Source organism: Flavobacterium sp. GW823-FHT04A11, from assembly GCF_058796535.1.
In genome coordinates this window covers 173015-403700 of record NZ_CM179503.1, presented here as the reverse complement: position 1 = coordinate 403700, position 230686 = coordinate 173015, and the positions used below count along the sequence as shown (strand labels likewise).

Below are 230686 nucleotides of genomic sequence, written 5' to 3'. Positions count from 1 at the left end.
TGATTATGCTTTGGCTGAAGCTCACACTACTTATGGTAGAATGGGTATCAAAGTATGGATCATGAAAGGTGAAGTTTATGGAAAGAGAGATCTTTCTCCACTTGCAGGAATGGATAAAAAACAATCTGGTACTGGTGGTGGTAAAGGTGGTGATTCTCCAAGAGGAGACAGAAAGCCCTTTAATAAAGGTGGAAAACCAGACGCTCGTAAAAGAAAGTAAATTTTTAAACTAAAGAAAAATGTTACAGCCTAAAAGAACAAAATACCGTAAGGTACAAAAGGGTAAAATGAAAGGTAACTCTCAAAGAGGGCATGAACTTTCTAATGGAATGTTTGGTATTAAATCTGTACATGAAGATGGAATGTTTTTAACTTCTCGTCAAATCGAAGCTGCGCGTATTGCTGCAACTCGTTTCATGAAGAGAGAAGGACAATTATGGATCAAAATATTTCCAGACAAACCAATTACTAAGAAGCCTCTTGAGGTACGTATGGGTAAAGGTAAAGGTGCCGTTGAATATTGGGCTGCCGTTGTTAAACCCGGAAGAATTATGTTTGAAGTTGGAGGAGTTCCTTTATCAGTTGCAAAAGAGGCTTTACGTCTTGCAGCTCAAAAGCTTCCAGTAAAAACTAAATTCGTCGTTGCTAGAGATTTCGAAGCATAATTAAATTTATATTATGAAACAATCAGAAATAAAAGATCTTTCTGCAGCGGAGTTGCAAGAAAAACTTAGTCAAACTAAGAAAATATATGCTGACCTAAAAATGGCTCACGCTATTTCTCCAATTGAGAACCCGCTTCAAATTAGAAGTGTAAGAAGAACAGTTGCAAGATTGGCTACAGAGTTAACTAAAAGAGAGTTACAATAATTGTATTCTGCTGAAAGATGGAAGAAAAAAGAAATTTAAGAAAAGAAAGAATAGGTGTTGTTACTTCAAATAAAATGGATAAATCTATTGTTATTGCTGAAGTAAGAAAAGTAAAACACCCATTATACGGTAAGTTCGTGTTGAAAACAAAGAAATACGTTGCACACGACGAAACAAACGACTGTAACATTGGAGATACTGTAAGAATTAGCGAAACGCGTCCTTTAAGTAAAACGAAATGTTGGAGATTAGTTGAAATCTTAGAAAGAGCTAAATAATTATGGTACAACAGGAATCAAGACTAAAAGTAGCAGATAACACGGGAGCAAAGGAAGTTTTAACTATCCGTGTTTTAGGAGGTACCAAAAGAAGGTATGCCTCTGTTGGTGACAAGATTGTAGTATCTATTAAAGATGCAACTCCTAACGGTAACGTTAAAAAAGGAGCTGTTTCAACTGCAGTTGTTGTACGTACCAAAAAAGAAGTGAGAAGAGCTGATGGTTCTTATATCCGTTTCGATGATAATGCATGTGTTCTTTTGAACGCTGCAGGGGAAATGAGAGGAACTCGTGTTTTTGGTCCGGTAGCAAGAGAACTTCGTGAAAAACAATTCATGAAAATTGTATCATTAGCACCAGAAGTGCTTTAATTCGTTTTAAGATGATAAAGCTAAAAATAAAATCAGGAGATATCGTAAGAGTTATTGCTGGAGACCATAAAGGTGCTGAAGGTAAAGTTTTACGTGTTTACCGTGAGAAAAATAAAGCGATAGTTGAAGGTGTAAACATGGTTTCGAAACATACAAAACCAAGTGCTAAAAACCCTCAAGGTGGTATCGTTAAGAAAGAAGCTTCTATACAAATATCTAACATTTCACTAATTGATCCTAAAACTAAGGAAACAACTAGAGTTGGTATTAGAGTAGAAGGAGATAAGAAAGTAAGATTTTCAAAAAAATCTAATCAAGTACTATAGTAATGGCATATACACCTAGACTAAAAGAAGAATATAAGAGTAGAGTAATATCTGCTCTTAAAGAGGAATTCGGATATACAAACGTGATGCAAGTTCCAAAACTTGAAAAAATCGTTTTGAGCCGTGGAGTTGGTGCAGCTGTATCTGATAAAAAACTTATTGACTATGCAGTTGATGAGTTAACAAAGATCACTGGACAAAAAGCAGTATCTACAATTTCAAAGAAAGACGTTGCGTCATTCAAATTGAGAAAAGGGATGCCTATTGGAGCAAAAGTTACTTTACGTGGTGAAAGAATGTATGAGTTTTTAGATAGACTTGTTACTTCTGCTTTACCACGCGTTAGAGATTTTAGTGGTATTAAAGCTACTGGTTTTGACGGAAGAGGTAATTACAATCTTGGAGTTTTAGAGCAAATCATTTTCCCTGAAATTGATATTGACAAAGTAAACAAAATTTCAGGAATGGATATCACATTTGTTACTACTGCAAAAACAGACAAGGAAGCAAAGTCATTATTGGCTGAATTAGGATTACCTTTTAAAAAGAATTAAGACATGGCTAAAGAATCAATGAAAGCCCGTGAGGTGAAAAGAGAGAAAACGGTAGCTAAGTACGCTGAAAAAAGAAAAGCTTTATTAGAAGCTGGAGATTATGAAGGCTTACAAAAATTACCTAAAAATGCTTCACCAGTTCGTTTACACAATCGTTGTAAATTAACAGGTAGACCAAGAGGTTATATCCGTCAATTTGGTATTTCACGTGTAACTTTCCGTGAGATGGCTAATAATGGGTTAATTCCTGGAGTTAAAAAAGCATCTTGGTAATCTCGCAATAAGTTAGTACTTTTGCAAACCAAAAAATAATTTTAATTGATTAAAGGTTCGGGAGGCGAGTGCCTCCCGAAAACCATAATCGCAATCAAATACATATGTATACAGATCCTATTGCAGATTATTTGACTAGAGTTCGTAACGCTGTGGCTGCAAACCACAAAGTTGTTGAAATTCCAGCTTCTAATCTAAAAAAAGAAATAACTAAGATCTTATTTGATCAAGGTTATATCTTGAGTTACAAATTTGAGGACAACACTGTTCAGGGTTCAATCAAAATTGCTTTGAAGTATGATAAAGATACTAAAGAGCCTGTAATTAAAGATATCCAAAGAATTAGTAAACCTGGTTTACGTAAATATGCAGGTGCTGCCAAATTACCAAGAATCCTTAACGGATTAGGAATTGCTATTGTTTCAACTTCTAAAGGTCTTATGACTGGAAAACAAGCGAAACAATTAAATGTAGGTGGTGAAGTAATTTGTTACGTATACTAATTTTAAAGACTAAATAAGATGTCAAGAATAGGTAAAAGCCCAATTGTAATAGCTGCTGGAGTAACTGTAGAAGTTAAAGACGGTATCGTTACGGTAAAAGGAAAAAAAGGTCAACTAACTCAGGAGTTTTCGGACATTACTGTAAAAGTTGAAGGCGATCAAGTTCTATTAGAAAGATCGTCTGATCATAAAGACCAAAGAGCAAAACACGGATTATACAGATCATTAATCAATAATATGATAATTGGTGTATCTGAAGGTTTTACAAAAGAACTTGAATTAGTTGGAGTTGGTTATAGAGCTTCAAACCAAGGTCAAAAGTTAGATTTAGCTCTTGGATATTCTCACAATATTGTTTTGGAAATTGCTCCGGAAGTAGCTTTAGAAACAATATCTGAAAAAGGTAAAAACCCTATCGTAAAATTAACATCATTTGATAAACAACTTTTAGGACAGGTTGCTGCGAAAATCAGAGGTTTCCGTAAGCCAGAGCCATATAAAGGAAAAGGTGTTAAATTTGTGGGTGAAGTATTAAGAAGAAAAGCAGGTAAATCAGCTTAAAAAATAAGATTATGTCATTAACAAAATCTGATAGAAGACAGAGAATTAGATTCAGAATTAGAAAATCGATTAGTGGTACTGCTGCTAACCCAAGACTATCTGTATTTAGAAGTAACAAAGAAATTTACGCTCAACTTATTGATGATGTAAATGGAGTTACTTTATTAGCTGCATCTTCAAGAGAAAAAGAAATAGGAAAAGGTACTAACGTTGAAATCGCTGCTGCTGTTGGAAAATTAGTTGCAGAGAAAGCGTTAAAAGCCGGGATTGATACCATCACTTTTGACAGAGGTGGATATTTGTATCACGGTCGTATTAAATCATTAGCAGAAGGCGCAAGAGCGGCTGGACTTAAATTCTAATATATTATGTCTAAATACAAAAATGTAGAATTGGTAAAACCAAGTGGTCTTGAACTTAAAGATCGTCTGGTAAGTGTTAATCGTGTTACTAAAGTTACAAAAGGTGGTAGAGCTTTCGGTTTTTCTGCTATTGTAGTTGTAGGTGATGAAAACGGAGTGGTTGGTCATGGATTAGGAAAATCTAAAGACGTTTCTGAAGCAATTGCGAAAGCAGTAGAAGATGCTAAGAAAAATTTAGTAAAAATTCCTTTGAACGGACAATCTGTTCCTCACGAACAAAAAGGTAAATTTGGTGGTGCACGTGTATTCTTAATTCCTGCTTCTCATGGTACAGGAGTTATTGCTGGTGGAGCTGTTCGTTCAGTTCTTGAATCAGTAGGTATTCACGATGTATTATCTAAATCTCAAGGATCATCAAATCCTCATAACGTAGTGAAAGCAACTTTTGATGCTTTATTACAAATGAGAAGCGCTCACACTGTTGCAAAACAAAGAGGTGTTTCTTTAGAAAAAGTTTTTAAAGGTTAATTCAAGGAAATTATGGCTAAATTATTAGTAAAACAAGTAAGAAGCAAAATCAACTGCCCTCTTTCTCAAAAAAGAGGTTTGGAAGCTTTAGGTCTACGTAAAATGGGACAAGTTGTAGAGCATGATTCAAATCCTGCAATCCTTGGGATGATAAACAAAGTTAAACACTTAGTTTCTGTCGAAGAAGCTAAATAACAAATACTGTTATGAATTTAAGTAACTTACAACCAGCTGAAGGGTCAACACACAATCAAAATAAAAGATTAGGTAGAGGAGAAGGTTCTGGAAAAGGTGGTACTTCCGCAAGAGGTCACAAAGGAGCAAAATCTCGTTCTGGTTATTCTAAAAAGATTGGTTTTGAGGGAGGGCAAATGCCACTTCAAAGACGTGTGCCTAAGTTTGGTTTCACAAACATCAATCGTAAAGAATACGAAGGTGTTAATTTAGATACGCTTCAATTATTAGTAGACAATGGTGTGATTACTGATTCTGTTTCAATGACAGATTTCGTAGCAAATCGTCTAGCTACCAAAAATGAAATCGTAAAGATTTTAGGTAGAGGAGAATTGAAAGCAAAATTAAAAGTAACTGCCCACAAATTTACTGCTACTGCAAAAGCTGCTATTGAAGCTGCTGGAGGAGAGGCTGTAACTATATAACTTATCTATTAAGATGAAGAAATTTATTGAATCAATAAGTAATGTTTGGAAAATCGAAGAACTGAAAAACAGAATTCTAATTACATTAGGATTGCTTTTAGTATATCGTTTTGGTGCACACGTTACGCTTCCTGGAATTGACGCAACTCAGTTAACAGGTTTAGCGGGACAAACTAAGAATGGTTTAGGATCTATCCTAGACATGTTTACAGGAGGTGCTTTCTCTAAAGCTTCAGTTTTTGCTTTAGGTATTATGCCTTATATTTCTGCATCTATTGTTGTTCAGTTAATGGGAATTGCGATTCCTTATTTACAAAAACTTCAAAACGATGGAGAGAGTGGTAGAAAAAAGATTAATCAAATCACTCGTTGGTTGACTATAGCTATTACACTGGTTCAAGGTCCAACTTATATCTATAATTTATACAGAACGTTACCTGGAAGTGCATTCTTACTAGGCTTTAATTCTCCTGAATTTTTGTTCTCTTCTGTTATCATCTTAGTTACTGGTACAATTTTTGCTATGTGGCTTGGAGAAAAAATTACAGATAAAGGTATTGGAAATGGAATTTCATTATTGATTATGGTTGGTATTTTAGCACGCTTACCGCAAGCTTTTATACAAGAATTTACAACCAGAGTTACCAATAACAATGGAGGTCCAATGTTGTTAGTTATTGAAATTATTGTGTGGTTATTAGTAATCATTGCTTGTGTACTGCTTACAATGGCAGTGCGTAGAATTCCTGTTCAATACGCTCGTCGTACTACTACAGGAGATTATGAGCAAGATTTGGCAGGTGGTAATAGACAATGGATTCCTCTTAAGCTTAATGCTTCTGGAGTTATGCCAATCATTTTTGCTCAGGCGATTATGTTTATTCCTGCTGCTGTAGCCGGATTGTCTAAATCAGACACATCACAATCTATTGTTGGCGCATTTAGTAATATCTTCGGATTTTGGTATAATTTTGTTTTTGCAACTTTAATTATTGTATTTACATTTTTCTATACTGCGATCACAGTACCTACTAACAAAATGGCTGATGATTTGAAAAGAAGTGGTGGTTTTATTCCTGGCGTTCGTCCGGGAGCTGAAACTTCAGACTTTCTTGATAAAGTGATGTCTTTAATAACTTTCCCAGGATCTTTATTCCTTGCTTTGATTGCTGTGTTCCCAGCTATTGTTGTAAGTATTATGGATGTACAACAATCTTGGGCAATGTTTTTTGGAGGTACCTCATTAATAATTATGGTTGGAGTTGCAATAGATACTATTCAACAAATCAATTCATACTTGTTAAACAAACATTATGATGGTTTAATGAAGACTGGTAAAAATAGAAAAGCGGTAGCTTAATATATTTATGGCAAAACAATCAGCAATAGAACAAGACGGATCAATCATTGAAGCATTATCAAATGCGATGTTCCGTGTAGAGTTAGAAAATGGACATATTGTAATTGCTCATATTTCTGGTAAAATGCGTATGCATTACATCAAATTATTACCTGGTGATAAAGTGAAACTGGAAATGAGTCCTTACGATTTGTCAAAAGCAAGAATTACTTATCGATATTAAAGATATTCACTATGAAAGTTAGAGCATCAGTAAAAAAGAGAAGTGCCGAGTGCATTATCGTGCGTAGAAAAGGGAGATTGTACGTAATAAACAAAAAGAATCCTAGATTTAAACAAAGACAAGGATAATTATGGCAAGAATAGCAGGGGTAGATATCCCAAAAAATAAGAGAGGTGTTATAGCACTAACCTATATCTTTGGATTAGGGAGAAGTAGAGCTATTGAGATTTTAGAAAAAGCTCAAGTTAGCCAAGATAAAAAAGTTCAAGATTGGAATGACGACGAGATCGGAGCAATTCGTGATGCTGTTTCATTTTACAAAATTGAAGGAGAATTACGTTCTGAAGTTTCTTTAAACATCAAACGTTTAATGGATATTGGTTGTTACAGAGGTATCCGTCATAGATCTGGTCTTCCGTTAAGAGGGCAAAGAACTAAAAACAACTCTAGAACAAGAAAAGGTAAAAGAAAAACTGTTGCTAACAAGAAAAAAGCAACTAAATAATAAGTAATATGGCTAAAGCAACTGCAAAAAAACGTAAAGTTATCGTTGAATCAACGGGTGAAGCTCATATTTCTGCCACTTTCAACAACATTATCATTTCTTTAACTAATAAGAAAGGTGAAGTTATTTCTTGGTCTTCAGCTGGTAAGATGGGTTTCAGAGGTTCTAAAAAGAACACTCCGTACGCAGCTCAAATGGCAGCAGAAGATTGTAGTAAAGTAGCTCTTGAGGCAGGACTTAAAAAAGTAAAAGTTTATGTAAAAGGACCAGGAAACGGACGTGAGTCTGCTATTCGTTCTATTCATAACGGTGGAATTGAAGTTACTGAGATTATCGATGTTACTCCAATGCCTCACAACGGATGTCGTCCTCCTAAAAGACGTAGAGTTTAGTACTCAAAATTTATAGTATAACCTAGATTGAATATAGATTATCGAAGGATAAGACCTGAATTCATAATCTCAATCTTAAACAATTTAAAATGGCAAGATATACTGGTCCTAGTACAAGAATCGCTCGTAAATTTGGCGAAGCAATCTTCGGAGATGATAAATCTTTCGAAAAAAGAAATTACCCACCTGGACAACACGGGATGGCTAAAAAAAGAGGAAAAAAATCTGAGTATGCTGTTCAGTTAATGGAAAAGCAAAAAGCTAAATATTCTTATGGAATTTTAGAAAAACAATTCAGAAATTTATTCGAAAAAGCATCAGCAACTAAAGGAGTAACTGGTGAAGTTTTATTACAATTATGTGAAGCAAGATTGGATAATGTTGTTTTTAGAATGGGAATTGCTCCATCTAGAAGAGGTGCTCGTCAAATAGTATCTCACAGACACATTACTGTTAATGGTGAAGTTGTAAATATTCCTTCTTACCACCTTAAGCCTGGTGATAAAGTTGCAGTTCGTGAAAAATCTAAATCTTTAGAAGCTATCGAACGTTCTTTATCAAATTCAAGTCATGTTTATGAATGGATTACTTGGAACAATGATCTTAAAGAAGGAACTTTCGTTTCTGTACCTGCAAGACTTCAAATTCCAGAAAACATTAAAGAACAATTAATCGTAGAGTTGTACAACAAATAATAATTGACTTAGTCGAAATTTATGGCAATATTTAATTTTCAAAAGCCCGATAAAGTTATCATGATCGATTCAACCGATTTTGAAGGTAAATTTGAATTTAGACCTTTAGAACCAGGTTACGGATTGACAGTTGGTAATGCACTTAGAAGAGTTTTGCTTTCAGCATTAGAAGGTTATGCAATTACATCTGTTCGTATCGAAGGTGTAGATCATGAGTTTTCTACTATTTCAGGTGTTGTTGAAGATGTTACCGAAATTATCCTTAATCTAAAACAAGTGCGTTTCAAACGTCAAATTGAAGATATCGATAATGAAGCAGTTACAATTTCTGTTTCTGGTAAAGATCAACTAACAGCAGGTGATTTTCAAAAATTTATCTCAGGTTTCCAAGTTCTGAATCCGGACCTTGTTATCTGTAATTTAGATTCTAAAATCAAATTGAACTTCGATTTAACAATCGAAAAAGGTAGAGGATATGTTCCTGCTGAGGAGAACAAAAAACAGAACGCTGCAATTGGTACCATTTTTACAGATTCTATTTTTACTCCGGTAAAAAATGTAAAATATGCAATTGAAAACTTCCGTGTAGAACAAAAAACAGATTATGAAAAATTAGTTTTTGAAATCAAAACTGATGGATCTATTAATCCAAAAGATGCTCTTACTGAAGCTGCTAAAGTTTTAATTCACCACTTCATGTTATTTTCTGACGAAAGAATTACACTCGAGGCTGACGAAATTGCACAAACAGAATCGTATGATGAAGAGTCATTGCATATGAGACAATTGCTTAAAACTAAGCTTGTTGATATGGATTTATCTGTGAGAGCATTAAATTGCTTGAAAGCGGCTGAAGTTGATACACTTGGTGATTTAGTATCGTTCAATAAAAATGACCTAATGAAATTCCGTAATTTTGGTAAAAAATCTTTAACTGAACTTGATGAACTTGTTGCAGTTAAAAATTTAACTTTCGGAATGGATTTAGCTAAATACAAATTAGATAAAGAATAATTCAATCCCGCTTGCGGGATTAAATTTAAAATAGCAATGAGACACGGAAAAAAATTCAATCACTTAAGCAGACAGACTGGACATAGAAAAGCTATGTTAGCTAATATGGCTTGTTCTCTTATTGAGCACAAACGTATTAACACTACTGTTGCTAAAGCTAAAGCGCTTAAACAATTCGTTGAGCCTTTAATTACAAAATCAAAAGAAGACACGACTCACAACCGTCGTATCGTTTTTGCTTACTTACGTAGTAAATATGCTGTAACTGACTTGTTCAGAGATGTAGCTGCTAAAGTTGGTGACCGTCCAGGTGGATACACTCGTATCATTAAAGTTGGAAATCGTTTGGGAGATAATGCTGATATGGCAATGATCGAACTTGTAGATTTCAATGAACTTTACAATGGAGGTAAAAAAGAAGTTAAAAAAGCTAAAAGCCGTCGTGGTGGTAAAGCAAAAAAAGCTGAGGAAACTACTGAAGCTCCAGCTGCTGAATCAGAATCGACTACTGAAGCTTCTGAATAATTATGAAAGTAATGATTCTATAGAAATCAAGGATAAGCTAATTTTTAGTTTATCCTTTTTTTTTGATTTTTTTTAAATTAAATAAGAAATTTAACTTATTTCAATTCTTAGGTTTTATTTTTCTGAATGAATTTTTTAAAAAATCTTGGACACACTCTTTTAAAGAAGTAAATTTGCAAAACTTATAATTACAAATGAAATGCGCCTGGCGAGTTTCATGTGAGAATAAAAAAACAACACAAATTAAAGAATGAAATACACTACACGACAAAGCGCCATTTTGTTACTGAGCGACGGAACTATTTTTCACGGAAAATCTATCGGAATTAGCGGTAAAACTTTTGGTGAAGTTTGTTTTAACACAGGAATGACCGGATATCAGGAAATTTTCACTGATCCATCTTATTTTGGTCAGATATTGGTGGCAACGAATGCACATATTGGGAACTACGGTGTTAATGATCAGGAAATAGAATCTGACAGCGTTAAAATTGCTGGCTTAGTTTGTAAAAACTTTAGCTTTAATTATTCAAGAGAAGATGCATCTGGAAGTTTAGAAGATTATTTTACTAAACAAAATTTGATTTGTATTTCTGATGTTGATACCAGGGCTCTTGTGAGTTATATTCGTGATAATGGCGCAATGAATGCTGTTATTTGCACTGACGGAACATCGGTAGAAGAATTGAAAAAAGAGTTGGCTAATGTGCCAAATATGGAAGGTTTAGAGTTGGCATCAAAAGTTTCAACGACTGAGCCTTATTTTTTTGGTGATGAAAATGCTACTTATAAAATCTCTGCTTTAGATCTTGGAATCAAAAAGAATATTTTGAGAAACCTTGCAAAGAGAGATTGTTATATTAAAGTTTTTCCATATAATTCAACTTATAAAGATTTAACGGACTTTAATCCTGATGGTTACTTTTTGTCAAATGGACCTGGGGATCCTGATCCTTTGTTTGGAGCTATAGAAGTTGCAAAAGAAATTATAGCAGATGATAAGCCGTTATTCGGTATTTGTTTAGGTCATCAGATTATCGCTTTGGCTAATGGAGTTAAGACTTATAAAATGTTCGGTGGACACCGAGGTATTAATCATCCGGTAAAAAATATAATAACAGGTAAAGGTGAGATAACTTCTCAAAATCATGGTTTCGCTGTGAAAAGAGAAGCTTTAGATGGTCATCCTGAATTAGAAATCACACATATACATTTAAATGACGATACTGTGGCGGGAATGAGAATGAAGAATAAGAATTGTTTTTCAGTACAATACCATCCCGAAGCTAGTCCGGGACCACACGATTCATCGTATTTATTTGATCAGTTTGTTGAAAATATAAAACTGGCTACCGCTAAAACGATGTAGTTAATAAATAAAGACGTTTAATAGTAACATTACGTTTTTACTATTAAATATTTTTATAATTTCGAAAAAAAAATATAATTTATTAATAAAAAAACAGAAATAATGAGTATTATAATTAAAGTTCACGCAAGACAAATTTTTGATTCCAGAGGTAATCCTACTATTGAAGTTGATGTAGTAACTGAAAATGGAGTTTTAGGAAGAGCTGCTGTTCCATCTGGAGCATCAACGGGAGAACATGAGGCTGTTGAATTACGTGATGGAGGAAAAGCGTTCTTAGGAAAAGGAGTTTTGAATGCAGTGAATAATGTGAATACCGTTATTGCTGAAGAATTAGTTGGAACATCTGTTTTCGAACAAAATACAATCGATCAATTAATGATTGATTTAGATGGAACTCCAAATAAATCTAAATTAGGAGCTAATGCTATTTTAGGGGTTTCTTTGGCTGCTGCAAAAGCTGCTGCTAACGAACTTGGATTGCCATTATACAGATATGTTGGTGGAGTTTCGGCTAATACTTTACCTGTGCCAATGATGAATATCATCAATGGTGGTTCTCACTCTGATGCGCCTATTGCATTTCAGGAATTTATGATTTTCCCTGTAAAAGCTACTTCTTTTACACATGCAATGCAAATGGGAACTGAAATCTTCCACAGTTTGAAAAAAGTATTACATGATAGAGGTTTAAGTACAGCAGTTGGTGACGAAGGTGGTTTTGCACCAAACTTAGCTGGTGGTACTGAAGATGCTTTGGATACTATCAAACTTGCTGTTGAAAAAGCAGGATATACTTTTGGAGACGAAATTATGATTGCTCTTGACTGTGCTGCTTCAGAATTTTATGTAAACGGTAAATACGATTATACTAAATTTGAAGGTGAAACGGGAAAAATCAGAACTTCTGAAGAGCAAGCTGATTATTTAGCTGAACTTGCTGCTAAATATCCAATTATCTCTATCGAAGATGGTATGTATGAAGATGACTGGAATGGATGGAAATACTTAACTGAAAAAATTGGTGATAAAGTTCAATTGGTAGGTGATGATTTATTCGTTACTAATGTTGAGCGTTTATCTACTGGAATCGAAAAAGGTATTGCAAATTCAATTTTAGTAAAAGTAAACCAAATTGGTACTTTAACTGAAACTATTGCAGCTGTAAATATGGCTAAAAATGCAGGTTATACTTCAGTAATGTCTCACCGTTCTGGAGAAACAGAAGATAATACAATTGCTGATTTGGCTGTCGCTTTAAACTGTGGACAAATTAAAACAGGTTCTGCTTCTCGTTCTGATCGTATGGCAAAATACAATCAATTATTAAGAATCGAAGAAGAGTTAGGAAGTACCGCTTATTTCCCTGGATTAAACGCTTTCAAGATCAAATAATTGTAAGGTTATATATAAGAATTAAGCCATCCATTTTTTAGTGGATGGTTTTTTTTTGGACTTTTAACAAATTCATAGCAGTATTCTTTTTTTAATTAGTCTTAAATTCCTTAGATTTGATAAATTATTATTTTAAAGATTTATTTCCGATATATTATGTCAAAAATAGCTACATTAGAAGTAGATGGTCAAAAAATTGAACTTCCGGTAATCACAGGAAGCGAAAATGAATCAGCTATCGATATTAACAAATTACGTGATTTAACTGGTATTATTACTATAGATCCTGGATATAAAAATTCCGGATCTTGTAAAAGTGAGATCACATTCTTAGACGGAGAATTAGGAATTTTGCGTTACAGAGGATATTCAATCGAAGATTTAGCTGAAAAAGCTAGCTTTTTGGAAGTATCATATCTTTTAATTTTTGGTGAATTGCCAACAGCTCAGGAATTAGAGCAGTTTGAAAATGGTATTAAAAAACATACTTTGGTAAACGAAGAGATGAAAAATATCATTGATGGTTTTCCAAAGACAGCACATCCAATGGGTGTATTGTCAGCATTGACAAGTGCATTAACAGCTTTTAATCCAAAAGCAGTAAATGTAGAAAATGACAAGGAAATGTATGAGGCCATTTGCAAAACAATGGGTAAATTTCTTGTAATTGCTACCTGGACTTATAGAAAATCTATGGGTTATCCTTTAAACTATTACGACAACACAACTGGTTATGTAGATAATTTTATGCAATTAATGTTTAAATTGCCTACAGGACCTTACTCAGCTAATCCTGTTATTGTGGATGCATTGGATAAATTATTTATTCTTCATGCAGATCACGAACAAAACTGTTCTACTTCTACAGTAAGAATGGTAGGTTCATCTCATGCTGGTTTATTTGCTTCTATTTCTGCAGGAGTTTCTGCTCTTTGGGGACCACTTCATGGTGGTGCTAACCAGGCAGTACTTGAAATGTTAGAAGAAATTAATAAAGACGGTGGTGATACGGATAAATTTTTAGCGAAAGCAAAAGACAAAAATGATCCATTCCGTTTAATGGGATTTGGTCATAGAGTTTATAAAAACTTTGATCCAAGAGCAAAAATTATTAAAAAAGCGGCTAAAGAAGTATTAGAAACTTTAGGAGTTGAAGATCCGATTTTAGAAATCGCTAAAAAATTAGAATCAGCTGCTCTTGAAGATGATTATTTCAAATCAAGAAATTTATATCCTAATGTTGATTTCTATTCTGGAATTATTTACAGAGCGTTAGGTATTCCAACAGATATGTTTACAGTGATGTTTGCTATTGGTAGATTACCAGGCTGGATTGCACAATGGAAAGAAATGCGTGAGAATAAAGAACCAATTGGAAGACCTAGACAAATTTATACAGGACATCCTTTGAGGGAATTTAAGTCTAACAAATAAAAAACTTTAAAGCTTCACTTAACTGTGAAGCTTTTTTTATATTTGCTCAAAATATAATACTATTATGTTGCAATTAAATGTAAAGAACGAAACGTCAAGATTGCGTGCTGTAGTTTTGGGTTCAGCCGTTCATAATGGGCCAACTCCGTCTTTAGATGAAGCCTACGATCCTAAATCATTGGAACATATTAAAGCAGGAACATATCCTATTGAAAAAGATATGGTTGCTGAAATGGATGCTTTTAATGCTGTTTTTCAAAAATATGATGTAACTGTTTATCGTCCGGAAATGATTGAGAATTACAATCAGATTTTTGCCAGAGATATTGGTTTTGTTATCGATAATACTTTTGTAAAATCAAATATTCTGCCTGATAGAGAACGCGAATTAGATGCAATTCAATATGTTATCGATCAAATTGATCCTCTAAAAGTGGTTCGCCCGCCTGAAGAAGTTCATATTGAAGGGGGAGATGTTATGCTTTGGAACGATCATATTTTTATTGGAACATATAAAGGAAGTGATTATAAAGATTATATCACCGCAAGAACGAATATGCATGGTGTAAATTACATTAAAGAATTGTTTCCGAATAAAATTGTCAAAGAATTTGATTTGGTTAAATCTAAGTTAGAAGCTCGTGACAATGCGTTACATCTGGATTGTTGTTTTCAGCCAGTTGGAAAAGATAAAGGAATTATTTACAAAAGAGGTTTTCGTGAAGAGGCTGATTATTTATATTTAGTTAAGCTTTTTGGTATGGAAAATTTGTTTCATATCGAAAGAAATGAAATGTACCATATGTTTTCGAATGTGTTTTCAATTGATGAAAATGTTGTGGTTTCAGAAAAGAATTTTACTAGATTAAACAATTGGTTACGTGCAAATGGATTTACGGTTGAAGAAATTCCATACGCAGAAATCGCAAAACAAGAAGGATTGTTGAGATGTTCAACTTTACCATTAATTAGAGACTAAAAAAATAAGTTTCAAGTTTCATGTTTCAAGTTCGTATAACTTGAAACATGAAACTTGAAACAAAAAAACATAGACAATGAAACAAACAACAAATGCAATCGTAATGATTCGTCCAGTTGCTTTCAGAATGAATGAACAGACGGCTGTAAATAATTATTACCAGAAAGTATTAGACGGACTTTTGCCAAGTACAGTAAATGCTAAGGCTCAACAAGAATTTGATACTTTTGTAGAAAAACTTAGAGCCGTTGGTGTGGATGTTACTGTTATAGAAGACACTTTGGAAACAGATACTCCGGATAGTATTTTTCCAAACAATTGGGTTTCATTCCATGAAAATGGAGATGTAGCTTTATATCCAATGTTTGCAGAAAACCGTCGCCAGGAACGTCGTGAAGATATTTTGGATACGCTTGAAGAAAAGGGTTTTGAAATTGCGAATATAATGGATTACACATCTGCAGAAGAAGATGGTTTTTTTCTTGAAGGTACTGGAAGTTTACTTTTAGATCGCGCTAATGCTAAGGCTTACTGCGCATTATCTCCTCGTGCCGATGAAGAATTATTTATTGAGTTTTGTGAAGATTTTGATTATGCCCCTGTCATTTTCGAAGCATTTCAAACTGTTGATGGAGAAAGAAAATTGATCTATCACACCAATGTAATGATGTGTTTGGGTGAAACATTTGCTGTTATCTGTGCAGATTGTATAGATGATAAGAAAGAACGCAAAATGGTTTTGGAAAACCTAAAGACAGATAAAAAAGAAATCATTTTGATTACCGAAGCTCAGGTAAATAATTTTGCTGGTAATATGCTTGAAGTTAGAGGAACGAACGATAAAAAATATCTTGTGATGAGTGCATCAGCTCATCAGAGTTTGACTCCTAAACAAATTTCTCAATTAGAAAATCACGCTGAAATTTTGAGTTCAAGTTTAGATACAATTGAAGCCTGCGGTGGAGGAAGCGCCAGATGTATGATGGCTGAAGTGTTTTTACCAAGAAATTAAGAAAATATTTTTAGATACAAAAAAGGGATAGAACTTATGTTCTATCCCTTTTTGTTTTTATGTATAAATGTAAAAAGGAATTACATTAAATTTCCTTTGATAATATTTACAATTGAACTTACGATATATTGAATTCCGATAGAAATTACAATAAAACCAACAATTCTAGAAATTGCAACAATTCCTGAAGTTCCTAATATTCTGGCTAAATAATGTCCGCTTTTAAGAATAGCAAAAATGACAACAGCAATTGCTAAAATAGCTAAACAGGATATGATAATTTCATTCATTTCGTGATGTTCCTGATAAAATGCAATTAACAATGACATGGAACCCGGACCTGCCAACATCGGTATTGCCAAGGGAGTTAGCGCAATGTCATTTCGATGATGCGCTTCGTTTTCAATCTTTTTATTAATTCCTCGTTTTTTATTGAATTTTCCTGAAAGTAATGAAAAACCTGAATTTACAATTACAATTCCACCAGCTATTCTAAGTGCGTCAATACTAATCCCAAAAAAAGTTAGAACATATTGACCAATGAAATAAGAAACAAGTAAAATAATAAAGACATTTATTGCTGTCCAGAGAGAAATTCTGGAACGTTCTTTTTGAGAATCATCTTGTGTAAGTCCAACAAAAATAGGTACCGTTCCAATTGGGTTTAAAACCGAAAAAAGAGCAGCAAATAAGTAAATAAATAAATCCATAGAGTTTTGGTTAACGAAGTAAAAGTAGTCAATTTTTAATATTACCATGCAATTTTAATGTAAGGTTATTCGTTTTTTAATTGCTTTTAATTCTAAATTAATAACTTAAAGTTAGCTCATTCTTTTTGACTACTTTTGTACTATATTTTAAAATGATGAAAAATAAAAAAACCTTAGTTCTGGGAGCTACTACAAAACCAGATCGATACGCATTTAGAGCTATAAATATGTTGGTTCAAAAAGGACATACTGTTTTAGCAATTGGTCAAAATACTGGTGAAGTGGCTGGTGTAAAGATTCAAACAAAAGCCATTCCTGTAAAAAATATTGACACTGTAACACTGTATTTAAATCCTACACGTCAGCGCGATTATTATAATTATATTATTGAAGCTCAGCCAAAAAGAGTAGTTTTTAATCCGGGAACTGAAAATCCTGAATTATATCAGTTACTTGAATTAAATAATATCAAAGCTGAAGTTGCTTGTACTTTAGTTTTATTGGCAACGAATCAATATTAATTTTTGAATTCCACCATTTATATTCAATCTTTTTTTATTCGTCGATGCGAATAAAAAAGGATGTAATTTATATTTAAGTAAAAAGTATATTTGCGCTTTCAAACATATTGAATTTAGTTGTCCCCAAGTCTACTAAACCATTAAAAGTATTACTTTTGTCGTTATGGAATTTTCATCAAAATTAATCGAAAAAGCAGTTAACGAAATGTCACAATTGCCCGGAATAGGCAAGCGTACGGCATTGCGTCTGGTTTTGCATTTGCTGAAACAGCCCAAAGAACAGACCGGTTTTTTATCTCAGGCATTACTAAATATGCGTGAAGATATTAAGTTTTGTTCAAGCTGTCATAATATTTCTGATACAAGGGTTTGTGAAATCTGTGCTAATTCATCCAGAAATCATCAAACAATTTGCGTGGTTGAGGATATTAGAGATGTGATGGCGATTGAAAATACTGGACAATACAAAGGAATTTACCATGTTCTTGGAGGTAAAATCTCTCCGATAGAAGGTGTTGGTCCCGGACAGTTAAATATCACAAGTTTAGTCGAAAAAGTGAAAGCCGGAAAAGTAATTGAGATTATTTTTGCGCTAAGTTCTACAATGGAGGGTGATACGACTAATTTTTACATTTATAAACAAATTGCTGAATCTGATATTGTGATTTCGACAATTGCAAGAGGAATATCTGTTGGTGACGAATTAGAGTATGCTGATGAAATTACGCTAGGCAGAAGTATTTTGCATCGTATTCCGTTTGAAAAAACTTTTAAAAACAACTAAATAAAATCAGGCAAAGCTAACTTTTTGAAAACCAAAGGAAAGATTATATTTGCGAATAAATTTTAAATAATGACAAGAAACAGCTTTTATATATTGCTATTAATTAGTACACTTTTTACATCTTGTATTCCAATAAAAGACTTAGTGTATTTGCAGGATAAAAATACTTCAGAAGAACAAAATACAATTGCTGCAGTAGAATCTAAGCCTTACAGACTACAAGTTAATGATGTTTTAAGTATTGATATAAAAGCAATTGACCCCAAACTTGTTACTATATTTAATACAACTGAAAGCAGTTCGGGAGCAACTGGGAAAAACGAGTCTTCATTATATTTTAGTGGTTTTACTGTCGATGATCATGGCAATATCCGTATGCCAATTCTAGGTGAAATAAATGTTATCGGATATACACTTGAAGAAGTTAGAGTTAAAATTGAAAAGAAATTATTGGAGGAATATTTTAAAACCGAAGCTAATATTTTTATTACCGTTAAGTTAGCAGGTTTTAGATATACAATTAATGGGGAAGTAGGAAGCACGGGCACAAAAACATTGTATAAAGAGCATGTAAATATAATGGAAGCTATTGCAAATGCCGGAGATATTACAACAGTTGGAAATAGAAAAGCTGTAACGGTAATTCGTCAAACACCCACTGGAGTTCAGATGAATGACCTTGATCTTACAGATGTTAATGTTATGAAATCTCCCTATTATTATTTGCAGCCTAACGATTATATTTATGTAAAACCACTAAGACAAAAAACTTGGGGTACAGGTCAAACCGGAATTCAATCAATTGGTACAATTATAACTTTGTTGTCTTTAGCAACAACGGTTTATTTGATCATAAAGAACTAAACTAAACTCAAAAGATGTTAGATATAAAAGATTTTTCGATTTTTGAAAATCATTCAAATTTTGATTTTAAAGGATTTTTATTAAAAATTGCCAGTTATTGGAAATGGTTTCTTGCTAGTTTAATAATTGCGTTTACAATTGCTTATCAGGTAAATATTCGAAAAGAAAAAATTTACGCAATGCAAACGATGATTTCTATTAAAGAAGAAAGCAATCCTTTTTTTACCTCAAATACCAGTCTGGTCTTCAATTGGGGAGGAATATCAGATCAGGTAAACGGAATTTCGACTATATTACAATCCAGATCTCATAATGAATTGGTTGTTGATAAACTTCAATTTTATATTGATTATCTGCAACAAGGAAAATATAACTTAGTTGATGCCTACGGAGCGGTACCTTTTTATATTAATATCGACAAATCAAAAGGACAGCTTGCTAATACTTTGATTGGTATTAAATTTTTAAGTGAAAACGAATATGAAATCAGAATTCCTTTTGAAAATAATTCGGTTTCTTTAATAGATTATGCTACAAATACTTATTCAAATACAAATGTCCAACCTGTAGAGTTTGTAAAAAAATATAAGGTTGGAGAACAAGTTGTATTACCTTTTTTAAATTGGAAACTACAAATAAATGATAATCCGGGTTTTTATAAAGGGAACGAATACTTTGTTAGATTCAATGATTTTAACGGAACAGTAGCTCGTTATAGAGGCTTAAATATTGATTCGGATGATAAAGCTGGATCAATATTGACTTTAGGAATGCAGGGCACCAACAAAGCTAGAATGGTAGAGTACCTAAATGCAACTGTAAGGATGCTGATTAAAATTCAGCTTGACGGTAAAAATCAGTTTGCAAACAATACCATACAATTTATTGATAGTACTCTTGTCGCAATGGAGTCTCAACTGAAACAGACTGGAAATGAATTGAAAACTTTCAGAAAAGACAAAAACATTTATGATATAGAAGCGGGCGGGGCTAAGTTTTCTGATCAAATAATGAACTTTGATGTAAATAAAGATCAAATTACCAGAAAAATAGCTTATTACAATTCTTTAAAAGCATATTTAAATAATAGCGTTGATTATTCAAGGCTTCCGGCTCCATCTGTAGCAGGAATTGAAGACCCTAATATTGTTGCCAACGTATCGAAAATTATTGCACTTTCTACTCAAAGATCAGAAATGTCGTATGCAGTAAAAAGCGATAAGATTTTTAAAGACTTTGATAATCAAATGCGAGCTATTAAAGATGTTTTATTAGAAAATATCGCAACTGCAAAATCATCATTGCTGTATGATTTGTCAATGATAAATGCAAAGATTGGTGAAGCTGAAAGTACGGTTAAAAAATTGCCTGAAGAACAGCAGGAATTGTTGAAAATCAAAAGGAAGTACGATTTAAATGATAATATCTATACAGAATTTCTTCAAAAACGAAATGAAGCTGAAATAGTAAAAGCTTCAAATTTATCAGATATTCATTTTATTGATCCGGCCAAAGATATTGGAGGCGGATTAATTGGACCAAAAACTTCAGTGAATTATGTGCTGGCTTTGTTTTTAGGTTTCTTAATTCCGTTGTTATTTATCTTTGGAATTTTCTTCATCAATAATTCAATTCAAAATACTGAAGACATTAGTAAATTAACCCAGATTCCACTTATTGGAGTAATTGGAGTTAATAAGGATAATGTTAATCTGGCTGTATTTGATAAACCAAAATCGGCACTTTCTGAGTCATTTAGGGCAATTCGTTCTTCGTTGCAATTTTTATATAAAAAACAACAGGTTAGCGGTGCAAAAACCCTGATGATTACTTCCTCTATTAGCGGTGAAGGAAAAACATTTTGTTCAATAAACATTGCTACTATTTTCGCTTTAAGCGAAAAGAAAACAGTAATTATTGGTTTAGATTTAAGAAAACCAAGATTGGCTGATGAGTTTAATTTGACAAACCAGGTTGGTGTTGTGAATTATTTAATCAAGCAAAAAAGCCTTAGCGAAATTACAAATTCAACACAGATACCAAATCTTGATGTTATACTTTCAGGACCTATTCCGCCAAATCCTTCAGAACTTATTATAAGTGAAGCGATGAAAGAATTAATAGACGAACTGAAACAAAAATATGATTACATTATTTTAGATACGCCTCCGGTTGGGTTGGTATCTGATGCATTAGAATTGGTTCAGTATGCAGATGTGACTTTGTACATTGTGAGACAAAACTATACCAAAAAAGACATGATCACATTGTTGAATACAAGGATCAAAAGAGGCGAGTTAAACAATACGAGTATTGTTTTAAATGGATATGAAAATAAAGCAAAATATGGAACCGCTTATGGGTATGGGTACGGAGTATATTCTAACGGTTATCATGAAGAAGAAGTAAAACCAGGTTTCATAAAATCTGTTTTTAATAAATTCAATAAAAAATAAATTGAAGAAAATGGAAATATCAACTCAGCATAAAATTTTAATTACCGGTGGAGCTGGTTTTATTGGCTCAAATTTATGTGAGTACTTTCTAAAATTAAATCATAAAGTAATCTGTTTAGATAATTTTTCAACAGGTCATCGTCATAATTTGAAAGATATTATAGATCATCCTAATTTTAAATTAATTGAAGGAGATATTCGTAATATAGCAGATTGTGTTTTGGCGGTTGAAGGGGCTGATTATGTTTTGCATCAGGCCGCTTTAGGTTCTGTACCGAGGTCAATAAATGATCCAATAACCACAAATGATGTTAACGTATCCGGATTTTTGAATATGCTGGTAGCTTCACGTGATGCAAAAGTAAAACGATTTATATATGCAGCCAGTTCTTCGACTTATGGAGATTCTCAGGGATTACCAAAAGTAGAAGATGTAATTGGAAAACCTTTATCTCCATATGCCATCACAAAATATGTAAATGAGTTATATGCGGAAATTTTTAGTAGGACGTATGGATTGGAAACTATCGGATTACGTTATTTTAATGTTTTTGGAAGAAAGCAAGATCCTAATGGAGCGTATGCAGCGGTGATTCCAAAATTTGTCATGCAATTAATGAATCATGAAAGCCCGGTTATTAATGGAGACGGAAACTATTCCCGTGATTTCACTTATATCGATAATGTGATTCAAATGAATGAGTTAGCGATGACAAGTCAAAATCCTGAAGCAATAAATACAGTTTACAATACTGCATTTGGCGATCGAAACACATTAAATGATTTAGTTGGATATTTGAAAAAATATTTAGCTGAGTTTGATTCAGAAATCGCAAATGTTGAAGTTGTTTATGGAGAAAACAGAGCAGGAGATATACCACATTCATTAGCGAGTATTGATAAGGCAAAAAAAGTATTAGGGTACAATCCGAAATATTCTTTACAGGAAGGATTGAAAGAAGCAGTAAGCTGGTACTGGTATAATTTGAAATAAAAACCAAGGATTAAGATAATAAGAAATTAAATGAAAATTACAAAAATTTGTTGCATTGGTGCGGGTTATGTTGGAGGTCCAACAATGGCAGTAATTGCACAAAAATGCCCAGATATCCAAGTAACTGTTGTCGATTTAAACGAACAAAGAATCAAAGATTGGAATGATCCCAATACAGAAAATATTCCTATTTACGAACCAGGACTTTCTGAAATTGTAGCTGAAGCAAGAGGAAGAAATCTTTTCTTTTCGACCGAAGTTGAAAAAGCGATTGATGAGGCAGAAGTTATTTTTATTTCGGTAAATACACCAACCAAAACCTACGGAAAAGGAAAAGGTATGGCAGCTGATTTAAAATATATCGAGTTATGCGCAAGACAAATAGCAAAAGTTGCCAAACAGAATAAAATAGTAGTAGAGAAATCTACTTTACCGGTTCGAACAGCAGAAGCAATAAAAAGTATTTTAGATAATACTGGAAATGGAGTTCAATTTCAAATTTTATCAAATCCAGAATTTTTAGCAGAAGGAACGGCCGTTACCGATTTATTAAATCCAGATAGAATTTTAATTGGCGGGGATACAACACTAGAAGGAGAAGCAGCAATTAATTCTCTTGTTGATGTTTATGCTAATTGGGTAAGCAGAGATAAAATTTTAACGACTAATGTTTGGTCTTCAGAATTATCAAAACTTACAGCAAATGCATTTTTGGCGCAGCGTATTTCATCAATAAATGCAATGTCTGAATTATGTGAAAAAACAGGTGCAGATGTAAGTGAGGTAGCAAGAGCAATAGGAATGGATAGCAGAATTGGACCTAAGTTTTTAAAAGCGTCAGTAGGTTTTGGAGGTTCTTGTTTTCAGAAAGATATCTTGAATCTTGTTTACATTGCGAAATCTTATGGATTACGTGAAGTTGCAGATTATTGGGAACAAGTTATTATTATGAATGATCATCAAAAAAGACGATTTTCAAATAAAATTGTTCAGACATTATATAATACAGTTGCTGATAAAAAGATTACGTTTTTAGGCTGGGCTTTCAAAAAAGATACTAATGATACCCGTGAGTCCGCAGCGATATATGTAGCCGATGATTTAATTAATGAGCAGGCGAAAATTTCAGTTTACGATCCGAAAGTTTCAAGAAATAAAATGCTGAATGATTTAAATTATTTAGAAACAAGATCTGCCGAAGAAAATAATTCTGCAGTTTTATCGTTTGATGATGCGTATGAAGCCTGCAAAGGATCACATGCAATAGCTATTCTTACAGAATGGGACGAGTTTACAACTTATGATTGGAAAAAAATTTACGATTCAATGCATAAACCGGCTTTCCTTTTTGATGGAAGAAATATATTGAATGCCAGTGAACTAGAATCAATTGGATTTGTTTACAAAGGTATAGGTTCTTAGTCAGAAGCAAGATTAAAATTAAGATTGAAGTAGAATTTAAAGTGGTATGAGAATTGATGAAGGATTGAAAAATCTATTTCAATACAAAGAAAATTATGAACTGGTACGTTGTATATACTAAACCCAAATGGGAAAAAAAAGTTGCAGAAAAACTAAATGAAATAGGTATCGAATGTTATTGTCCGATAATTACGCAAATAAAACAATGGTCTGACAGAAAAAAGAAAGTTGAAGTACCGCTTTTTAATTCTTATGTTTTTGTAAACCTGTTAGAAAATGATAGGAATTCTGTTTTTCAAATTCCAGGTGTAGTTCGATATTTATTTTGGTTAGGCAAACCGGCTATCGTCAGAAATGAAGAAATTAATATTATAAAGAAAAGTTTAGCATCTCCAAATTTAAGTGAAGTCTCCGTAACGTCTATTCAGGTTGGAGATCACATTACACTAGAATCAGGCGCTTTTAGTAATCAGGAAGCTATTGTAAAAGAGATTTCTAAAACACATTATATATTAGTTTTAGAATCTTTAGGATGTGTTTTGAAAATAAAATATAAATAACTTTGATTATTGCCTATATTGGTATTGAAAAGAGAACAAAAACTGCTTTTTTAAGGTTTTTTGTTCTCTTTTTTTGTAAAAAAAATCGTTAATATCTGATTTGTAGTGCTTTGTGAAAATATGGGATTTTTGGAACTATTTCCTTAAATTCTGTAAGAAACAGTGTTGAATAACTTGGATGAATATGCTATATTTGCCAAAAATGTTTTAGGGGTACCTGTGTCTAAATTTTGTGACTCAGGACGGCGAAGCCATGAATTATGTTGATCAAAGATGATAAAAAGAGAAGAAAAAATGGATGAAAATATCAAAATAGCCATAATAGGTTTGGGTTATGTAGGTCTTCCTTTAGCCAGGTTATTTGCAACTAAATATCCTGTTGTAGGCTTTGATATAAACGAGTCTAGAATAACTTCCTTAAAATCAGGAACAGATACAACATTAGAAGTTGATGATGAAACTTTACAAAGAGTATTAGTTGTTAATTCTTCAAATGAAAAAGGTTTGTATTGCTCAACTTCCCTAAATGATATTAAAGATTGTAATTATTTTATAATAACAGTTCCAACTCCGGTTGATAAAAATAATCGTCCAGATTTAACCCCACTATACAAATCTAGTGAATCAGTTGGGAAAGTATTAAAGAAAGGGGACATTGTAATATATGAATCAACTGTTTATCCCGGAGTTACAGAAGAACAATGTATTCCGGTTTTAGAAAGAGTTTCAGGTTTAGAATTTAATGTTGATTTTTTTGGAGGATACTCCCCAGAAAGAATAAATCCTGGAGACAAAGAACATACAGTAGAAAAAATTCTTAAAGTAACTTCTGGTTCAACACCAGAAATTGGTTTAAAAGTAGATGCTCTTTACAAATCTGTCATTACAGCCGGTACACACTTGGCACCAAGCATAAAAGTTGCAGAAGCTGCGAAGGTAATTGAAAACTCACAACGTGATATCAATATTGCTTTTGTAAATGAACTTGCTAAAATATTCAACTTGATGAATATTGATACTCAGGAAGTATTAGCAGCCGCTGCTACTAAGTGGAATTTTTTGCCTTTTAAGCCAGGTTTGGTTGGAGGGCATTGTATTGGCGTCGACCCTTATTATTTAGCTCAAAGAGCACAAGAATTTGGATATCATCCTGAAATAATTTTAGCAGGAAGACGTTTGAATGATAGCATGGGAGAATACGTAGCATCACAAGTAGTTAAATTGATGATCAAAAAAGGAATTTCAGTAAATGGAGCAAGTCTTCTAATGCTTGGAATTACGTTTAAAGAAAATTGCCCGGACGTTCGTAACACAAAAATTGTAGATGTTGTAAAAGCTTTGACAGAATATGGTATCGAAGTAACAATTTATGACCCGCTTGCTAATGTGGAAGATGTAAAAAAAGAATATAATTTAATAACATTAAATTCTCTGCCAGAAAATAAATTTGACGCGATTGTTCTAGGAGTATCACATGCTGAATTTTTAGAATTAAATTTTGTTCAATTACAGAAAGAAAATAGTTTATTATACGATGTAAAGGGAGTTTTGGGTACTATAGCTGATAATCGATTATAGTAGTTAAAATTCTTTTTTTATTTAAAAGAAAAATGAAAAAAAACAATTCAGTAATACATGTAATTTTAACAGGAGGAGTAGGAAGCAGATTGTGGCCACTTTCCCGTAAAAGTCAACCAAAGCAATATTTGGAGATATTTGAAAATAAATCATTATTTGAAATGACTGTTGAGCGTAATAGTCATTTAGCAGATAAAGTAATGGTGGTTGGAAATATAGATAATCATCATTTGAGTGGTAAAGTGATGGATAAAACACAAACTTCTTATGTGAATATTGTAGAAGCCACACCAAGAAATACAGCTGCAGCTATAGCTTTTGCTGCATTCGCCGCAAATCCGGATGATATATTAATTGTGACGCCATCTGATCATATTATTGATCATATGGATAATTATAATAAAGCAATTAATGAAGCGATTTCAAAAGCTCAGGATGGTTTTATAGTAACATTTGGAATTATTCCTACCAAACCAGAAACGGGTTATGGGTATATTGAATCAAGAGGTGATAAAGTATTATCATTTAGAGAGAAACCAAACGAAACTACAGCCAAAGAATTTATTGCAAAAGGAAATTTTTTATGGAATAGCGGAATGTTTTGCTTTAAAGCCGGAGTTTTATTAGATGAATTAAAACAATTTCAACCTGATGTTTATGAGAAATCGAAAGCTGTTTGGGAAGCCAGAAAAAACGGTTTCTTAGACTTAGATTTATCTTTAGAAATTCCATCAATAAGTATCGATTACGCAGTGATGGAACGCAGTAAAAAAATTAAAGTAGTTCCCGCATCATTCTCATGGTCAGATTTAGGATCTTTTGAATCTGTATATGAATATTTAGCATTAAAAAGTCATCCTGTTGATAAAAATGGTAATATGGTTATTGGTACTGGAAAGCATACGACTTTTTTAGGACTAAAAAACACTATTTTTGTTTATACAGATACAGCAAATTTAATTTTGCAAAAAGAAAACTCACAAGATGTAAAGGATATTTATAATGAGTTGGAAAAAATAAATTCAGATTTATTACATTAATTAAAAATAAATGAAAAAAATTCTTATAACCGGAGGAGCCGGTTTTATTGGTTCTCATGTAGTGCGCCGCTTTGTTAATAAATATCCGGAATATCAAATTTATAACTTGGATGCCTTGACATATGCCGGTAATTTAGAAAATATAAAAGACATCGAAAATCAGCCTAACTATACTTTTGTAAAAGGAGATATTGTTGACGAGTCTTTTATTAATGAACTTTTTTCACAACATAATTTTGATGGGGTTTTGCATTTGGCAGCCGAATCACATGTTGATCGTTCTATTGAAGATCCATTGGCATTTGTGAAAACCAATGTTATCGGAACTATGAATTTGTTAAATGCTGCCAAAAATCAATGGAAAGGTAATTGTCAAGGAAAACGTTTTTATCATATAAGTACAGACGAAGTTTATGGTTCACTTGGAGCAGAAGGGCTCTTTACAGAAACTACTTCTTATGACCCTAATTCTCCTTATTCTGCATCAAAAGCAAGTTCAGATCATTTTGTGCGAGCTTATGGTGAAACTTATGGTTTGCCATATGTTTTAACAAACTGTTCAAATAATTACGGATCATACCATTTTCCAGAAAAATTGATTCCACTTTTTATCAATAATATTATTAATAATAAGCCCTTACCTGTTTATGGTGACGGAAATTATACCCGTGACTGGCTTTTTGTAGAAGACCATGCCATTGCAATCGATTTAGTTTTTCATGAAGGAAAAAATCATGAAACCTACAATATAGGTGGATTTAATGAATGGAAAAACATTGATTTGGTAAAACTATTATGCCAAATTATGGATCAAAAATTAGGAAGAAGTGAAGGTACTTCACAAGAACTAATTACATATGTAAAAGACAGGCCAGGTCATGATTTACGTTACGCAATTGATGCTTCAAAAATTAATAAAGAGCTAGGCTGGAAACCATCTGTAACATTTGAAGAAGGTTTAGAAAAAACAATTAATTGGTATCTTAATAATGAAGAGTGGTTGCAGAATGTAACCTCAGGATCATATAAAGAGTATTATCAAAAACAATATTCATAATACAATAATTTATATTTAAAATCAGCGTAGGCTGAAAAAAGATAATAATTCAAATATGAAAAAAATAACATACGTTCTTACTCTGTTCTTTATTTTATTGATCTCATTGAATGTGAATGCTCAGGATTTTCTAAAATCTAAAGATTTAAGCACCATACAAGTAGATTATTTATCGAATGATGATTTAGCGAAAATTAGCGCTCAGTTAAAAAGTAATAATGCTACAATTGATCAGGTTGAACCAATGGCATTGTCAAAAGGTATGAGCCAGACCGAGTTTAATAAACTTCGAATTAAACTTGCTCAATTTGAGAAAAAAAAACCAACAAATATTGATTCTGATGACAGTAGAGGAAAAGCAACCGATAAGAATTCAGAATTTGGAAGACAGCAAGAGCAAATTAAAAATAAAAAGGTTAAGGATTCTGCAAATGCCTTGATTTTTGGATCTGAATTATTTGATAATCCAACTTTAAATTTTGAGCCTGATCTAAAATTAGCTACTCCCATGAATTATATTTTAGGCCCTGGAGACGAATTGCAAGTCACTGTCTACGGTGTTCAGGAATATAATGCAAGCATTCCGGTAAGTGTTGAAGGAAAAATTACAATTGATTATGTTGGACAAATTGCAGTTTCAGGAATGTCTATTGAAGCAGCAACTCAAAAAATAAAAGCAGCTATTTCAAGAGTTTACAGTACAGTTAGATCTGGACAATCTCAGGTAAGTGTTAGCTTAGGCAGAATCAGAACAATTAAAGTAACTATTGTTGGTGGAAAACAGCCAGGTAATTATTCTGTTTCATCTTTAGCAACAGTATATAACGCATTACATTTAGCAGGTGGTCCTGGAAAAAATGGCAGTTATAGAAATATTGAATTAATTCGAAACAACAAAGTTTATAAAAATGTTGACATTTATAAATTTTTAGTAAAAGGTGATCAATCTGATAATGTTAGTTTGAAGGACAATGATGTAATTCGTATTCCAGCATACAATCAGAGAGTAACAGTTGAAGGTGAGGTAAAGCGTCCCGGTATTTTTGAAATGAAAAATGGGGAAAGTTTTTCTGATTTATTAAATTTCGCATCAGGTTTTAATGAATTTGCTTATACTGCATCTGTAAATGTTACACAAAAGACAGGAAAAGAATTTAAAGTTCATGATATAAACGAAAGTGAATATAGCTCTTATTTGCCACAATCTGGAGATGTTTTCAGAGTTACTAAAATTTTAAATCGATTTGAAAACCGTATTAAAATTGAAGGGGCAGTTTTTAGGCCTGATTACTATTCTTATAGTGAAGGAATGCGAATTTCTGATCTTATTACACGAGCAGAAGGTCTTACAGAAGATGCTTATACAAAAAGGGCAAGAGTCATACGTTTAAAGACTGATTTAACTACAGAAATTGTAAATGTGGATTTAGGTGCGGCTTTATCAGGGGATTTAAATTCTGATATTGAGATGAAAAGAGAAGACATTGTAACGGTTTATTCTATTCTGGATTTCAGAGAAGAATATAAAGTGACTATTGATGGAGAGGTTAAAAATCCAGGTGAATACGAATATTTTGAAAATATAACGCTAAATGATTTGGTAGTTCAAGTAGGAGGTTTAACAGGTTCCGCATCAAAAAGAGTAGAAATTGCAAGAATGGTTAAATCCGATGTAATAGATGACGACGATCCTAAACGTGTTGAACTAATTGAACTTGAAATTACAGCTGATAATAACGAGCAAATTAAAAATTTTATTTTAAAACCTTTTGATGTTATTAATATAAGAAGAGTAGCGGTTTACGAAAAGCCTCAGATGGTAACCGTTAGCGGTGCTGTTGGATATCCTGGTAAATACGTTTTAGCTAATAAAAAAGAAACGGTGTACAACGTCGTAATGAGAGCAGGTGGATTAACATCTATTGCTAATTTAAATGGTATGAAAATTAAAAGACCTATTAAGCAAGATCAAATTGAAGAATTGGAACGTATCGACCTGAATTTGTCTAAAAGTGATACACTTAAAGAAAAATTAAGCAAAAAGTTAAGTGAAGATTTAAAGTATGTTACTATTCCTGTAAATTGGGAAAAAATTGTGAAGGATAAAGATCATTATTCAAATGTAACTTTATTTCCTGGAGATGAGATTGAGGTTTCAGTTTATAATGAAGGAGTTAAAGTTACAGGAAATGTATTATTGACTTCTGAAATACCATATAGAATTGGAAAAGGATTTAAATATTATATTAATTCTGTTGGAGGAGTGGATAGTAAAGGATGGAAAAGAAAAGCATATATAATATATCCTAACGGAAAAGCTGCTGTTACAAGTTCGTTTTTATTTTTTAAATCTTATCCAAAAGTAGAACCAGATTCACAAATTGTTGTTCCCGAAAGACCGGAAAAGAAAAAAATGAGTGCTGGAGAATGGGCTGGTTTAGGAACAGCTTTTGCTAGTTTGGCATTGTTAATTGTTACTGCTTTTAAATAAAATATTTTAATGGACAATAATACACCTATTGAAAACGATGAAATTTCGTTAAAAGAATTGTTTCAAAAAGTAAAAGAATGGTATTTTTATTTGTTTTCGAAATGGAAAACTATCGTTTTAGCTGTAGTATTTGGATCAGGTTTGGGTTTAACGTATTCTATCATACAAAAACCTGTTTATACAGCGACTTTATCATTTGCATTAGAAGATGAAAAAAGTGGTGGCTTAGGTGGAGCATTAGGACTTGCTAGTTCATTTGGTCTCGATGTAGGAGGAAGTGGGGGAGGAATTTTTGCAGGATCAAATTTGACTGAACTGTTTAAATCTAGAATTATGGTTGAAAAAACTCTACTATCCCCCGTTGAATTTAATGGCAAGAAAATCTCTTTAGCAGAAATGTATATTGAAAACAATAAATGGAGAGAAGGTTGGAAAAAAGATGATAAATTATCAAAAATACAGTTTTTACCAAATGCTAATCGGAAATATTTTTCTAGGATACAAGATAGTATATTGGGCTCTTTATATTTAAATTTATCTAAATCAGGCTTATCAGTAGAGCAAAAAGATAAAAAAATTTCAATTATTAGTGTTGATGTTTCTTCGACTAATGAGTTATTTGCAAAATATTTTTGTGAAGCTCTTGCAAAAGAAGTAGGGAACTTTTACGTGGAAACAAAAAGTAAAAAAGCAAGGATGAATATGGCTATCCTAGAACGTCAGGTTGATTCTGTTCGTGGTGAACTTAATGGCTCTATTACTGGTGTCGCTATTGCAAATGATAATACTTTTAATTTAAATCCAGCAATGAATGTTCGACGTGCACCATCAGCAAGGAGACAAGTAGATGTTCAGGCTAATACAGCAATTTTAACAGAGTTAGTAAGGCAATCCGAATTAGCAAAAGTTACTCTGCGAAAAGAAACACCTCTGATACAAGTTATTGATAAACCAATATTGCCACTAGCTAAGGAACGTTTTGGAAAAGCAAAAGGAATTGTACTAGGAGGAGTATTAGCAGGATTTTTAGCTTTATTTTATTTAGTTTTTAAAAGAATGATAAATCTTATTTTTCAATAAACACTATTCTTGAAATTATCGAATGAAAAATTATACTTTAAAGGTTCAGGAAGTAAGAAAAGAAACAGCAGATACGGTAACTGTTTGTTTTAAACAGCCAGGCCTAAAAAAAATTAAATATTTGGCGGGACAATATTTAACTCTTCAGTTTAGAATTAACGGAAGAAGATATATTAGACCATATTCCTTTTCTTCAACACCATCTATTGATTCAACTCTTAATGTTACAGTTAAAAGAGTATCAGGAGGTAAAGTATCAAATTTTATTAATGATTATGTAAAAGTTGATGATGTAATTGAGGTTCAGGAACCAATGGGAGATTTTATATTTGAAGCAAACAAATCGATAAGTTCAGTAATATTTTGGGGTGTTGGAAGTGGTATTACACCTCTTTTTTCAATGATAAAAGATTTGTTAAGAGTTCATCCTGAAATAAATATTCATTTGATTTACGGAAATAAATCTAAAAAGGAAGTGATTTTTTATGAAGATTTAGAAAACCTTAAATCTACTTATCCAGAAAATTTGAATATCTATTATTTCTATTCAAAGGAAGAATTTTTTGATAATGAATCACATAATTTTCATGGAAGGATTAATTCTGATTTTGTAGAAAAATTGATGAAAAAAATTATAGAGCCAACTACGCATTATGTCTGTGGACCCGTAGGATTGAAGAATACAATTAAACAATCTTTACTCAATCTCACGGGAAATTTAGATAATTTTTTTTCTGAGGATTTTGAAATTGTTAAAAACCCTGAAGATTTTAAGAATATTTTCAATCAGGAGATTGTTTTGAATTTTCAAGGTACCGAAAATAAACTTATTATAAATAAAGGTAATTCTATATTGGAAGAAGCATTAGAAATGGGTCTTGAGTTGCCTTATTCATGTCAGACTGGAAATTGTAGTACTTGCAAAGCAACACTTAAATCGGGAGAGTTGAAAATGATAGGGCTAAGTAAACCTAGAATTGATTTGAATGAACATGAGTACCTACTTTGTTGTAGTTATCCTATGACAAGTAATGTTTATATCGAGATATAATAATTATAAATAAAAATATAATAATGAAAGTAGTAATTTTTGCAGGTGGATTTGGGACGCGCCTCATGGAAGAAACAGAAGCAAGACCTAAGCCAATGGTGGAGATTGGAGGTAAACCTATATTATGGCATATTTTAAAAATGTATGAACAACATGGTTACAATGAATTTGTTATATGTCTAGGATATAAGGCGACTTTTATTAAAGAATATTTTTATAATTATTATTTACATAATTCTGATGTAACAATTGAATTAGCAAATAATAATATTAACGTACATTACTCAGAAACAGAATCTTTTAAAGTCACATTAATAGATACTGGATTACATACTAATACAGCAGGAAGATTGAAACGTATTCAAAAGTATGTAAAAGATGAAACTTTTATGCTTACTTATGGAGATGGAGTAGCAGATGTTAACTTGTCTGAATTACTTAAATTTCATAGATCACATGGAAGACTAGCAACTTTAACTACCGTTCAGGTTCCGGGACGTTTTGGGAATTTAGAAATTGGTAATGATGGCGAAGTAGATAGTTTTATCGAAAAACCAGCAGGAGATGGAATGTGGATTAATGGAGGTTTTTTTGTTTTAGAGCCGGGTATTTTTAAATATCTTGAAGATAATGTTGAAGATATTCAGTGGGAAAAAGAACCTTTAGGGGCTATTGCTAAAGATAAACAGTTAGCAGCTTATAAGCATGATGGATTCTGGAAATGTATGGATGCTTTGAGAGATAGAGTAGAATTAGAAGCAATGTGGGCTTCTGGAAATGCAAAATGGAAGACATGGTAGATTCATTATTTGAAACACTAAAGCAAACATATGCAGGTAAAAAAGTTTTTTTGACTGGGCATACCGGTTTTAAAGGTGCTTGGATGTTAAAAACTTTATCTTTATTAGGAGCTCAAGTGAAAGGATATGCTTTAGAACCTCAAACAAAAGATGATTTGTATTTTTTGATCAATGGTAATGAAATTTGTAATTCTGTAATTGCAGATTTAAGGGACAAAGAACGCTTAACAAAAGAAGTTATTAATTTTCAACCCGATTTTGTTTTTCATTTGGCAGCTCAACCATTGGTTCGTTTATCCTATGAAATTCCCGCAGAAACTTTTGAGGTGAATGTTATTGGTACAGCAAACGTTCTGGATGCAGTTCGTTTATTAGAAAATAAATGTGAAGTTATATTAATTACCACAGATAAAGTTTATCACAATAATGAGTGGATTTATCCATACCGTGAAAATGATAGATTAGGAGGATATGATCCTTACAGTGCCAGTAAAGCGTGTGCAGAATTAGTTATTGATTCTTACAGGAATTCTTTTTTTAACAGCAAAACCTATGCTGAGCACCAGAAAGCAATTGCTGTTACAAGAGCTGGTAATGTTATTGGCGGAGGTGACTGGTCTAAAGATCGTTTAATTCCGGACATAGCTAAAGCTTTTGCAGCTGATAAAGCTGTAGTGATTAGAAATCCTAAATCAGTTAGACCATGGCAACACGTACTAGAGCCAGTTGTAGGTTACTTACTCTTAGGTTCTAATCTGGAAAAAAATCCGCTTAAATTTAATCAGGCTTACAATTTTGGACCTAATTTATCTGATGCTTTGTCGGTAGAAGATATGCTTAAATTAGCTATTCATAGTTCGGGTAAAGGTGAATATATTGTAGAAACTGATGGGAATCAGCCTCATGAGGCTGGATTATTGAAGTTAGACATAAGCAAATCAATTTCAGAATTAAAATGGCAACCTAAAATGGATGCTGTTAAAGCTGTTAATATGACAATGAATTGGTACAGCGAGTTTGTTAAAGATCCAAATAAAATTGAACAATTCACAACATTACAGATAAAAAGTTTTTTTAATGATTAAAAATATTTTATTAACTGGAGGTACAGGTTTTTTAGGCAGTAGTATCTTAAAAAAACTTGTAATTGAGAGATATAATGTTATTGTTTTAATTAGAAAAACTTCTGATCTCTATAGAATACAAACTGTAGATGGTTCTTTTGAATTATTTTGTATTGAAGATCAATTAAATAATATTGAGGATTTATTTAAAAGATACGAGATTGATACTATAATTCATACTGCAACCGAATACGGCAGAAATTCGCTGTCATCATTAATTTTTAAGACAAATTTGATTTTTCCAATCCTGTTAATTGAACAAGGATTAAAAAAAGGATTAAAATATTTTATCAATACGGATTCTTTTTTTGGTAAAGAAGAATTTAAAAATTCCTCTTACTTAAGTGATTATACTAATTCTAAAAAATATTTTTTAAACTATTTGGTTGAAAATACTCAACACTTAAAAGTTGTTAATATGCGTCTAGAGCATGTTTTTGGTGAGCACGACTCTGAAAATAAATTTGTTACAAGTGTTTTGCGTCAGTTGATAAATAATAAAAAAGAAATTTTATTAACCAAAGCATCCCAAAGAAGAGATTTTGTATATGTTGATGATGTTGTTGGAGCTTATTTAAAAGTAATTGGCAATATTAACAAGGTTGAAAATTTAACTGAATTTGAAATCGGCAGGGGAGAATCAGTACCTGTTTCAGATTTTGTTAAAAAATTATTAGAAATTTCTGGCTCTACATCACAGCTCAATTTTGGTGCGATACCAGCTAGAGATGGTGAAATTCAAGAATCTAAAGCAGATCTGACTAAATTAAGAGAAATTGGTTGGGAGCCGAATTTTGATTTAAGATCTGCTATTTCCAAAATGATAGAAATTGAAAAAGTATAAAATACATTAATAAGCAATTTTAGAAATTCAAATACGAATAAAATAATATATCAAATATGTTACAAAATTTAAAAGACAGTTCTCTATTAGATGGTTTAAGAGAGATTGCAAAAAGAAAATCAACACAAGTAATCATTGCAGGTGAAAACTACATACCTGTTACAGGAAAAGTTCTTGATGAAGAAGATATATTGATGGGAGTTGATGCAGCACTTGATGGTTGGTTAACTGCAGGGCGATTCGCTAATAAATTTGAGGCTGATTTTGCAGCATATTTTGGGGCACATAGAGCTCTTTTAGTCAATTCTGGATCTTCAGCAAATTTAGTGGCATTTTATGCTTTGACATCTCCAAAATTGGGAGAAAGAGCGATTAAACCCGGTGATGAAGTTATTACTGTTGCTGCTGGTTTTCCTACTACAGTAAATCCAATTATTCAGTTTGGAGCCATTCCGGTTTTTATTGATGTTGAGATTGAAACACATAATGTCAAAGCTGATATGATTGAGGCAGCTGTAAGTCCTAAAACAAAAGCAATTATGATTGCACATTCTTTAGGCAATCCTTTTGATTTAGATGAAGTTATGCGCGTAGCGAAAAAGTATAATCTTTGGGTTGTAGAAGATGATTGTGATTCTTTAGGAGCTACTTATAACGGAAAAAAAACAGGTACTTTTGGTGATATCTCTACATTTTCATTTTATCCCGCGCATCATATTACTATGGGCGAAGGTGGTGCAGTTCTTATTAATAATCCAATTTTGTCAAAGCTGGCTGAAAGTTTTCGTGACTGGGGACGCGATTGTTATTGTGAACCAGGTAAAGATGATACATGTGGGTGTCGCTTTGGCCAACAATTAGGAACATTACCTTATGGATATGATCATAAATATACATATTCGCATATCGGTTTCAACTTAAAAGTAACTGATATGCAGGCTGCATTTGGTGTTTCTCAAATTAAAAAAATTGATCAATTTGTACAGCGTCGTAAAGAGAATTATTCTGCCTTATATGATCGTATGAAAGAATTTGAAGAAGTATTTATTCTTCCTGAGCCAACTAGAAATTCAGAGCCTTCATGGTTTGGATTTTTATTGACTCTTCGAGAAGGAGATTCAAATGACAGACATATGCTCGTACAGCATTTAGAGAAAAATAAAATAGGAACACGTTTACTGTTTGGAGGTAATTTATTAAGACAACCTGCATATGCTAATATTGAGCATCGTGTCGTTGGAGATCTGAAAAATACAGATACTATTATGAATCAATCTTTTTGGTTGGGCGTATGGCCAGGTTTAAACGAATCTCATTATGATTATATTGCTAAAGTGATTAGAGAATATTTAAATTCATAATTGTTACTCGTTTTAAATATATTACTAAAATTCACAAAATGATTAGAAAGCTGTTGGATCATGCAGGTGTTGACAATGCCATTTTATGGAGTATTTTTAATAAACTTTTAAGTGTTGTTAAAGGACCTATTTCATTATATTTTTTAATTAGATATTTAAACCCAGTATCACAGGGATTATGGTATACTTTTGGAAGTTTGGGAGCCTTAACAATTTTTGCCGAGTTGGGTTTCCTGACTATAATAACTCAATTTGTTAGTCATGAATATGCGTTTTTAAATAATGTAGAAAATAAAATTGACGGAAGTAAAGAGAATCTTAATCGCTTTTTTGGCCTAATTAGGTTTGCAATCAAGTTTTATTCATTAGTAGTTCCCGTAGGAGTTTTTGTGTTGTGTATTGTAGGTTTTTTCTTTTTCAAAGATGAAAATACGGATATAAAAACGGCATGGTATTTTTTTTCAATAGTTGGGGGGTTAAATCTTTTATTAAGTTTATTTCAATCTATTTACACGGGACTTAACAATGTAACTCAAATACAAATAAATACTTTTATTTGTACTTTGTTAGGTTCAATAGCAAATTGGGTAATGTTAATTATGCATTTGGATATCTGGGCCCTTGTTTTAGGTAATTTAGTAGGGGTTTTAATTGCTAGTGTTTTTTTGTATTTTTCTGCAAGTTCATTTTGGAAGCAAATTATATATTTTAAGGTTGAAAATAATTATAATTTTTTGAAAGAAACCATACCACTTCAAGCAAAATATGCTGTTTCATGGATTAGTGCTTTCTTCATTCTATACTTATTAGTACCTGCGGCCTATAAATACACATCAAAGATCCAAGCAGGTCAACTAGGTATGACTATTGCTTTAATTTCAGCCATGTGTGGTGTTGCAAATGCCTGGATTCTAACTAAGATTCCTACAATTAATATGTTTGTCGCTAAATCTGACTACCTTTCATTAGATAAGTTATTTAAAAAATCGCTTGTGCAATCTGTCGTAATTCAACTTGTTTTGTCGGTTGTCCTAATAATAGGGATTTATTTTTTGCAAATTTATTTTACAAGTTATTCAATTAGATTTTTACGTATTCCAGATGTGATATTATTAATTATCCCGCAATTTACACAGCTTTTAATTATCTTTTATTCTGTTTACTTGAGAGCACACAAGGAAGAACCTTTAATGTGGATTATATTGTTACAGTCCATTTTAATTATTCTGGCTGTATTATTTATTCTTAGGTTATACGATTTGCGCTTATTTTTATATTCTTTAAACATTATTTATTTATTTATTGCTTTGCCATTGAGTTATTATGTTTTTAAAAAGAAGCAGAAATATTATAAATTAAAAACACCATTAAAAAATGAGTAATCAAAATATAATACTTTCTATTTGTATTCCCACATACAATAGAGGAGAGTTTTTAAATTCAAGTCTTCTTTCTATTTTTAAGCAGATTGAAAATAATTCTTTAGTGGAAGTTGTAGTTTCAGATAATCATTCTACCGATGATACTTTTGAAATAGTAAAACCTTTCCATAAGTTTAATAATTTTCAATATTTTAGACAAGATGAAAATGTTGGGATGTCAAAAAACATTTTAGATGTAGTTTCAAAAGCAAAGGGTGAATTTTGTTGGTTAATCGGTGATGATGATTTTATATTACAAGGAGCTATAGATCAATTAATAAAACTTATACAATCGAATAAAGATGTAGATTTTTATTATGTGAAGCTTTCAGGGATACATATTAATGAATATAGAGAAAATAAAAATGTTTTTGATTCAACTTACTGTAAGCCTGTTTCTGAACCAGTTGAATATGAATTGATTGATAAATGGGAAAAATTAATAGGGCCTAAATATTCAAGTATTTTTATGGGTGAACTGATGGCTTCTGTATTCAGAAGGGAGATCTGGATGTCACATAAGGTTTATCCGGACAATGGTTTTCTCAGTAATATTGAAAATTCGTACGTTTTTACTGTGATATATGCTAATACTTTTTTCGGGAAGAAATCAATGTACATTTATACTCCGATGATTTTGGTATTAGATGGTGTACGTGATTGGTGGGATAGATTGGGCTATATTTTGATTGTTTTAGGAAAAGAACTTTTGGAATTGCACAGAGAAAAAGGACTCAAAAATCCTACTTTAAGAGAATGTTATATTGCATATATTGAAATGACCTTGCCGTTCGCTTTTAGATATACTTTATTTAAATCTAGGTTTAAGGATAAAATACCTGTTAAGAAGTACTGGCTCTTTTTATGTACACATCCACTCCATACAATTGTGGCACTTTTGATAATGTTAAAAAAATTATTTATAAAAGGTGTAAATAAAGGTCTAAAATATTTAGTTCCTTCTTTTCATAATTATCTTAAGCAAGTTGTAACGTTTAAATACAAAAAAAGATTGTTTGGGTAATTTTCTATTATTAAGCTTCGAATATTCAGGTTGAAGTGAAAACCTTATTTAAAATTAGCTCAATGAGAGGAGTGTTTATAAGTTAATAATAAAAATTAAACTACGGTTATCTTTCGATAATAACTCTTGAAGCTATATATCTACGAATGTATTGTTTTAATTAAAATGTTAACCGAGTTCTTTTAAATTAATGTTTTATTATGTTAAAAGATATTTTTACAAGGATATATATTCGTTTAAGTAATTTAATTACTTTAATTAAATTTTCTGCTATTGGTGTTAAAAGTGAAACATTCACTTCAATAGGAGTTCCATTATTGGATATAAATTCTTTAGCGATATGCAGGTTTGGTTCAAGTTTAACAATGGTGAATACAGCTAGACATTCAACTTTAGGAAACAATAAGAGATGTAAATTTGTTGTTTATGCAAATGCAAGCCTGATAATAGGCAACAAGGTTGGAATGAGTAATGTCGTTTTAGTAGCGACAAAATCGATTACGATTGGTAACAATGTTATGATTGGCGGAGGCACACAGATTGTAGATTCAGATTTTCATTCATTAAACCCTGTGCACTGGCACACATTTGAAGATGAAAAGAATATGGTTAGTTTACCTGTTGTGATTGGCGATCACGTCTTTATAGGCATGAATACAATTATTTTAAAAGGTGTGGTAGTTGGTAATAATGTTGTTATTGCAGCAGGATCTGTTGTATCAAAAGATATTCCAGATGATCAAATTTGGGGAGGAAATCCAGCGAAATTTATTCGTCATAATAAAAATATTTATTAAATAAATAATGGATGTAGTAGTTATATTCAATGGGCTAGGGAATCAAATGTCTCAATATGCATTTTATTCTCAAAAGAAAATCAATAACAAATCTACAAGATTTATTATTGATAAAAGATTTTTGTCGAACCACAACGGTTATGAATTAGACACTGTATTTAACATTAATTATAGAGATACAGTATTTAATAATATTTTGTTTTTGTTATTTAGGATTTTATGCATTCAGAAATATCCTTTTGTATCAAAGCCACTAATCAAAACCCTAAATTTTTTTGGGATAAGTTTGATACATGAAAAGGAAAATTATGATTTTGATGAAAAACTTTTAAAATCGTCCAAAGGTATTCGTTTTCTATATGGAGGATGGCATTCCGAAAAATATTTTATTTCTAATAAACAAGAAGTTGCTGATGCGTTTAAATTTAATGTAAATGATAGTGATATTGAATTACAAAAATATTTAGAAGAAATTAAAAATTCAAATAGTGTTTCTGTACATATTCGAAGAGGTGACTATATGACAGGAATTAATTACGAGCTATTTGGTTCTGTTTGTACAGAAGAATATTTTAGAATAGCATTAGATAAAATTTACAAGACAGTAGAAAAACCGCATTTTTTTGTTTTTTCAAATGATCTCTTATGGGTTAAAAAGAATTTAAAAATAGATAACTATACAATAGTAGATTGCAATAGAGGAAAAAACTCATGGAAAGATATGTTTCTAATTAGTAATTGTAAACACAATATAAACTCAAACAGTACATTTAGTTGGTGGGGAACATGGTTGAATAAAAATGAAAACAAATCGGTTTTAGTACCCAAATATTTTATAAACAATTTTGAAACAAAAGATTTTTATCCTGATAACTGGGAAAAAATTATAATATAATTAAATAGAGATACAAATGTCAAATGTTGCTTTTACGATTTGCGCCAAGAATTATTTGGCACAAGCCATTACATTAAAAAAGTCATTTCAAAAAGAAAACCCAGATTCAGATTTTTTTATTTTCCTTTCAGATGACGTAAGTGGATTGAATAAAGAGATGGTTGATGTTATTACGCTTGATGATAGTTGGATTCCAAATTGGAGACAAATGGCATTTAAATACAATGTTATTGAATTTTCGACTTCCATAAAGCCTTTTTGTTTTAATAAATTGTTTGGAGAAAAATATTCGAAAGTTATATATTTAGATCCGGATACATACGTGACAAATTCCCTAGATGAGATTTTCGGATTTTTAGATAAAAAATCTATTGTTCTGACGCCACATTATTGCAATATTCAAACTGATTATACCGGATCAATAACTGAGGAAGAAATTTTATTTGTTGGTATTTATAATTTGGGTTTTGGAGCTATAAAGAATGATGATGTTGGGATGAAAATCGTTAATTGGTGGATGAATAGATTGACAAATAAATGTTATGCTGACAAAACTGACGCACTGCATGTTGATCAAAAATGGATGGATTTTATTCCGGCTTTTTTTCCTAATGATACTCTAATTACTCACAATTTGGGTATAAATCCAGCTATTTGGAATCTTCATGAAAGAGAATTGATAATAGCTGAAGATAAAAGTTATATTATTAAAAATAATGAAACAAAGGAAATTTTTCCATTGCTTTTCTTTCATTTTTCAGGTTTTGATCCTTTTAGTCCTAAATTAATCAATAGAAGACATCCGAAATATAATACAGATGTATATCCTTCCTATATCCCTTTATTTGACGAATATGTAAAGGGTATTTATGAAAATGGATATGATGTGTTTTCTAAAATGTCTTATTCTTTTAATGCATTTGAAAATAGTGAAAATATTCTGCCTATTCATAGACGATTATACAGAGTTCTTGAAAATGAAGTTACTGATTTAAATCCATTTTCAGATAAAGGAGTGTTTTACAATATAATAAAAAAGAATAAATTACTTTCGGGCATACAGTCTAATAGTTTTTCAATTTACACAGAAAAGGATAGAGAAAAAAGAGGAACCTTAGAAAAAATAATAGTGAGATTTTTTAAAATTCTTAAAAGTATTTTAGGGGTCAAGTATTATTTTACTTTATTAGCATTTTTAAATAATTTTACGAGACTTGAAAAGCAAGTTTTTTTAGTAAAAAGAAAAGATAGCTTACTATGAAAATTGTTATAGATGGTGTAAGGTTAACCCACAGACCAGCTGGAGTTATAGATATAACGATATCAATTATTAATTCTTTGAGTCATAACTTTCCAAATTATGAAATAATAGTATTAACTCATAATAAGTTACATAATGACGTTGAAAAACAATTAGAAAAGAATTCAAATATTAAAATTGTAATTAAGAAAACTTTCTTTCTACAATCTAAAGGTTTGTATTGGTCATTGTTTAAAATTAATTCTGTAATAAAAGAAATTAAACCGGATTTATTTATTGCACCAAATTCATTGTTATCTCCAATATTTTTCCCTAAAAATATTAATGTTTTAGTTTACATTCATGATTTAGTTTATCTGCTACACCCAGATTCAATGAATTTTATAACAAAAATTCAAATGAAAATGCTCCAAAAATATTCGATAAGTAGAGCAAATTTCTTTTGGACGAATAGCACTTACACTAAAAATCAGTTACAAAGATTTTTTTCACAGATAATTGGAGAAAAACCCATTTTTTCTGGAGGCGGAATTAATCCTTCCTTTTTAAAAAAAATAGAATACCCTGTTTTGAATCATGAAAAATATCCTTTTTTTGATAAAAAATATATTCTATTTGTCGGAACCCAAGAGCCTAGGAAAAATGTTTTATTTTTATTAAAAATGTTTTATGAACTTAAAAATTTAGATTACCATTTAGTTATAGTTGGTAGTAAAGGATGGGGAAAATTAAAGGAGAGTATTGAAAAAATTATTTTTAAAGAAGACTTTCCAAAAGATAGATTACATTTTACAGGTTATGTTGATCAGGCTGACTTAATTTCAATATATAAATCTGCTTCAGTTTTTATTTCTACTTCATTAAATGAAGGTTTGGGATTGCCTCAATTAGAAGCAATGGCCTTAGGAGTTCCAGTAATATCGCCAGATAATTCAGCAATGACTGAGATTGTTTCTGGTGCAGGTATTACAGTTGCAGGTTGGGACATTAAAGATTGGATTGACTCAATTTATAAAATTGAGAAAAATAGAGATTTTTATATAAGTAGAGGGTTTGAACGCATGTTAAATTATAATTGGAACAAAATTATTCTAGATTTCAACCAAGAGATACTTTTGAATATAGTTAATAAAAATTTGAAATGAGTATTTTATTTTTAGTTAATTTATTCTTTTATTTTTATATTCAATATATTAAACTTAAGTACATTTCTTCGTATTTAAAAAATAGAAAGTTTGCATCTACAAATCCTTTTATAATTGTTTTTTTATTTAAGTTACCAGTAGATATCTTTAAAATAGCATTAGGGCCACCGTTTTTATTAGACGATGGTACTTATAATGTTTATTATAATATCGCTATTTTATATACAACATTATCCTATATTATTGATTATCTATTACTGAGGTTTTCGTTTTTTATATCTAATAAATATACATTTACTAGCAGTTTATTTAATGTGAAAGTTAAATATTCTAGAATGATAAAAGCTTCTATATTTTTCTATTTTCTTTTTTTTCTTTTTTTTTATTTACTTTCCAGTTCTTCGTTTGGATTTATTAATTGGTTGAAAGAACCTAGAACAGGTTATCAGCTTTATAGGGTAGGAGCAGGTCCTTTTTGGGTATTGGCAATATCATGTTTGTCAATTTCCTTTACCATACTTACAGTGTATGCTAAAAATACCAGAAAAATTTTTATATGTTTGGTACCTTACCTATATTCTGCATTTTTATTGGGATCAAAAGGAATAGTACTTGAATTTTTAGTATTCTTTCTAATAATACTTTGGGTGAGAAGATTTAAAGGTTTAAAAAAAATATTTCTTGTTACTGCACCTGTAGCTTTTTTGCTAATGTTAATTAATTTTTTTACAAGTGCTGGTTATAATGGAGGGGGCGTCGATTATAAAGCTGTCTTTTCATATTTTGACTATTATGTGAATAGCGCAATGTATTATGAGGAATATTATTCTGGGAAAATTGATTTGTTTTATGGAAAAATATATTTTAGCGATTTTTGGAACTTAGTTCCTAGGGGTTTATACCCTAATAAGCCTTTTGTTTATGGAATTACACATGTAAATGAGCACTTTTTTCCTGGAGCAGCAGAAGCAACAAACACACCAGCATTCGGAGGACCTGTAAATTATTTTGCTGATTTTGGACTTACTGGTGTCATTTTATTAACTTTTTTAGATCCTTTCAAATTTATTTATTATTTTTTCTTTTGCCAATTATTGAAAAATTATACATATCAGACATTGAAAGATAATCTATTTTTGTTTTTACTTTTTATGTTCTTTACAGGACCTTTTTTCTTATTTTCATTGTCTTTTCCGCTTAATATGGTTTTTTTATTGATTATTTCTTTAGTACTCCTTTTGGCAAATAAAATAGAGTCTTTAAAACCAAGTATTATTTAATAAAAACATTATTACAGAAAAAACTCTAATAAGAATAATTCAAATCAGATTATTTGTATTCCTGAAAATCAAAAATGTTAACTAAGTTTACTTATATATAAGTGAAAATAAATTTGGGCTAATTAATATGCATTCAGAAATTTCATTATAATATAGTTTTATGTATATATTATATAGTAAAATACTGTATATTATATTACCTATGAAGTTACTAATATCTTTTTAATTCATCTTGTCTTACTATTTCAAGATTTTTTAACTTAGTTCCCTAACAATCTATTAATTATTTGATCCAATATACTTTAGGGTTTAATGCTTAAAAAAACAATTGACTCTAAAAATAATAATAATATTACTATGAATGATAATAAAATAAAAAAAGCATTAATTTGTGGTGTCTCAGGGCAAGACGGTGCCTATCTCTCTCAGCTTTTATTAAAAAAAGGTTATGAAGTTTATGGAGGTTCTAGAGATGTTCATAATACGTCATTTAAAAATTTGGAAAAGTTAAATATACTTCATGAAATTAATCTTGTTTCAATAACCTTAAATGATTTTCGAAGTGTATTTCAGACTATAAATAAAATTAATCCCGACGAAATATATAATTTAGCAGGACAAAGTTCTGTTGCATTGTCTTTTGAACAACCTGTTGAAACGATGGAAAGTATCATAACAGGAACACTAAATTTATTGGAGGCAATTAGATTTTCTGGTCAGCCAATCAAGTTTTATAGTGCTGGTTCAAGTGAATGTTTTGGTAATGCCGATCATGCTGTAGATGAGGAAACACCCTTTAGGCCAAGAAGTCCATACGGTGTTGCAAAAGCAACTGCTTTTTGGCAAGTTGCTAATTATAGAGAGGCATATAATCTTTATGCTTGTACAGGTGTACTTTTTAATCACGAATCGCCACTTAGAAAAGACAGATTCGTAACAAAAAAAATCATATCTACTGCTTTTAAAATTTCGCAAGGAGAAAATATAAAACTTAATCTTGGAAATATTAATATCTATAGAGATTGGGGATGGGCACCTGAATATGTTGAAGCCATGTGGCTCATGTTGCAACAAGAAAAGCCAGATGATTTTATAATTGCAACGGGTAAGACAACTAGTTTAGAAAGTTTTATCGAAATTACTTTTAAATTACTAAATTTAAATTGGGAAGATCATGTGACTGTTGATGAACTTTTGATGCGCCCTACCGATATTTCAGTTGGATATGCAAATCCTTCAAAAGCAAAAAAAATCTTGCAATGGGAAGCAAAAAATGAAATCGCTGATGTAATCAGACTAATGTTGGATGACGAAAAAATATATAAATAATGAAGCAACCTCGTACTATTGGTATTAATTTACTATACATGAATCGAAGGCTCTCAGGAGGGTCTATCACGTATGGCATCAATCTGGTAAATGAATTAATGAAGCTTGATACAGTTAATAATTACATGATTTATGTGAATAAAGATTGTATTGATTTGCCAATTTTAACCAGACCTAATTTCAAAATTAAAGTAATACCTTTTTATAATAAAATTGTTTATGTTAGATATTTTTGGGAACAATTTATATTTCCTTTTTATTTACTAAAAGACAAATTAAATCTTTTACATTCCTTAGGTTATGTGGGACCGGTTCTTTGTCCAACCAAACATATTGTTTCTATATTAGATTTAAATTATAAAAGGCATGCAGAAAGCATGTCTTTTTCAAAAAAAATTTTATTGGGATCTATGGTAAAATTAATGTCTGTTTTTTCTAATAAAATTATTACTATTTCTGAGTTTTCGAAGAAAGAAATTTGCGAAGCATTAAATGTTAAAAATGAAAAAGTAACTGTAACCCAATTATCAGGTTCGAATGATAAAAATGAAAATGAAATTAATGTTGATGTTAAAACTACATACAATATTCAGTCAGAATACATAATAGCATTTGGAAGTCCAAGTTCTCATAAAAATATTATGGGATTGGTTTCTGCTTTTTCAAGTTTAGAAAAAAAACATAATGATATTATTTTGATTTTGGTTGGTCATCAGCACAACAATAAAGAACTGCAAGATTATATTATAAGTGTTAATTTGAAAAACAAAGTTATTTTTACTGGATTTGTACCAGATGAGCATATATTTCCTTTAATAAATGGATCCAAATTATTTGTTTTTCCATCATTTTACGAAGGTTTCGGAATTCCTCTTCTTGATGCACAGTCAGCTGGAACACCAGTCGCCTGCAGTACAGCGGCTTCTTTACCTGAAGTAGGAGGTGACGGCGCTTTATATTTCAATCCTTATAATATTGCTGAAATGGAAAGTGTGATGTCGAAGATTTTGCAAGACGATATATTAAGACAAAATTTAATTAAAAAAGGATTACTTAACAGAAGTGACTTTAGTTGGAAAAAAACTGCAGAGAAAACGTTAGAATGCTATAATCTCAATAATTAGGTTTAATGAAAATATCAATTATCACAGTTGTTTACAATAATGAAAGAACAATTAAGGACGCTTTAGAATCAGTTCTTAGGCAATCTTACAAAAATATAGAATATGTAATTATAGATGGAAAATCTAAAGACAATACAGTATCAATTATAAAAGAATACGAAAACAAACTAGGCTATTTTGTTTCAGAAAAGGATAATGGATTGTATGACGCAATGAATAAGGGTATTCAAGCAGCAACGGGAGATGTAATTGGAATATTAAATTCAGATGATTTATATGAAGATCTTGAAGTTATTGCAGATATTATGGAACAGTTTAATAATGATGCTGATTTAGATATATTATATGGAAATTTAGTATATGTAAAAAATAATGATACAAATGCAGTTGTAAGAAAATGGAAATCCGATACTTATTACGAAAATTTTTTTGAAAATGGAAACGTTCCTGCTCATCCAGCATTGTTTGTAAAGAAAAAAGTTTATGATCATATAGGTTTGTTTAATTTGGAATATAAGCTGGCTGCTGATTATGAATTAATGCTTAGAATGTTTAAAAAATATAATTTTAAAATTAAATATATCGATAGATTAATTGTGAAGATGAGACTAGGAGGAGCAACAAATCAAAGTTTTTCTAACATATTTAATCAAAATAAAGAAATTATTCACGCTTGGAAAAACAATTCATTAAAAGCACCATTTTATTTAATGCCACTTAGAATATTTAAGCGTTTAATTCAATTTATTTAACTTTAATATATTAGAAGGGAAAAACAGAATGAAAATCTTATTAACAGGTGCAAATGGTTTTCTTGGAAAACTAATTGCTGCAGAATTACAAAATGAAAATGAAATTTTTGGATTATCAAGAAATTCTGGTGAATATACGGTTTCACTAGAGAAAGAAATTCCAGTTTTTATCAATAAATTTGAATTTGTAGTTCACGCAGCAGGAAAAGCACATAGTATGCCTAAAACCGAAGCTCAAAAAAAAATGTTTTATGATATTAATGTACTTGGAACTCAAAATTTATTAAAAGGATTGGCAAACTCCATTATTCCTGATAAATTTATTTTTATTAGTTCTGTATCAGTATATGGACAATATATTGGATATAATATAAATGAAAATCATCCTTTGCAAGCTAAAGACCCATATGGATTAAGTAAAATTGAGGCAGAAAAAGTAGTTATAAATTGGTGTAAAGAAAATAAAGTTGTTTGTACAATTTTACGCTTGCCATTGTTAGTTGGTAAAAACGCTCCAGGTAATTTAGGAGCAATGATAAAAGGCATCACTAAAGGTTATTATTTTAATATAGGAGGCGGAAAGGCTAAAAAAAGTATGGTTTTAGGAAAAGATGTAGCTTCGTTAATTATGAAAGTCGCTCCAATTGGCGGAATTTATAACCTTACAGATGGATGTCATCCAAGTTTTGCAGATTTAAGTTTAGCTATAGCCCTGAATAAGAATAAAAAAAAACCTTCAAATTTGCCAATGAATATTGCTTTACTTATTGGTAGACTTGGAGACTATATTGGAGATAAAGCACCATTTAATTCTTTAAAAATAAAAAAAATGACATCTGACTTAACGTTTGATGATAGTAAAGCAACAATAATGTTAGATTGGAAGCCACAATCTGTGGTTGATTATATAAATAATAATAAAATATAAAAAATGAAAATAGCACTTATAACAGGAATCACCGGGCAAGATGGTTCATATTTAGCAGAATTATTATTAGAAAAAGGATATATAGTGCACGGCGTTAAAAGGCGAGCTTCTTCTTTCAACACTCAACGTATTGATCATATCTATCAGGATCAACACGAAACAAATGTGAATTTTAAGATGCATTATGGAGATTTAACAGATTCTACTAATATCATTCGAATTATACAAGAGGTAAAACCTGATGAAATTTATAATCTGGGAGCTATGAGCCATGTTAAGGTTTCTTTTGATTCACCAGAATATGTAGCAAATGTTGATGGTATAGGTACATTGAGAATCTTAGAAGCAGTTCGTATTTTAGGTTTGGAAAAGAAGACACGTATTTATCAGGCATCAACATCTGAATTGTATGGTGGTTTGGCTGAAAATAAAAATGAAAAAGGTTTTTATGATGAGCACTCGCCTTTTTATCCACGCTCGCCTTATGGAGTGGCAAAAATTTATGGTTTTTGGATTACTAAAAATTATCGTGAAGCTTATAATATGTTTGCTTGCAATGGAATTTTATTTAATCATGAATCGCCGCGTCGGGGAGAAACTTTTGTAACTCGTAAAATAACTATGGCCACAGCTGCTATCGCTTTAGGAGAACAAGATTGCTTATATTTAGGAAATTTAGATGCTCAGCGTGATTGGGGGCATGCAAAAGATTATGTAGAAGCAATGTGGCGTATTCTACAACAAGATGTTGCCGAAGATTATGTGATTGCTATGGGAGAAACTACTTATGTGCGTGATTTTGTGAAAATGTCATTTGCCGAAGTTGGAATAGATATCGAATTTAAGGGTGAAGGAGTAAATGAAAAAGGATATGTTGCTTCTTGCAGTAATCCTGCTTATCAAGTTGAAATAGGTAAACAGGTAATTTCTGTAGATCCACAATATTTTCGTCCGACGGAGGTAGACTTGCTTATTGGGGACCCTACTAAATCGAAAACACAATTGGGCTGGGTTCCTAAATATGATTTGGCCGGATTAGTTAAAGAAATGATGGCTTCTGATCTTCAATATGTTCTAAAAGAAAAAATGCTAAAAGAAGTAAGATCGACTATTAACTATTAATTTATAATCAGGATAATTTAATTCTTGAATAGAAATAAAACTATGAATTTAAATGATAAAATATATATAGCTGGACATAGAGGAATGGTTGGATCAGCTATTTTACGTCAATTACGAGCAAACGGGTTTACCAATTTTATTTTAAAAACCTCCTCAGAATTAGATTTACGACATCAACAGGCTGTTGCTGATTTTTTTCAACAGGAAAAACCAGATTATGTTTTTTTAGCGGCTGCAAAGGTTGGCGGAATTATTGCTAATAACACATATAGAGGTGATTTTATATATGAAAACTTGATGATACAAAATAATATTATTCATCAATCATATTTGAATAATGTAAAAAAGTTAATGTTTTTAGGCTCATCTTGTATTTATCCTAAAATGGCTCCTCAGCCATTAAAAGAAGAATACATGCTCACAGGAGAACTGGAACCTACAAACGAACCATATGCCATTGCAAAAATTGCTGGGATAAAAATGTGTGATGCTTATAGAGATCAGTTTGGCTGTAATTTTATTTCGGTAATGCCAACAAACTTGTATGGACCAAATGACAATTACGATTTAAAAAATTCTCATGTATTGCCTGCAATGCTTAGAAAATTTATCACAGCAAAGCGTAATAATGATAGTTCAGTAACAATCTGGGGAACGGGAAGCCCTAAAAGGGAATTTTTACATGCGGACGATCTTGCAGAAGCTTGTGTGTTCTTAATGGAAAATTATAATGAAGCAGGATTGGTTAATATTGGAGTTGGTGAAGATATTTCAATTTTAGATTTAGCAATTTTAGTTAAAAAAGTGGTTGGTTTTGAAGGAGAAATTCTAACTGATACAACTAAACCAGATGGAACTCCTCGTAAACTAATGGATGTTTCAAAATTAAGCAGCTTTGGATGGAAAGCTAAAACAACTTTAGAAGAAGGTATTCTAAAAGTCTATGATGAAATAAAAGACACTAAGTGGGAATAAACAAAAACCTTCATAAGTAAATAATGCAATACACAATACTAGGAATTCTATTAATGATTATAATGCTTCTTTACTTCAAAGTAGCAGATAGATTTAATATCATTGATAAACCCAATCAAAGAAGTTCACATACAGAAATAACCCTAAGAGGCGGCGGAATTATTTTTTGGTTTTCCGCCTTGCTTTATTTTATTCAGCACGTTCAGAATAATTATTTTTTCTTTACGGGTATTACGCTTGTCAGTCTGGTAAGTTTCTGGGATGATATTCAGAGCTTATCAAATAAAATTCGAATTTCAATTCATTTTCTAGCCATTACACTAATTTTTTATGATTTAGGCTTATTCAGTTTATTGCCAATCTGGGGAAGTTTAATAGTATATATCTTGGCTATTGGGCTTATTAATGCCTACAATTTCATGGATGGTATAAATGGTATAACAGGGCTATATACTTTAGCAGTACTTGGAGCATTGTTATATGTTAATACAAAAGTGCAGCTTTTTACAGATGGAAGTTTTATAAAATATGGAATGATAGCAAGCTTGGTTTTCTTATTTTTTAATTATAGAAAAAAAGCAAAATGCTTTGCGGGAGATGTAGGTAGTATTGCAATTGCCTTTTGGATAATTTATCTTATTACAAAACTCGCGTTAATTACAAATTCTATTATTTGGCTTTTGTTTTTAGCTGTTTACGGAGTTGACGCTATTTGTACAATTATACATCGTTTATATTTGAAACAAAATATTTTCGAAGCTCATCGTTTACATTTTTATCAGGTATTAAGTAACGAATATAAAATTCAACACAGATTAGTTTCATTATATTATGCTTTGGTTCAAATCGTGATTTCTATTTTAGTGATTATGCTGTATCAAAAAGTTGATGATATAGTATTATTTTTACTTGTTATCGCACCTCTGATTTTAGTGTATACCTTGAAATTTTATTTGTTGAATAAATACAATTTAAGATTAAATCATGATTCCTAAAATAATTCAGGGTGGCAATTTTTCAGATCATCGTGGCACTATTTCATATGTAAATGATTTTAGTTTTCAGGATATCGAAAGGTTTTATATCATTAGCAATTCTGATGAAAATCCTATTCGTGCCTGGCAAGGACATAAATTAGATTCAAAAAACTTTTATTGTTTAAGTGGTTCTTTTAAAATTCATTTTGTAAAAATTGATAATTGGGAAAATCCTTCAAAAGAATTAACTATTGAAACAGTTATAGTTTCAGATTCAGAAAGTAAAATAGTTCACATTCCAGCCGGATATGCAAATGCAATTGAATCATTAGAAACAAATTCAAAATTAATATCATTTTCAACTTTGCCATTAACAAATGTAAAAGAGGACGATGTTCGTTATCCATATGATTACTGGAAAATAAATGGATAATAAACGAATTTATTTATCCTTATCGCAACAAAGTGGTTTTGAACAGGAATATATTCAGAAAGCATTAGAATCAAGTTGGATAACTTCCGGAGGACCAAATGTAAATGATTTTGAAACTTTAATCGAAAATTATCTTTCTGGAAATTCTTTTACTACAGCGTTAAATTCTGGTACTTCTGCAATTCATTTAGCATTAATTTTATTAGGTGTAAAGGCAGGTGATGAGGTTATTTGCCAAAGTATGACTTTTTCAGCATCTGCTAATCCGATATTGTATCAGGGAGCAATTCCCGTTTTTATTGATAGCGAGATAGATACCTGGAATATTTGTCCAATAAATCTTGAAAATGCAATAAAAGACAGATTAAAAAAAGGAAAGAAACCCAAAGCGATAATCACCGTTCATTTATATGGAAATCCATATAAAATCGATGAAATTCATTCGATTGCTGACAAATACGATATTCCAATTATTGAAGATAGTGCAGAAGCACTAGGCAGTACTTATAAGGGAAAAAGATGTGGAACTTTTGGGACTTTTGGTATACTTTCATTTAATGGAAATAAAATTATAACGACTTCGAGTGGAGGAGCTCTAATAAGTAATTCTGTTGAATTAAAAGAAAGAGCTATTTTTTATGCTACTCAATCAAAAGATGAAGCTGTGCATTATCAACATAGTGAAATTGGCTATAATTATAGAATGAGTAATATTTGCGCAGGAGTAGGTCTTGGACAAATAAAAATGCTGGATCACAATGTTACGGCACGAAGAAAAATGCATTCTTTTTATAAAGAAATTTTTAAAAAGATAGAAAATGTGAGTCTTTTTGAATCAATTAATGAAGATTATTTTTCTAACTATTGGTTAAGTACTATTTTAATTGAGCCTAATTTAAGTAAAAATATAGATAGAGAAAGTTTAAGATTGGCATTTGAAAAAGCAAATATAGAATGTCGTCCTCTGTGGAAACCAATGCACTTGCAGCCAGTTTTTGAAAAATATCCGTATTACGGAGATAAAGTTGCAGAAGAATTATTTCAAAAAGGATTGTGTCTGCCTTCAGGATCAAACCTCACAGAAGAAGATAAAAATAGGATTGAAGAAGTGATTCAAAACTTTTTTAATAAATAAAATAAGAAGTATATTTAATTATGAAAATTGAAGAAACGTTTATAAAAGATTTAGTAATAGTTGAACCAACGGTTTTTGGAGATGAAAGAGGCTATTTTTTCGAATCATACAGCAAAACTAAATTTGAAGATTTAGGTATTGATATTGAATTTGTTCAGGACAATCAGTCTTTTTCAAAAAAAGGTACATTAAGAGGTTTACATTATCAAAATCCTCCTTTTGCACAAACAAAATTAGTTCGTGTTTTAGAAGGTGAAATTATTGATGTAGCAGTTGATTTAAGAAAAGATTCTCCAACTTTTGGAAAAGCATTTAGTGTTTTATTATCTGCCGAAAATAAAAAGCAATTATTGGTTCCTCAAGGTTTCGCTCATGGCTTTTCAGTTATTAGTGAAACAGCATCTGTAATGTATAAATGTGATCAATTTTATAATAAAGCTTCAGAAGGCGGAATTAAATATGATGATCCATCCTTAAATATTGATTGGGGAATGAACTTAGAAGAGGCAATTGTTTCTGAAAAAGATGAGATTCTTCCATTTATTGAAAACTGTAATAGTTTGTTTTAATGGAAAAAATTCTAGTAACAGGAGCGAACGGACAATTAGGATCTGAATTGAATGTTTTGTCTTCAAATTATCCTCAATATGAATGGATTTTTGCAGATAGAAATAAAGTCACATTAGATAATTTAGGATTGTTGGAAATTCAGTTAAATGAAATTAAACCAACCATTATTTTAAATTGTGGAGCTTACACTGCGGTTGATAAGGCGGAGACAGAAAAAGAACTGGCTTCTACAATCAATAATGCTTCTGTAGCATTAATTGCGAAATATGCTTTTGACAATAATGTGAAATTAATTCATATTTCGACAGATTATGTTTTTGACGGATCTTCTTCAGTTGCTTTAAACGAAGAAGCAAATACAAATCCTATAAATGTTTATGGAGAAAGCAAACGAGCTGGCGAGATTGCTTGTATAAGTGAGAACCCAAATTCAATTATTTTAAGAACCTCTTGGGTTTATAGTAAGTTTGGCAACAATTTTGTTAAAACAATGCAGCGTTTGATGCAAGAGAGGGAATCGATAAATGTGGTAAATGATCAAATTGGTTCTCCTACTTATGCTGCAGATCTTGCCCAAGCAATGATTGATATCTTAGAATATCAAGAATGGATTCCGGGAATTTATAATTATTCAAATGAAGGGGAAATAAGTTGGTATGAGTTTGCGTTGAGTATAAAAGAATTTGGAGGTTATACTTGTAATGTTGGTGGAATTCCATCATCATCATATCCAACGCCTGCAAAAAGACCAGAATTTTCATTGTTAGATAAGAAAAAAATTAAAACTATTTATAATTTAGATATTCCAAATTACAAAGAAAGTTTAAGAAGAATGTTTATGTAAATAAAGATGATTTTATAATTAGATTTAGTATCTCATGTTAAGAAATCTAAAATCTAAGATTTAAAATCTAAAATCAAATATATGAAAGGAATTATTTTAGCCGGAGGTTCTGGCACACGTTTACATCCTTTAACGCTTGCAATGAGTAAGCAAATGATGCCAGTTTATGATAAACCAATGATTTATTATCCGTTATCGACGTTAATGATGTCTGGAATTAATGAAATATTGATTATCTCCACTCCTCATGATTTACCAAATTTTAAAAAATTATTAGGAGATGGTTCGAGTTTAGGCTGTAAATTCAGTTATGCAGAACAGGCAATTCCAAATGGTTTGGCACAAGCTTTTGTAATTGGCGAAGAGTTTATTGGAAATGATGATGTTGCCTTAATTTTAGGAGATAATATATTTTTTGGTTCTAACATGCAGGAATTATTGAAATCAAATACAAAGCCGGAAGGTGGTGTTGTTTTTGCTTACCATGTTTCAGATCCGGAACGTTATGGTGTTGTTGAATTCGATGATAATTTTAAAGCCATTTCAATAGAGGAAAAACCTCAAGAACCAAAATCTAATTTTGCAGTTCCGGGATTGTATTTTTATGATAATTCAGTTGTAGAAATTGCAAAAAACATTAAACCTAGTGCGCGTGGTGAATATGAAATTACCGATGTAAACAAAGTATATCTGGAAAGAGGAGCTTTAAAAGTTGGTATTTTAAGCAGAGGTACAGCATGGCTTGATACAGGAACATTTAATAGTTTAATGCAGGCAGGACAATTTGTTCAGGTTTTGGAAGAAAGGCAAGGCCTGAAAGTAGGATGTATTGAAGAAATTGCCTGGAGACAAGGATTTATAAACGACACTCAGTTAGAAGAACTTGCCTTACCTTTAGTAAAATCAGGATATGGAACTTATTTAATTGATTTTTTAAAGCAGAAGAAAAAAGGCGTTAAAATTTAATTTCCGTTATCGAAATAATTTTTTTGAAACCTAAAATTTGTATTTTTGTGTGTAATGCGAATTTTACAAAACTAAACAAAACCAAAAATTGAATACTGAAGAACAAACTAAAATAAGAACTTTGTTCCATAATTTCCTCTCCCCAAGAAATTTAAGAGCAAATATTAATAACCTAAGTTATTTACCTAGGTGGATTATTATTGCTATAGATGTAATGGTGCTGATTTTTTCATTCACATTTACTTATATGTTGTTTGAAGGGACTGCTCTTGGATATATTGTTACTTCCCATCATTTTTATTTTGTAGGGAGTTTAATTTTTGTAAATATATTTTTCTTTTGGTTATTTAGAACATATTCAGGAATTATTCGACATTCTTCCTACATAGACGCTATAAAACTGTTATTCTCTCAAATGTCAGTTTTGGTGTTCTTTTTGTTTTTTAATTTAGTTTTTGAATTATATGCAGGCCATAAAGCGTTTTTGAATACAGCTCTTTTTATCAATTTAGTCCTTTCGTTTTGTGGTTTGTTTTTATATCGTGTAGTTGTTAAGCAAACATTTGAATTATATTTTTCTGAGAAAACGAGTACTAAGTTAATCAGAACCGTAATTTACGGAACTGATGCAAACGCTATTTCGGTAGCAAATGCATTAAAATTTGAAACGCCTTCTCGTTTTAAAATTGTTGGTTTCGTTGATAAAAACAATCAAAACGCATCCAAGAGAATGTTGGATTTGCCCATTTTGATTTTAAGAAAAAAATTACCTGCCTTAATGCGTTCTGTTGCTGCAGAAGGAGTAATTATTGCTGATAAAAGTTTAACAAAAGATGAGCAATTGATTATTGTTGATCAATGTTTAGAATTCAATTACAGAGTTTATACTGTTCCTTTGATTTCTGACTGGGAAAATCAAAAAGAAATTTCTCAAAAAGTAAAAAATATTCAGATTGAAGATTTATTAGAAAGAAAGCCAATCGTTCTTGATAGTAAATCCATTTCGAAACAATTAAAAGATAAAACCATTCTTATTACTGGTGCCGCGGGGTCAATCGGGAGCGAAATCGTAAGGCAGGTTCTTGGTTTCAGTCCTAAAAAAGTCATTATTTTAGATCATGCCGAAACTCCACTGCATAATTTATGTCTGGAGACATTAAGCATGGATTCTCAATCAAAAATTATTGCCGTAGTGGCTGATGTAAGAAGTAAAAAAGCATTAGAAAAGGTTTTCAATAATCACAATCCACATGTTGTTTTTCATGCTGCAGCTTACAAACACGTTCCTTTGATGGAAGAGAATCCTTCACAGGCAATTCAGACAAATATAAAAGGAACTAAAAATTTAGCTGATTTATCGTGTAAATACCATGTCAAAAAATTTGTGATGGTATCGACAGATAAAGCGGTTAATCCTAGCAACGTAATGGGAGCCAGCAAGCGTATTGCTGAAAAATATGTTCAGTCCTTATTTTTGAAAAATCAAAGAGAGAATATCGAAGGTTCAACCAAATTTATCACGACGCGTTTTGGAAATGTTTTAGGATCAAACGGATCAGTTGTCCCGTTATTTACAAAACAAATTGCAGAAGGCGGACCAGTAACTATTACGCATCAGGATATTATTCGTTATTTTATGACAATTCCAGAAGCCTGCCAACTAGTTTTAGAAGCTGGAGCAATGGGTAATGGAGGAGAAATCTATATTTTTGATATGGGTAAACCGGTCAAAATAATTGATTTGGCAAAAAAAATGATTAAACTTGCAGGCTTTATTCCGGATAAGGAAATAAAAATAAAAATCGTAGGTTTGCGTCCGGGTGAGAAATTATATGAAGAATTATTAAATGATACTTCTAAAACGTTACCGACATATCATAATAAAATTATGATCGCACAGGAGATTCAGGATGAATACGAAAATTTGCATACTGAAATCGACGAACTTATTGGAATTGCTGATTTTTATGAAAATGATGATATAGTTTCCAAAATGAAAAAGATAGTGCCTGAATTTAAAAGTATGAATTCTGCTTTTGAAGTGCTGGATAAATAATTTTGTTACTAAATACGATTAAATTCAAATCGAATAAATTCAAATCGAATAAATTTTAAAAAGGTGTTTTTTTATTAAAACGCCTTTTTCCTTTTTTAGGTATTTTATAATCGACTAAAAATCTTGTTAATTCTTTTTGTAAGCGTATATGAATGGTGTAGAATAATATAAACAGCAATTAAATAAACAAATGTGAGTTATTGTTTAGATGATTGCAGTACATAAATTAATAATCAAAAACCATATTGAATTTTTTAAATGGAATTAAAAACCACTGTTTACCAAAAAGAAAATAATAGCAAGATTGGTAAACTTTTAAAAGAGAGTCTTAATGACATGTTGGCCTCTCGTTTTTTAGCAAAACAATTAGCAATACGAGATATTAGGGCGCAATATCGTCAATCTTATTTAGGTGTTGTTTGGGCATTTATCACACCTTTAACTACCGCGTTAATATGGGTGGTTCTAAGTAAGTCGGGAACTATTACACTAACAAACACTGGGGTGCCATATCCAGTTTATGTGTTTTCGGGTACTTTGCTTTGGTCAATTATCACAGAATCTATTAATGCCCCAATGCTTAATACTAATGCAGCAAGAGGCATACTCTCCAAAATTAATTTTCCAAAAGAAGCTTTGATAGTTTCAGGAGTCTATAAGCTGTTATTAAGCAGTTTGATGAAAGTAGCTTTGTTATTCTTTTTTTTAATCGCTTATGGAGTAGAATTTCAATCCTCAATCCTCTTATTTCCATTAGCTTTTTTAGGTGTTGTTTTCTTTGGAACCACAATTGGTTTATTTATTACACCATTAGGAATGCTTTATAATGATATCGGAAAAATCATTACACTGGGTCTTGGGTTTTTGATGTACGCAACGCCGGTTGTATATGCAATTCCTAAAAAAGCAGGATTATTAAAAACAGTTATGGAAATGAATCCGTTAACACCATTGATTTTAACAACAAGAGATTTGTTAGTAGGGCAAAATTCAGATTATGGAATGTATTATATGATAATTATTGCAGCCTGTATCCCTTTATTCTTTTTAGGATTGGTATTCTATAGAATTTCTATTCCAATAATTGTTGAACGTATGAGTGCTTAATTATGAAAGAGAACGAAGTATTAGTAAAAGTAGAGCACCTTTCAAAAAAGTTTTGCAAAGACTTAAAAACCAGTTTATGGTATGGAGTAAAAGACTTATATGATAATTTGTGGGGAAATAAGGAACAAAGACTTTTAAGACGTGATGAATTTTGGGCTGTAAAAGATATCAATTTTGAATTAAGACGTGGTGAATGTTTGGGATTAATCGGTCACAACGGAGCCGGAAAATCGACCTTGCTAAAAATATTAAACGGACTTATCAATCCGGATGAAGGAAAGGTAATTATTAAAGGAAGAGTAGGCGCGTTGATTGAGCTTGGTGCCGGTTTTAATCCCATATTAACTGGCCGCGAAAATATATACAACAATGGCGCAGTTTTAGGTTTTACCAAAAAAGAAATTGATTCTAAAGTGGAAGAAATCATTGATTTTGCCGAAATACGTGATTTTATAGACATGCCAGTACAAAATTACAGCAGCGGTATGAAAGTACGTTTAGGCTTTGCAGTCGCAGCGCAAATGAAACCGGACGTATTAATTATTGATGAGGTTCTTGCTGTTGGAGATTTGGGGTTTGTATTAAAGTGCTTTAAAACAATTGATACAATATTACCTAACACAGCTATTATTTTTGTCTCTCACACCATGCCGATGATTTCCCGTATTTGCAATCAAATTATATTAATGGAACATGGCAAAACAGAATTTCAGGGAAATGATGTTGGAAAAGCCATAGATTTATATTACAGTCGATTTGCTCAAAATGAATCAAATGTGGTGTTTGATGATGGCAGTTTATCACTTGAAAAAATAGAAATCTGCGATGCCGTTTATGAAAAAAATATTCCTCAGCTAAAGTGGGGAGACGATCTAATTTTAGACTTTAAACTGGAAGTAAAATTACCGGTTAACAGTCTCGATTTTAGTGTTATTGTTAACGATAAAGAACAAAGATCAGTAGGTGTACTGCAAAGAAATGAAGAATCTTTAAATCAGGATCCGGAAAATAAAACCATCGAATTTAAAATTATACATGAAGATTTGCAATTCTCCAAAGGTTTGTATTCTTTGAGTTTAGCCGTTAGAGATAAACAAACAAAAGTACCGGTTTTAAGGATCAACGATTTGCTTACTTTTCAGGTTTTGCATCCGGAAGAAGTTTGGGAACCTTTTCTGCTTAAATCTAAGTTTGAAACAAATAGTTATAAAGTCTAAGTTTATTTAGATATTCAATTAAACAGAAATGATAAACGTTACCAAAACTTTTTTACCATCAATTGAAGAATATAATCAATATTTACAGCGAGCCTGGAACAATCAATGGTTAACCAATCGAGGCGAATTAGTTAAAGAATTAGAACAGAAATTACAAAATTATTTATCCGTTTCGAATATCATATTAACGAATAACGGAACCGTACCTTTGCAAATCGCCCTAAAATTATTAGGCAATAATGGCGAGATAATAACGACACCTTTTAGTTATGTAGCCACAACAGCATCAATCGTTTGGGAAAATTGCACGCCAGTTTTTGTCGACATTCATCCCGAATATTTAACAATCGACGAAACTAAGATTGAAGCTGCCATTACAGATAAAACAACAGCGATTCTGGCAACCCATGTTTTTGGAAATCCATGCAATGTGGAAGCCGTAGAACGTATTGCAAAAAAACATAACATAAAAGTCATTTACGATGCGGCACATTGTTTTGGTGTAACATACAAAGGCAAATCTATTTTTGATTATGGCGATATAAGTACATGCAGTTTTCATGCAACAAAATTATTTCATACTGCAGAAGGCGGCGGCATGTTCACACAAGATAAAGAGTTGTATCATAAATTATTTTACAGTCATAATTTTGGTCATGACGGTCCACTTTCTTTTCATGGACTTGGCGTAAATGGTAAAATGTCTGAGTTGCAGGCAGCAATGGGCTTGGCTGTTTTACCACACATGGAGAGAATATTAACTGAGCGAAAAAAAGTAGTAGACTTTTACAATAACAATATTAACTTCTCAAAATTTGCTACTTTAAAAATTAGAGAAAATACTTCTTGGAATTATAGTTATTATCCCCTTATTTTTGAAAGCGAAAATCAATTGCTTCAAGTTCAAAAAGTATTAAATGAAAATCAGATTTTTCCAAGACGATATTTTTATCCTTCTTTGAATACAATTGAATATATAAGCGGAAAGGAAATGCCTGTTTCGGAGAGTATTGCATCGCGAATATTGTGTTTGCCTTTGTATGTTGGTTTGAAAACAGAAGATTTAATTAAAATCACCAATTTAATTCAAAAATAATGAACTTCAAGTTAGATGATGTTTTTAGTTTCTTAACTAGTAACGGAATACTTTATTCGGTTGAAAACAATAGTGAAGTTGAAAATATTTATGCAATTTCGAGTATTAAGAAAAAGATCTCGAAAGGTTTATATTATTTGACCTCTGAATATATTAGTCAGGCAGATGATATAAATGATAGTTTGATTTTTACTAATAAAGCTAATAATAAAAAAGATTCTAATATTTATATTATTGTAGATAACCCACAATTAGTTCATTATAAAATAGCATCCTCCATTACAAAAAAAACGCAAAGTTTTATACATCCCACTGCAATTATAGATGAAGAAGCCATATTACATCCTACTTGTTATATTGGCCCGTTCTGTATTATTGGGAAATGTGAAATTGGAGAAAATGTTCAGCTTTTGCATCATATCACTATTGAAGATAATGTCGTCATTAATAAAAATACAATTATTGAAGGACATTCAACAATAGGAGCAAGAGGAATGGCCTGGATTTGGGATGAAAATGGAAACAGAATAATGCAGCCTCAATTAGGAGGAGTAATTATTGATGAAGATTGTATCTTAGGTACTGATATAACCATAGTTAGAGGATCTCTTAATGAAAACACCTACGTTGGAAAAGGAGTAATAATAGCTCATGGATCGAAAATTGGACATGGAACAATAATTAAAGAAAAAGTTCATTTTGCTAATAATGTTAGTATTGCAGGAAATGCATGCATCGAAGCCAGAGTATTTTTAGGAAGTGCAAGCGTTGTTTCTTCAAACGTAGTCATCAGCGAAGGCTGTATAGTAGGAGCTGGAGCCGTTGTTAATAAGTCTTTTAATCAGCCAAATTGTACTTTGGTTGGTGTTCCCGCCAAGATTTTAAAAACCGAAAATTTTGAATACAAACCGAATGGTGCCCCAAAGCCATATAAAAAGTAAAAACCATGAAAACTAGTGTTATTGCCGAAAGCGCAAAAATTGATGAAAGTGTTACGATAGGTCATTTTTCTATTATTGAAGATGATGTAGTAATCGAAGAAGGCGCAAAAATTGGAAATTATACCATACTTCACAAAGGAGTTAAGATTTCTAAAAATGTAAAAGTTGGAAGCTATTGCGAAATTGATTCCAATTGTGTAATTAAAGAAAATGCGATTATCCAAGGTCGTATACGATTAGGCGAAAGCTGTTTAATCGAAGAAAATGTTACTATTAAATATGGTACAATCTTAACCTCAAATGTACTTTTAAAGAAGAATTGCTTTTTAGGACCAAATGTAATAACGCTTGGATCAACCCATAAAAGAGAAACAGTACACGGAACAATCATTGGCGAAAATACATATATTGGAGCCGGTTCTAAACTTGCAGGCGGTGTTGAAGTTGGCGATAATATTACTGTAGGAGCAATGAGTTTCGTTAACAAAAATATTCCTGATAGTGGAATTTATGTTGGAATTCCTGCGAAAAAAATAAAATAGATGCAGCCTAAAGTCAGTATTTGTTGTGTAACTTATAATCAGGCAAGTTACATTAAAGCTTCTTTAGATAGTTTTTTGATGCAGGAAACTAATTTTGACTTTGAAATTATAATACATGATGACGCTTCAACAGATGGGACTTCAGATATTATCAGGGAATATGAAAAAAAATATCCCAATATAATTAAACCTCAAATTCAAATTGAAAATCAGTGGTCAAAAGGAGTAAGAGGTATTTTTTCAAGATTTACTTTTCCAAGATCTGCGGGTAAATATATTGCTCTTTGTGAAGGTGATGACTATTGGACAGATCCTTTGAAATTGCAAAAACAAGTCGATTTTTTAGAAAATAATGAAGAAGTAAATATTTGTTTTCATAGGGCTAATCTTTTAAGAAACGGAAATTTTTCATTGCATGAAATACCATCTGATATTGAAGGAACGTTATTTTCGTATGTGGAACTTTTGCGCACTTATAATTTTATAACCACAGCAAGTGTTTTATTTAGAAAGCCAGAAGTTTTTCATTTTCCGGACTGGTATTATAAATTGCCTTTTGGAGATTTAGGAATTTATAAATTAGTTTCTGCGAATGACAAAAAAATCTACTGTATGCCGGATGTAATGTCTGTATATAGAATACATGACGAAGGAATGTGGTCAGGTTTGAGTCAGATAAAAGCCTATGAAAAATATTTAAGTTTTTACAAAAATATCTCTCCGGCTTTAAACGCTGAAGAAAAAAAAGCAGTTCAGGAAAAAGTAAAAGAAGCTTACTCAAAAATTGCCAAATTAAAATTTCCGGGAAACAGATTATTGCAAAAAATCTATTACAGCTATCTGTCTTTAAAATAGTAACAAAATGAATTCAATTATATCCATTATTATTCCGTGTTATAATTCTCAAGCAACTTTAGAAGCCACATTGGAATCTGTTATAAAACAAGATTTTCAAGAATGGGAAGCTATAATAGTCAATGATGGCTCGACTGATTCGACCGAAGAAATTGCTTTAAAGTGGGTTCAGGAAGATAAAAGATTTAAATATTATGCCAAACAAAACGAAGGTTTAGGCAAAACCAGAAATTTTGGAATAAATAAAGCATCAGGAATTTATATTTTGCCATTAGATTCAGATAACCTTCTCGAAAAGGATTTTATTAAAAATGCTTTGCAAATCTTTCAAAACAATTCAAACATAGGCGTTGTACATGGATATGCTGAATATTTTGGAGAGAGACAAGGACTTTGGAAAATAGAAGACTTTAATTTGCAGCAAATGCTGGTGCATAATTATATAGATGCCTGCGCTATTTATAAAAAAGAGTTATGGGAAAAAGTTGGTGGTTACGATGAAAAAATGCCTTTTCAAGGTCATGAAGACTGGGATTTTTGGCTGGCATTAGGAAATATAAATGCAAACTTTCACAATCTCCATACAGTAACTTTTAAATATTTTGTTTCAAACGGATCAATGATTAGAAGTTTTACTGATGATATGGTTTTGTTGAATCAGGATTATATCGTTAAAAAATATTCAAGATTATATCATAGCAGTTTTTGTACAGAAGTTTTGAAATCCCGTAATACAGAAGCTTACTTTTTAAACAAATTAAAAGGCAGGAAGTTTGTACTGAATCTTTTTACCAAAACTTTTTTTGGTTTCACAGTTTTCAAAGGAATTAACGTTAAGGAATAATATATTTTATCTAAATGAAATTATCTGTAGCATTATGCACTTATAACGGAGAAAACTTCCTGAGACAACAACTGGACAGTATTTTGAGTCAGACAAAAGCAGTTAATGAAATTGTTATTTGCGATGATAAATCTTCTGATGAAACCATAAATATTATAAAAGAGTATCAGGAAAAATATCCGGAATTAATTCATTTACATCAAAATGATCCGGGATTAGGAACCATTAAAAATTTTGAAAAAGCAATTTCATATACCAGCGGAGATTTGATTTTTTTGTCAGATCAGGACGATATCTGGTATCCGGAAAAAGTAGAAAAAAGCAGTCGTTTTTTTAAAGAAAATCAAAACTGTCTTTTATTATTTTCCGATGGAGATTTAATAGACGATCTGGGAGTAAAAACCGGATCTACACTTTGGAAGAAATGGGGATTTGATACAGAAACAAAATCGATTTGGCAGAATAATGAATTGGCTTTTAATTCTCTGATAAATGGAGATAATAAAATTACCGGAGCCACGGTTTGTTTCGACAAATCTTTAAAAAGCAAAATCCTTCCAATAGAACTGCCTCTTAATTATTGGCACGATGGATGGTTGGGAACACACGCCGCTGCAAAAGACGGCTTATTTTTTATCAGTGAATCATTAATTCAATATAGAGTTCATAACAATCAGCAAGTTGGTATTTCTAATGAAGGTTTAGGAACAATCACATTAAATGCAAATAAGGAATTCATCTCAAAAGAGGAATATTTCAGCAGATTAAGGAAAATATATCCAAAGCTGAAAAAATATATTCCTGTTCAAAAAAAGAAAAGTGTTTTCAAAAAACTTTTATTAAAAATTAAAAAAAGCTTTACTTAATTCATGATTCAAACAATCAAACCAATAGCAATTTACTTGCCTCAATTTCATCCTATTCCGGAAAATGATAAATGGTGGGGAAAAGGTTTTACAGAATGGACAAACGTAACTAAAGCGACTCCGAGATTTAAAGGACATTATCAGCCTCATCTTCCGGCAGATTTGGGTTTTTACGACCTGCGTGTCGAAGAATCCCGTTTGGCGCAGGAAGCCATGGCAAAAGAGCACGGAATTTATGGTTTCTGTTATTATCATTATTGGTTCAATGGCAAGAAAATTTTAGACGAACCCTTAAAACGTAAATTAAAAAATCCGAAAGAAGATTTTCCTTTTATGTTGTGCTGGGCAAATGAAAATTGGACACGTGCATGGGATGGTTTAGAAAAAGAAGTATTGCTTCATCAGGATTATAATGATGAGGATGATGCGGAACACATGAATTTTTTATGTCAGACTTATTTCTCAGATTCCAGATATATTAAACATGAAGGAAAACCTGTTTTTTTAGTTTACAGGCCTAAGCTTTTTAAAGACATAAAAAAGACAATTCAAATCTGGCGCGAAACAGCTAAAAAAAATGGAATTGAAGATTTACACATTGGCTATATGCAAAGCTGGGGCGTAAATGATGATCCTGCAGATTTGGGATTTGATTTTGCTACAGAATTCCAGCCGGATTTGGGATATAAGCCAGATACTAAAAAAACTTTAACGGATAGAATAATCATAAAAATTCGAAAAAAATTAGGTCTGAATGCCGAAAGAAAACAAAGCAAGCCGAAAGACCGAATTTGGGAATACACTGATTTTGTTGAAAAACAGAAAAGCAAAACATATAAAAACAATGTTTCGCCGGCGATAACTCCAATGTGGGATAATAGCTCGAGAAGAAAAAACAATGCCGTAATCTTCAATGAATCAACACCCGAAGCCTATGGAAATTGGCTGGAACATATTGTAAAAAAATATCCGTGGCAAAAAAACCCGGAAAAGTTCTTGTTTATTAATGCCTGGAATGAATGGGCAGAAGGCAACCATTTAGAACCTTGCCAAAAATGGGGGAAATCATATTTAGAAGCTACTAAGAATATTTTGAAGATCAACAAAAATGAAAAATAAGGTGCAATTTCTAGCCTATTATTTACCTCAATATCACCCAATACCGGAAAATGATGAATGGTGGGGAAAAGGTTTTACAGAATGGACAAATGTTGCCAAAGCAAAACCTTTATTTCAGGGACATTATCAGCCTGTATTACCGGCAGATCTAGGTTTTTATGATTTGAGGCTTCCGGAAACTCAGGAACATCAGGCTCAATTGGCAAAAGAATATGGCATTGATGGTTTTATCTATTACCAATATTGGTTTGGTAAAGATAAAATGCTGTTGGAAAGACCTTCGGAAGCAATGCTTCAAAATAAAAATATAGATCTTCCGTTTTGTTTTTGCTGGGCAAATGAAACCTGGAAAGGAATCTGGCACGGACTTGCCAATGCAGAAGTATTAATTGAGCAAACTTACGAGGGAGAAGAAGCCTATCGTTCTTATTTTGATTATTTGCTGCCATTTTTTAAAGATGAGAGATATATTAAAATCGATAATAAGCCGATGTTTCATATTTATAAGCCGGAAGAAATTCCGGATGTAAAACTATTTTTTGAACTCTTTAATAATCTCGCTGTTCAAAATGGATTTAGTGGAATTCATTTTATAGCGACCATTTGTTCTGCAGATTTTTCTTTAAAGAATGACGAAATATCCGGAAAAGTGGGAGTTGACGTTTTTATGCAAATGCGATACGGTTCTCAAAATGAAAGCTTTTATGCAAAAGTGCAAAGACGAATTCAAAGAATAATCAATAAAAAATTAAAACTCAACCGTCATCTCGATCAAAGAAATAAACCTTTGATTTTTGATTACAAAAAAGGAGTAGAAAAATTAAATCCGAAGTTATCCAATAAAAAAGATATTCCCTGCGTATTTCCTAATTGGGATAATACTGCGAGAAGCGGAAACAAAGCAATGATTTTTAAAAATTCAACGCCGCAAATCTGGCAGGAACATTTGCAAAAAGCGACAGATAATTTGATTAAAAGCGCAGACAATCCACAGATTTTAGTAATCAAATCATGGAACGAATGGGCAGAAGGCAATTATTTAGAACCGGATAATAAATTTGGGCATCAATGGCTTGAAGCAATAAAAAATGTAAAACAAAAAATAGTATAGTTTCAATGCACAACGGTCCTTTAGTTTCTTTTATAGTTCCATGTTATAATCAGGCACAGTTTCTGGATGAAACACTATTGTCTATATTTACGCAGACTTATGAAAATTGGGAATGCATTATTGTAAATGACGAAAGTCCGGATAATACAGAAGAAATAGCCCAAAAATGGGTAGAAAAAGATCCTAGATTTCAATACTTTTTTAAGCAAAACGGTGGTGTAAGCAGCACGCGAAATTTTGGTTTAGAAAAAGCAAAAGGAGAATACATACAGTTTTTGGATGCCGATGATTTAATTGCCAATAACAAATTAGAATTATCGTTGCAGATGATCAACGAATCGGTGAATAAAAATATCCAAATTGTATTTACTAATTTCAAGATGTTTACGGCAAATATCAAAAAAACCGAAGCACCATTTTGTAATTTAAACGAGGCATTATTTAGCTATGAAAATTTACTTTACAAATGGAACGAAGCCTTTTCAATTCCAATTCATACAGCATTAATAAAAACATCGTTAATAGGAAGTATTCGTTTTCCAGAAAACATGACGGCTCAGGAAGATTGGATTTTTTGGGTAAATCTGTTTAGAAATCATCCACAGATTATCTTTATTGATAAACCGCTGGCTTTCTATCGTCGAAATATTTCAAGCAGAACTTTAAGCAGAGATATGCTCGAAGATCAATTGAAAGCGTATGAATATTTCAAAAACTTTCTTAGCGAAGAAGAGTTTCATAAAATGTCATTAGTTTTAATTTCGAGATATTACAGAAAAAGCGGTCATTTTATTCACGAATACAATCTCGTTAAAAAATCGAATACGTATAAAACAGGAAATTTTATTAAAAAAAGTTTACGTAAACTACGTCTCTTAAAGTTTGCAAAATCGATATTAAGAAAAATAAAATTCTAGTTTAATGCTCGCTATTGTAATTCCGTATTATAAACTTACCTTTTTTGAGGAAGCCTTAAAAAGCCTTGCCAATCAAACTGATAAGCGATTTAAGGTTTATATAGGAGATGACGCGAGCCCTGAAAATCCTTCAAAAGTATTAGAAAATTATACCTCACAATTTGATTTTGAATACCATAGATTTCAAACAAATATGGGCGGAATTTCATTAGTAAAACAATGGGAACGTTGTCTAAAATTGACCAAAAACGAAAAATGGTTATTGATTTTAGGAGATGATGATGTTTTAGATCATAATTGCGTGGCTGCTTTTTATCAAAATTTAGAAGAGATAGAAAAGCTGCAAATCAGCACGGTAAGATTCTCTACAAGAGTAATAGACAGCAAAGGAGAATTTATTTCAGAAACCTATTCACATCCAAAAATAGAAACAGCAACAGATTTTTTAATCCGAAAATTAAAAGGCGGAACAAGAAGTTCTTTAAGCGAATATATTTTTAAAAAAGAAGTTGTTGAAAAAGTTCAATTCAAAGATTTTCCATTAGCCTGGAACACGGATCTTTTGGCAATTCTGGAATTTTCTGAATGGAAAAACATTTTCACCATCAATGAAGCCCAGGTTTTTTTTAGATTAAGCGGACTTAATATTACAAGTAAAAAGGATGATGTTATTGTAAAGAACAATGCAAATTTTCAGTTTTACAAGTATTTATTAGCAAAACAATCTGATAAATTACCAAAGGAATTGATTGATACACTTTTTGAAAGAATTGAAAAAACCATTCTCGATAATAAAAAAAACAGCATGTACTGGATTACTCTTTTTTATCTGTACATTAAATTTTTTCAGATCAATAGATTTTTATCTTTGGGTTCAAAAATAAAAAAGAGCATAAAATGAAAATTTTAATTATTGCGCAAGATTTAAGAATTTCCGGCACGAGTGAAGGAGTCGTTTCAAGATCATTTATTGCCAGAACCAGAAAATCATATCCGGATGCAATAATCGATCTTTGCTATTTTATGGGATATGAACATCAATATGACAAGGAATTACTGGGCGTAAACGCTATAACTGAACATACAATAAAAAGAAAACCGCCTTATTATATCAAATTAATAAATGCGGTGTATAGAAGATTGTTTACAAAATCTATTTACAAAAATTATTATTTAAATCAGTTTGCAAAAGTTATTGGCAATATTGATTATCAAAATTATGATCATATTTTTATAAGAAGTTCAGGTTTAGAATATGAAACCATTTTAGGATCTAAAAAATTACCCATACTCAAAAAAGCGATCATTAATTTTCACGATCCTTATCCGTTTTTCTTCGATACAAGTTCAAATAAGGAATTGACAGACAGGGAATTATTGGATTTTAAAGAAATGTATGAAGTCGTACAATTGGCAAAAGCCTGTACAACACCTTCGACTTTGTTATCAAAAGACTTGCAGATTATTTACGGCAATCATAAAAAATTTTATACGTTGCCACATCAATATGACGCAGATGTTTTTGATTTGTCTGATAAAACAGAAGTGAGAAAAAAACAAAAGCCGATTTCATTTTCTTATCATGGCGGTTTGCAGTTTGGGAGAAATCTGGATATTCTGTTAGATGCTTTTGCCGCATTATGTGATGAAAACCAAAATATCAGAGAAAATGTAGAAATGGTTTTTAGATTGAAAAGTGCTGAAAATAATCGTTTAATTCAAAAATATAGCGCATATAAAAACATTCTCATTTTAGACGGATTAAATTTTTCTAACTCATCAAACGAACAAACTGAAGAATCAGATATTATAATTGTATTGGAAAGTTTCCTGGATTACAGTAATATTTTATTAGGGAAAGCACCTTTTGTGGCTTCACTAAATAAACCGGTTTTTGCTTTATTGCCGAAAGAATGTGAATTAAGAAAAATAATTAAAAACGAAAAATATATTGCGACTTCCAACAATGCAATCGAAATAAAAGAAAAGCTGCATAATCTCATTACCGATTTTTCAACTGCACCGGTAAACGCATTTGGAGATTACTTTTCGTTAGATCAATTTAAGAATAATTTAGAGGAAATTAATTAGACCAAACAATCTTAATATGCTCGCAATAGTTATTCCGTATTTTAAATTGACATTTTTTGAAGAAACCTTACAATCTTTGGCTGCTCAGACAGATAAAAGATTTAAAGTATATATTGGAGATGATTCAAGTCCTGAAAATCCGGAGCAATTATTAGAAAAATTTCAGGGAAATTTTGAATTTCAATACCAACGTTTTGAAGAAAACTTAGGAAGCACGTCTTTAACTAGACAGTGGGAACGCTGCATATCCTTAACTGCCAATGAAAAATGGGTAATGATATTAGGAGACGATGATATTTTAGGAAATAATGTTGTCGAAGAATTTAATAAAAATGTCTCCGAAATTGAATTGGAAAAGATTGCGGTTGTCAGGTTTTCAACTATAAAAATTGATGAAACCGGACAAATAAAAACAGATGTTTATAACCATCCTAAAATGGAGGAAGCAACAGATTTTTTATTTAGAAAAACACGAACTTCGTTAAGCGAATTTGTTTTTTTAAAGTCTAAGGTTGTAGAAATTGGATTTAAAAATTTTCCGCTGGCATGGTTTTCAGATGTATTGGCAATTTTAGAATTTTCTGATTTCAAAAGAATTTTTACTATTAATACAGCAGTTCTAAAAATAAGAATTTCAAATATCAGTATATCCGGAAATCAGGATAATTTGAAACTAAAATCTCAGGCAACATTTCACTATTATCATTATCTGGTTACGTTTAAAAGCAAACATTTTAGTGACGATCAAAGGAAAATTCTTTTAAGCAAATTGGGGAAATGTTATATAAACGACAAGAAAAATGCAGGTTACTTTTTTAAAATATCAAAAATCTATTTAAAGGATTTTTCAATTAAAGATTATTTCGAATTCATACAATCGGTATTTAAAAATTACTTTAAAAAATGAGAATAGGACTTAATCCGCATAAAGATGAAGTATTAACCAAATCGCAATATTTACATCAAATTATTGTTCCGGTTTTTATACCGAATCACGAAGGGTATTTTAAAGACAGTTTTGCTATTTTGCAGCTATGTTTAGAATCTTTATTTGGGACAATACACGATAAAACTTTTATAACGATTGTCAATAATGGCAGTGATATAGTTGTTGTAAGTTATCTGGATTTACTATTGAAAGAGAAGAAAATTCACGAACTAATCCATACCCAAAATATTGGAAAACTGAACGCAATACTAAAAGGATTAGCCGGAAATAATATAGAATTGGTTACCATTTCTGATTCGGATGTATTGTTTTTAAAAGACTGGCAAAAAGAAACGGTGAATATTTTTAAATCAGTTCCAAAAGCCGGAGTGGTTGGGATTGTGCCTCAGTTTAAAATGTATGAAAGTAATTGTGGAAATATATTGTTTGATAAAATTTTGAGTTCAAAACTTCAATTTCTTCCGGTAAAAAATAAAGATGGTTTAATACGTTTTTATGACAGTATTGGCTGGAAACGCGATTACAATCAGGATTATTTAAAATATAATTTAGGGCTTAAAATCAATAGTGATCTCAATATTCTTTTAGGTTCAGGTCATTTTGTGGCTACTTATAAAAAAGATATTTTTGAAGAAATAACAAGTTATATCGAGTTTAAAATGGGCGGTTCAAGTGAAGCATATTTAGATAAAGCCCCGCTTAAAAAAGATTATTGGCGCGTCACAACCCAGGATAATTATGCGTTTCACATGGGGAATACTTTAGAAGACTGGATGATTGTTCCTGAATCTTTAGAAGAAGATATGGAGCACTTAAATTGCGGTTTTGAGAAAAACGAAATTATAAATCCATTTTTATATTGGATAAAAAACAGGCTTTTCGTAAAATTTATTTCGATCAAAGTATTGGTAAAGTTATTTTTGAAGTGGAAAAAATTACCTAAAGAAATGATTTCAAAATATTAGTAAATGGCCTCTATTTCCAAAGAATTTTCAATATTAATTACAACCAAAAATCGAAAAGATGATCTGGCTCTTACATTAGGTAAAAGCCAAAATCTATTAGACAGAGAAGATGTTGTGTTCCTGATTTGCGATGATGGATCGACAGACGGAACAGATGCATTTATTCAGAAAGAATATCCGAATATTCAATTCATTCGAAACAATAAAAGTAAAGGATTAATTTACAGCAGAAACAGATTAATGGATTTGGTCACGACGGAATTTGCCATTTCTATTGATGACGATTTGCATTTTATTACGCAAAATCCACTGGAAATAATTACGAATGCTTTTAATGAAAATCCAAAAATAGGGTTGTTTGGTTTTAGGATTTTCTGGAATCTTGAGGAACCAAAAACAAATAATTCTAACGCTGTTTCGCATCGTATGAAAAGTTTTGTGGGCTGCGGTCATGTTTGGCGAATGAAAGCCTGGCGGGATATTCCGAATTATCCGGACTGGTTTATTTTTTATGGAGAAGAAGATTTTGCCTCCTATCAGTTATTTAAAAAAAAATGGGAGATTCATTATTTGCCCGAAGTTTTAGTCAATCACAGAGTAGATGTAAAATCCCGTAAAAAAAATGCGGATTACAGTTTGCGGTTACAACGTTCATTGCGAGCAGGCTGGTACCTGTATTTTTTATTTTATCCGATTAAAATTATTCCGCGAAAATTGGCCTATTCAATTTGGATGCAATTAAAATTAAAAGTTTTTAAAGGCGATTTCAAAGCCCTAAAAGCACTTTTATTAGCACTATTAGATTTGATGATTTCAATACCAAAAATCATTAAAAATACAAATCGATTATCAATACAGGAATATCAGGATTATCAAAAATTAGAAGAAACAAAAATCTATTGGAAACCGGAAGATAACTAATTTAGCCAAATGAAAACCATTGCAATTATTCCAGCCCGGGGAGGATCTAAACGATTGCCTCAAAAAAACATAAAATTATTGGGTGAAATTCCGTTGCTTGCGCATAGTATTTTATATGCGAAAGCAAATAAAGAAATCATTGACGAAATTTATGTTTCTACAAATGATAAGGAAATAAAAAAAATTGCGTTAGAATTTGGAGCAAAAGTGATTAGCCGTCCGGAAAATATTTCGGGAGATTTAGAACCAACGGTTTCAGCCCTGAAAGATGTTTTGGAGCAAATTCCGTATGAAGTTGAAAATGTTGTTTTGTTGCAGGCTACAAATCCGCTTCGACCAGAAAATTTATTGCAGGAAGCATTTCAAACTTTTGAAAAAGGAAAATACAATAGTTTATTTACCGTTTCCAGAAATCATCAGAAATTTGGAAAAATAGAAAACGGGAAATTTATTCCGTTTAATTACGAAATTGGTCAGAGAAGTCAGGATTTAGAACCGCTTTTTTTTGAAAACGGATTGCTTTATATCACAAAAGCCGCTCTGATTATGAAAAATATAATTATTGCCGAAAATGCATTTCCTTTCAAAATAGATTCTATTTTTGCCGGCGTAGATATCGACACTCAGGAAGATTTTGATTACGCCGGATATTTATACCAAAAACATACAAAACCCTAATTCATAACCTACTTATGAACCCATTTATAGAAATTGCAGGACGAAAAATCGGACTAGATTTTCCTCCTCTAGTTATTGCCGAAATCGGAATTAATCACGAAGGCTCATTGCAGGTTGCCAAAGAAATGGTAGATGCTGCAAAAAGAGCAGGTGTTGAGGTTGTAAAACACCAAACCCATATTGTGGAAGATGAAATGAGCGGAGCGGCTAAAAAAGTAATTCCGGGCAATGCTGATGTATCAATTTATGAAATCATGGAGCGCTGTTCATTAAATGAAGCAGATGAACTTGAGCTTAAAAATTATGTTGAAAGCAAAGGCATGATTTTTATTTCGACACCGTTTTCTCGTGCTGCGGCCGAAAGACTAAAGAAATTTGATATTCCGGCCTATAAAATTGGTTCGGGAGAATGTAATAATTATCCCTTATTAGAACATATTGCTTCTTTTGGTAAACCTGTTATTTTAAGCACAGGAATGAACACAATCGAAAGTATTCAAAAAGCTGTTGCTATTTTCGACAAATATAATATTCCCGTTGCCCTTTTACATACTACAAATTTATACCCAACGCCAATTCATTTGGTTCGTTTTGGAGCGATGACAGAATTGCACAACGCTTTTCCGGATAAAGTTTTCGGTTTAAGCGATCATACTCTAAACAATAATGCTTGTTTAGGAGCAGTTGCTCTTGGCGCCAGTATTTTGGAAAGGCATTTTACTGATCACATGCAGCGCACAGGTCCGGATATTGTTTGCAGTATGGATGAAAAAGCATGCGCTGAATTGATTGTTTCGAGTGCAGAAATTGCCTTAATGCGAGGCGGAACAAAAAAGCCGGCATTAGAAGAACAAGTGACAATAGATTTTGCATTTGCTACCGTTTGCGCAATAGCGCCAATTAAAAAAGGCGAACAATTATCTAAACAAAATATTTGGGTAAAACGCCCCGGAACCGGTAAAATCTTAGCAGAGCATTTTAATGATTTAATTGGAAAAACGGCTTCACGAGATATTGAAAACGACGAGCAATTGGATTTTACTGATTTTGAGTAAATATTGTAAATGAAAAAAATCCTTTTCCTAACAGGAACACGTGCCGATTTTGGCAAAATAAAATCACTTATTTCGATTCTGGAAAAACAGCCGGAATTCGAAGTTTTTGTGTTTGTAACCGGAATGCATTTACAGGAAGTATATGGTTATACTTTGATTGAGATCGAACGCTGTAATTTTAAAAATGTTTTTACATTCGAAAATCACACGCACGAAACCACGATGGATTTAACATTGGCAAAAACCATCGAAGGATTATCAAATTATTGCAAAGACATAAAACCGGATATGATTGTCGTGCATGGTGACCGTGTAGAAACCCTTGCAGGCGCAATTGTAGGATCGCTTAATAATATTTTAGTTTCGCATATAGAAGGCGGAGAAGTTTCGGGAACCGTTGATGAATTAATTCGCCACAGCGTGAGTAAATTAAGTCACATTCATTTTGTTTCAAACAAACAAGCGGCAAAAAGATTGCTGCAAATGGGTGAAATCAAAGAATCAATTTTTACAATTGGTTCTCCGGATATCGACATCATGTTTTCAGATCAATTGCCGGATTTAGAAGTCGCAAAAGCCTATTATAAAATAGATTTTGAAAAATATGCCATTGTCATGTTTCATCCTGTAACGACCGAAATTAAGGAGATGCAAAAATATGCAGAAACCTTCGTCGATTCCTTATTGCAGGACAATCACAATTATATCGTCATATTTCCAAATAATGATTTAGGAAGCCAGTTTATTATAGAAGCTTATGAAAAACTGAAAGAAAATCCGAGATTTAGAATTTTTCCTTCCTTGCGTTTCGAATATTTTCTGACTTTACTAAAAAACAGTCAGTTTATCATTGGCAACAGCAGCGCAGGAATCCGGGAAGCTCCTTATTACGGAATTCCAATTATTAATATCGGAACACGCCAGCAAAACAGGGCAGTTCACGCCGATATTATCAATACGGATTATACTGAAAAAGGAATAAAAGAAGCGCTTTCCATTATTGATTCTCATAAAGTGCAAATTGTCGAAGATGATTTTGGCGAAGGAAACAGCAATGAATTATTTCTAAAAAGCATTCAAAAAGCGGATATTTGGCAACTGAATCATCAAAAACAATTTAGAGATTTTAAATAATCTGATCATAATTAAATGAAAAAATTAGGAATAGTAATAACTGACGGAGTAGGATACAGAAATTTTGTCATGAGTGATTTCATTACGGAAGCAGTGAAACAATTTGATAAAATTATCATTTATTCCGGTTTGCCAGAAAGTTGTTATCAGAATTTCAATAATTCAAAACTTGAAATAAAAGAACTGGCTGTTTTTACAGAAGGAAAATCAACATGGGCTTTTAGAAAATGGAAAGAAATCGCTCATTTAAAAAAATATAAATCCTTTTACGGAATGAATGATAATTTGGTTTCGGGTTATCCTAAAAGCAATTCAGTTCGTTCTTTGTTTGTAAAAAGCATTTATTCGTTTACGAGTCTTATAAACTCAAATTCAAGTATTTTATTAGCCGAGAAACTTCAATTTTCATCTTTTTCAAAAAATAAAATTACCAAAGAATATATCGAAATTCTTAAAAAAGATAATCCTTCGCATTTGTTTTTTACGCATCAGCGTCCGCCTTATTTAGCGCCGTTTTTGTATGCAGCGATTCAAATGAAAATTCCAACAAGCACTTTTATTTTTAGTTGGGATAATTTAGCTTCAAAAGGAAGAATGTTAGGAACGTTTAACAATTTTTTGGTTTGGAGTAATTTAATGAAAGAAGAGCTGCTTTACTTTTATCCAAATGTAAAAAATGAGGAAGTTCAGGTTGTCGGAACACCTCAGTTTGAACCTTATGTTCTGGATAAATATAAATCATCGAGAGAAAACTTTCTTTCTAAATTTGGATTAAACAGCACAAAAAAAATAATCTGTTACAGTTGTGCCGATGTTACAATTGGACCAAATGACCCAATTGTTATTAAAACTATTGCCGAAGCGATTCGAAATAATGAGATACAGGCAGAAGTACAGCTTTTAGTGCGTACTTCCCCGGCCGAAGATGACAGCAGATTCAAATCGATTCGTGATGAATTTCCGGAAATTATCTGGAATGTTCCAAAATGGATTCTGACCAGAGAAAATCATCAGGAAAGCTGGTCACAGCGAATTCCAAGTGATGAAGATATTACAGATTTAAGATCATTATTAGAAAATGCCGATTTAAGCATCAATATGTGTTCTACAATGAGTTTAGATTTTATGCTGTTTGATAAACCGGTAATTAATACTGTTTTTGGAAATCAAAAAAACGGTCTTTACAATGACCAGAGATTTTTAAATTATAACCATTATAAGAAAGTTATAGATGGTAATGCTGTAACAATCGCTAAAAATAAACAGGAATTAATCGACCAGATTAATCAGACTTTTAATAATCCTAACGAAAGAAAAACAGATAGAAAAGCAATGATTGATTTGCAAATTGGAAAAAAACTGGAAGGAACAAGCGAACGAATTGCTAAAACTTTAGTCTCATTTCATGACTAAAATAGCCATACTTTGTAACTATGAATTACTTCCTGAAAGAGTAGGAGGTATGGATTATTTTTTCTGGGATTTTGATAAAAAATGTAAAGAGAATAATATTGAAGTTGACTGGTTTTTTCCTAATACTTCAAATCATGGCGAATATTCTAATTTGACCATTTATAACAGCAAAACAGAAAGCGTTGAAAGCAATTTTCTTTCTTTTTGCAAAAAGCATCAACCGGAATATTCGCATATTATAACTCATTTTGTAGAATTATGTACTCCGTTTTTCTACAAAATAAGCAAACTTTCAAAAGCAAAAATTATTGCCGTCGATCATAATCCGCGACCTTTGAACGGATATCCATTCAAAAAAAGAATAAACAAAAGAGTAAAAGGAATTTTATTCTCCAGATATACGAATCTCTTTATTGGTGTATCAAATTATACCGTAAATGCAATTTTAGAAGATTTTGGTTCTCATTTAAAATCGAAAACCAGAACCATTTATAATGGCGTTATTTTAGACAGCATTTTAGTCAGAAACACCAGAAACGATATAAAACCAAGTTTTTTGGTTGCCTCACATCTTAGGGAATCAAAAGGGATTCAGGATTTGATAGAAGCTGTAAATAATCTTCCAACTCAAATAAAAGAAGAAATTAAAATAACAATTTACGGAGACGGACCTTATAAAAAACAATTAACTGAGAAAATTCAAAAATATGCTCTCGAAAAATGTTTTGTATTTATGGGAAGCAAAGCAAACCTAAACGAGATATTTTTTCAATATGATTATATGTTACAACCCACACATATGGAATGCTTTAGTTTGTCAATCCTGGAAAGTCTTGCCGCAAATGTTCCCGTAATTACAACTGCTGTTGGCGGAAATACAGAAGTAATTTCTAATGCAGAAAACGGATACATATTCGAGGCAAAAGACATCAGGGCATTAACCAAAATTCTCGAAGATATTTACTTAGGAAACAAAAAGATATCTGTTAATACAAGGGAATTAATTGCCAATTCCTTTTCTTTGCCAAAAATGGTAGAAAATCATTTCAGACTAATTTTATAAGAAAACCATAAATTTAAAATTTCATAAGTACCACAGATGTTTTTTAACTCCATAGCATTTGCTATTTTTTTGCCAATCGTTTTTTTCTTGTATTGGTTTGTTTTTAATAAAACCAAAAGCACTCAAAACGCCTTATTAATCGTTGCCAGTTATTATTTTTATTCTTGTTGGGATTGGAGATTTTTGTTTTTATTGGTTTTTTCTACATTTCTGGATTATTATACGGGAATTCAAATTGAAAAAGGAAAGTCAGAAAGAAGTCGAAAATTTTGGTTCTGGCTTAGTATTTTGGTCAATTTAGGTTTTCTGGGCATTTTTAAATACTACAACTTTTTTGCGGCATCTTTCTCAGATTTATTGAATTCTGCCGGATTTAAAGCAAGCCCAATTTTATTGAATGTGATTCTTCCTGTCGGAATTTCATTTTATACTTTCCACGGATTATCATACGTAATCGACATTTATTACAAACGAATAAAAGCCGAATACAACTTTGTAGACTATTCATTATTTGTGAGTTATTTTCCGCTTTTAGTTGCCGGGCCAATAGAAAGAGCCACACATTTACTCCCTGAAATAAAAGTAAAAAGAGAATTTGATTTAGAAAAAGCCAAAGAGGGAATCTATCAAATCGTTTGGGGATTAGTCAAAAAAGTGATTATTGCAGATACCTGCGCGACTTATGCAAACGCAATTTTTGATAATTACACATCAATGAATTCATTCTCCTTAATATTGGGAGCCATTTATTTTGCCTTTCAGATTTATGGCGATTTTTCAGGTTATTCAGATATTGCGTTGGGAGTTTCAAAACTATTTGGATTAGATTTATTGCGAAACTTCAATTATCCTTATTTCTCCAGAGATATTGCCGAGTTTTGGCGCCGCTGGCATATTTCGCTTTCATCGTGGTTTCGTGATTATTTATATATTCCGTTAGGCGGAAGCAAAGGCGGAATCTGGATGAAAATCAGAAACACGTTTATCATTTTTGTAGTCAGCGGATTTTGGCATGGAGCAAATTGGACGTATTTGGCCTGGGGATTTATAAACGCGGTTTATTTTTTGCCGCTGTTACTATCAAACAGTAACCGAAATAATATGGATGCGATTGAATTGAAATTTAATTTTAATTCGATAAAAGTAATATTGAGTATTTTTTATACTTTTTTCCTGACCTGCGTCGCCTGGGTATTTTTTAGGGCGAAGACAATTACAGACGCAATTTTGTATTTAAAAAGAGTGATTACCAATCATGATTTCAAATTTCAATATCTGGACAATGAAAGATATAGTTACGAACTGTTGCTTATGATTGGAATTTTTGTTCTGATCGAATGGAATAACCGCAACAAAATAGAACCTCTTTCAGGAAAAGGAAGCCTTTTGAAACTGTCTTTGGCAATATTGGCTATAATGGCTTTCGGAACTTTTTCAGATTATAAAGAATTTATATATTTTCAGTTTTAATGAAGAAATTTCTAATTTATACAGTTAAAATTATTGTGATCACGATTTTGATCGCTATAGTTTTGGACGGACTTTATACGTATGTCTTTTTACAATCTTCGAATAGAGGTAAAATAGAAACTGTTTTTAACTCAAAACCTCAAAAATTTGATGTGGTTATTTTAGGTTCATCTCGTGCCAATAATCATTTTGTTGCTCAAATGCTTGAAGACAAAGGCTTAAAAACCTTTAATTACGGAATGAGCGGAGGACATTTATTTGAAGCTTCTTTACTATTGAAATTAATGATCGAGAGAAAATATGAGATTAAAAACGTAATTCTCGAAGCCGATTTAAATCTTTCTAACGATCATGAAGCTGAGGGGATTTCTGCTAAATTCTTGCCATACATTCACAATTCAAAAGTGATAAAAGATCATTTTTCTTCACAGGAAAACTTTAATGAATTATATTATATTCCTTTTTACAGATATATTAAATATGATGGGAAAATAGGATTTAGAGAAACATTTTTTACGTTGTTACATAAAAAAACAAATGCTCTCGATAATTTGGGATATTATCCGTTGGAGAAACACAAAAACGGAAATATGAAAAATAATATTACCAATTTAAAACCGTTGAAGCATAATAAATATTACGAAGAAATAAAAAATATGTGCAAAGCCAATCATATTAATTTCATCGCAGTAATGACGCCGATGTGCGAAAATGTAGTAGGAATGAATTATTTTGATAAAGTAAAAAAAGCTTATCCGGAAATTCATAATTATGAAAATGTCGTAGTCGAAAACAAATATTTTTCGTCTTGCGGACATATGACGGATCAAGGGGCAAAAATGTTTACAGCCAGAATTATAAAAGACTTTTTTAAGAAATAATAAACCGTGAAAATAGCATTTTTAACTCCAGAATATCCACATCCTAAAACCGGAAGTTCCGGAGGAATTGGTACCAGTATTAAAAATCTTGCGATTGGTCTTTTGGCACAAGGCGTTTCAGTTAGGATTTTGGTTTATGCACAAAAAGAAGATGCTCTTTTTGATGATAACGGTGTTTTAGTTCAGCAAATAAAAAATGTAAAATTTAAAGGTTTATCCTGGTGGCTTACACGAAAAAAACTCGAAAATATTATTGACAAGTTATATTCAGAAAAGGAACTTGATTTAGTAGAAGCCCCTGACTGGACAGGAATTTCATCTTTTATAAATCCAAAATCCTGCCCGCTGATTATTCGCTTAAACGGATCAGATACTTATTTTTGCCATTTGGATAACCGTTCTGTAAAATGGATCAATAAATTTCATGAAAAAAGAGCTTTAAAAAAAGCAGATGCATTATTGTCTGTCAGTCAGTTTACGGCAGATACAACAAATGCTGTTTTTGGTTTAAAAAAACATTTTACGATTATTCCAAATCCTATTGATGCAAGTTTATTTCAGCCGAATAATCAAAGTGTTCAAAAAGAAAAAAGCATTATCTATTTTGGAAGTTTAATTCGAAAAAAAGGACTTCTCGAATTGCCTTTGATTTTTAATAAAGTAGTTGAAAATAATCCGGATGCCAAATTGATTTTGATAGGTAAAGATGTTCCGGATATTATTTCGGGAAATAGCTCGACATGGCAAATGATGCAGGAATTATTCTCAGAGAAAGCAAAGCAGAATGTAGAATATTTAGGAAGCGTTCCTTATGCCGAAATAAAAGAAAAAATCCAGGATGCTTCAGTTTGCGTTTTTCCTTCTTTTGCAGAAGCTTTTCCGGTTTCCTGGTTAGAAGCGATGGCGATGGAAATACCAATTGTGGCTTCAAACGTTGGCTGGGCCAAAGAAATGATTGATGATGAAAAGTCTGGTTTTTTAGCACATCCAACAGATCATGATCTTTTTTCAAAACGAATTGATACACTTTTGAATGATGCAAATTTGTGTGTGGAAATGGGAAAATCGGCCAGAAAAAAAGTAGAATCATTTTTTGACATACAGGTTCTGGCAAAACAAAATATCGAATTTTATAAATCTATAATAGCAAAGTTTTGATCCTGTTATATCATAATCAGAAAAAAGTAACGAAGGTTATTTCTGCAGATAATGAGATTTTACCATTCAATAAAAAAGCTGATATTGCTGCTGTATTTGTAGATTTAGCTGTAAAATATCCGCAGTCAAAAATAGTATGGTGCCATCAAAATTATGAAAACTCTTTAAATTTAGAAGCCATAAAAGAGGCATTTCATCATCATAAAATGATGTTGTCCTATAATCCTGAAAACAATTTTTTAGGTCGAAAAATAGGCTATATCGATGAGTCACCGTTTATAGCCGTTAATAAAAAAGTTACGTATCCAACATGGCAAATGAGCAGTTTGGCGGGCGTAATTCATGCAGATGTTTTGTTGGCTGTAAAAGGAAAAATAAAAACTGATTCAGATTTTGATTATTACTTAACTTCAATAGCCAAAGTTTGTATGCATTTAGGATTATTGTGTTATTCTGAACCTAAATTATTAAGTAAAAATGATTTGGTTTTTAAAGCAAAACCTTCAAGTTTTACCCTTTTTAAATTTGTAAAACAACATTATAAAACAAGATGGATCTTTTTATTGTTTTTAAATTTAATGATTTACGAATTTAGATTTCCGTTTATTGCTTTAGTTTATAGTATCTTTTTTAAGAACAGAAACAACAGCAACATTAACATAAACGCGATAAAAGTACAATCATCACTAAAAGTAATTGATTCAGGAACAATAGATGTTATTATTCCAACCATAGGAAGAAAACAATATTTGCATGATGTTTTACTGGATTTATCGCAACAAACTATTTTGCCTGAACGCGTTATAATTGTCGAGCAAAATCCTGAAATTAGCAGCACATCAGAACTTGATTATCTCACAGAAGAAAAGTGGCCTTTTGAAATTAAACATACTTTTACACACCGAATGGGAGCATGCAACGCAAGAAATGTTGCGTTGAGTCAGGTTATAAGTGAATGGGTTTTTCTTAATGATGATGATAACAGATTTGGACCTGATTTGTTGAAAGATATATTTTTGAACTTAGAGAAATTCGGAGTAAAAACAGGATCGACTTCTTATATTCAGCCACATGAGAAAAAGACAAATATTCATATAAACCAATCTTCGATATTTGGATCAGGAAATAGTTTTATGCATTCTGAAATATTGGAAAAAGTAAAATTTAATGACAAATTTGAATTTGGTTATGGCGAAGATTCAGATTTTGGAATGCAGATTAGAAATCAGGGATATGATATTTTATATTTTCCTAATCCTGAAATTGTTCATTTAAAGGCACCAAGCGGAGGTTTTAGAATTAAACCTACATTAGCGTGGTCAAATGATCCCGTTATGCCAAAACCGTCTCCGACAATTATGCTGTATAAAATATTGCATGAAACTAAAGAGCAGCGAAACGGATACAGAACAATTTTTTTCTATAAATACTATCCTAATCAGTCTATTAAAAATCCATTAAAATATTTTTTAAATTTTAAAAAGGAATGGAAACAGAGTTGTTACTGGGCAAATAAATTAATTCATAACTCATGAAATTTTCTTTAATTATTTGTACTTATATGCGTGCTGAACCTTTGTTTAAACTATTGCAATCGGTTCAGGAACAGATACTATATCCTGACGAAATTCTGATTATCGACGGTTCTTCAAATAAAGAAACGGAAAATATTTTAAGCGAAAATCAATTTAAGAATTTAAAATACTTTCTAGTTCCTGAAGAAACAAGAGGACTTACGAAACAACGAAATTTCGGAATTTCAAAAGCTGATATTTATTCAGAAGTTCTATGTTTTTTAGATGATGATACGCTTTTAGAACCGGATTATTTTAATGAAATTATAAAAACATTTCAGGAAGATCAAAATATTGTGGGTGTTGGCGGCGTTGCCATCAATGAAAATAAATGGAAACTTCAACAACCGGATGTTTCTTATAATCCTAAAAGATATTATTTATTTGAAGGATATTTTTATAAAGAAGGATTAAGAAATGTAGTGCGAAATTATTTTGGACTTGCATCGAATATGGGGCCGGGAAAAATGCCTGACTATTCGCATGGAAGAACCTGCGGATTTCCGTTAACAGGAAAAACGTATGATGTAGATTTGCTGATTGGTATGTCAATGTCCTTTAGAAAATCTCTTTTTGAACATATCAAATTTTCCAGATTTTTTGAAGGTTACGGATTATATGAAGATGCAGATTTTAGTATAAGAGCGTTGCAGTTTGGTAAAAATGTGATGAATACAAATGCCAGATTATCTCATTTTCATGATAGTTCAGGAAGACCAAATAAATATCAATATGGCAAAATGGTCGTAAGAAACGGCTGGTTTGTCTGGAGAGTTAAAAATCGAAATCCGGGGTTTAAAGATCGTTTTAAATGGAATGCCATTACAATTTTATTGACCATTATTCGATTTACAAATGTTTTTACAGAAAGTAATAAAAAAGAAGCTTTTACAGAAGCAATAGGCAGAACTGTTGGCTGGTGGAGTTTATTTCTTGATAAACCCAAAGAAAGAAAATGATTCTAAAAAGTTTTAGTTTAAAATCTTAAAAAGCAGATATTCAATATAAATGAAATTAGCAATAATCACTCACATCAATCATGTTAAGCACGAAAATCAGTATTTTGGTTACGCACCGTATGTGCTTGAGATGAATATTTGGTTAAAATATGTTGATGAAGTAATCGTTGTTGGATGTTTATCAGAAAAAGAACTTACGGCGATTGATATTCCGTACAATCATTCTAAAATTGATTTAAGAAAAGTACCCACTATAAGTTTTACCAGTCTAAAGAATAATTTAGTTTCGTTATTTAAACTGCCATTTATTTTTTGGAAAATCTTTTGGGCAATGAAAAATGCAGATCATATTCATTTAAGATGTCCGGGAAATATTGGATTATTGGGTTGTATGGTTCAGGTTTTATTTCCCAAGAAAATAAAAACGACAAAATACGCTGGAAACTGGGATCCAAAAAGTCAGCAGCCGTGGACGTATCGATTGCAAAAGTATATTTTGAATAGTACTTTTTTGACGCGCAACATGCAGGTTTTGGTTTACGGAGATTGGAAAAATCAATCTGAAAATATCAAATCATTTTTTACAGCAACTTATTCTGAAGCCGAAAAAGAAATTCCTGAAACAAAAAAACTGGATTCAATTGCCGAATTTATTTTTGTTGGAAGTTTAGTTACCGGTAAAAACCCGTTGTATGCAATTCAATTAATCGAACGATTAAATAAAAACGAAAAAAAAGCAGTTCTGCGCTTATACGGAGAAGGAATTGAGAGAAATGCGCTGGAAGATTACATCAAAAAAAATCAGCTTGAGAATTTTGTTTTTTTAGAAGGAAATCAAAATAAGGAAATAGTAAAACAAGCATACAAAAAAAGCCATTTTGTATTATTGCCTTCTAAAAGTGAGGGATGGCCAAAAGCCGTTGCCGAAGGTATGTTTTGGGGATGTGTTCCTGTTGCTACTAAAGTTTCTTGTGTTCCTTTTATGCTCGATTACGGCAATAGAGGTATTTTAGTAGATATGGATTTAGAAAACGATGTTAATTTAATAACGCAAATATTGGATGACGAAACCGGATTTTCTGTTAAAAGCAAATTAGCAATGAACTGGTCGCAGCATTACACAACAGACGTTTTTGAATCTGAAATTAAAAAGCTTTTAGTAAAATGAGAATCATACAAATCATAGATTCTTTAGATGCTGGCGGAGCAGAAAGAATGGCTGTGAATTATGCCAATGCACTGGCTGATAAAATATCATTTTCAGGTCTAGTTGCCACACGAAAAGAAGGAGCGCTGAAAAATCAGATACATTCAAAAGTTTCTTATTTATTCCTGCAGAAAAAGAAAAGCATTGATTTAAAAGCCGTTTTTAGATTAAGAAAATATTGTAAAGAGAATAAAGTCGAAATCATTCACGCGCATAGTTCTTCGTTTTTTATTGCCGTTTTAGTAAAGTTGATTATGCCCAATATTAAAATTGTATGGCACGATCATTACGGTACAAGAGCCAAAGAAACTAAGAAACAAAATAGATTTTTAATAGCGGCATCTGCTTTTTTTTCTTCCATTTTTGTGGTAAATCTTCAGTTAAAAGAATGGAGCGAAAAAAACATGAAGTGTTCCAGGGTAACATTTATTCCTAATTTTACGGCTTCTCATAATGTTTCCAAAGAAATAACTGTTTTAAAAGGAACTGAAGGAAAGAGAATTGTTTTTTTGGCAAACTTAAAAAATCCGAAGAATCATATTTTAGTTGTAAAAGCCTTCCATGAATTAAAATTACAGGATTCTGACTGGAGCCTGCACCTAATTGGTAAAGATTATTTTGATTCCTATTCGGAAATAATTAAAAATTATATCGACTCTAATTTTCTAAATAATCACATACATTTGTACGGAGCCAAAAGTGATATAAAAAACATCCTGTCACAAGTTGCAATAGGAGTTTTGGCCTCAACAGAAGAAGGATTTCCTGTGACTTTACTTGAATACGCTTTAGAAAATTTAGCAGTTTTATCAACAAATGTAGGATATTGTCCGATTATCATAAAAGAAGGTTTTAGCGGTCTTTTGTTCAGCCCTTTTTCTATTGCAGATTTAAAAAATCAATTATCACTTTTGATTGAAAATGAATCATGGAGAAAAACATTAGGAAATAATTTCAAACAATCTGTTATTGAAACGTATTCTCAGGAAATCGTAATAGAAAAGTTAATTCTAGAATATCAAAAGTAAGAATGAAAAGCATCAAAATATCATATACTTATCTTGTTATAGCCCACGCTATAATTGCTTTTGCAGTTTTTGCTTTGCCTTTTTTATCTAAAATTTTTGCACTTTTGATTCCCTTAGTTGGTTTCTTTATTGTTTACAGAACCGGAAACAGAAATAATGAAGTGCTTTTAGTTGCAGCATATATGATTGGTGTTGAGGTTCTTTTGCGAATGACAGGCGGGAATTTTAATAATGAGTATATCAAAATCAGCGTTATAGTTTTCATGATTCTCGGTATGATATACAGTAATTTTTCAACCAATGCCTTTATTTATTGGTTTTTCCTCATATTATTAATTCCGGGAATATTAATTACGTCAATGACGACTAATTATTATAATGTAGATGTTAAAAAGTCCATAGTCTTTAATTTATCCGGTCCCGTATGTTTGGCAATTAGCGCCATATACATGTTTAAAAGAAAGATTTTGTTTTCTGATCTCCAAAATCTGGTTGTCGCGATGGGATTGCCGATTTTTGCAACCACGGTTTATTTGTTTCTGTACAATCCGAGTGTAAAAGACGTTGTTACAGGAACACAATCTAATTTTGAAACTTCGGGAGGTTTTGGTCCTAATCAGGTTTCTACAGTTTTAGGATTGGGAATATTTATATTTTTTACTCAGTTAATTTTGTTTTCAAAAACAAAAAAAGAAATGATTTTAAACGGAATATTGCTGCTGTTGGTGAGTTATAGAGCAATTGTTACGTTTTCGAGAGGAGGAGTTATAACAGCTGTTGTGATGATTATTTGTTTGCTGCTCGTCCTGTTTTATTTTTCAAATGCAAAAGGCAAAAGTAAATTTGGTCTGGTTTTTATTCTGACAGGAGTAATGGGAGCCGCAATCTGGACCTATACTTCTGCAGAAACGGGAGGGTTAATTGACAAACGTTATGCAAATAAAGATGCTTTAGGAAAAAATAAAAAGGATCGTTTAGGAGGCAGGGAGGAAATTATTGACTCTGAAATAAAGATTTTTATAGACAATCCTGTTTTAGGAATCGGAGCAGGAATGGGAAAACAGCTTCGAAAAGAAATATTTAGTATAGAAGCAGCTTCGCATAATGAAATAACACGTATGTTAAGCGAACATGGATTATTTGGAGTTTTAGGCCTTTTAATATTATTTATCACACCAATTGTTCTGTATATAGATAATAGGCAGCATTTATATTTTTTCTCATTTTATCTTTTCTGGCTACTTACTATAAACCACGCTGCCATGCGTACAGCGGCTCCTGCATTTGTTTATGCTTTGTCACTTCTCACAGTTCATGTGAAAATTCCTGAAAAACCTGAAAATTAGGTACTTTATATTCTTTTTTTTATAATACATTTGTTTCAAGTTTTAGCCCCAAACCAAAACCAAATAAACCAATGTTTACAAAAAAGAAAATTCATTTCGAGATATCGGAGCGGAAGGTATTGCTGCATGTTTTTGATGCATGTTTTGTGCTGTTCACCCTTTATCTCCTTAACCTGCTCTTTAATTTCCAGTATTTTCAGTTTTCAATCGCCAATTATTACTGGGAAATTGTTTTAATCGCTTATGTATACATGTTCGGATCCATTTTCGAAATGTACAACCTGCAAGTTGCCAGTAACCAGTTTCAGATTCTTAAGAGCACTGTTTTTACCGCAACAACAACCGTATCGGTTTATCTTCTAACTCCAATTTTATCGCCCGAGTTACCAAAAAACAGAATTGCAATAGTTATATTTTATTTTGCTGTTTTGTTTGCTTTATTATCCTGGAGATATATTTACGTTTATTTCCTAGCCTCGCATCGCTTTGTTCAGAATGTCGTTTTAATATGCGATCAAAATCAGGTTGAAGAACTCGTTTTAGGACTAGAAAACGTAGATCCGCATTATAAAATAATTGGTTTTGTAAATTCAGATTCTGTTTGCGAAAGAGATTTGGATTTTCATTATGTAAAAGAAATCAATAAGGAAAGCCTGGAAGATTTTGTAATAAAAAATGATGTTGCTGAAATTGTAATCGCCTCTCAAAAAACAGAAGGAATTACAGCTGATTTATACCAGCAATTGTTGCATTTACTGCAATCCGGAAATATTATTCGTGAATATACACAAGTATATGAAAGCAAAACCCAGCGAATTCCGGTTCAGTATATTGCCAGGGATTTTTATCGTTTTTTCCCTTTTAGCCGAAGTAATAACAATAAACTATATTTATTATTAGGCCGGATTCTTGAGTTCTTTTTCTCTTCTTTAGGGTTACTAATGTGTCTGTTTTTGATTCCATTTATATCAATTGCAAATCTTTTGGGAAACAAAGGAAAATTATTCTACACCCAAGAGCGAGTGGGTAAAAACGGATATGTTTTTAAAATCTATAAATTCAGAACAATGGTTGAAAATTCAGAAGTAAACGGAGCAGTTTTCGCAACTTCTTCTGATAAACGCATAACGCCATTCGGAAAATTTATGCGTAAATCAAGAATCGACGAACTGCCTCAGTTTTTCAATGTTTTAAGAGGAGATATGGCGGTTATTGGCCCAAGACCGGAACGACCTTTTTTTGTTAACGAAATCGCGCAGATTATGCCGTTTTATGAAACAAGGCATGTTATTAAACCAGGTTTGACAGGTTGGGCGCAGGTAAATTATTCATACGGCGAATCTATAGAAGAGAGTTTAATCAAACTGCAATATGATTTATATTACATCAAACACCGAAGCATATTTCTGGATTTGAGCATAACTTTCAAAACTATTACCACAATCGTTTTTTATCGCGGACAATAGTTTAGATAATAATCGGAATACGTTTTTTGTTGCGTATTGCTACTCGTACCAAAACAAAACCGCTTGTAATTATCATTGGTAAAACAATAATAAAATGGGCTTTGTTGATCATGAAAATGCTGTAGATAATCAGGAATATCAAATGTAAAACGGCAAATCGATACGTCCATCTTTTGTTTTTTGCGATAGAAAGAAAAATCAAAACCAATAAAAGCGGACTAAATAAAAGTACGTTATAGTTCATTGATAGTTCTTGATGGAAAGAATAAAATCCAACAGAAACAAAAAAGATTCCCATTAAGGATAAGATCAAAAGGTAAGTTTTGTCGATGGCCCTGTTGTGCATTAAAACAACAAACGCCAGAATAATGAGGTAAGAGTATATGTTATTCCACCATGAAGTTGGCGTTTCTTTTTCGAAAAGGATAAGTGTTTTACTTTTAGCGGCTAAAGGTTTATTTTGAAAGTGTACTTTTTCTAAGCTGTTCTTTAATTCAAAAGGCAAAAATATTCTGTTTCCTAACTGATCTACTTTTGTTCCGAAGATGATACTTGTTCCTAATTTTTCGTAAAAATGACCATCAAAATAAGGATATAAAATAGATCTGTATGTAATATTCGTGTCGCCTTTTTTTACAATTACATTGCCGCCCAAAGTTGTATTAATGATATCAACAACCATCGAAGTACAATTTTTGTCAATAAATTTATAAGTATAGTAACGATCTTCAGAAAGTAAGGTTGCATTTAATTTGTCAAAAAGCTTTTGTTTTAAATCAAGCGGAATAAGTAATTCTTGTTCAAAAACGCTTCTTTTTTCAATATTGTATTCCTCAATAAATTCAGGAAACGAATGTGTAATTACAAAATACTGTAAATCTCCTTTGGTAAATTTTGCAACAAAATTGGGAGTTCTAAAATCAAACGCTCCATAATTATAAACCACATCAATATTATTTGCAGGATCGGAAACCCTAATTGCCGTATGACCGAAATACGAATATGTTTCGTTGCCTAAACCGCAAGTAAGCACGCTAATTTTGGCATCCTTTGATAAAGGTAAACTTTGGCTAAAACCAATACTGAAACTTAGTAATAGTAATAAATTAAAAAGTGTTTTAAAATTGACTTTTTTCATGATTAAAAATTTTAAGAAGTTTGATGGTTTTGTAATTATTATCTAAAGATACCTAAATCTACTTTCAAAGAAAAAATATTCGAATACAAAGCAGTACTTTGGTTTCCTAAATCTGTTAAAGCATAATCGACCTGAATGCCTTTGTATTTAAATCCCAAACCAATATTGGGCTGAAAATTTATTTTTTCTGTATTGTCCAGTTGCGTTACATTTTGGAAATTTCCAGCTCCGGCTCGTAAAAAAACGAGATCAGTGTAGCCAAATTCAAAACCTACAGCAGGATCAATACTCACTACTTTTGATGAAATAATATCATTTGTCTGCTCAAAACGCATGTTGAGGTTTGTGGCAACCAAAAGGCTGTAATCATTATGGAATTCTATCTTTTTTGAAACTCCTAATTGTGCTTTTGGCAGCGTAATTTCGGTACTTTCAGGCAATTCGCTGTTTTCTCCCGGAATGGCATTGGCAATTTTTTGATACTCTTCTTCATCAATATTCCATACATTATAAGTCGTCGTAATATCGCGAAGCATCAAGCCAAATTTCCAGTCGTTTTTTTCCAACTGCAAACCAAAATCAAAACCAAAACCCCATGAATTAGCAAATTTTCCAATAACACGACGAATAATCTTTGCATTTACACCATATTGAAAACCTTCAACAGGTAATTTTCTGGCGTATGAAAAGGTAAAACCATAATCGGCGGTTGAGAATAAACTAATCCTGTCGTAATCGATATTTCCTTGACTGTCAATTAATTCCGTTGTATTCAGGATGTCATCAACACCAAAACGAATCATCGAAATTCCCCAGGCACTTCTGTCATCAATCGGACTTGCGTAACCAATATAATCGTATTGTGCGATATTGGCAAAATAATTGGCGTGCATCAACGAAATCTGATGATCTTCGAGATGCATTAAACCCGCCGGATTCCAATAAACAGAGTTTACGTCTTCTGTAGAAGCAACTACGGCGCTCGACATTCCTAATGCTGCAGCGTCAACGCCAATATTCATAAACTCATTCGAATATTTTCGAACTGTTTGTGCATATTGTGTGCAACTCCAAAATAATAAAAGCCCAAAAAGTTTCTTCAAAGGATATTTTTTTGCAAACCGAAGTCTGTTTTAATTTTTATCAAAAATATAATATTTTACTCATCTAATTTCTTCCTTTTGAGAAATATTGTAAAACTGGGAATTTGAAATAAAAAACTCTTTCAAAAACTCCCTTTTCATATAGTTATTATGCTAAATTTGTGCTTACCATTATCAAATTTTATAAAAGATGAATATCAAAAAACACATTCCAAACTTAATTACATTAATTAATCTATTTTGTGGTTGTATCGCAGTTGTTTTCGTTTCCGAAGGCAATTACGAAATGGCTTTTTACTTTGTTTGTTTGGGAATCTTTTTTGATTTTTTTGATGGTTTTTTTGCCCGATTATTTAAAGTTTCAAGTCCGCTTGGATTACAATTAGATTCATTGGCAGACATGGTAACCAGCGGCGTTGTTCCGGGTTATGTAATGTTTAGTTTGTTTACAAACAGCGCACACGAATTGGGAACAAATCCAGCGATTCCGTTTTTAGGATTCATTGTAACTTTAGGTGCTTGCTACAGATTAGCCAACTTTAATATTGACACCCGTCAAACCGATTCATTTATTGGCTTGCCAACTCCGGCAAATGCACTTTTTATTTTAAGTTTGCCTTTAGTTTTACAATTTTCAGATTCGTTGTTAATGTTGGAAATTTTAACCAATCAGTGGGTTTTACTAGTTATTACATTATGCAGTGCTTATGTAATGAATGCAGAAATTCCGTTGTTTGCTTTAAAAGTAAAGAAGTATACTGTAAAGGATAATGTTCTGCAAATAGTATTTTTATTAATTTCCTTGCTATTAGTCGTAACGCTTCATTACATCGCAATTCCGTTAATCATCATATTTTATGTGTTGTTATCGGTTGTTAATAATATGTTTTTGAAAAAGTAGTTTTATTTGAATGGCAAGAAAAACCACTACACGACGAAATTCTTATTCTAAAGCAAAACCCAAAAGATCTGTTTTTAGCAGAACTATTCGCTTTATTTTATATTCTTGTCTGATACTTGTTTTCTTATGCACGATTTATCATTATCGTGCTGGATTGGCTTTTTACCTTGGTTTTAAATCCGGAAAAGTTTTAGAAGAAGATGAGGTAGATAAACACCTTTCGGACGTTAGAAATATTCAGGTTTTAGAAAATCATAAAGGAAAAGTAATTGGTATTGATGTCTCTGAATTTCAGGGAGAAGTCGATTGGGATGAAGTTGAGATTTTAGAAGAAAAATATCCTGTAAGTTTTGTTTTTATTCGCGCAACTGCCGGAAATGACAGAGTGGATAAGCAATTTCAGAAAAATTGGGATGGAGCCAAAGAAAATAAAATTATGCGTGGCGCCTATCATTATTATCGTCCAAATGAAAATTCGATCGAACAGGCAAATCTGTTTATTAAAACCGTAAAATTAAAAAAAGGCGATTTGCCGCCCGTTTTGGATATCGAAAAATTACCTAAAAATCAATCTTTGGATAGTTTGAAAAAAGGACTAAAACGCTGGTTAACAAAAGTGGAAAACCATTATCAGGTTCGCCCGATAATTTATACCGGAGAACGATATTACAGCGATTTTTTAAAAGAAGAATTCAGCGAATATTTGTTTTGGATTGCCAATTACAATTTCTACAGAGAAAAAATTGAAGATGACTGGCTTTTTTGGCAGTTTACAGAAAAAGCATCTTTACCGGGAATAGAGCATCGCGTTGATGTAAATATCTATAACGGCGATTTACAGCAATTGCAGTTTATAACAGTTGAGTAGTTTTCAGTTTTCAGTCGCAGTTTTCAGCGTCCTTTTTGATTAGTTTATTTTGATAAAAGTGCAAGAATAATTATTGCGAATAATGCCAGGACAATGAAAATAGAATATGGGTTGGCAAGATTTACTGTTAAACCAAGCTGCCATATTCTTTTTGGAGCGAGCAACCTTTTATCTTTCGGATTGTAATACAAAAATCCTAAATACCAATTTTTTGGATCTTGATGCCAATTATTATAATCTTCCTGAGTTGGTTTTTGTGGAATCATTTGTTTATAGTTTACAGTCACAGTTTTCAGTTTTCACTGAGACTGAAAACTGAGACTGTATACTTATTTAGAATTCTAATTTCTTTTTACGAAGTTCGAAGTTTTGTCCAAGATAAACACGGCGAACCATTTCATCTTCAACCAATTCTTCCGGAATTCCGGCTTTCAGAATTCCTCCTTCAAACATCAAATACGTTTTGTCTGTAATCGCTAAAGTTTCCTGAACGTTGTGATCCGTAATTAAAATTCCGATATTCTTGTTTTTTAGCTGTGCTACAATTCGTTGGATATCTTCAACCGCAACAGGGTCAACTCCTGCGAAAGGCTCATCCAATAAAATAAATTTCGGATCTGTTGCCAAAGCACGCGCAATTTCAGTACGACGGCGTTCTCCTCCCGAAAGTAAATCACCTCTATTGGTACGAATATGTTCTAAACTGAATTCTTCGATCAGACTTTCCATTTTAGCAATTTGCTCTTCTTTCGAAAGTTTAGTCAATTGCAAAACACTCAAAATATTATCTTCGATGCTTAGTTTTCTGAAAACAGAAGCTTCCTGCGCTAAATAACCAATTCCCTGTTGAGCACGTTTATACATCGGATAATCAGTTATATTCAAATCATCAAGGTAAATATTTCCCTGATTTGGTTTTACCAATCCCACAATCATATAAAATGAAGTTGTTTTTCCGGCACCGTTTGGTCCCAAAAGCCCAACAATTTCTCCTTGATTTACTTCAACAGAAATTCCTTTTACAACACTTCGTCCTTTATAGGTTTTGATTAAATTATCGGCTCTTAGCTTCATTTAGTTCAATTAGATAATTAGATAATTAGAAAATGAGATAATTTAAAAACTAACTCAGATTCAATTTTATAATTTAATATGAAAGGCAAAATAAATGTAAAATAATCAATCCTATAAATCAATTAACAAATTATTGCGTTTTCAAAATTTAGAGTTTTTATTTCAGAATCAAATAATTAGAGCATTTTAGAAAATTATCTAATTATCAAATTGGCACATTTTCTAATTGCCATTCTCTTCAAGAGCTTCCCAAAATTCATAAGCTCTTCTTAAATGCGGAATTACGATTGTTCCTCCAACCAAAGTTGCGATTCCCATTGCTTCCATCATTTCTTCTTTGGTAACACCTTCTTTGTGGCTGGTTTCCAGATGATATTTTACACAATCATCACAACGCAAAACCGCAGATGCTACTAATCCTAAAAGTTCTTTTGTTTTTACATCAAGAGCTCCTGGCGCATAAGCATTGGTGTCAAGATTAAAAATTCTCTTTACAATTTTATTATTGTCAGCTAATAATTTTTCGTTCATTTTAGAACGATAGTCGTTAAATTCTTGTATGATATCAGACATTTTCTTTTAATTTATTTCTATAAACAATCCTTGAAATCAGGATACTTACCTCGTAGATAATCAACATTGGTATTGCCACAATAGTCTGGCTTACAACATCCGGAGGTGTTACGATTGCTGCAATAATTAAAATAATGATCACAGCATATTTCCAATATTTTCTTAAAAAATCAGGAGTTACAAGTCCCAGTTTTGTTAAGAAATAAATGATAATTGGCAATTCAAAAAACAATCCGCTTGCAAGTATACTTGTTTTTACCATTCCCATATAAGATTCCAGGGTAAATTGATTTTTTACAACATCACTAATAGAAAAAGTAGCCACGAAATTGACAGACATTGGAATTACGATATAATAACCAAATAATACGCCTAAAAAGAAAAGCAATGAAGAAGTGAAGATGAATACTTTTGCATTTTTTCTTTCTTTCTCATAAAGTGCCGGACTGATGAATTTCCAAAGTTCCCATAAAATATAAGGGAAACTCAAAATGAAACCTGCCAAAAGACACATCCATACAAAAATATTTACCTGTCCTTCCATCTCTGTATTCTGAATAATGAAATTCAGTTCGGTAATACAAATGCTGTCAGCAAAACCCAATTGATGAGATAAATCGCAAAACCAAACGTAAGTAAAAAATGTAGGTCTGATTGGGCCTAAAATAATCTGATCAAATAAATAATCACTTATAAAATAAGTTACAAATGCCATAATGCATATTGCAATTGTGCTTCTGACCAATAACCATCTTAATTCTTCAAGATGGTCTAAAAATGACATCTCGCCAAGGTTCTTTTTTGCCATTATACGATTCCTTCTTTTAAAATGTCATGTAAATGTAATACGCCTTTGTACTCGCCGTTGTCAGCAACAATAAGTTGCGTTATCGAAAAATCTTCTAAAATATTCAACGCATCAACAGCCATAGTTTCGGATGATACTAATTTAGGATTTTTTGACATTATATCCTTCGCCGTTAAGTCTGCAATAGTATCTACGTCATTTAGCATTCTTCGGATGTCTCCGTCAGTGATAATTCCGATAATTTTATCATCTTCAATAACGGCTGTTACACCTAATCTTTTTTCTGAGATTTCAAAAATTACCTTTTTAACCGAAGTATCCGGAGTAACCTGAGGTTTTAATGAATGCTCGATCATATCTTTTACGCGAAGCAATAATTTTTTTCCTAAAGCCCCGCCTGGATGATACACCGCAAAATCTTCGGGTTTAAAATCACGCATTTCCATTAAGCAAACTGCAAGAGCATCACCCATAACAAGTTGTGCCGTTGTACTGTTTGTTGGCGCCAGGTTTATCGGGCACGCTTCCATGTCTACGGTTGTATTTAAAACATAATCAGAACCTTTGGCTAATGACGAAGTTATATTTCCGGTAATGGCAATTAAGATATTTCCAAAACGTTTTAATAACGGAACAAGAACTTTTATCTCAGGACTGTTTCCGCTTTTTGAAATGCAAATAATGATGTCTTCTTTCTGAATCATACCCAAATCCCCATGGATCGCTTCTGAAGCATGAAGAAACATAGAAGGAGTTCCGGTGGAGTTAAAAGTAGCGACCATTTTTTGTGCGATAATGGCGCTTTTTCCGATGCCTGTAACGATCAATCGACCTTTGGTTTCGTAAATACGTTGGGTTGCTTCGAAGAAATTTTCATCAAGAAAATCAATTAGCTTTGTAATTGCTTCACTTTCAGAGAGTATTGTTTTTTTGGCGATAGCCAATATATTTTCTTTTGTGATCAAAACAGAATATTTAAAATTTGTATGTATAAAAGAAAGTTGTATCTTTATGTGTTGCAAATTTATACAAAATATCCATTAATATAAAGAATGAATTCAAACGAAATTGAAATACACAAGGAATTAAAGAAGTATTTCGGCTTTAGCCAATTTAAAGGCTTGCAGGAGCAAGTCATTACGAGTATTTTAGGTAAGACTAATACTTTTGTAATTATGCCAACAGGCGGTGGAAAGTCTCTTTGTTATCAATTACCCGCTTTAATTCAGGACGGAACGGCTATTGTTGTTTCTCCTTTAATTGCTTTGATGAAAAATCAGGTTGATGCTATCAGAAGCCTTTCTTCAGAAAACGGAATTGCGCATGTTTTAAATTCCTCTCTTACTAAAACAGAAATTGCACAGGTTAAAAAAGATATCACATCTGGTTTAACCAAACTATTATATGTTGCTCCTGAATCTTTAACAAAAGAAGAATATGTCGCCTTTTTGCAAAGTGTGCCAATTTCATTTGTGGCTATTGATGAAGCGCATTGTATTTCAGAATGGGGTCATGATTTTAGGCCGGAATACCGAAATCTGAAAAATATTATAAAACAATTAGGGCAGGTTCCTATTATTGGACTTACTGCAACCGCAACCCCAAAAGTTCAGGAAGATATTCTTAAAAATCTGGACATGTCTGATGCGAATACTTTTAAAGCATCGTTTAACAGACCTAATTTATACTACGAAGTTCGTACAAAAACTAAAAATATAGAATCGGATATTATTCGATTTATCAAACAGCACAAAGGCAAATCAGGAATTATTTACTGTTTAAGCCGTAAAAAAGTAGAATCGATTGCCGAAGTTTTACAAGTAAACGGAATTAGCGCCGTACCGTATCACGCAGGTTTAGACGCAAAAACCCGCGCCAAACATCAGGATATGTTTTTGATGGAAGATGTAGATGTTGTGGTGGCAACAATCGCCTTCGGAATGGGAATCGACAAACCCGATGTGCGTTTTGTAATTCATCACGACATTCCAAAATCATTAGAAAGTTATTATCAGGAAACTGGTCGTGCCGGACGAGATGGAGGAGAAGGACATTGTTTGGCATATTACTCTTATAAAGATGTAGAAAAGCTGGAAAAATTCATGTCCGGAAAACCGGTGGCAGAACAGGAAATTGGTTTTGCCTTATTGCAGGAAGTTGTGGCTTACGCCGAAACCTCAATGTCGCGCAGAAAGTTCCTGCTGCATTATTTTGGTGAAGAATTTGACAGTGAAACCGGAGAAGGCGCAGATATGGATGACAACGTTCGAAATCCTAAAAACAAAATCGAAGCCAAAGATCAAGCCGTTAAATTATTGGAGATTGTTCGCGATACCAAACACATTTACAAATCAAAAGAAATTGTCTTTACATTAATAGGTAGAATAAATGCCGTAATTAAAGCACATAAAACAGATACACAACCGTTTTTTGGTTCAGGTTCAGAGCATGACGAAAAATATTGGATGGCTTTGCTTAGACAAGTTTTGGTTTCCGGTTATTTATCAAAAGATATTGAAACATACGGAATCATAAAAATTACCAAAGCGGGATTGGATTTTATTAAACATCCGGTTTCGTTTATGATGTCTGAAGATCACGAATATAGCGAATCTGAAGACGAAGCAATTGTAACAGCATCAAAATCATCCGGTACAGCCGATGAAGTTTTAATGGGAATGTTGCGCGAACTGCGAAAAAAAGTAGCCAAAAAACTGGGAGTTCCTCCATTTGTAGTTTTTCAGGATCCTTCTCTTGAAGATATGGCTTTAAAATATCCAATTACTTTAACAGAATTATACAACATTCACGGAGTTGGTGAAGGAAAAGCAAAAAAATACGGAGGTGAATTTGTAACCCTGATTAGCCGTTATGTAGAAGATAATGATATTATTCGTCCGGATGATTTAGTGGTGAAATCTACCGGAGTAAATTCTGCCAATAAATTATACATCATCCAAAATATAGATCGTAAATTATCTTTAAATGATATTGCTTCCGCGAAAGGACTTACAATGGACGCTCTGATTAAGGAAATGGAACAGATCGTTTACGCTGGTACCAAATTAAACATCAAATATTGGGTAGACGATTTACTTGACGATGATCAGCAGGAAGAAATTCACGATTATTTCATGGAATCAGAATCAGACAAAATAGAGGACGCTCTTAAAGAATTCGATGGCGATTATGATATTGACGAATTACGCTTAATGCGAATTAAGTTTATTAGTGAAGTAGCGAATTAAGAAAAGTTTACAGTCTCAGTTTTTAGTTTACAGTTTTTTACTGACTGAAAACTGAGACTAAAAGTTTACAGTCTCAGTTTACAGTTTTCGTGACTGCGACTGAAAACTGAAAAACTACTCATAGACTTCCCCTCGATGCGGTTTCAAAGCATCTCTTACCTGAATCATATTTTCATCAGTAACCACCATAAAGGCAATTGCCTGCATTTCGTTTATGATTTTAAAACCCGTAATATTCAACGGAAGTTTTTCTATGGCGATATATTCTTTTAAATGAATTTCATGATGTTCAGCTGTTTTTGCAGAAGCCGGACCACGAAAATCCCAAATCAGTTTTATTTTTCTAGACATTTTTTTTTAAAGGTGCAAAGGTTCAGAGGAGCAAAGGTACAAAGTCTTTTTTAGGAAGATTAAAAAAGTTACTGTAGAATTAACCGCAAAGTGCGCTAAGATTTAATTTTACTTTACGCATTTAAACACAAAGTTCGCAAAGCTTTGTGTTGATAAAACTTTGCGAACTTTGTGTTTTTATAAAATCATACCTTTAAAAATCTTAGCGCACTTTGCGGTTATTTTTATAAAGTCAGTTTTAAATCTGCTTATATCTGTGTAAATCTGCGTGCAAATTTTACTGCAGGGAGATAATTTCATTTCAAAATAGTATTTTTGCATCTTCTTTTCATAAATAGAAAAGCTAATTGATTAAATAAAAGAAAATGCCAAGAGAACTTTTACTTCAGGTAACACCAGAAATAGCTGCAAACGAATTGTTGCTAAAAGACTATTTATCTAAACAAATAAAAGTTTCTCCCAAAGAAATTCAGCACGTTTCGATCCTGAAACGATCTATTGATGCAAGACAAAAAGCAATAAAAATAAACCTCAAAGTCCTTATTTATTTACAAGGCGAACCTTTTCAGGAAACTAAAATTGAGCTACCTATATATAAGGATGTTTCTTCGGCGCAGGAAGTTATTGTGGTTGGCGCAGGTCCGGCGGGACTTTTTGCTGCATTGCAATTAATAGAATTAGGCTTAAAGCCAATTGTAATCGAACGAGGAAAAGATGTCCGCGGACGCCGACGTGACTTAAAAGCAATCAACGTTGATCATTTGGTAAACGAAGATTCGAATTATTGTTTTGGCGAGGGCGGAGCAGGAACTTATTCTGATGGAAAATTATATACGCGTTCTAAAAAGCGTGGTGATGTTACCAGAATCCTGGAACTTTTAGTAGCTTTTGGAGCTTCTGAAGATATTTTGGTAGAAGCGCATCCGCATATCGGAACCAATAAATTACCTAAAATTATCGAAGACATTCGAAATAAAATTATCGAGTTTGGTGGTCAGGTTTTGTTTGATACACGTGTAACTGATATTTTAGTAAAAAATAATGAAGTGGAAGGTATCGTTACCCAAAACGGAGACAAGATTCTTTCTAATAAATTGATCTTAGCAACGGGGCATTCGGCGCGTGATATTTTTGAATTACTGGATAAAAAGAAAATTTTCATAGAAGCAAAACCTTTTGCTCTGGGTGTTCGTGCAGAACATTCGCAACAATTGATTGACAGTATTCAGTATAGTTGTGATTATCGTGGCGAGCATTTGCCGCCGGCTCCGTATTCTATTGTAAAACAAGTCAACGGCCGCGGAATGTATTCGTTTTGTATGTGTCCGGGAGGTGTAATTGCGCCTTGTGCGACGAGTCCAGGTGAAGTGGTTACAAACGGATGGTCGCCCTCAAAACGGGATCAGGTTACGGCAAACTCCGGAATTGTGATTGAATTAAAATTGGAAGATTTTAAACCTTTTGCAAAATTTGGCGCTTTGGCCGGAATGGAATTTCAGAAAAGTATCGAACAAAAAGCGTGGCATTTAGCAGGCGAAACCCAAAAAGTTCCGGCACAAAGAATGGTCGATTTTACTCAAAATAAAGTTTCTGCAGATATCCCAAAAACGTCTTATGTTCCCGGAACCACTTCGGTAGAAATGGGACAGGTTTTTCCCGGATTTTTATCGCAGATTTTACGTGAAGGATTTAAAGAATTCGGAAAATCGATGCGCGGTTATTTAACTAATGAAGCGATTTTACATGCTCCGGAAAGCAGAACTTCATCGCCAGTAAGAATTCCGAGAGATCCTATAACGTATGAACATTTACAAATAAAAGGTTTGTATCCTTGCGGAGAAGGTGCAGGTTATGCGGGCGGAATTATTTCTGCTGCAATTGACGGAGAAAAATGCGCTTTAATGATTGCAGAAACTTTGAAATAATCCCGAAATCAAGGCTTTTTATTTATTGGAATATATTATATTTAATTTAAAATTAATCTTGTAATATACGCCAATGAAAAATTTCTTTTCTAATCTGTTTGGTCGAAATAACGACCCTGAATCTATTATTTCATTTGATATAATCGATTCGATTTATGCCTATTTGTATCATGAGTCAAATAATATTGAATTAAAAGTAAAGGGAATTCGCGATGCCGTTTCGGTGAATTTGTACACATTTCCCACTTCATTAGATCACGAAGAAGGCAGAGCAGAAATTGAAAAAGCAGGTTTTAAAAATGCTTATGAAGTTTTAAATGAACTTTATAAAAAAATCGACATTGGAGTTCTTACCGATGAAATAATGCAGCAGGAATTAGAATATGATTTTATCCACATTCAATTCTATTCAGATCCGAGTGCGGAAGTCAAAAAATACTTTAATTACGTTTTAAATAATTTTATCATCTTTTTTTGCTGTACGAATAGTGCAGAAACAAACGATTTTAAAATCTTATATTCAAGCAGTCATTTTATAGATTATACAAAAGGCATATTAGGAACCGAGCCTCTGGATGTAAAAAATCCTAAAAATGAAACGCAGGAAATTGGAATTAAAGATTTTAAAATAGTACTGCAGGCAATTTGCCAGTATTTAGAAATTGAAATTCCGGAAAGTGTGGAACTTCCTTCAACAGAAAATTTACTGGAAATCGAAGAAGTTACAATTAACACTTTTGAAGAGTTTATAAAACTGGTTTCAAGAGGAGATATCGAAGAAAAAGAACTGAAAAAACAATCAAAAAAGCTTTTTAAAGATTTTAAAAACGAAGCAAAAGACTACTACGAAAAAGTAGAAGGACATTTTGATTTCTTTGAAAGCATTGACGCATGGAACAGTGACTGGAAATTTGATCCCGAAGATGCCGAATATTTTATTTCTGAAATGATGGGCGAAGATCTTAACTTCAATTATCCGGAAGAAACCTATAGCCATGATTTGTTTCCGTATATTCAATCGGCATTAGAAAAGCACGATCTTGAATTGATGACTTACGATACACACGGCGATAATTATTTGTTTTTTCTAGCAAATAAAAATGACGTGAACAGAATAGTGCAATTGTCTGAATTGACGAAGATTGAGGTTAATCAGTTGTAATATTGTATTTGATTTTTGTGGCAAAGTATTATGCGGGAGTAAGCGGATAAAACGGATTCGCTAAGCGAAAACGCGGATAAAAACGGATTTTTTTTATGCTCATTTTTTGTCATTTCTCGTTCATCGAAATGACAAGATTGTGAAAAAACTTCAATATTATAAATATTAAATACTCCGTTAGGAGTTAAATGTTGGTAGTAAAAATATAGATATACCATATAATGTCTCGTAGAGACTACACAATTTATCTGCAAATTTTTTCGCGTGAGGGATAGAAGCAAGCTACCGAAGTAGCGCGGATAGCCCGACAGCAATAAAAAAAGGGGCGACTAAGCAATTGCAATAGTCAGCCCCTTTTTTTATTGGTGGCACGCCCAGATTATCCTTTACGGAATCAGAATAATTTTCCCGGTACTTTTTCGGCTTTCCAGATAATCATGCGCCAGTTTTCCTTCTGATAATTTGAAGGATGTTGGATTTGAAAGCGTAAGTTTTCCTTCTGTAATCCATTGAAATAATTGGTTGGCTCTTTTGGTTCTTTCTTCTTTAGAATTTAAATAACTCCATAAATCACCGCCGGTTAGAGTTTTTGAGCCATCCATTAGCATTCTCGGATCTACAGGTGCAGGATCGCCGCCCGCCATTCCGAAGAAAACAACCTGACCGCATTCTTTGGTAACTTCAAAACTTTCCATCAAAGTACTTCCAATACTGTCGTAAACAACATCAACACCTTTAGAAGCTATTTCAAAAACCTGAGATTTCCAATCTTCGTTATAAAGAAAAACATGATCTGCGCCTTGTTCGATTGCCACTTTTGCTTTGTCTGACGATGAGGTTAAACCAATCACATTCGCGCCCAGAAGTTTACTGATTTGTGTTAGAAATTGCCCAACTCCGCCTGCAACCGCATGAATTAAAACAGTTTCGCCTTTTATGGTTTTATGACTGTCGGTTGCTAAGTAATGCGCTGTTAGACCTTGCAATAAAATAGAAGCTGCGGTTTCAAAAGAAATAGCTTCGGGTAAAGGCAAAACGTGATTTGTATTTACGGCAACTAACTCTGCATTTGCAAAAGGAGCATCGGCGAAAGCCACACGATCGCCAACCTTATATTCGGAATGATTATTGGAATCGACCACAATTCCGGCACCTTCGTAACCGGCAATAAAAGGCGGGTTTCCTTTTAGGTGATAATTTCCTTTTCGTCTGTAAACATCAGCAAAATTTAATCCGATGGCTTTCATTTCGACTAAAATCTCATCGCTTTTTAATTCCGGATTTGGAATCTCTATATATTCTAAAACATCTGAATCCCCGAAAGTGGAGAAGGTAAGTGCTTTCATTTTTTTGTATTTTTAGGAATACAAAGTAAGTGAAAAATTGGTCTTAGTGTAAGCATTGAGTGGTTTTAACACATAGAACATAGCTCTGCAGCTTCATAAAAAGGCATTTCATTTGTTTAAATACGCATAAGCTGACTATGTGAGAGAAATGAGTTTCTTTTTTATATTCTTTTTAGTTGTAAAAAATCTATGTTTCTATGTGTTTAAAAAATGCGCTATTAAATTTTAGGGAATTTCATGTCGTTGAAAGTGCTTTTTTGTGCTGCTAATTTTTCGATTTCATCCCATTTTCTTGGAGATTCAGCAGATAGATTTTCGTATGAATCTTTTTTTATTAGAATGTCGTCTTCAATACGAACACCAATATTCCACCATTTTTTATCGCATTTACTATTTGCCGGAATATAAATTCCAGGTTCAACAGTAAGGATCATGTTTTCTTTTAAGTTGCCCATATAATTTCCTTTGTCGTGAACATCTAAACCAAGAAAATGCGAACATCCATGTGGATAATATATTTTGACATCATTAGGATCGGTAATAATTCCCAATTTGATTAATCCGGCAGCGATCACTTCTTTAGATTTTTTATTCAAATCCTGAATTGGTGTTCCTTCTTTGCAGATTTTAAAAACTTCTTCCTGAGCATCATAAACCAATTGATAAATGGCTTTTTGTTCTGGCGTAAATTTTCCGTTTGCCGGAATTGTTCTCGTAACATCGGCAGAATAACCGTGATATTCAGAACCAACATCCATCAGTAATAATTGATTGTCGATTTTTGTAGCATTGTTTTCTCCATAATGCAAGATACATCCGTTTGCTCCAGCGCCTAAAATTGGCGGATAACCTTCGCCTTCAGAGCCGTAATGTCTGTGAACATAAGCGTGAATTCCATCCGCTTCATTTTCGCTCATATCCGGACCAACAGCTTTCATAACTTCGTTGTGCGCAATACAGGAAAGTTTTACGGTTTTGCGCATTAAAACTATTTCCTCGGGTGTTTTTATTTCTCTTAATGAGTTTGTAATCGTTCTGAAAAGTTCTAAAGAAGCTTCGTTTTCTATAGTAATTCCTGCTTTAGTTTTAAAGGTTTCCAACAAACCAAAAAGATCAAAACCGCTTTTGTCTTTTCCAATATCTGTTGGAATTTTGTCGTAGATTATTTTGTCGAACTTTTTAAAATCGATTGCAAAATCTTTAAAGTCTTTACCGTTATAAGCGGTTGAAAGTCCTAGTTTAGATTTTGCTCCCTCAACTCCTAAACGTCTTCCTGTCCACATTTCGCGGTTTGCGTTTTTTTCTCTTACAAACAATACTTCATTATACGTTTCTCCGGTTCCCTGATTTTCTTTAAAAATCAATAAAACGGCATCTGGTTCTTTGTATCCTGTTAAGTAAAATAGATCTGGATTTTGGTGGTAATTGTAGTTAATATCTTTTGAAAAAACTCTTTCAGGATAAGAAAAAACTACGGCTACAGAATTGGCAGGCATCAAAGTTCTGAAAGCATCTCTGCGGCCTTTATGAAATTCTTTTGTTAGATAATCTGTTGGTAAATTTTCCTGTGAATGGATTTGGGTAATGGTAATTACGAAGGCAAACAATAAAAGAAATTGCTTCATTTTTGTGGTTTTTTTATTTGATTATTTTAGTTTTTTGACCGTTGCAAATTACAAAAAAATACAATTGTATAATGGAATTTAAGTTCTGTATTACTATTCTCTTTAAGAAAAATGTGTAACTTAGAGATGAGAAGATGTCAATTATTGTTGAAAGTTTTTCTGTTTAAAACTTAAAACCGGGCATGAATATTGAGAAAAGATATTAAAGGCTAATTTTTAATCTTCAAAAAAAACAAATCATTTAATTTAAAAAGACACATTATGAAAAAACATACCATTGCAATCGTTTCGGTTTTAACCTTATTACTTGTTTCATGTATGGCATCAAAAGAAAACAAAAGCTCGGCCAGTATTTATGATACAACTTGGGAATTAGAATATATTTCAGGACCAAGAATTGCTTTTGAAGGATTGTATCCAAATAAAAAACCACAAATTACTTTTGATCAGAAAGAAAAAAATGTTTTTGGTAATAGCGGATGTAATGGCTACAGTGCGCCATTTACTTTAAATGGAAATTCTTTGACTTTTGGAGAGCCGGGACCAACTACAATGATGTTTTGTGATGGTGGCGGAGAAGGACAATTTTTACAGCAGATGAAAAAAATCACAAGTTATTCTATTGATAAAGACGGAAAACTAAATCTAATTCAAGGCGATGTGCCGATGATGAGATTTAAAAAAGTAGCTAAATAACTTTAGTTTAAAAAATGGGTTATAAAAAATGGGGAAATGAATTTAATTCATTTCCCCATTTTTTATATATAGAATTTATTTCTTTTTGAGTTTGTCTTTAAAGACTTTCTCGAATTTCGCCATTTTAGGCTGAATTACCATTTTGCAATACGGCTGATTTTTGTTGTTTGCATAATAGTTCTGATGGTAATCTTCGGCTTTATAAAACTTAGTAAACGGTTCGACTTTTGTCACAATCGGACTGTCATAAACTTTTGCTTTGTTAAGTTCGGCAATGATACTTTGAGCTGCCTTTTTCTGTTCTTCGTTTTTATAAAAAATCACAGAACGATATTGCTTTCCCACATCGGCGCCTTGTCTGTTTAAAGTTGTAGGATCGTGAACAGTAAAGAAAACCTGGAAGATTTCATTAATATCTGTTACGTTTTTGTCGTACGTAATTTGTACCACTTCGGCGTGACCGGTTGTTCCGGTGCAAACTTCTTCATAAGTTGGATTGGCAACTTTTCCGCCGGAAAATCCTGAAACAACAGATTTTACTCCGTTTAAGTTTTCGTAAACCGCTTCAACACACCAATAACATCCTCCACCAACGGTGATGGTTTCCAGGTTTGAAGCTTTTTTTGTTTGTGCAAATCCGTTAAGGGATAAGGCAAAAAGGAAAATAAGAATTGTATTTTTCATATTGAGAATATTTATTTTTGAGAATCAGGAATAAAATCAAGCGCGATCGAATTCATGCAATAACGTTTTCCGGTTGGTGCTGGTCCATCATCAAATAAGTGACCTAAATGTCCGCCGCATCTTCCGCAAAGCGCTTCAATTCTTTCCATTCCAAGAGAATTGTCATTTTTATAAACGACGCTTTTTTTGTTGTCTTGTTCAAAAAAGCTTGGCCATCCGCAGCTGCTTGAAAATTTTGCTCCCGATCTGAAAAGCAGGTTTCCGCATGAAGCGCAATAGTAAGTTCCTTTTTCATCCGTGTTCCAGTATTTTCCTGTAAAAGGTCTTTCTGTATCTGCCTGACGCATTACCGCATAAACATCATCCGGAAGTACTTTTTTCCATTCGGCATCGCTAACGTTTAATTTTGTCGTGTCTGTATTCGAGTAATATGGGTTTCCGGGTTTATCGATTTTGTTTTCCATAACAACAGTTTTTGTATTTTGTTTTTTTGAAGATTGTCCGCAAGCCTGAAATATAAAGAGCGGAAGTATAAAGCAAAGACTGAAAAATTGGATTCTTGTTTTCATAATTTTAGTGAGGCTTTAAATTTGTAAACCAAAGGTACGACGAGAGTTGGCTTAGAAATGTCGTGTCGTTTACAATTGAGATTTTTTTAAGTATGTTTTAACTTTTTTTTATTTACGTAAATGCAATGGGTTTAGTTTTTTGGACTTATTTTTAGGGGAATTTAAAAGGAAAAAATATTTTTAAAGTTTTGAATACTAAATACTTGTAAAACTGTAGGCTCGTTAAACTTTTCACAATCTTTTTTAGGATTTTCAAGCCATTTCTTTTTTCGTATTTTTGTTTGTACAAAACGCCCTATGATAGAAGAAAACGTAATATTAGTCAATCAAAACGATGAACAAATTGGCTTAATGCCAAAATTGGAAGCGCATGAAAAAGCTCTTTTGCACCGTGCATTTTCGGTTTTTATTTTAAACAGTAAAAATGAAATCATGCTGCAGCAGCGTGCACATCAAAAATACCATTCGCCTTTACTCTGGACAAATACTTGTTGCAGTCATCAGCGTGAAGGAGAAACAAATATCGAAGCCGGAAGCCGAAGATTATTTGAAGAAATGGGTTTTAAAGCTGAATTGAAAGAACTTTTTCATTTTATTTATAAAGCGCCTTTTGATAACGGTTTAACAGAGCACGAGCTCGACCATGTAATGATTGGGTATTATAATGACAATCCGGCGATTAATACTGATGAAGTGGAAGACTGGAAATGGATGAAAATTGAAGATATTAAAGAAGATATTGAAAAACAGCCCGAAATTTATACTGTATGGTTTAAAATAATTTTTGATGAATTTTATCATTTTTTAGAAGACCATAAAATTTAACAATATACCAACCAAACCTAAATGAGAGTAACCATATCAAGAAAAGCACATTTTAATGCTGCACATCGATTGCACAGGAAAGATTGGACATTTGAAAAAAACGATGCCGTTTTTGGAAAATGCAATAACGCCAATTTTCATGGTCATAATTATGGTTTAACAGTAAGTGTTACAGGAAAAATTGACCCCGAAACTGGTTTTGTTTTAGATGTGAAAGTATTGGCGGATATTATACTGGAAGAAGTAGAAATTCCGTTTGATCACAAAAACCTGAATCTGGATGTCCCGGAATTTCAGGATTTGAATCCAACAGCTGAAAATATTGCCGTTGTGATATGGAATAAAATTAGAAAAAGAATTCAGCCCGATTTTGATTTAGAAATCGTCCTGAATGAAACGGACCGCAATTTTGTAACTTATAAAGGAGAATAATAAATGTCATTAAAAACAGGAGATATAGTTCCGAATTTTACTGCAAAGGATAGTCACGGAGAAGTTTTTGAAAGCCGAAATGTTTTGGGTCGAAAGCCTCTGGTGATTTATTTTTATCCAAAAGATAATACACCCGGTTGTACCACTGAAGCTTGTAGTTTTAGGGATCAATACGAAGATTTCAAGGATTTAGGCGCTGAAGTTATTGGAATTAGTAGTGACAGCGTAAAATCGCATCACAAATTTGCCAAGAAACATGAATTGCCTTTTATATTATTGTCTGATCCTGATAAAAGATTGAGGCAGCTTTTTGGAGTCCGCAATAATTTATTTGGACTTTTACCAGGAAGGGTAACTTATATTATAGACAGAAATGGTGTTGTGATTTATGTTTTTGACAGCATGAATGCCGCAAAACACATTCCGAAAGCATTAGAAACAATTAGAGAATTAGTATTATAAATTTACATATTAACATCAAAAATAATTAATTAACATATTAGCCAAAAAAGAAAAACTTATGAAACCGAAAACGTACCCATTACAATTTGAACCAATTTTAAAAGAAAGAATCTGGGGAGGAGAAAAACTAAAAACTATTCTTAACAAACCAATTACTTCTAAAATAACTGGCGAAAGCTGGGAATTATCAACTGTAGAAGGCGACGTGAGTGTTGTGGCTAATGGTGAGTTGAAAGGAAAATCGTTGATGGATCTTATTGACGAAACTCCAAACGAAATTTTGGGAACTGAAGTTTACAAACGTTTTGGAAAGCAATTTCCGTTACTTTTTAAATATTTAGATGCGAGAGAAGACCTTTCGATTCAGGTTCACCCGAATGATAAACTGGCAAAAGAACGTCATAATTCTTTTGGTAAAACCGAAATGTGGTATGTTACACAAGCTGATCCGAATTCAAGAATTATTGTTGGTTTTAAAGAAAACTCCAGTAAAGAGGAATATCTGAAACATTTAAATGATAAAACTTTAGTTTCAATTTTAGATACTGTAACGGCAAAACCGGGAGATGTTTTCTTTTTAGAAACAGGAACCGTTCACGCCATTGGAGCAGGATTGGTGGTTGCTGAAATTCAGCAAACCTCTGATATAACTTACCGTTTGTACGATTTTGATCGTAAAGATGCACAGGGAAACACCAGAGAACTTCATGTTGATTTAGCACTTGATGCGATAAACTATAATAAAGTAGATACACAGAAAAAATATGAAACAAAAACCAATACATCAAATGTAGTGGTAGATTGCCCGTATTTTACAACCAATTTTCTTCCGTTAGAAAATAAATTGGAAGTTTCTAAATCAGGAGCAAGTTTTACGGTTTATATGTGTATCGAAGGCAGTTTTGAAATTGAATATGACGGTTTCAAACAATCGTATAAAAAAGGAGATACCATTTTGGTTCCGGCTGAGATTAATGCATTTATTTTAACTGGAAATGCTTCTATTTTAGAAATTTACATTTCATAGCGCTTAATAGAAAGATTATGTGTATTTTTGCAGTCGCAAATTAAAATAAAAATAAAAATGGCAAACGTTAAAAATTTAAAGAAAGATATCAATTTCGTATTAGGAGATATTATTGAGGCAATTTACTTATTTGAAATGTCTACTTCAGGAAATCCTACTCCAGAAACGAATGCTTTGATCGATCAGGCTATCGCTGCTTTTGATACTTTGATCACAAAAGTGAATGCAAAGAACGTTGAAAACAAAAAAGCGCATTTCAAACAAATCAATGTTGAATTGGAAGAAACTGCTAATCAATTGATTGCTAAAATCAACGAATTATAAGCAAAAAAAAGTATAAAAAAGTGCAAATTTATTTTGGTAAAACGAAAAACCGCTTTATATTTGCACCCGTAATGAGTCGCCAGCGTAGCTCAGTTGGCTAGAGCAGCTGATTTGTAATCAGCAGGTCGTGGGTTCGAGTCCCTCCGCCGGCTCAACATAAAACCATCCTTTTTTAGGATGGTTTTTTATTAAAATAAAGAAGTGAATTTATTTTGGAAATTGAAAAAACCATTTTATATTTGCACCCGTAATGAGTCGCCAGCGTAGCTCAGTTGGCTAGAGCAGCTGATTTGTAATCAGCAGGTCGTGGGTTCGAGTCCCTCCGCCGGCTCAACGTAAAACCATCACTTTTTAAGTGGTGGTTTTTTTGTTTTATAGCAATTATGAAAAACACAACATTTTATTAAATCTCTTTATATTTCTTTTTTCATAGCCCGAGGTTTCAACCTTGGGGAACGTATTATGAAAACGTATTATGAAAACGTGTTGTGAAAATTCATTGTGAAATATATTGCGTCCCAATGGTTGAAACCATTGGCTATGTCTGGAAAATTGGAATTTATTAAGTTAATTGCTTTAATCGTTTTTCTTGTCTGAAAAATTGTATTTTTGCTTGTATCGTAAAGCTTAAAATATGTTTTTTACATATTGTTGCTGTTACACTTAATTATTATCTTTGAATTATGGGCACACTAACAAAACAAAATCATATAGGGCGAAAAATTAGCCGTATTCGTGAAATGAGAGATATGAAGCAAGAAGCGTTAGCACAAGCTTTAGGTACAAATCAACAAGCAATTTCGGCTATCGAAAATAGTGAAACGATTGATGAAGATAAACTTCAGGCAATTGCGGAAGCACTTGGTGTAAGTGTAGAAGGAATAAAAAACTTTTCAGAAGAAGCAATTTTTAATATTATTGGTAATACAATCAATAATAATGATAATGCTTCAATGAATTCCAATATTCAATATCAGCCGACTTTTAATCCACTTGATAAAGTTGTGGAATTATATGAGCGTTTAGTCCAGGTTGAAAAAGAGAAAGTTGAATATTTGGAAAAAATACTTAAAGGAAAATAAGCTAAAAAAAATGTAAAAAGAAAGCCCTTGAATATTCAAGGGCTTTCTTTTTATGGATTAGAAACTTTTTGTTCTTCTTTCTTTATTTCATTAACAAACTTCGTTAACTTTTTACCGTAAAGTGATTGCGCTACTTTTGGAGTCATTGATTTTTGAATTGTATCCAGAAACTTTACATTGATGTCGTAAATCTCTGCTAAAGCTATATAAGGTGCAATTTCGTGGTCTTTATGGTTAATGGCAAAGTTTGTAGCATACAAATATCTTCTTTTGATATTAGATTGTTGTTTTGCATCAATGCTGTCAACTGCTTTTTGATCTTGTCTTTTTATTGCATTAAATTTTGATTCAACCATAGAAAGGTTTTCATCATTAAAACGAGAATTTATCTTTTTGTATTCTTCATATAATTCCTGATTTTTAGATCCGGTAATTTTTGCACCGTAAATAAAATTATCAAGATTGGTATCGATATTCATATTGCCCGGTTCAGCAAAAAACAAAATATTATTGTCAAGCGAATTGGTTACTCCGCGATCCAGGAATAAGTACAATACTTCTGGCGATTCTAATTTAATATCTCTTTCAAAAGCTGAATTTCCGTCTATTTTGATAGAGTCAATAGCAACAAGTGAAGTGTCAACAACTCTTTGAATATATAAAGTTCCGTTTTTTAATCCTTTAATATTTCCTGTTAAGTGTAAACCGTCAGTAGATTCTTTTTTGCTGCATGATGCTAATAGTGCAATTGCAGCAAAGGCAATAATTGATTTTTTCATTGGTTTTTAGATTTTGCTGCAAAATAAAGAAAATAGTTTGAATGTGAAGTTCTCGGTGTTTAATTTTTAATAAAAATAAATCCCAATCTATTTCTAAATTGGGATTCCTGATTTTCAGTAATTTATTTGGTTACATTGCTAACTCAAATGATAATCCGTTTTCGTTAGTATACGTGTATCTGCTGTCGCAAGTATTGTTTCCGTAATCAACAACACCATTTAATATTCCGCCCTGAACTTTTAGTCTTCCTTTCGAAACAAATTCACAAGAATATTTTTTAATCAAAGTTTCCTGAACCGTTAACGTTAAGATTTCGCCACTTGGAGAAGTTACCATATGAGTTCCTTCTGTCATTTCATAAACGTTGTCATCAAGTACAAACGGAGTATCAACGCCGGCAGTTTGTTTTACGACAACCATTCCGGAGTTAAGATAAATTCTTCCCGCTAAATCAGTGAATTTTCCATTGGTCACTTTTCTGCTAAATTGTGGTACAGTGGCAACCGTTGTAGTATTGGTGTATTCTATAGTTCCTTCCAGTTTAATGCCGGCAATTGAATAGTCAATTCTTTCTATGGTCATTTTGCTTCCTGTTGTTGTAATTGGTCCGGAAAGTGTGACTTTTAGTTTTCCTTTTTTTGCAATTTGATTGTCTGTACAACCTGTTCCGTAATCTACAGTATATACTTTTGGATAAGAATCGGCACTTTGCTGATTTACTGTAACTGTAGCGCAAATTCCTGGCGCAGCTTCTGTTGTTTTTGCTGCCGGATTTTTAGTTGAAACGAATAATCCTGTTTTAATATCCATTTCATTAGCAGCATCAATTGCCATTGAAGCTCCAACAGAAGATACATCGGTTTGAGCAATCGGTTCACTGTCATTGCTGGAACAAGAAATATATATAAATCCTGTTGCACAAATGGTTAGCAATAAAATAATAGATTTTTTCATAGTAGTTTTGGTTTTTGATTAGGTTTAAATAGTATTCAAATGTAATAAAAAAAATAAATGGCAATAAAAAATCCTGTAAGCAAAGTCTACAGGATTTTAAAACGTTTTTTTATATCAAAATGTTTTATAGAAGAATGATTTTTTTAAACGGTTTTGTAATATTCACTTTTCGCTTTTCTGATTTTTTTATATTCTTCCCAATCAAATCGCACTAAAAATTCTGAAGCTTTTTGTGCACCACGAATAAAAAGATCAATTTTTGCATCTTCTGTCAGGTTAAAGTTAAGCCAGTTGTGACTTCCGGTATCGATGTATCCAATAAGGTTTTTAAAATCAGGATTCTTTCTTAAAAACTCGGAGTCGTAGCCATATCGCGCAGTATCAAACATAGAACTGATGACATTGGTTAATTTTTCATTTTTATGGATTTCATTTTTATCATAACCCAGTTTTATACCAAAAGTAGGAGAGGCCGGAACATTTAAATTTTCATGAAAAATATCAATTGGGAAATTTGAAATTATCCCTCCATCCATAAACATAACTTCAGACGGAACAGAAGTTCTTAAACAGGTTGCATCGTTCCATTTATTCCAGGCTTCAACACCGGTTGGAATATTTTTTATTTTAAAAGGAGAAAAAAATAAAGGGATAGACATAGAAGCGCGAACAAAATCGGCGGGATTTTGCACATCAGGATTAGAGTAAAACAAATCCATCATTTTAGGAAAAACAATTTTGCTTTCTGTAGTGATGTCGGCGGCAATTATGGCCATTTCGCTCCAATGATCTTGTCTCGTATATTCTTCTTTGTCTCCGTAATTAATGCTGTTTATTCGAAATAACTTATTTTTATCTGAAACTCCTTTTAAGCGTAAAGCTCTTAAATCAGCATAATTTTTAATTCCTTTTTGAGAAAGAAGATTCGAAATCCACTGGTAGAAATTATTACCCGGATTTAAACCCAGATCATCTTTAAAATTGTCAACAACCTGACAGCCTTTCATAACTAGTTTTACATTTCCGGCATCGCTGAGTAAGGTGTCAATAAATTCGCGTGCGTCATGATCTCCATCTACAAAATCGTATAAGTTCTTATTGCACAAACAATCCAATATCCATTCTGATTTTTCAATATCACAGGTTCCTGCAGCGGCCATAAGCATCGTATTGATACTTCCGGCAGAAGTTCCGGCGAGACTTAAAAACCGAATTCCCATTTGTTCTAACACATATACATACCCAACCAGGGCAATTCCTAATACTCCGCCGCCTTCCTGTACTAAATCAACATATTGGCAATTATGAACATCAACGATATCAGAATATTTTTTATCCTTGATCTGCTCTTTTAAATCTTTTAAAATTGTCAAAATCTCTCCATTCTCCGTAAATTTTCTCTTATCCATGACTTTTTAATTTTAATATTGATAATCAATAAGTTATGATTTAGGGAGATGTAAAAGTATAGAATGCTCTTGTGTTTGAAAAGGGGATTATTACCCATTTTTTGTACACAAAAAGTCTGGTTCGGGCATAAAAAAACCTGCAAATAATATTTGCAGGTTTAGTAATATAGTAAGATGTGAAAATCTTTATTTAATCATTTCAAAACTTCTTTTTACGAAAGCCGTTAGTGCTTCTCCTTTTAATAAGTTTTGAGATAATTTAGCTAAATCTAAAGCTTGTTTTACCAAATGTTCCTGATGCGTTTTGTCTTCAGTATTCAAAATGTTGGTAGCCAAATCAGAATTGGTATTTACAACCAAATTGTACATTTCCGGCATATTACCCATTCCGAACATTCCGCCACCGCCAGACTGACTCATTTCTTTCATTCTACGCATAAATTCTGGTTGCGTAATAATGAAAGGATCTGCCTGACTATCCATAGCTTCTAACTGAACAGAATATGCTTTAGGAATATAAGCTTCTAACGAAGTTTTTAATTTTTCTTTTTCTTCATCAGATAATTTAGAAATCGTGTTTTCGTCTTTTTTGATTAAGTTGTCAATGTGATCAGAGTCAACACGAACGAAAGTTAAGTCTTTATTATCACCTTCAATTTTTTGAATTAAGTGTGAAATAATCGGAGAATCTAAAAGCAATACTTCATATCCTTTGTCTTTCGCAGTTTGAATATAAGAGTGCTGAGCATCTTTGTTTCCTGCATAAAGAACAACTAATTTTCCGTCTTTATCTGTTTGATTTTCTTTTAAATTCTCTTTTAATTCTTCAAGAGTAAAATATTTATCGTCAACCGTTGGATATAAAACAAATGCACCTGCTTTTTCGTAGAATTTATCTTCAGAAAGCATTCCGTATTCTAAAACGATTTTAATATCGTTCCATTTTGCTTCAAAGTCAGCACGGTTTTCGTTGAATAATGCTTTTAATTTATCGGCAACTTTACGTGTAATGTAGTTAGAGATTTTCTTAACCGCACCATCCGCTTGTAAACCAGAACGGGAAACGTTCAACGGAATATCCGGAGAATCAATAACTCCTTTTAGCATTGTCAAAAATTCAGGTACAATTCCTTCTACGTTATCTGTAACGTAAACCTGGTTTTGATACAATTGAATTTTGTCTTTCTGAATTTGCATATCAGAACCTAACTTAGGGAAATACAGGATTCCAGTTAAGTTAAAAGGATAATCTACATTTAAATGAATGTTGAATAACGGCTCTTCAAATTGCATTGGATACAATTCTCTGTAGAAGTTTTTATAATCTTCATCAGATAATTCAGTTGGCTGTTTTGTCCACGCCGGATTTGGATTATTGATGATATTATCAGTTTCAACAGTTTCATTTACGTAATCTTCAGGAGCATCTTCCGGTTTTGGAAGTGTTTCTGTTCTTGTTCCGAATTTAATCGGAATAGGCATAAATTTATTATACTTATTTAGTAAGCCTGCGATTTTAGAATCTTCTAAAAATTCTAGAGAATCTTCGGCAATATGCAAGATGATTTCTGTACCACGTGAAGTTTTGTCAGCCGGTTCTAACGTAAATTCAGGACTTCCGTCACATGTCCAGTGTGCAGCAGGCTCATCTTTGTATGATTTTGTAATGATTTCTACTTTTTCTGCAACCATAAAAGCAGAATAAAAACCAAGACCAAAGTGTCCGATAATTCCAGAATCTTTTGCAGAATCTTTGTATTTATCAAGGAATTCTTCGGCTCCGGAAAAGGCAACCTGATTAATGTATTTTTCTACTTCATCAGCAGTCATACCCAAACCCTGGTCAATGATGTGGATTTTTTTGCCTTCCTTATCAACTTTGATTTCAATAACAGGATTTCCGTATTCTACTTTAGCCTCACCAATACTAATTAGGTGTTTCAGTTTTAAAGTAGCATCGGTTCCGTTTGAAACCAATTCACGTAAGAAAATCTCGTGATCGCTGTATAAGAACTTTTTGATTAAGGGAAAGATGTTTTCTACCGAAACATTAATTTTACCTGTTGTCATATTTTATAAATTTAGTTTAACGTGATGATTCTCATTTCTTCAAATAGAATACCAATTATTTAAGGGTGACAAAATGGCGCAAGTGTTAATTTTGAAAGAAAATAATTAGATTTTAAAACTAAACTTATTTCTATGAATTGTATCTTTGTAATATAATAATTGTTAAACTGTAAGTATTAACTTAAAAAAAAATGTATAAAATGAAGAAAATTATTTTCATTTGCATGGTTGCCACGATGTTTTTTGCGTGTAAATCATCTTCGTCAACAGCTTCAACTGAGGCAACTACGCTTTCGACTAAACTTGACCGACCTACTCAAGTAGCTATTAAAGGAAATTGGGTTTTAACCAATGTTTCTTATCCGGGTTCTGATTATATCAAAGTAAATTCTTTTGATCTTGCAGATTCTAAATGCTTCATTGGTAGTACATGGAACTTTATTTCAAACAATAATAAGGGTACAATGACTTTAAATGCTCCTAGTTGTACTGCATTTACATCTCCAATCGTATGGAGTATCAACAATCAGGGACTTTTTGTTCTTAAAATTGTAGATCCGGGTTTAAAATCAAAAAATGTTAAATCAGGATATTTGCTAAAAGTAGCCGGATTGACTGATAATTCATTTCAGTTAATCGATAACATTAATGTTGGTGGACAAACTAAGGATGTAACATACCAATTTCAAAGAGCAAATTAATATTAAAAAGAATAAATATGAAAAAGATAACAGTTTTAGGGTTGAGTAGTTTACTTGTATTAGTTAGTTTTTTTGCAAGTTGCGACTCAGTTAAAAATGCAAATAATACACAAAAAGGTGCGGGAATTGGAGTGGTTGCCGGAGGACTTATTGGTGGTATTTTAGGAAATAATTTAGGAAAAGGCGGTAATGCTGCTTTGGGTGCTGCAATTGGTGCTGCCGTTGGTGGTGGAACTGGTGCACTTATTGGAAACAAAATGGACAAACAAGCCCGTGAAATTGATCAGGCTTTGCCAGGTGCAGATGTAGAAAGAGTTGGAGAAGGAATTCACTTAACTTTGAATGAAAATGCAGTTCGTTTTGATACTAATAAATCAACATTGACAAGTACTGCAAAAGCAAATTTAGATAAATTAGTTCCTGTATTTAATGAATACGGAGATACTGATATTCAAATTTTTGGTTATACTGATAACACAGGAAAACCAGAATATAACTTAACACTTTCAGGACAAAGAGCTGCTTCAGTGCAGGCTTATTTAGTTGCAAAAGGATTAAAATCAAGCCGTTTCAAAACTTCAGGTTTAGGAATTGTTGATCCAATTGCTACAAATGATACTCCGGAAGGAAGAGCCCAAAACCGTCGTGTAGAGTTTTCAATTACTGCAAACGACAAAATGGTAAATGATGCGAAGGCTGAAGCCGGAAAATAATTTAGCTCACAATATAATTTTAAAAAAGCTGTTTCAATTGAAGCGGCTTTTTTTTTGACTTTAGAAATTAAACATTGTAAATTTGCTCTCTCAATTATAACTCATGCTCGACATAAAAAATATTTCTTTTTCGTATACTGATAAACCGGTTATTAATAACGTTTCTTTTACCATAGAAAAAGGTCAGAATATTGCTATTATTGGCGAAAGTGGCTGCGGTAAAAGTACGCTGCTTAAACTTATGTATGGTTTATATGATCTTGATGAAGGTGAAATTTTTTATAATGAAAAACCGATTTTAGGTCCAAAATACAATTTGATTCCCGGAATGCCGTATATGAAATATCTGGCTCAGGATTTTGATTTATCTCCGTTTGAAACCGTGGCAGAAAATGTTGGAAAGTTTCTTTCGAATGGTTTTGCCAACATGAAAAAACTTCGTGTTCAGGAATTACTGGAAATGGTCGAAATGGATCAGTTCTCTAATGTAAAAGCAAAATTTTTAAGTGGAGGACAACAACAAAGAGTTGCCTTAGTGCGTGTTTTGGCTTTAGAGCCGGAGATAATTTTGCTGGATGAACCTTTTAGCCAGATTGATGCTTTTCGTAAAAATGCTTTGCGCAGAAATTTATTTCGATATCTAAAACAAAAAGGAATCACGGTTATTATTGCAACACACGACAGTACAGATGCTTTGTCGTTTGCAGATGAAGCAATTGTGATGCGAAACGGAGAAGTTATCATCAAAGATAATCCAACAAAAATTTATGAGAATCCTGAAACTAAATATGTGGCTTCACTTTTTGGAGAAGTAAACGAAGTTGCCACACATTTATTAGTTTCGTATGAAGATGAAACGCACAAAACGCTTGTTTATCCGCACCAGTTTAAAATGGTTCCCGATTCTAAATTGCCGGTAAAAATTAGAAGAACTTATTTTAGAGGAAATCACTATTTGATTGAATCTGTATATAAACGCCAATTAATATTTTTTGAAAGTGAAATTGATTTACCACTTGAAGAAAATGTTTTTTTAGCTTTAAATTATTTATAAGAAAACAATGCCATTAACAGTAAATTATGTTTGTGGCTTTTTAGTTTATTTCTATTTTTTTGTTTCAAAACCTGCTTTTCTTTCAATAAAAAAATTTTATCGACTTTATAATTAAACGATATTAAATTGCTAATACCGAAAAAAATAGTAATTTGTACGCTTATGTTTTAAAGTATACTTAAATTTGCAATCCAAATTTTTAACAAATAATAAAAAGAATATGTATCATTCAAAAATAGCGGGCTTAGGATATTATGTTCCTTCTAATGTTGTCACCAATGATGATTTGTCTAAAATAATGGAGACAAATGATGAATGGATTCAGGAAAGAACCGGAATTCAGGAGCGTAGACATATTATTCGTGGAGAAGATTCTACGACTATCATGGGAGTTAAAGCTGCTAAAATTGCAATAGAACGTTCTGGCGTAGCCAAAGAAGATATTGATTTTGTAGTTTTTGCTACATTAAGTCCGGATTATTATTTTCCTGGGCCGGGAGTTTTAGTGCAGCGTGATTTAGGTTTAAGAACCGTTGGAGCATTAGATGTTAGAAATCAATGTTCAGGTTTTGTGTATGCCATTTCTGTTGCAGATCAATATATTAAAACCGGAATGTATAAAAATATTTTGGTTATTGGTTCAGAAGTGCATTCAACAGGATTGGATATGACAACTCGCGGACGCGGTGTTTCGGTGATTTTTGGAGATGGAGCAGGAGCAGCTGTTTTGAGCCGTGAAGAAGATTTAACAAAAGGAATTTTGTCTACGCATTTACATTCAGAAGGACAACATGCAGAGGAATTAGCTTTGCAGGCACCGGGAATGGGAGCGCGTTGGGTAACCGATATTTTAGCTGATAATGACCCAAATGATGAAAGTTATTATCCATACATGAATGGACAATTTGTGTTTAAAAACGCAGTAGTTCGTTTTGCTGAGGTAATTAACGAAGGTTTGGAATCAAATGGTTTGCAGGTTTCAGATATTGATATGTTGATTCCGCATCAGGCAAATTTGAGAATTTCACAATTCATTCAGAATAAATTCAAATTGAGCGACGATCAGGTTCATAATAACATCCAGAAATACGGAAACACAACCGCAGCATCTATTCCAATTGCTTTAACCGAAGCGTGGGAACAAGGAAAAATAAAATCTGGAGATACTGTTGTTTTAGCTGCTTTTGGTAGCGGATTTACATGGGCAAGCGCAATTATCAAATGGTAATTTAAGTTTTGATTTATAATATTTAAAACCTGCTCTTTTTTGGAGCGGGTTTTTTTATGATTTAGTGTTTTGTTGTGTAATTTTGTCATTGCGAGGAACGAAGCAATCTCGCTAACAATTTACACAGTTGCTGAACAAAAAGAACTGCGTGTGGTTGCTTCGTTCCTCGCAATGACAAACTTTGATAAAATATCTTTTGTAAAATGAAAAAAAATCAACTTGAAATAGCCTGTTTTAATTACGAATCGGCATTGATAGCTCAGGAAAATGGTGCTGACCGAATAGAATTATGCGAGAATATGCAGCTTGGAGGAACAACACCAAATTCAATTTTAGTGGTAAAAGTTCGCGAAAGCCTGACTATTAAAATGCATGTCATTATACGACCTCGTGGTGGAAATTTCGTTTATTCTGATGAAGAACTAACCGAGATGAAGCAAGATATTAAACAGTATAAAAAACTGGGAGTTGATGGTTTTGTTTTTGGAATTTTAAAAGAGAACGGAAAGATCAATAAAAAGCAAAATCAGGAATTGGTGCATTTAGCGCATCCGCTCTCGTGTACGTTTCACCGTGCTTTTGATGTTGTTAAGGACGTCGAAAAATCTCTTGAAGATATTATTGAATGCGGTTTCAAAACAATTTTGACTTCAGGGCAGGGAATTAATGTAGAGGAAGGAATTTTTGCTTTAGAGAAAATTCAAAAATTAGCCAAAGACAGAATCGAAATTATGCCTGGCGGCGGTTTAAGATCTTCGAATATTAAATTACTTCAGGAAAAACTTGAACCTACATTTTATCATTCATCAGCCATTACAGATAAAACAGAAACAGCAAATCCGGAAGAAATAAAAGAATTAAAGAATTTTTTATAATCCAATATAAAAATAGAAAAGCCTGGAGTTGGCATACTCCAGGCTTTTCCTTTTCTACAAGAACTATTAAAATCTACTAATAAAAGAGGGATTAAAACATTCCACCGCCGCCTTTATTAGTGTTATCTTCTCTTTGTTTACGTTGCAGGTTTTTGATTTTTGCACCTCCAAAGTTATATGTTAATCCTAAATATACGGTTTGGCTTTCCCATGAAAACTGACCAGATTGCGGATAAGGATACATCGTATCAAACGCATATTTCATTGTATTGAATACGTCATTGAAACGTAAACTGATGTTCATCTTGTTGTCTAACAATGTATAACGCGAACCTATGTCCATTTTGTACATTTCATGGCTATTATTTTGCAATCCGTCAACAGCACCTCTGTAAAAACCGAATAATAAGAAGCTTAAACGTTTATTTGCCTTAAAGTTTGAGTTCATACGACCGTTGAATGCTCCAACCGTAACTTTTCTTTCAATTGGGTTGCTTGTATTTGTTGCTGCATCATATTGAAACACAACTCCTTGTTGATTAATACTTGAAAAATCAATAGATGGCTGAATATCCCACCATTTTGTAATTTTATAATTGAATGAAACCTCAAATCCAAAAGAAGTATTATGATCGTAGTTGGTAAAAGTCATAATTTGTTTGTTACCGCTTGGATCTGTTTCATCAGGATATAAAATTCTGCTAATTTGGTCATTAATGCTTCTGTAGAAAACTCCGGTTGTAAAACTTCCTTTTTCAAGTGTTTTAGTATAATTAAGCTCTACAGAGTTTGTAAATTGTGGTCTCAAATCAGGATTACCAAATGAAGTTACTAATGGTGTAGAAAACTCACGAATAGGTTTTGTCTGGTCTAAACTTGGTCTGTCTACACGACGGCTGTAGCTTAATTGTAAAGTATTTTTCTCGTTTAAGTTATAAGTCAAATAAGCAGACGGATACAATGTAAGGTAATCATCGTCAAATTTTGTTTCGCCACGATTTAAATTGGCAGCCATTTTATAACTTTCAAAACGAGCTCCTACCTGATAACTGAATTTTGTAAACTTTTGTCCAAAAGTTACATAAGCCGAGTAAATATCTGTATCATAGGTATAATTAGAAACTTGATTTTGTGTTGGATTAGTTGGATTATTTCTGTTATAATCATTATCCGTACGTGTTATTCTGGCTTCGGCACCTGCTTCAAGAGTTGTTTTAGCATTTAGCGGATTTACATAATCCACGTTTAGTGTTCCCAGTTTTCTATCGTACTCATAAAAGTCATTATAGATATCCGAGTTTACAGTGTTATTAAGCATTGTAATCTGATTGTCAAAATTTGCATTTTGAGATTCTTTGGTGTCGCTATAATTTCCTTCGAAATCTAAAGTATGACCTTCTTTTTTGAAAATATGTTTGTAGGCAAGATTGTAAGTTCCTGTTGTATTAGGTCCTTCATATCTTGATTTTTGATACATATTTGCAATACCGTCAGGCGAATTAATATAATCAATATCAGTGTTTACTAATCCAACTCCTGTTGATTTATTTTGATTGGTATAAAAAGACAAAGTGTTGAAATCATCAATTAAATAATCCATACCAATTTTGTATAAGTACGAATCGTCATCATTAACAATGTCTAACTTTTGAATAGTACTTTGATCTGCTTTTGCAATATAACCATCATTAAAATGTTTTCCGAAGTTGTTTCCAGCATTTCCAAAGAAATTTACTTTTCCGGTTTTATAATTTAAATCTAAAGACTGATTGAATTTTGCTGTTTCTCCAAAAGTAATTCCACCGCTGTAAGTTCCGTTAAAACCGTTATTTGCATTTTTATGCAAAACAATATTAATGATTCCCGACATTCCTTCAGGATTGTACTTGGCACTTGGATTTGTAATCAACTCAATTTTTTTGATAGAAGTTGATGGAATTTGTTTCAATAATTGAGCTGGATCAATATTAGAAGGACGTCCGTCAATTAATACACGTACATTATCATTTCCGCGAAGCGAAAGTTTTCCGTCCTGATCCACATTCACAGACGGAATATTATTCATAATGTCTGATGCAGAAGCTCCGGCTGTCGTCAAATCCTTACCAACATTAATTACTTTTCTGTCGATTTTTTGTTCGATTGTCGAACGTTCCGCGATAATGTTTACGCCTTTTAACTGAGTCGCTTCTTCTTCAAGAGAAACATTTACCGTTGCTGTTTTTTTGTTTTCGCTTAAAATCACAGACCCGATATATTTTCTAAATCCGATATACTGAATTTCGATAGTATAACTTTTTAACGCTAAATTTTTAATCGAAAAATCCCCATTGTCATCTGTATTTACTCCGGTAACTACTTTTCCATTTTCTTTAATAGAAACTGTCGCATAAGAAATAGGTGCATTGTTTGATTTTTCGATAATTTTTCCGGAAACAGTTCCCGAATTTTGGGCTTGTACTGTTGATATTACACCCAGTAATACGAACAGAAAGAATTTTAATTTCATAGTTTGGTACTGATTATTTGATTGATTGATGATGATTCTTGTTTGAGTAATTTTTTTTCAATGGATGAATTTAAATTTCCTATAAGACTATTTCAGCATTGATTTGTTACAAGAAATTAATAGTAAAAAAATAAATTTTTTGTAGGGGTACTGTTTTATAAGAGATTAGCAATTTAATTTTTTGATAATTTTAACAATTAAAACAGTTTGTTCTTTGAGAAATTCTAACTGTTTTATATTATTTTATATGTTTTTCATTTTCTGTATTTGATGAATAAGCAGTATCTTTGCTCACTTTAAAAAATAAGTTTACATGTCATTATCACAAATTCTTACTCCTTCTATACAAAAAGCAATACAAGCATTATTTGATGTTACTGTTGATAAAATCGAATTTCAAACTACCAGAAAAGAGTTTGAAGGCGATATTACAATGGTAATTTTTCCTTTATTGAAAGTGATTAAAAGCAATCCTGCAGAATTAGGAAATAAAATTGGAAATTATCTGGTTGAAAATGTTACTGAAGTGGCACGCTTTAACGTAGTTTCAGGCTTTTTGAATATTGTAATTGCGGATAGTTATTATTTGAATTTCTTTAATGAAATAAAAGACAATTCTAAATTTGGATATGTAACTCCTGATCCTGATGATAAGGCAATTATGGTCGAATATTCTTCGCCAAACACCAATAAACCGTTGCATTTAGGTCACGTTCGTAATAATTTATTAGGATATTCTGTTGCTGAAATTATTAAAGCATCGGGTAAAAAAGTTTACAAAACTCAGATCATCAACGATCGTGGAATTCATATATGCAAATCAATGCTGGCGTGGGAAAAATTTGGAAACGGTGAAACTCCGGAAAGTTCAAATTTAAAAGGTGATAAACTTGTAGGTAAATATTATGTTGAATTTGATAAGGCTTATAAAGCTGAAATCAATCAATTGATAGAAACCGGAAAAACAGAAGAAGAGGCTAAAAAACAAGCGCCAATCATTGTTGAAGCGCAGGATATGCTGAAAAAATGGGAAGCCGGAGATGAGAAAGTTATTGCACTTTGGAAGAAAATGAACGAATGGGTTTATGAAGGTTTTGCCACAACGTATACAAATCTTGGAGTTAATTTTGATAAATATTACTACGAAAGCAATACGTATTTACTAGGAAAAGATGTAGTTCAGGTCGGTCTTGATAAAGGTGTTTTTGAAAAAGATCCTGATGGTTCAGTTTGGATTGATTTAACGGATGAAGGTTTAGATCGTAAAATTGTTTTGCGTTCTGACGGAACTGCAGTTTATATGACTCAGGATATCGGAACTGCTATTCAGCGTGTAAAAGATATGCCGGATGTTGGCGGAATGGTTTATACGGTTGGAAACGAGCAGGATTATCATTTTAAAGTTTTGTTCTTAATCCTGAAAAAATTAGGTTTTGACTGGGCTTCAAGCTTGTACCATTTATCATACGGAATGGTTGATCTACCTTCCGGAAAAATGAAAAGCCGTGAAGGAACTGTTGTAGATGCTGATGATTTGATGCAGGATATGACAGATACTGCTAAACAAATTTCTGAAGATTTAGGAAAACTTGACAGTTATTCTGCCGAAGAAAAAGCTAAATTGTACAAAACAATTGGTCTTGGAGCTTTGAAATATTACATTTTAAAAGTAGATCCAAAAAAACGTATTTTATTTAATCCGGAAGAATCTGTTGATTTTGCCGGAAATACTGGTCCGTTTATTCAGTATACATACGCGAGAATTCAGTCAATCATTCGTAAAGCTGATTTTGATTTTTCGGCTAAAACAAATACAGAAGAATTACACGAAAAAGAAAAAGAACTGGTAAAACAAATCGAACTTTTCCCCGAAGTAATTCAAAATGCGGCACAAAATCATAGTCCGGCTTTAATTGCCAATTATACCTATGATTTGGTAAAAGAATACAATTCCTTCTATCAATCCGTTCATATTTTAGGTGAAACTGATTTAACAAAAAAAATATTCAGAGTTCAGTTGTCTCAAAAAGTAGCTGAAGTTATTAAATCTGCCTTTACTTTATTAGGAATTGAAGTTCCGGAGAGAATGTAAGAAGAAATAATTTTATACTTAAAGCCGATAGTTCCTTAGAATTATCGGCTTTTTTTGTGGCAAAATTTAAAATTCAATACTTCTCTTTATTTGTATGTTGCTGTTAATTAGTTGTTTAATTTTGGTAGTTTAATTTTTTTGTAGTAAATTTATTATATGACTAAATAGTTCTGCTTAAGGGAACTTATTTTTTATTTTTAACTATTTTGAATTAGTAAGCTTTTAGTAAAAATAGAGGATGAAACCGTTTGAAACTGGTGTTTTAGACGGTTTTTTTGTTTTGAAAAAATTGCTAATATTTATAATTCTTTTTAATTAATTGTGTTAAAACAATTATTGTTACGTGGTAAAAGAAAGTAAATTCGTCGTTTTAAATTGTTAAATACTACTAAAATATTGTTAAAATTGTTATTTTTTAATAATTTGCATGAATAACCTTAAACAATAATAGTAATGAAACAAAAATTAAAAGGATTTGTAATACTTCTTTTTATGCTATCGCAAATAGCATTTTCACAAGAAAGAACTGTTTCAGGAATTGTTTCTGATAACACCGGGATGCCAATTCCAGGTGTTACAGTATCAGTTAAAGGAACAAACAATACAACACAAACTGATTTTGATGGTAAGTACTCTATAAAGGCTTCACCGAATCAAATTTTGCTATTTACCTACATTGGTATGAAAGCCAATGAAGAACCCGCATCTTCAACAACAGTTAATGCAAAATTGGTTGGAGATGCCTTAGAACTTGAAGGTGTAGTTGTGGTGGCTTTTGGAACTCAGAAAAAATCTGAAATCACGGGAGCAGTTACTAAAATTGACGCTAAGGCATTAGAAAACACTCAGGCTTCAAATGCAATTCAATCTTTAACCGGTAAAGTTGCGGGGGTACAAATTAGTGCTAATTCCGGACAACCCGGAGATCCGCCTCAGGTAAGATTTAGAGGTATTGGATCTATTTCATCATCAAACGCACCACTTTATGTTGTAGATGGTTTTCCATATAATGGAGACATAAATGCTATAGCAACCCAGGATATCGAATCTATAAGTTTCCTGAAAGATGCCTCATCAAATGCGCTATATGGTAGCAGAGGAGCAAACGGGGTTATTATTGTTACTACAAAAAAAGGAAAAAAAGGGAAATTAAAAGTCACTTACGAAACTAAAATTGGGGTTAACTCAAGAGCTGTTCCTGAATATGACATGATTACTGATCCTGGAGATTATTACAAAACAGTTTATAATAGGATAAGAAATGGTTTAATCTATGCGGGTGAAACACCTACAGATGCATCAACTATTGCAGCAGAGAACTTAATTGTTGGAGACACTTATTCTTTGGGTTATAACAATTATAATGTACCTAATGATCAGGTGATAAATCCTGCAACAGGACAACTTAATCCTAATGCCAGATTATTATATCATGATGATTGGGCTAAGGAATTGTTCAGAGATGCAACCAGAACAGAGCATTTTTTGAGCTTATCAACCAGTACAGATAATCTTAGTTCTTATTTATCTGTAGGTTATCTTAAAGATAATGGTTACACAATCAACTCAAACTTTAAACGCGCAACTGTTAGAGCAAATGTAGATTACAATGTTAACAGTAAAATAAAAATTGGTACAAATCTAAACTTTGCCAACACAGACCAAAATGCACCAATATCTCAGGTAGGATCTGCGACTTATAGTAACTTGTTTAGCTGGGCAAGAAATATTGCACCAATTTATCCGGTATGGCAAAGGGATGCTAGTGGAAATATAGTAAATGACTCAGATGGTGAAAGAGTTTATGATTTTAATCAGTCAGGAGACCGTCCGTATGGAGCAAATCTTAACCCTTATGGAACAACTTTATTGAATACAAATTTAAACGAAGAGAATAAATTTGGTGCCAGAGGGTATGTTTCTATAGACTTCTTAAAAGATTTTAATTTCAGATACAATCTTGGATATGATTTATTGGCAGGATATTATTTAAATACAACTACCGGTGAAGGTGGAGATGATGCGGGTGTTAATGGTCGAAATTCAACAGCAACATCAAATGATTATACGATAACAAATCAACAGCTTTTGTCATGGAAAAAAACAATAGGAAGTCATACACTTGATATCCTTGTTGGACATGAATCGTCTGATTATAAATCAAAAATGTTAGCGGGTCAAAAATCCGGTGCTGTTATACCTAATTTGCCTATTTTAAGTAACGCAACAAAGTATGTATATGTTGACGGATACAACGATCTTTATAATGTAGAAGGTTATTTTTCAAGGTTAAACTACAATTACAAAGAAAAATATTTTATTAATGGTAGTTTCAGAAGAGACGGATCTTCAGTATTTGCACCAGAAAACAGATGGGGTAATTTCTATGGTTTTGGAGCGGCCTGGTCGATAATGAAGGAATCCTTTTTCCCAAAATCAAAAGTAATTACAGATTTAAGAATAAAAGGTAGTTACGGTGAACAAGGAAATGATAATATATTTTATCCGGCAACCTCTCAAATAAGCCATCGTTCTTATTTTGGAAGCGCAAGGAATTATTATGCTTACCAAACCCAATATGAAATAGTACCAGATGCGGATGGAAACGCAAGTGTCCTTACAGTATATCAGGGAAACAGAGACATTAAATGGGAAAAATCAGCCAATATGAATGTTGGATTTGAAATTGAATTATTCAACAGAGTAAATATAGAAGCTGAATATTTCGAGAGAAAAGTAAGTGATTTGATCTACAATCGTCCAAATTCGCCATCATCAGGAGTTTCATTTGTTACAGAAAATGTAGGTGATATGAATAACAAAGGTGTAGAGATTAATCTAGGAATCGATGTTATTAAAACAGAAGATATCGACTTTAACATTTGGGTTAACGGAACTCATTACAAAAATGAAGTTACATCATTGCCTAAGCCATTTACAAACGGAATTTTTCGTTTTGAAGAAGGAGCCCCGGCTTATGCTTTTTATTTAAGGAAATTTGCAGGTGTCGATAAAACGAATGGAGATGCATTATGGTATATGGATGTAAAAGATGCTTCTGGAAATGTAACGGGAACTACCACTACAAATGTGTATGGAAATTCTACGCAATATTTAAGTGATAAAGATGCAAATCCGGATGTGTATGGTGGATTTGGAACTATTTTCAGATATAAAAACATAACATTCCAAGCCAGTTTTGCCTATCAATTTGGAGGATATATGTTTGATGGTGTTTATCAAACCGCAATGTATTCCGGTTCAGATAATATTGGTCAAAACTATCATAAAGATGTACAAAAAGCCTGGTCTGTGGATAATCCAAATTCTGACATTCCGAGAATTGATCACATTTCAACACTACAAATGTCAGCTTCAGATTATTTCTTAATCAAATCCGACTATTTAAGTATACAGGATGCTTCCATATCGTATGATTTTAAAAATAGCAGACTTGAAGATCTTGGAATTCAATCTACAAAATTTAGTTTAATGGGTTCTAATCTGGCCTTATGGTCTGAAAGAAAAGGTATGGATCCGAGGTTAAATAACTTAGGATCCAGAACGAACAATGGGCAATCTTTAAATGTGTATGGAGTTATGAGAACTATTTCATTTGGTTTAACAGTAAATTTTTAAGAACATGAGAAAATTAATTATACTTACATTATCATTGTTCATATTCGCAAGTTGTGAGGATGATTTTTTGGACACAGTACCAGAATCAACTATTAATGACGAACAGCTTGCGACATCTGCTGCTGCAAACGCGGCAATTATAAATGGAGTTTATTCTGCCCTCAGATCATATGGATTGTCTGTAGCGGGTAATCATGAAGATTATGGACATAAATCAATACTTGCAGCGACAGATATGATGTCGAATGACATGCTAATGACTAAATCGAGCTGGTATGGATCTTTTTATAATTATTTAGGAAGGCAGCAAACAAATAGCAGATCACGATTAGCGTGGAGTATCTATTATCCACAGATTAAAACACTAAATGTGGTATTAACTGCTATCCCGACTGAAGCTGCAACAGACAATGACTTAAAGAAAATCAGAGGAGAGGCTTTAGCTTTAAGAGGTTATTTTTATTTTATGTTAGCACGTATGTATGGGCCAACGTATATTGGAAACGAAGATGAACTTTCTGTACCACTCTATACTCAGGTAACATTAGAAGGAGCACCAAGAGCAACAGTTACTGAAGTTTATACTGTAATTGAAAATGACCTATTAGAATCTATTCAATTATTAGAAGGAATTCCTGGTTCAGGAACCAATGCTGTAAATCAAAGTGTTGCAAAAGCATTTTTAGCTGATGTTTATCTTGAAATGGGTAAATATGCCGAAGCTGCTCCTCTTGCACATGCTGCCAGACAAGATTATCCATTGTTGTCCCAAAGTGTATGGTTAAATGGTTTTTATGATCTTACACTTAATAGTGATACGATGTGGGGTGCAACCATAACTTCTGCACAAAGTAGTTTTGTGGCCAGTTTCTTTTCTCATTTTGACAACACAAATATGGATGGATATGCCGGAGGATTAGAGATTTATAAAAATATAGACAAAAATCTATATAACAGCATATCAAATACAGATTTTAGAAAAACGGTATTCGTAGCACCAGGTGGAAACGCAACTTATCCTGCATTGCCGGAATATGCCAATACAAAGTTTAGAGATCCAACTGTGGATTCAGGGGATTATATATATCTGAGATCAGCTGCGACGTACTATATAGAAGCAGAAGCTCTTGCCAGATCAGGAAATGAACCGGCAGCGAGACAAGTTTTATATGATATAACAATTACAAGAGATCCGGCATATGTTCTATCTACAAAAAGCGGTACGGCTTTAAGAGATGAAATCATTCTTCAAAAACGAATTGAATTATGGGGAGAAGGATATGCATGGTTCGATATGAAACGTTTAGGAGTCGCTCTTACAAGAGATTATCCGGGTTCTAATCATCCTGCCTTTGGAAAATTCAATATTCCTGCGGGAGATAACAGATTTATATTTCAGGTTCCGCAAGCTGAAATAGATGCTAATCCATTAATTGAACAAAGCCCTTTGTAAAATTATTTAGGTAAATAAAAAAAGCCGATAGTTCTAAAACTATCGGCTTTTTTCTAACTAACTAAAATATTTTTACTTTACAAACTTGTTGATAATCGCATCAGTTTCTGCTTTTGTGGCGTCTGGTTTTAAATCAAACAAAAGAGAATAAAGCGCTTTTCTATCTACTTTAGCTTCTAAATTTAAGTCTTGATGTCTGTCAAAAAGAGTTTGCCATTTGTCGCGAACATTTTTCCAAAGTGCATTGTTTGCTGCCCACCATTTTTGAGCAGCGATACATTTAATATCCGGAACTTTAGTATACACATCCATTCCTTTTTCTTCTGCTAATAAAACATCTTTTCCGCTGTCATCTCTAATAAGTTTAGCGTTGTCTTGTTCGTGATTCCAGCCTGTAGCGGTAATTTCGTGAATATTTCTTCTTTTTAAAACATTATAATCATTACGTTTTGTTTGCTCTCTTCTAGGTAGAGGAGCATCAGCAACATTTGACCAGTAATCTTCTCCGTCAACATGTACCCAAGTCGAAGAACCTTCATATCTTGGACTATCATCTACCTGATACACTTTTTGAGTCCATTGACCTTTAACTGCTTTTTTGTCTAATTTTTTATATTTCCAGGAAGTTCCTTTATCAAATGAATACAAATCTGTGTTTTCATACAGCCAGTCTTGTCTCCAGTGTTTGATAATCATATCATCACTAACAATTAATAAATGCTGCATTACAATTTTATTTGGAGTGTCTTCTAATAATTCTACCCATTCTAAAGCAGATTCATGTTTAGTCTCTGAAGGTTTGTAAGTAAGACTATCCTTAGGATATTGAAAAGTTTCTGTAAAATTAAATTTCACTTCATAACAACCACACATCGATTTAATTGATTTGATGTCTTGTTGTTTTTTATCCTGACTAAAGCCAAGACTGCATGTCAAAGCCATAATGGCTGAAAAATAGAGACTTTTTGTAATCATAACTTATTATTTTGATTTTAAAATTTTTTGCAAATATATGATTTTTATTTAGAACAAATAAAAATAGTTTCTATATTTGCGCCATTATTAAGAATCAATAAAAATAATGAAAATTAAAATTACGCTATTTACAGTACTTGTTTTTTGCCAAATTTCTGTTGCACAGGAAAAAGATACAACGGCTGTAAATAAACTTTCAGAAGTCGTTGTTACAGGTCAATTTGAACCTCAGTCTATAAAAAAATCAGTTTTTAATGTTCGTGTGATTTCTAAAGAAAATATAAAGCAGCTGGCTGCAAATAATTTGGCAGATGTTTTAAATCAGTATTTGAATATAAGTGTGACATCAAATGGTGATGATGGACGTTCAAAAGTTTCTATGTTTGGATTAGATGCACAGTATTTTAAAATTTTGGTTGATAATATACCTCTAGTAAGTGATACAGGAATGGGTACAAATGTAGATTTAACACAGGTGAATCTTGATGATGTTGAACGTATCGAAATAATTGAAGGCTCGATGGGAGTAACTCACGGAGCAAATGCTGTAACTGGTATCTTAAATATTATTACTAAAAAAGGAGGCGGTTATAAATGGCAGATAAGTGCAACTGTTCAGGAAGAAACGGTGGGGAAGGAGTTTGCATTTTTTGATAAAGGCCGTCATATTCAATCAGCTAAAATTGGTCATAATTTTAATGAAAATTGGTTTGTAAATATTGGAGGGAATCGCAATGTAATGGCAGGTTACTATGATAACATGCAAGGAAAAGATTACGACAAAAATGATGGATTTAGAGGATACACGCAGCTTCCAAAAGAACAATTGGTAGGAAATGCTATTTTGGGCTATCAAAAAAATGCTTTTAGAATTTTTTACAAATTTGATTATTATGGTGAAGATGTCCACTACTACAGTCCAATTGTAAATATACAAGATAATTATCCATTTGCTGATACATATTTTTCTAGAGACAAAAGATACATAACTAATCGTTACTACCACCATTTAAATGCTAGTGGAAATCTTTTTTCGAAACTAAAGTATAATGTTTCGGTTTCTCAACAGAAACAAGAACGTGATTTAGAGAATTTCGTTTATCATATAGATACAAAACAAGAAGTTGACAACAAAAGAGATACTTATCAATCAAAAGAGGTATTTTATTCTACAGGAGCATTGAGCAATTTCTTTGATAATAAAAATGTGGACTTTCAACTTGGTTATGAAATTACAAACGAGAATGGTTTTTATGATTCTTCTGTAGGAGCTTTTAGAAATGATAATCAGCAGGGCGTAGATATTAGAAAAAGACTTGAGAATTATGATATTTATTCGGTTGCCGAAATAAGTATAAATAATAAATTCTCAATTCGTCCAGGACTTCGATTTTCATTTCAAAGCGCTTTTGACAATCAATATGCAAGTTCTTTAGGTTTAAGATATCTTTTTGATAAAGGACTAGAGGCAAGAGCTTCTTTGGGTAAATCTTATCGTACTCCAAACTTTGATGAATTGTATACTTATTTTGTAGATTCAAACCATAACATGCAGGGAAATGCAGATTTGATTCCTGAAACAAGTACTTCTTATGAATTTAGCTTAAAAAGAGCTTGTACTTTTGATTCTGGTGCTCAAATCTCGAACAACTTAGCTGTTACATATTTGGATGTTGATGATAGAATTGATCTAGTTACAATACAGGTTAACCCTCTGCATTATAAATATGTTAATATCAACAAATATAAAATGTGGAATATTTCTACAGTTGAACAATATACTTATAAAAACTGGAATGTAATGTTAGGAGCAGCCGTAGTTGGAATTTCAAGGAAACTTGATTTGGCTGCTGAAAACTTAGTATCTGATGATAAATTTTTCTATTCGTTTCGATTAAATTCCAGCATCTCTTATAATATACCAAAATGGAATACTCTTTTAGCAGTTTTCTATAAATATAATGGACAACAGCAACAGTATGTTGCAGGGACAGGTACTGATGGAAAAGCTGGTTTCTTTCTGGCTGAAATGCAGCCTTATAGCTGGATGGATGCTTCTATTCGAAAATCACTTTTTAAAAATCAATTTGAAGTCACTGTGGGAGCTAGAAACTTGTTTGATGTTACTAGTCTGCAATCTGTTCAAAATGGAGGCGGCGACGCATCTGGAGGAGTTCACGGAGGCACAAGCACTGACATGATGTTAGGGTATGGCCGATCTTACTTCTTAAAACTTACGTATAACCTAAATTTTAATTAATATATATAAATACCATGAAAAAGAACTTTATTTTAATTCTTTCTTTCGTATTACTAGCTTTTACAGCTTGTAATAATGACGATAATGAAACGGTAGCTGTTAATACAGTTGCTTTTGCTGCAACTTCAGTAAATTTAACTGCTGCTGCAACTCCAATAGAGATAAAATTTGCGTCTCCTACAGCTGCTGCAGGATCTGTAACTTTATCATTTGTTGAAACTGCTGTTGCTAGTGGCACTGATTTTACTACTTTACCAGCTGCTGCTGGAAAAACGATTGTAATTCCATTTGAAAAAAATGTATCATCTGTCTCTTTTACTTTTAATAAGTTAAAAGATGCTATAGAAGGTGAAGTAAAAAATGTAGTTTTCACTATTACAAGTGCTACTATCAATACTACAATTGCAGAAAACAAAACTATTCAGGTAAACTTTAACGAAACTGCTTCTTTAGGAAATGCATTAGCTCCGGGAGTTGGTGGTCCAACAGAGCCAAATCAGGTTTTTGTTGATTTAAGTAGTGGAAAAATGACTGCGGTTCCTAGAGTTTCATGGGATTTAGGATTCTACTCTGGAACAGATTTTAGAGTAATAATAAATCACACTGTAAGAATGTCTGCTAAACAAACGACTAGTGTAAATATTGATGAGGTTCAAGCAGAAGATGCGACTATGCTTGTTAATGGTAATGGAAGTACTACTCAAGTTGACGATCCGGCTGGAGATCTTACTAAAACAGCTATTGCAGTAATTTCTGCAACAGATGCTGATAATAAAGTATATGTAATTAATATGGGTAGTAATCCGGGAACAACTGATCCGAAAGTTGGATCTGAAGGTACAGGTACTGGTCCTTCTAGAGGATGGAAAAAAGTTAGAATTTTAAGAAACGGTAATGATTATAAAGTTCAGTATGCTGATATTGCAGCTACAACTCATGAAGAAATCATTGTTTCAAAAAACACAGCGTATAACTTTACTTTCTTAAGTTTATTAGATAAGAAAACAGTTAGTGTAGAGCCTCAAAAAACACAGTGGGATATTAGTTTCACAAGTTTTACTAATACAACTTCAATGGGAGCAGGTTTAGTTCCTTATAATTTTGCAGACTTCGTTTTAAATAACGTTAAAGGTGGTGCAAAAACTTACCAGGTACTTACAACAGATTTTGCATATGATGGTTTCACATTAGCAAATGTTGACAACGCTAAATTTACAGACGATCAAAGGAATATCGGTTCAAATTGGAGAGGAACTACAGGAGGAACTGATGCAAATGGCAATCCTGTTTCTTTATTTGTAGCAAGAACAGATCGTTTCTTTGTGGTTAAAGATCCAGCAGGGAACGTTTATAAAGTAAGATTTACAGCAGGTGTAAACGCAGCTGGTGAAAGAGGCAATCCTACATTCCAATACGCTATTTTAAAATAATTGATAAAAAATCAAAAGAAAATACAGATTATTTCATTCTACTATATGATGTTTTTCATCAAAATCTAGTTAATCATTAGCTTTGTTTTTTTTATTTTTTTTGAGAGAGGTCAGATTTATCTGACCTCTTTTTTTATTGTTAAAATCAACGATAGATTAATGTTTAATCCTATATTTGCACGTGTTTTTTATAAGGAATTAACAAGAATGGAGAACATGTTCTTGTGTGTTTATTCTTCAAAATTTATAACTACTAAGTGAATACAAAATCATATTTTTTTCAGTCTTTTGCTATTGTAGCATTGGCATTTATAGCTTTCATAGGGTTTAAACAGGTTTTGCCGAATAAAATTTTTTCGGACAGTAAAATCGATTCTAAAAACGTACTTATAGACAGTTTGCTTTTAGAGTCGGTGGCCAATGATTCTTTATCTGAAGAAAGCGACAGTATTGCCGAAATCGAAAGACAGGAAGCACAGGAAAATATCACTTTTGATGCAACTCAGGGCATTGAATTTCCTTCTGAAACTTTCGAAAACTACAAGGGATATCAATACCTGATTTCTTTTTATGAGAAACTATATCAGCTGGAAAAAAATCCGCAGGCAAAAGTAAGGATTGCTTATTATGGCGATTCTATGACCGATGGTGACTTAATTGTTCAGGATGTTCGAAATAATTATCAGGAACGTTTTGGTGGAAATGGAGTTGGATTTGTTTCCATCACTTCAGAATCTGCAGCATCAAGAGGATCTATAAAATCAGTATATTCTAAAAACTGGAAAACACAATCGTACTTAAATGTAAAAAGACCAACAAGTCCTTTTGGAGTAAACGGACATGTTTTTTTTGCTAATGATATTAAAAATCCAACCTGGATACAATTCGAAGCCGGATTGAACAAACATGTTTCGACTTTGGATAATCCAACTTTATATTACGGAAAGTCACATCGAAGAGGAAACGTCAATTTTATTATCGGAAAAGATACATTGCGAAAAACGCTTTCTCCGAATAATTTAGTGAACACTTTAAAAGTAACTTCGGGAAGTATAAAAGCGTTTAAAGCCAATTTTGTTCAGGCAGATTCCATTCCTATTTATGGTTTTAATTTCGATAACGGAAGCGGAGTTCACGTAGACAACTTCTCTCAAAGAGGCAATTCAGGATTGCCAATATCGATGTTTAATGCTGATGTGATGCAGTCTTTCAATAACAGCTTAAAATATGATTTGGTTATTTTGCATTACGGAACTAATGTTTTAAATTACGGAACTAAAAATTATTCCTGGTATGAAAAAGGAATGAAGAAAACCGTCAATAAAATCAAGGAATCTTTTCCGGGAGTTTCTATTTTAATTGTTTCCACAGCTGATAAATCGACCAAATATGATTTGGAAATGAAAACAGATTCTGCTGTAGTTCCTTTAATGAAAGCCCAAAAAAGATATGCTCTTGAAACAGAATCGGGCTTTGTAAATTTATATACCCTGATGGGTGGAGACGGTTCGATGGTAAAATGGGTTGATGAAGCGCCGGCCAGAGCCAATAAAGATTATACGCATTTTAACCAGCGTGGTGCAAAAGCTATTGGTAATTTATTGTATGGCCAGTTAAATAAAGGATACGAACAATATAAGGAGCTGCGCGAAAAACGCGATGTTGCCAATAAACCAAAAACAGTCAGAAAAGCGAAAGCAGATTCTCTCTCTGTTAAAAAAGATAGTCTAAATGAATAAACTTATTATCCTCTTTTGTTGTCTTTTTTTCTCTGTAAACAATCAGGCGCAAAAGTCAGTTTCACTTTTAATAACTAACAAAATGATTAGTAAAATCGACAGCGCAACGATTGAATCCTATACTGGAAATCACATTTATAATGCACAAGTATTAGAAAGAGTTTTTAAGAGATTAAAAGAAAATGAAGGCGATAATAAACAAAAAATAAACATTGTACATATTGGTGATTCTCATATTCAGGGGGATTTAATGACCAATAAAATTAGAAAGCTTTTACAGCAGCAATTTGGAAATGCAGGAAGAGGATTTGTTTTTCCGTATCAATTGGCCAAAACAAACGGTTCTTACAACGAAAGATTTTATTCGAACAGAACCTGGGAAAGTTACAGAAATATTCTGCCGCAAAAAAACAAACCGGTTGGTTTAAGCGGAATCGGACTTTGGAGAGATAATGGCGGTTTTGCTGTACAATTAAATATAAAAGATCCGGCGTATAAATTCAACTCCATTCATATTATTACGCCGCAAAACCAGAATATGTTTGATTTGGCAATATCGTCTCAAACCAATATTATTCAATCGACGGAACGAAAAGTGGTGACTCATAAGATTAAAAAAGGAGAAGCTATTTCTGTAATTGCAGATAAATACAATGTTTCAATTGTGGAAATCAGAAAAGCAAATAATCTGAAATCCAATAACATTCGTGCGGGAAGAATTTTGAAAATTCCAACAAACGAAACAAAACCTAAAGAGATTAAAAGTTCAGAGTTTGTTCCGTTAACGCTTGCGGCTGATTCTTTCTCTCATTATTATAAATCAGAAAAAGCATTAGATAAAATTTACCTGATTCCGAATAAAAGTGCATCAGAGTTTGAACTTAACGGACTTGTTCTGGAGAAAGATGCGCCTGGAATAACCTATAGCGGAATTGGCGTAAACGGTGCTAAATTTTCAGACTACAATAAATATCCTTTGTTTTTTGAACAATTAAAAGCGTTACAGCCAGACATGTTGATTTTTTCGCTTGGTACAAATGAAAGTTATGACAACATGGAGGCCTCAGCTTATATCAGACAGCTACGCGAATTTATTAGCAATTTGAAAGAACAAAAAATAGACGTTCCGATACTCGTTATGACGCCGCCGCCATCGCTGCACAGAGGAAGAAAGCCAAATGTTTATGTTAAAGAATACGCAGAACGAATTAATAGTGTTGCAGAAAAAGATGATTTTGCAGTTTGGGATTTATACGATGAATTTGGAGGTATAAGCGGAGTTAGAGCTTTAAGAGCAGAAGGATTAATAGGTCCGGATTTCGTTCATTATTCTAAAAAAGGATATGAAAAACAAGCAAAACTGTTTACAGAAGCATTTTTAAAAGCATACGATAATTTTAAATCAAAAAAATAAGTTGATAACAAGTAATAGCATAAATGATTGGTTTGTTCAGAATTTTGGAGAAATTACCTTAGAGCAAGTCAAAAGTTGGTTCATATATAATCCGGACGAAAAATTATTATTCAATACAGGTCTTTTTCTGGGCTTGTTTTTGGTTTTTTATTTTGTGTATGCATTTTTACGCAAAACATTTTATTTAAGATTAACGTACGTTATTCTTTTCTCACTTTTCTTTTATTACAAGTCAAGCGGAATTTATTTTCTGTTGTTATTGCTTTCATCTGTAGTTGATTACGGCTTAAGTCAAATTATTTACAGAGAAACAAAAGACAGCAGGAAAAAAATATATCTCGTTATAAGTGTTATCTTAAACTTGGGATTGTTGGGGTATTTTAAATACATGAATTTTATGATTGTAACTTATAATGACATGTTTAGCGGTCATTATGCACTTCATAATATTTTTCTTCCTGTCGGAATTTCATTTTATACCTTTCAGTCGATGAGTTATATTATCGAGATTTACCGTGAAGAAATAAAGCCAACAAAAAACTATATCGAATATTTATTTTTCGTTTCGTTTTTCCCCCAGTTAGTTGCCGGCCCGATTGTTAGGGCAAAAGACTTCCTGCCACAGATTTATCAAAAATTAAACCTTACCAAACAAGATGTAAACAACGCCTTGTTTTTGATTATTGGCGGATTAATCAAGAAAACCGTAATTTCAAATTACATTTCGATAAACTTCGTCGACCGTGTTTTTGATACACCGATGAGTTATACTTCATTCGAAAATTTAATGGCTTCTTACGGATATGCCATTCAGATTTATTGTGATTTCTCAGGATATTCAGATATGGCAATTGGTATTGCTTTATTGTTAGGATTTAAATTGCCGGCCAACTTTAGAACACCTTATAAATCAGTTTCGATTACTGATTTCTGGAGAAGATGGCACATTTCATTATCAACCTGGTTAAAAGACTTTTTATACATTTCTATTGGAGGAAACAGAGAAGGAACATTTGCGGGATTTTTGTTCCCCAGTTTGTTCTTTTTTGGATTATTACTTTGGGGAATTTCCAATGTAAATGAAAGTTTTATTCCGCTTGCAATAGCGATTGGTGCAATTGGAGTATTTTGTTTGACATTTTTACTTTCGAAGAAAAAAAATCAAACGCTCGTAACCAATTTCAATTTATTTACCACAATGCTTTTAGGCGGTTTGTGGCACGGAGCCGGAGCGCAATTCATTATTTGGGGAGCCTTACACGGATTGGCATTAGCGGTTCATAAAATATTTATGGAATTTTTCCCTTCCAAAAAAGAAGGTTCTAATTTCTTCTGGAATTTTTTCTCCATCTTAATTACCTTCCATTTTGTGGTTTTCTGTTGGATCTTTTTCCGCGCCAGAGATTTCGAAACAGCCTTGCAGGTAATTAACAATATTGGTCAGTTAACATTCGAACCTGAAAATTGGAAAGTCATTATTTTAGGATATAAAAACGTATTTGGATTAATGTTGTTTGGTTACGTTTGGCATTTCTTGCCGGAAGTTTTTACAAACGGAATGAAATCAGTTTTTGACAAAACACCATTATTAGTAAAAGCAATAATTCTTGGTTTCGTTTACTGGATTGTTTACGCAACAGCGGTCGCAGGATCACAGCCGTTTATTTATTTTCAATTTTAAGTCAAAGGTCTATTCTTTTGCGCTTTTTAATTTATAGCCACAGATTAAGGGATTAAAAGATTTTTAGAATCTGCTTAAATCTTTAAATCTGCGTGAAAAAATTTTGCTCCTTTGTGCCTTCGTGGCAAAAAATTGTAGTTAAATAAAAATTGCCTGAAATACCTAATTAGATTATCTTTGCACTTCAAATAAAGAAAATAGTATGTTTGATAATTTAAGTGATAAGTTAGATAAAGCCTTCCATATATTAAAAGGACACGGTAAAATTACAGAAGTAAACGTTGCCGATACTTTAAAAGAAGTTCGTCGTGCGTTATTAGACGCCGATGTTAACTTTAAAATTGCTAAAGATTTTACAACCAAAGTAAAAGAAAAAGCAATTGGTCAGGACGTTTTAACCACACTTCAGCCAGGACAATTATTGGTGAAGTTGGTAAAAGACGAACTTACAGAATTAATGGGTGGTGATGTTGCCGGAATCAATCTTTCGGGCAATCCAAGTATTATTTTGATGTCAGGACTTCAGGGTTCTGGTAAAACGACATTCTCTGGTAAACTTGCCAATTTTTTAAAGACTAAGAAAAATAAAAAACCACTTCTTGTAGCGTGTGATATCTACCGTCCTGCGGCGATTAATCAGTTGCACGTTGTTGGAGATCAAATAGGTGTTGAGGTTTACTCAGAACCGGAAAATAAAAATCCTGTAGAAATTGCCCAAAACGCAATCAAACACGCAAAAGCAAACGGTTTCAATGTAGTTATTGTCGATACCGCTGGTCGTTTGGCAGTAGATCAAGAAATGATGGATGAAATTGCACGCGTTCACAAAGCAATTCAGCCACAGGAAACTTTGTTTGTTGTAGATGCAATGACAGGACAAGATGCTGTAAACACAGCAAAAGCGTTCAACGATATCTTAAACTTTGATGGAGTTATTTTAACGAAATTAGATGGTGATACTCGTGGTGGAGCTGCAATTTCGATTAAATCGGTTGTAAACAAACCAATCAAATTTGTGGGTACAGGCGAGAAGATGGAAGCAATTGATGTTTTCTATCCGGATCGTATGGCCGAGCGTATCTTAGGTATGGGAGACGTTGTGTCTCTTGTAGAAAGAGCTCAGGAACAATTTGATGAAGAGGAAGCCAGAAAACTTCAAAAGAAAATCGCTAAAAACGAATTCGGTTTTGATGATTTCCTAACGCAAATTCAGCAAGTAAAGAAAATGGGTAATATGAAAGACCTGGTTGGAATGATACCGGGAGCTTCAAAAGCCATGAAAGATGTAGAAATAGAAGATGACGCTTTTAAACATATCGAAGCGATCATTCACTCGATGACGCCAATCGAAAGAAGCAAACCAGCCATCATCGACGTAAAAAGAAAAGCCAGAATCGCAAAAGGTTCCGGAACGAAAGTCGAGCAGGTAAATCAGTTAATGAAGCAGTTTGACCAAATGAGCAAGATGATGAAGATGATGCAGGGTCCGGGCGGAAAAAACCTGATGAAAATGATGGGAGGCATGAAAGGAATGCCAGGCGGAATGCCGAGATAATAAAATTAAAAGTTTCAAGTTTCAGGTTTCAGGTTTTGAGACTGAAATTTGAAACTTTTTTCATTATAATAAATAATAAGTTTCGTTTAACCTGAAACAAAAATAACAAAACACAATGCAACTACTAGACGGTAAAAAAACATCTGAAGACATCAAAAACGAAATTGCAGCCGAAGTTCAACAAATAAAAGCAGCCGGAGGAAAAGTTCCTCATTTGGCAGCCGTAATCGTTGGAACAAATGGAGCAAGTTTAACTTACGTAGGAAGTAAAGTAAAATCTTGTCAGCAAATTGGCTTCGACTCGACTTTAGTAGCTTTGCCTGAAGATATTACCGAAGCAGATTTATTAGCTAAAATAAAAGAATTAAACGAAGATGATAATCTTGATGGATATATCGTTCAGTTGCCTTTGCCAAAACACATTGACGAACAAAAAATCTTATTAGCAATCGATCCTGATAAAGATGTTGACGGATTTCATCCAACAAACTTTGGAAGAATGGCGCTTGAAATGGAAAGTTTTATTCCGGCAACACCATTCGGAATTATGGAATTGCTAGAGCGTTACAAAGTGGAAACTTCTGGAAAACATACTGTTGTTATCGGTAGAAGTCATATCGTAGGACGCCCAATGAGTATTTTAATGAGCCGTAAAGGAAATCCGGGAGATTCAACCGTAACTTTAACACACAGCCGTACTAAAAACTTAGCAGAATTCACTAAAAATGCCGATATTATCATTACAGCTTTAGGAGTTCCTGAATTTTTAAAAGGGGATATGGTAAAAGACGGAGTTGTAATTATCGACGTTGGAATTACAAGAGTTGACGATGCTTCAAACCCAAAAGGATATGTAATAAAAGGCGACGTTGATTTTGACGGAGTAAGCAAAAAAGCATCATTCATAACGCCGGTTCCTGGCGGAGTAGGACCAATGACAATTGCAATGTTGTTGAAAAATACACTTTTAGCACGCAAAATGAGAAGTGCAAAAAACAAATAATTTATTTCAAATATATTGACAAAAGCCTATTCGAAAGAGTAGGCTTTGTTGTTTTAATATATTATTAATAGTTTAAACTTTTGGGTCTAAAAAATAAAAGATACTTTTGCAGCACTTTAAAAAACACTTCTCCAAATGGACGATTATTATTCGTTAGTATTAAATTAAAATAGCTTTTGAACTTTTCAAAATGCTATAATAAAACCCTGTATTTTGAAATGAAAGCCTTTTACCAAAACAATAACGGATTAATCGAAATCCCAAAATGGACACCAAACTGCTGGATAAGCATCGAAGCTCCATCAGAAACAGAAAAAAAATACTTACTGGAAGAACTTCAGATTCCCGAAGCATTTTACAACGATATTGAAGATATTGACGAAAGACCCCGTATCGAAATCGAAGACGGCTGGACATTGATTATCATGCGCGTTCCCATCAAAAGCGACGATGTAAAACTTCCTTTTCAAACCATTCCGCTTGGTGTGATTTTTAAGGATGATATTTGCGTTACCATTACTTTTTACAGAACAGAAATCATAAACGATTTTATGCTGTATTCCCAACGCAAAAATATTGAAGTAAAAGATAATGCTGACTGGGTTTTAAGATTGCTTTTGTCATCAAGCGTTTGGTATTTGAAATATCTAAAACAAATCAATCAAAAGATAAAACTCGCCGAAGATAATTTGGAGAAATCCATCAAAAACGAAGAATTACAAGCCTTGCTTCAAATCGAAAAATGTCTTGTTTTCTTTATAACATCCTTAAAAGCAAACGACGTTTTATTTCATCGCGTTAAAAATTTAAAAGCGTACAAAGCAAATTACGATCCGGATTTATTAGAAGACGTCGAAATCGAGTTAAGTCAGGCACAGGACACGGCCAATATTTACAGCAATATCCTAACTGGAATGATGGACGCTTATGCCTCGGTGATTTCCAACAACATGAATAACATCATGAAGCAAATGACATCCATTTCCATCATTTTAATGATTCCAACTTTAATCGCGAGTTTGTACGGAATGAACGTGCCAAACGGTCTAGAAGAAAGCAAATACGGCATTTGGATACTCTTATTTGTTTCCGTAATCTTATCTTCTTTTGGTGTTTTTTTATTCAAGCGCCGAAGATGGTTTTGATAAACACAATTTCTCATTTATAAACAAAAGCCTATTCCATCGAGTAGGTTTTTTGGTTTTATAAGTTGGGCGTGACCGTATCCCGATAAGCGGGCAAACATACTTTGCGAGTATTCGCCCGCTTATCGGGATACGGTCGGGCTATCCGCGCTACTTCGGTAGCAAGCTCCTATCCCTCACGCAAATACAATCCATAAGAACTTCTCGTTCTCGCAAGGTTTTCAAGACTTTCTAGGTATAAATTTCAATCACATAAAATAAAAAGACAATTTTTTATTTGCCAATTCAAAATAAATAATAACTTTGTAACTCAAAGTACTTTAATTATGAATCAGAAGCATCAAGAAGATTTATCACATATTCGTTCCATGATGGAGCGCTCTTCCAGATTTATATCTTTAAGCGGACTCTCAGGAGTATTTGCGGGATTGTCAGCCTTAATTGGCGGATTATACGTTTATCAGTTATTCAAAATAAACGGAATAAATTATCTTGATGGAGAACACATTTTGCTTGACGGTAATTTAGTTTCTGAATTAATCACAAGTGGAATTATCATTTTAATTGCTGCTTTTGTTTTCGGAATCTTTTTTACAATCAGAAAAAGTAAAAAGTACAATTTGCCTATCTGGACAACGGCAACCAAAAAAATGCTTTTCAATTTGGCCATTCCTTTATTCATTGGCGGAATATTTTGTCTGGCTTTGATTTATCACAAGATTTTTATTTTAGTAGCCCCAACCACTTTAATTTTTTACGGATTAGCCTTGATAAACGCCGAAAAATATACCTTTTCAGACGTAAAATATTTAGGTTTCAGCCAGCTTATTCTGGGCTGTATTTCCTTATTTTTCGTAGGATATGGATTGATTTTTTGGATCATTGGTTTTGGAATTTTGCATATCTTGTACGGACTAATAATGTTCAAAAAATACAAATAAACCAATGGGAATCATTGATAAATTAAATAAGGATTTTGAAAGCCGCGTCAGATTAGGGATTATGTCTATTCTGATGGTGAATGAATGGATAGATTTTACAGAAATGAAAACCCTTTTAGACATTACTGATGGTAATTTAGCAAGCCATTCCACAGCCTTAGAAAAAGCCGAATATATAGAAGTTAAGAAAGAATTTGTGGGTAAAAAGCCCAAAACATCTTATAAAGTGACAGACAGAGGACGTGCAGCCTTTAAAGAACACTTAAACAGCCTTGAAAAATTAATGAAATCTAAATAACCAAAATTTTTTACCTAAACACTTTGAAATACAAAGTGCTTTTAAATTAAATGAATCATGAAAAAACATCATTTTATCTTTATTTGCAGTCTGATATTTACGCTGCTTTTTTACAAGGAATCAATAGGAGTAAACCTCGCTATTTTTGGACTCGTTTTAACAGGTTTGATCTGTTATTTCTTTCAGGATCGGTTTGTAGATCGTTCCCATTTAGTTTTAGTTGTGACATCAGTTTTATCGTGTCTGGCTTTTGCGTGGTATGGCGATTTTGTGTCTTTTTTGGCCTTGTTCATGTCAATCGTTTTTTTACGGTTTAAAACACAGGAGTCACATCTCAAAATACTTCAGGTTTTTCCGCTTGTGTTTTTAAACGGAATCACAACATTGGGACGTGTCTTTATGTTTAACCAATGGCTTCCGGAAAAGAAAATACATAATAATTTTGCCAAAAAACTAATTGCTTATTTTATCATTCCGGTTATTTTTGTTGCACTTTTTTTCATTGTATATTCTTTTGGAAGCGATCATTTTTCTTCCCTTTTTACAGATTATCAATTAGATCTTGACATTTGGCAATTGCTGGTAATTACGGTATTAGGATTTTATATTTCGTTCACCTTTTGGAATTACTGGATTCCACAAGTTTCTTATGATTTAAATTCTAAACTTGACAATGAATTTACTAATGAACAGAAAACCATAAATCAAAATACATTTTCGTTTCTTGATCTTGATTTTGAAAGAAAAAGTGGTGAGATTACCCTGTTATTATTAAATTTTATGCTTTTGGTTTTTATAGTGACATATAATTATGAGCAATTTTTTGAAGTAGTCACCGCACAGGCTTCAAAACTTAGCGCAGACACACATGAAAGGGTAAATGCAATTATTTTTTCTATTCTTATGGCTGTTGGCGTTATCCTTTTTTATTTTAAAGGCGGATTCAATTTTGATAAGAAGGCAACAAATCTAAAACGTCTGGCGAAAATCTGGATTGTATTAAACGGCGTTTTAATTGTAAGTACGGCGCTAAAAAATTCAGAGTACGTTTCATTCTTTGGTTTAACTTATAAAAGATTAGGAGTTTATGCTTTTCTTATTTTAGCGATAATTGGTTTAGTTTATGCTTTTTTAAAAATCACCAAACAAAAAACAAACGCTTATCTTTTCAATCAAATGGTTTGGTATTTCTATGGAACCGTTCTTTTATGCAGTTTTTTTAATTGGGGAAATCTCATTACAAATTATAATATCTCGGTAAATAAAGGAGTCGAACCCAGGTTTTTAAGTGATCTCCATTTTAACGACGAAACCCGCAGAGAATATTTTTCATTACATAAACTTGACGGACAATACAATGAAATAGAGCGGGAAAATGAAATTGAAAGATATCAAAATGAAACCGTTCTATCGAAAGTATTATATTACGAATTTTTAAATCAGAAAAAATAATCATTAAAACCCATTCAGATGAATGGGTTTTTTGTTGTTATAGGTTAATGTAAGTTGTTATTTATTAAAGAATTTAGAACTCTAATGTTAATTAATACAGTTATTACAAAGGGTTAAATCTTATTAAGAAATTGTTTACTATATTTGATTTTTGAAAATTTAAAATTTTAAGTATATCCATTTCTATTAAGTGAGATATTTCTTAAAAACGTCAATAATCAATTAAGTCTAACCTAAAAACAAAACCCATGACAAAAACTACTCTAAAATCGCCTACAGAAAAAATCTATCCACCGGGAGTTTCTCTCGGACCTAAAGTGAAATTAGAAAAACGTACTTCAATTACTTTCCCTGAAAACCAAACAAATGCTCTTTTATCTCCGGTTGTTCAGGCTACTTTAATAGGAAAGAAAAGACTTCAAATGAGAGCTGTTGTCTTTATAGCACCAGAAGAGCAAAATTCATTAGAGTTTGATATATATCAAAATTGCTATGTTGATATTGAAGGAAATCCACAGCTGCAATTTTTTATATGCTACGATTTACAAGATGTTGTAGGTAAAGTGTTTGATATATATGAGGTTAGCTTTGAAGCAAAAAAAATTCCGTTTGGAGATGATGCATTTACCAAAATAAAAACTGTTCAAACCTTTCTTTGGGATATTGATCCAATATCTTCAAGAGGAACTGAAACTACGGTTCAACCTGGAACCGGAACTGGCGAGGGTGAATCTTAAAAATAGTTTTGGACCTAATAAATCCTATAAATGTTTTTTTCATTTATAGGATTTATTTATAGCTTTTTATCTGAATTTAAATTTTTAAAATATAATTATTAGAATATAATGATTAACATTAGATTATACATTTTTTCAATAATACTTCTAAATTCTTTTTTTCTTTTCTCGCAGAATAAATACCATCATGATAAAATATTTTCGATTGAAATAAAAGCAAAGGCAGGACAATTTAAAGAGGATATTAATTTTAATAAGGCTCAAAAATTTTTTTTAGAAAAAAATTGGGATTCCACTTTGGTTTATTCAATGAAACAGCTTAGTCTTAAAAAAAATGCTGAGCTTGCAAATTATTGCTATTATTTTAGAGGAGTTTGTTTTAAAGAAAAAAAGCTATTTAAAGAAGCAAAAAAAGAATTTAATAAAGTATCAGGTAGCTTTGCATTTTATTATAAGGTTAAAATTAATTTAGGCGAAATTGCTCTCGTGCAAAGTGATTTCAAAACAGCCCTGCAATATTTTCAGGAAATTGAAAAACTTCCTGCGACCAAATCTTATAATATTTACAGAGGCAGTATTTTACATAACATCGGATTGTGTTATCTGCATCTTGAAAAATTTGATAAAGCAGAAAAGTATTTATTTGAAAGTGCTGATTTACAAAAAAAACAAAAAGATACTTTAATGCTTGTAAGTTCTTATATGGATATTGCGACTCTGTATTATGTGCAATATAAAGACAGTCAGGCAATTCCTTATTTTGAAAAAGCATATCATTTATCAAAAAAAATAACTTCATTTGATATAAAAAGAGTTGCGACTTTAAATATGGCTGTAGTTGAAGAAAACAGAAAAAACTTTCCTTTAGCTTTAACTTACAGAAAAGAATTTGAACAATGGAAAGATTCCCTAAACGATCAAAATAAAGTTTGGGAAATTGCCGAAGTCGAAAAGAAATTTGCCATCAAACAAAAGCAAAAAGAAGTAGACGTTCTTGCAGCCGAAAATAAAGCAAAAATTGCAGAAAGAAATGGTTTTATTATTTCTTCGGTTTTGCTTTTAATATTGTTTGGAACCGGAGTTTATTTTTACAGACAAAAAATAAAAAACAATAAAATCATTCTGGCTCAGAAAAACGAGTTGGATGAATTGAATGCCACAAAAGATAAACTATTTTCTATTGTAAGCCACGATTTAAGATCATCCGTAAATGCCTTAAAAACAAGTAATGGTAAATTGATCCAGAATCTGGAAAGTAAAAATTTTGAAGAACTCGATGTTCTGTTGCACAACAATAGTACAATTGCAAATGGCGCGTACAATTTGCTGGATAATCTGCTTAATTGGGCTTTACTGCAAACCAAACAAGCTTATTTTTATCAGGAATCATTGCATTTGGCCACAATTGTACAACATGTAGAATACAATTATAAACCATTGATGTTAAACGCCAATATCGCTTTTAAAAGTGATGTTTCTAAAGCGGATTATGTTTTTGCAGATATGGATTCTCTTAAAATCATTATTCGGAACATGTTAGATAACGCCATTAAATTCTCAAAAGAAAATGGCTCAATCTCCATTTATTCAAGACCTTCATCAGAAGAGTTTTGTTATTTAGTGATAGAAGATACGGGATTAGGAATGAACGATGCAACAAGACAGGAATTATTAAAAGAAACAGTTTTGCTTTCGAAAAAGAAAAATGACGACATAATAGGAACTGGTTTGGGAATGCAATTATGCAAAAGCCTGATTCGTAAAAATGGCGGAAAACTCGAAATAGAAAGCGAAGAAAATGCGGGAACTAAAATGATTATAATATTGCCAAAGTTTAAAAATCATGGATAATATTAACGTACTTATTATTGAAGATACTCCTTCAGAAAGTGATGCACTTGTAAAAGTACTTACCGAAAATAATTATAATATTGTTGGAATCGCGCCTACCTATCAGGAGGCGCTTACAATGTTTTACCAAAATGCAATTGATATCGTTGTGATTGATGTTTTTCTGGATGGAAAACCAGACGGAATTACTTTTGCAGAAACGATAAACATCGTGCCAAATGGTGTAAAACCGTTTGTTTTTTTAACGAGTTCAAAAGACCGTCAAATTTTTGAAAGAGCAAAATTGACCAAACCTTTTAGTTTTTTGATGAAGCCTTTCAATGAACTTGAAATTTTGTACGCATTGGAAATGGCTGTTGAAAAATTCTACGAGCAAACCAATGTTTTTCATAGCGAAGATCAAAATACGGTGATAAGCAACGATACACTGTTTATTAAAAAAAATAAATCGCTAAAAAAAGTCCGAATCGAAGATATTGTGTACATCGAAGTAGAAGACAGATATTGTAACATCATTACCGATGTCGAAAAATTTGTAATTCTAATTTCGCTAACCAAAATTATTCAGCTCTTAGATCCAAATAAATTTTGCCAGACTCACCGCAATTATATTGTAAACCTGAGCAAAATTGAAGAAATAATTGTGAATGACAATCTCGTTATTTTAAAAGGAAACCATAAAGTTACTTTGAGTGATAAATACAAAGATTTCGTGAAAAACTTTCGCATATTAAGATAATTTTCAACTGTAGTTATAAAAAAAACCTTCACAAATGTGGAGGTTTTTTTTTGCCGATACCTCATTTTTTGTTTTTTATGACATTGATTTTCAGTCTTGTAACATATTTATTAAAAAAAGTAGAGTTCTGAAATACTTTTACTACAGAATATTAAACAAGGCTAGCATATTTAATTTTCACTATTTACTAAGTCACTTACGAAATTAATCATTTTGTAAAAGAGAGGAGTTCAGAAACCACTTAAAAAACGAGGAGTAACCGAAAATCCTAAAGAGTAGGACAAAAACAAATCAATAATTTAAAATTTAATATCATGGCAACATTTAAAGTTAATATCCCGGCAGGTCCAATCTGGAACCAGGAAGATGCAAACACAAAAGCTCCTTTAGTAGCAGCAGCTCATCAAGGTAAATGGACAGGACAATGGAGTACCGTTGTAGACAGCCAAATGAGTGTAGTTGAATTGGAACTAAACGTTAAAAACGGAGGACAAAACGAATATAAAACAAACGTTTTGGCTGGTCCGTTATGGAGTAATGACGAAGCTCAAAAAGTAGGTTCAGTAATCGCTGCATCATACGGAGCTGAGTTTACAGGACAATGGTCTACAATCGTAGAAGGACAAATGAGTGTAATTGAGATTAAATATACTTTTTAATCTGGTTTGACTCGTTGGTAAAATAAATTGTTAAAAAGAAAGCCCCGAATATTTTCGGGGCTTTTATATAAATTGTAAAGATTAATAATCTCCTTTTTTCTTAAATCGGGGATCGTGTTTTGAAATAAATTCTGTTCTTCGTCTTGGTGCTTCTTCTTTTGGTAAACTTGCTTCTTCGGTTTTGCTCGAAGGTTCAATTAATGTATTTAATTCCTTAATCTCAGCATCGGTCAAATCGCGATATCGGCCAACCGGAATGTCTAATGAAATATTTATAATTCTGATACGTTTCAAAGCCGTTACATCATAACCCAAATACTCACACATTCGACGAATCTGACGGTTTAGACCCTGAGTCAGAATAATCTTGAACGTATACTTGCTAATTTGTTCCACTTTACATTTTCTCGTAACCGTATCCAAAATCGGAACACCATTTCCCATTCGTTCAATAAAACGATCTGTAATTGGCCTGTTAACAGTTACCGTATATTCTTTTTCGTGATTGTTTCTGGCGCGTAAAATCTTGTTTACGATATCACCGTCATTCGTCATAAAAATCAATCCTTCACTGGCTTTGTCCAATCTTCCAATCGGGAAAATTCGTTTAGGATAATTGATATAATCCACAATATTATTTCGAACTTCTAAATTGGTTGTACATTCAATTCCCACCGGTTTATTAAATGCCAGATAAACCAATTTTTCATGTTTCTCAACAATCAATTTACCATCGATACGCACTTCATCATTAGGTGAAACTTTCGTTCCCATTTCAGGCACAACGCCATTTATTGTCACACGTCCTTCCTCAATCAATTTATCGGCTTCACGACGAGAACAATAGCCGGTTTCTCCAATAAATTTATTCAGACGTTTTAAATTCTCTTCCATCTTGCAAAAGTAAGGAAAAATTCAATTTTAGAGTTTAGATTTTAGAGTTTAGATTGCTGCATTCTGAGAATTTTAGATTTTTCCTAAAGAAAAAAACTAGAAATCTTAGAACCTCAAAAGAAAACCTCTGTCCCTTTGGACCTCTGCCTCTTTGAACGTTTCTCAAGAATGAAACTCAGAATTATCTTCCGGCGTTTCTTTCCTGTCAAACATACCATAATCCCGAACAACATGCGCGATTCTTAAATGATAATCCTTAAAAATTTCATTTCGGCCTTTTGCCTGTGCATAACGATGCATTTCAAGGTTTCGCCATTGTTGAATGCTTTCTTCATCTCTCCAAAAAGACAAAGACAAAACCTTTTCAGGATTGCTAAAACTCTGAAAACGTTCTATCGAAATAAATCCATCGATATGATCTAATTCTGGTCGCAATCTGGCGGCAATATCCAGATATTCTTCTTTTTTTCCTTCATTTGGAACTACTTCAAAAATTACTGCTATCATAAATTTATATTTTAATTTTGAATTGAAATCCAGATACTTTTGGGTAATCTGGCATTGATTAAAGGTTCGTATTCAATGATGTTTTCCAATAAAGTAATCCCTTTGTATTCATTTACTAAATAATACAAAGCTTCTGTTGCTAAATTAATAGCGAAATATTTTGCCAGACACATATGGCCGCCAATTCCAAAAGTCAGGTTTTCGTTATTATTGATTCTTTCCATATCAAAATCCATTGCATTTTCAAATTTATCAGAATCACGATTTGCCGAAGCCAGAACAAGTAATATCGAATCGCCTTTTTTAATTTGGCTTTCGCCGATGTGAAAATCTGCTGCCGCAACCCGTCGTGTATTATGAATTGGAGGATCAAAGCGCAATGTTTCTACAACCAATTTTTCAATCTGAATTTTTTCGGAAAGACTTTTATGCCGAATAAGCTGCAATAACGAATTACTCAAAATTCCGCGGCCGGCATCAAAACTCTGAATTAATAAACCAATAAAATTGCTTACAATTATTGAAATTATTTTTTCTGTTGAAAGATTGTATTGATCTGATATTTTGATTAATAAAGGTTTATAAAATGGTAGAGAAGAAAGATGTTTTTCTACGATTGAAAATATTTTTCCTGCATTTTTATTGATTAATTGTACTTGTTCTTCCGTTTTTTTTGGAAGCATTATTTTATTGAAAGATTCTATTTTGTCTGTAATAAAATTTGAATCATTTTCGCCAAAACCCAAACTTTCTAAAAGACTAAGAACGGGTAGTTTTTTGCAAACCAAATTTACCCAATCCATTTTATTTCCATTTAAATCATTTTGAATTAATTGAGAAACAAGTTGATTTATAGCAATAGATTTCAGGTTAGAAAACAATGAAGTCGCGACTTCACGAGTAATTTCATGCTGAATTCCATTTGATAGACGAGTTAAATGAGTCAGGATTTTTAAAGCATCTTCATTCAGGTTTTGTTCGTTATTGGGATTTATAATCGGAATCTCAGCTAAAGGATTTTTTAAAATTTCAACACAAAATTTATAAGAATAAATAGCCCAGATTTGATTGATTTCATCCCAATAAACCGGATTTTTATCCAAAGCCAATTTATAAACTGAATAAGGATCTGGAATATCAGATTGAAGGAATAAAGTTGACGACATAAATTATTTTTTATCAAAGTTATTTAACTTTACAAAGGAATACTTCATTCTGTATTGAACTATGGAAAATCAATTTATAAAAACAGCAGCATTAATAGGAGATGCAACGCGCGCGGCAATCATGTGGACATTGCTTGACGGAAGAGCTTTTACCGCAACAGAACTGGCTATTATTGCCAATACATCTCCGCAAAATATAAGTATGCACCTTACTAAACTTCTCGAAGGAAATTTACTTTCTGTAGAAAAACAAGGACGTCACAAATATTACCGGTTTTCAAGTAAAGAAGTTGCCTACGCCGTTGAAGCAATGGCAAACCTGATTCCGAAGCCCGAAATGGCATCCAAAAAAGAAACTGAAAATTATCCTCCAATAAAATACTGCCGAACTTGCTACGATCATTTAGCCGGAAAAATTGGCGTCGCTTTAACGGATAGTTTATTAGAGCAAAAAATAATTGTAAATAAAAATGATGCTTTTGAAATTAGTTCCGAAGGCAAAAAATGGTTTACTGATTTCGGAATTAATTTAGAAGAAGCCCAAAAACAAAAACGAATATTCTTAAAACCCTGTCTCGATTGGAGCGAAAGAAGGAACCATCTCGCAGGTTCAGTCGGAGCTCTGCTTTTAAATAAAATGATAACCGAAGACTGGATCAGAAAAACAAAAGATTCCAGAGCTATAATTGTTACCGGAAAAGGAGAGAAGGAATTCTTGAGGCATTTTAGCATTATTGTGTAGACAATGTTTTGCCATCCTGAGCGTAGTCGAGGAAAAACTAGAAACTCCGCGAAGAAATGTCAATCTTTGTCGTGCTCCTCGCGTTCCTTCGACTACGCTCAGGATGACAAGAAAATAAACAAACCTTAGTATATTAACGACTTACTGGCTCAGAAACTTCAGCAAATAAAAAGGCCATTACTTTTGCATACAATTCATCATCATGCATTCCGTGGCCTAAACCTTTCGTTTCAATAAACTGACTGTTTTTCCAGTTACTGGCGATTTTTTTGCCTTCTGCAAATGCAACAACATTATCTGAAGTATCATGCGCAATAAATCCAGACACATTAAATTGAGAAGCGAATTTTTGTGCTGAGAAATCTTCAATTTTAAAATTGAAATGGGTTAAAAACCGACTTTCTAAAAGCGAAAACATTTTAGTATTTAAACTCAACATCGAAATATAATTGTCAATCAAAGTTTTCAAATCCGAAGGCGCACCAAGAATCACCATTTTATTAATACTCGTATTGGGAAACAAATATTGATGATAAACGCAGGCCGCTCCGCCAATTGAGTGTCCAATAATTATAGTTGGCTGGTATTTTTCTACGGCTTTATTAATGAATTCGGCGTAAAGCGGAATATTAAATTCCTTTCCACTGCTTTGTCCGTGTGCCGGAGCATCGATAGCAATAATCGTACTTCCTGATTTTTGAAGATGCGGTAAAGTTTTTTTCCAGCGCGAAGCATTACTTTCCCAACCGTGAACTAAAAGAATTTTGGTTTCATTTCCTTTCCAGATATACGTCTGAAAATGATGATCGTTATGATGAAACGTTTCTGTTTCGGTATTTCTTAAAACTTTGGGTAAAGTATCTTTTTGCAATCTTCCAATTCTGGGCTGACTAAAAAGAGCGTAAGAAAGTGCAACAGCTTTTTGCGGGCGAACGTAACTCAGGAAGTTAATATATTGTCCGACTGATTTTAATGTAATAAAACGAATTCCTTTTTTAATTCCCAAAACAAATGGTTTAATTAATAATATAATTATTCGAACGGGATCTAAAAAGTATCGCCACGAATTTCACAAATTTAGCACGAATTTTTATTCTTAGTATTTAAAAATTAGTGAAATTATTGGTGGAAAATTTTAAGCAAAAAAAATCCCGATTAAATCGGGATTTTATATTTAGAATTTAGAGAACAATTGTTCCATTTTTTCTTTTTCTTCTTCAGCTAATGCGCTGTCAACTAAAATTCTTCCAGAGTGCTCATCAGTAATGATTTTCTTTCTTGAAGCAATCTCAACCTGAGTTTGTGGCGGAATAGTGAAGAATGATCCTGCAGAAGCTCCTCTTTCGATAGATACAACAGCTAAACCATTACGAACACTGCTTCTGATTCTGTTGTAAGCAGCCAATAATCTTTCTTCAATCTGACCTGAAAACTCAGCTGATTTCTCAGATAAGAAGATTTCTTCTTTTTGAGTTTCAGCCATAATAGCATCCAATTCAGATTTTTTATGTTTTAAATGTGAACTTTTTGCGTCAAGTTTTTCTTTTAAGTTAGAAATAACTTCTTTTTTATGTTCGATAGAAGCTTTCATTTCTTTGATTTGCTTTTCAGCCAATTGAATTTCTAATTCCTGAAATTCAACCTCTTTAGTCAAAGAATTAAATTCTCTGTTATTACGAACTGATTCTTGTTGTTTTGTGTATTTTTTGATAACCTCTTTGTGCTCATCAATAGCATTTTTCTTTGCTTTGATAAGATCTTCAATCACTTCAAGTTCACCTTTCAGTTTCTCTGAACGAGTGCTCAAACCTGCAACTTCATCTTCTAAATCATCCACTTCTAAAGGAAGTTCTCCTCTTACGTTTCTGATCTCGTCAATTCTAGAGTCAATAAGCTGTAAATCGTATATTGCTCTTAACTTGTCCTCAACACTTAATTCTTTCGTATTCGCCATATTCTATAAGTACTTAACTGGATTTGTATTTTCTTCTGATAAAATGATGGCAAAATTAAGGATTTTTTTTCGAAGATAATCAACAATATAGTTTTTTGTATAGCGTTCGCTCTCAAAATGACCAATATCTGCCAAAAGTAACTTGTTTTCGGCTTCATAAAACTGATGGTATTTTAAATCAGCGGTCAAAAAAGCATCAGCTCCGGCCATAATTGCATTTTTAATCGCAAAACTCCCAGAGCCACCCAAAACAGCAACTTTCTTTATTTTTTTTCCTGTAAAGTCAGAATGTCGAATTCCGTCAGCAATCATTTTATCTTTTACAAATAATAAAAACTCTTTTTCATCCATTTCAGTTTCGAATTCACCACTCATTCCCAAGCCGATATTTTGATGCGAGTTTTGTAAATCATAGATTTCATAAGCCACTTCTTCATAAATATGATTCGCAAAAAGTGCTTTTAAAATTCTGGATTGCAAATGTTTTTCAAAAGTAACTTCGATTTTTATTTCTTCAGTTTCTGTTAATTCGTGGCGTTCTCCAATAACCGGATTGCTTTCAGAATTTCCTTTGTAAGTTCCGGTTCCTTTAGAATTAAAGCTACAATTATCATAATTTCCAATTGTTCCCGCGCCTGCATCAAACAATGCCTCACGTACTTTTTGTGCATTATCAGGAACAGTATAAGTCACTAATTTTTGAATGAAATTCTGTTTCGGAATCAAAACTTTAGTATTTATTAAACCCAAAGCATTACAGAAAATTTTATTTACTCCTGCCGAATGATTATCCAAAGCAGTGTGAACGGCATAAATCGCAATGTCATTTTTTATGGCTTTTAAAATGGCGCGTTCCACATAATTTTTGCCGGTTATTTTTTTAATTCCGGAGAATAAAATCGGATGAAAACAAACAACTAAATTGCAGTTTTTAGCAATAGCTTCCTCAATTACGGTCTCTAAAGCATCATGACAAACTAAAACGCCCGTACTTTCAGTTTCAGAATTTCCCACTAAAAGTCCAACATTGTCAAAATCCTCGGCGTAAGCCAAAGGTGCCATTTCTTCGAGAACTGCTAATATATCTTTGATTTTCATTTTTAAAATTTTGTTTCAGGTTTCAAGTTTCAGGTTTACATTATAAACTGAAACTTTAAGTTGAAACAAATTAACGAAAAAAATTATACTTTCGCGAAACGAATACACTTCGTAAGCTTTTTCTTGTTTTTCCATGAAGAAGTGGCAAGTGTTATTATATAAAAATAAGGTATGGCAAAATTGAATAAAATGGAGGTGAATGGTAATTCAATTTCATTGCTCTCGAACTTGGAACAAGATTATATTTGTATAACTGATATTGCACGCTACAAAGATCCCGATCATATTGATGATATTATCAAAAATTGGTTGCGAAACAGAAATACGATTGAACTTTTAGGCTTTTGGGAAGTTTTAAATAATCCTGATTTTAACCCCGTCGAATTCGACGGGTTTAAAAAGCAGGCTGGGTTAAATAGTTTTACAATGACTGCTAAAAAATGGATCGAAGCAACAAATGCCATAGGGATAATATCAAAAGCAGGAAGATATGGAGGAACTTATGCGCATAAAGACATTGCATTCGAATTCGCTTCCTGGATTTCTATTGAGTTTAAGCTTTATATTATTAAAGAGTTTCAGCGTTTAAAAGAAGATGAGAATAAAACCAAAAAATTAGATTGGAATTTGCAAAGGACCATTTCTAAAATTAATTACAAAATACATACTGATGCAATTAAGGAAAATTTAATTCCGATAATTTTATCAGGAAATCAAAAGAATTTTGTTTATGCCGATGAAGCTGATACGTTAAATCTTGCGCTATTTGGAAGAACTGCAAAACAATGGCGCATTGAAAATCCGGATCAAAAAGGTAATATCAGAGATATCGCTTCAATAGAGCAATTAGTTGTATTATCAAATCTTGAGAGTATTAATGCAGTACTAATACAACAAGAAATAGACCAAGCAGATAGATTGTTGAAATTGAATGAAATTGCTATTATTCAGATGAAATCGCTTATTAATACTAAGGCATTTGAAAAATTGAAGTAACTAATAATTTTGTGATAAAAATTTAAATATCATACTTTCGTAAAATGAACATACTTCGAAAATTATTATTCCCATTCGCGATATTATACGGATTCATTACTTCAGTCCGGAATTTTCTTTTTGATAAAGGAGTTCTAAAGTCAACTTCATTTGATATTCCGGTTATTGCGGTTGGAAATTTAAGTGTTGGCGGAACCGGAAAAACACCTCAAATCGAATATTTAATTCGATTATTATATGATAAATATAAAGTTGCTACTTTAAGTCGTGGTTACAAGCGAAAATCTGAAGGTTTTGTTTTGGCTGATGCAACTTCAAATGCTGAAATTCTGGGTGATGAACCTTTTCAGTTTTACCAAAAATTCCCAAATATTCAGGTTGCAGTTGATGCCAACCGAACAAACGGAATTACGCAATTACTTTCTCAAAAAGAAAAACCGCAGATAATTTTACTGGACGACGCTTATCAACACCGAAAAGTAAAAGCCGGGTTTTATATTTTGCTGACATCTTATGATGATTTGTATGCCGATGATTTTATGCTGCCAACCGGAAATTTGCGTGAAAGCAGAAGTGGAGCCAATCGTGCCAAAATTGTAATTGTCACAAAATGCCCGAAAAATTTATCTGATGAAAATCAAAGTGAAATCTGGAAGAAATTAAAGCTAAGTGATTCGCAACAATTGTATTTTACCTTTATCGATTATGATGACGCGATTTATGGAAAAGAAGGTGAAATTGCCGTAAGCGAAATTAAATTAGAATCGAAATTACTTCTGGCCGGAATTGCAAAACCAACACCTTTTTTTGATTATCTAAAAAATGAAAATGACGAATGCCTGACTTTTCCTGATCATCATCATTTTACGGAAACAGATTTAGATATGATTCAAAATAAAGCACAAAACAGAAAAATCGTTACCACAGAAAAAGATTATGTTCGCTTAAAAGATTCAAAACTGATTTCTCAATTGTATTATCTTCCTATCAAAAGTACTTTTATCAATAATCAGCAAAATTTTGACACAACGATTCTTGAGTACATAAAAAATAACTAATCTAAGAATTTAGCAATTGTATAATAAAGTTCGTCTGGTACAAAAGGTTTTGTAATGACATCGTTCATCCCAAACGCTAAAAGCATATCTCTGTTTTCGTCAAGCGAAATAGCTGTTAGCGCAATAATGGGAGTGGTTTTATCAAATTCTCTGATTTGTTTTGTAGCAGTAGTTCCGTTGATGCCCGGTAAATGAACATCCATCAAGATCATATCAAAATGTTTTACTTTTAAAAGTTCAACGGCTTCTTCGCCATTATCAATTATTTCGCAGGAAATCGCTTTGTTTTCCAGCATTTTTCTGGTAATCATCTGGTTGATTTTATTGTCTTCAATCAGCAAAATCGATTTGTGTTTGAGTTGTGCGTCACTGTATGATTTTGCGTCTTCAAGATTTTCCATCGGTTCATTATTGATGCTGAAATCCAATTTAAAAGTAAAAGCAGAGCCTTTCCCAACTTCACTTTTTACTTTGATTTCTCCACCTAAAAGTTCAATTAGTTTTTTTACAATTGTCAATCCTAAACCTGTTCCGCCATATTTTCTGTTCACTTCGATAGAACCTTGTGAAAAACTTTCAAAAACACTTTGCAATTTATCTTCAGGAATACCAATTCCGGTATCGATAATTTCAAAATAAACGGTTGCATTTTCGTCGGTTTTAGAAAATAATTTTGCAATTACATTTACATGTCCGTTTTGCGTGAATTTTAAAGCATTGTTGATTAAATTCATGACAATTTGAGATACTTTGGTAGGATCGCCAATTAAATTATCAGGAATTTCTTTGTCTATGTGAAGGTTGAAATAGTTTTTATTTGCCGTCGCCAATTCTTTTAAAGAGCCCTGAATATTATAAAGTAATTCTTTTAAGTTGAAGTTAATTTTTCCAATTTCGACTTTTGCAGAATCTATTTTGTTGATTTCAAGAATCTCATTAATAAAAGTAGTCAGATAATTTCCGGAGAATTTTAGAGATTCCAGATATTTCAATTGATTTTTTTTGGGATTATCTTCGAGTAATAAATGTGTGATTCCGTTAATGGCATTTAGCGGAGTCCGAAGTTCGTGACTTACAGTTGATAAAAATTCAGATCTGGCTTGTGATGCTTTTTCTGCCTTGTTTTTGGCAAGAATAAGTTCTTTGTTTTTTTCTCTTAAAAGTAAGTTATTCTGATTTCGGATAATATTATTTTTATATAAGGCCAAACTCAAAAGCGATAAAATGGAAATTAAGGCAATAGCCAAAATACTCACAAGTTTAGAATATCGATAGGTTTTTAATTGAATTTTTTCTTCACTTTCCTTTTTTAAAGTATTGTTTAAAGATTGATTTTTCTTGAATTTTTCGAATTCATTAAAATCAATTTTAGCATTTTTGAGCTTTAAAATATAATTCTCAATTTGATAATGTTCATTGAGATAAGAATAAGCGAGATCGAAATTTCTTTTTTCTTTATAATATTGACTTATTGCCAGAACAATTTTTGACTTTTGAACTAAATCAGTAGTTTTTGAATTGAGTTCGAGAGCTTTTTCAAAATAAATAATTGCCGAATCGTTTTGCCTGAGTTGAGATTCGATTAAACCAAGCTGATAATAGGAATCAATTTTAGTTTTTAAAAGAACGGGATTATCCTTTTTTTTAGTAATTACCTGAAAAGTTTTTTGTGCTGATTTTAAATCTTTGCTGCTTTTAAACGCAATACCTTTTTGATAATTTAAGACTTCGGCACTATCAACAATATTTAATTTTTTAAGTAAAGTCTGGGCTTTGCTATAATAAATTTCGGCTGTTTGATGATTGCCTTTTGCAGTGTTGGCAGCACCTATATAATGTAATGCCAAAACTTTGGTACAAGTAGGTTTTACATTTTTAAACAAAGAAACACTTTTGTGAAAGTTTTTTAAGGCTTCGTCGTATTTCTGTTGGTTATAATAAATTTTACCCAGCTTAAAAGTTTGATTTGCTAAGCCTTCAAATTCATGATTGGTGTTGCAAAAGTCTATTGATTTTTGTGTGAAAAAAATAGCCTGATCATACTTTTTTATTTCCAGATTGGTGTTAGCCAATTTGTTGTAATAGGAAATACTATCTATATTCTGTTTAGTTTGAGAATACAAAAATGAATTAAAAAAACTAATAAGAATTAAAAGGTGGTATTTCATGTATTGCAATGCTTTTACAATGAATTTATGTTTTTCTCATCAGTAAAATCAAATCTATTAATCGTGATGAATAGCCAATTTCGTTATCGTACCAGCCTACTACTTTTACCATTTTGTCGATAACAGATGTAAGTTGTGCGTCGAATAAACACGAATTTGTATTGCCAATGATATCTACCGAAACGATTGGATCTTCTGTGTAATCTAATATTCCTTTTAGACTTGTGGTTGAGGCTTTTTCGAATGCCTGGTTAATCTCTTCAATAGTTACGGCGCGTTTTACATTAAATGTAATATCAGTTAATGAACCGTCCGGAACTGGTACACGAATTCCGCAACCACCTATTTTTTCATGCAATTTAGGGAAAATTTTTGTTAATGCCTTAGCTGCACCTGTAGTTGTTGGAACAATCGACTGACTTGCGCCTCTTGCTCTGCGTAAATCCTTATGTGGCTGGTCATGAAGACTTTGGTCTGTGGTATAAGAATGTATCGTTGTAATGTATGCCTGCTCGATTCCGCATAATTCATCGATGATTTTGATCATCGGTGCAGCATTGTTTGTTGTACAGCTCGCATTGGAAACAATCGTTTCAGTCCCGTCTAAAATATGCTCATTTACGCCTAAAACAACCGTTTTTATCGTATCCACTTCTGATGGAGCCGAAAGAATTACCCTTTTTGCTCCTGAAATAATATGCGCATTTAATTCTTCGTGGGTTTTATATTTTCCGGTTGATTCAACTACGAAATCAATATTATGACTTTTCCAGTCTAAATTTGAAATGCTTTTTTCATGAAAAAATAAAAAATGTTTTCCATCAACAATAATGCTTTCTTTATCGTGGCTTACCTTAAAAGGCAAAACACCGTGAATACTGTCGTACTTAATTAGGTGCGACATGGTTATATTATCAGCAATGTCATTGATCGCAACAACTTCAATTTCAGGATGGTTTAAAAGAAGACGAAATAAATTTCTGCCAATTCTTCCAAAACCATTAATAGCAATTCTAGTTTTCAACTTTTGTTTATTTGTTTAATCGTAGATCCGTTTAATCGTTTATCGTCAATTACGACTAAACGATTAAACAATTAAACGGATAAACCTTTTTTATAAAATGTGTTTTTGTGCTTTGTATGAAGAACGAACTAACGGTCCGCTTTCTACGTGACGGAAACCTAATTCTAAACCAAATTTTTCGTATCTGGCAAATTGCTCCGGAGTAATAAATTCTTTTACAGGTAAGTGTTTTTTACTTGGCTGAAGGTATTGTCCAATTGTTACAACATCTACATTTGCATTGCGTAAATCAGTCATCGTCTGGAAAACTTCTTCTTCAGTTTCACCAAGACCCAGCATAATTCCGGATTTTGTTCTGTTGATTCCTTTTTCTTTCAGGTAACGCAAAACTTCAAGACTGCGATCGTATTTTGCCTGAATACGTACTTCGCGTGTTAAACGACGAACGGTTTCAACATTGTGTGAAACTACTTCGGGATTTGCTTCTACGATTCTGTCAAGATTTCTTTCGATTCCCTGAAAATCCGGAATAAGAGTTTCTAGCGTTGTATTCGGATTCATTCTGCGAATCGCTTTTACGGTTTCAATCCAGATAATAGAACCGCCATCTTTTAAATCATCTCTGTCAACACTTGTGATAACAGCATGTTTAATGTTCATGATTTTTATAGAACGCGCTACTTTTTCAGGTTCGTCCCAATCTACCGTTTCAGGTCTTCCGGTTTTTACACCGCAAAAACCACAAGAACGCGTACAAACGTTTCCTAAAATCATAAAAGTTGCAGTTCCTTCGCCCCAGCATTCTCCCATATTTGGGCAGCTTCCGGAGGTACAAATTGTATTTAGGCTGTATTTATCAACTAAGCCGCGTAGTTCAGTATATTTTTGTCCAATTGGAAGTTTTACCTTCAACCATTTCGGTTTTGCAGTTGGTATATTCTCAATGACTGTTTCCATATATCAAAATTCAAAGTACAAAGATAAGCAATGTAGTTTATTTGGAGATTCGTTTATAATTTAATTTAAAACCAGATTCGTGAAGATTTGTTTTAATAATTGTTTGAATAAGATGTTAAAATCTTATATTTAAAAAGAGTAGAATCTTCTAAAGTGTTCTTTTTTAATTCTTTTATTCTGAAATAATCAATAATTGTGATATCGTATTCATCTATACTCATTTAAAATTTATACCTTTATTTGTTAAAAAATAACTCTTCGGGAGATAAAATGATATTTTCTTAATAGTACATTTGTTGTTAAATTGTAATTATAAAAAACATGAAAAAGAATTTAATTGTAATAGGCGTTTTATTTGCTGCTTTAGGAGTTACTAAAATAAATGCGCAAATTAATTTTGGAGAAAAAGCAATTGGTGCCGTTCAAAAAGGAGTTACAGGTTTTACTTTCAGTAATGCCGATGCCGCTGCTTTGTCTAAAGCTGCAGTGGATAAAATGGATACTGAAAATGAAGTAGCTGCCGCAACAGATGGTTACGCAATAAGATTAAACAGAGTTTTTGGAAAACATACAACGGGCGAAGGCTATACGTTAAACTATAAAGTTTACAAATTAAAAGAAGTGAATGCTTTTGCTACTGCAGATGGAAGCGTACGTGTATATTCAGGATTAATGGATATTATGGATGACAATGAATTGCTGGCTGTAATTGGTCACGAAATCGGTCACGTTGCCAATAATGATTCAAGAGATGCGATTAAGGCAGCTTATAAAAAAGAAGCGTTAATGGATGCTGCAGCTTCTCAATCCACAACAATTGCAAGTGTTACAGACAGTCAGTTAGGAAAAATTGGAAGCGCTATTATCGATAGTAAATTTAGCCGCAAACAAGAAGCTGATGCAGATTTGTTTTCTTATAACTTCTTGAAAAAGAATGGCTATAACGTAAATGCAGAAGAATCGGCTTTTAGAATTCTGGCTAAAATGAGTGAAGGAAGCGAAGCCTCTTTTATTGATCAAATGATGAGTTCGCATCCTGATTCTAAACAAAGAGCTGAAGATGCTAAGAAAAGAGCAGAAAAAGATGGTGTTTATAAAGCTTATGTACAGCAAAAAATTGTAAATACGGCTCCAGTTGTAAAAACAACAACGAAAAAAACAACCACTGTTAAAAAAACGACAACAACAAAAAAGAAATAATAATTTCAAATTTGGTCAAAATAAAGCCCGACAATTTCCAGAAATTGCCGGGCTTTTTAATTTGTTCTGATTAACCTAAAACGTGGTGCGCCAATACTTTTTGCACTTCATACACATTTACTGATTTAGTAAATTGTTTTACGATGCTTGGCTGTAATTCACTCGAAACCCAAATTTTTAATTCGGCATCAAGATCAAAAGTTCCGGCAGTTTCGATGCTAAAACGAGTAATACTTTTGTAAGCAATTGATTTGTATTCTGTTTTACTGCCTGTGATTCCTTGAACATCAACCAGAATTAATCTTTTGTTAGTAAAGATAAAAGTGTCACGGATTAGTTTAAAACCCATTTCAACTTGTTCATTATCGGTTAAAAGCTGTCCGTATTTATTAATTAAATCTTCCTGACTAACCGCGCCTGCATTACCAAGAAGTGCTGAAAATATTCCCATTTTATTGATTTTTAGTTTTAATGAATTTCTTTTTCTGTATTATAAAAGTAATTGATTTTGTTGGTTTTTACCAGTAGCTTTTATATTTAAAAAAAATGGAGTTATAATTAGTGATATTATTATTGCTGAAAGGAATGAAACTATAATATGTCCGTATTGCTTATGATTAAGGCCTGATATGAATCGAATTGCCATTATTATTAGAATAAAAACGATTATCGTAATCCAATAATTTTTATTTATTGGACTTTCTAAAGTATCATTTGTTGGTAATTTTAATATTGTAAACAAAATAATTATCGCTCCAATTAAACTGCTTAGATGTTGTGCCATTTTTAAAATAGGGATTTCTTTACCAAATAAAAAAACAGAATTTTTAAGTTCAGAAATATTATTTACAAAATAGCCGTGATCGTGAGTGAAACTGTCCCAGAAAATATGTGATGCCGTTCCTATTATAATTGAAAATATTACCACGATCCAATTTGTTTTGAAATAGTTGTTCCAATTAAATTGAGAAAAATCATAAATTCTTGATTTAAGTATTCGAGGTGAATTAATAAATAAATCGTTTCTAATTATATTATGAAAGATAAAAGCAAGTAAGATTGCTAAGGGTAAGTCAAACCAAAATATTCCATAAAGAGTATGACTGTAATAACTTTTAACTTTCATTCGAATAAAATATTCAAAATCAGGAACTAAACTGCCAATTATAAGTCCGGTTAATGAAAACCAATTCTTAGGCAAATATTTTAAAGGCAAAATTATTGCGGGATGAGAAAAAGTAAAAGGCATTAATTTAAATTAATTGAGTTGTTGAGGTTAAAATTAAGATTAATAGATGAAGCAAAAAACTTAATCTTTCTTAATCTCTTAATGGTTTAAATAAATCGTTCAATAAAAATTAAACCCCATAAAAAAAGCAGAACCGAGATTCTGCTTTTTATTATTTATTCCATTTCTGTTTTTATTGTTATTGGGAGATTGTAAGCAGTTCTGACTGCTTTTCCGTTTAAGATTCCCGGACTCCATTTTGTTTTTAATGATTTTAGAACTCGAATAGCTTCTTTGCCAACACCATAACCCGGATCATTTTTAACCATGATGTCAGTTATAGAGCCATCTTTTTCGATTACAAACGAAACATACACTTTTAAAGTTCTTTCAGCATCTAATTCTGGTCTTGTAAAATTGTTTCCAACATAGGTGTAAAACTTCGCCATTCCTCCCGGGAATTCAGGCATTTTGTCTAAAACAGCTGTGTTTACAATTGAATTTCCTGTGTCTGCAGGTTCAACTGCATCTCCGCCCACATTACCGGTTGATGGTAATGCATTAGTTGTATTTCCTGTTCCTATCGAGGCATTGTCTACAACAGGATGATTGTCTGTTGCAGCTGCAATAGTCGACGTTGTTGCCTGATCTGTAGGGACTACAACCGGATTTACTAATTGTACTTCAGTTGATGCCGGAGCACTTTCCTGTACAGGTGGCGCTACTGCTTCTTCGATTTTTGGCTGTACAATAGTTGGGTCCATTGATACAGGAATTATTGGTTCATCGATAATCGTGGGTCCATCTATAATTACAGGGGGACTAAGTTTACTAATCAGCATCGATATACTTCCTAAGGTTGCAATTAATAGCAACGCTACAAATAGTGCTGTAACAGTTGTTTTGGAATTCTCCTGGCGTAATTGATACGCTCCGTACTCTTTGTTTTTGTTTTCGAAAACAAGATTGGTCCACTTGGATTCGTAGATACTAGAATTAGACATAGTTAATTGGGTTTTAAGGTTAAGTAAAAATCAAATCATAAGCCAAATGGATTAGTGTGTAACTAAGGACGGAAAATTAAGAACTGGTTTGTTAAATTAATACTATTTTAAGAATAAACAAGAAGATTGTTTATCCTTTATCTAAAGATAATAAATTATCTATTACGTTCGATGATTTCTGCTAATAATTTTTTAGCTCGAAGTAATTTTACTTTTACATTGCTTAGAGGCTCATCAATTTTGAGCGCAATTTCCTGATACGTCATTTCCTGAAAGTAACGCAGTTGAATCACTTCCTGATAATGAGGTTTCAGTTCTTTAATACATTGTAGTAAACGCGATAGATTTTGCTCTTTAATCAGAGCATCTTCTGCCGATGGAGTAGTATCGGCAATGTTGTAGGCTTGTTGGTCTTCGGCATCTGTAATTTCGACAAACAGACTGGTTTTTTTCTTTCGCAATAAATCAATATAAACATTTTTTGCAATAGCAATTAACCAGGTATTGAATTGAAATTCAGAGTTGTAAGATCCAATTTTATCGAAAGCTTTTGAGAAAGTTTCGATCGTAATATCTTCTGCTGTAGTTTCGTTTTCGGTACGTTTTAGCATGAAACTGTACACTTCATTCCAATAAAAATCTAATAAAAAAGTAAAGGCAATCTGGTCGCCTTTTTTTGCTTTTTCTATTTTAGAATTTATTTCCAATGTACAGGTTTTGAAAAGATATTAGTTATAAAGATATTAATTTGTGTGAATATAAGCATGATTTCAACCACAGGAAACCAAATTTTAAGATCTTTTTCTTTAAATTTTCCGGCAGAAAACCCCATTACAATCCACGCTATGGTATAACGGGTTGCCAATAATGCCAATACAGCAATCCATTGAAACTGGAAAGACAATAATAATATAACTAATAAAAAGAAAAATAATTGTGAACTATAAAAAAGGCCCAATTGCATTTTATCAAAAAACTTGTAATGGTTTGCCGTAGAAACATGTCTTCTTTTCTGAATAAACCAGGCTTTGTATGATTCTTTTGGTTTAGAATAAGTGAAACCAACAGGATTATATGCAATAGCTGTATTGTCTTTGGTTGCAGCCTGATTGATAAACAAATCATCATCGCCGGAACGAACCTGAATATGGTCGATAAAACCGTTTACATTAAAAAACTCTTCTTTTTTATACGCTAAATTTCTACCCACTCCCATATACGGCAATCCGGATTTTGCCCATGAAAAATACTGAACAGCAGTAAGAATAGTTTCAAATCGGATCACTTTGTTTAATAAAGAATTTTCCTTTTTTTCGTAACCGCCATATCCTAAAACAATCGTTTTTTCAGTTGTAAATTGCGAAGTCATTGCCGTAATCCAGTTTTTTGAAGTTGGATAACAATCAGCGTCAGTAAAAAGTAAATATTCTTTTTTGGATGCTTTTATTCCTAATGTCAGAGCATATTTTTTATTACCCCAAAAAGCTTCATTGTTTTGTACTTTAACCAAACGGATGTTTGAATATTTTTTTTCATATTCTTCAAAAACTTCCAGCGTTTCGTCACTTGAAGCATCGTCAATTAAAACAATTTCAAAATCAGGATAGTCTTGTTCTGCTAATAGCGGAATATAATTTTTAACATTATTTTCTTCGTTTTTAGCACATACAATTACAGAAACCGGAACATTTTTCGGTGTAATAGTTTGTGGTTTGGCAAAAGCAAATTTGCCAAAAATTCCAAGATAATAAAAAAGTTGCACAACAACGATAGCAATAAAAAAGTAAAATATATATATAAGCATCTGATTTTAATGTCGGTTAATTTCTGACTCTTGCGAGTGCAAATGTACTTATGAATTCCTAATTTTCAATGGTTAAAACCAATTTACTTTCGGCATTTTGACATTTCTTTTGCAAGAGCTATAGATTGAGGGTTTTCGGTTTTTTCTAACTCCGAAATTATATTCTTATAATTATGATCGTCACGGTTTTGGGATAGTTTTTTAGTCGCCTGAATCTCGTCGATTTCAATTTCAAAAGCAAAAATTCCCCTCGCTTCGCGCATTGTCTTTGCTGATAAATCTTCAACTCTAACCGGATTCGCAGAATTTGCTTCGTATTTATCTACTAGTTTTTTGAGTTGTTCGACTCCTGTTTCGTAGTCAACAATTTTGATACGGCCGTAAACATGCACGGCTATATAATTCCAGGTTGGTACATTTTCGTGATCGTACCAAGAAGAAGAAATGTAACCGTGCGCACCCGTAAATACTGCCAAAACCTGATCGTTTTCTGCAAAACCTTCTGCTTGCGGATTCAGTTTTGAAATATGTCCCTGCAAAATTTCCTTTCCGTCAGCATTCAATTCAAGTTCAATCGGAATATGTGTTGCGCACAATTTCCCGTGAGTTTCATTGATCAAAATTCCAAAACTGTTTTCTTTCAAAAAAGTTCTGATCGATTCCGGATCTTCGTCTTTGTATATAGTAGGAGTATACATTTTTATGAATTTTATTTTAAAGATTTCCCAAAACAAATTGCCTCTGGTCGATCTGTATATTTTCCGTAATTCGGAATTACTTTATATCCTTGTTTTTCGTAAAACTTTGTTGCTTCTGTGTTTTTTATTCGTGTTTCCAGAATTAATTTCTGATAACCTCTTTTTAAAGCTATATCTTCTAAAAAAGCTAAAATGGTTTTTCCAATTTGCTTTCGCGGATATTTAGAATACATTCGTTTGACTTCACCAACAGTTTCAGAAATAGGCCTTATCGCTCCACAACCCACAATTTCATTTTCTATTTCAGCTATAACAAAAACATATTTCGAATCATTTACCTGCCAGTCTGTGAAAGAATTCTTTCCATCGCTTCCAAAACGAAGATAAAGATTTGCAGACAATTCCTCTATAATTGCTGCAACTTTTTCATCCGGATTTGTTATTATTATGGAAATGTTTTCTACTGTCATAAAAGAAAAATTTGACTGTGTTTTTTTTGCCACAACCCGAGCGATAGCGAACAGGCGAAGCAATTACACGAATTTTCACGAATTAATATTATTGTCAGACTGAGCGTAGTCGAAGTCCTTTACAACGCATAAGCATCTCGACTTTGCCGATGTGACACACGAACAATTAATCTATTTAATTAGTGAAAATTAGTGAAATTCGTGTTTTATATCACATTCACTTCCGCCTCAATATGAATTCCAAAAGTTTCAAAAACAGTTTTTTGAACGTCTCTTGAAACCGCTAAAATCTCCTGACCCGTTGCATTTCCGTAATTTACCAAAACCAAAGCCTGATTTTTATGTACTCCTGCATCGCCAAAACGTTTTCCCTTAAAACCAGCTTGTTCAATTAACCAGCCCGCCGGAACTTTTACCTCAGTTTCTGAAACTTCATAATATTTCATTTCAGGAAATTTTTGATGGATTTTTTCGAAATCAGATTTTAATAAAATCGGGTTTTTAAAGAAACTTCCGCTATTGCCCAATTCCTTCGGATCCGGTAATTTGCTTTGTCTGATGGCAATTACAGCATTACTCACATCTTTTAAAGTGGGAGTTGCAACGTTGTTTTTGGCTAGTTCAGCCGTAATATCTCCGTACGAAGTATTGATTTTATGATTGCGTTTCGTCAATTTATAAATTACAGATGTAATGATATATTGGTCTTTCACTTCATTTTTGAAAATGCTTTCTCGGTAGCCAAAATTACATTCCGTATTTGTGAAGGTTTTCATTTCCTGAGTTTCAATATTCATCGCTTCGCACGAAACAAAAGTATCTTTTATCTCTGTTCCGTAAGCGCCAATATTCTGAACCGGAGTTGTTCCTACATTCCCCGGAATCAGGGACATGTTTTCTAAACCGCCAAAATTATTTTCAATGGTATAAAGTACAAAATCATGCCATGTTTCGCCGGCCTGACTTTCGACCCAAACAAAATCATCATCTTCTTTAATGATTTTTTTGCCTTTTAAATCAATGTGAATCACCAAAGCATCAATATCTTGGGTTAAAAGCATGTTGCTTCCGCCGCCAAGAATGAATTTTTTTTCGTTTTTGTTTTCTTCTAAAATAGTTTTTAATTCAGCAACTGAATGTACGGCGACAAATTGTTTTGCTTTGGCCTCAATGCCAAAAGTATTGTAGTTTTTTAAAGAAAAATTGGATTGGATTTCCATAAATAAAAGGCTTTTTTTAGTCTCGAAACTTCGAAATAATTCTGAATTCAAAAGTAAGGATTAAAATTTATTTGCAGTTGGGTTTTGACGAAATATCAGATTTGTTTCAAAATCACGCCAGATTTTCAGAAAATAAAAAAGCCTTCAAATTTGAAGGCTTTATATTTAAAAATTCTATTAGTTTATTTTGTGGCTAATTTTTGAGAAAGAGAAACAGAATTGTTGCCAATTAACTTAGATGCTATTTCTATTTTCTGCTTTCCAAAAGTTTCATCGAAAGATGTTCTGCTTTCCTTGTCTTTATAGGATACAGTAGTCTTTTTTCCTGATTTTTCTAAAATATTTTTAATTGTATTTTTCATAACAATACATTTTAATAGTACAAAGGTAGCTAAATTATTTGAAATCAGCTTTAATTTCAAAAGTTATAAAATTATAGGATTTACTTTTTGCAGGGTTATAGGTCTGATAATCAATTTTATCAATATTAATAATCGAATCCGGAAGCTTTCCGTTTTCACTGTTTTCGGTAATTTTCAAATCATCAATAATGCCGCCTTTTATAATGAAACAACTTTCGATAGAAGCTAAATTATTATTTAAACCCATTTTATACATTCTGTGTTTTGCAGTGGTATTTCCGAAAATGGTTAAAATTGAATTTGGAGAATTTGATAAAAAATCTAAAGCGCAGGTAAAAACTGTTTTTAAGACTTTGTTTTTGTCATTTTTATTGTTTTCTCGGGACATGTCAGAAATGGATTCCAATCCATTTTCATCAATAAAAATATTGCCAAACCCTAAATTATAAAATCGTTCCAAACCAGGTTGCGGATATTTTATCATGGCGATCCTTTTGGGAATTTCTTTCTCGCCAATGCTCACAAAATCATATTTAGTATGCAATGGATTGCTGTCGACTTGCTCAAATTCGTAGGATTCATTTATTAAATCTTCCATTTCTAGTTTTTAGATGGTGGCAAATCTAAATAAACAATGTAATATCTTGTTAAAATAATTTATTTATTTTTAGTTGTCGAAAATAAGTTAATTCATGTTCAACAACTCATGATATTTATCTGCAATGATCTTCATATTAATGTTATAATTCGCATTTTCTTCCACAAATTTTCTGTTTTCTAAAATGGCATTATTTCGGGATTCAGCATTTTCAAAAGACCAAATTAATTCTTCTGCCAGCATTTCGATATTATCAATTTCGATTAATTGTCCGTTTTGGCGATGTTTGATCCAGCTTTGATTTCCTGCAATATCAGAAACAACAGGATAACAATTGCAGGCCATTGCTTCAAATAAAGAAGCTGAAACGCCTTCGGTAATGGGCATACTTATATATATGTTCGACTGCTGCAATAATTTAGGAAGTGCTGTATTCGGAATTCTTCCTGTAAAAATTACGTTATTTTCAATTTGTAAATCTTTGGCTAAATCTTTTAAAAATTGCAAGCGTGTTCCGTCGCCCACAATTGTTAACGAAAAATCGATTCCTTTTTGGTTTAAAATTGCAAAAGCTTTCAAAATAGAATCATGACGATATTCCGGTTGCAAGGAACGGGTAACAATAGCTTCAATTTTATTCGAATTATTGATTGAAGGAGAAAAAAGCGTCAAATCAATTCCTTTCGGGATAACCAGAACCTTATTCATCTCAACACCAATTTCTTTCATCGAAATAGTCATAACCGGACCCCATGCGTGAATTAAATGCGCTTTTTTGAAGGCATATTTCTGAATGAATTTTTTAAAAGGCAGCAAAACAGAACCTTCCGGCCATAAATCAGTTCGGCCTTGTTGTGCAATGGCAATAGTTTTGGAACCAGACAATGCTGCAAGAAAACCATAACTTGTTGTTCTTTCTGCAATTACCATATCCGGTTTTTCTTGTCGAATGATTTTCCGAATCGAAATAGGAGAGAAGAAATATTCTGCAATACGTTTAAAACGGTTCAGTTTTGAATTGTTTGGTGTTTGAAGTTCCCAGGTAATAATTTCAAAATCGCCAAATTCCTTTAAACCTTTCATCCAGGTTATAGCATCGGCACGATAAGATTCTCCCAGAAAAAGTATTTTTCTTTTCATTGAATTGGTTTTTTGCCGCGAATTTCAAAAATTAGCCCAAATTTTTTCTGTTCAGCATTGACAAAGTTTTAAATTTTGTCAAAGTTTAATTAGTGCAAATTTGTGAAATTCGTGGCAACTTTTTATAGTTTCTAAAATTCATCCGTTTCTAAAGCGCGATTGATAAAATCGATCAAAGGTTTTAAAGCGATTAGTTTTTGACTCATTTTAGAAACGAAATCTTTTTTGGTCACTTCGCTAAAATCATATTTTTGAGTTGCCGTAAAGCTTTTTAATTTTAAAAACTCCATTGCAGGATGGTCTTTTTCATAACCACGCGGCATGCTTTTAAGAGAATTGTTTTCGTTTATATCTAAATTTCCAAATTCCTTTTTGAAGTTTTTATCTGCTAAAATAGCTTCCAGATCTTCATGAAAAAAAGCAATTTCTTTACGCACTTTTTTCAAATCTTCTGCTTCCGGTGAATAGAATCCACCCGCAATAAAACTCGCTCCTTTTTCGATATGAACATAATATCCCGCGCGGTTAGCACCTTTTACGCCAGGCGACATCCAGACTCCTAAATGTGCTTTATAAGGTGATTTGTCTTTAGAAAATCGAATATCACGATTAATTCTAAAAGTGCAATTTTTTATTTCCAGTAATTCTAACGAAGGATCAAGCGGTTTCATAACATCCAGAAAATCGCTCACCAATTGATGATAATCTTTTTTGAAAACCTCGTATCGTTTTTTATTATCCTGAAACCAATCTCTATTGTTGTTTTTCTTTAAATCGTCTAAAAATTGCAATGATTCTTTCGTTAACATATTCGGTATTTATTGCAGTTAATTTTTAAGTAATATCCTGGCTAAATTAATATTTTTTTTCGCCACCAATTTCACGAATTTACGCTAATTTTTAAATCCTTGTCGTTAAGCTTTGACAAAGTTTTAAACTTTGTCAAAGCTTTAATTAGTGCTAATTAGTGAAATTCGTGGCAAACAAAAATCTATAAATTAAATATTTTATAACTCTGATGTGTTGATTTTACAATCGCTTCGGTGCGTTCCGGATGCGTGTCAGAAATAAAAAGCTGTCCGAAAGTTTCACTATTCACCATTTCGATAATTTTGGAAACGCGCGTTTCATCGAGTTTATCAAAAATATCATCAAAAAGTAATAATGGTTTTACGCCGCTTTGTTTTTTCAGGAATTCAAACTGAGCCAGTTTCAAAGCAATCAAAAAAGATTTTTGCTGACCTTGCGATCCAAATTTCTTTATCGGGTGCGAATCAATTTCAAACGATAAATCGTCTTTATGAATTCCGGCACTTGTATATTGCAAAGCGCGGTCCTTATTAATATTTTCCCGCAAAATAGTCAGTAAATCTTTTTCGAATAAATGACTTTCATAAACCAATTGCACCGTTTCTTCAGATCCGGTTATGGCCTGATGATGTGTATTAAATATAGGTATAAATTGTTCGATGAACTCTTTTCTCTTTTCAAAAATAGATTTTCCAAAACCATCCAATTGCTCATTATATATAGATAAGGTATCATTGTCAAAAACATGATTAAGTGCAAAATACTTTAGCAAAGCATTTCGCTGCGCAATTATTTTTTGATATTGAATAAGCTGATGCAGGTAAGTTGAATCTAATTGCGAAATCACGCTGTCCATAAATTTACGGCGTGTTTCACTTCCTTCTACGATTAAATCACGATCAGCCGGAGAAATAATTACCAGGGGAATAAAACCAATATGATCAGAGAATTTATCGTAGGCTTTTCCGTTTCTTTTCAGGATTTTCTTTTGTCCCTTTTTTAAACTGCAGACAATTTGTTCTGTTCTGCCGTTTTTTTCTAATTCGGCATCAATAACAAAAAACTCTTCACCGTGTTTGATGTTTTGCACTGCCAGCGGATTAAAATAACTTTTTCCGTAGGCCAAATGATAAATAGCATCAAGCACGTTTGTTTTTCCGATTCCGTTTTTGCCAACAAAACAATTAATCTTGTTGTCGAACTCAAAACCGGCTTCGGAGAAATTTTTATAATTGAATAAAGAAATTTTGTTTAAATGCATTTTTGGAACTCTAAAAGATAAATTTGATGTTTTATGAATGATAATTTTTTGAAAAGATTAAGTTTTTATGTCACAGATTGTAAGATAAAAAAGATTCGTCTGGCAAATTTAATTCTTTAAACGCTTAATCTGTGATAATCTTAAAAATCTATCTGTAAATAATACTTTTGTACAGAAAAAGTATATTTTAAATAGTGAAAAAACGACCGTTCAAATTTTTTAATTATACTTTTAAATATCTCATTAAAAGCAAGTTAATATTTTTTATTTTCTTATTGATAAGAAAAAAATAGAGATTTTCGAAAATATTTAGTATTAAATAGATATAAAATTGATTTTTTTTACTTCAGTTTCAATAAAAATTTTATTTTTGCCGTTCACTAAATTAATTTTAAATGGCTACTTACAATAAAAGAGGATATAAAGCACCAAAAGAAAAGGAAGTTAAAGAAGTAAATGAAGAAACACAGGTAATCATTGACGAAAAAGACAGCACAACTGCTGGTGTTTTTTCAAAATTAGATGAAACTGCTTCAAGAACTGAGGATTGGGTTGCTAAAAATCAAAAAATCATTATTGGTTTAGTTGCTGGTATTGCAGTTGCTACTATTGGATATTTGGCTTACCAAAAATTTATCGAAGCTCCTAAACAAGACGAAGCTGCAAACGAAATGTTTGTTGCTCAACAAAACTTTCAAAAAGCAACTGACGGCGTAGCAAGCGATTCATTATACAAATTGGCTTTAAATGGTTCTGAAGGTAAATTCGGTTTCATTAAAATTGCTGACGAATATTCAGGAACAGATGCTGGTAACTTAGCAAACTATTATGCTGGTATGGCTTATTTAAATACTGGTAAATTTGACGAAGCAATTAAATATTTAGGTGAATTTAAATCTGAAGATTTGATTTTAAGTGCTTTGGCAAAAGGTGCAATTGGAGATGCTTATTCTCAAAAAAACCAACAAAAAGAAGCTCTTGACTATTATGTAAAAGCGGCAGAATCTAATAAGAATGATTTTACAACTCCTCGTTTCTTATTAAAAGCTGGAAAAACGGCTATTGCTTTAGGTCAAAAAGAAGACGCTTTAAAATATTTAACAGATATTAAAGAAAACTACGATTCAACTCCGGAAGCTGCTTCTGTTGATGTTTTGATTGGATTAGCACAATAAAAAATTATTGTAGAGTTAAGATTTTAGATTTTAGATTTGTATTTTTACAATCTGAAATTAAAATTCTAAAAGATACAAATGGCTACCGAAAATAAAAATTTATCAGAATACGATAAAAACACGATCCCAAATGCGAAAGACTTTCGATTTGGGATTGTTGTTTCTGAGTGGAATGAAACTATAACAGAAGGACTTTATAATGGCGCTTTTGATGCCTTAATTGATTGTGAAGTTCCTGCACAGCAAATTATTCGCTGGAATGTTCCGGGAAGTTTTGAACTGATTTACGGGGCAAAAAAAATGCTGCAGACACAAAATGTTGATGCAGTAATTGTTATTGGATGCGTAATTCAGGGACAAACAAAACATTTCGATTTTGTTTGCGAAGGTGTTACACAAGGAATAAAAGATTTGAATGTTCAGACTGATATTCCGGTTATTTTTTGTGTATTAACAGATAATAATATCCAGCAATCTATTGACAGAAGCGGAGGAATTCACGGAAATAAAGGAACCGAAGCGGCAATTGCAGCAATAAAAATGGCCTATATCCGTCAGCAAGCTTCAATGTCACATCCTTTTAATCAGCCTTTATTAACTTCTGGCGCGCTTCAAATAGAAGATACTCCAAGAAAAATAGAGAAAGAATAAAACACAATTGTTTTAAAAATATTAAAACCTGTACTGTGTAAAAATAGTATAGGTTTTTTGTTTTTTTTATGACTGATGAATTTCTAAAACCCAATAGAAATTCATTAAATTTGTAGACCTTGGATTTTAAAACCAGATCTAAATTAATAGTATCAATCTGAGATTTTTACAACACAACAAACTAAAATCAACGCATAACCTTAAACCCAAATTTCTTAATGTCGAGTATTATTCAATTACTTCCTGATCACGTTGCTAATCAAATTGCCGCTGGAGAAGTGGTTCAAAGACCCGCTTCGGTAGTCAAAGAATTGCTCGAAAATGCTGTTGATGCAGGTGCAACCGACATTAAATTGATTATTAAAGATGCCGGTAAATCTCTGGTTCAGGTTATTGATAATGGTAAAGGAATGGACGTTACAGATGCACGGTTGTGTTTTGAACGTCATGCAACGTCAAAAATCCGTCAGGCCGAAGATTTGTTTGCACTATGTACAAAAGGTTTTCGTGGAGAAGCTCTGGCTTCTATTGCCGCAATTGCGCACATGGAAATGAAAACAAAACAGGATCAGGACGAACTAGGAACGCATATCGTTATCGAAGGAAGTAAATTTGTCTCACAAGAAGTAGCCGTTTTGCCAAAAGGAACTTCATTTGCCGTAAAAAATCTATTTTTTAATATTCCCGCACGTCGTAATTTCTTAAAGTCAGATACGGTTGAATTTCGCCATGTTATGGATGAGTTTCAGCGTGTAGCTTTGGCGCACCCTAATATTCATTTTACTTTTTATCACAATGGAAGTGAAATGTACAACTTACCCGCTGCAGGGTATCGCCAGCGAATTGTGGGTATAATGTCGGGTAAAACCAATGAAAAACTGGTTCCGGTAAATGAAGATACAGAAATCATAAATGTTCAGGGATTTGTTTGTAAACCTGAATTTGCCAAGAAAAACAGGGGAGAACAGTTCTTTTTTGTAAACGATCGTTTCATTAAAAGCGGTTATTTGCATCACGCAGTTATGGCAGCTTACGACGGACTTTTGAAAGATGGTTCACAGCCGAGTTATTTCTTGTATTTGCAAGTTCCGCCAAACACTATTGATATCAATATTCATCCAACAAAAACAGAAATTAAGTTTGATGATGAGCAGGCTTTATATGCTATTTTACGAGCTTCCATCAAACATAGTTTAGGGCAGTTTAACGTAGCGCCGGTTTTAGATTTTGATCGCGATGCGAATTTAGATACGCCATATCATTATAAAGATTTAGAAGCAGAAACACCAACCATTCAGGTAGATGGAAATTTTAATCCGTTTACCGATGATAAAACCAATCAGCATTATTCTAAAGCAAGTTCAGGTTCGGGTTCCGGTTATGGCTCAGGATCTAATTCGTATTCGGGATATTCTTCTAAAAGAGTGGAGCCAACTGCAAGCTGGGAAAGCCTCTATGTGGGATTAGATACGGAGAGTATCGAAAGTTCGCCTTTTACTTTTGAGAATGAAGAAGTAACATCCTCTTTATTTAATGATGATGATGTAGAACAAGCGCCTCAGAAAACCTATCAAATACATAAAAAATATATCGTTTCGCCTATAAAATCAGGAATGGTTATTGTCGATCAGCAACGTGCGCACCAACGTATTTTGTACGAACAGTTTTTGCTGAATATGACGGTAAATCAGGCTTCAAGTCAGCAATTGTTATTTCCTTTAAATTTGTTTTATTCTTCTGATGAAATGACATTAATTGAAGAATTGAAACCTTCGCTGGAAACAACAGGTTTTGTTTTTGAACAAGCAGAAACAGATCATATCGTAATTTCCGGAATTCCGGTTAATATTACTGAAAGTGAAGTTTCGATGGTCATAGAACAATTATTAAGCGATTTGCAAGACGGAATTCCGGCAAACAGTTATAGTCAGAACGATACAATTGCCAAATCGATGGCAAAAAGTTTAGCGGTTAAAACCGGATCTTATTTAACCGAAAAAGAACAGGATAATTTGGTAAACGGATTGTTTGCCTGTAAAGATCCCAATATATCACCTTTTCAAAAACCAACTTTCATCACAATGCGTGTGGAAGACATAGATAAAAAGTTTGCCTTATGATGAACATAACTCCCGTAGTAAAACAATTATTGATAATTAATATTATATTTTTTATTGGTTCACAATTAGTGCCAGTTTCATATAATTATTTAATGTTGTATTATCCCGAAAGCGATAATTTCAGAATTTGGCAGGTCATTACACACATGTTTATGCATGCAAAATTGCCAAACTTTGCTCATATTTTATTTAATATGTTTGCATTGTATAGCTTTGGTTCTGCACTAGAACATTTTTGGGGAGGAAAAAAATTCTTGTTTTTCTATATTTCCTGCGGATTAGGTGCTGCTTTACTTCATACAGGTGTCAATTACTTACAATTGCAGTCTGTCTTAGATTCTGTATCTAGTTTGAATTTATCTAAATCTGATCTTCATTTAATTTTGAATGCTGATTTTCCATCTTTATTTGATTCAAATGGTAAGATGATACAAGGTACTGATGTTTCAGTTATTTTGAATAAGGTACATTGCACTCAAGAACAGTTTAATTCATTGGCTCAGGCAAGCGGCATTGTTCAGTCGCCTGTACTTGGTGCTTCTGGAGCAATTTATGGTTTGCTTACCGCTTTTGCTTTTATGTTTCCAAATGCACAATTAGGATTAATGTTTATTCCAATTCCTATAAAAGCAAAATATTTCGTTCCAGGAATCTTGGCAATTGATTTATTTTTAGGTTTTAAAGGAAGTTCACTATTTGGCGCAGGTGGAACTGGAATTGCTCATTTTGCTCACGTTGGTGGAGCTCTTACTGGTTATTTAATGATGTTATATTGGAAAAAAAATCAGTTTAACAAAAATCGTTGGAATTAATTTCTAACTTTAGATAGTCAATTATCCCGAGGCTTCGGGACCAAAAAAAGTCTTTATGAATATTCTTGATGATTTAAAATTACAATATAAGTTAGGTGGAATTGCAATGCGCGTTATTTACTGGAACGTGGCTTGTTTTGTGATCTCATTAGTGTTTTTTTATCAATATTCAGGAGGTGGTTTTGAATATCCAAATTGGCTGGCATTATCATCAGATCCAAATGTGTTTTTATTTAAACCGTGGACGTTCTTAACTTATGCTTTTTTTCATGCATCATTTTGGCATTTATTGTTCAATATGATGGTTCTCAATTTTGCCAGTAACTTGTTCCTGACCTTTTTTACCCAAAAGCAATATTTAGGCTTGTACATTTTGGGTGCAATTTTCTCAGGTATTGTTTTTGCCTTAAGTTTTTACTTCTCAAATGTTGCAGGTTCTATCGTTGGGGCTTCAGCTGCGATTATGGCAATTCTTGTAGCAGTAACAACTTACCAGCCTTTAATGGGTGTGCGTTTACTGTTTTTTGGTAATGTTAAGCTTTGGCATATTACGGCTGTAATTTTAATTTTGGATTTAATGCAATTCAGGTTAGAGAATACCGGCGGACATATTTCGCATCTTGCCGGTGCTATTTTTGGATTTATTTTTATTAAATTGCTTCAAAATGGAACTGATTTGAGTATAGTGATTTCCAGAATATTAGATTTTTTTACAAATCTATTCAGAAAATCGCCATCAACCCCCTTCAAAAAAGTTCATAAAAATTACAATAAACCTACGCAAAAACCAACATCAAAAATTGTTACGAAAGATAAAACGCAACAGCAAATTGATGAAATTTTGGATAAAATTAGCCAGTCCGGCTATGATTGTTTGACCAAAGAAGAAAAAGAATTTTTGTTTAAAGCAGGAAAATAATCCTTCGAATAAAGAAAACATGCAAAACCTTTCGTGGTTTAATAAAATAATGTTCTTTTTGAATATAGTACTGACTGTATTAACGTTTAGTATCTATATTTTACCTTTCCTCGCACCTAAAAGTTTTCCGCTTTTATCGGTGCTTACCCTTTTTATGCCTGCTTTTTTTGTCTTAAACGGATTGTTTTTCGTGTATTGGGCAATTCAGTTTAAAAAGCGTCTTATTCTTTCCGGTTTGGTTCTGTTAACTGGAATTACATTTATTAGCAAATTCTACAAATTCTCTCCGAAAGAATATGTTGAAGACGAAAAAGATTTCTCAGTAATGAGTTATAATGTTCGTTTGTTTAATGTTTTCAAATGGCTGGACCGTGATGATATTCCATCTAATATCAAGGCTTTTATCGATGAAAAAGATCCGGATATTTTGTGTATTCAGGAATATTCAAATTCAGCCCATATAGACCTGAAAGTATATCCACACCGTTATATTTTCATTGATGGAAATCAAATAAAAACCGGACAGGCGATTTTTTCTAAATTTCCTATCATAAATGAAGGCAATATTATCTTTCCGAAATCCGATAATAATGTGATTTTTGCTGATATAAAGCGCGGTAAAGATGTTATCCGTGTTTATAATATGCACTTGCAATCCATTAAGATTTCGCCTGATGTAGATAAGATTTCAAACGACATTGATAATGTAAATCAAAAGAAATCACAGCAGATTTATGGCAGAATCAGTAAAGGATTTCGCCAGCAACAAGAACAAGCCGAGATTTTTAAAGAAAATATCAAGCAGTGCAAAAGTCCGATTATTATTTGTGGAGACATGAATAATAGTCCGTTTTCTTATGTTTACCGAAGTATTAAAGGAAAACTCAAAGACGCTTTTGAAGAAGCCGGAGAAGGTTTTGGAGCTACTTATAAATTCAAATATTATCCTGCCAGAATTGATTATATTTTCTCAGACAGTAAAATGAAAGTGAAAAAATTTGACAGTTTTCCTGACTTCGAAAATTCAGATCATTATCCAATTATGGCAAGGATTTCTATGGAATAAGGTAGAATAAATTCCAAATTTTAAAATCCAAATTCCAATACGCACGAATATATTTTTATCTAATTTCTAATTTTTGATTCTTCAGATAATCCATTGCAAATTTACCTTCGTTAAAAAGCAAATCAAGTACGCTTAGATTGTTTATAAAGCCGTGTTTGTCATCAAATACCTGAGCGTATTTTTCGAATGAATGTGCGTCTTTTTTACCGTTTGCCAAATACCTGAAATCAGAAACGTTTTCTGCTTCATGAAAATATTCTGTTGTTTTGCCAAATTCCAGTTTCATGCGCAAACACTTCGTTACGATATCAAGAACTTCCATGTTTAAATCCATCAAAAAAGTATGCTTTTTCTCGAATATAGGAAAAATATCATCTTCAAAAAATTCGAAAAAAGGAGAACTTCTATAAGCAGCTTCCAGAGATTTAAAGTGCTGTTTTTGCCAGTCAAATTCGTTTTCAATCAACACATCCTTTGTTTTTTGATGTGCCTCTTTAGAATGCTTAACAGGAATATTTAATAATTGAATTCCGTTTGGACTATAAATATAAGTACGGTTTCTATTGGTTTGCTTCTGAAAATTATCTTCCATTTCAAAAGTGATACTTTCAGATTGAGCCATAACTGCAAAGTGGCTAATCGACGGAAAATAGGTAGGAAGTAATAACGAGTTCATTATGATTTTGTTTTAAAAGTTTCAGGTTTCAAGTTTCAGGTTATTTACGAACCTGAAACTTGAAACCTGAAACAAAAATAACTATTTTATTTTATGCTTTATTCTCTTTTCTTTTTCTCCAGAAATATTCTCCAACAAAATAAACGGCAAGAAGAATAAGGAAATATTTAAAGTAAGATTGTGGCTGTCCTTCACCATCAACAGTAGTGAAAACTCTGCTCCAGCGAATTTTGTTGATTCCTTTGCCATTTGTATCCCAGCTTAACCAGATAAAAACAGGTTTCCCAACAATATGATCTTCCGGAACGTAACCCCAGTAACGGCTGTCTTCAGAGTTATGACGGTTGTCTCCCATCATCCAGTAATAGTTTTGTTTGAAGGTATAACTATTGGTTTGTTTTCCATTAATTATAAAATGAGAACCATCTAATTCAAGTGTGTTTCCTTCGTATTTTGTTATAATTTCTTTGTAAAATGGCAATGACTCATTTGTTAACGCCACAGTTTTTCCTGCTTCCGGAATATAAATTGGTCCAAAATTATCCTGACTCCATTTGTTGATATGAGGGAAAATTGCATTGTCATTTCCTCTGTCAATCTCTCTGGTTACAGCAGTAATTCCGGGAGTATTTTTCAATCGTTCAGCACTTGCTTCTGTTAAAGCTCTGAAATATAAAGTATCTCTTTTTTCGTTTTTAAAACCAGCACCATCCGTAATATCCATTTCTCTCATTAAAGTTTCGAAATCGATAGGCGTTTTTCCGTCTAAAGCTACAGAGTAAGAATATTGTGGTTTTGCTCTTTCCGGTAAAACTAATTTTTTGCCGTTAATGAAAACAAATCCGTCTTTTATAGACAAGCTGTCACCAGGAATACCAACACATCTTTTTACGTAATTCGATTTTTTGTCGATAGGTTTAATAACGCCCGGTCTTCCTTTTGGCTCATAAAAATAGTGAACCGTATCTACAGGCCAGTTAAAAACAACAATATCGGTTCGTTTTATTTTTTCAAAAGCTGGTAATCTGAAATAAGGTAATTGCGGCCAGCTTAAATATGATTTTCTTTTTAAGAAAGGTATTGTATCGTGAACCATTGGCATTGCAACAGTTGTCATAGGAACTCTTGGTCCGTAATTTACTTTACTAACAAATAAAAAGTCTCCAATTAATAAAGATTTTTCTAATGAAGAAGTTGGAATTGTATACGGCTGAACTACATAAGTATGTACCAATGTTGCTACGATAATCGCAAAAAGTAATGAGCTTATCGTATCTGCAGTTTTGTTTTCCGGAGTTAATTTTCTGTTGGCATTGTATTCTAATTTCTGAGTATAATTTACATAATAGATGTAAAATCCAAAAGTAAAAATTCCCAAAATAGTATCTAAGGTCGTTTTTTTACCAAACGTTCTTAAAGTTTCAACCCAAACAACCGGAAACATAATCAGGTTAATAATCGGGATGAAAAGCAATATTGTCCACCAGGTTGGTCGGCCAATAATTTTCATTAAAACGATCGAATTGTAAACAGGAATTGCTGCTTCCCAGCTTTTTCTGCCGGCAGCCTGATACAATTTCCATGTTCCAAGAAAATGAATTACTTGTACCGCTAAGAAAAATACGAACCAAAGATATAGAGTCATAATTTTATATTTTATGTTTCAAGTTTCGGGTTTTTAGTTGCTAACCTTAGACTTTAAATTGATTTATTTTAGGTTTAAAACATCTTTCATGCTGTAGATTCCCTTTTTGCCTGCTAACCATTCGGCAGCAATTACGGCTCCAAGGGCAAAACCTTCACGATTGTGTGCAGTATGTTTTAATTCGATGCTGTCTACAATTGAATCATACGTTACGGTATGAGTTCCCGGAACATCACCAATTCTTTTTGCTTCAATATGAATTTCGTTGTTTTTTGCTTCGTCTAAAGTCCAGTTGGCATATTTACTGTTTTCAATAACGCCTTTTGCCAGAGAAATTGCAGTTCCGCTTGGAGCATCTAATTTCTGCGTATGATGAATTTCTTCCATCGTAACTTTATACGAATCAAATTGAGACATGATTTTAGCCAGATATTCATTTAATTCGAAGAAAATATTAACTCCTAAACTAAAATTTGAACTTGAAATAAAACCACCTTGCTTTTCATTACAAAGTGCGACCATTTCATCAAAATGCTCTAACCAGCCTGTTGTACCTGAAACTACAGGAACATTTGCATGAAAACAGTTTGATATATTGCTGACAGCGGCAGTAGGAACGCTAAAATCGATTGCGACATCAGCTGTAGAAAGTCCGTCAAAAGTATTAGATTCATCTTTCTTTAGTACAATTTCATGACCTCTTTCTAAAGCAATTCTTTCGATTACTTTACCCATTTTTCCGTATCCTAAAAGAGCAATTTTCATTTTGTATATATTTTTTGATTTTTAAACAGCACAAAAGCTATTTAAAATTGGTAATTAAAAGTTAGTCCAACATTTGGTTTAAATGTTACATCGTTGGGATAAATTTCAGGTTTCATTGATAATCTTTCGTTTACGTTAAACTGAATCAAAGCCGCATCAACATTGGCATCGATGATGTTTAAAACATAAAAACCTACTACAAATAAGGCTGATAAATCTCTGTTACGCTGATAGAATTTTTGACCGGCAATAAGTCTGCTTTCATCTAAAAATTGATAATTATCGTCGTTATAACCTTCAAGTCTACGTTTATAAGCATTACGATAATCTTTGTATTTTCTATTGTTGTCAATATAAAAATACATACTGGTTCCAATGGCTCCGTAAACTAATGGAATTTTCCAATATTTTTTATTGTATGCCTGACCTAATCCTGGTAAAATTGCCGAATAAAAGGCAGCTTTTGCTGGTGTTAGCGGATCTATTTCCTCTAACTTGGTAGTGTCTTTAGCGACTAAAACCGTTTCTTCTTTTGCCTGGGCAAAAAGAGAGACGGTTCCTAAGAGAAAGAACAATAGACTTATGGGGACAATCTTATTCACTATCCGTTTATTAATTTTATAATTCGGTTAAAGTCGGCTTCAGAATTAAATGGAATTGTGATTTTTCCTTTTCCGTTTCCAGCGACTTTTACATCAACTTTCGCACCAAAATAATCGTTGAAAGTATTTTTTTGAGTTTCCTTAACCACAAATGAAGAATCCGCTTTTGGTTTTCCTTCTGCTTTTGGCTGTAAACTTTCGTGATAATTTTTTACCAAAGTTTCTGTTTCACGAACAGATAAATTTTGACTTACTATTTTTTGATAAATATCAGTTTGAATATCAAGATCTTCAATATTGATAATGGCTCTACCGTGACCCATACTGATAAAACCATCACGAATACCCGTTTGAATAATCGGATCCAGTTTTAGAAGACGTAAATAATTGGCAATTGTAGAACGTTTTTTACCCACTCTTTCGCTCATTTGTTCCTGAGTTAACTGAATTTCGTCAATCAAACGCTGGTAAGAAAGTGCAATCTCAATTGGGTCTAAGTCATGACGCTGAATGTTTTCAACCAAAGCCATAACAAGCGACTCATTGTCATTTGCAATACGAATGTATGCAGGAACATGAGTTAAACCAACTAATGTAGAAGCACGCAAACGACGCTCTCCGGAAATTAACTGGTATTTATTGAAGTCTAATTTTCGAACAGTAATAGGCTGAATCACACCAAGTTCTTTAATAGAAGTGGCTAGTTCACGCAATGATTCTTCATTAAAATTGCTTCTAGGCTGAAACGGATTTATTTCGATAGCACTTATTTCAAGCTCTATAATATTTCCAACAACCTTGTCAGCATTTTTGTCTTCTACTGATGTAATGTCGTTTTCCGGATCTTTTAATAATGCTGATAATCCTCTTCCTAAGGCTTGTTTTTTAATTGCTTTTGTCATAAAAACTATTTACTGTTTTTCTTTATAATTTCCTGAGCCAGATTAATGTAATTAACTGCTCCTTTGCTCGTTGCATCATAATTAATGATACTTTCTCCAAAACTTGGAGCCTCGCTCAATTTCACATTTCGTTGAATAACGGTATCAAAAACCATATCGTTAAAGTGTTTTTGAACCTCTTCGACAACCTGATTTGATAAACGCAATCTTGAATCATACATTGTTAACAACAATCCTTCGATGTCAAGATCCGGGTTGTGTATTTTTTGAATACTTTTTATAGTGTTCAATAATTTTCCTAATCCTTCAAGTGCAAAATATTCACACTGAATTGGAATAACTACAGAATCAGCAGCTGTTAATGCATTCAGAGTTAGTAAACCTAACGAAGGTGCGCAGTCGATAATGATATAATCATATTCGTCTTTTACACTTTCTAATGCTTTTTTAAGCATGTACTCTCTGTTTTCTTTATCAACCAATTCGATTTCGATGGCAACAAGGTCAATATGAGCAGGGATCACATCAACATTTGGAGCTGAACATTTAACAACAGTTTCTTTTGGGGTGTGGCTGTGTTCAAGTATTTGATACGTTCCAATTTCAACAGATTCTACGTCGATTCCTAAACCTGACGTCGCATTAGCCTGAGGATCAGCATCTATCAACAATACTTTCTTTTCTAAAACACCTAATGAGGCTGCAAGATTTACTGATGTAGTAGTCTTTCCAACGCCTCCTTTTTGATTAGCAATCGCAATGATTTTGCCCATTTATTTTCTGAATTTTGAACCGTAAAAATACAATTATTTATGGTTTTTGAAAATCTATTTTGTTAACATTTGATAAACTTTGATTTGCCGTTGTTTGGTGCGTGTTTGTCAGATTTTAATTTTTATAATAAACAAAAAATAACTCCGAAAATTCTGTTATTAAATCTTTAAAAACCGATCAAAATTTCATTTTTCTGATTTATTAAGGAGAAACCAAATTGTGTTTAAACTTAATTTTTTTCTTTTAAGTCTTTTATTAAACTTGCCGTGAAGAACAAAATTGTAATTCCGCCTAAAATAATACAAACCCACATAAACCATCCTTGCTGCCAAAAAGATTTTTCTCCCACTGCTTTTTTAACTTCAGCATTTTGCTGAATATCAGAAATCGTAGTTTTTGGTAAAGATCCTTTGATGTTATTTTTAAAATCAGAAAGATCATATTCAGGTTCATTCAAATTTTTATTGCCTGTTTTGATAGTGTATTTTTCATTGGCATTTAAATCTGCAATAATAGAAACCGGTTTTTGACAGTATTTTATTGCCGAGATTAACAAAGGCTGGTTATCGTGATTTTCTATTTTTATGTAGAATTCTTTCTCGAAAATTTCAGGAATTGTAAAACTGTTTTTCGTATTGGAGTTTAATTCAAAAGAAATAATTTCTTCATCAATCATTTCTGATTTTTTTCTGGTTTCATATTTTACTTTCTTGTAAATAATGACTTTACGTTTGTAGTAAGTTGGTTTCGAAATTTCAAAAGTAATTTGATTGATGATTTGCGGACCATCAAAAATTACGTGAATCTGAGTTTGTTTTTGAGTTGAAAGCTCGGTTTTTGTTGATTTTGCCGGAGTGATTTCCTGTAGAATATTCTTTTGAAGCTGTGTATTAAAATTCCCTACTTTTAAAACATTTACAGGAAGTGTCTTTTTATCATCAAAATCAATTTTTAGATATTTATAAGTGCTTAACGGATATGAAATTGTCTTCACAACGCTAGCTTCTGTCGAACTGTTTAAGTCGTATAAAGTTTGCGAATTTGATATTCCAAACCATTCTTCAAGATCATTACTTCCTGAAATGGAATAGCTTTTTTCGACATCGGCGTTAGCAATAAATAACGAAAGTTGATTGTTGTTTTTAACCGAAGGAACAGCAATAACTATCGAAGTACTTTTCTTTGGAAAAACTGTTTTTGAAACAATTTCATATTCTTCAAAAGTATTTAATATAGCTTCTGAATTGCTTTGAATAAAATACGAAACCTCATTTCCTTTTGCGTTAAAAATCCTGATATCACTTAAATCCTGTTTCGAATAAGATCGAATTTCAGGAGATAAAATAATTTCGTGGAAACCATTTTGGGTAACTTCTTTTATTTTTGCTGTTGTTTGAAATTGTGCAAACGAAAGATTCGTCAGCAATAAAAGAATAAAAAAACTATTTAATTTCATTGGTTTCATCAGGTTTGTTTTCATTAATAACTAAAACTTTGATTTTTTGATAGACGAAAGAGATTATCAAAATTAAAATTCCCAAAAGGATAAACGATATGATTTTTCCGGTTTCGGAAATGTTGCTGATATCGTAGAAAAATAATTTTACAATAGTCAGTCCAAGTAAACTCAGCGCGACTATTCGAAGTGTTTTGACTTGTTTTTTTATTCCGATAATTAAAAAGACAAAAGCTAAAAATCCCCATAAAACAGGAAATCCGGTTTTGATAATCTTTATTCTGGCAATTTTAATTGCATCATCGGCAACTGCAGAACGAAGATACAGTAAATCAGATTTGGTATTGTTTGTTGCATAAAGTGCGCTTGCCTGCAAATCTTGAAGCGTAATTGGTGAATTCATCAAAAACAAACCATGCAGCATAACTTCTGAACTGGCAATGTAAACGATAAAAAACGCTGCTGCCCAAATAAAATGACGATTTTTAAAAATTCCAAATTGTAGTATTTTGTCTATCTGAAATAATTGAAAAGCAGAATACACAATTAACGCTAATGAAATATAATGCAGATAAAAAGCGATTGGCTGTCCGTATCCGGATTGAATAATTTCTTTATGCTCGAAAAATGCATAATTAGAGAATCCGAAAGTGTACAGCACAATATTCATTATGATTATTACAATCGATAATTCTTCACCAAATTGGGTTTTGTTTTTAATTAATGCAGTTGTTAAAACAGCCGAAAACAACAAATGATAAAGTGCACATACGGCGATTGCACTATTTGCAGTTGTTATATGTGTATTTGCCTGAAAAATAAGTTCGAATAAACCCGTTAAATACAATAATATAATTCCGGAAACAAAAGCATATTTCTTATATTTTTCTGGATTGAAAGTAAAGTTTAATAATGTAATATTTTCCGTTTCATTTTTCAACAAAAACCAAACTGCCAAAAAGGAAGCTGAACCAAAAATGCCTGTTATAAATATTGGATTGATTATAATGTTTAAAGAAGAATCGCCGGTGTAGAACAATTTCCAATCCATAATTAAACTTATAATCATCAAGGCGTGAACAATTACAGAACCAAATCGATAACTTGAAATTTTTGATTTCTGTGAAAGCCATAATAGTAAAACTGCTTCGGCAGCCCAGAATAAAGTAATGTAATTCCCTTCAAACTGAATAGGAATTGCCAGCGTTATAAAAGTTAACGTAAGTCCAATTAATAAGTAAACGGCTTTTTTGTCGAGACCAAATTTTTTGTACAAAAACCAGGCGTAAGTTAAATTTAGCAAAGCAATTATTGTGGTGAATAAACCTCTGAATTCAGGATGAAAATGAGATAAAATCGCCATTCCGGCTGCATAAAACAAAAAGGTATTGCTGGCTAAAATAGTTAACTGCGTTTTTGAGAATTCTCCTTTTGTTCTGATATTATTTATGATATTCATTAAAATAAAAATGAAGTAAAAAGCAAAACCAAATGCCAAAGCGCCAACATAATGCGGTTTATCTGAAGAAAGATCTTTGTATAACCAGCCGCCGTATAGTAAAATTGTAAATATATAAGCAAGTACATTTACCAGATTCCATTTTTTGTAATAGGCAATTGCCAGAATTCCAATGTTTAATATGAGAATATAACTAAAAAGAGCCACATAATTTCCTTCGCCCGTGCTTACCATAAACGGAACTGCAAATCCGCCAATTAAGGAAAGTACGGCAAGTTCGATTCTGTTGTAAGATAAGGAAATCAAAGCGCTAAAAGCGGTTATGATAACCATTATGCTAAAAGCAACTGTTTGATTAAAAAGGTGATAATCATGAAAAGCGATTCCGATTGTGAAATAGAAAATAGCGATCGCTCCCGCCACAATTACAGAACTGAATGCGGCATAATTTTTACGAAGTTTATGCGCGATTCCCATAACAAGTACGCCACATAAAACCCCAATTCCAACGCGTGCCGGTTCGTTGATCCAGTCTTTGTCGATAGCATATTTTACAAAATAGCTAATTCCTAAAACCAGAATTAAAACGCCTATTTTATTGATTAGGTTTTCACCGATGAATTTCTCTAAATCCGGATTTTTTTCTTTGAAGTTTTCCCAAAATGATTTTTCAGGAACTTGTGGTGTTACAGTTTTTGGAGGTGTTTTTTCTATTATTGGAGTTGCTTTTATATCATGAGAAAAAACAACTTTTTCTGTTTTTATTTCAGGCGTTTCTTTTATAACATTTTCAAAAGCAGGCAAAACCGGCTCTTCTTTTATAACGATTTTTGGTTCTTCCTTTAATATAGGAGTTGGTTTTACAAATACGTTTTCTGCTGGTTTTTCAACTGCTTTTAGAAGATCTAATTTTTTATTCAGCTTTTGAATATCGTCTTCAAGATAGTCAAACCGACTTTTTATACTATTCAGCATATAAATTAAAAACCCAAATAAAACTACTAAAAGAAAAACTTCCATATGTATTTAATAAGATGTTATGATTTGGTAAATATAATAACATTTTAACACGGTAAGTTTTTTTGCCTGAAAGAATTGAGAAGTGTATAATTATAAGACGAACATAAATGAAAATACGTTAATTTTCGATGATCTCGATTTTTACAATAATACCACCGCTTCTTTTATTTGAGGCAATTTCCATAAAAGCTCTTTTTGTGAGATCAATTTCTCTACCATTAATAAAAGGTCCTCTATCTGTAATTTCTACAATAACTGATTTGTTATTCTTTTCGTTTGTGATTTTTAGTTTTGTACCAAAGGGAAGCTTTTTGTGGGCAGCAGTCAATTTACTGTTGTCAAATTTTTTACCGCTTGCTGTTTTTCTTCCATCAAATTTATCATGATAATAGGAGGCGTGAGCCTTTTCTTTGTAGATTTTCAACGGTTCGGTTTTTATATTTTCATTGATCACATTCTGATTTTGCTGCGCAAAAGCGGTAAGAGATAAACAAAAAACAAGATATATAAGTACTTTTTTCATTTTTAAAATTTTGCGCAAAGAGAATCAATTGAAAGAATTCTGATTGATTCAGTAAGTCATATTAATTGCATAAAAAGACATAATTTAAAAAGTGAATTTTAAAATGTTGGTTTACATGATTTTAATTATCATATTTCTGAAAAATATATTGAGCGTAACAAAAAAGCATTCCTGGAAAAAGATTTGAAGAAACCATTTGAAAATAAGTTTTTATTTATTTTTTCATTTTCCTTTTGAAAACAGAATTTATTACTATATTTGCATCCGCTTACGGGGTGTAGCGTAGCCCGGTTATCGCGCCTGCTTTGGGAGCAGGAGGCCGCAGGTTCGAATCCTGCCACCCCGACAAAAGTCTTTTCATTTTCTTGAGAAGGCTTTTTTTTTGCTTTGTACTGAAGTTTGCTTTATACAAAATCTAAAAGAAACAGTTATCTCGTCCCGATTGCAATCGGGAAGGCCGCAGGTTCGAATCCTGCCACCCCGACAAAAGTCTTTTCATTTTCTTGAGAAGGCTTTTTTTGCTTCATATTGAAATTTTTCTTTATACAAATCTAAAAGAAGCAGTTATCGCATCCCGATTGCAATCGGGAAGGCCGCAGGTTCGAATCCTGCCACCCCGACAAAAGTCTTTTCATTTTCTTGAAAAGACTTTTTTTTTGCTTTGTACTGAAGTTTGCTTTATCCAAAATCTAAAAGAAACAGTTATCGCGTCCCGATAAAATCGGGAAGGCCGCAGGTTCGAATCCTGCCACCCCGACAAAAGTCTTTTCATTTTCTTGAAAAGACTTTTTTTTGCCTTGTACTGAAGTTTGCTTTATACAAAATCTAAAAGAAACAGTTATCGCGTCCCGATTGGAAAAGCCGAATAGAAATGTTCAGCTTTTTTGTTTCTACCCATCCACTATGAAAGTCTTTCTATTCATTATTGCTTATTTTAGAATAACAAAAACTGATTGGCAGAGTTCTTTTTTCCAACAATAAAAACTTACTTTTGCACCATCAATTATTAATGAAATCATATTATGTCAGATACTATCGAAAAAATTAAATGCCTAATCATTGGTTCTGGTCCTGCAGGTTATACTGCTGCAATTTATGCTGCCAGAGCAAATATGAATCCAGTTTTATATCAAGGAATGCAGCCTGGTGGTCAATTGACTACGACAAATGAGGTGGAGAATTTTCCTGGTTATGTTGATGGAGTTACAGGTCCTGAAATGATGGTTCAGCTGCAAGATCAAGCAAAACGATTTGGAGCTGATATTCGCGATGGCTGGGCTACAAAAGTAGATTTTTCAGGAGATATTCATAAAGTTTGGATTAACGATTCAATCGAACTACACTGTGAAACGGTTATTATTTCTACAGGTGCTTCGGCAAAATATTTAGGATTACCATCAGAACAACATTATTTAAATATGGGTGGAGGAGTTTCTGCCTGTGCTGTCTGCGACGGATTTTTCTACCGTAATCAGGAAGTTGTAATTGTTGGAGCAGGAGATTCTGCTTGTGAAGAAGCGCATTACTTATCTAAACTTTGTAAAAAAGTAACCATGTTGGTAAGAAGTGAAAAATTCAGAGCTTCTAAAATTATGGAAGAACGTGTTCGTAAAACAGAAAACATCGAGATTTTAATGAACCACGATACAGTTGAAGTTTTAGGAGATAATAATGTAGTTCACGCTATTAAAGCTTTAAATAAGTCTAACGGTGAAGTTATTGAAATTCCTGCAACAGGATTTTTCGTAGCAATTGGCCACAAACCAAATACAGATATCTTTAAAGATTATATTTCTCTAGACGAAACCGGTTATATCATCAATACTCCTGGAACATCAAGAACAAATGTTGACGGTGTTTTTGTAGCCGGAGATGCTGCAGATCACGTATACCGTCAGGCAATTACTGCTGCAGGAACTGGTTGTATGGCAGCGCTTGATGCGGAGAGATATTTAGCGTCGAAAGAGTAAGCAGTTTTCGGTCTCAGTCTCAGTTTTCAGTTTGAGGAACTACAACAATAGTTATAAAAAAAGTCCCAATCATTTCGATTGGGACTTTTTTTATTTATATCAGCAAGACTGAAAACTGCGACTGAAAACTATTTAATCTTCTTAATCAATTTTGCTTCTTCAGAAAAACGGGTAAGTTCGATCTTTGGATTTCCAAATAAAGTAAGTTCAGATTTGTCTCCTGCAGCAATCGAAATAGCAGTTTCGGCAAGAATAATTCCTGTTGAATATCCTTCGGTGGTTACATTTGCTTCTTTTAAAGTGAATTTTGTTCCTGTAAAAGTAGAATTGTTATCCAAACGAATTGTTCCTTTTTCGGCAATTCCTTCAATAGCAGCATTGGCTTTTTGGTACAAATCACATTTGAATTTTATAGCTTGTACCAATGTTTTTATTGACGCACTTTTGCTCAATTGCAAACTTCCGTCTTCAGCCTTCAAATTCAATTCTGTTTTTGTTTTATCATCTGCGATTAAAGTGAATTTTTTAGCATTCGCATTCAAAAATAACTTCGAATAATCGTAGCTGTTAAATGTAATATCATCTAACTGAAGTTCCTGAATAGCATAAATAGCCGATTCATTTTTTGCAATTACTTTTTTAAGCGAACTTGTATAAGTAACACGAACAATTAGCTTTTTAAAAATCGTGCTTTCTTTTGTTGTGTACAAACGAAGCATTTTATCTCTTAAATCCATCCCGATGATTTCGTGTAAATTGTCATCGGCTTCAATTTTAATTTCGTTTTTTTCTCCACGTTCCAGATAAACTTCCAGATTGTCATCGGCTTCGATTCCATCAAATTCTCCTACTTCTTTTATAGAAGTGGTCACGATTTTAGATCCTTTTAGTTTCTCTTTCTTTTGGGCAAAAGTTAATGTCGTAACTAATAATAATAGGAGTAAGGCGGTACTTTTTTTCATTAATTTTAGATTTGATTTCGACAAATATAAAAAAATCATCCACTTTTGATGAATGATTTCTTTTATATTTAACAGATAATATTATCCCTGACTAATACTTCCTCCTGAACTGGATTGTTTTTCAATTGTTTTAGGAGTTGTATCATATTCGATATGACCTCCGCTGCTGGCATCTGCTTTCAGGCTCACGATTGGATGTACACTAATACTTCCTCCGCTTGAAACATTAGCATCAACTTCGTTTGCTAATAATTTTACAGCATCAACACTTGCACCGCTCGAAGCTCTTGTTTGAACTTTTAGCGCTTTTCCCTGAACATTGATAGAACTTCCGCTGCTTGATGTAGCTGAGATATTATCAGATTCAATGTTCACATTCATTGTTGCGGCACTTGACGATTCAAGATCTATATTTTCTCCCTGAAAAACATTTGCAGTTTGTACAGATGATGCGCTCGAAGCTTCTATTTTCTCTAGAGCTGGCATTTTTACCGTCACTTTTTTCATGGTAACGTTACGGAAAGAACTGAATTTACATTTAATTACAAGCGTTCCGTTTTCTACCTTAGTTGTAATTTCTTTCTGCAAATTATCATCCGCTTCCACAACAATTTCTGTTGTTTCAGATTGTTCGATTACAACATCAATAGCATTGCTTACTGATATGTTTTTAAAATCTCCCTGAACGATTCTTTTTTCTGTAGTTACATTTCCGCTGCCTTCAACAGTATTCATGTTTAGATTACAAGAAGCAAATAATAATGCGGTGATCGTTGCAATAAGGAATTTTGTAATATGAATGATTATTTTTATCATGGCTTTAGTTAATTTTGATTATAACTCCGTTTTTATCAGTGGTTAGCTTTCCTTTGGTTTTTTTTCCGTTTAAAACTTCTTTTCCATTTATTTTAATCGAAACTTCTTTAACAGTATCATTTTCAATTGTATTGTCTTCACTGTCATAGTCTACATCATCATGATCGTTTTCATCTGCCGGACAATCAAAACATTTGATTTTAGAACCTTCTACTTTATAATTGTAGTTGCCACTAAAGTGCAGATTGAAAAAATCATCATCAGAATCATCATAATCCTGTACAGATGCATCTGGTTTAAATAGTTGTCCTTCTGGCAAATATAAATAAATATCTACTTCCTGACCTCTAAATTTATTTTTTACATCCGTAAGAAAATAATTATCCAAAATTAAACGATTTCCGTCAATTTTAATCTTATAATTAATTTTTTCTGCTCTTTTTTTAGCGTTTGTAAATGAATTTCCTCTGGCGCTTTTTTCGATTTGTAAATAAGCATTTGATTCGTCAGTGCGCAAAACATGTAAACGAACATCGTTAGAATAAATCAATTGATTGTTTGCCGAATCCTGTACAAATTCAAATTCTCTGTGGTGATCCAGATCTTTTGCATAATAATCATTGTATCTGAACTTTACATAAAGTGTATCATTTGGACTAATGCCGATTTCTCTTTTCTCAATTGTTTTGTTGTCGTATGAAACTTCTGTAGCTTGTTTAATTCCGATGCTAATTGTAATGGCAATCGCAATAATCCAGATGGCCAACAAAGTATATTTCGTGATATTTCCAATTGATTTTAATTCCGGAGATAATAATTTGAAACCTAAAAGTGTCAAAAAGAAAAACGGAATTCCAACTGCGAAGAACATCAATAAACCAAACGACCAAATAGGATATTCTGTAAAGTTTCCTGCATCAACAAAATTCTGCCAAGGGAAATCAACAAAAACATTTGTGCCTAAAGTGAAAACACCAATCAACAACATGATCAAAACACTAATTCCTGACATGATTAAAACTACTCCTAAAAACTTAGCGAATATTTTAAAAACCGTGATGATAAAATCTCCAAATGAACTACTTATTCTCTCAGCTCCCGACTTTACCTGGTTTCCCATTTTGTCATAATCTGCACCTTTAAATCTGTCTGATAAAGATTCGATTTCTTCACGTACCTTTTTTTCGATGTTCGAAATTGTAACCGGTTCGCCTGTCATTTCCAGTTTTTCAGAAGTTGTAACCGCTTCCGGAGTTACAATCCACAGTACGAAATAAGCTAAAATTCCGGTTCCAAAACCTGCAAAAACAAATATTAAGAATATGATTTTGATCCAAACGGCGTCAATTCCAAAATAATGTCCAAGACCCGTTGCAACACCGCCAATCATACCTTTTTCTTTATCGCGGTATAATTTTTTGGTTTTTCTGTTGTTGTAATCATTAAAAGACTGATTTGTTTTTTCATCATCCTCAATAATGTAATCTTCCGGTTGTCCCATCACTACAATCACCTCATCAACATCCTTCAATCCCACAACATGTTTCTCGCTTTTTTGTTTTTCTGTTAATAATTCAGAAACACGCATTTCGATATCTTTAATAATTTCATCCTGACCAGATGAGTTGTTTAATGATCGTTTTATGGCGTCAAAATAGCGCGTTAATTTTAAGTATGCATCTTCATCGATGTGAAAAAACATGCCTCCTAAGTTAATATTTACTGTTTTGTTCATGACTATTGATTTTGATTGGTGATTAGTTTTACAGCGTCAGACAATTCTGTCCAGGTGCCGCTAAGTTCGTTTAAAAAAGTTTGTCCTATTTCGGTTAATCCATAATATTTTCGTGGTGGTCCTGAAGTCGATTCTTCCCAGCGATAATTCAGTAAACCGTCATTTTTGAGCCTGGTCAAAAGAGGGTAAACCGTTCCTTCAACCACTAGTAATTTTGCGTTTTTTAAAGTGTCTAATATCTCTGATGTATATGCGTCTTTTTCTTTTAAAACAGATAAGATGCAAAATTCAAGAACACCTTTGCGCATCTGTGCTTTTGTGTTTTCAATGTTCATAATTTCATTTTGTTTTTTTTAGATTGAACAATTCGTTTTTTGATTGATGATGATTGATTGATGATTGATTTCGAATTTATTCTGTTAGAATTAGCTCGTATAACTTATAACTTTTAACCTTTGTAATGATTACTTTATAAAAGGAATCGTTAAAGGATATTTAAAATATTCTCCGTTTGAAGTTTTTATCGAAGCATAAATCACTAAAAAGAATTCAACAACTTTTAGCAATCCAAAAAGTACTACCGCTGTTGCACCAATTGTTAATAAACCAATATTGCCCTGAAAATTGAAATTTCTGATCACGAAATCTTCATCGTTAAAAACAGCTTCCATTGGAAGGTTTTGAAAAAATACAATGACAAAAATCGGAATAGCAATTAAAGCTAAGATCAAAGTATAAAGCAATAAACTCAATTGAAAGTTCAAAGTCTGTTTTCCGTGGTGATTTACAAATTCTGATTTGTCTTTGTAACTCGTCCATATTAAAATTGGAAAAATATAATTCCCAAACGGAATAATGTACTGGCTTAATGTACTTAAATGTGTGAACGTTGCAGTGTTCTTTTCTGATGTTGTTTCCATGATGAGTGGTGTTGTTGTGTCCATGATTAAAAGCATATAGTAATTTCTTATACAAATATATGGCTAAAAGACAGTATCTTGTTTTGCATAGTACTAAATATTAACATAATTTTAACAAAGTTGAAATTACGATTGCATTAATATTACGTTGAAAATCATTGTAAAGGCTTGTGTTTATTGGCTTTCAATGAAAGTATTTCCGATTTATTGTGCGTGCATAGTTTTTTTGTATTTTTACATAAAAAAATAAATCACATGGCAATTTCAGTTTCTAAACTCAACAAATTTGTATTTTTCAAATTACCATCGGCTTATATTTGCGGTGTACGCGTAAAAGCGATCGATGCTAAAACTTGTATTGTAAGTGTAAAACACCGTTGGATTAATCAAAATCCGTTTAACTCGATGTATTTTGCAGTTCAGGCAATGGCGGCAGAATTAACTACCGGAGCTTTAGTGATTTCGCAAATTCAGCAAAGCGGCAGAAAGATCTCAATGCTTGTGGCAAATAATAAAGGTAACTTTACTAAGAAAGCAACGGGAAGAATAACATTTGTTTGCAACGACGGACATTTAATTGCCGATGCAATCCAGAGAACAATCGAAACAAGCGAGGGGCAAACTTTCTGGATGAAATCCATTGGAACCGATGAAAAAGGAGTTCAGGTTTCTGAAATGGATTTTGAATGGAGTATTAGAGTGAAATAATTTTTTTGCCACGAATTTCACTAATTTTCACTAATTGCAAATTGGAAAAAAATTCGTGCTAATTCGTGAAATTCGTGGCGAAACAGAAACATAAAAAAAGGCCTCGAATATTTCGAGGCCTTTTTGTTTAATAGTTGTTGCAGTTACTTCTTAGCGCAACATGCTTTTTTATCTTTTGCTGATTTTTTACAGCATTCTTTTTTTGCTTTTTCTTTTTTTACGGTTGGTTTAGTGTCTTGTGCCTGTAAACCAATTGTAAATAAAACGATTGCTAAAACGGTAAATAATTTTTTCATTTTTATAATGTTTTAAAGTTGTTTGTTAGTCTTCTGAGTAATATTGAGAAACCCATTTATCAAATTCAGTTTTGTATGCTTCTTGTGCATTTGCCAGAATTGATTCTGTTTCTTCTACCGGATCCAGGTTGAAGTTTTCTTTAAGCCATATCTTATATTCCGGCAAATTTTCACTTTCTTCATAATCCTCTTCATCTTTATAGAAATACGCTTCTTCGTGATCAACAGAAATCTCAGTATCAAAAGTCAGCAATTGCATAAATTCGAAGATGTTTTTTGCTACAATATGATAACCGCCTTCATCGCCAAAAACAACAACAGGCAATTCGTTCAAAGATTTATTTGAATCGTTATTCCATAAAACATACATAGAGCCGGAACCGTTTGCTTGTGCAAAAGGCATTAATTTATCAAGAAAAGCTTCATCTTCAGACCAGCTTGAAATTCCGGATTTGTCATCTTCATATAATCCAAAACCCTGAGAATAATTTTCGAATCCGAGTTCTTCGTTTATTTCAAAAAATAAAGCAAGTTCGTTTGTAATTTGATTGTTAAAATTCTTTTTGAAATCTTCTAATGTCATAGCTTTTAGTATATTTTAATGGCTTAATAGAGGAGAATTGTTCCATCCAAATATACAATTTTTGCTTACTTTTTAATTAGAAATTAAAAATTAGTAACTCAAATTTAATCCAAAACCAATTCCCATATCGCTGTCATAATGTGTCGTAATTCCAAAATTTCTCGCAACGATATATTTCAAACCGGCCATATATTCCTTATCGGTATTCCACATTAAATTCATTCGCAAACGTTTAGAAAGCGGAATATCTTTTCGTTCAAACTGTACTCTCACATTTCCATCAGTATAGACTTCGAGCTGTGCTTTTACCAGCATTGGTACAGTATATTCAACACCCGCGCTAAAAACAGAACGATTGTCTTTGGTATTACTTTGACCAAAAAGATTTTGTTCCTGTTCGTCCATTCCCATTTTTCGGTATCGCCACTCAAAACCTATAAAAGGCATTAACCATTGATTTTTGCCAATGTATCTTCCAATATGTGTTTCAGTTTCATAACCATGTTTATCGTTGTAACCCAACCTCCATTCGGTTCCAATGCTCCAGCGCGTGTTGCTGTACATGGCTTCTCCATCATTTCCGTTTGAGGCAAAATCATTTTCGCCCATAAAATGAAACATTCGATCGTCCATTTTTAACATTTTGTACGCCATTTCCGGATGATGAATCAACGGATTTGGAGCTGAATTTTCGTAACTAAAAATACGTCCCATTCCAGCCATCATATGATATAATATATGACAATGAAAAAACCAGTCGCCATCAGCATTTGCCTGAAATTCGATCGTGTCCGTTTCCATTGGCATAATATCAATAACATTTTTTAATGGTGAATAATCACCGTGTTCATTGATAATTCTAAAATCATGTCCGTGTAAATGCATTGGGTGGCGCATCATCGATCCGTTATACAATACAATACGTATATTTTCTCCTTTTTTAATTAATATTTTATCTGTTTCAGAAACTACTTTGTTATCCAAACTCCATACATACCGATTCATGTTTCCAGACAATGTAAAGTGTAATTCTTTTAACGGCGCATCTTTTGGCAGCGTTGTTTTGGTGGGAGATTTTAGCATTCCGTAATTCAGAGTCGTAATTTCTGCAACTTCTGTAGTATCATTTGACATTTCCATTTCTTCCATAGTATGGTTCGAATGATCTTCTGGCTTTTCAGATTCGTCTTCTCCGGAAATTTCAGGATACATTACCGTATTCATGTCCATTTTATTGAGCGACATTTTCATGCCCATATCGTTCAATTCGCCGTTCATCTTCATCATATCGTTCATCATTTTCATCCCTTCAAAATATTTTAATTTCGGAAGATGTGAAACAGGCTGTTTAGTTCCTTCCCCTAAAAACAAAGAAGCAGATCCTGTTCGGTCTTCGGCTGTAGCCAAAAAAGCAAATGATTTATGATCTTCCGGAATCGTAACTACAATATCATAGGTTTCAGAAACGGCAATAATCAAACGGTCAACCTCAACGGGTTCAACATCGTTTCCGTCGCTGGCCACAACCGTTATTTTTCCTCCGCCATACGTCAGCCAGAAATAACTTGAAGCACCACCGTTTGCAATTCGTAACCGAACTTTATCGCCGGCTTTAAATTGAGAAAGCTGATCTTCGTTTTTTCCGTTAATTAAAAACTTCTCATAATAAACATCACTCACATCCATGGCATTCATGCGTTTCCATTCGTTAGTGACTTTTGTAGAAAATTGTCCCTTTTTTATGGCTTCGGAATAACTTTGAGTCGTTCCTTTTTTTATGGCAAACCAATCATTTGCATTGTGAAGCATTCGTTGAATATTTTCCGGTTTTAGATCCGTCCATTCGCTTAAAATAACCGGAACAGTTGGCAAATCATCAATTCCTTTTCTAAAAGTCGAATCGTCTTTCTTTTTGTTGATGATAAAAAGTCCGTATAAACCAATTTGTTCCTGCAACCCGGAATGGCTATGATACCAATAAGTTCCATTCTGAATAATCGGGAAAGTATATTTGTGAATTGTTCCCGGTTTAATGGGCATTTGTGTCAAATACGGAACGCCGTCTTCCTTATTTGGAAGAAATAATCCGTGCCAATGTAGCGCCGTATCTTCATTTTTTAAATCGTTATGTACATAAATTTCTGCAATATCGCCTTCGGTAAAAGTTAAGGTTGGCATCGGGATTTGTCCGTTTACGGTAAGCGCGCGTTTTTCTTTTCCGGAAAAACTGACAATTGTGTCGCGAACATGCAGATCATAACGAACAACTTTTTGCGAAAGCATAAACTGGGTAAAAAAGAACAATAATATTATTGTGAAAAAATGTTTCTTATAATTCATTTAGACTAATGTTAAAATCATAATTAAACTCATGACGATCATTAGACCATCTTCAATAATTGTAACAGTGCTCATTGGCAAATTGAAAACAGCACCCAAACAAGCGCACTGAATTTTCTTTTTGTTCAAAACAGATTGTAGAACTCCAACGATACTAATACTCATGACGATAAAAGTAACCGCATTTGTTAGCAAAGGATTGAAATTCAATAAATAAGAAATTCCTAAACCAAGTTCGAGAAAAGCATACACATAACCCCAAACCGGAATTTTTCTGGCCAGAACGTCATACATCATATAGCTTTCTGCAAACCCTTTTAAATTGAGCATTTTAAAAAATGAAAAAACCAAAAAGAAACCTGCCATAAAATGCTGCATAGCCTGCATATAATCAAAATGATGATTGCTGAACTGAATTAAAACCGTTACTAAACTGATATAAAAAAAGATGAGTACAATAGGTTTATAAGTCTCAAACCAGGATCTTGTTTGCTCTACGGTGTCATTATGAGTTACTGCTGAGATTTGATATTTAGGGTCTAATGCATTTTGCAAATCGGCTAAAGCAACATTTTTGTCCATCGTTATAGTTGCGGTATTTTCATCTTTCGAAACGGCAACATTTGTTATGTTGTCAACATGCAAGAGCGCTTTTTTTACTTTCTCTTCACAACTTGAACAAGTCATTCCGGTAAGTTGATATGTATGTGTCATTGTTTTATTTTTAAGTTTACAATGCAAATTTCCGACGTAATATTTACTTCGGTTTGTAAAATTTTGAGAATGATTTGCAAGATTATTTTAGCCGCAAAAAGGGCGATCTGAATAACATAGCCCAAGGTTTAACCTTGGGATCCATGTCCTGATAAATTCATTGTGTTCCAATGGTTGAAACCATTGGCTATGTGAACTATCTTTGTAATCTTTGCCGTTAAAATAAAAATTACAAATTCTCGATCTGAATTCTTTTTTTATCTTTCAACTGTTTAAAATAAGTAGGGGTATAACCGGTGATTTTCTTGAACTGATTGCTCAAATGGGCGACATTACTGTAGTTTAAAATATCAGCAATTTCGCTTAACGAAAGTTCATTGTAAAGCAACAGTTCTTTTACCTTTTCTATTTTCTGACTTATAAAATACTTTTCGATGGTGGTATTTTCAACTTCTGAAAAAAGGTTACTAAGTGTACTATAATCCTGGTTGAGGTTTTCGACTAAATAATCAGATAAGTTTACTTTTAGGTCATTATTTTTATGATGTACCAAATCGACAATCAGAGTTTTAATTTTCTCTATTGTTTTACTTTTTTTATCATCAATAAAATCAAAACCTAAAGCCTGCAGGTTTTTAAGTAAAACCTCTTTTTGATCTTTGGTAATAGAATCCTGCAGTTCAACTTCGCCCAATTCAACAGAAAGAGTGTGAAGTCCAAGTTTTTCAAACTCAGACTTCACCACCATTTTACATCGACCACACACCATGTTTTTGATGTAGAGCGTCATCATTATTTGATCGTTTCTACCACATTTCCGCAAGTAAGCATCGAAGAACCGTAATACGGATTTTTAACCGCTTTTTCCTTGCTTAACCAATCTGCATCTGCCATTGGGCAATATTGTTTGTAGACAACTTCGCCTGATTTTGAAACTTTAATCAGGTCGTAAGTATTTTTTGAAAGCGATTTAAAAGTTTCGCGTTGTTTTTTAAGATCTGCAGTTGTTGAGATACTTTTGGCATCAGCTGTTAGTTTTTTTACCACTTTCATCCAAACTGTATGTTCGTCAGTTTTTAATTTGTCCATTTTTACCGCAGTAATGGCAGACAGTAAATCTTTGGCTTTCGCCGAAGTTAACTTGGCATCACTTTTAATTAAGGCATCTTTTACCGTAAAGTAAGCATCATAAACAGTTTGCAATTGACTTGAAGTAACATCTTCAATTGTAGTCGTTTCTGTTTTAATTGAATTTGCCTGAATAGTGTTTGCAGAGAATAATAAGATGATTATTACTGCTATAGTTGAAATTGAATTTTTCATTTTATATGATTTTAGTGGAGAATTTGAATTTCTCTAAGTTAAATAATTAATTTTTCTTTTGAGTCTTTGTGCCATCGTGGCAAAACCCAATTATGGCTGTCAGAAATACAATTATTTTATTTTTGGCGGCAGCCAAATAGAAGTAAAACCATCAGAAATACTGATATTTTTATAATATGGAGTCGTTTTCTCAAAAGAGAAATTGAATAGATTAGTGTTGAAATTAAATTCATTAATTGCAATCAGACTATATTGCAGGCTAGAAGTTGTACAGCCGGAATGATTGCATTTTCCGTCACAGCCGTGTTGCTCTTTTTTAGAATTCTGCTTTTTTTTGCAGCAATCCTTTTCACAAGAATCTGAAGTTTTTTCCTTTGCATTGCTTTTTTTTTCACAAGCCACTTTTTCTTCAGGCATTCCACATGCATAACTCATGGTAGACATCAAAAAGAAGCCAAACGTTAAAAAAAGAAATAATATGTGAAGTTTTTTCGTCAATGCAATTTGTTTTCAAATACAAATTTAGATATTTTTTTTAAGAGCTGCTATTTATTTAAGATTTCAAATATTATGTTTTCTTGAAATCAGTTGGGTTCATGTTTTTTCGTTTTTTGAAATAATTTGAAAGATGACTTTCATCTGTAAAACCAAATTCATACGCAATTTGTTTGATAGGCAATTGATTGTTGTGAATTCGTTTTTCGATTAAAGTAGTTCTCAAATTATGAATATAATCCCGATAACTAATGGTGAAAGTTCTTTTAAAATAGGCACTAAAATAGGTTTCCGCAATATTAAAATGACTTGCAATTACTTTAATCTGAACCAATTTTGGATTGTAGATGTTCTGATGGATGTAAGAAGTGATTTGCTCATTATCAATAGAATTTCCTTTTACAACTAAATTTTGGCTGCGCATTGTTTCTTTGATTAATCCAAAAATTGAAAGAATCTGGTAAAATACAATTGGTGAATTCGAAATATCGGTTTTACAATTATAAGCAGCAATGTTTTCGATTGTATTTTTTAATATTGTTTTGCAGGGATCGTCTAATTTAAGGACGGTTTCTTTTAGTGTTTTGTCACGCATGAAACTTTCCGGAGTATGAATTAAAAATTCATCGCAGGTAAGGTTTTGTTTTGAATTAAAATAACTGTCGGTAAATTTTATATAAAAGAAACGAGTGCTCTTTTTGATGTCAAAATAATGCTCGTCTTCCGGAGAAATCACAAACAAATCTCCCGTTTTATAAGGTAGTAAATTGTTATTCAAATGATGAATTCCGCTTCCTTTTTTAATATAAATAATTTCATAGTAAGTATGCGTGTGCGGCGGAAGGTGAAATTTCTCATCTTCAAATTCGTCAATAACAAGCGTTTCAAATTGATTCAACTTCGGCATAACCTAAATTTACAAGTTTATATCGCAAATGTACAATTTATTTTAAGCAGAACAGTGTTAAATTTGCGTCATAGAAAATCTAATCCTTTCTTGTAAAAACAAATGAAAAAAAGTCTTATCGCGCTCTCATTAGGAGGTTTAACTATCGGAATTACCGAATTTGTTATGATGGGTTTGTTACCGGATATTGCCTCAGATATGAAAGTTTCGATTCCCGTTGCAGGATATTTAATTTCGTCTTACGCTCTTGGCGTGGTTATCGGAGCACCTTTATTAGTAATCTTAGGAAGAAACTTTGCTCCAAAGAAAATGCTTTTAATATTAGCTTTGATGTTAACTGTTTTTAATGCGCTTTCGATCATTGCACCCACTTATAATTTTTTATTCGCATCCAGATTCCTTTCCGGATTGCCGCACGGAGCCTTTTTTGGAGTAGGAGCGGTAGTGGCAAGCCGTTTGGCGGATAAAGGCAAAGAAGCTCAGGCGATTGCCATCATGTTTTCAGGATTAACGCTGGCGAATTTAATTGGTGTGCCAATCGGTACTTATATAGGTCATCATTTTATTTGGCGCTATACCTTTATATTAATTGCAATTGTGGGATTACTTACATTTTTGTTTATTTCTTTATGGATGCCAAATCTGGAGAAAAATAATAATGTAAACATGAAAACGCAATTAAAGTTTTTTCAGCAAATTGATGCCTGGTTGATTATTGGAATTACTTCAATTGGTTTTGGAGGATTATTTGCCTGGATTAGTTATATCGCACCTTTATTAATTAATGTTTCTAAATTTTCGGCAGAAGATGTTTCTTATATCTTGATTTTAGCAGGTTTCGGAATGGTGGTTGGAAATTTTGCAGGCGGTAAACTGGCAGATAGATTTTCTCCCGCTCCAACAACATTGGCCTTACTATTTGTAATGTCTATCGATTTGATTTTGGTTTACTTTTTCTCTTTCAATCAATATGTTTCTTTATTTCTGACATTTTTAACCGGAGCCATTTCTTTCTCAGTTATTGCACCAATTCAGATGTTAATGATCAGAACGGCCAAAGATGCTGAAATGATTGCTTCCGCGTCACTTCAGGGGAGTTTTAATATTGGAAATGCATTAGGAGCTTTTCTTGGCGGATTACCACTTACGGCAGGTTATAGTTATGCTTCTCCAAATCTTATAGGTGTAATAATGTCTGTTATAGGTATGATTATCACCCTTATATTAATACAAAGACGAAAAACTTCGGTACAGCTGCAAAGCGCTTAAAATATATTTCATACAAATTAAACCTCTGAGCATTTTGTTCAGAGGTTTTTTTTATGTCTTTTATTTTCTTTTTTAACGTTTGTTCATTCTTTAATCTTCCTCATTGAATAGCTGTAAAACCCACTGCGTATTATTTTATTTGTTAATTTTTTAAGAGTCTGTCTAACTCTGACTTTGATTTAAGTGTAGTTTTCACACCTGATAATTTTATAATTTTTCTTCTTGTAATCGATTGTTTTTTTAGCAAATTAGAAGCAAATGGTTAATTAATAAAAATATATTTAATATTTATTGATGATATAAATTACACATGTCATATAAAAAACAGCTTTATTTTTTGATATGTAATTTTTTTTAGGAAATTTTTATGAATTTTAATTTTTTATATTGAAAAAATATCTATGTTTGTGTAATCGATTACATGATGGTTACATTTAAAGAAATATCATCTTTTTATTTAGAAAAAATCATTCTGACTTTTGTATTCTAATGCTTGAAATTATTAAGAAAAATATATAAAAAACAAAAAACCACTAAAAACTAGACTAATTAATAACTTAAACACAAAAACATGAATTTTAAAGATTTATTTAATAAAAGAACAAAATGCAGTTTTGCATTTGTTTTCTTATTATGCTTATTTATGAGCAATCAAATAAGTGCGCAGAATGTTACACTTGAGGGTACTGTTAAGGATGCCGCAGGTTTAGGTCTTCCAGGCGTGAACGTGTTAGAAAAAGGTACAAAAAATGGTACTTCAACAGATTTTGACGGACGTTATAAAATTAAACTGACGAACCCAAAAGCGGTTATTAGTTTTTCTTTTATAGGTTTTAAATCCAAAGAAGTCTCGGCTGATGGAAGAACAAAACTCGATGTTTCATTATCTGAGGATTCTAATAGCTTGAATGAAGTTGTAGTTATTGGATATGGAACTTCTAAAAAATCTGATTTAACAGGTGCAGTTTCTACTATTTCTGGTAACGATTTGAAAAAAGTACCGGTGTCAAATGTAGCCGAAGCTTTAACAGGTCGAATTGCCGGGGTACAGGTAACTTCGTCAGAGGGTTCTCCGGATGCAGACATCAGAATTAGAGTTCGTGGAGGAGGTTCTCTTACTCAGGATGCTTCCCCTTTAATTATCGTAGATGGGTTTCCAATAAACAGTATGAATGATATTTCTTCTTCTGATATTGATTCCATGACCGTTTTAAAAGATGCCGCTTCAACTGCAATATACGGATCGCGTGGTGCAAACGGGGTAATTATTATTACAACAAAACGCGGAAAAGATGGTAAAATGGCAGTGAATTTCAATATGTTTTATGGTATGAAAAAGATAGCGAATCAAATTGATGTTTTATCGCCGGAAGATTATACTAAGTGGCAATATGAATATGCTTTGCTTTCGCAATCAGGAACAACAAAAGTAGATTCTAACCCACCTTCATATACTAAGTATTTTGGAAATTGGCAAGATCACGATATGTACCAAGGGTTAAAAGGAGATGATTGGCAAAAACAAATTTTTGGACGCACAGGTGAGGTACAAAGCCGCGATTTAGGAATTAGAGGTGGAAGTGATAAGGTTAATTATAATTTTAATTACGCTCATTACGATGAAAAGGCAATTATGATTGGTTCAAATTATAAAAGAAATAACCTTTCTCTTGCATTAAATAGTAAAATAAGTGATAAAGTGGATGTTGGATTTACAGTGCGTTATTCTGATACTGAGATTGATGGTGGAGGTGTAAACGAACAAAATGAAAAATCTTCGACAGATTCCCGTATGCGTACTATTGTTGGTTATGCACCAATTCCGGTAGCAGGTTTAACTTCTGGAGATGTAGCCGGAGATGGATCAGATGTATTGATAAATCCTTTAGTTTCTGTTTCTGATAATGATCGCCAGCAATTTCGTAAAAACTTTAATATGTTAGGAAGTTTTGGATGGGAGATTGCAGACAATTTAAAATTGAAAGTAGATTTAGGTTTGGATAATTTCAATAATTTGGATTATCGTTATTATGGTCTGACTACTTATTATGTAGCCAACGCTCCGGTCGGTCCATTACAAGGTATGCCAGCCATGATTATGGGAGATACAAAAGACAAACGTTTTAGAAATGCAAACACACTAAATTATGATTTCAAAAAAATAATGGGCGAAAACCATCATTTGAGTGCTTTGGTAGGAGAAGAAAGTATTACCTATAACTCAAATACGGTGACGACTACGATTCATGGTTATCCTAAGTTTTTTGATTTCGATAAAGCAAAAAAACTAACAACTCAGGGAACTCCGCAAGCAGTAGATAATTACTATAGCCCTGATGATAAATTATTGTCATTTTTTGGACGTGCCAATTATGATTACAAAAATCGTTACATATTTACAGCCACATTTCGTGCCGATGGTTCCAGTAAATTTTTAGAAGAGAATCGTTGGGGATATTTCCCTGCTTTTGCAGCAGGATGGAAAATTTCTGAAGAGAATTTCTTAAAAGGTCAGTCTTGGTTAAATCTTCTAAAGGTAAGGGCAAGTTATGGTGAAGCAGGGAATAATAATATACCTGTTGGACAGCAAATTCAAATTTTTCAGTCTACATCAACAACATGGATTAATGGGGTTACCAGTATCTGGGCACCTTCTAAAACAATGCCTAATCCTGATTTGAAATGGGAAACAACAGTTACTCAAAACGTTGGTTTAGATTTTGGTTTTTTCAAAAATCGCCTAAATGGTAATTTTGATGTCTATAAAAATATTACGAGTGATTTGTTAATTAACTTTCCGGTTCCTGGATCGGGATACGATTTTCAATATCGTAACATGGGAGAAACGCAAAACACAGGTTTCGAGGCTACTATAAATGTTGTGGCTATTGAAAAAGCCAAATACGGATTGAATTTTTCATTCAATATGGGAATAAACAAAAACCGTATTAACTCATTAGGTGTTATGAATAATTTTGGACAGGCCACAGGTTGGGCTTCTTCACAAATTGGAGATGATTATTTAATATCCGTTGGTTCGTCATTAGGAACTATGTATGGTTATAAAAATGATGGAAGATATGAAGTTTCAGACTTTGATTTTGTTGGAGGAAAATATGTTTTAAAAAGCGGCGTAACTCCTACTGCTACTACTTTAGTTGGAGACGGAAGTTCTCTTAAACCCGGAGATATGAAATTGAAAGATGTTAATGGAGATGGTGTTGTAGATCTAAAGGACAAAACAGTTATTGGAAATGTAAATCCTAAAAGTTCCGGTGGTTTTGTTATTAATGGAAATGCTTATGGATTCGATTTAATGGCAGCTTTTAACTGGAGTATTGGAAATGACATATATAATGCTGATAAAATTGAATTTTCGACAGCTACTGCTTCAGGAGAGTATAAAAATTTAAATTCAACAATGGCTGATGGAAAAAGATGGACAAATTTAGATCCTGCTTCAGGTCAGTTAGTAACAGATCCTACTGCATTGGCAGCTCTTAATGCTAATACTACAATGTGGTCTCCCTATATGAGAAGTGCAATTTTTACTGATTGGGCAGTTGAGGATGCATCGTTTTTAAGATTAAATACTTTAACATTAGGTTATACGGCGCCTGAGATGTTTACATCTAAACTTGGAGTTTCTAAATTGAGATTCTATCTAACGGCAAGTAATGTTTTTGTTTGGACTAACTACTCAGGTTCTGATCCGGAAGTTTCAACAAAAAGAAAAAACCCACTTACACCTGGGGTTGATTCAAGTCCTTATCCAAGAAGCAGACAAATGGTTTTTGGGATGAATCTTAATTTCTAATTTTAAATTATTACAAAATGAAACATAAAATAATAATAGCAGGATTGATTATTTCTGGTTTATTCAGTTCTTGCCAACAATTTGAAGATGATTATTTAGATGCACCAGCAGAATCAACATTAGATGCAGCTTTAATCTTCTCTACACCCGGACTTACAAAGGGAGCTATTGATGGAATTAAAGTGCCATTTGCCGAAACCAACTCTTACAGAGGACGTTTTTTACCTTATTACGGATTAAACACAGATGCAGAATGGTATAATGCTTCGCAAACGGCTGGAGATAAAGCAGATTTATGTGTTTATGATGCAAAGCCGGGTAACACAGAGATGAATACGACTACTAATGCTTACGCGATGATGTATTCAGGTATTGAACGTGCAAATGTTTGTATCAAGGGTATACGTCAATATGGAAATCCTCAACCGGGAACAGAAATGGGGCAATTATTAGGAGAAGCTTTAACGCTAAGAGCAATTTACTATGCTGATTTACTTAAAGCATGGGGAGATGTTCCGGCCCGTTTTGAACCGATTACCAGTGAAACTTTATATTTACCTAAATCAAGCAGAGACGTTATCTACAAACAATTAATTGCAGATATGGGCGAAGCAGCAACATTGGTGGCATGGCCTAACGAAACTGCTTATACAAATACTGTTGAGCATGTAAATAAAGCTTTTGTAAAAGCATTTAGAGCACGTTTAGCTTTGGCTGCAAGTGGTTATCAACAATATCCTGACGCAGTAAGAAGAAGTAAAGACCCGGAACTTTCAGTTGCCCTGATGTATGCATTGGCATTAAAAGAATCTCGTGAAGTGATTCAAAGTGGTTCTGCTCATTTAGAATCTACTTTTGAAGGTTTGTGGAGAAAATACAATCAGGAAATTACTACTCCGGGAGGAGAATCTCTTTGGGAACTTCCTTTTGCTGATGGTCGTGGCCGTATGTTATTTACGTTTGCAGTAAAACATACAGCAGAGGATCAATTTCAGAAAAACGGAGCAAATCGAGGAGGTGTAGCAGGACCATTACCATTTGTTTTTTACGATTATGATCAAACAGATTCACGTAGAAATGTTACTTGTGTGCCATATAAATGGGGTACTCCTGTAGCAGCATCTCCTTATCCAATAGCGAAACAAGAGTTGGGAACGTTAGATACCTGGTATTTTGGTAAATACCGTTATGAGTGGATGACACGCAGAGTTACTTCAGATAATGATGATGGAGTTAATAAAATGTACATGCGTTATGCTGAGGTACTTTTAATTGCTGCAGAAACAGCTAACGAATTAGAAGGTCCCGGTGCGGCAATGCCGTATCTGAAAGAAATTAGAAGAAGAGCATTTCCTGCAGGTCAACAAGCTGTTAAAGTAGAAGCGTATGTAAATGCTTTGGGTAGTAAAGAAGCGATGTTTAATGCTATTGTTGAAGAAAATAAATATGAGTTTACAGGAGAAATGGAACGTAAACAAGCGCTTATTCGCTGGAATTTACTAAAAACAAAATTAGATGAAGCCAAAGTAAAAATGGCAAATTTATCAGCACGAACAGGTGAATATGCTGATGTACCGGCTGTTTTATATTATAAATATCAAACAGATAATGTAACTCTTGATATCTACGGATTAAACAGAGGTGAAACTGCAAATCCCGGTGCAGCTTATACTACTTTAGCATGGACATGGACAGGAACTGCTGCAGATACTAAGATAAATTCATTGTACAAACCAGGCGTTAATCCTGATAACAGACAATTCTGGCCAATATGGCAAGTATTCATTGATGGAAGTAATAATCAATTAAAAAATGATTACGGTTATTAAGATCTTAGAAAAAATTAATAAGTTATTATGATGAAAACAAAATATATATTAAAAGGATTAATAGCCACATTAGTATTTGCATTTGCAGTTTCAGGCTGCGACAGCTATAATGAGGGATTATTAGACAATATAGGAAATACAAGAGAGTTTTCTCCGCTTGGAGTTACGGCAAAAGTTAAAAATCAAACTACAGTTGAATTAAACTGGACTCTGAAACAACAAGAAGTGGCAGATCATTTTGTAGTAGAATTTAGTGCAGATGATCCTGAATTTAAAACCATTTTCAAAACAATTAATGTTACATTACAACAATTGCCTATACAAGTTGCATTAGAAGGAGAAACAGTATATTCAATCAGAGTAAAAGCAGTTGGTACAAACGGATTGGCTGATTCTGGCTGGTCTGTTATAACAGCAACAACTTTGTCCGAACAAATTTTCTTTCCTGTTTTGGAAACAGATATTGAAGGAACATCTGCGACTTTAAGATGGACACCTAATAGTAATGTAACACAAATTACTGTTGCTCCGGGAAATATTTCGCACACCATAACAGCAGCCGAAAAAACTGCCGGAGTTGCTACTGTAACAGGACTTAGCGGTGATACATCTTATACTGCTACATTGCTAAACGGAGCAAAAATAAGAGGTACAGCAACATTTACAACAGGAGTAGATGTGTCAACCGGAACTGTAGTTAATCCGACAGATAATTTAAATACAATCATAACGCAAGCGGCACCAAATGCAAAACTTTATCTAATGCCTGGAACTTATAGCGCTTATATTGGCGATATAGTATTGACTAAACCAGTTATTATTAGAGGAGTGAAAAGATATGACAAACCATTAGTAAATGTAACGTTTACTGCTGCTGCCGGAGCTTCTGCAATAAGTTTGATCGATTTAGATTTAAGTGGTATAGGAATCACAAACTCAGCACTTCTTACCGTTACCGGAGCTTCAAGTATCTATAATGATATTTTAATAAGCGGTTGTAAAGTTCATGATTATACACGTGCCTTAATTGCTGCGAATGCAAGTGCAACAAAAGTAAAATCATTTGTTGTAGACAATAGTATCGTTAGAAATGTAAATACAAATATCGGTGCAGATTTTATTGATTTCAGAAATACGTATGTTGCTGACATTATTCTTAAAAACAGCACATTTGATAATTGTTCAACCGGACGTGATTTTGTTAGAGTCGATGCAGTTGCGTCTCCTAACGGTTTTTCAGGAACCGGATTAACAACAAATGTATTAATTGACAAATGTACGTTATACAAAGTATCGAATACAGTAGCGCCAAAAAGAATATTATACGTTCGTTTTGCTTCTAATACGTCGATAGTCAGAAATACTTTGATTGTTGAAACTACTGCAATTCATTCAAATCAGAGTACCACAACAACACCAATGTTTAGCCAAAACTATTATTACAATGCGCCAAGTTTTATGGACACAACGATAGCTTTAAATAAAGTTGATGCTACAGGAGTTACGGCCAACCCGCAATTCGCAAATGCAGCAGCAGGTGATTTTACACTAGGTAATCAAACCTTAAAAGATAATGCAATTGGAGATCCGCGATGGATTAAATAAAGAATATTTATAGAGTTAGTTTAAAAGGGATGCAGTTTAAAAAACTGCATCCCTTTTGTATTTCTAGCTTTGTCAGAGTTTTAAAACTTTGACAAAGCCTGTTTAAGTTTAAGAAAAACTGAAAACTGAGACTGAAAACCGAGACTGAAAACTGAGACTGAAAACTTCCAAAACTACTCAATATCCAAATCAAATTTCTCTAGTAATCCTGCAAGTGCAGCATGTGAAACTCTAGTTCTTTTAATTTTATTTTCAGATGGATCAAAGGCATAATTTCTCGAAGATCGAAAATCTGTTTTTTCCAGAATACATTCTACGAAAGTGGCATTTGATAAATCGCAGTTTTTAAAAATAGCCAAAGACAAATCCGTATTCGAGAAATCGACATCTTTTAGCGAGCAATCGATAAACTGGGTTTTCTTTAATTTTTTATAAATGAAAGTTGAATAATCAACCATACAATCCTGAAAATTCATCGAAAATAAAAAGCTGTTACTGGCGCTAAAATCCAAGCCCATTAATTTACAGCCAATAAATTTGATGTTTTTTAAACCTGTATTTTTAAGAATCGCCAAGGAAAGATTACAGTTTTTAAAAGTGCAATCTAAAAAATCAATATAACTGAAATCACTTTTTGAGAAATTACAATTAATAAACTCGCAGTTTATAAATTCATTATCAGATAATTTTTGATCAGAATAATCAATAGTGTCAAAAGTTTTGTTTTGATGAACGGCAGTTTCCATAATAATAAGTTGAGGTTGAGAGCGGGCAAATGTGATTTTTTATTCTAATTCGATACAATCAAAAACATCGTTTTGAAGAAGTGATTCGGATATTTCTGTTTCACTGTCGATTCTTAAAATATTATCGCAATCTTCAAGATCAAAATTCCATAATGCATGAGGTAATAATTTGTGAAGTATTGCAGTTGCTGATTCTAATTTTGATTTTGAATCAACAGTTGTTTTAAAAACATAAATCATAATTTGCTCTTTTTTTACAAGGCAAATTTCAATAAATCAACAATGAGTTTAATAGGATTCGGCAATCAATAATTAGGACTTATCAATCAATTTTCGATATTGAACAGGAGTAATGCCTTCTTGCTTTTTAAAGAAACGGCTAAAGTAAGAATGATCCTCATGTCCAACGGAAATAGCAATTTCACTAACAGAAAGTGTTGTTTGAAACAGTAAATATTTCGCCTCCAGCAAAATGGTTTCATCAATCCATTTCGCAGCAGATTTACCAGATACGGTTTTTACAGATTTGTTTAAATGATTGGGCGTCACATTAAGTTCTGAGGCATAATAATTAACCTGATGTTGGGTTTTAATATTGTGATGAATCAGTTCTTTAAATTTTCCGGTAATAATTTCAGCGGCAGAAATGCTTTTAGAAGTTTGAACAGAATTCTTATTCATTTCATAAAACAAAGCAATTAAATACGCCTGTACAATATTCAGATTTGCAATATCATTTTCTGTATATTCCTGCTCTAACCGATTCAAAATTGATGTGATGGATTTTACATCTTCCGCTGCCAGACTAATTTTAGGATTTCCGGATATTTTCAAAAAATCAAAATCATTCAGCATTTCGCGATTGCCATATTTCCCAATTAAAATATCGGGGTGAAATTGGCAAATGTAACCGGTATGTTTGGTGTTAACATCTTTTAGTGAAAAAATCTGACCCGCCGGAACCATGATAATTTCATTAGAAACCGTTTGGTATTCTTCATAACCCACTTTCATTTTGTGAATTCCCGAAGTAATAAAAATTAAAGTATGACAACTGTGTTTAGAAGGCGGAACAGGATGTTGCAATCGCATAATTTCCTGTAATTTCAAACAAAAAAAATGATCAGAATTTGATTTAAAAAGTAAATGTATCGGATTATCTTCACCAAGAAACCGCTCACGGAATCCTTTGGCGCCGTATGTTTTTACATTTTCATCAGTTTTTATTTTCATTGTTTAAAATAGTACAATCTAAAATCGAGCAATTGGCAAAGCGCATGATGTTTTTGGTACAATTCCTCAACAACTTCAATAAGATCGTCATTATCCTGATACAAACTAAAAAAAGCTTTATCAATTGTACTGCTGCTTGCAATTTTATTATAAGTCGAACCGTAACCTGAAATCGCTCTTGCGCCGGTTACATCCAGAAAATATTGTGCTTCTTCTTCGCTTAAATCCAGTATTTTTTTATTGGCAAAATGAATCACTTTCCCTTTCATTTTTCCTTCAAAAAGTTCTGCTATTTCTTCAAGACTATAATAATAATCATGAAGACAGATATTGTTGGGTTCACCCGGCATTACCAAATAAATAATCTCATAATCCTTAAAATTATGATCTTCATAAAGTAATACATTTAAACTTTCTTCAAGGCCTTCAATGGTATCACAAGTTTTATAGATACTTGCAATTCCCTGATCAATGGCTATTTCTTCCAAATTTCTAACTACTTGAGTCTCGATTTGCGCATCTACATCAGGAACGCCTTCAAGACAGAAAATAAATTTATCATGTTCCATATTAATACACTTCAGTTTGTAGTCAGTGATGAAAGACGCAGTTTGTTTCCGTTTTAGACAAATATATTTTTTATTGTCTAAAAACTGTTACACGACGAGGATTTTAACGCATTTTTTAGATTGGATATATAAAGAAACAATTTTTTAAACAGAAATATCTCCGTGAAATAAAATATTCTGAAGTCTGATTTCATATTTCTATTCAAAGCAAGATATTCAGGTAGGTAAAATGCTAAGTGTAAATACGTGTTTTTTACAGAAAATAATTTTATCTCAACTTGTAAGAAAAGTTGTTAGGGCACATTCTGCTTAGCTTTTGTAAAATGACATTTATTTTCGAACAGAATGTAATCAAAATAGTACTTTTTGTTTTGTTTTTTAAATGTTAAAATTTATATATTTGACTGTCTTTTAATAATGTTTGATGGTTCCGATGTCCTATTATTATGTAGATTAAAATTGAAAATCAAATGATTAAAAAAAACGAAGCCAAAAACCGAAATATAAAAAAGATAAGATCTAAAACCAGGAAATCATGAATGTAGTAAAGTATCAAATTGAAGATAATACTAATGAAATAAATATAGCAGTAAATATTCTTACTGCAGATGGAGCATTGGTGACGGCAGATGTAGACTTATTTTTAAATGATAAAAAATATCTAAAGGGAGAATCAAAAAATGGCGAACATTTTATTAGTAAATCTCCTCTTGGAATTGCGAATGAATTGGCAAATGGTTTATTGGTAATTGAAGCCGATATGGATTTAAAACTCATCGAAAAGGATTTTTGGGAAGATACTTTTAAAAACTTAAGTATAGAATATATTTTAAGTGGCGGAAAAGAAGCGAAGAGTTTTAAACTTGAGACAGAAGATATAAAATACAAAAGTGATTCAGGCAGAATCATTATTACAAAAAAATATATTTTCCTAAAAAGAGTTAAGTCATGAAAAAGATAATCCGAATCATAATCATCAGCTTCCTGTTAATTTCAAGTGTAAAAGCGCAGGAAACAATGGAGTTAAAGGATTTAAAAACGCCTAACTCTCCCGGTTTTCAAATTATTGATGCTGCACCTTCATCCATAGAACGACCAACAAATCCAAAAGCTTTTGCGGTTTCATTAATGAGTTTAACCAGCAATGGTACGGCAATTCCCAAAAACTTTGCTATGGAATTTTCGCCTTTCTGGACTTTTAAATCTGATTCGACAAGCAGTATTCATAAATACCTTAATATTCCGAAAGATAAAAGTTCAAATTTTTTTAGTGGGATTTTTAGAAAAATGAGTGTTTCTCTGGCTTCAACTTTTAATGATTCTACAGCAGGAAGTCTGCTTAAAAATACCAATTATATTGCTTTTGGAGTTAGGACTAATTTAATTACGATTAGAACTAAAACACAAGCTGACAATATTAGTAAAGCATTTTCTAAATATTCTAAAAAAGTTAGAGAATTAAGAACGCATAAAGAGGAATTAGATTCATTAAACAACCAATTGGCGAACAGCATTGGCGAATCGGAGCGTTTAAGTATTATTTTAGAAGATGCAGCGGGTGATGAAAAGAAAGAAGCACAACAAAAATATAATGCAGAAATCGCGAAGCAGAATGTTATAGGTCTCAGAATTGTTTCGATAAGTGAAGCCCAGCCAAACGAATTGGAAAAAGCTTTAGATGGAGATAAAGAAATTCAGAGTTATTATAAAACTTTTGCAGAATTGCCTGTTTTTCAATTAGACGGAGCTTTTGCGTATTCTGAGGCTTTACCGGATAATAAATCTGATAATAAGCGCTTTAATAGAAGTGGAGTTTGGTTAAACGGAGCTTATAATATCAATAATATCAAAATTGATGATAATCTTTTAAATGGAAATTTTTCAATAATAGGATCTCTTCGTTATATCAGCGACAATGTTTTAGAAGTCAATACAACCGATGTTTTTAACAGATCGAATGCTTTCGATTATGGCGGAAGAATACAATATACCATAAAAGATTTTTCTATTTCGTATGAATATTTAAAAAGAGAATATTCTGGAAATAACAGTAATTTAAATAGTGACAGAAGCGTAGGATTGATGGAATATAAAATCAATGACAATCTCTATTTTACGGGAACATATGGAAAGAATTTTGGACAGGAAAATACTCTTTTTACTTTATTCGGAATCAATTACGGATTTGGAAATTCAAAATTAAAAGTTCCAGAGAATTGATTTAAAGTTGTTTACTACATCATAAAATTCATCATAAAATCTACAGCAGTAAAATTTGATACAATTTAGAACAATCGATTTCATAATCTTTCTGTCTTAAAAGAGTAGTTTTGAGGTTAACAAATTTAATTTCTTAACCACAAAAGAAGCTCAAAATGGTACATGAAAGAGTGATGGAGAAGTTGGCGATTTTAGCTGATGCTGCAAAATATGATGTTTCCTGTTCGTCTGGTCAAAGTAACAGAAAAAACAAAAATAAGGGATTAGGAGATTCTTCCGGATCCGGCATTTGTCATTCGTATACCGAAGACGGACGTTGTGTTGCTTTACTGAAAATTTTACTGACCAATCACTGCATTTTTGACTGCGCTTATTGCGTAAGCCGAAAAAGCAATGATGTAAAACGCGCCGCTTTTACGGTACAGGAAGTCGTTGATCTCACAATTGGTTTTTACAGAAGAAATTATATCGAAGGTTTATTTTTGAGTTCGGGTATTTTTGATAATCCGGATTATACGATGGAACGTTTGGTCAGAATTGCCAAGAAATTGCGATTAGAGGAAAATTTTAATGGTTACATCCACTTAAAAGCGATTCCGGGGGCGAGTGACGAATTGCTTCAGCAAGCCGGAATGTATGCAGACCGATTAAGTGTAAATGTCGAAATGCCAACAGAGCAAAGCCTGAAATTGCTTGCGCCGGAGAAAAATCATATTGATGTGATTAAACCAATGGAATATCTTAAAAATGAAATTGCCGGACATAAAGAAGAAAAAAAATTAAACTACAAAGCGCCGGTTTTTGCTCCTGCTGGACAAAGCACGCAAATGGTTATTGGCGCAACCAAAGAAAATGATCTTGAAATTTTAGGTATGGCCAATTATTTTTATGAAAAAATGAACATGCGTCGTGTTTATTATTCCGGATATGTGCCAATAAGTTATGACAACAGGCTTCCGGCAATTGGAACACCGGTTCCCATGATACGCGAAAATCGCTTGTATCAGGCTGATTGGTTAATTCGTTTGTACGGATTTAATGTAAATGAAATCGTGGGATTTGATCAGCCAAATCTTGACCTTGATGTAGATCCAAAATTAGGATGGGCTTTGAGAAACCTGCATCAATTTCCGGTAGATATTAATACCGCGGATTTAGAACTTGTAAAACGCATTCCTGGAATTGGTTTTCTGGGAGCGCAAAAAATTGTAGCAGCAAGAAAATTTAAAAAACTAGTGCCGCAGGATTTGCAAAAACTTGGAATTGCCTATTCGCGCGCCAAATATTTTCTGGCATTTGCAACGCCATTTCAATTACAAAAAGATTTAACTTCTAATCAAATCAAGGATTATATCTTAAATACGCAAAAAAGTAAATACCAAAATGATTTCTCAAACCAACTTGCTTTATTCTAATCAAAATGACACAAGTAATTTACGATGGAACATACGAAGGCTGGCTCACAGCGGTATTTGAAATTTACGAATATAAACTGGAAGATATAGTTTTTGCTAAAAACGATTCTTCGGCTGCTTTATTTTTTGCAGAGACGCATGAAGTTGCAACAAATATTGATAAAGCCAATCGAATTATGAACGGTTTGAAACAACGCCTTTCTAAAGAAGGATTTCAGAATGTTTACTGTGCCTTTTTATCCGAAGTAAACGGAATCGACGAAATTTTATTTCTGTTTGCTAAATATGTTTTCTCCAGTTCAAATAATATTGAGGAAGATTTAAGCAATGATCAGGTTTTGGGCGTTAAAAAAGCTTCGCGTTTTGCAGTAAAAGAAAGTCACAGAATGAAAGCTTTTGTGCGTTTTAAACTGGCAAAAGATCAATTGTATTATGCTATAGTGGAGCCGGAATGTGATGTTTTACCACTTATAGAAAGTCATTTTAAAAATCGTTACGCAGATCAGCGCTGGTTAATATATGATGCAAAACGCAAATACGGAATTTATTATGATCTTGAAAATACGTCAACCGTAGCATTACAATTTAATACGCAATCGAAATCATCAAAATTTTTAGCTGAAATAGAACAAGAAGATGAAGAATTTTTTCAAAACCTGTGGAGAAATTATTTCAAAAGTGTCAATATTGAATCCAGAAAAAATACAAAATTACACCTTCAGCATATGCCAAAACGATATTGGAAAAATTTGACAGAGAAAATTCCAGATATGAAAAAGAGATAAAAAGAGACCTGAAAAAGCCTCTTTTTATCTCTTTATAATTAATTCCAGATTCCGTTCATTTCAGTCAAAATGATTGGTTTACCGTTCGTAACCACAATCGTATGTTCGTGTTGTGCCATGTGACCGCCTTTGTCGCCAACCATTGTCCAGCCGTCATTAAGTTCTACTGCCAGTGATGAAGATGTTGATATAAAAGTTTCGATAGCGACAACAGAATCTTTCTTAAAACGTCTTTGGTCAAAACGGTTTTTATAGTTTAGTAATTCATCCGGCTGTTCGTGTAAGCTTCTGCCAATGCCGTGTCCGCCTAAATTTTTTATTACTTTGTAGCCTCTTTTTTTAGCTTCTGTTTCGATAAGATATCCAATTTCAGAAATCTTTACGCCGCCTTTTATATTATCAATTGCTTTTTGCAGAATATCTTTTGATGCGTCAACCAGTTTCTGATGTCCGTTTTTATCTTCGCCAATCACAAAAGAACCTCCGTTATCTGACCAAAAACCATCCAATTCTGCCGAAACATCAATATTGATTAAATCACCTTCTTCAAGAATTCTTTTATCAGATGGAATACCGTGGCAAAATTCATTATTTACGCTAATGCAAGTCCATCCCGGAAAACCGTAAGTTAAATACGGAGCTGATTTTGCTCCTAAATCATTCAGGATTTTTCCGCCATAGTCATCTAATTCTTTTGTGGTCATTCCGGGTTTGGCAAATTTTCTCATTTCTTTCAAAGTAAAAGCCACGGCTTCACTTGCCTTTTTCATTCCGATTAATTCTGATTCCTGCTTTATTGACATGCTGTTTATTTTAAAAGTGCAAAATTAATTATTTTCAACCAATTCAATATCCATCGTTTTTATCAATCCGTCTTCAAAAGTATAAACGTGTTTTACCAGTCCGTCAAACATTAAACCGCCTTGTAAATCTTTCACATTTTGGTGTACTTTGACTTCGAGGCTTCCGTTTTCTCTTTCATTGAAACCAACCGGCTCAACTTTGGGATTTATTTCTGTCCATTGTCTTGTCCAATATTGCTTAATTTCATCGTGTCCGCTTATATAACCGCCTTCCCACGCTTTTGACCACTGTACATCTTTTTGCATTGTCGATAATGCATTGTCAATATTTCTTTCGTTAAAAGCAGAATATGCTTTCTGGATTGTATCTTCAAATTGATTTGCCATCTGTTTTTTAAATTAAATTATAATCAGTATTTTAAAACTTAGAATAACCGGTAGTTTTTATTATAGCTAATATAAACTATTTTTCATTATTAATTTTTGTTGTAAAACTATGTCAATACTCCAAATTTCTCTGCACTTTTTAAGCGAAAAATATTGAAAATCGTAACCAATTTATCGAAGATTATTATCTATTTATTTAATAATTGTTTTAAATTAAAATGGTTTTTTTAACTAAAAATGGAGAAATAAAATATACTATATTTGCGGCCTTAAAGTAGGTTTAAGTAATTAGTTTACACTTTAAATAAACCTTATAAGCCTGTACAATTATGCTTTTCAATTCGTTAAATTTTGCAATATTTCTGCCTTTAATATTTATATTGTATTGGTTTGTCGCAAAAAAATCTCTAAAACGCCAGAATATTTTGCTTTTAATTGCGAGCTATTTTTTTTATGCTTGTTGGGATTGGCGGTTTTTATTTCTCCTTATATTCTCGACTTTACTAGATTATTATAGTGGAATTAAAATGTCGGATTCGAAAAACAATAATGAAAAGAAATTTTGGTTTTGGCTGAGTATTTTTATAAATCTTGGTTTTTTGGGTGTTTTTAAATACTACAATTTTTTTGCTGCATCTTTTGCAAGTGCAATTTCTAAATTTGGTTTCTCTCCAAATTTCTGGACATTAAAAGTAATCTTGCCTGTTGGAATATCCTTTTATACTTTTCACGGTTTATCGTACGTAATTGATATTTACAAAGACCGAATTAAAGCCGAAAAGAATTTCATCGATTATTCACTGTTTGTAAGTTTCTTTCCTTTGTTGGTGGCAGGACCAATTGAACGAGCAACACATCTTTTGCCTCAAATAAAAAAAGAAAGAACTTTTGACTATTCAAAAGCAGTAGATGGATTGAAACAGATTTTATGGGGACTATTCAAAAAAATAGTAATTGCCGACCAATGCGCAGAATATGCTAATTTAATTTTTAATCATTCGGCGGAGTATTCAGGAAGTACCCTTCTCGTCGGAGCGCTCTTTTTTACATTCCAAATTTATGGCGACTTTTCAGGATACTCAGATATTGCTATAGGAACTGCAAGACTTTTTGGGTTTGATTTATTGAGAAATTTTGCTTTTCCTTATTTTTCGAGAGATATAGCTGAGTTTTGGAGACGTTGGCATATCTCATTGTCATCATGGTTTAGGGATTATTTATATATACCATTAGGAGGAAGTAAAGGAGGAACCTGGATAAAGGTCAGGAATACGTTTATCATATTTATCGTAAGCGGCTTTTGGCATGGAGCAAATTGGACATTTATTATTTGGGGTTTTCTAAATGCTTTGTTCATAATGCCTTCTATTATTTTTAACACCAACAGGAATAATTTGGACATTGTAGCTCAGGGAAAATATTTTCCAACCATTAAAGAATTGCTATCGATGATGCTTACTTTTAGCTTAACTGTTTTTGCATGGATTTTCTTTAGGGCAGAAAATTTGTCACATGCCTGGAATATAATAATAAAAATATTTTCTAAAAGTTTATTTCAACATGTTGTATACGAAAATGATGATTTTGCCAAACCAATTATTTTGTTGCTGTTACTATTCTTATTAATAGAATGGTTAGGCAGAGAGCAAAAATATGCAATTGAAAAAGCTGGAAAGGCGTTTCCAAAAGCTGTAAGATGGAGCTTTTATTATGCTATTGTTTTAATGATACTTTACTTTAGCGGTACGAATCAAGAATTTATATATTTCCAATTTTAGAGATGAAAAAATTTATAATCAATTTACTTTTGTTTATTATTCCAGTGATAATTTTAATTTATCCATTGGATCTGTTTATTTCTAAAAATTTAAAGAAATCAAATTCATTTGCAGTTGGCGAATATTCTACATGGAATGATGTTGTAGATGGGAAAATAAATTCTGAAATTGTGATAAATGGCAGTTCAAGAGCATATCAGCATTTTAATCCAGTAATGATTGGCGAACAATTACATGTTCCTGCCTATAATATTGGAATGAATGGTCACAATTTTTGGCTGCAATATTTAAGACATTCACTTTTATTAGAAAGAAATAAAAAGCCCAAATTAATAATACATTCCCTGGACATATTTACTTTGGAAAAAAAACCAAACTTGTCCAACTTTGTTCAATTTCTTCTTACATGCTTTGGAATGATAAAATCAAAAATGCAACAATAAGTTATAATGGTTTTGAATTAATAGATTATACAATTCCGTTAATCAGATATAATAAAAGCCGCGATTCTAAAAAAGTTGCTTTATCGATGGCTAAAATTAAAACAGATAAAGTGGGTAGAGTAAAGGGATACATGCCACAAGACATGCAGTGGAATTCAGATTTTAATGAAGCTAAAAAGAAAATGAAGAATTACGATATAAAATTTGATAATGCAACCGTAATTTTATTCGATAAATATTTAAGAGAATGTAAGTCTGAAAATATAAAGGTTGTTTTTGTTTATTCTCCTGAATATATTGAAGGGCAGAAATTCATTAAAAATAGAGATGAAATAATATCGATTTATAAGAAGTTTAGCAAAAAATATGATATTCCATTTTATGATTATTCCAATGACCCAATGTCATTTGAAAAAAAATATTTTTACAATGCAGAACATCTAAATAAAGAAGGATCAGAAGTGTTTACACAAAAGTTAATCGATACATTAAAGAAAAATAATGTTCTCAAATCTTTAAAATAAAAATTGCGGATATAAATCCTAAAGCTTAGGATTTAAAATAAAAAATATCCGCTCCGCAAATGTCTCTGACTTTGCGTAATTTTTTTGTTTAATAAAAAAAGTAAACATCTTAAAAGTCTCTACCTTTAATGTTACAAATTAGATTAAATAACGGCTATTGTAAAAAAAAACCAAACAAGAATCGATTTATATGAAATCATTAAAATTACAAATCATCCTTTTTTTAACTATTTTGTCATTTAACATTTTAAATGCGCAACAGCATGTAAAACTTAATTTTAAAAGAATTGAACTAGCAATTTATGAAGTAAATGGAAATCCATCAAAAATTAATGTTATAGATTATGCGCAGATAAATGAATACGGAATTGTTTCTGTTCATTTAAATGGTAACAGTGGATTAAAATTTTACCGATACCAATTATCAAATGAACTCATGAGTCAAATTAATTCATTAATAACTGGTAAAGATTCTTTAAAAAAACATTTAGTCAAAACTAAAATAAACGTTGGAAAGCACTATGCCGGAAGTTATAACTTTATTGCTTTTGACAAGGAAGAATTGTGTTTTGTTGAACCATATATGTCAAAGGCATTTAATTTAATTTTTAACCAATTAGAAGATATAATATTAAAACAATCTGAAAATGCAGAAATTAATAATCCAAAATTCAAACTTAAAGAAATAGAAAAACGAGTTTTAATTGAACATAAAAAATCTAATTATTTACCGAAAATTGAGCAGCCATTAAGTGTGAAATAATATTGATCTGCAAAGAAAAATTGGAGACGAAGATAAGATGCATTTTTTACCACTGCTGGCGCGAGCATCCCGCTCGTGACCGCAAAGGATATTGATAAAGAAAGTTTAAAATACTAAAGCCGCTATTTAAAGTTTCTCAGTATCTATTTATAAGCTGTGCGAATGTCTCTGACTTCGCACCCGCAACCTAAATCAAATTTTAGTATAAACAAAAAAGCTTCAGATTTATCTGAAGCTTTTGTCTTAGTAGCGGGAACAGGACTCGAACCTGTGACCTTCGGGTTATGAGCCCGACGAGCTGCCTACTGCTCTATCCCGCGATGTTTCGGGTGCAAAGATAAGCAGTAAATACGGTTATCCAAAGAAATTCAGGAAATATTTTTTTAGAGAATTAAAAATTTAATAACTTATTAACAAACAGTTTGTTGTGTTTTATGAAACAAGGATTTAAAAGTCAGAATCAATTTTGAAATTTAGTAATTCCTGATATGGATTTGTTTTTAGACCTAATAATAATCCAAAAGCAGGTTCAGTTTTGTGACCTTTTTGTTTGAGTTTGATGATTTCTAATCTAAAATTTTCGCCTTTTGATTGTAGAATTTTATGTTCTATAATCATGTGTTTATATCCATTTTGATTTTTGACAGGAATGTTTTGCCCAAAGATTTCAATTTCAAAAGAATCTATTTTAAAATTTGCTACAACCGTTTCTTCATTTTCAATTTGAGTTTCATGAATGGTAAATTCATTTTTATTTCCAAAAACAGACCGAACTTTTTCTATAAAATCGGTTTTATTTTTCCAGTAACAAATAATATCCAGATCGCTATTCTCAATATCAATATTGATCGGAATAGTTCCAACTAAAATCGGTTCAAACTCAGCAATATTTGATAAGACTTTATATTTGGTTAGGATTTCATAAGCCCTAATCTGTTTTTCGTTTCCCGTTTTTAAATATTCTATGTTCGTAAAATCGGTCATTATTATTTATTTGCTGTAGTCTTTTGTTTCTTTAATTTCCTGCTCAATTCTTTTATTGATGTTGATTTTAGCATTTGTAAAAACAAAAATAGTGGTTTTGTATTCGCGAGCATTTTTATTGGTTATTTCTCCTGTGATTTTTCCAGTTTCAAAATACGGACTTGTTTCTTGAAATTCGGTACTCTTTTCTTCAAAATCCTTAATTCTGATTAGATTTTTATATTGAATATCAAGATTAAACCAGTTTACATAATCGGCATTAAAAGAAACTGCTTTTATTCCTTTTTTTGTATAATAATTAATAGCTCCCGCCTGACCGTAATTGTCACAAAGAACCAATGTTTTTTCGGGATTTTGAAGAATTGCATATACAGAATCTGTTTTTCGGGCAAGTTCTTTCCATCCCAGCATATCGGCAAAATCCTGGGGTAAATGATGATCTTTTCCATCTTCCCAACGAAGCATTCCCAGTTTTTTATATTTCTCCTGATGATTTACAATATACTCCGGACTTTTATTTGGGAAAGCCAGATTGTACATCGGAATAAAAAATAATAACGGAATTAAAATAAAGACTGGCTGTAAATAACGTTTCCAACCCGTTTTTAAAATTTCGGCAAGAAAAACTGCTCCAAAAGCAATATAAATTGGATACAAACCAATGGCATAATAGGCTTTTGCTTTGAAGTATAAAAACACAATCAGCGTGAAAATAATAGAACCAAAGAAGAATTTATATTTTTCGAAAGGCTTATAAAATAACAAAGCATATAATCCGAAAATTATAACCGGAAAAGCACCAATAAAAAACAACAATTGTTCTTTCATAAATTCGAAGCGATCAACATTGACGAGTTGAGTTTCGGCCAATTCTTTCATATGATGTACAATTGGAAATTGATTTTTGTACTGCCAAAATAAATTCGGCAAAATCAAAAGTAACCCGACAATCAGAGCGTAGTAAACTTTTTTCTCTAATAAAATTTTTCTTTGACCAGAAAGTAAAAGTGCAGGAGGGAGTCCGATAAGTAAAAAGAGAATATTGTATTTGTTTAAAAATCCAAACGCAAAAACAACTGCACCAATGTAAAACCAATTTTTATCCTGCGATGTCAGATATCGAATTAGTACATAATAAAAAGCAGTCCAACACAATACATCTAATGAATTGGGCTGATAAAGCATATTAATTCGCAGTAAAGAAGATAATAGAATGCAAGTTGCACCCAAAACCAAAGCATATAAATTTCCTTTAAGCGTTTCGATAGTTTTCCACACTATTACAAGCGTTAAAACACCAAAAAAAGCAGGGAAGAACTTAACCCAAAAAACAGAATTTCCCAATAAATATATTAAATAAGAAAACCACGAAGTAACCGGCGGAACCGATAAATATCCCCAAGCCAAATGATGCGCCTGATCAAGATGCAGATATTCATCACGCTGTAAATCATATTCAGAACTTAGTAAGGTGTATTGCAGAACAAATTTTAGAATGATAAATGCGGTTAGAATAATGGTTTTTTTGGTCATGGTGGTTTTGGTTTTGTGACTAAGCTTTTCAATTTTAAATCTTTAGCTAAATATAAAATTAAATATGTTAACTGAGGATTTTCGCAATTACTGATTCAAAATGATTAAATATTTGAAAGTCTTAAATTACAAGTGAGTTTAGATTTAACCATTTAATTGAATTATTTCCTTGATATTTTGAATGTGTTAAATTAAATATTAAAGCTTGCATTGTGATTCTGTTTTATTTTTATTTGCTTTTTTTAACAAATATTTATTTCTGAATTTTAAAATTTATATATGAAAAGTTTTGGTATAGGTAAAATGCCAAAGCTATTGCAGGATCAGGAATGAAAGGTATTGGACAAGGTACTGAGGCCTTGGAATGATTGCTTTTGGTACAGTTACAGGTGGAGCGGGTTTCAATATTTAGATGAAGCTGGAGAGGTAACAGAATACACTGGACAATCAAAGAATGTGGAAAAGCGATTGACCTCAGCATACAAACGGGGGGTAAAAAAGTACCCATAGAGGGAACTGTTAAAAAAACTTCAGTAAAAGGAGGAAAAACTGCTCGTGAATTCATGAGACAAAAGTTTACGAATTTAAAAAAGCTAATAGTAGCATCCCACAATATTAGAAGACCCGTAAGTGCAGCAAGGGAAGTAAAATTAAGGCAAGCAGGAACATGGACAGATTAAAAGAAAATATTGTTATCGCCAAATTTGGTAAGACATTTCAATTTAGCGATAATCATTTTAATGATTTGGAATTGAAAGATGAAGTAATTAATCTCATTAAAGAAGAGGATGTTTTTTCGTTGACAGTGTTAGACAAGGCATACTCTTTAGTTGAGAATATTGGTATTACAAAAAATGAAACGTCATTTCTTAAAACACTTCATTGCATCAAAAATATAACAATATCAAAATTAAATATAGATCTTAATGGATTAACGTATTTGACTAATTTAGAGAAATTGTTATTAGGAGAAAGTACAACTAAACCTGTAGATTTTACATTTTTTAAAGAGTTGAAAGAAGCTGAGCTAGTATGGACAAAAGAGAGAGATTCTATTTTGGAATGTGAAAGGTTGGAGACTTTGATACTAAGAAGTTATAAGTTGAAAGATTTAAAAGATTTCAATAAACTTAAAAATTTAAAAAATTTAACTCTTGTGAGTTCAAGTATGGAAAATCTGGAGGGTTTAGAGAATTTGGTAAATTTGGAAGTACTGGAGCTGCATTTTGATAGTAAATTAGAAGATTTGACAGCTCTATCAAAATGCACAAAACTAAAAAGGATTCGACTTGCTAATCTTCCTAAAATACAAAACTTATCTGCTTTAGAAAATTGTAAAAGTCTTGAATGTGTTATTGTTGAAAATTGTAAAAAAGTAAGTGATAATAAAGCACTTTTTACGCTAAGCAATCTCAAAATTTTTTCATATTCAAATTCTGGAGAATTTGAAAGTATTAAAGGAATTGATAATTTAGTTCAATTAGAAAGATTTGCCATTTCAGATACCAATATTATAGATAGTAACTTAGATTCGTTATTGAAATTAAAGAAATTAATTTTTTGCTTCTTTAAAGATAAAAAACATTATTCCTTAAAATTACAAGAATTAAAAATCAAATTAGGAATTGCGTAAATAAAATTAATAATGAATAAGATAATACAAATACTGTTTATAGTAATTGCGACGAGTGTTTGGTCAATCCAATAAAGAACCCCGTTCTCCAAAGACTTCTTATAAGCGCTGTACGAATGTCTCCTGACTTCGCACCCGCAAAGTAA

The 230686-nt window shown here is 32.5% G+C and carries 225 protein-coding genes and 4 tRNA genes (1 of these 229 only partly in view); 157 read left to right on the top strand and 72 right to left on the bottom strand.

The window, feature by feature from the left end; translation table 11 throughout:
• The 27 genes from rpsC to ctlX form a co-directional block, all read left to right on the top strand.
• Positions 1-220, top strand: partial view of a 30S ribosomal protein S3 gene (gene rpsC, locus AC3QL1_RS01970; protein ID WP_007803635.1) — the final stretch only. Its footprint begins 542 nt before the window's first position; the window shows 220 of its 762 coding nt (coding positions 543-762); the start codon falls outside the window, past its left edge; its stop codon occupies positions 218-220.
• A 19-nt stretch (positions 221-239) separates the two neighbouring features.
• Positions 240-665 carry a 50S ribosomal protein L16 gene (gene rplP / locus AC3QL1_RS01965; protein WP_007803637.1) on the top strand — a complete coding sequence of 142 codons (426 nt, stop codon included), beginning with the start codon at positions 240-242 and terminating at the stop codon, positions 663-665.
• Positions 666-678: 13 nt separating this feature from the next.
• Positions 679-870, top strand: coding sequence for a 50S ribosomal protein L29 (gene rpmC, locus AC3QL1_RS01960; RefSeq protein WP_007803639.1), 192 nt, complete (start codon positions 679-681; stop codon positions 868-870).
• 17 nt (positions 871-887) lie between these two features.
• Positions 888-1148 (top strand): 30S ribosomal protein S17, encoded by a 261-nt coding sequence (gene rpsQ / locus AC3QL1_RS01955; protein WP_007803646.1) that lies wholly within the window; start codon positions 888-890, stop codon positions 1146-1148.
• 2 nt (positions 1149-1150) lie between these two features.
• Positions 1151-1519, top strand: a complete 369-nt coding sequence (rplN, locus tag AC3QL1_RS01950) for a 50S ribosomal protein L14 (protein ID WP_007803649.1) — start codon at positions 1151-1153, stop codon at positions 1517-1519.
• An 11-nt stretch (positions 1520-1530) separates the two neighbouring features.
• The gene (rplX, locus tag AC3QL1_RS01945) at positions 1531-1845 is read left to right on the top strand and encodes a 50S ribosomal protein L24 (protein WP_007803650.1); all 315 of its coding nucleotides are present in this window, start codon (positions 1531-1533) and stop codon (positions 1843-1845) included.
• A gap of 2 nt (positions 1846-1847) precedes the next feature.
• Positions 1848-2399: a 50S ribosomal protein L5 gene (gene rplE / locus AC3QL1_RS01940; RefSeq protein ID WP_007803652.1), complete on the top strand. Its 552-nt coding sequence runs from the start codon at positions 1848-1850 to the stop codon at positions 2397-2399.
• A 3-nt stretch (positions 2400-2402) separates the two neighbouring features.
• Positions 2403-2672, top strand: coding sequence for a 30S ribosomal protein S14 (rpsN, locus tag AC3QL1_RS01935; RefSeq protein WP_031456037.1), 270 nt, complete (start codon positions 2403-2405; stop codon positions 2670-2672).
• A 104-nt stretch (positions 2673-2776) separates the two neighbouring features.
• Entirely contained in the window at positions 2777-3175 is a 399-nt protein-coding gene (gene rpsH / locus AC3QL1_RS01930) for a 30S ribosomal protein S8 (protein WP_007803657.1), read from the top strand.
• 18 nt (positions 3176-3193) lie between these two features.
• Positions 3194-3736: a 50S ribosomal protein L6 gene (gene rplF / locus AC3QL1_RS01925; RefSeq protein ID WP_042565877.1), complete on the top strand. Its 543-nt coding sequence runs from the start codon at positions 3194-3196 to the stop codon at positions 3734-3736.
• A gap of 11 nt (positions 3737-3747) precedes the next feature.
• On the top strand, positions 3748-4098 hold the full coding sequence (gene rplR / locus AC3QL1_RS01920; RefSeq protein WP_166921660.1) for a 50S ribosomal protein L18: 351 nt from the start codon (positions 3748-3750) through the stop codon (positions 4096-4098).
• A gap of 3 nt (positions 4099-4101) precedes the next feature.
• Entirely contained in the window at positions 4102-4626 is a 525-nt protein-coding gene (gene rpsE / locus AC3QL1_RS01915; RefSeq protein WP_085950926.1) for a 30S ribosomal protein S5, read from the top strand.
• A 12-nt stretch (positions 4627-4638) separates the two neighbouring features.
• On the top strand, positions 4639-4821 hold the full coding sequence (rpmD, locus tag AC3QL1_RS01910; protein ID WP_017495010.1) for a 50S ribosomal protein L30: 183 nt from the start codon (positions 4639-4641) through the stop codon (positions 4819-4821).
• An 11-nt stretch (positions 4822-4832) separates the two neighbouring features.
• Positions 4833-5285: a 50S ribosomal protein L15 gene (gene rplO, locus AC3QL1_RS01905; RefSeq protein ID WP_017495009.1), complete on the top strand. Its 453-nt coding sequence runs from the start codon at positions 4833-4835 to the stop codon at positions 5283-5285.
• 13 nt (positions 5286-5298) lie between these two features.
• Positions 5299-6645 carry a preprotein translocase subunit SecY gene (secY, locus tag AC3QL1_RS01900; RefSeq protein ID WP_042565879.1) on the top strand — a complete coding sequence of 449 codons (1347 nt, stop codon included), beginning with the start codon at positions 5299-5301 and terminating at the stop codon, positions 6643-6645.
• A gap of 7 nt (positions 6646-6652) precedes the next feature.
• Complete coding sequence (gene infA / locus AC3QL1_RS01895; protein ID WP_007136545.1) at positions 6653-6868, top strand: translation initiation factor IF-1; 216 nt, start codon at positions 6653-6655, stop codon at positions 6866-6868.
• An 11-nt stretch (positions 6869-6879) separates the two neighbouring features.
• Positions 6880-6996 carry a type B 50S ribosomal protein L36 gene (ykgO, locus tag AC3QL1_RS01890; protein WP_002987490.1) on the top strand — a complete coding sequence of 39 codons (117 nt, stop codon included), beginning with the start codon at positions 6880-6882 and terminating at the stop codon, positions 6994-6996.
• Between the two features lie 2 nt (positions 6997-6998).
• On the top strand, positions 6999-7373 hold the full coding sequence (gene rpsM, locus AC3QL1_RS01885; RefSeq protein WP_007803675.1) for a 30S ribosomal protein S13: 375 nt from the start codon (positions 6999-7001) through the stop codon (positions 7371-7373).
• Positions 7374-7381: 8 nt separating this feature from the next.
• Entirely contained in the window at positions 7382-7765 is a 384-nt protein-coding gene (gene rpsK, locus AC3QL1_RS01880; protein WP_007803677.1) for a 30S ribosomal protein S11, read from the top strand.
• A gap of 89 nt (positions 7766-7854) precedes the next feature.
• Positions 7855-8460, top strand: coding sequence for a 30S ribosomal protein S4 (rpsD, locus tag AC3QL1_RS01875; RefSeq protein ID WP_029272055.1), 606 nt, complete (start codon positions 7855-7857; stop codon positions 8458-8460).
• A 21-nt stretch (positions 8461-8481) separates the two neighbouring features.
• Entirely contained in the window at positions 8482-9474 is a 993-nt protein-coding gene (locus AC3QL1_RS01870) for a DNA-directed RNA polymerase subunit alpha (protein ID WP_026109818.1), read from the top strand.
• Between the two features lie 36 nt (positions 9475-9510).
• Positions 9511-9999: a 50S ribosomal protein L17 gene (rplQ, locus tag AC3QL1_RS01865; protein ID WP_264535107.1), complete on the top strand. Its 489-nt coding sequence runs from the start codon at positions 9511-9513 to the stop codon at positions 9997-9999.
• Between the two features lie 250 nt (positions 10000-10249).
• Positions 10250-11368, top strand: a complete 1119-nt coding sequence (gene carA, locus AC3QL1_RS01860) for a glutamine-hydrolyzing carbamoyl-phosphate synthase small subunit (RefSeq protein WP_492494657.1) — start codon at positions 10250-10252, stop codon at positions 11366-11368.
• A 102-nt stretch (positions 11369-11470) separates the two neighbouring features.
• Positions 11471-12763, top strand: a complete 1293-nt coding sequence (eno, locus tag AC3QL1_RS01855) for a phosphopyruvate hydratase (RefSeq protein WP_492494655.1) — start codon at positions 11471-11473, stop codon at positions 12761-12763.
• 156 nt (positions 12764-12919) lie between these two features.
• Complete coding sequence (locus AC3QL1_RS01850; protein ID WP_492494653.1) at positions 12920-14197, top strand: citrate synthase; 1278 nt, start codon at positions 12920-12922, stop codon at positions 14195-14197.
• Between the two features lie 64 nt (positions 14198-14261).
• Positions 14262-15176 (top strand): dimethylarginine dimethylaminohydrolase family protein, encoded by a 915-nt coding sequence (locus AC3QL1_RS01845; protein ID WP_492494651.1) that lies wholly within the window; start codon positions 14262-14264, stop codon positions 15174-15176.
• 76 nt (positions 15177-15252) lie between these two features.
• Positions 15253-16188: a citrulline utilization hydrolase CtlX gene (ctlX, locus tag AC3QL1_RS01840; RefSeq protein WP_492494649.1), complete on the top strand. Its 936-nt coding sequence runs from the start codon at positions 15253-15255 to the stop codon at positions 16186-16188.
• A gap of 80 nt (positions 16189-16268) precedes the next feature.
• Here ctlX and AC3QL1_RS01835 read toward each other — a convergent pair whose 3' ends face one another.
• The gene (locus AC3QL1_RS01835; RefSeq protein ID WP_492494648.1) at positions 16269-16898 is read right to left on the bottom strand and encodes a MarC family NAAT transporter; all 630 of its coding nucleotides are present in this window, start codon (positions 16896-16898) and stop codon (positions 16269-16271) included.
• Positions 16899-17053: 155 nt separating this feature from the next.
• Here AC3QL1_RS01835 and AC3QL1_RS01830 point away from each other — a divergent pair, with 155 nt between their 5' ends.
• The 67 genes from AC3QL1_RS01830 to AC3QL1_RS01500 all read left to right on the top strand — a co-directional run bounded on the left by AC3QL1_RS01830 (position 17054) and on the right by AC3QL1_RS01500 (position 89932).
• Positions 17054-17419 carry a CoA-binding protein gene (locus AC3QL1_RS01830; protein ID WP_492497524.1) on the top strand — a complete coding sequence of 122 codons (366 nt, stop codon included), beginning with the start codon at positions 17054-17056 and terminating at the stop codon, positions 17417-17419.
• A 163-nt stretch (positions 17420-17582) separates the two neighbouring features.
• Positions 17583-18203, top strand: coding sequence for a recombination mediator RecR (gene recR, locus AC3QL1_RS01825; protein WP_492494646.1), 621 nt, complete (start codon positions 17583-17585; stop codon positions 18201-18203).
• 69 nt (positions 18204-18272) lie between these two features.
• Positions 18273-19067 carry a polysaccharide biosynthesis/export family protein gene (locus tag AC3QL1_RS01820; protein ID WP_492494644.1) on the top strand — a complete coding sequence of 265 codons (795 nt, stop codon included), beginning with the start codon at positions 18273-18275 and terminating at the stop codon, positions 19065-19067.
• Positions 19068-19081: 14 nt separating this feature from the next.
• Complete coding sequence (locus tag AC3QL1_RS01815) at positions 19082-21523, top strand: polysaccharide biosynthesis tyrosine autokinase (protein ID WP_492494642.1); 2442 nt, start codon at positions 19082-19084, stop codon at positions 21521-21523.
• Between the two features lie 10 nt (positions 21524-21533).
• Positions 21534-22517 (top strand): SDR family oxidoreductase, encoded by a 984-nt coding sequence (locus AC3QL1_RS01810; protein WP_492494641.1) that lies wholly within the window; start codon positions 21534-21536, stop codon positions 22515-22517.
• A 30-nt stretch (positions 22518-22547) separates the two neighbouring features.
• Positions 22548-23939 (top strand): UDP-glucose 6-dehydrogenase, encoded by a 1392-nt coding sequence (locus tag AC3QL1_RS01805; RefSeq protein WP_492494639.1) that lies wholly within the window; start codon positions 22548-22550, stop codon positions 23937-23939.
• Positions 23940-24034: 95 nt separating this feature from the next.
• Positions 24035-24499: a UpxY family transcription antiterminator gene (locus AC3QL1_RS01800; RefSeq protein ID WP_492494637.1), complete on the top strand. Its 465-nt coding sequence runs from the start codon at positions 24035-24037 to the stop codon at positions 24497-24499.
• Positions 24500-24793: 294 nt separating this feature from the next.
• Entirely contained in the window at positions 24794-26077 is a 1284-nt protein-coding gene (locus AC3QL1_RS01795; protein WP_492497523.1) for a nucleotide sugar dehydrogenase, read from the top strand.
• 32 nt (positions 26078-26109) lie between these two features.
• Positions 26110-27117, top strand: a complete 1008-nt coding sequence (locus tag AC3QL1_RS01790; protein ID WP_492494636.1) for a mannose-1-phosphate guanylyltransferase — start codon at positions 26110-26112, stop codon at positions 27115-27117.
• 10 nt (positions 27118-27127) lie between these two features.
• Positions 27128-28174, top strand: a complete 1047-nt coding sequence (gene rfbB, locus AC3QL1_RS01785; protein ID WP_492494635.1) for a dTDP-glucose 4,6-dehydratase — start codon at positions 27128-27130, stop codon at positions 28172-28174.
• A 55-nt stretch (positions 28175-28229) separates the two neighbouring features.
• On the top strand, positions 28230-30665 hold the full coding sequence (locus AC3QL1_RS01780) for an SLBB domain-containing protein (RefSeq protein ID WP_492494633.1): 2436 nt from the start codon (positions 28230-28232) through the stop codon (positions 30663-30665).
• Between the two features lie 9 nt (positions 30666-30674).
• Positions 30675-31745: a Wzz/FepE/Etk N-terminal domain-containing protein gene (locus tag AC3QL1_RS01775; protein ID WP_492494632.1), complete on the top strand. Its 1071-nt coding sequence runs from the start codon at positions 30675-30677 to the stop codon at positions 31743-31745.
• 22 nt (positions 31746-31767) lie between these two features.
• The gene (locus AC3QL1_RS01770) at positions 31768-32796 is read left to right on the top strand and encodes an FAD-binding oxidoreductase (RefSeq protein WP_492494630.1); all 1029 of its coding nucleotides are present in this window, start codon (positions 31768-31770) and stop codon (positions 32794-32796) included.
• A gap of 23 nt (positions 32797-32819) precedes the next feature.
• Positions 32820-33596: a glucose-1-phosphate cytidylyltransferase gene (gene rfbF / locus AC3QL1_RS01765; protein ID WP_492494628.1), complete on the top strand. Its 777-nt coding sequence runs from the start codon at positions 32820-32822 to the stop codon at positions 33594-33596.
• Positions 33590-34681: a CDP-glucose 4,6-dehydratase gene (gene rfbG, locus AC3QL1_RS01760; protein WP_492494626.1), complete on the top strand. Its 1092-nt coding sequence runs from the start codon at positions 33590-33592 to the stop codon at positions 34679-34681. Before rfbF ends, rfbG begins: the two co-directional genes overlap by 7 nt.
• The gene (locus tag AC3QL1_RS01755) at positions 34674-35564 is read left to right on the top strand and encodes an NAD-dependent epimerase/dehydratase family protein (protein ID WP_492494624.1); all 891 of its coding nucleotides are present in this window, start codon (positions 34674-34676) and stop codon (positions 35562-35564) included. Before rfbG ends, AC3QL1_RS01755 begins: the two co-directional genes overlap by 8 nt.
• 56 nt (positions 35565-35620) lie before the next feature.
• A complete protein-coding gene (rfbH, locus tag AC3QL1_RS01750) occupies positions 35621-36925 on the top strand; it encodes a lipopolysaccharide biosynthesis protein RfbH (RefSeq protein ID WP_492494622.1) in 1305 nt (434 codons plus the stop codon).
• Positions 36926-36963: 38 nt separating this feature from the next.
• Complete coding sequence (locus tag AC3QL1_RS01745) at positions 36964-38307, top strand: MATE family efflux transporter (protein ID WP_492494621.1); 1344 nt, start codon at positions 36964-36966, stop codon at positions 38305-38307.
• Positions 38300-39370, top strand: a complete 1071-nt coding sequence (locus AC3QL1_RS01740; protein ID WP_492494620.1) for a glycosyltransferase family 2 protein — start codon at positions 38300-38302, stop codon at positions 39368-39370. The genes AC3QL1_RS01745 and AC3QL1_RS01740 overlap by 8 nt, the downstream gene beginning before the upstream one ends.
• A 200-nt stretch (positions 39371-39570) precedes the next feature.
• Positions 39571-40167, top strand: a complete 597-nt coding sequence (locus AC3QL1_RS01735) for an acyltransferase (RefSeq protein ID WP_492494618.1) — start codon at positions 39571-39573, stop codon at positions 40165-40167.
• Positions 40168-40174: 7 nt separating this feature from the next.
• The gene (locus AC3QL1_RS01730; protein WP_492494616.1) at positions 40175-41062 is read left to right on the top strand and encodes an alpha-1,2-fucosyltransferase; all 888 of its coding nucleotides are present in this window, start codon (positions 40175-40177) and stop codon (positions 41060-41062) included.
• A 16-nt stretch (positions 41063-41078) separates the two neighbouring features.
• Complete coding sequence (locus AC3QL1_RS01725; protein WP_492494614.1) at positions 41079-42323, top strand: glycosyltransferase family protein; 1245 nt, start codon at positions 41079-41081, stop codon at positions 42321-42323.
• Positions 42320-43468: a glycosyltransferase family 4 protein gene (locus AC3QL1_RS01720; protein WP_492494612.1), complete on the top strand. Its 1149-nt coding sequence runs from the start codon at positions 42320-42322 to the stop codon at positions 43466-43468. Before AC3QL1_RS01725 ends, AC3QL1_RS01720 begins: the two co-directional genes overlap by 4 nt.
• Positions 43465-44748, top strand: a complete 1284-nt coding sequence (locus AC3QL1_RS01715; protein ID WP_492494611.1) for a hypothetical protein — start codon at positions 43465-43467, stop codon at positions 44746-44748. Before AC3QL1_RS01720 ends, AC3QL1_RS01715 begins: the two co-directional genes overlap by 4 nt.
• Positions 44749-45060: 312 nt before the next feature.
• Entirely contained in the window at positions 45061-46077 is a 1017-nt protein-coding gene (locus tag AC3QL1_RS01710; protein WP_492494610.1) for a GDP-mannose 4,6-dehydratase, read from the top strand.
• Positions 46077-47201 carry a glycosyltransferase family 4 protein gene (locus tag AC3QL1_RS01705; RefSeq protein WP_492494608.1) on the top strand — a complete coding sequence of 375 codons (1125 nt, stop codon included), beginning with the start codon at positions 46077-46079 and terminating at the stop codon, positions 47199-47201. Before AC3QL1_RS01710 ends, AC3QL1_RS01705 begins: the two co-directional genes overlap by 1 nt.
• 5 nt (positions 47202-47206) lie before the next feature.
• Complete coding sequence (locus tag AC3QL1_RS01700; RefSeq protein WP_492494607.1) at positions 47207-47953, top strand: glycosyltransferase family 2 protein; 747 nt, start codon at positions 47207-47209, stop codon at positions 47951-47953.
• A gap of 28 nt (positions 47954-47981) precedes the next feature.
• Positions 47982-48881 carry an NAD-dependent epimerase/dehydratase family protein gene (locus tag AC3QL1_RS01695; RefSeq protein WP_492494605.1) on the top strand — a complete coding sequence of 300 codons (900 nt, stop codon included), beginning with the start codon at positions 47982-47984 and terminating at the stop codon, positions 48879-48881.
• Positions 48882-48884: 3 nt separating this feature from the next.
• Entirely contained in the window at positions 48885-50003 is a 1119-nt protein-coding gene (gmd, locus tag AC3QL1_RS01690) for a GDP-mannose 4,6-dehydratase (protein ID WP_492494603.1), read from the top strand.
• A 42-nt stretch (positions 50004-50045) separates the two neighbouring features.
• Positions 50046-50978 carry a GDP-L-fucose synthase family protein gene (locus tag AC3QL1_RS01685; RefSeq protein ID WP_492494601.1) on the top strand — a complete coding sequence of 311 codons (933 nt, stop codon included), beginning with the start codon at positions 50046-50048 and terminating at the stop codon, positions 50976-50978.
• 23 nt (positions 50979-51001) lie between these two features.
• Positions 51002-51973 carry an MraY family glycosyltransferase gene (locus tag AC3QL1_RS01680; protein ID WP_492494600.1) on the top strand — a complete coding sequence of 324 codons (972 nt, stop codon included), beginning with the start codon at positions 51002-51004 and terminating at the stop codon, positions 51971-51973.
• Positions 51963-52388 carry a WxcM-like domain-containing protein gene (locus AC3QL1_RS01675; protein ID WP_492494599.1) on the top strand — a complete coding sequence of 142 codons (426 nt, stop codon included), beginning with the start codon at positions 51963-51965 and terminating at the stop codon, positions 52386-52388. The genes AC3QL1_RS01680 and AC3QL1_RS01675 overlap by 11 nt, the downstream gene beginning before the upstream one ends.
• Entirely contained in the window at positions 52381-53523 is a 1143-nt protein-coding gene (locus AC3QL1_RS01670; RefSeq protein ID WP_492494597.1) for a DegT/DnrJ/EryC1/StrS family aminotransferase, read from the top strand. Before AC3QL1_RS01675 ends, AC3QL1_RS01670 begins: the two co-directional genes overlap by 8 nt.
• Before the next feature lie 20 nt (positions 53524-53543).
• Complete coding sequence (gene rfbC / locus AC3QL1_RS01665; protein WP_492494596.1) at positions 53544-54092, top strand: dTDP-4-dehydrorhamnose 3,5-epimerase; 549 nt, start codon at positions 53544-53546, stop codon at positions 54090-54092.
• Entirely contained in the window at positions 54092-54937 is an 846-nt protein-coding gene (rfbD, locus tag AC3QL1_RS01660; RefSeq protein WP_492494595.1) for a dTDP-4-dehydrorhamnose reductase, read from the top strand. Before rfbC ends, rfbD begins: the two co-directional genes overlap by 1 nt.
• 81 nt (positions 54938-55018) lie before the next feature.
• On the top strand, positions 55019-55903 hold the full coding sequence (gene rfbA, locus AC3QL1_RS01655; RefSeq protein ID WP_492494593.1) for a glucose-1-phosphate thymidylyltransferase RfbA: 885 nt from the start codon (positions 55019-55021) through the stop codon (positions 55901-55903).
• 88 nt (positions 55904-55991) lie between these two features.
• The gene (locus AC3QL1_RS01650) at positions 55992-57959 is read left to right on the top strand and encodes a polysaccharide biosynthesis protein (protein ID WP_492494591.1); all 1968 of its coding nucleotides are present in this window, start codon (positions 55992-55994) and stop codon (positions 57957-57959) included.
• Between the two features lie 258 nt (positions 57960-58217).
• Positions 58218-59066 carry an ABC transporter permease gene (locus tag AC3QL1_RS01645; protein ID WP_492494589.1) on the top strand — a complete coding sequence of 283 codons (849 nt, stop codon included), beginning with the start codon at positions 58218-58220 and terminating at the stop codon, positions 59064-59066.
• Positions 59067-59068: 2 nt separating this feature from the next.
• Entirely contained in the window at positions 59069-60283 is a 1215-nt protein-coding gene (locus tag AC3QL1_RS01640) for an ABC transporter ATP-binding protein (RefSeq protein ID WP_492494587.1), read from the top strand.
• 28 nt (positions 60284-60311) lie between these two features.
• Entirely contained in the window at positions 60312-61379 is a 1068-nt protein-coding gene (locus AC3QL1_RS01635; protein WP_492494585.1) for a DegT/DnrJ/EryC1/StrS family aminotransferase, read from the top strand.
• Positions 61379-62320: a hypothetical protein gene (locus AC3QL1_RS01630; protein WP_492494583.1), complete on the top strand. Its 942-nt coding sequence runs from the start codon at positions 61379-61381 to the stop codon at positions 62318-62320. Before AC3QL1_RS01635 ends, AC3QL1_RS01630 begins: the two co-directional genes overlap by 1 nt.
• A gap of 5 nt (positions 62321-62325) precedes the next feature.
• On the top strand, positions 62326-62862 hold the full coding sequence (locus AC3QL1_RS01625) for a DapH/DapD/GlmU-related protein (protein ID WP_492494582.1): 537 nt from the start codon (positions 62326-62328) through the stop codon (positions 62860-62862).
• Complete coding sequence (locus AC3QL1_RS01620) at positions 62863-63717, top strand: glycosyltransferase (protein ID WP_492494580.1); 855 nt, start codon at positions 62863-62865, stop codon at positions 63715-63717. It abuts the gene before it with no gap.
• A gap of 7 nt (positions 63718-63724) precedes the next feature.
• Positions 63725-64561, top strand: coding sequence for a glycosyltransferase family 2 protein (locus AC3QL1_RS01615; RefSeq protein ID WP_492494578.1), 837 nt, complete (start codon positions 63725-63727; stop codon positions 64559-64561).
• Between the two features lie 14 nt (positions 64562-64575).
• A complete protein-coding gene (locus AC3QL1_RS01610) occupies positions 64576-65427 on the top strand; it encodes a glycosyltransferase family 2 protein (protein WP_492494576.1) in 852 nt (283 codons plus the stop codon).
• A 3-nt stretch (positions 65428-65430) separates the two neighbouring features.
• Complete coding sequence (locus tag AC3QL1_RS01605) at positions 65431-66546, top strand: glycoside hydrolase family 99-like domain-containing protein (protein ID WP_492494574.1); 1116 nt, start codon at positions 65431-65433, stop codon at positions 66544-66546.
• Complete coding sequence (locus AC3QL1_RS01600; RefSeq protein WP_492494572.1) at positions 66536-67657, top strand: glycosyltransferase WbsX family protein; 1122 nt, start codon at positions 66536-66538, stop codon at positions 67655-67657. The genes AC3QL1_RS01605 and AC3QL1_RS01600 overlap by 11 nt, the downstream gene beginning before the upstream one ends.
• Before the next feature lie 5 nt (positions 67658-67662).
• A complete protein-coding gene (locus AC3QL1_RS01595) occupies positions 67663-68574 on the top strand; it encodes a glycosyltransferase family 2 protein (RefSeq protein ID WP_492494570.1) in 912 nt (303 codons plus the stop codon).
• 4 nt (positions 68575-68578) lie between these two features.
• A complete protein-coding gene (locus AC3QL1_RS01590) occupies positions 68579-69475 on the top strand; it encodes a glycosyltransferase family 2 protein (RefSeq protein ID WP_492494568.1) in 897 nt (298 codons plus the stop codon).
• Positions 69472-70665: a glycosyltransferase family protein gene (locus tag AC3QL1_RS01585; protein ID WP_492494566.1), complete on the top strand. Its 1194-nt coding sequence runs from the start codon at positions 69472-69474 to the stop codon at positions 70663-70665. Before AC3QL1_RS01590 ends, AC3QL1_RS01585 begins: the two co-directional genes overlap by 4 nt.
• A gap of 16 nt (positions 70666-70681) precedes the next feature.
• The gene (locus AC3QL1_RS01580) at positions 70682-71572 is read left to right on the top strand and encodes a glycosyltransferase family 2 protein (protein ID WP_492494565.1); all 891 of its coding nucleotides are present in this window, start codon (positions 70682-70684) and stop codon (positions 71570-71572) included.
• Positions 71569-72579: a glycosyltransferase family A protein gene (locus tag AC3QL1_RS01575; RefSeq protein ID WP_492494563.1), complete on the top strand. Its 1011-nt coding sequence runs from the start codon at positions 71569-71571 to the stop codon at positions 72577-72579. Before AC3QL1_RS01580 ends, AC3QL1_RS01575 begins: the two co-directional genes overlap by 4 nt.
• 3 nt (positions 72580-72582) lie before the next feature.
• A complete protein-coding gene (locus AC3QL1_RS01570; protein WP_492494561.1) occupies positions 72583-73500 on the top strand; it encodes a glycosyltransferase family 2 protein in 918 nt (305 codons plus the stop codon).
• A gap of 9 nt (positions 73501-73509) precedes the next feature.
• Positions 73510-74178 carry an acylneuraminate cytidylyltransferase family protein gene (locus tag AC3QL1_RS01565; RefSeq protein ID WP_492494559.1) on the top strand — a complete coding sequence of 223 codons (669 nt, stop codon included), beginning with the start codon at positions 73510-73512 and terminating at the stop codon, positions 74176-74178.
• 14 nt (positions 74179-74192) lie between these two features.
• The gene (gene neuB / locus AC3QL1_RS01560; RefSeq protein WP_492494557.1) at positions 74193-75233 is read left to right on the top strand and encodes an N-acetylneuraminate synthase; all 1041 of its coding nucleotides are present in this window, start codon (positions 74193-74195) and stop codon (positions 75231-75233) included.
• Positions 75234-75242: 9 nt separating this feature from the next.
• Positions 75243-76367 (top strand): UDP-N-acetylglucosamine 2-epimerase, encoded by a 1125-nt coding sequence (neuC, locus tag AC3QL1_RS01555; RefSeq protein ID WP_492494555.1) that lies wholly within the window; start codon positions 75243-75245, stop codon positions 76365-76367.
• 15 nt (positions 76368-76382) lie between these two features.
• Positions 76383-77780, top strand: a complete 1398-nt coding sequence (locus AC3QL1_RS01550; protein WP_492494554.1) for a CDP-glycerol glycerophosphotransferase family protein — start codon at positions 76383-76385, stop codon at positions 77778-77780.
• A complete protein-coding gene (locus tag AC3QL1_RS01545) occupies positions 77773-78843 on the top strand; it encodes a glycosyltransferase family 4 protein (protein ID WP_492494552.1) in 1071 nt (356 codons plus the stop codon). The genes AC3QL1_RS01550 and AC3QL1_RS01545 overlap by 8 nt, the downstream gene beginning before the upstream one ends.
• 36 nt (positions 78844-78879) lie before the next feature.
• Complete coding sequence (locus tag AC3QL1_RS01540) at positions 78880-80313, top strand: MBOAT family O-acyltransferase (protein WP_492494550.1); 1434 nt, start codon at positions 78880-78882, stop codon at positions 80311-80313.
• Positions 80313-81194 carry a hypothetical protein gene (locus AC3QL1_RS01535; protein WP_492494548.1) on the top strand — a complete coding sequence of 294 codons (882 nt, stop codon included), beginning with the start codon at positions 80313-80315 and terminating at the stop codon, positions 81192-81194. The genes AC3QL1_RS01540 and AC3QL1_RS01535 overlap by 1 nt, the downstream gene beginning before the upstream one ends.
• Before the next feature lie 6 nt (positions 81195-81200).
• Positions 81201-82352 (top strand): glycosyltransferase family 4 protein, encoded by a 1152-nt coding sequence (locus tag AC3QL1_RS01530; protein WP_492494546.1) that lies wholly within the window; start codon positions 81201-81203, stop codon positions 82350-82352.
• Positions 82349-83887 (top strand): glycosyltransferase family 2 protein, encoded by a 1539-nt coding sequence (locus AC3QL1_RS01525; RefSeq protein WP_492494544.1) that lies wholly within the window; start codon positions 82349-82351, stop codon positions 83885-83887. The genes AC3QL1_RS01530 and AC3QL1_RS01525 overlap by 4 nt, the downstream gene beginning before the upstream one ends.
• Positions 83884-84885, top strand: coding sequence for a glycosyltransferase family 2 protein (locus tag AC3QL1_RS01520; RefSeq protein WP_492494542.1), 1002 nt, complete (start codon positions 83884-83886; stop codon positions 84883-84885). The genes AC3QL1_RS01525 and AC3QL1_RS01520 overlap by 4 nt, the downstream gene beginning before the upstream one ends.
• A 49-nt stretch (positions 84886-84934) precedes the next feature.
• Complete coding sequence (locus AC3QL1_RS01515) at positions 84935-86053, top strand: glycosyltransferase (RefSeq protein WP_492494540.1); 1119 nt, start codon at positions 84935-84937, stop codon at positions 86051-86053.
• On the top strand, positions 86050-87120 hold the full coding sequence (locus AC3QL1_RS01510; RefSeq protein WP_492494538.1) for a glycosyltransferase: 1071 nt from the start codon (positions 86050-86052) through the stop codon (positions 87118-87120). The genes AC3QL1_RS01515 and AC3QL1_RS01510 overlap by 4 nt, the downstream gene beginning before the upstream one ends.
• A gap of 2 nt (positions 87121-87122) precedes the next feature.
• Complete coding sequence (locus AC3QL1_RS01505) at positions 87123-88466, top strand: O-antigen ligase family protein (RefSeq protein WP_492494536.1); 1344 nt, start codon at positions 87123-87125, stop codon at positions 88464-88466.
• A 71-nt stretch (positions 88467-88537) separates the two neighbouring features.
• A complete protein-coding gene (locus AC3QL1_RS01500) occupies positions 88538-89932 on the top strand; it encodes an exopolysaccharide biosynthesis polyprenyl glycosylphosphotransferase (protein ID WP_492494534.1) in 1395 nt (464 codons plus the stop codon).
• Between the two features lies 1 nt (position 89933).
• Here AC3QL1_RS01500 and AC3QL1_RS01495 read toward each other — a convergent pair whose 3' ends face one another.
• Positions 89934-91070, bottom strand: coding sequence for a lipoprotein N-acyltransferase Lnb domain-containing protein (locus AC3QL1_RS01495; protein WP_492494532.1), 1137 nt, complete (start codon positions 91068-91070; stop codon positions 89934-89936).
• 38 nt (positions 91071-91108) lie between these two features.
• Positions 91109-92173, bottom strand: coding sequence for a putative type IX sorting system protein PorV2 (locus AC3QL1_RS01490; RefSeq protein ID WP_492494530.1), 1065 nt, complete (start codon positions 92171-92173; stop codon positions 91109-91111).
• A 190-nt stretch (positions 92174-92363) separates the two neighbouring features.
• Between AC3QL1_RS01490 and AC3QL1_RS01485 the strand changes: the two genes are divergently transcribed.
• Positions 92364-93074, top strand: a complete 711-nt coding sequence (locus AC3QL1_RS01485; protein WP_492494528.1) for a CDP-alcohol phosphatidyltransferase family protein — start codon at positions 92364-92366, stop codon at positions 93072-93074.
• A gap of 10 nt (positions 93075-93084) precedes the next feature.
• Complete coding sequence (locus tag AC3QL1_RS01480; RefSeq protein WP_492494526.1) at positions 93085-93942, top strand: glycoside hydrolase family 25 protein; 858 nt, start codon at positions 93085-93087, stop codon at positions 93940-93942.
• A 44-nt stretch (positions 93943-93986) separates the two neighbouring features.
• On the opposite strand, the gene AC3QL1_RS01475 is transcribed toward AC3QL1_RS01480, so the two are convergent.
• The 5 genes from AC3QL1_RS01475 to AC3QL1_RS01455 form a co-directional block, all read right to left on the bottom strand.
• Positions 93987-94208: a DUF5808 domain-containing protein gene (locus tag AC3QL1_RS01475; RefSeq protein WP_492494524.1), complete on the bottom strand. Its 222-nt coding sequence runs from the start codon at positions 94206-94208 to the stop codon at positions 93987-93989.
• Between the two features lie 67 nt (positions 94209-94275).
• The gene (gene lptB / locus AC3QL1_RS01470) at positions 94276-95016 is read right to left on the bottom strand and encodes an LPS export ABC transporter ATP-binding protein (protein WP_026982881.1); all 741 of its coding nucleotides are present in this window, start codon (positions 95014-95016) and stop codon (positions 94276-94278) included.
• A 222-nt stretch (positions 95017-95238) separates the two neighbouring features.
• Positions 95239-95589 (bottom strand): carboxymuconolactone decarboxylase family protein, encoded by a 351-nt coding sequence (locus tag AC3QL1_RS01465; protein WP_492494522.1) that lies wholly within the window; start codon positions 95587-95589, stop codon positions 95239-95241.
• A complete protein-coding gene (tatC, locus tag AC3QL1_RS01460) occupies positions 95582-96397 on the bottom strand; it encodes a twin-arginine translocase subunit TatC (RefSeq protein ID WP_492494520.1) in 816 nt (271 codons plus the stop codon). The genes AC3QL1_RS01465 and tatC overlap by 8 nt, the downstream gene beginning before the upstream one ends.
• Entirely contained in the window at positions 96397-97362 is a 966-nt protein-coding gene (locus AC3QL1_RS01455; RefSeq protein ID WP_492494518.1) for a KpsF/GutQ family sugar-phosphate isomerase, read from the bottom strand. The genes tatC and AC3QL1_RS01455 overlap by 1 nt, the downstream gene beginning before the upstream one ends.
• Before the next feature lie 87 nt (positions 97363-97449).
• On the opposite strand from AC3QL1_RS01455, the gene recQ reads away from it, so the two are divergent.
• A complete protein-coding gene (gene recQ, locus AC3QL1_RS01450; protein WP_492494516.1) occupies positions 97450-99645 on the top strand; it encodes a DNA helicase RecQ in 2196 nt (731 codons plus the stop codon).
• 114 nt (positions 99646-99759) lie between these two features.
• Here recQ and AC3QL1_RS01445 read toward each other — a convergent pair whose 3' ends face one another.
• Complete coding sequence (locus tag AC3QL1_RS01445) at positions 99760-99996, bottom strand: hypothetical protein (protein ID WP_492494514.1); 237 nt, start codon at positions 99994-99996, stop codon at positions 99760-99762.
• Between the two features lie 365 nt (positions 99997-100361).
• On the opposite strand from AC3QL1_RS01445, the gene AC3QL1_RS01440 reads away from it, so the two are divergent.
• Together AC3QL1_RS01440 and AC3QL1_RS01435 are read left to right on the top strand one after the other, a co-directional pair.
• Positions 100362-101921: an NAD(P)/FAD-dependent oxidoreductase gene (locus AC3QL1_RS01440; RefSeq protein ID WP_492494512.1), complete on the top strand. Its 1560-nt coding sequence runs from the start codon at positions 100362-100364 to the stop codon at positions 101919-101921.
• Positions 101922-101994: 73 nt separating this feature from the next.
• Entirely contained in the window at positions 101995-103083 is a 1089-nt protein-coding gene (locus AC3QL1_RS01435; RefSeq protein ID WP_492494510.1) for a DUF6630 family protein, read from the top strand.
• Between the two features lie 386 nt (positions 103084-103469).
• On the opposite strand, the gene AC3QL1_RS01430 is transcribed toward AC3QL1_RS01435, so the two are convergent.
• Together AC3QL1_RS01430 and AC3QL1_RS01425 are read right to left on the bottom strand one after the other, a co-directional pair.
• Complete coding sequence (locus tag AC3QL1_RS01430) at positions 103470-104429, bottom strand: quinone oxidoreductase family protein (RefSeq protein WP_492494508.1); 960 nt, start codon at positions 104427-104429, stop codon at positions 103470-103472.
• 218 nt (positions 104430-104647) lie between these two features.
• Positions 104648-106054, bottom strand: a complete 1407-nt coding sequence (locus tag AC3QL1_RS01425; protein ID WP_492494507.1) for an aminopeptidase P N-terminal domain-containing protein — start codon at positions 106052-106054, stop codon at positions 104648-104650.
• Positions 106055-106315: 261 nt separating this feature from the next.
• Here AC3QL1_RS01425 and AC3QL1_RS01420 point away from each other — a divergent pair, with 261 nt between their 5' ends.
• Complete coding sequence (locus tag AC3QL1_RS01420; protein ID WP_492494505.1) at positions 106316-106750, top strand: META domain-containing protein; 435 nt, start codon at positions 106316-106318, stop codon at positions 106748-106750.
• Between the two features lie 75 nt (positions 106751-106825).
• Here the strand turns inward: AC3QL1_RS01420 and msrA are convergent, their stop codons facing one another.
• Positions 106826-107434 carry a peptide-methionine (S)-S-oxide reductase MsrA gene (gene msrA / locus AC3QL1_RS01415; RefSeq protein ID WP_492494503.1) on the bottom strand — a complete coding sequence of 203 codons (609 nt, stop codon included), beginning with the start codon at positions 107432-107434 and terminating at the stop codon, positions 106826-106828.
• Positions 107435-107445: 11 nt separating this feature from the next.
• Positions 107446-108003, bottom strand: a complete 558-nt coding sequence (gene msrB, locus AC3QL1_RS01410) for a peptide-methionine (R)-S-oxide reductase MsrB (protein WP_492494501.1) — start codon at positions 108001-108003, stop codon at positions 107446-107448.
• Positions 108004-108300: 297 nt separating this feature from the next.
• Between msrB and idi the strand changes: the two genes are divergently transcribed.
• From idi to AC3QL1_RS01370, 8 genes are all read left to right on the top strand, one after another.
• Positions 108301-108828 (top strand): isopentenyl-diphosphate Delta-isomerase, encoded by a 528-nt coding sequence (gene idi, locus AC3QL1_RS01405; RefSeq protein ID WP_492494499.1) that lies wholly within the window; start codon positions 108301-108303, stop codon positions 108826-108828.
• Between the two features lie 21 nt (positions 108829-108849).
• Positions 108850-109260 carry a 6-carboxytetrahydropterin synthase gene (locus AC3QL1_RS01400; RefSeq protein ID WP_042565962.1) on the top strand — a complete coding sequence of 137 codons (411 nt, stop codon included), beginning with the start codon at positions 108850-108852 and terminating at the stop codon, positions 109258-109260.
• A 3-nt stretch (positions 109261-109263) separates the two neighbouring features.
• The gene (locus AC3QL1_RS01395; RefSeq protein ID WP_492494497.1) at positions 109264-109722 is read left to right on the top strand and encodes a peroxiredoxin; all 459 of its coding nucleotides are present in this window, start codon (positions 109264-109266) and stop codon (positions 109720-109722) included.
• Positions 109723-109780: 58 nt separating this feature from the next.
• The gene (locus AC3QL1_RS01390; RefSeq protein ID WP_492494496.1) at positions 109781-110749 is read left to right on the top strand and encodes a type I phosphomannose isomerase catalytic subunit; all 969 of its coding nucleotides are present in this window, start codon (positions 109781-109783) and stop codon (positions 110747-110749) included.
• A gap of 57 nt (positions 110750-110806) precedes the next feature.
• Positions 110807-111073, top strand: a complete 267-nt coding sequence (locus AC3QL1_RS01385; RefSeq protein WP_055093243.1) for a hypothetical protein — start codon at positions 110807-110809, stop codon at positions 111071-111073.
• 78 nt (positions 111074-111151) lie between these two features.
• A tRNA-Thr gene (locus AC3QL1_RS01380) sits at positions 111152-111225 on the top strand.
• A gap of 105 nt (positions 111226-111330) precedes the next feature.
• Positions 111331-111404: transfer RNA gene (locus AC3QL1_RS01375), tRNA-Thr, on the top strand.
• Between the two features lie 352 nt (positions 111405-111756).
• On the top strand, positions 111757-112155 hold the full coding sequence (locus tag AC3QL1_RS01370; RefSeq protein ID WP_492494494.1) for a helix-turn-helix domain-containing protein: 399 nt from the start codon (positions 111757-111759) through the stop codon (positions 112153-112155).
• 50 nt (positions 112156-112205) lie between these two features.
• Here the strand turns inward: AC3QL1_RS01370 and AC3QL1_RS01365 are convergent, their stop codons facing one another.
• The 4 genes from AC3QL1_RS01365 to htpG all read right to left on the bottom strand — a co-directional run bounded on the left by AC3QL1_RS01365 (position 112206) and on the right by htpG (position 117368).
• The gene (locus AC3QL1_RS01365) at positions 112206-112934 is read right to left on the bottom strand and encodes a DUF4369 domain-containing protein (protein ID WP_492494492.1); all 729 of its coding nucleotides are present in this window, start codon (positions 112932-112934) and stop codon (positions 112206-112208) included.
• Positions 112935-113064: 130 nt separating this feature from the next.
• A complete protein-coding gene (locus AC3QL1_RS01360) occupies positions 113065-113889 on the bottom strand; it encodes a hypothetical protein (RefSeq protein WP_492494490.1) in 825 nt (274 codons plus the stop codon).
• 143 nt (positions 113890-114032) lie between these two features.
• Positions 114033-115298, bottom strand: a complete 1266-nt coding sequence (locus AC3QL1_RS01355) for a patatin-like phospholipase family protein (protein WP_492494488.1) — start codon at positions 115296-115298, stop codon at positions 114033-114035.
• A gap of 186 nt (positions 115299-115484) precedes the next feature.
• Positions 115485-117368, bottom strand: a complete 1884-nt coding sequence (gene htpG / locus AC3QL1_RS01350) for a molecular chaperone HtpG (protein ID WP_492494486.1) — start codon at positions 117366-117368, stop codon at positions 115485-115487.
• Positions 117369-117568: 200 nt separating this feature from the next.
• Here htpG and AC3QL1_RS01345 point away from each other — a divergent pair, with 200 nt between their 5' ends.
• The 5 genes from AC3QL1_RS01345 to AC3QL1_RS01325 all read left to right on the top strand — a co-directional run bounded on the left by AC3QL1_RS01345 (position 117569) and on the right by AC3QL1_RS01325 (position 121939).
• Positions 117569-118069 carry a lipocalin family protein gene (locus AC3QL1_RS01345; protein ID WP_492494484.1) on the top strand — a complete coding sequence of 167 codons (501 nt, stop codon included), beginning with the start codon at positions 117569-117571 and terminating at the stop codon, positions 118067-118069.
• A 17-nt stretch (positions 118070-118086) separates the two neighbouring features.
• A complete protein-coding gene (locus AC3QL1_RS01340) occupies positions 118087-118782 on the top strand; it encodes a YiaD family glycine zipper/OmpA-like lipoprotein (protein ID WP_115847209.1) in 696 nt (231 codons plus the stop codon).
• Between the two features lie 103 nt (positions 118783-118885).
• The gene (locus tag AC3QL1_RS01335) at positions 118886-119836 is read left to right on the top strand and encodes an ABC transporter ATP-binding protein (RefSeq protein WP_492494482.1); all 951 of its coding nucleotides are present in this window, start codon (positions 118886-118888) and stop codon (positions 119834-119836) included.
• A gap of 220 nt (positions 119837-120056) precedes the next feature.
• Positions 120057-121064, top strand: coding sequence for a 3-oxoacyl-ACP synthase III family protein (locus tag AC3QL1_RS01330; RefSeq protein WP_492494480.1), 1008 nt, complete (start codon positions 120057-120059; stop codon positions 121062-121064).
• Between the two features lie 203 nt (positions 121065-121267).
• The gene (locus AC3QL1_RS01325) at positions 121268-121939 is read left to right on the top strand and encodes a copper homeostasis protein CutC (RefSeq protein WP_492494478.1); all 672 of its coding nucleotides are present in this window, start codon (positions 121268-121270) and stop codon (positions 121937-121939) included.
• A gap of 91 nt (positions 121940-122030) precedes the next feature.
• On the opposite strand, the gene AC3QL1_RS01320 is transcribed toward AC3QL1_RS01325, so the two are convergent.
• The gene (locus AC3QL1_RS01320; protein WP_492494476.1) at positions 122031-124448 is read right to left on the bottom strand and encodes a TonB-dependent receptor; all 2418 of its coding nucleotides are present in this window, start codon (positions 124446-124448) and stop codon (positions 122031-122033) included.
• A 313-nt stretch (positions 124449-124761) separates the two neighbouring features.
• Here AC3QL1_RS01320 and argS point away from each other — a divergent pair, with 313 nt between their 5' ends.
• From argS to AC3QL1_RS01305, 3 genes are all read left to right on the top strand, one after another.
• Positions 124762-126540: an arginine--tRNA ligase gene (argS, locus tag AC3QL1_RS01315; protein ID WP_492494475.1), complete on the top strand. Its 1779-nt coding sequence runs from the start codon at positions 124762-124764 to the stop codon at positions 126538-126540.
• A gap of 453 nt (positions 126541-126993) precedes the next feature.
• Positions 126994-130179, top strand: coding sequence for a SusC/RagA family TonB-linked outer membrane protein (locus AC3QL1_RS01310; RefSeq protein ID WP_492494473.1), 3186 nt, complete (start codon positions 126994-126996; stop codon positions 130177-130179).
• Positions 130180-130183: 4 nt separating this feature from the next.
• The gene (locus AC3QL1_RS01305) at positions 130184-131632 is read left to right on the top strand and encodes a RagB/SusD family nutrient uptake outer membrane protein (protein WP_492494471.1); all 1449 of its coding nucleotides are present in this window, start codon (positions 130184-130186) and stop codon (positions 131630-131632) included.
• A 72-nt stretch (positions 131633-131704) separates the two neighbouring features.
• Here the strand turns inward: AC3QL1_RS01305 and AC3QL1_RS01300 are convergent, their stop codons facing one another.
• Entirely contained in the window at positions 131705-132607 is a 903-nt protein-coding gene (locus AC3QL1_RS01300) for a DUF6607 family protein (RefSeq protein WP_492494470.1), read from the bottom strand.
• A gap of 106 nt (positions 132608-132713) precedes the next feature.
• Between AC3QL1_RS01300 and AC3QL1_RS01295 the strand changes: the two genes are divergently transcribed.
• The 15 genes from AC3QL1_RS01295 (at position 132714) to AC3QL1_RS01225 (ending at position 151511) form a co-directional block, all read left to right on the top strand.
• Complete coding sequence (locus AC3QL1_RS01295; RefSeq protein WP_492494468.1) at positions 132714-134867, top strand: TonB-dependent receptor plug domain-containing protein; 2154 nt, start codon at positions 132714-132716, stop codon at positions 134865-134867.
• Between the two features lie 14 nt (positions 134868-134881).
• Positions 134882-136297: an HmuY family protein gene (locus tag AC3QL1_RS01290; RefSeq protein ID WP_492494466.1), complete on the top strand. Its 1416-nt coding sequence runs from the start codon at positions 134882-134884 to the stop codon at positions 136295-136297.
• 257 nt (positions 136298-136554) lie between these two features.
• On the top strand, positions 136555-138036 hold the full coding sequence (locus AC3QL1_RS01285) for an SGNH/GDSL hydrolase family protein (RefSeq protein ID WP_492494464.1): 1482 nt from the start codon (positions 136555-136557) through the stop codon (positions 138034-138036).
• Positions 138037-138118: 82 nt separating this feature from the next.
• Entirely contained in the window at positions 138119-139450 is a 1332-nt protein-coding gene (locus tag AC3QL1_RS01280; RefSeq protein ID WP_492494462.1) for a GDSL-type esterase/lipase family protein, read from the top strand.
• 1 nt (position 139451) lies between these two features.
• A complete protein-coding gene (locus tag AC3QL1_RS01275) occupies positions 139452-141131 on the top strand; it encodes an MBOAT family O-acyltransferase (protein WP_492494460.1) in 1680 nt (559 codons plus the stop codon).
• 202 nt (positions 141132-141333) lie between these two features.
• Positions 141334-142686, top strand: coding sequence for a signal recognition particle protein (gene ffh, locus AC3QL1_RS01270; protein ID WP_492494459.1), 1353 nt, complete (start codon positions 141334-141336; stop codon positions 142684-142686).
• A 115-nt stretch (positions 142687-142801) separates the two neighbouring features.
• On the top strand, positions 142802-143689 hold the full coding sequence (locus AC3QL1_RS01265; protein ID WP_492494457.1) for a bifunctional 5,10-methylenetetrahydrofolate dehydrogenase/5,10-methenyltetrahydrofolate cyclohydrolase: 888 nt from the start codon (positions 142802-142804) through the stop codon (positions 143687-143689).
• A gap of 218 nt (positions 143690-143907) precedes the next feature.
• On the top strand, positions 143908-144834 hold the full coding sequence (locus tag AC3QL1_RS01260; RefSeq protein WP_492494455.1) for a magnesium transporter CorA family protein: 927 nt from the start codon (positions 143908-143910) through the stop codon (positions 144832-144834).
• 326 nt (positions 144835-145160) lie between these two features.
• On the top strand, positions 145161-145775 hold the full coding sequence (locus tag AC3QL1_RS01255) for a hypothetical protein (RefSeq protein ID WP_492494453.1): 615 nt from the start codon (positions 145161-145163) through the stop codon (positions 145773-145775).
• Positions 145776-145779: 4 nt separating this feature from the next.
• On the top strand, positions 145780-146073 hold the full coding sequence (locus tag AC3QL1_RS01250; protein WP_115847231.1) for a winged helix-turn-helix domain-containing protein: 294 nt from the start codon (positions 145780-145782) through the stop codon (positions 146071-146073).
• A gap of 57 nt (positions 146074-146130) precedes the next feature.
• Positions 146131-147525, top strand: coding sequence for a DUF4153 domain-containing protein (locus AC3QL1_RS01245; RefSeq protein WP_492494451.1), 1395 nt, complete (start codon positions 146131-146133; stop codon positions 147523-147525).
• 248 nt (positions 147526-147773) lie between these two features.
• Positions 147774-148262 carry a hypothetical protein gene (locus AC3QL1_RS01240; protein ID WP_492494449.1) on the top strand — a complete coding sequence of 163 codons (489 nt, stop codon included), beginning with the start codon at positions 147774-147776 and terminating at the stop codon, positions 148260-148262.
• Positions 148263-148571: 309 nt separating this feature from the next.
• Entirely contained in the window at positions 148572-150113 is a 1542-nt protein-coding gene (locus AC3QL1_RS01235; RefSeq protein ID WP_492494447.1) for an ATP-binding protein, read from the top strand.
• On the top strand, positions 150106-150852 hold the full coding sequence (locus AC3QL1_RS01230; RefSeq protein WP_492494445.1) for a LytR/AlgR family response regulator transcription factor: 747 nt from the start codon (positions 150106-150108) through the stop codon (positions 150850-150852). Before AC3QL1_RS01235 ends, AC3QL1_RS01230 begins: the two co-directional genes overlap by 8 nt.
• Positions 150853-151166: 314 nt before the next feature.
• Complete coding sequence (locus tag AC3QL1_RS01225; RefSeq protein ID WP_492494443.1) at positions 151167-151511, top strand: mannan-binding lectin; 345 nt, start codon at positions 151167-151169, stop codon at positions 151509-151511.
• 81 nt (positions 151512-151592) lie between these two features.
• Here the strand turns inward: AC3QL1_RS01225 and rluF are convergent, their stop codons facing one another.
• From rluF to AC3QL1_RS01210, 3 genes are all read right to left on the bottom strand, one after another.
• On the bottom strand, positions 151593-152405 hold the full coding sequence (gene rluF / locus AC3QL1_RS01220; RefSeq protein ID WP_492494441.1) for a 23S rRNA pseudouridine(2604) synthase RluF: 813 nt from the start codon (positions 152403-152405) through the stop codon (positions 151593-151595).
• 162 nt (positions 152406-152567) lie between these two features.
• Positions 152568-152912: an antibiotic biosynthesis monooxygenase family protein gene (locus AC3QL1_RS01215; RefSeq protein WP_492494440.1), complete on the bottom strand. Its 345-nt coding sequence runs from the start codon at positions 152910-152912 to the stop codon at positions 152568-152570.
• A gap of 11 nt (positions 152913-152923) precedes the next feature.
• Positions 152924-154078 (bottom strand): cytochrome P450, encoded by a 1155-nt coding sequence (locus AC3QL1_RS01210; RefSeq protein WP_492494438.1) that lies wholly within the window; start codon positions 154076-154078, stop codon positions 152924-152926.
• 61 nt (positions 154079-154139) lie between these two features.
• On the opposite strand from AC3QL1_RS01210, the gene AC3QL1_RS01205 reads away from it, so the two are divergent.
• Entirely contained in the window at positions 154140-154820 is a 681-nt protein-coding gene (locus AC3QL1_RS01205; protein WP_492494436.1) for an ArsR/SmtB family transcription factor, read from the top strand.
• Positions 154821-154953: 133 nt separating this feature from the next.
• Here AC3QL1_RS01205 and AC3QL1_RS01200 read toward each other — a convergent pair whose 3' ends face one another.
• The 3 genes from AC3QL1_RS01200 to AC3QL1_RS01190 form a co-directional block, all read right to left on the bottom strand.
• Entirely contained in the window at positions 154954-155826 is an 873-nt protein-coding gene (locus tag AC3QL1_RS01200) for an alpha/beta fold hydrolase (protein ID WP_492494435.1), read from the bottom strand.
• 168 nt (positions 155827-155994) lie between these two features.
• On the bottom strand, positions 155995-156774 hold the full coding sequence (locus tag AC3QL1_RS01195) for a zinc ribbon domain-containing protein (RefSeq protein WP_492494433.1): 780 nt from the start codon (positions 156772-156774) through the stop codon (positions 155995-155997).
• A 3-nt stretch (positions 156775-156777) separates the two neighbouring features.
• Positions 156778-157872: a Nif3-like dinuclear metal center hexameric protein gene (locus AC3QL1_RS01190; protein WP_492494431.1), complete on the bottom strand. Its 1095-nt coding sequence runs from the start codon at positions 157870-157872 to the stop codon at positions 156778-156780.
• Positions 157873-158043: 171 nt separating this feature from the next.
• Here AC3QL1_RS01190 and AC3QL1_RS01185 point away from each other — a divergent pair, with 171 nt between their 5' ends.
• Together AC3QL1_RS01185 and lpxK are read left to right on the top strand one after the other, a co-directional pair.
• On the top strand, positions 158044-158868 hold the full coding sequence (locus AC3QL1_RS01185; protein ID WP_492494429.1) for a KilA-N domain-containing protein: 825 nt from the start codon (positions 158044-158046) through the stop codon (positions 158866-158868).
• A 44-nt stretch (positions 158869-158912) separates the two neighbouring features.
• On the top strand, positions 158913-159926 hold the full coding sequence (gene lpxK, locus AC3QL1_RS01180; RefSeq protein ID WP_492494428.1) for a tetraacyldisaccharide 4'-kinase: 1014 nt from the start codon (positions 158913-158915) through the stop codon (positions 159924-159926).
• On the opposite strand, the gene AC3QL1_RS01175 is transcribed toward lpxK, so the two are convergent.
• The 3 genes from AC3QL1_RS01175 to lipA form a co-directional block, all read right to left on the bottom strand.
• A complete protein-coding gene (locus tag AC3QL1_RS01175) occupies positions 159923-162094 on the bottom strand; it encodes a tetratricopeptide repeat-containing hybrid sensor histidine kinase/response regulator (protein WP_492494426.1) in 2172 nt (723 codons plus the stop codon). The genes lpxK and AC3QL1_RS01175 overlap by 4 nt on opposite strands.
• Positions 162095-162119: 25 nt before the next feature.
• Complete coding sequence (gene gap / locus AC3QL1_RS01170; protein ID WP_492494425.1) at positions 162120-163118, bottom strand: type I glyceraldehyde-3-phosphate dehydrogenase; 999 nt, start codon at positions 163116-163118, stop codon at positions 162120-162122.
• Positions 163119-163208: 90 nt separating this feature from the next.
• Positions 163209-164075, bottom strand: a complete 867-nt coding sequence (gene lipA / locus AC3QL1_RS01165; protein WP_492494424.1) for a lipoyl synthase — start codon at positions 164073-164075, stop codon at positions 163209-163211.
• A gap of 321 nt (positions 164076-164396) precedes the next feature.
• Here lipA and AC3QL1_RS01160 point away from each other — a divergent pair, with 321 nt between their 5' ends.
• Positions 164397-165275 (top strand): M48 family metalloprotease, encoded by an 879-nt coding sequence (locus AC3QL1_RS01160; protein WP_492494422.1) that lies wholly within the window; start codon positions 164397-164399, stop codon positions 165273-165275.
• A gap of 70 nt (positions 165276-165345) precedes the next feature.
• Here AC3QL1_RS01160 and AC3QL1_RS01155 read toward each other — a convergent pair whose 3' ends face one another.
• From AC3QL1_RS01155 to recF, 13 genes are all read right to left on the bottom strand, one after another.
• Positions 165346-165726: a PH domain-containing protein gene (locus tag AC3QL1_RS01155; RefSeq protein ID WP_491182266.1), complete on the bottom strand. Its 381-nt coding sequence runs from the start codon at positions 165724-165726 to the stop codon at positions 165346-165348.
• Between the two features lie 39 nt (positions 165727-165765).
• Complete coding sequence (locus AC3QL1_RS01150; RefSeq protein ID WP_492494421.1) at positions 165766-166524, bottom strand: DUF4184 family protein; 759 nt, start codon at positions 166522-166524, stop codon at positions 165766-165768.
• Between the two features lie 155 nt (positions 166525-166679).
• On the bottom strand, positions 166680-167507 hold the full coding sequence (locus tag AC3QL1_RS01145) for an energy transducer TonB (RefSeq protein WP_492494419.1): 828 nt from the start codon (positions 167505-167507) through the stop codon (positions 166680-166682).
• A 155-nt stretch (positions 167508-167662) separates the two neighbouring features.
• Positions 167663-168214, bottom strand: a complete 552-nt coding sequence (locus tag AC3QL1_RS01140) for a sigma-70 family RNA polymerase sigma factor (RefSeq protein WP_115847251.1) — start codon at positions 168212-168214, stop codon at positions 167663-167665.
• The gene (locus tag AC3QL1_RS01135) at positions 168205-169311 is read right to left on the bottom strand and encodes a glycosyltransferase (protein ID WP_492494417.1); all 1107 of its coding nucleotides are present in this window, start codon (positions 169309-169311) and stop codon (positions 168205-168207) included. Before AC3QL1_RS01135 ends, AC3QL1_RS01140 begins: the two co-directional genes overlap by 10 nt.
• Positions 169312-169394: 83 nt before the next feature.
• Positions 169395-170009 (bottom strand): FMN-binding negative transcriptional regulator, encoded by a 615-nt coding sequence (locus AC3QL1_RS01130; RefSeq protein WP_492494416.1) that lies wholly within the window; start codon positions 170007-170009, stop codon positions 169395-169397.
• Positions 170010-170020: 11 nt separating this feature from the next.
• The gene (locus tag AC3QL1_RS01125) at positions 170021-170479 is read right to left on the bottom strand and encodes a GNAT family N-acetyltransferase (protein WP_492494415.1); all 459 of its coding nucleotides are present in this window, start codon (positions 170477-170479) and stop codon (positions 170021-170023) included.
• A gap of 206 nt (positions 170480-170685) precedes the next feature.
• A complete protein-coding gene (murB, locus tag AC3QL1_RS01120) occupies positions 170686-171750 on the bottom strand; it encodes a UDP-N-acetylmuramate dehydrogenase (RefSeq protein WP_492494414.1) in 1065 nt (354 codons plus the stop codon).
• Positions 171751-171881: 131 nt separating this feature from the next.
• A complete protein-coding gene (locus AC3QL1_RS01115; RefSeq protein ID WP_492494413.1) occupies positions 171882-172061 on the bottom strand; it encodes a hypothetical protein in 180 nt (59 codons plus the stop codon).
• Between the two features lie 34 nt (positions 172062-172095).
• Positions 172096-172659 carry a DUF6934 family protein gene (locus AC3QL1_RS01110; protein ID WP_492494411.1) on the bottom strand — a complete coding sequence of 188 codons (564 nt, stop codon included), beginning with the start codon at positions 172657-172659 and terminating at the stop codon, positions 172096-172098.
• Between the two features lie 87 nt (positions 172660-172746).
• On the bottom strand, positions 172747-173799 hold the full coding sequence (locus AC3QL1_RS01105; RefSeq protein ID WP_492494410.1) for a glycosyltransferase: 1053 nt from the start codon (positions 173797-173799) through the stop codon (positions 172747-172749).
• Between the two features lie 131 nt (positions 173800-173930).
• The gene (locus AC3QL1_RS01100; RefSeq protein ID WP_492494408.1) at positions 173931-174608 is read right to left on the bottom strand and encodes a DUF2461 domain-containing protein; all 678 of its coding nucleotides are present in this window, start codon (positions 174606-174608) and stop codon (positions 173931-173933) included.
• Between the two features lie 182 nt (positions 174609-174790).
• Positions 174791-175870, bottom strand: coding sequence for a DNA replication/repair protein RecF (gene recF / locus AC3QL1_RS01095; RefSeq protein WP_492494407.1), 1080 nt, complete (start codon positions 175868-175870; stop codon positions 174791-174793).
• A gap of 395 nt (positions 175871-176265) precedes the next feature.
• Here recF and AC3QL1_RS01090 point away from each other — a divergent pair, with 395 nt between their 5' ends.
• From AC3QL1_RS01090 to AC3QL1_RS01065, 6 genes are all read left to right on the top strand, one after another.
• Positions 176266-177045 carry a tetratricopeptide repeat protein gene (locus AC3QL1_RS01090; RefSeq protein ID WP_492494406.1) on the top strand — a complete coding sequence of 260 codons (780 nt, stop codon included), beginning with the start codon at positions 176266-176268 and terminating at the stop codon, positions 177043-177045.
• A gap of 78 nt (positions 177046-177123) precedes the next feature.
• Positions 177124-177696, top strand: coding sequence for a 6,7-dimethyl-8-ribityllumazine synthase (ribH, locus tag AC3QL1_RS01085; protein ID WP_492494405.1), 573 nt, complete (start codon positions 177124-177126; stop codon positions 177694-177696).
• Positions 177697-177914: 218 nt separating this feature from the next.
• Entirely contained in the window at positions 177915-179816 is a 1902-nt protein-coding gene (mutL, locus tag AC3QL1_RS01080; RefSeq protein WP_492494403.1) for a DNA mismatch repair endonuclease MutL, read from the top strand.
• Entirely contained in the window at positions 179813-180628 is an 816-nt protein-coding gene (locus tag AC3QL1_RS01075; RefSeq protein WP_492494401.1) for a rhomboid family intramembrane serine protease, read from the top strand. Before mutL ends, AC3QL1_RS01075 begins: the two co-directional genes overlap by 4 nt.
• Before the next feature lie 55 nt (positions 180629-180683).
• A complete protein-coding gene (locus AC3QL1_RS01070; RefSeq protein WP_492494400.1) occupies positions 180684-181547 on the top strand; it encodes a rhomboid family intramembrane serine protease in 864 nt (287 codons plus the stop codon).
• 19 nt (positions 181548-181566) lie between these two features.
• Positions 181567-182613 carry an endonuclease/exonuclease/phosphatase family protein gene (locus tag AC3QL1_RS01065; protein WP_492494399.1) on the top strand — a complete coding sequence of 349 codons (1047 nt, stop codon included), beginning with the start codon at positions 181567-181569 and terminating at the stop codon, positions 182611-182613.
• Between the two features lie 55 nt (positions 182614-182668).
• On the opposite strand, the gene AC3QL1_RS01060 is transcribed toward AC3QL1_RS01065, so the two are convergent.
• The 9 genes from AC3QL1_RS01060 to AC3QL1_RS01020 form a co-directional block, all read right to left on the bottom strand.
• Entirely contained in the window at positions 182669-183289 is a 621-nt protein-coding gene (locus AC3QL1_RS01060) for a WbqC family protein (protein ID WP_492494397.1), read from the bottom strand.
• Between the two features lie 91 nt (positions 183290-183380).
• Entirely contained in the window at positions 183381-184934 is a 1554-nt protein-coding gene (gene lepB, locus AC3QL1_RS01055) for a signal peptidase I (protein ID WP_492494395.1), read from the bottom strand.
• Between the two features lie 63 nt (positions 184935-184997).
• Complete coding sequence (dapB, locus tag AC3QL1_RS01050; protein WP_492494393.1) at positions 184998-185699, bottom strand: 4-hydroxy-tetrahydrodipicolinate reductase; 702 nt, start codon at positions 185697-185699, stop codon at positions 184998-185000.
• A gap of 41 nt (positions 185700-185740) precedes the next feature.
• Positions 185741-186301 carry a DUF5683 domain-containing protein gene (locus tag AC3QL1_RS01045; RefSeq protein WP_492494392.1) on the bottom strand — a complete coding sequence of 187 codons (561 nt, stop codon included), beginning with the start codon at positions 186299-186301 and terminating at the stop codon, positions 185741-185743.
• Positions 186301-187203: a ParB/RepB/Spo0J family partition protein gene (locus AC3QL1_RS01040; protein WP_492494391.1), complete on the bottom strand. Its 903-nt coding sequence runs from the start codon at positions 187201-187203 to the stop codon at positions 186301-186303. Before AC3QL1_RS01040 ends, AC3QL1_RS01045 begins: the two co-directional genes overlap by 1 nt.
• 5 nt (positions 187204-187208) lie before the next feature.
• On the bottom strand, positions 187209-187976 hold the full coding sequence (locus AC3QL1_RS01035; protein ID WP_042566029.1) for a ParA family protein: 768 nt from the start codon (positions 187974-187976) through the stop codon (positions 187209-187211).
• A gap of 230 nt (positions 187977-188206) precedes the next feature.
• On the bottom strand, positions 188207-189457 hold the full coding sequence (locus AC3QL1_RS01030) for a hypothetical protein (protein ID WP_492494390.1): 1251 nt from the start codon (positions 189455-189457) through the stop codon (positions 188207-188209).
• On the bottom strand, positions 189420-191912 hold the full coding sequence (locus AC3QL1_RS01025) for a DUF2339 domain-containing protein (RefSeq protein ID WP_492494388.1): 2493 nt from the start codon (positions 191910-191912) through the stop codon (positions 189420-189422). The genes AC3QL1_RS01030 and AC3QL1_RS01025 overlap by 38 nt, the downstream gene beginning before the upstream one ends.
• A 118-nt stretch (positions 191913-192030) precedes the next feature.
• Entirely contained in the window at positions 192031-192435 is a 405-nt protein-coding gene (locus AC3QL1_RS01020) for a septal ring lytic transglycosylase RlpA family protein (protein ID WP_492494386.1), read from the bottom strand.
• A gap of 271 nt (positions 192436-192706) precedes the next feature.
• Here AC3QL1_RS01020 and AC3QL1_RS01015 point away from each other — a divergent pair.
• A tRNA-Pro gene (locus AC3QL1_RS01015) sits at positions 192707-192781 on the top strand.
• A 676-nt stretch (positions 192782-193457) separates the two neighbouring features.
• The gene (trxB, locus tag AC3QL1_RS01010; protein WP_492494384.1) at positions 193458-194405 is read left to right on the top strand and encodes a thioredoxin-disulfide reductase; all 948 of its coding nucleotides are present in this window, start codon (positions 193458-193460) and stop codon (positions 194403-194405) included.
• A gap of 128 nt (positions 194406-194533) precedes the next feature.
• On the opposite strand, the gene AC3QL1_RS01005 is transcribed toward trxB, so the two are convergent.
• From AC3QL1_RS01005 to AC3QL1_RS00985, 5 genes are all read right to left on the bottom strand, one after another.
• Positions 194534-195367 carry a GIN domain-containing protein gene (locus AC3QL1_RS01005; protein ID WP_492494382.1) on the bottom strand — a complete coding sequence of 278 codons (834 nt, stop codon included), beginning with the start codon at positions 195365-195367 and terminating at the stop codon, positions 194534-194536.
• Positions 195368-195448: 81 nt separating this feature from the next.
• Positions 195449-196183, bottom strand: coding sequence for a head GIN domain-containing protein (locus tag AC3QL1_RS01000; protein ID WP_492494381.1), 735 nt, complete (start codon positions 196181-196183; stop codon positions 195449-195451).
• Between the two features lie 4 nt (positions 196184-196187).
• Positions 196188-197918 (bottom strand): PspC domain-containing protein, encoded by a 1731-nt coding sequence (locus AC3QL1_RS00995; protein ID WP_492494380.1) that lies wholly within the window; start codon positions 197916-197918, stop codon positions 196188-196190.
• 2 nt (positions 197919-197920) lie between these two features.
• Entirely contained in the window at positions 197921-198253 is a 333-nt protein-coding gene (locus AC3QL1_RS00990; protein ID WP_017498072.1) for a PadR family transcriptional regulator, read from the bottom strand.
• Between the two features lie 129 nt (positions 198254-198382).
• Complete coding sequence (locus AC3QL1_RS00985; protein WP_492494379.1) at positions 198383-198862, bottom strand: DUF4870 domain-containing protein; 480 nt, start codon at positions 198860-198862, stop codon at positions 198383-198385.
• A 231-nt stretch (positions 198863-199093) separates the two neighbouring features.
• Between AC3QL1_RS00985 and AC3QL1_RS00980 the strand changes: the two genes are divergently transcribed.
• Positions 199094-199546 carry a DUF4442 domain-containing protein gene (locus AC3QL1_RS00980; protein ID WP_492494378.1) on the top strand — a complete coding sequence of 151 codons (453 nt, stop codon included), beginning with the start codon at positions 199094-199096 and terminating at the stop codon, positions 199544-199546.
• A gap of 143 nt (positions 199547-199689) precedes the next feature.
• On the opposite strand, the gene AC3QL1_RS00975 is transcribed toward AC3QL1_RS00980, so the two are convergent.
• The 8 genes from AC3QL1_RS00975 to AC3QL1_RS00940 form a co-directional block, all read right to left on the bottom strand.
• On the bottom strand, positions 199690-199842 hold the full coding sequence (locus AC3QL1_RS00975) for a hypothetical protein (RefSeq protein ID WP_492494377.1): 153 nt from the start codon (positions 199840-199842) through the stop codon (positions 199690-199692).
• A gap of 25 nt (positions 199843-199867) precedes the next feature.
• Positions 199868-200425, bottom strand: a complete 558-nt coding sequence (locus AC3QL1_RS00970; protein WP_492494376.1) for a hypothetical protein — start codon at positions 200423-200425, stop codon at positions 199868-199870.
• Positions 200426-200515: 90 nt separating this feature from the next.
• A complete protein-coding gene (locus tag AC3QL1_RS00965) occupies positions 200516-202708 on the bottom strand; it encodes a multicopper oxidase family protein (RefSeq protein WP_492497521.1) in 2193 nt (730 codons plus the stop codon).
• 57 nt (positions 202709-202765) lie between these two features.
• Positions 202766-203479: a heavy-metal-associated domain-containing protein gene (locus AC3QL1_RS00960; protein WP_492494375.1), complete on the bottom strand. Its 714-nt coding sequence runs from the start codon at positions 203477-203479 to the stop codon at positions 202766-202768.
• Between the two features lie 229 nt (positions 203480-203708).
• Complete coding sequence (locus tag AC3QL1_RS00955) at positions 203709-204269, bottom strand: helix-turn-helix domain-containing protein (protein ID WP_492497519.1); 561 nt, start codon at positions 204267-204269, stop codon at positions 203709-203711.
• A gap of 2 nt (positions 204270-204271) precedes the next feature.
• Positions 204272-204802, bottom strand: coding sequence for a DUF3347 domain-containing protein (locus AC3QL1_RS00950; protein WP_492494374.1), 531 nt, complete (start codon positions 204800-204802; stop codon positions 204272-204274).
• A 111-nt stretch (positions 204803-204913) separates the two neighbouring features.
• Positions 204914-205237, bottom strand: a complete 324-nt coding sequence (locus tag AC3QL1_RS00945; RefSeq protein WP_492494373.1) for a hypothetical protein — start codon at positions 205235-205237, stop codon at positions 204914-204916.
• A gap of 133 nt (positions 205238-205370) precedes the next feature.
• Positions 205371-206204, bottom strand: coding sequence for an AraC family transcriptional regulator (locus AC3QL1_RS00940; protein WP_492494372.1), 834 nt, complete (start codon positions 206202-206204; stop codon positions 205371-205373).
• A 102-nt stretch (positions 206205-206306) separates the two neighbouring features.
• On the opposite strand from AC3QL1_RS00940, the gene AC3QL1_RS00935 reads away from it, so the two are divergent.
• The 4 genes from AC3QL1_RS00935 to AC3QL1_RS00920 all read left to right on the top strand — a co-directional run bounded on the left by AC3QL1_RS00935 (position 206307) and on the right by AC3QL1_RS00920 (position 214724).
• A complete protein-coding gene (locus tag AC3QL1_RS00935) occupies positions 206307-207473 on the top strand; it encodes an MFS transporter (RefSeq protein WP_492494371.1) in 1167 nt (388 codons plus the stop codon).
• A 643-nt stretch (positions 207474-208116) separates the two neighbouring features.
• A complete protein-coding gene (locus tag AC3QL1_RS00930; protein WP_492494370.1) occupies positions 208117-211290 on the top strand; it encodes a SusC/RagA family TonB-linked outer membrane protein in 3174 nt (1057 codons plus the stop codon).
• A gap of 17 nt (positions 211291-211307) precedes the next feature.
• Positions 211308-213119 carry a RagB/SusD family nutrient uptake outer membrane protein gene (locus tag AC3QL1_RS00925; protein WP_492494369.1) on the top strand — a complete coding sequence of 604 codons (1812 nt, stop codon included), beginning with the start codon at positions 211308-211310 and terminating at the stop codon, positions 213117-213119.
• Positions 213120-213146: 27 nt separating this feature from the next.
• Positions 213147-214724 carry a DUF5123 domain-containing protein gene (locus AC3QL1_RS00920; RefSeq protein ID WP_492494368.1) on the top strand — a complete coding sequence of 526 codons (1578 nt, stop codon included), beginning with the start codon at positions 213147-213149 and terminating at the stop codon, positions 214722-214724.
• A 173-nt stretch (positions 214725-214897) separates the two neighbouring features.
• On the opposite strand, the gene AC3QL1_RS00915 is transcribed toward AC3QL1_RS00920, so the two are convergent.
• The 4 genes from AC3QL1_RS00915 to AC3QL1_RS00900 all read right to left on the bottom strand — a co-directional run bounded on the left by AC3QL1_RS00915 (position 214898) and on the right by AC3QL1_RS00900 (position 217272).
• Positions 214898-215470: a pentapeptide repeat-containing protein gene (locus AC3QL1_RS00915; RefSeq protein ID WP_492494367.1), complete on the bottom strand. Its 573-nt coding sequence runs from the start codon at positions 215468-215470 to the stop codon at positions 214898-214900.
• A 39-nt stretch (positions 215471-215509) separates the two neighbouring features.
• The gene (locus AC3QL1_RS00910) at positions 215510-215710 is read right to left on the bottom strand and encodes a hypothetical protein (RefSeq protein WP_492494366.1); all 201 of its coding nucleotides are present in this window, start codon (positions 215708-215710) and stop codon (positions 215510-215512) included.
• A gap of 72 nt (positions 215711-215782) precedes the next feature.
• Positions 215783-216703 (bottom strand): AraC family transcriptional regulator, encoded by a 921-nt coding sequence (locus tag AC3QL1_RS00905; protein WP_492494365.1) that lies wholly within the window; start codon positions 216701-216703, stop codon positions 215783-215785.
• Positions 216700-217272 carry a DUF6642 family protein gene (locus AC3QL1_RS00900; protein WP_492494364.1) on the bottom strand — a complete coding sequence of 191 codons (573 nt, stop codon included), beginning with the start codon at positions 217270-217272 and terminating at the stop codon, positions 216700-216702. Before AC3QL1_RS00900 ends, AC3QL1_RS00905 begins: the two co-directional genes overlap by 4 nt.
• A gap of 535 nt (positions 217273-217807) precedes the next feature.
• Here AC3QL1_RS00900 and AC3QL1_RS00895 point away from each other — a divergent pair.
• The 4 genes from AC3QL1_RS00895 to AC3QL1_RS00880 all read left to right on the top strand — a co-directional run bounded on the left by AC3QL1_RS00895 (position 217808) and on the right by AC3QL1_RS00880 (position 221692).
• Positions 217808-218224 carry a hypothetical protein gene (locus AC3QL1_RS00895; protein ID WP_492494363.1) on the top strand — a complete coding sequence of 139 codons (417 nt, stop codon included), beginning with the start codon at positions 217808-217810 and terminating at the stop codon, positions 218222-218224.
• Positions 218221-219492: a hypothetical protein gene (locus AC3QL1_RS00890; protein WP_492494362.1), complete on the top strand. Its 1272-nt coding sequence runs from the start codon at positions 218221-218223 to the stop codon at positions 219490-219492. The genes AC3QL1_RS00895 and AC3QL1_RS00890 overlap by 4 nt, the downstream gene beginning before the upstream one ends.
• A gap of 155 nt (positions 219493-219647) precedes the next feature.
• Complete coding sequence (locus AC3QL1_RS00885) at positions 219648-220907, top strand: putative DNA modification/repair radical SAM protein (protein ID WP_492494361.1); 1260 nt, start codon at positions 219648-219650, stop codon at positions 220905-220907.
• A 5-nt stretch (positions 220908-220912) separates the two neighbouring features.
• Positions 220913-221692: a TIGR03915 family putative DNA repair protein gene (locus tag AC3QL1_RS00880; RefSeq protein WP_492494360.1), complete on the top strand. Its 780-nt coding sequence runs from the start codon at positions 220913-220915 to the stop codon at positions 221690-221692.
• A 38-nt stretch (positions 221693-221730) separates the two neighbouring features.
• On the opposite strand, the gene map is transcribed toward AC3QL1_RS00880, so the two are convergent.
• Both map and AC3QL1_RS00870 read right to left on the bottom strand, forming a co-directional pair.
• Complete coding sequence (gene map / locus AC3QL1_RS00875; RefSeq protein WP_492494359.1) at positions 221731-222495, bottom strand: type I methionyl aminopeptidase; 765 nt, start codon at positions 222493-222495, stop codon at positions 221731-221733.
• 24 nt (positions 222496-222519) lie between these two features.
• Positions 222520-222882 (bottom strand): nuclear transport factor 2 family protein, encoded by a 363-nt coding sequence (locus tag AC3QL1_RS00870; RefSeq protein ID WP_492494358.1) that lies wholly within the window; start codon positions 222880-222882, stop codon positions 222520-222522.
• A gap of 329 nt (positions 222883-223211) precedes the next feature.
• Here AC3QL1_RS00870 and AC3QL1_RS00865 point away from each other — a divergent pair, with 329 nt between their 5' ends.
• From AC3QL1_RS00865 to AC3QL1_RS00850, 4 genes are all read left to right on the top strand, one after another.
• Complete coding sequence (locus AC3QL1_RS00865) at positions 223212-224660, top strand: MBOAT family O-acyltransferase (protein WP_492494357.1); 1449 nt, start codon at positions 223212-223214, stop codon at positions 224658-224660.
• A 2-nt stretch (positions 224661-224662) separates the two neighbouring features.
• Positions 224663-225103, top strand: coding sequence for a hypothetical protein (locus AC3QL1_RS00860; RefSeq protein ID WP_492494356.1), 441 nt, complete (start codon positions 224663-224665; stop codon positions 225101-225103).
• Positions 225067-225627: an SGNH/GDSL hydrolase family protein gene (locus AC3QL1_RS00855; RefSeq protein ID WP_492494355.1), complete on the top strand. Its 561-nt coding sequence runs from the start codon at positions 225067-225069 to the stop codon at positions 225625-225627. The genes AC3QL1_RS00860 and AC3QL1_RS00855 overlap by 37 nt, the downstream gene beginning before the upstream one ends.
• A gap of 190 nt (positions 225628-225817) precedes the next feature.
• Entirely contained in the window at positions 225818-226390 is a 573-nt protein-coding gene (locus tag AC3QL1_RS00850; protein WP_492494354.1) for a hypothetical protein, read from the top strand.
• Positions 226391-226637: 247 nt separating this feature from the next.
• Here the strand turns inward: AC3QL1_RS00850 and AC3QL1_RS00845 are convergent.
• The 3 genes from AC3QL1_RS00845 to AC3QL1_RS00835 all read right to left on the bottom strand — a co-directional run bounded on the left by AC3QL1_RS00845 (position 226638) and on the right by AC3QL1_RS00835 (position 228907).
• Positions 226638-226710, bottom strand: a tRNA-Met gene (locus tag AC3QL1_RS00845).
• Between the two features lie 127 nt (positions 226711-226837).
• Positions 226838-227374: a DUF4269 domain-containing protein gene (locus AC3QL1_RS00840; RefSeq protein ID WP_492494353.1), complete on the bottom strand. Its 537-nt coding sequence runs from the start codon at positions 227372-227374 to the stop codon at positions 226838-226840.
• A gap of 6 nt (positions 227375-227380) precedes the next feature.
• Positions 227381-228907: a glycosyltransferase family 39 protein gene (locus AC3QL1_RS00835; protein WP_492494352.1), complete on the bottom strand. Its 1527-nt coding sequence runs from the start codon at positions 228905-228907 to the stop codon at positions 227381-227383.
• Between the two features lie 667 nt (positions 228908-229574).
• On the opposite strand from AC3QL1_RS00835, the gene AC3QL1_RS00830 reads away from it, so the two are divergent.
• Positions 229575-230540 carry a leucine-rich repeat domain-containing protein gene (locus AC3QL1_RS00830; RefSeq protein ID WP_492494351.1) on the top strand — a complete coding sequence of 322 codons (966 nt, stop codon included), beginning with the start codon at positions 229575-229577 and terminating at the stop codon, positions 230538-230540.
• The last annotated feature ends 146 nt before the right edge of the window (positions 230541-230686 follow it).

Bases quoted from the DNA above. Each gene is read 5' to 3' on its own strand.
- rplP (WP_007803637.1), top strand. From the start codon at position 240: ATGTTACAGCCTAAAAGAACAAAATACCGTAAGGTACAAAAGGGTAAA.
- rpmC (WP_007803639.1), top strand. From the start codon at position 679: ATGAAACAATCAGAAATAAAAGATCTTTCTGCAGCGGAGTTGCAAGAA.
- rpsQ (WP_007803646.1), top strand. From the start codon at position 888: ATGGAAGAAAAAAGAAATTTAAGAAAAGAAAGAATAGGTGTTGTTACT.
- rplN (WP_007803649.1), top strand. From the start codon at position 1,151: ATGGTACAACAGGAATCAAGACTAAAAGTAGCAGATAACACGGGAGCA.
- rplX (WP_007803650.1), top strand. From the start codon at position 1,531: ATGATAAAGCTAAAAATAAAATCAGGAGATATCGTAAGAGTTATTGCT.
- rplE (WP_007803652.1), top strand. From the start codon at position 1,848: ATGGCATATACACCTAGACTAAAAGAAGAATATAAGAGTAGAGTAATA.
- rpsN (WP_031456037.1), top strand. From the start codon at position 2,403: ATGGCTAAAGAATCAATGAAAGCCCGTGAGGTGAAAAGAGAGAAAACG.
- rpsH (WP_007803657.1), top strand. From the start codon at position 2,777: ATGTATACAGATCCTATTGCAGATTATTTGACTAGAGTTCGTAACGCT.
- rplF (WP_042565877.1), top strand. From the start codon at position 3,194: ATGTCAAGAATAGGTAAAAGCCCAATTGTAATAGCTGCTGGAGTAACT.
- rplR (WP_166921660.1), top strand. From the start codon at position 3,748: ATGTCATTAACAAAATCTGATAGAAGACAGAGAATTAGATTCAGAATT.
- rpmD (WP_017495010.1), top strand. From the start codon at position 4,639: ATGGCTAAATTATTAGTAAAACAAGTAAGAAGCAAAATCAACTGCCCT.
- rplO (WP_017495009.1), top strand. From the start codon at position 4,833: ATGAATTTAAGTAACTTACAACCAGCTGAAGGGTCAACACACAATCAA.
- secY (WP_042565879.1), top strand. From the start codon at position 5,299: ATGAAGAAATTTATTGAATCAATAAGTAATGTTTGGAAAATCGAAGAA.
- infA (WP_007136545.1), top strand. From the start codon at position 6,653: ATGGCAAAACAATCAGCAATAGAACAAGACGGATCAATCATTGAAGCA.
- ykgO (WP_002987490.1), top strand. From the start codon at position 6,880: ATGAAAGTTAGAGCATCAGTAAAAAAGAGAAGTGCCGAGTGCATTATC.
- rpsM (WP_007803675.1), top strand. From the start codon at position 6,999: ATGGCAAGAATAGCAGGGGTAGATATCCCAAAAAATAAGAGAGGTGTT.
- rpsK (WP_007803677.1), top strand. From the start codon at position 7,382: ATGGCTAAAGCAACTGCAAAAAAACGTAAAGTTATCGTTGAATCAACG.
- rpsD (WP_029272055.1), top strand. From the start codon at position 7,855: ATGGCAAGATATACTGGTCCTAGTACAAGAATCGCTCGTAAATTTGGC.
- AC3QL1_RS01870 (WP_026109818.1), top strand. From the start codon at position 8,482: ATGGCAATATTTAATTTTCAAAAGCCCGATAAAGTTATCATGATCGAT.
- rplQ (WP_264535107.1), top strand. From the start codon at position 9,511: ATGAGACACGGAAAAAAATTCAATCACTTAAGCAGACAGACTGGACAT.
- carA (WP_492494657.1), top strand. From the start codon at position 10,250: ATGAAATACACTACACGACAAAGCGCCATTTTGTTACTGAGCGACGGA.
- eno (WP_492494655.1), top strand. From the start codon at position 11,471: ATGAGTATTATAATTAAAGTTCACGCAAGACAAATTTTTGATTCCAGA.
- AC3QL1_RS01850 (WP_492494653.1), top strand. From the start codon at position 12,920: ATGTCAAAAATAGCTACATTAGAAGTAGATGGTCAAAAAATTGAACTT.
- AC3QL1_RS01845 (WP_492494651.1), top strand. From the start codon at position 14,262: ATGTTGCAATTAAATGTAAAGAACGAAACGTCAAGATTGCGTGCTGTA.
- ctlX (WP_492494649.1), top strand. From the start codon at position 15,253: ATGAAACAAACAACAAATGCAATCGTAATGATTCGTCCAGTTGCTTTC.
- AC3QL1_RS01835 (WP_492494648.1), bottom strand. From the start codon at position 16,898: ATGGATTTATTTATTTACTTATTTGCTGCTCTTTTTTCGGTTTTAAAC.
- AC3QL1_RS01830 (WP_492497524.1), top strand. From the start codon at position 17,054: ATGAAAAATAAAAAAACCTTAGTTCTGGGAGCTACTACAAAACCAGAT.
- recR (WP_492494646.1), top strand. From the start codon at position 17,583: ATGGAATTTTCATCAAAATTAATCGAAAAAGCAGTTAACGAAATGTCA.
- AC3QL1_RS01820 (WP_492494644.1), top strand. From the start codon at position 18,273: ATGACAAGAAACAGCTTTTATATATTGCTATTAATTAGTACACTTTTT.
- AC3QL1_RS01815 (WP_492494642.1), top strand. From the start codon at position 19,082: ATGTTAGATATAAAAGATTTTTCGATTTTTGAAAATCATTCAAATTTT.
- AC3QL1_RS01810 (WP_492494641.1), top strand. From the start codon at position 21,534: ATGGAAATATCAACTCAGCATAAAATTTTAATTACCGGTGGAGCTGGT.
- AC3QL1_RS01805 (WP_492494639.1), top strand. From the start codon at position 22,548: ATGAAAATTACAAAAATTTGTTGCATTGGTGCGGGTTATGTTGGAGGT.
- AC3QL1_RS01800 (WP_492494637.1), top strand. From the start codon at position 24,035: ATGAACTGGTACGTTGTATATACTAAACCCAAATGGGAAAAAAAAGTT.
- AC3QL1_RS01795 (WP_492497523.1), top strand. From the start codon at position 24,794: ATGGATGAAAATATCAAAATAGCCATAATAGGTTTGGGTTATGTAGGT.
- AC3QL1_RS01790 (WP_492494636.1), top strand. From the start codon at position 26,110: ATGAAAAAAAACAATTCAGTAATACATGTAATTTTAACAGGAGGAGTA.
- rfbB (WP_492494635.1), top strand. From the start codon at position 27,128: ATGAAAAAAATTCTTATAACCGGAGGAGCCGGTTTTATTGGTTCTCAT.
- AC3QL1_RS01780 (WP_492494633.1), top strand. From the start codon at position 28,230: ATGAAAAAAATAACATACGTTCTTACTCTGTTCTTTATTTTATTGATC.
- AC3QL1_RS01775 (WP_492494632.1), top strand. From the start codon at position 30,675: ATGGACAATAATACACCTATTGAAAACGATGAAATTTCGTTAAAAGAA.
- AC3QL1_RS01770 (WP_492494630.1), top strand. From the start codon at position 31,768: ATGAAAAATTATACTTTAAAGGTTCAGGAAGTAAGAAAAGAAACAGCA.
- rfbF (WP_492494628.1), top strand. From the start codon at position 32,820: ATGAAAGTAGTAATTTTTGCAGGTGGATTTGGGACGCGCCTCATGGAA.
- rfbG (WP_492494626.1), top strand. From the start codon at position 33,590: ATGGTAGATTCATTATTTGAAACACTAAAGCAAACATATGCAGGTAAA.
- AC3QL1_RS01755 (WP_492494624.1), top strand. From the start codon at position 34,674: ATGATTAAAAATATTTTATTAACTGGAGGTACAGGTTTTTTAGGCAGT.
- rfbH (WP_492494622.1), top strand. From the start codon at position 35,621: ATGTTACAAAATTTAAAAGACAGTTCTCTATTAGATGGTTTAAGAGAG.
- AC3QL1_RS01745 (WP_492494621.1), top strand. From the start codon at position 36,964: ATGATTAGAAAGCTGTTGGATCATGCAGGTGTTGACAATGCCATTTTA.
- AC3QL1_RS01740 (WP_492494620.1), top strand. From the start codon at position 38,300: ATGAGTAATCAAAATATAATACTTTCTATTTGTATTCCCACATACAAT.
- AC3QL1_RS01735 (WP_492494618.1), top strand. From the start codon at position 39,571: ATGTTAAAAGATATTTTTACAAGGATATATATTCGTTTAAGTAATTTA.
- AC3QL1_RS01730 (WP_492494616.1), top strand. From the start codon at position 40,175: ATGGATGTAGTAGTTATATTCAATGGGCTAGGGAATCAAATGTCTCAA.
- AC3QL1_RS01725 (WP_492494614.1), top strand. From the start codon at position 41,079: ATGTCAAATGTTGCTTTTACGATTTGCGCCAAGAATTATTTGGCACAA.
- AC3QL1_RS01720 (WP_492494612.1), top strand. From the start codon at position 42,320: ATGAAAATTGTTATAGATGGTGTAAGGTTAACCCACAGACCAGCTGGA.
- AC3QL1_RS01715 (WP_492494611.1), top strand. From the start codon at position 43,465: ATGAGTATTTTATTTTTAGTTAATTTATTCTTTTATTTTTATATTCAA.
- AC3QL1_RS01710 (WP_492494610.1), top strand. From the start codon at position 45,061: ATGCTTAAAAAAACAATTGACTCTAAAAATAATAATAATATTACTATG.
- AC3QL1_RS01705 (WP_492494608.1), top strand. From the start codon at position 46,077: ATGAAGCAACCTCGTACTATTGGTATTAATTTACTATACATGAATCGA.
- AC3QL1_RS01700 (WP_492494607.1), top strand. From the start codon at position 47,207: ATGAAAATATCAATTATCACAGTTGTTTACAATAATGAAAGAACAATT.
- AC3QL1_RS01695 (WP_492494605.1), top strand. From the start codon at position 47,982: ATGAAAATCTTATTAACAGGTGCAAATGGTTTTCTTGGAAAACTAATT.
- gmd (WP_492494603.1), top strand. From the start codon at position 48,885: ATGAAAATAGCACTTATAACAGGAATCACCGGGCAAGATGGTTCATAT.
- AC3QL1_RS01685 (WP_492494601.1), top strand. From the start codon at position 50,046: ATGAATTTAAATGATAAAATATATATAGCTGGACATAGAGGAATGGTT.
- AC3QL1_RS01680 (WP_492494600.1), top strand. From the start codon at position 51,002: ATGCAATACACAATACTAGGAATTCTATTAATGATTATAATGCTTCTT.
- AC3QL1_RS01675 (WP_492494599.1), top strand. From the start codon at position 51,963: ATGATTCCTAAAATAATTCAGGGTGGCAATTTTTCAGATCATCGTGGC.
- AC3QL1_RS01670 (WP_492494597.1), top strand. From the start codon at position 52,381: ATGGATAATAAACGAATTTATTTATCCTTATCGCAACAAAGTGGTTTT.
- rfbC (WP_492494596.1), top strand. From the start codon at position 53,544: ATGAAAATTGAAGAAACGTTTATAAAAGATTTAGTAATAGTTGAACCA.
- rfbD (WP_492494595.1), top strand. From the start codon at position 54,092: ATGGAAAAAATTCTAGTAACAGGAGCGAACGGACAATTAGGATCTGAA.
- rfbA (WP_492494593.1), top strand. From the start codon at position 55,019: ATGAAAGGAATTATTTTAGCCGGAGGTTCTGGCACACGTTTACATCCT.
- AC3QL1_RS01645 (WP_492494589.1), top strand. From the start codon at position 58,218: ATGGAATTAAAAACCACTGTTTACCAAAAAGAAAATAATAGCAAGATT.
- AC3QL1_RS01640 (WP_492494587.1), top strand. From the start codon at position 59,069: ATGAAAGAGAACGAAGTATTAGTAAAAGTAGAGCACCTTTCAAAAAAG.
- AC3QL1_RS01635 (WP_492494585.1), top strand. From the start codon at position 60,312: ATGATAAACGTTACCAAAACTTTTTTACCATCAATTGAAGAATATAAT.
- AC3QL1_RS01630 (WP_492494583.1), top strand. From the start codon at position 61,379: ATGAACTTCAAGTTAGATGATGTTTTTAGTTTCTTAACTAGTAACGGA.
- AC3QL1_RS01625 (WP_492494582.1), top strand. From the start codon at position 62,326: ATGAAAACTAGTGTTATTGCCGAAAGCGCAAAAATTGATGAAAGTGTT.
- AC3QL1_RS01620 (WP_492494580.1), top strand. From the start codon at position 62,863: ATGCAGCCTAAAGTCAGTATTTGTTGTGTAACTTATAATCAGGCAAGT.
- AC3QL1_RS01615 (WP_492494578.1), top strand. From the start codon at position 63,725: ATGAATTCAATTATATCCATTATTATTCCGTGTTATAATTCTCAAGCA.
- AC3QL1_RS01610 (WP_492494576.1), top strand. From the start codon at position 64,576: ATGAAATTATCTGTAGCATTATGCACTTATAACGGAGAAAACTTCCTG.
- AC3QL1_RS01605 (WP_492494574.1), top strand. From the start codon at position 65,431: ATGATTCAAACAATCAAACCAATAGCAATTTACTTGCCTCAATTTCAT.
- AC3QL1_RS01600 (WP_492494572.1), top strand. From the start codon at position 66,536: ATGAAAAATAAGGTGCAATTTCTAGCCTATTATTTACCTCAATATCAC.
- AC3QL1_RS01595 (WP_492494570.1), top strand. From the start codon at position 67,663: ATGCACAACGGTCCTTTAGTTTCTTTTATAGTTCCATGTTATAATCAG.
- AC3QL1_RS01590 (WP_492494568.1), top strand. From the start codon at position 68,579: ATGCTCGCTATTGTAATTCCGTATTATAAACTTACCTTTTTTGAGGAA.
- AC3QL1_RS01585 (WP_492494566.1), top strand. From the start codon at position 69,472: ATGAAAATTTTAATTATTGCGCAAGATTTAAGAATTTCCGGCACGAGT.
- AC3QL1_RS01580 (WP_492494565.1), top strand. From the start codon at position 70,682: ATGCTCGCAATAGTTATTCCGTATTTTAAATTGACATTTTTTGAAGAA.
- AC3QL1_RS01575 (WP_492494563.1), top strand. From the start codon at position 71,569: ATGAGAATAGGACTTAATCCGCATAAAGATGAAGTATTAACCAAATCG.
- AC3QL1_RS01570 (WP_492494561.1), top strand. From the start codon at position 72,583: ATGGCCTCTATTTCCAAAGAATTTTCAATATTAATTACAACCAAAAAT.
- AC3QL1_RS01565 (WP_492494559.1), top strand. From the start codon at position 73,510: ATGAAAACCATTGCAATTATTCCAGCCCGGGGAGGATCTAAACGATTG.
- neuB (WP_492494557.1), top strand. From the start codon at position 74,193: ATGAACCCATTTATAGAAATTGCAGGACGAAAAATCGGACTAGATTTT.
- neuC (WP_492494555.1), top strand. From the start codon at position 75,243: ATGAAAAAAATCCTTTTCCTAACAGGAACACGTGCCGATTTTGGCAAA.
- AC3QL1_RS01550 (WP_492494554.1), top strand. From the start codon at position 76,383: ATGAAAAAATTAGGAATAGTAATAACTGACGGAGTAGGATACAGAAAT.
- AC3QL1_RS01545 (WP_492494552.1), top strand. From the start codon at position 77,773: ATGACTAAAATAGCCATACTTTGTAACTATGAATTACTTCCTGAAAGA.
- AC3QL1_RS01540 (WP_492494550.1), top strand. From the start codon at position 78,880: ATGTTTTTTAACTCCATAGCATTTGCTATTTTTTTGCCAATCGTTTTT.
- AC3QL1_RS01535 (WP_492494548.1), top strand. From the start codon at position 80,313: ATGAAGAAATTTCTAATTTATACAGTTAAAATTATTGTGATCACGATT.
- AC3QL1_RS01520 (WP_492494542.1), top strand. From the start codon at position 83,884: ATGAAATTTTCTTTAATTATTTGTACTTATATGCGTGCTGAACCTTTG.
- AC3QL1_RS01515 (WP_492494540.1), top strand. From the start codon at position 84,935: ATGAAATTAGCAATAATCACTCACATCAATCATGTTAAGCACGAAAAT.
- AC3QL1_RS01510 (WP_492494538.1), top strand. From the start codon at position 86,050: ATGAGAATCATACAAATCATAGATTCTTTAGATGCTGGCGGAGCAGAA.
- AC3QL1_RS01505 (WP_492494536.1), top strand. From the start codon at position 87,123: ATGAAAAGCATCAAAATATCATATACTTATCTTGTTATAGCCCACGCT.
- AC3QL1_RS01500 (WP_492494534.1), top strand. From the start codon at position 88,538: ATGTTTACAAAAAAGAAAATTCATTTCGAGATATCGGAGCGGAAGGTA.
- AC3QL1_RS01495 (WP_492494532.1), bottom strand. From the start codon at position 91,070: ATGAAAAAAGTCAATTTTAAAACACTTTTTAATTTATTACTATTACTA.
- AC3QL1_RS01485 (WP_492494528.1), top strand. From the start codon at position 92,364: ATGAATATCAAAAAACACATTCCAAACTTAATTACATTAATTAATCTA.
- AC3QL1_RS01480 (WP_492494526.1), top strand. From the start codon at position 93,085: ATGGCAAGAAAAACCACTACACGACGAAATTCTTATTCTAAAGCAAAA.
- AC3QL1_RS01475 (WP_492494524.1), bottom strand. From the start codon at position 94,208: ATGATTCCACAAAAACCAACTCAGGAAGATTATAATAATTGGCATCAA.
- lptB (WP_026982881.1), bottom strand. From the start codon at position 95,016: ATGAAGCTAAGAGCCGATAATTTAATCAAAACCTATAAAGGACGAAGT.
- AC3QL1_RS01465 (WP_492494522.1), bottom strand. From the start codon at position 95,589: ATGTCTGATATCATACAAGAATTTAACGACTATCGTTCTAAAATGAAC.
- tatC (WP_492494520.1), bottom strand. From the start codon at position 96,397: ATGGCAAAAAAGAACCTTGGCGAGATGTCATTTTTAGACCATCTTGAA.
- recQ (WP_492494516.1), top strand. From the start codon at position 97,450: ATGAATTCAAACGAAATTGAAATACACAAGGAATTAAAGAAGTATTTC.
- AC3QL1_RS01445 (WP_492494514.1), bottom strand. From the start codon at position 99,996: ATGTCTAGAAAAATAAAACTGATTTGGGATTTTCGTGGTCCGGCTTCT.
- AC3QL1_RS01440 (WP_492494512.1), top strand. From the start codon at position 100,362: ATGCCAAGAGAACTTTTACTTCAGGTAACACCAGAAATAGCTGCAAAC.
- AC3QL1_RS01435 (WP_492494510.1), top strand. From the start codon at position 101,995: ATGAAAAATTTCTTTTCTAATCTGTTTGGTCGAAATAACGACCCTGAA.
- AC3QL1_RS01430 (WP_492494508.1), bottom strand. From the start codon at position 104,429: ATGAAAGCACTTACCTTCTCCACTTTCGGGGATTCAGATGTTTTAGAA.
- AC3QL1_RS01425 (WP_492494507.1), bottom strand. From the start codon at position 106,054: ATGAAGCAATTTCTTTTATTGTTTGCCTTCGTAATTACCATTACCCAA.
- AC3QL1_RS01420 (WP_492494505.1), top strand. From the start codon at position 106,316: ATGAAAAAACATACCATTGCAATCGTTTCGGTTTTAACCTTATTACTT.
- msrA (WP_492494503.1), bottom strand. From the start codon at position 107,434: ATGAAAAATACAATTCTTATTTTCCTTTTTGCCTTATCCCTTAACGGA.
- msrB (WP_492494501.1), bottom strand. From the start codon at position 108,003: ATGAAAACAAGAATCCAATTTTTCAGTCTTTGCTTTATACTTCCGCTC.
- idi (WP_492494499.1), top strand. From the start codon at position 108,301: ATGATAGAAGAAAACGTAATATTAGTCAATCAAAACGATGAACAAATT.
- AC3QL1_RS01400 (WP_042565962.1), top strand. From the start codon at position 108,850: ATGAGAGTAACCATATCAAGAAAAGCACATTTTAATGCTGCACATCGA.
- AC3QL1_RS01395 (WP_492494497.1), top strand. From the start codon at position 109,264: ATGTCATTAAAAACAGGAGATATAGTTCCGAATTTTACTGCAAAGGAT.
- AC3QL1_RS01390 (WP_492494496.1), top strand. From the start codon at position 109,781: ATGAAACCGAAAACGTACCCATTACAATTTGAACCAATTTTAAAAGAA.
- AC3QL1_RS01385 (WP_055093243.1), top strand. From the start codon at position 110,807: ATGGCAAACGTTAAAAATTTAAAGAAAGATATCAATTTCGTATTAGGA.
- AC3QL1_RS01370 (WP_492494494.1), top strand. From the start codon at position 111,757: ATGGGCACACTAACAAAACAAAATCATATAGGGCGAAAAATTAGCCGT.
- AC3QL1_RS01365 (WP_492494492.1), bottom strand. From the start codon at position 112,934: ATGAAAAAATCAATTATTGCCTTTGCTGCAATTGCACTATTAGCATCA.
- AC3QL1_RS01360 (WP_492494490.1), bottom strand. From the start codon at position 113,889: ATGAAAAAATCTATTATTTTATTGCTAACCATTTGTGCAACAGGATTT.
- AC3QL1_RS01355 (WP_492494488.1), bottom strand. From the start codon at position 115,298: ATGGATAAGAGAAAATTTACGGAGAATGGAGAGATTTTGACAATTTTA.
- htpG (WP_492494486.1), bottom strand. From the start codon at position 117,368: ATGACAACAGGTAAAATTAATGTTTCGGTAGAAAACATCTTTCCCTTA.
- AC3QL1_RS01345 (WP_492494484.1), top strand. From the start codon at position 117,569: ATGAAGAAAATTATTTTCATTTGCATGGTTGCCACGATGTTTTTTGCG.
- AC3QL1_RS01340 (WP_115847209.1), top strand. From the start codon at position 118,087: ATGAAAAAGATAACAGTTTTAGGGTTGAGTAGTTTACTTGTATTAGTT.
- AC3QL1_RS01335 (WP_492494482.1), top strand. From the start codon at position 118,886: ATGCTCGACATAAAAAATATTTCTTTTTCGTATACTGATAAACCGGTT.
- AC3QL1_RS01330 (WP_492494480.1), top strand. From the start codon at position 120,057: ATGTATCATTCAAAAATAGCGGGCTTAGGATATTATGTTCCTTCTAAT.
- AC3QL1_RS01325 (WP_492494478.1), top strand. From the start codon at position 121,268: ATGAAAAAAAATCAACTTGAAATAGCCTGTTTTAATTACGAATCGGCA.
- AC3QL1_RS01320 (WP_492494476.1), bottom strand. From the start codon at position 124,448: ATGAAATTAAAATTCTTTCTGTTCGTATTACTGGGTGTAATATCAACA.
- argS (WP_492494475.1), top strand. From the start codon at position 124,762: ATGTCATTATCACAAATTCTTACTCCTTCTATACAAAAAGCAATACAA.
- AC3QL1_RS01310 (WP_492494473.1), top strand. From the start codon at position 126,994: ATGAAACAAAAATTAAAAGGATTTGTAATACTTCTTTTTATGCTATCG.
- AC3QL1_RS01305 (WP_492494471.1), top strand. From the start codon at position 130,184: ATGAGAAAATTAATTATACTTACATTATCATTGTTCATATTCGCAAGT.
- AC3QL1_RS01300 (WP_492494470.1), bottom strand. From the start codon at position 132,607: ATGATTACAAAAAGTCTCTATTTTTCAGCCATTATGGCTTTGACATGC.
- AC3QL1_RS01295 (WP_492494468.1), top strand. From the start codon at position 132,714: ATGAAAATTAAAATTACGCTATTTACAGTACTTGTTTTTTGCCAAATT.
- AC3QL1_RS01290 (WP_492494466.1), top strand. From the start codon at position 134,882: ATGAAAAAGAACTTTATTTTAATTCTTTCTTTCGTATTACTAGCTTTT.
- AC3QL1_RS01280 (WP_492494462.1), top strand. From the start codon at position 138,119: ATGATTAGTAAAATCGACAGCGCAACGATTGAATCCTATACTGGAAAT.
- ffh (WP_492494459.1), top strand. From the start codon at position 141,334: ATGTTTGATAATTTAAGTGATAAGTTAGATAAAGCCTTCCATATATTA.
- AC3QL1_RS01265 (WP_492494457.1), top strand. From the start codon at position 142,802: ATGCAACTACTAGACGGTAAAAAAACATCTGAAGACATCAAAAACGAA.
- AC3QL1_RS01260 (WP_492494455.1), top strand. From the start codon at position 143,908: ATGAAAGCCTTTTACCAAAACAATAACGGATTAATCGAAATCCCAAAA.
- AC3QL1_RS01255 (WP_492494453.1), top strand. From the start codon at position 145,161: ATGAATCAGAAGCATCAAGAAGATTTATCACATATTCGTTCCATGATG.
- AC3QL1_RS01250 (WP_115847231.1), top strand. From the start codon at position 145,780: ATGGGAATCATTGATAAATTAAATAAGGATTTTGAAAGCCGCGTCAGA.
- AC3QL1_RS01245 (WP_492494451.1), top strand. From the start codon at position 146,131: ATGAAAAAACATCATTTTATCTTTATTTGCAGTCTGATATTTACGCTG.
- AC3QL1_RS01240 (WP_492494449.1), top strand. From the start codon at position 147,774: ATGACAAAAACTACTCTAAAATCGCCTACAGAAAAAATCTATCCACCG.
- AC3QL1_RS01235 (WP_492494447.1), top strand. From the start codon at position 148,572: ATGAAACAGCTTAGTCTTAAAAAAAATGCTGAGCTTGCAAATTATTGC.
- AC3QL1_RS01230 (WP_492494445.1), top strand. From the start codon at position 150,106: ATGGATAATATTAACGTACTTATTATTGAAGATACTCCTTCAGAAAGT.
- AC3QL1_RS01225 (WP_492494443.1), top strand. From the start codon at position 151,167: ATGGCAACATTTAAAGTTAATATCCCGGCAGGTCCAATCTGGAACCAG.
- rluF (WP_492494441.1), bottom strand. From the start codon at position 152,405: ATGGAAGAGAATTTAAAACGTCTGAATAAATTTATTGGAGAAACCGGC.
- AC3QL1_RS01215 (WP_492494440.1), bottom strand. From the start codon at position 152,912: ATGATAGCAGTAATTTTTGAAGTAGTTCCAAATGAAGGAAAAAAAGAA.
- AC3QL1_RS01210 (WP_492494438.1), bottom strand. From the start codon at position 154,078: ATGTCGTCAACTTTATTCCTTCAATCTGATATTCCAGATCCTTATTCA.
- AC3QL1_RS01205 (WP_492494436.1), top strand. From the start codon at position 154,140: ATGGAAAATCAATTTATAAAAACAGCAGCATTAATAGGAGATGCAACG.
- AC3QL1_RS01195 (WP_492494433.1), bottom strand. From the start codon at position 156,774: ATGGCGAATACGAAAGAATTAAGTGTTGAGGACAAGTTAAGAGCAATA.
- AC3QL1_RS01190 (WP_492494431.1), bottom strand. From the start codon at position 157,872: ATGAAAATCAAAGATATATTAGCAGTTCTCGAAGAAATGGCACCTTTG.
- AC3QL1_RS01185 (WP_492494429.1), top strand. From the start codon at position 158,044: ATGGCAAAATTGAATAAAATGGAGGTGAATGGTAATTCAATTTCATTG.
- lpxK (WP_492494428.1), top strand. From the start codon at position 158,913: ATGAACATACTTCGAAAATTATTATTCCCATTCGCGATATTATACGGA.
- AC3QL1_RS01175 (WP_492494426.1), bottom strand. From the start codon at position 162,094: ATGAAATACCACCTTTTAATTCTTATTAGTTTTTTTAATTCATTTTTG.
- lipA (WP_492494424.1), bottom strand. From the start codon at position 164,075: ATGGAAACAGTCATTGAGAATATACCAACTGCAAAACCGAAATGGTTG.
- AC3QL1_RS01160 (WP_492494422.1), top strand. From the start codon at position 164,397: ATGAAAAAGAATTTAATTGTAATAGGCGTTTTATTTGCTGCTTTAGGA.
- AC3QL1_RS01155 (WP_491182266.1), bottom strand. From the start codon at position 165,726: ATGGGAATATTTTCAGCACTTCTTGGTAATGCAGGCGCGGTTAGTCAG.
- AC3QL1_RS01150 (WP_492494421.1), bottom strand. From the start codon at position 166,524: ATGCCTTTTACTTTTTCTCATCCCGCAATAATTTTGCCTTTAAAATAT.
- AC3QL1_RS01145 (WP_492494419.1), bottom strand. From the start codon at position 167,507: ATGTCTAATTCTAGTATCTACGAATCCAAGTGGACCAATCTTGTTTTC.
- AC3QL1_RS01135 (WP_492494417.1), bottom strand. From the start codon at position 169,311: ATGCTTATATATATATTTTACTTTTTTATTGCTATCGTTGTTGTGCAA.
- AC3QL1_RS01130 (WP_492494416.1), bottom strand. From the start codon at position 170,009: ATGTATACTCCTACTATATACAAAGACGAAGATCCGGAATCGATCAGA.
- AC3QL1_RS01125 (WP_492494415.1), bottom strand. From the start codon at position 170,479: ATGACAGTAGAAAACATTTCCATAATAATAACAAATCCGGATGAAAAA.
- AC3QL1_RS01115 (WP_492494413.1), bottom strand. From the start codon at position 172,061: ATGAAAAATACAATTAAAAATATTTTAGAAAAATCAGGAAAAAAGACT.
- AC3QL1_RS01110 (WP_492494411.1), bottom strand. From the start codon at position 172,659: ATGGAAGATTTAATAAATGAATCCTACGAATTTGAGCAAGTCGACAGC.
- AC3QL1_RS01105 (WP_492494410.1), bottom strand. From the start codon at position 173,799: ATGAAAAGAAAAATACTTTTTCTGGGAGAATCTTATCGTGCCGATGCT.
- AC3QL1_RS01100 (WP_492494408.1), bottom strand. From the start codon at position 174,608: ATGTTAACGAAAGAATCATTGCAATTTTTAGACGATTTAAAGAAAAAC.
- recF (WP_492494407.1), bottom strand. From the start codon at position 175,870: ATGCATTTAAACAAAATTTCTTTATTCAATTATAAAAATTTCTCCGAA.
- AC3QL1_RS01090 (WP_492494406.1), top strand. From the start codon at position 176,266: ATGGCTACTTACAATAAAAGAGGATATAAAGCACCAAAAGAAAAGGAA.
- ribH (WP_492494405.1), top strand. From the start codon at position 177,124: ATGGCTACCGAAAATAAAAATTTATCAGAATACGATAAAAACACGATC.
- mutL (WP_492494403.1), top strand. From the start codon at position 177,915: ATGTCGAGTATTATTCAATTACTTCCTGATCACGTTGCTAATCAAATT.
- AC3QL1_RS01075 (WP_492494401.1), top strand. From the start codon at position 179,813: ATGATGAACATAACTCCCGTAGTAAAACAATTATTGATAATTAATATT.
- AC3QL1_RS01070 (WP_492494400.1), top strand. From the start codon at position 180,684: ATGAATATTCTTGATGATTTAAAATTACAATATAAGTTAGGTGGAATT.
- AC3QL1_RS01065 (WP_492494399.1), top strand. From the start codon at position 181,567: ATGCAAAACCTTTCGTGGTTTAATAAAATAATGTTCTTTTTGAATATA.
- AC3QL1_RS01060 (WP_492494397.1), bottom strand. From the start codon at position 183,289: ATGAACTCGTTATTACTTCCTACCTATTTTCCGTCGATTAGCCACTTT.
- lepB (WP_492494395.1), bottom strand. From the start codon at position 184,934: ATGACTCTATATCTTTGGTTCGTATTTTTCTTAGCGGTACAAGTAATT.
- dapB (WP_492494393.1), bottom strand. From the start codon at position 185,699: ATGAAAATTGCTCTTTTAGGATACGGAAAAATGGGTAAAGTAATCGAA.
- AC3QL1_RS01040 (WP_492494391.1), bottom strand. From the start codon at position 187,203: ATGACAAAAGCAATTAAAAAACAAGCCTTAGGAAGAGGATTATCAGCA.
- AC3QL1_RS01035 (WP_042566029.1), bottom strand. From the start codon at position 187,976: ATGGGCAAAATCATTGCGATTGCTAATCAAAAAGGAGGCGTTGGAAAG.
- AC3QL1_RS01030 (WP_492494390.1), bottom strand. From the start codon at position 189,457: ATGAAAACAAACCTGATGAAACCAATGAAATTAAATAGTTTTTTTATT.
- AC3QL1_RS01025 (WP_492494388.1), bottom strand. From the start codon at position 191,912: ATGGAAGTTTTTCTTTTAGTAGTTTTATTTGGGTTTTTAATTTATATG.
- AC3QL1_RS01020 (WP_492494386.1), bottom strand. From the start codon at position 192,435: ATGAAAAAAGTACTTATATATCTTGTTTTTTGTTTATCTCTTACCGCT.
- trxB (WP_492494384.1), top strand. From the start codon at position 193,458: ATGTCAGATACTATCGAAAAAATTAAATGCCTAATCATTGGTTCTGGT.
- AC3QL1_RS01005 (WP_492494382.1), bottom strand. From the start codon at position 195,367: ATGAAAAAAAGTACCGCCTTACTCCTATTATTATTAGTTACGACATTA.
- AC3QL1_RS01000 (WP_492494381.1), bottom strand. From the start codon at position 196,183: ATGATAAAAATAATCATTCATATTACAAAATTCCTTATTGCAACGATC.
- AC3QL1_RS00995 (WP_492494380.1), bottom strand. From the start codon at position 197,918: ATGAACAAAACAGTAAATATTAACTTAGGAGGCATGTTTTTTCACATC.
- AC3QL1_RS00990 (WP_017498072.1), bottom strand. From the start codon at position 198,253: ATGAACATTGAAAACACAAAAGCACAGATGCGCAAAGGTGTTCTTGAA.
- AC3QL1_RS00985 (WP_492494379.1), bottom strand. From the start codon at position 198,862: ATGGACACAACAACACCACTCATCATGGAAACAACATCAGAAAAGAAC.
- AC3QL1_RS00980 (WP_492494378.1), top strand. From the start codon at position 199,094: ATGGCAATTTCAGTTTCTAAACTCAACAAATTTGTATTTTTCAAATTA.
- AC3QL1_RS00975 (WP_492494377.1), bottom strand. From the start codon at position 199,842: ATGAAAAAATTATTTACCGTTTTAGCAATCGTTTTATTTACAATTGGT.
- AC3QL1_RS00970 (WP_492494376.1), bottom strand. From the start codon at position 200,425: ATGACATTAGAAGATTTCAAAAAGAATTTTAACAATCAAATTACAAAC.
- AC3QL1_RS00965 (WP_492497521.1), bottom strand. From the start codon at position 202,708: ATGCTTTCGCAAAAAGTTGTTCGTTATGATCTGCATGTTCGCGACACA.
- AC3QL1_RS00960 (WP_492494375.1), bottom strand. From the start codon at position 203,479: ATGACACATACATATCAACTTACCGGAATGACTTGTTCAAGTTGTGAA.
- AC3QL1_RS00955 (WP_492497519.1), bottom strand. From the start codon at position 204,269: ATGACGCTCTACATCAAAAACATGGTGTGTGGTCGATGTAAAATGGTG.
- AC3QL1_RS00950 (WP_492494374.1), bottom strand. From the start codon at position 204,802: ATGAAAAATTCAATTTCAACTATAGCAGTAATAATCATCTTATTATTC.
- AC3QL1_RS00945 (WP_492494373.1), bottom strand. From the start codon at position 205,237: ATGAGTTATGCATGTGGAATGCCTGAAGAAAAAGTGGCTTGTGAAAAA.
- AC3QL1_RS00940 (WP_492494372.1), bottom strand. From the start codon at position 206,204: ATGCCGAAGTTGAATCAATTTGAAACGCTTGTTATTGACGAATTTGAA.
- AC3QL1_RS00935 (WP_492494371.1), top strand. From the start codon at position 206,307: ATGAAAAAAAGTCTTATCGCGCTCTCATTAGGAGGTTTAACTATCGGA.
- AC3QL1_RS00930 (WP_492494370.1), top strand. From the start codon at position 208,117: ATGAGCAATCAAATAAGTGCGCAGAATGTTACACTTGAGGGTACTGTT.
- AC3QL1_RS00925 (WP_492494369.1), top strand. From the start codon at position 211,308: ATGAAACATAAAATAATAATAGCAGGATTGATTATTTCTGGTTTATTC.
- AC3QL1_RS00920 (WP_492494368.1), top strand. From the start codon at position 213,147: ATGATGAAAACAAAATATATATTAAAAGGATTAATAGCCACATTAGTA.
- AC3QL1_RS00915 (WP_492494367.1), bottom strand. From the start codon at position 215,470: ATGGAAACTGCCGTTCATCAAAACAAAACTTTTGACACTATTGATTAT.
- AC3QL1_RS00910 (WP_492494366.1), bottom strand. From the start codon at position 215,710: ATGATTTATGTTTTTAAAACAACTGTTGATTCAAAATCAAAATTAGAA.
- AC3QL1_RS00905 (WP_492494365.1), bottom strand. From the start codon at position 216,703: ATGAAAATAAAAACTGATGAAAATGTAAAAACATACGGCGCCAAAGGA.
- AC3QL1_RS00900 (WP_492494364.1), bottom strand. From the start codon at position 217,272: ATGGAACATGATAAATTTATTTTCTGTCTTGAAGGCGTTCCTGATGTA.
- AC3QL1_RS00895 (WP_492494363.1), top strand. From the start codon at position 217,808: ATGAATGTAGTAAAGTATCAAATTGAAGATAATACTAATGAAATAAAT.
- AC3QL1_RS00890 (WP_492494362.1), top strand. From the start codon at position 218,221: ATGAAAAAGATAATCCGAATCATAATCATCAGCTTCCTGTTAATTTCA.
- AC3QL1_RS00885 (WP_492494361.1), top strand. From the start codon at position 219,648: ATGGTACATGAAAGAGTGATGGAGAAGTTGGCGATTTTAGCTGATGCT.
- AC3QL1_RS00880 (WP_492494360.1), top strand. From the start codon at position 220,913: ATGACACAAGTAATTTACGATGGAACATACGAAGGCTGGCTCACAGCG.
- map (WP_492494359.1), bottom strand. From the start codon at position 222,495: ATGTCAATAAAGCAGGAATCAGAATTAATCGGAATGAAAAAGGCAAGT.
- AC3QL1_RS00870 (WP_492494358.1), bottom strand. From the start codon at position 222,882: ATGGCAAATCAATTTGAAGATACAATCCAGAAAGCATATTCTGCTTTT.
- AC3QL1_RS00865 (WP_492494357.1), top strand. From the start codon at position 223,212: ATGCTTTTCAATTCGTTAAATTTTGCAATATTTCTGCCTTTAATATTT.
- AC3QL1_RS00860 (WP_492494356.1), top strand. From the start codon at position 224,663: ATGAAAAAATTTATAATCAATTTACTTTTGTTTATTATTCCAGTGATA.
- AC3QL1_RS00855 (WP_492494355.1), top strand. From the start codon at position 225,067: ATGCTTTGGAATGATAAAATCAAAAATGCAACAATAAGTTATAATGGT.
- AC3QL1_RS00850 (WP_492494354.1), top strand. From the start codon at position 225,818: ATGAAATCATTAAAATTACAAATCATCCTTTTTTTAACTATTTTGTCA.
- AC3QL1_RS00840 (WP_492494353.1), bottom strand. From the start codon at position 227,374: ATGACCGATTTTACGAACATAGAATATTTAAAAACGGGAAACGAAAAA.
- AC3QL1_RS00835 (WP_492494352.1), bottom strand. From the start codon at position 228,907: ATGACCAAAAAAACCATTATTCTAACCGCATTTATCATTCTAAAATTT.
- AC3QL1_RS00830 (WP_492494351.1), top strand. From the start codon at position 229,575: ATGGACAGATTAAAAGAAAATATTGTTATCGCCAAATTTGGTAAGACA.